Raw genomic sequence first — 171,376 nt, 5'->3', positions numbered from 1 at the left:
CCGGCTGCCCGCGCCGCTGCAGGCGCCGGCCCAGGCGCTGGGCACAGCCTGGGCGCTGCTGCGCGCGCAAGGCTGGGGCTGGGGGGCGCGCCTGGCCCTGCTGCGCCGCCTGCAGGCCTGGCAGCGCGCCGGCTTTGCCTGCGCGCCCACGGCCAGCGTGGCCCAGCTGTGCGCCGGCCTGCCGCAGGCGGTGGTGCAGCAGCTCATCGAGCCGCTGTGCACCGCCGCGCTGAACACACCGCTGGCCCAGGCCAGCGGCGCGGTGTTCTTGCGCGTGCTGCAAGACAGCGTGGCCGGCGGGCCGGGCAGCGCCGACCTGCTGCTGCCCAAAGTGCCGCTGGGCGACTTGCTGGCCGAGCCGGCCTGGCATTGGCTGCAGGCGCAGGGCGCGCAGCTGCGCCTGGGCCAGCGCATCAATCAGTTGCAGCCTGCGGCAGACAGTCAAGCAGGCGCAGGCTGGCTGCTGGACGGCCAGCATTTCGACGCCGTGCTGCTGGCCACCCCGGCGGGTGAGGCCCTGCGCCTGCTGCGCCCGCTGGCCGCCGAGGCCGAAGCCGAAGCCGCGACCGGGGCTGCGGCCAGCGCCGAGCTGCGCAGCTGGCTGCAACAGGCCGCTGCGCTGCGCCACGAGGCCATTGGCACGGTGTTCCTGCGCGCCGCAGGCGCGGATACGGCAGCGGCTGCGCCCCCAGCCGCGCCAGCGCCCGGCCTGTTGGCGCGGCCCATGCTGGCGCTGGCCCCCGGCGGCGTGGCGCAGTACGTGTTCGACCGCCAGCAATTGACGGGCGAGCCCGGCCTGCTGGCCTGGGTGGCCAGCACCCTGGATGCGGCGCTGGACAAGGCTGCGCTGACGCAGCGCGTGCTGGCCCAGGTCCAGGCCCTGCCCGGCCTGGCGGGGCGCCGCTGGCAGCCCGTGGCCAGCATCATCGAAAAGCGCGCCACCTTCGCCTGCACGGCCGGCCTGCAACGCCCCGGCCAGCAGCCCTGCAGCGCCTGGCCCCGGCTGCTGGTCTGCGGCGACTACGTGCACGGCCCCTACCCAGCCACGCTGGAAGGCGCAGTGCGCAGCGGCCAGCAGGCCGTGGCCGCGCTGCGCCGCGCAGTGGCTGGCAACCATCGGGTGCAGTGATCGACAGCCTGTTTTTTGGGCCGGCAAATGGGGGCAAGCAGCCCAGCCAAGGGCCGAGCGAAGCGATGGCCCGAACAGAGCCCCCTTCTGCCAGCGCCTGGGCCGTTGGCCTGCCAGGGCGGGCAGGCCCACACACAGTGGGCCTGCTTTGTTCATCATGCTTTGCTGCGGCTGTTTGAGCGTAGCGGCGCAGCCGCGCAGCGAGTTTCCGCAGCATCCGCCCTGGCAGGTCATCGGCACAGGTTGCCCCGGCGCGTAGCGCCGGGGTCGCGGGCAGTGGGGTCGCCTTCTTTTGCCTCCTTTTCTTGGCGAGACAAGAAAAGGAGGTGCGCCGCCGGGCGCACATCCCGGCCTCGGCACGCAACACTGGCGCAGGCGGTGGCTACGAGAGCCAATACTGTTTTACCCTGCTGGCTGCTGAAACTGCGACCTCTTTAGAGCGGTTTCGATTCTGATGAAGACATTTCCTGCAAGCGCCGCCTTCTCTCGTTCTCGTCACACCCGCGCAGGCGGGTGTCCAGTTGCGACGCTGACAGGGGCGACGCTGACGGGGCGGCGCTGCCGTTGGCCAATCCCCTCTCGTGCGCAAGGGTGGCGCTGGATGCCCGCCTTCGCGGGCATGACCAGAGCTTCCTGCGAGATGGCGATGCCAGTCAGCGGCCAGGACTTGGATTTGTCAACGTTCGAGCAGAACACGCTCTGAAAATGTAAACAAGGCGCGGGTCGGCCAGTGGCCCATGGCGCAGCGGGCTGGCGTGTGCATCACTGCGCCGCACGGCGTTTGCTGGATGGGGCGGGCGGCGGCGGCGCAGCCACGGCCGAGCAGCCTGGGCCGCTGAGGCGGCTGTGGCCGCCGGGCAGGGGCGTGAGCACGATTTGCGTGGCGATGCGCTCCTTGAGGGCCGGCACGTGCGAGATCACGCCGATGAGCTTGCCCTCCAGGCGCAGGCTGGCCAGCGTGTCCAGCGCCGTCTCCAGCGCCTCGTCGTCCAGCGTGCCAAAGCCTTCGTCGAGAAACAGCGCGTCCACGCGCACGTTCTGGCTGGCCATGTGCGACAGGCCCAGCGCCAGCGCCAGGCTGACGATGAAGCTCTCGCCGCCCGAGAGGTTCTTGGTCGTGCGCACCAGGCCTGCCTGGTCGTTGTCGATCACGTTCAGCTCCAGCGGCTGCGCCGGGTCGCACACCAGCAGGTAGCGCCCGCTCATCTTCTGCAGCTGGCGATTGGCCTGGGCCACCACCATGGCCAGGCTCAGGCCCTGCACGAAGTGGCGGTACTTCTTGCCATCGGCAGAGCCAATCAGCGCGTGCAGCGCCTCCCAGCGCTGGCATTCGCGCTGCTGCGCCTCGATGGCCTGGCGCTGCGCCTGCTGCTGATCGGCCAGGCGCTGCTGCTCGGCCAGGCGGGATTTGAGCGTGCCCAGCGCCTCCAGCGCCTGGCGCTGCTGCGCGGCCAGCTCGGCCTGGGCCTGCTGCAGGCTGGGCAGCGGCGGGGGCTCGTCGGGGTGCTCGGCCTGCAGGGCGCTGCGCTGGGCCTGCAGCGCCTGCTGCTGGCTGTGCAGGCGGGCCTGTTCGATGCGCAGCCGCTCGGCCTGCTGGGCCAGCTGCTGGCGTTGGGCGGGCGGCAGCGTGGCGGCGCGGTAGGCGGCCTCGTCGGCAAAGCCGCGCGCCTGCAGCTGCGCGGCGAACTCGGCCGCCTGTGCGAGCAGCTGCGGCGCGCGCTCGGCCTGGGCCTGCTGCAGCGCCTGGCAGCGGCTTTGGTGTTCGAGCTGTGCGGCCTGGGCCTGCTGCCAGTGCCGCTGGGCCTGTTGCAGCGCCTGGGCGGCGGCTTGGCAATCGGCCTGCAAACGCTCGGCCTGGGCCGTTGGATCCTGCGTGCCGAACAAGGCCTGACGCTGCGCCTGCAGTTGCTCGGTGGCCTGTTGCAGAGCCTGGCACTGGTTGCGCTGCTCGGCCCATTGCGCCTGCAATTGCTCGGCATGCTGGGCCTGCTGCGCAATGCGCTGGTCCAGGGCGGCGAGCTGCTGCTGCAGCGCGCCATGTTGTTGTTGCAGCAGCAGCCATTGCGCGCGGCGCTGCTCCAGCGCCTGCAACAGTGCCTGCAGGTTTTGTTGATCGACTTCGTCCGCGTCGGCCAAGGCCTCGGTGTGGTCTTGGGCCGCAGGGTGGGGTGCGGCGGCCCAGCAGGGCAGGGCGTGTTGGTCTGGCAGGCTCTGCAGAGCCTGCCGCAATGCCTGCCGCTGCGCGGCCTGCGCCGCCTGCAGGGTGTGCAGGGCCTGCTGCCGTTGTTGCAAGGCGTGCTGGGCCTTGGCCAGCTGCTCGGCTGCGGCATGGCTGGCCTGTATGGCCAGATCGGCGGCCTGGCGCTGCTGCTCCAGCTGGGCGTGGCTTTGGGCGATGGCCTGCTCCAGTTCTTCGGCTTCGGCCAGGCGCTGTGCGCTGGCCTGGTATTGCGCGGCCTGCTCGGCCTGGGCGGCGTGCAGGGCCTGGGCCAGGGCATCGAGTGCGGCGCTGTGCTCCGGCCCCTGAGCGTCGGCCGGCCATTGGGCCAGGCGCTGCAGCAGGGCGGTGGCGGCCTGCTGCGCCTTGCAGGTCGGCGGCGGCAGTGCGGCAGGCGCTGGGGCGGGCGGCTGGGCCAGGGCCTCGTGCAATGCCTGCAGCCTGGCCAGCGCAGCCTGGGCGCGCTGCTGCTGCTGCTGGCTGTGTTGCCGGGCCTGCTGGGCCTGTTCATGGCTTTGGCTGTGCCGCAGTTGCTGCTGGGTGTGCTCGGCGCGGCATTGCTGCAGTTGCGCGCGCGCGGCCTGGATGCGCTGGGCCGTGGCCTGTGGATCGGGCTGCGGCAGGCTCTGGGCGAAGGGGTGTTCGAGCGCGCCGCACAGCGGGCAGGGCTGGCCGTTCTGCAAGGTGTGGCGCGCTTGCTCCAGGCTTTGGATGCGCAGCTCCAGCTGGTGTTGCTGCTCCAGCAGCTGGTGCTCGCGCTCCAGGGCCTGCAGCTGTTGGGCCAGTTGCTGCTGGCGCTGTTGCGCCTCATGGGCCTGGGCCTGGCAGTGCTGCGCCAGGGCCAGCTGCTCGGCGGCGGTCTGCTGGGCCTGGCGGGCTTCGTCGGCAGCGGCCTGGGCCTGGGCCAGTTGCTCCAGGCGGGCTTGCAGGGCGCCGTGGTGGGTGCGCCAGTGGCCCAGCGATTGCTGGTCCAGCAGCTGGGCCAGCTGTGCCTGCTGCCGGGCCAGTTGCTGCTGCTGCGCCTGCAGCCCGGCCTGGCAGGCCTGCGCTTGCTGCTGTTGCGCTTGCCGGTGCGCTTCGGCCTGGGCCTGGGCCTGTTCAGCCTGGATCAGATCGTGGCGCAGGGCGGCGGCCTGCTGCGCGCCTTGCTGCAGCGCGGCAATGCGCTCGCGCAGGGCGGAGAGCTCCTCGACCAGCCGGGCATCGCCGGCGCGCTGCTGCTGTTGCGCCTGCAGGGCCTGCAGCTGCTGCTCGGCCTGGGCCTGCTCCTGCAGGCTGTGTTGGTGTTGCGCCTGCTGGTGCTGCAGGCGCTCATGCAGCGCCTGCAGGGCCTGTTGCTGTTCGCTGAGCTGGCGCTGCTGCTGCTGGCGCTGCCAGTCCAGCGCCTGCACCTGTTGCAGCAGCTGTCGGCTTTGGGCCTGGGTTTGCTGGGCCTGGTGCAGGCGTTGCTCGGCGGCCTGTTGGTCGGCCTCGGCCTGCGCCAGTGCCTGCTGCTGCGCGGCGCTGTGCGCTTGCAGGGCCTGCAGCTGCTGGGCGTCGCTGGCCTGGGCCTGGCGCAGCGCCTGCAGCGCGGCGTCGGCGGCGGCCAGCTCCAGCGCGCGCTGCGCGGCGTCGAGCCGGGCCTGCTCGGGCGCAAAGCGCGCCTGCTCGGCCTGCAGGGCCTGTTGGGCGGCCAGCCATTGCGCGTGTTGTTGCTGCAGTTGCTGCAGGCGCTGGCGCCAGGCAATGGCCTGGGCCAGCTCGGCCAGCTGGGCCTGCAGCTGGGCTTCGTGGGCTTGTTGCCCGGCCAGCTCTTGCTGCAGCTGGGCCAGCTCCTGGGCCGGCAGCGGCTGCACGCCCTGCAGCGCGGCGCGCAGGGCCTGCAGTTGCTGCTGCTCCTGGCTGTGGCGCGCGTGCACGTGCATGGAGATCTGGCTGTAGATGCCGCTGCCGGTGAGGTGTTCGAGCAGCGGCGCGCGCTCCTCGGGCCCGGCCTGCAAAAAGGCGGCAAAGCCGCCCTGGGCCAGCAGCATGGAGCGGGTAAAGCGCATGAAGTCCAGCCCGGTGAGGGCTTCGACGCGCTCGGCCACGCCGCGCAGGCTGCTTTGCAGAATCTGGCCGGTGTCGGCGTTGGCGATTTCGTGGCGCGGCGCTTGCAGCTCGCCCTCGGGATGCTTGCGTGCGCGGCGCTGGCTCCAGTGGCAGCGCCAGCGCCCGGCCGGGGTTTCGAAGACGACCTCGGCAAAGCATTCGCCGCTTTGGCGCGACATGATGTCGTTGCCGCTCTTGCCGATTCTGGCCAGGCGCGGCGTGCGGCCGTACAGCGCCAGGCAGATGGCGTCCAGCAGCGTGCTCTTGCCCGAGCCGGTCGGGCCGGTGATGGCAAACAGGCCCTCGCTGGCGTAGGCCGGGTGCGTGAGGTCGATGTGCCACTGGCCGCTCAAGGCGTTGAGGTTGCTCAGGCGGATGTGCAGGATGCGCATGGGGCGGTGTGGCAAGGCGTGCGGGCGCTCATTGCGCCTGCGGGTCGGCCTGCTGCAGCTCGTGCAGGGCCTGGGCGTAGGTCTGGCGCAGTGCCGCGCGCTGCGCATCGGGGATGTGGTGCGCGGCCAGGCAGCGCTCGAACACCTCGTGCACGTCCAGCGTCTGCAGGCTTTCGTCGGCCTGGCTGTGCGCCAGCAGCTGCGCGCTCAGGCGCGGCTGGGCGATGCGCAGCACGTCGATGGCCGCATCGGCGGTGGCGGCGGCCACGCGCTGGCGCAAATCGGGCAGCAGCTCCTGGCCTTCGTAGAGCACTTCCAGCCACAGGCGCGCGCCGGGCGTGGTTTCAGCATTGGGCTCGGTATCGGTATCGGCAGCGGCCTGCTGCGCCTGGGCTGGCAGTGGGGCTGGCAGGGGATGTTGCGCGCTCAGCGCCTGCAGTTGCTGGGCGATGGCGGGCCAGTCGCCGCGCACGCGCGCCAGTGGCTGAAAGCGCGGCACGGGCAGCAGCGTGATGGCGCTGGGCGCGGTGCTGGACGGCGCATCACCACCGGCGCTGGCCCATTGCACCAGGCAGACGCTTTTGCTGTGCGCGGCCTCGCCAAAGCCCATGGCCAGCGGCGCGCCGCTGTAGCGGATGTGGGCCTGGCCGCCCACGGTCTGCGGCACGTGCAGATGGCCCAGCGCCACGTAGTCAAAAGCGGGCGAGAACAGGTCTGCGCCAACTTGGGCCAGGCTGCCGACGTACAGATCGCGCACGCCATCGCCGTCCAAAGTCTGGCCGCCGCTGGCAAACAGGTGGCCCATGGCGACGATGGGCACGGGCCGGCCCAGCGCGGCGCGGCGCGCCAGCGCGGCCTGGGCCACGGCGGCGTAGTGCCCGGCCAGGCCCTGCAGCAGCTTGCGTTCCTTGTCCTGCGGGCTTTCGCCCGGCTCGGCGCTGCGCAGGTCGCGCTCGCGCAGATAGGGCACGGCGCAGACGATCAGCTGCGCCTGGCCTTGCGCGTCGTGCAGCGTGAGCACTTCCTGCTCGGCGCTGGCGCGGGCCTGGCCGACGACGTGCACCTGCAGCGCCTGCAGCAGCTCGCGCGGCGCGTCCAGCAGCGAGGGCGAGTCGTGGTTGCCGGCGATGACCACGGCGTGGCGGCAGCGCGCGGCGGCCACGCGGTGCAAGAAGCGGTAGTACAGCGCCTGGGTGGCGTTGCTGGGGGTGCCGGTGTCGAACACGTCGCCGGCCACCAGCAGCACGTCGATGGCTTGGCGCTCGACGGTGCCGGCCAGCCAGTCCAGCCAGGCGGCAAATTCCTCGTGGCGTCGCCGCCCGAACAGGTTGCGGCCCAGGTGCCAGTCCGAGGTGTGCAGCAGCTTCATGGCCGCGGGCCGAAGGCGCTGGGGCAGGGCGGCTCAGCCCTGGGCATGGTCGGCTGCTGCTGCGCCGGGTGCGCGCAGGCGCTCGAACTCGCGGTGCTCGTAGGCGATGTAGGCCTCCATCATGCCGCGGTAGATGGCCTCGATCAGGTCGGGCTGGCCGCCTTCGGCCAGCGCGCGCTCGCGCACGCGCGCGACGATGAAGGCGATGCGCTCTTCATCGCGCACCTGCTGCTGCGTGGCCTTGATGCGCGCGGCCTGGGTCATGTAGCCGCCGCGCTCGACCAGCAGCGGCACGAGGATGTCGTCCAGCGCGTCGATGCGCGCGCGCACCTGGGCCATGTCGGTGCAGTGGGTGGTGCGCTCAATGGCCGGGCGCGCGTCGGCGGCTGCGGGGCTGGGGGCTGCGGGGCCGGGGGCCGGGCAGGGGCTGTTCATGTGTCAAATCCTTCTTCTACCAGTTCGGCCGCGCGCAGCAGGGCGCGGGCCTTGTGTTCGGTCTCGCGCCATTCCATCTCGGGCACGGAGTCGGCCACGACCCCGGCGGCGGCCTGCACGTACAGGGTCTGGTTCTTGACCAGGCCGGTGCGGATGGCGATGGCCACGTCCATGTCGCCAGCGTAGCTGAGGTAGCCGCAGGCGCCGCCGTACAGGCCGCGCTTGACGGGCTCGAGCTGGTCGATCAGCTCCATGGCATGCACCTTGGGCGCGCCGGTGAGGGTGCCGGCCGGAAAGCAGGCCTTGAGCACGTCGATCGGCCCCAGGCCGGGGCGCAGCCGCCCCTCGACATTGCTGACGATGTGCATGACGTGGCTGTAGCGCTCGACCACGAAGGCCTCGGTCACCTGCACGCTGCCGACTTCGGCAATGCGGCCGATGTCGTTGCGCGCCAGGTCGATGAGCATGACGTGCTCGGCGCGCTCCTTGGGGTCGGCCACCAGCTCTTGCTCAGCGGCCTTGTCCAGCTCGGGCGTGGCGCCGCGCGGGCGCGTGCCCGCCAGCGGGCGGATGGTGATTTTCTGCCCGCCCTCGCAGCGCTCCTGGCGCACCAGGATCTCCGGGCTGGCGCCCACCACGTGCAGGCCATCGTCGGCCGCGCCCGGCGGCGCATCCGTGGCGGCGCTGCCGAAGTGGTAGTAGTACATGTAGGGGCTGGGGTTGAGCGAGCGCAGCGCGCGGTACAGCGCCAGCGGGCTTTGCGTGTAGGGCTGCTCGATGCGCTGGCCGATCTGCACCTGCATGAATTCGCCGGCGGCGATCATCTCCTTGGCGCGCGCCACGGCGGCCAGATAGTCGTCCTTGGCAAAGCGCCGCAGCGGCGCGTGGCTGGCGCTGGGCGCCACGGGCGGCACAGTCACGCTGCGCGCCAGCAGCTCGCGCAGCTGGCGCAGGCGGCGCTTGGCGCGGCTGTAGGCCTCGGGCTGGGCCGGGTCGGCCCAGACCAGCAGATACAGCCGGCCCGAGAGGTTGTCGATCACCGCCACCTCCTCGGTGTGCAGCAGCAGGATGTCGGGCAGCTGCAGGTCATCGGGCGGGCAGCTGGCCTGCAGCTTGCGCTCGATGTGGCGCACCGTGTCGTAGCCGAAGTAACCGGCCAGCCCGCCGGCAAAGCGCGGCATGCCCGGGCGCAGCGCCACCTTGAAGCGCGCCTGGTAGCGGGCGATGAAATCCAGCGGGTTGCCGTGGTCGGTCTCGACCACCTGGCCATCGGTGATGACCTCGGTGCGCGCCTGCGCGCCAAAGCCACTGGCGCGCAGCACCGTGCGCGCGGGCAGGCCGATGAAGCTGTAGCGGCCAAAGCGCTCGCCGCCAACCACCGATTCGAGCAAGAAGCTGTTGCGCCCGCCATCGTGCGCGTGGGCCAGCTTCAGGTACAGCGACAGTGGCGTTTCCAGGTCGGCAAAGGCCTGCGCCATCAGAGGGATGCGGTTGTAGCCCTCGCGGGCCAGGCTTTGGAATTCCAGTTCGGTGATCACGGGCGCGGGCTCCTTGTGGGCGGGCGGCGGGCGCTGGGCGGTGGGGGCGGAGGGCGAAGTAGTGTAGTGGCAAAGCGCGGCTGCGCTGGCGCTGCCAGGGCATGGCCGCTTGGCGCCGATTTGGGTAATCCCTTAAGACTAAAGTCGTCTGGCGGCCCCAGGGGGTGGGCCGCTAAATTGGCGCTTGCCTGAATGCTGCGCGGTGCCGCGTGCCTGGGGATCCAGGGCGCGCTGTTTGGCGGCATGCGGTCAGAGATCGTGAACAGGTTCTGTGATAACGATGAGATTGGAGACTGCCATGAGTGCCTTGCACAGCCACGCTGCGGACCCGATGGTCCAACGCATCGAGAACAACCCCAACTACCAGCTGCTGCGCCGCAAGCGCAATGGTTTTGGCTGGGCGCTGACGATTCTGATGTTGCTGGTCTATTACGGCTACATCGGCCTGATTGCGTTCGACAAGTCCTTTCTGGCCAAGCCCCTGGGCACGGGGGTGACAACGGTGGGCATTCCCATCGGCTTGGGGGTGATCGTGTTCACGATTGTGATCACGGGCATTTACGTGTACCGCGCCAATACCGAGTTCGATGCGCTCACGCGCAAGGTTCTGGAGGAGGCACGCCAATGAATGCACAGGGTTTTTGCGTGACTGCCGCGCGGGCGCGCCAGGCCGCGCTGGGCTTGTTGTTGGCCGCTGCCGCTGCAGGGGCCTGGGCCGCTGGCGGCGATCTGGGCGAGCTGCAAAAGCAGTCCACCAACTGGACGGCGATCATCATGTTCGGCGTGTTCGTCGCGGGCACTTTGTGGATCACCAAGTGGGCGGCGGCGCGCACCAAGTCGGCGGCCGACTTCTATACCGCCGGCGGCGGCATCACGGGCTTTCAGAATGGCCTGGCGATTGCGGGCGATTACATGTCGGCCGCGTCCTTTCTGGGCATTTCGGCGGCGGTGATGGCCAATGGCTATGACGGGCTGATTTACTCCATCGGCTTTCTGGTGGGCTGGCCGGTCATCACCTTTTTGATGGCCGAGAAGCTGCGCAACCTGGGCAAGTTCACCTTTGCCGATGTGGCGGGCTATCGCTTCCAGCAGGGGCCAATCCGCGCCTTTGCCGCCAGCGGCACGCTGGTGGTGGTGGCGTTTTACCTGATCGCGCAGATGGTGGGCGCGGGCCAGCTCATCAAGCTGCTGTTCGGGCTGGATTACATCTACGCCGTGATCATCGTGGGCATTTTGATGATGGTGTACGTGCTGTTTGGCGGCATGACGGCCACGACCTGGGTGCAGATCATCAAGGCCTGCCTGCTGCTGGCGGGCGCGAGCTTCATGGCCTTCATGGTGATGCAGGCCTATGGCTTCAGCTTTGAAAACCTGTTCAAGGCCTCGGTCGAGGTCAAAGGCTCGAACTCCATCATGGGGCCGGGCAATTTCATCAAGGATCCGATCTCGGCCATCAGCTTCGGCATGGCGCTGATGTTCGGCACCGCGGGCCTGCCGCACGTGCTGATGCGCTTTTTCACCGTGCCCAACGCCAAGGAGGCGCGCAAGAGCGTGTTCTGGGCCACGACCTGGATTGGCTATTTCTACATCCTGACCTTCATCATCGGCTTTGGCGCCATCGTGCTGGTCAGTGCCAACCCGCAGTTCCTCGATGCCAAGGGCGGCCTGGTCGGCGGCAGCAACATGGCGGCCGTGCACCTGGCCAATGCCGTGGGCGGCAACGTGTTCCTGGGCTTTATCTCGGCCGTGGCCTTTGCCACCATCCTGGCCGTGGTGGCGGGGCTGACGCTCTCGGGCGCTTCGGCGGTGTCGCACGATTTGTATGCCACCGTGTTCAAGCAGGGCAAGGCCGACAGCGCGGCAGAGCTGAAGGTCTCGCGCCTTACCACCTTGGTGCTGGGCGTGGTGGCGGTGCTGCTGGGCATTGTGTTCGAGAAGCAGAACATCGCCTTCATGGTTTCGCTGGCCTTTGCGGTGGCGGCCTCGGCCAACTTCCCGGTGCTGTTTCTCTCCATCCTGTGGAAGGACATGACCACGCGCGGCGCGGTGATTGGCGGCTTCTTGGGGCTGATCTCCTCGGTGGTGCTGACGGTGCTCTCCCCCTCGGTGTGGGAGGCCGTGCTGGGCAACGCCAAAGGCTCGGCGCCCTTCCCCTATGCTTCACCGGCGTTGTTCTCGATGACGCTGGCCTTCATCGGCATCTGGCTGTTCTCCATCACGGACAAGAGCCGCAATGCCCAGGCCGAGCGCGCGGCCTTCCCGGCGCAGCAGGTGCGCTCGGAGACGGGGCTGGGGGCTGCCAAGGCGTCTTCGCACTGAGCATGAAAAAGCCGCTGGGTTTTGCCAGCGCGCAGCAGTCCGGCGTAGGCCAGCGGCCCCGCCGGGCTGCGGCGTTTGATTTTGAATGATGTCAACGATTGAGAGAGGTATCGCCATGAGTCAACAAGACCTGTACCCCGTCAACCCGGCCCTGGCCGGCCCGAACACCATCACGGCCGAGAAGTACCAGCAGATGTACGAGGAGTCGGTCAACGACCCCGCCGGCTTTTGGGGCAAGATGGCCAAGCGCCTGACCTGGTTTAAGGAGCCCACCGTCATCAAGGACACCAGCTTCGACCCCAACCACTTCCACACCCGCTGGTTTGCCGATGGCGAGCTCAACGTCAGCGTCAACTGCCTGGATCGCCACCTGGCCGAGCGCGGCGACAAGGTCGCCATCATCTGGGAGCCCGATAGCCCCGACACCCCGGCGCAGAAAGTCACCTACCGCCAGCTCTACGAGCGCGTGTGCAAGCTGGGCAACGCGCTGCGCAAGCTGGGCGTGCAAAAGGGCGACCGCGTCACCATCTACCTGCCCATGGTGCCCGATGCCGCCGTGGCCCTGCTGGCCTGCGCGCGCATTGGCGCCATCCACAACGTGGTGTTCGGCGGCTTCTCGCCCGGCTCCGTGGCCGATCGCGTGCGCGACAGCAGCGCCAAAGTCGTCATCACCGCCGACGAGGGCCTGCGCGCCGGGCGCAAGGTGCCGCTCAAGGCCAACGTCGATGCCGCCTTGCAACAAGAAGGCACGGACACGGTGGAAAAAGTCATCGTGCTCCAGCACACCGGCGGCGACGTGGCCATGCAGGACGGGCGCGACCTCTGGCTGCACGAGATCACCGCCAGCGAGAGCGCCGAGTGCGAACCCGAGCGCATGAACGCCGAAGACCCGCTGTTCATCCTCTACACCTCCGGCTCCACCGGCAAGCCCAAGGGCGTGGTGCACTCCACCGGCGGCTATCTGGTGCACGCCAGCCTCAGCCACGAGGCCGTGTTCGATTTGCGCGAGGACGACATCTACTGGTGCACCGCCGACGTCGGCTGGGTCACCGGCCACAGCTACATCGTCTATGGCCCGCTGGCCAACGGCGCGACCTCGCTGATTTTCGAGGGCGTGCCCAGCTACCCCGATGGCTCGCGCTTCTGGCAAGTGGTGGACAAGCACCAGGTCACCATCTTCTACACCGCCCCCACGGCCATCCGCGCCCTGATGCGCGACGGCGACGAGCTGGTGAAAAAAACCTCGCGCCAAAGCCTGCGCCTGCTGGGCTCCGTGGGCGAGCCCATCAACCCCGAGGCCTGGCGCTGGTACCACGACGTGGTCGGCAACGGCAAGCTGCCCATCGTCGATACCTGGTGGCAGACCGAGACCGGCGGCTTCATGATCGCGCCGCTGCCCGGCGCCACCGCCCTCAAGCCCGGCTCGGCCACCAAGCCCTTCTTTGGCGTGCAGCCCGCGCTGGTCGATGCCGAAGGCCAGTTCATCGAAGGCGAGGGCGAGGGCAACCTGGTCATCCTCGACTCCTGGCCCGGCCAGGCGCGCACCGTGTTCGGCGACCACCAGCGTTTCATCGACACCTACTTCAAGGCCTACCCCGGCATGTACTTCACCGGCGACGGCTGCCGCCGCGATGCCGATGGCTACTACTGGATCACCGGCCGGGTGGACGACGTCATCAACGTCAGCGGCCACCGCATCGGCACCGCCGAGCTGGAAAGCGCCCTGGTGCTGCACGACAAGGTGGCCGAAGCCGCTGCCGTGGGCTACCCGCACGACCTCAAGGGCCAGGGCATTTACGTCTACGTCACCCTGGTGGCGGGCGTGGAGGGCACGGACGAGCTGAAAAAAGAGCTCATCGCCCACGTGCGCAAAGTCATCGGCCCCATCGCCACGCCCGACCACCTGCAATGGGCGCCCGCCCTGCCCAAGACGCGCTCGGGCAAGATCATGCGCCGCATCCTGCGCAAGATCGCCGAAAACGCGCCCGAGCAACTGGGCGACACCAGCACGCTGGCCGACCCCTCGGTGGTGGACTCCCTGGTCAGCCAGCGCCTCAATACTTGACGGGCCATCGCTGTTGCGCCGGGGCGCGGGCAAGTGACTACAATTTCACCGCTTGTGCGGCAGGCTGCCAGTCTGCCGCAGCCTTACATTGCTGAGGAAAGGAGAGTCCACCATGCCCAGCACGATGCAGAAAGTCCGCGCCGCGACATTGGCCGCCCTGACGGTGACCGCAGGCGCCGCTGCGGCCGAAACCATGAAAGGCCGCGTCGATGCCATCGATCCGGGTGCGCAAACCATCCAGCTCAATGGCATCACCTTTCAGACCACTCAGGCCACGCAGTACCAGGGCGTGGGCGGGCTGGGCCAGCTCAAGCCCGGCGACCGCATCACAATCGAGTTCTCGCGCGATGGGGCACAGTACGTGGTACAGGCCGTCTCCAAATGAAGCCCGCAGCGCGCCGGGCGCGGCGCGCGCTAGCAGTACCCAATCCCAATAAGGGGGTGACATGAAATCCATCTTGAACAAAACCCATCTGGCCGTGCTGGCCAGCGTTGCGCTGGCCGCCTGCGCCACCAGTTCGTTTGCGGAAACGCTCAAAGGGCGCATTGACGTGGCCAACCAGAGCAACAAGACATTGGTGGTGGCAGGCATCACCTTCCAAACCAATGCCGAGACCGATTACAGCGAAGAGCTGCAGGCCTTTGCCAACCTCAAGCAGGGTCAAAAAGTCAGCGTCGAGTTCGACCGCTCGGGCAGCAACGTCTACACCGCCAAGCGCATCACGCTGGAGGAATGAGCCTATTACGGGCTGGGTCGCGCGTCGCGCGACCCGGACAGCGCCAGTCACAACCGCCATCTGGCCATGTGCCCAGTGGCGGTTTTTTTATGCCCTGCAGGGCTTTGGCGCGGGCGCGGTCAAACCTCTGTAGAATCATCCGGTTTTACCGCGAGCGAAGCGGGCCTTGCCTTGGGGGCTTTTTCCCTGGGCGGCGGCGAAACACCGTGCGCGGGTGGCGAAATTGGTAGACGCACCAGGTTTAGGTCCTGACGCCAGTTGATGGTGTGGGGGTTCGAGTCCCCCCCCGCGCACCACCGATGGACTGCAGCCATTGGCGGGCTGCAAAACACCCACGAAATCCTCTCGTGCAGGCAAGGCATGCGATCCGCGCCCGGCCGCCTGCATCCGTATCCCCCTATAGGACGATTCCCATGGCTGTGAATGTTGAAGTACTGGAGAAACTCGAGCGCAAGATCGTGCTGAACGTGCCTGTCAGCACCATCGAGCAAGAGGTGCAGGCGCGCCTCAAGCGTCTGGCGCGTTCCGTCAAGATGGACGGCTTCCGCCCCGGCAAGGTGCCGCTGTCCGTGGTGGCGCAGCGCTACGGCGGCTCCGTGCAGTACGAAGTGCTCAACGACAAGGTCAGCGAGGCCTTCAACCAGGCTGCCAACGAGGCCCAGCTGCGTGTTGCCGGCCGGCCGCGCATCACGGAAAAGGAAGGCGCTGCCGAAGGCTTCATCGATTTCGAAGCAGTGTTTGAAGTCTTCCCCGACGTGAAGATTGATGGCCTGGGCGATCTGGAGATCGAGCGCGTCAACGTGGAAGTGGATGAAGCAGCCATCGAGCGCACGCTGGACATCCTGCGCAAGCAGCGCCGCACCTTCGCCCAGCGCGGCAAGGACGATGCCGTGCAGGACGGCGATCGCGTCACCGTCGACTTCGAGGGCAAGATCGATGGCGACCCCTTCCCTGGCGGCAAGGCCGAAGGCTTTGCCTTCATGGTGGGCGAAGGCCAGATGCTCAAGGAGTTTGAGGACGCCGTGCGTGGCATGAAGGTCGGCGAGAGCAAGACCTTCCCGCTGGCCTTCCCGGCCGACTACCACGGCGCCGATGTGGCCGGCAAGACGGCCGATTTCCTCGTCACCGTACACAAGGTCGAGGCCGCCAACCTGCCCGAGGTGACCGATGAATTCGCCAAGTCTCTGGGCGTTGAGGCTGCCACCGTGGCCGCCCTGCAGGACGACATCCGCAAAAACCTGGAGCGCGAAGTCAAATTCCGCGTGCGTGCCCGCAACAAGCAGGCCGTGCTCGATGCCCTGTTGACCAAGGCCGAATTGGATCTGCCCAATGCCAGCGTGCAAAACGAAATCGCCCGCCTGGAGCAGGGCGCGCGCGAGGAGCTGCGCATGCGCGGCATCAAGGACGTTGGCCAATCGCCCATCCCCGCCGAGATCTTCCGCCCGCAGGCCGAGCGCCGCGTGCGCCTGGGCCTGGTGGTGGCCGAGCTGGTGCGCGCCCATGACCTGCAGGCCAAGCCCGAGCAGCTGCGCGCCCACATCGAGGAGCTGGCCGCCAGCTACGAAAAGCCCGAGGAAGTGGTCAAGTGGTACTACGCCGACCGCCAGCGCCTGGCCGATGTCGAGGCGGTGGTGATCGAGAACAACGTCACCGACTACGTGCTGCAACAGGCCAAGACGGTGGACAAGACCATTGGCTTTGACGAGCTGATGAACCCCAGCCAGCCCGAGCCGGCTGCCGAGGGCGAGGCCGAGAAGGCCTGAGCCCGCCGCGCGGCTTCGCCGCCCCTGCCGGGTGGGCGCCAGCAGAGCCGTACGCTGCTGGCGCCATTCATTTCAAGGGCTTGTGTCTTGCCGCACAGGCCCTTATCTATTGGGGCCACCGTGTCCGTCGCGTGCCCGTGTGGCCGCAGGCCTGTGCCGGCCATTGGCGCATGGGCCATCGTGTACCATGCCGGCTGATTGCACGGGCGGCGCCAGGCGCGTTGCGCCGTGCATGAGCCTTTTATTCCAGGAGCTGCCATGACCCTTTTCGAATCCAGCCGCGAACCCAGCCGCAACCTGGGGCTGATCCCCACCGTGATCGAACAATCGGGTCGGGGCGAACGCGCTTTTGACATCTACTCGCGCCTGCTCAAGGAGCGCGTGGTCTTTCTCGTCGGCGAAGTCAACGACCAGACCGCCAACCTGGTGGTGGCGCAGCTGCTGTTTCTGGAAAGCGAGAACCCGGACAAGGACATCTCGCTGTACATCAACAGCCCGGGCGGCAGCGTCACGGCCGGCATGTCGATCTACGACACCATGCAGTTCATCAAGCCCGACGTCTCCACCATGTGCCTGGGCTTTGCCGCCAGCATGGGCGCCTTCCTGCTGGCCGCTGGCGCCAAGGGCAAGCGCTACTCGCTGCCCAACAGCAAGGTCATGATCCACCAGGTGCTCGGCGGCGCGCGCGGCCAGGCCACCGACATCGAGATCCACGCCCGTGACATCCTGCGCACCAAGGAGCAGATGAACCGCATCCTGGCCGAGCGCACCGGTCAGCCCTACGAAAAGATCCAGCGCGACACCGAGCGCGACTACTTCATGACCGCCCAGGAGGCCAAGGACTACGGCCTGGTGGACAGCGTCGTCGAGAAACGCGGCGGCTGAAGCAGGCCCTTGGCGCCTGCACGGCGCATGCCTGCCCAGGCTGCGCCAATCGCCCCTTTTTCCTCATTCAAAGGCACTGCGCGAATGGCTGACAAACACCGCGCCAATGGCGAAAAAACCCTGTACTGCTCCTTCTGCGGCAAGAACCAGCACGAAGTCAAACAGCTGATTGCCGGACTCAATGGCTTCATCTGCGACGAATGCCTGGCCATGTGCAACGAGCTGGTGCACAGCGAGGCCCATGAAGCCGGCGCCAGCGCCGATGGCGCCGAGGCCCGCCCGGATCTGCCCACGCCCGCACAGATCAAGGCCAACCTGGACCAGTACGTCATCGGCCAGGACAAGGCCAAGCAGGCCCTGGCCGTGGCGGTCTACAACCACTACAAGCGCCTGTGGCACCGCGACCAGCAAGGCGCTGGCGCGGCCGACGACGGGGTCGAGCTCTCCAAGAGCAACATCCTGCTCATCGGCCCGACCGGCTCGGGCAAGACCTTGCTGGCGCAGACCCTGGCCAAGATGCTCAACGTGCCCTTCGTCATGGCCGATGCCACCACGCTGACCGAGGCCGGCTACGTTGGCGAGGACGTGGAAAACATCATCCAGAAGCTGCTGCAAAGCTGCGACTACAAGGTCGAGCAGGCCCAGCGCGGCATCGTCTACATCGACGAGATCGACAAGATCAGCCGCAAGGCCGACAACCCCTCGATCACGCGCGATGTCTCCGGCGAAGGGGTGCAGCAGGCCCTGCTCAAGCTCATCGAAGGCACCATGGCCAGCATCCCGCCGCAAGGCGGGCGCAAGCACCCCAACCAGGATTTTCTGCAGGTCGATACCTCCAACATCCTGTTCATTTGCGGCGGCGCCTTTGCCGGGCTGGAGAAAGTCATCGAAAACCGTACCGAGGCCTCGGGCATCGGCTTTGGCGCGGCGGTGCAGTCCAAGGCCGGCCGCAGCGTCAGCGAGTTGTTTGCCCAGATCGAGCCCGAAGACCTCATCAAGTACGGCATCATCCCCGAGCTGATCGGCCGCCTGCCGGTGGTCACCGCGCTGGCCGAGCTCGACGAGGCCGCGCTGGTGCAAATCCTCACCGAGCCGCGCAATGCGCTGGTCAAGCAATACGCCAAGCTGCTGGGCATGGAAAACGTCGAGCTGGAAATCCGCCCCGAGGCCCTGCAGGCCATCGCCCGCAAGGCCATTGCGCGCAAGACCGGCGCGCGCGGGCTGCGCTCCATCCTGGAGCAGGCGCTGCTGAGCACGATGTACGAACTGCCGTCGATGCACGATGTGCAGAAAGTCGTCGTCGAGGAGGCCACCATCACCGAAGGCGCGCCGCCGCTGCTGATCTGCCGCGAGGAGGCCAAGCAGGCCTGAGCCTGCACCGAGAATGTCCGGCACGGGCTTTGCATGCTGCTGGCGATCCTCCCTGCGCGGGCAGCGCAACTCGTGTAGAATGCGCGGTTTCTGGCGCGGTAGCAAAGTGGTTATGCACCGGATTGCAAATCCGTTGACCCCGGTTCGATTCCGGGCCGCGCCTCCAGACATTTCAAGCCCTTGCTGCATGGCCTGCCGCAAGGGCTTTTTACTGCGCGCGCAGGATGTTCGATGCGGGGCGGCGCTACAAGGCGGCTACAGCGTATGCGTGCGATCGCCGCTGGCAAAGCCTTGCGGCTCCCAGAATGGGCCTGCGCCCAGCATCATCACCTTGAACAGCTCGCCCATTTCGTGCTCGTGCAGCAGCTTGGCGGCCATGGCGCGCTCGGGCAGGCTGGCAGCGTCGAGCATCGGCTGGATGCCGCAGTTGATCAGAAAGCGCGCCTGCGAGGTGTAGCCCAGCACTTCCAGGCCGGCTTCCTGTGCGGCCACGGCAATGCCGGTGAAGTTGACGTGGCTGGTGATGTCCTTCTGGCCTACGTCGTGCAGGGGTTGGTCGTCCATGCGGTGCTGGAAGTGGCAGGCCAGCGTGCCGCTGCGGCGCTGCGGGTGGTAGTACTCGCGCTCGCCAAAGCCGTAGTCGATCCACAGCATGGCGCCCTTGCGCAGGCGCTCTGCGCAGGTGCGCACGAAGGCTTCGGCCCAGGGGTGAATTTCGGTCAGGTAATCGCAGGCATCGCCCGGCCCCTGTAGCGGCAGCGCATCGCCTGGCCAGGCCTGGGCGGCCAGCTCGCTGGCGTTGGGCTCACAGGGCGGGCGCAGTGCGCTGGGGCGGTCGGCCCAGGTGAAAGCGTCGGCGGCATCGAGCGCCACGCCCCGCTCATGCCATTGGCCCTGCTTGCAGGCCAGCAGCTTCACGGGCATGGCGTCCAGCACCTCGTTGCCCAGCAGCACGCCTTCAAGGGTGGGCGGCAGCTCGTCCAGCCATTGCACCTGCGCGCCGAATGCCGCCAGGGTCTGAGCCTGGCGCGCGCGCAGCGCGCCGGAGACGTCGATGATGCAGTAGCGCCGCAGCGGCGCGCCCATGGCCTGCAGCGTGCCCAGCACCTCGCGCGCCAGGCTGCCGTGGCCTGCGCCGAACTCGTACACCGTGTCGGTGCCGCTCACGCGCAGCGCCTGCGCCAGTTGCACGGCCACGCAGCGGCCGAACAGCGGCGAGAGCTCCGGCGCGGTGACGAAATCGCTGCCTTCGCCAGCCCCAGCGGGTGTGGCGGTGGCAGGCATGGCCCCGATCTTGCGCCGCGCATTGCTGTAATAGCCCAGGCCGGGTTCGTACAAGGCCATGTGCATGAAGGCGTCAAAGCCCAGCCAGCCCTGCTGGGCGGCGATGGCCTGGCGCAGTTTGGCCGACAAGGGGCCGGTTACACTCAGCGCGTTTGCGTGTGTTTCATCGTCCATGCCGCGATTGTCGCAGCCCTTCATGTCCCCCAACCCCAGCCCTGCCACCGCTTTGCCCGCCGGCCGCGCCAGGCCCACCGTGCTGGTCACCGGGGCTGGCCTGCGCCTGGGGGCGGCCATCGCCGTGCATCTGGCGCAGCAGGGCTGGAATGTGGCCGTGCACTATCGCCACTCCAGCGCCGCCGCGCAGGCTACGGCGCAGGCTTGCCGCGCCGCCGGGGCCGACAGCGAGGCGCTGGCCGCCGACTTTGACGACGAGGCGCAGACGCGCGCGCTGCTGCCTGCGGCGCTGGCGCGCTTTGGCCGCGTCGATGCCATCGTCAACAGCGCCTCGCGTTTCGAGTTCGACGATGCCAGCGGCTTCACCTACGCCAGCCTGGAGCAGCACCTGCGCAGCAACACGGCCGCGCCCATCGTGCTGGCCCAGGCCCTGCAGGCCCACCTGCAAGCGCGCGCCGCTGCTGCAACTGGCGATGATGCGGCGGCCACGGCCAGACCGCAGGGCGTGGTCGTGAACCTGCTGGACCAGAAGCTCTGGAACCAGAACCCGGACTTTCTCAGCTACACCCTCTCCAAGGCGGCGCTGGAAGCGGCCGGCACCATGCTGGCCCTGGCGCTGGCACCCTGGGTGCGCGTCGTCGGCGTGGCGCCGGGGCTGACGCTGACCAGCGAATTCCTCGATGCCGACAGCTTTGCGCGCCTGCACCAGCTCAGCCCGCTGGGGCGCTCGTCCACCCCCGAGGATGTGGCCGCCGCCGTGCACTTCGCGCTGAGCAATGCCTCGCTGACCGGTACCACGCTGCTGGTCGATGGCGGCCAGCACCTGATGCGCTTCGAGCGCGATTTCTCCATGATGGCCGCGCCCGGCACGCCGCCAAAGCCGCGTTGACCGCGCTGGCGCCGCAGCGCATCGCTCACTGAGCAGCGGCCTCCAGCGCGCGTTGCTGCTGCTCCATGGCCGCATCCAGCGTCTGTTGATACTGCTGCCGGACTTGTTCGCCGTAGGCCTCTGGCGTCGTTGCCCTGGTGATGGGCGGTCTCGCGCCATCACTACTCGCGCCATTGGGCAAGGCCACACCCGCGCCCGGCGGGGGCGGGGCAGGGCGTGTGGCTTGTAGCTGTTGCTTGATCACCAGGCCCGTGATGAGCAGGGCCAGCAACAGCCCGGCAAATCCCAACCAACGCATCTTTCTCCTCCCTGTCGTCTGTGCGCATGCGCTCGCCACCACGGCAGGCGCCTGTGCCATTGTGCCGCCTGGGCCGGATGTGTCGGCTGTACTTCATGGGCGCCAGTCGGCGCGTGGCCCTATCATCGCCGCCATGCCCGCCAGCCCGCCACCGCAGCAAACAGCCCTGTTCGAGGCCCTGCCCTTGCCTGCCGAGCCCGTCGCCCGAGAGGCCCAGCAAGCCCGCCGGGCCAGTGACCAGGCAGGCCCTTTGGCCGAGGACACGCATACGCAGCGCAAGGCCGTACCAGCCCAGGGTACGCCGCTGCGGCGCAACCGTACAGCAGCGGTGCGCGCCGCGCCCCCCGATGCCCGCATACAGACCCTGGCGGCAGCCTTGCCGCCCCGCCTGCGCATGGGCACCTCTTCCTGGCACTTCCCCGGTTGGGCCGGGCTGGTGTGGGATGGCGACTACGACCAAAGCCAACTCTCTCGGCAGGGGCTGGCCGCCTACGCCGCCCACCCGTTGCTGCGCAGCGTCAGCCTGGATCGGGCCTTCTACCGCCCATTGAGCGCCCAGCAATACGCGCACTATGCGGCGCAAGTGCCCCATGACTTTCGCTTCGTCGTCAAGGCCCCGAGCCTGGTCTGCGATGCGCTGGTGCGCGCCGAAGACGGCTGCGGCCGCGCGCCCAATCCGATGTTTCTGAATCCAGAGCTGGCGCTGCGCGAATTCATCCAACCCGCATTGCAAGGTCTGGGCCACAAAGTGGGCGCGCTGGTGTTTCAGCTCAGCCCCTTGCCCCGCGCGCGGCTGGTCGAGTTGCCCGCGCTGATCGAGCGCATCGGTGCCTTGCTGGCGGCCATGCCACCGCTGGCCCCCGTGGCGCCCGATGGCGTCCTCGCGCTCGAAGTGCGCGACGCCGCCTTTCTGGCCCCCGCCCATGCCCCGCAATTGGCCCAGGTCTTGCGCACGGCGCGCCAGGCCCGCGGCAACCCCATCACCTACTGTCTGGGCCTGCACGCCAAAATGCCGCCCATTGAAGAGCAGTTGCCGCTGCTGCGCGCGCTGTGGCCAGGCCCCTTGGTGTGCCGCTGGAACCTGCACCGCCGCCACGGCGCCTACGGCTACGAAAGCGCCAAGGCCGAATACGCGCCATTCAACCGCCTGCAAGACCCCGACCCCGAAACCCGCGCGCAACTGGCACGCGTCATCAACGGCACCTGCGGCGCAGGCCAGAACGCCTATGTGACCATCAACAACAAGGCCGAGGGCTCGGCTCCGCTGTCGGTACTGGAGCTGGCGGGGCAGCTGTTGGTATAAATGAAAGGAATTGTGATTGTTGAAGCCGTGATCCAGCTGTATCGTACCCTTGGATCAAATGCATCAGTCAGAGAAAAGTGATATTGATTATTTGGGTTTATGGATTTTACTTTAGATCCCTACGGTAAAATTTTAATGATTTTGATTGGGTTAGAATTCGGGGCGTTGCAATATATATACAATTGATTTCGTTTATTGCACCATGGCCCGTCTGATAAGAACGCAAATCTGCTGCTTGGTGTCTAGGTGTAGCAACTTGCCGGCGGTCCTGCACTTGTAATGACGCACAGGCGGTGTTCTTGTAAGGTGGCAATCGGGCTACGTCTGTGGCCTGACAAGCTCTTGCCTCCGTGCTGATGGGCAGGCCTACTCGCTTGTCAATCCAGACATTGGTCAGCCGCTGAGTGCGGAGCGCAGAGCCATGGCGCGCGCTCTTGCCAGCATCACTGCGCTGTGGGCAGTGAAGGGCGCGCAATCTACGATCGAGTAAACCAGCTTCGCCCTCGGCGGCGAAGCGACGCAGCCACTTGCGTGCGATGCGGTGGCTGATACCAGCGCCAGGGCAGCTGCGTCCGAGCCCAATACTGAGAGACCAGATAGGCTCGCCCTTTGGGCGTCAATGAGGCATTCTTATGGATTGATGCAAGCCCTTTGGCTTACATGTAATCGAACCAGAATTTGCCTTCTGGCGCGAACTCAATTTCATCGTCGGGGACTGTGAAGAAATTAACCATCCCGCGCACTGGCTTCGGAACCAAAATATCTATCTGATTGTCCAGAATCCACGAGAAATAGCCATCCGCACCACCATACCCCGGCTGCTTAGCGTCGGCCTTTTTTGTTGGCCTACAGTCAATCAGCTTGACGACGCACAGCATAACACCGAGAGGAAGTGGTTTTTCCTCCCCATTCACGTCCACGACGTAGCCCTCATTGAACCGCGATGAGCAGATCACCAGATCACCGCGATATTGCGTTGGCCGAGATCGGAACTCGATCCACTTCTGACCAGAAGCGATTGCATCAGCCCAAGGCTGGCGCACTGATAGAGCTTTCATGATGGTTGATGATATCAACGAAACTTGCTAATATCATAGAACGATTTCCGGCTCCAAGTGCGAAGATGCGGCGGAGCTTTTGATTTCTGCCGAAAAAGAGATTTGCCAATATCGCAAAAGCAGTGCTGCAGCAAATCGCATTGCTGCACGCCGAAAACAGCATCAATTTTTGTGTTTGTCGCCTAGCAACCGCCTGAAAGCATTGAAATTTGACCGCCAAGGGCAGTTCAGTACTCGCATCAACGGTCAGTGGCGCATTTGCTTAAAGTGGAATGAAGTCACCAACAACGCAGACGATGTAGATAGCGTGGACGATCACTGAAAGGGAACAATGACTCAATTCACATGGCCCCACCCCGGCGAGATTCTGAACGAGGAGTTTTTGGAGCCCATGGGCATCAGCCAACACGCCTTGGCCAAGGCAATTGGAGTGTCACCGCACCGGATCAACGAGATCGTGCACGGCAAGCGCTCCATCACCGCAGACACAGCCCTGCGCCTGGCCAAATTTTTCAAAACGGATGCGCAAATTTGGATCAATCTGCAGTCTGAATACGACCTGCGTGCAGCTAAAGAAAAGGCTGCAGACGTGCTGACAAGAATCCAGCCCTTCCATTTTTTCGCAACCTGAGCGACCTAACCAAACGACAAAGCCCGCCGAGATAATCGCAGGCGGGCTTTGTTGTGGTGACGCAGTAATAAATGCTACCTGATTTGCTTTAAATGTGTGCGCACTATCAGAGCACAAATCCCAGTGATCTAAAATCCTGCAGCACTGCGGGGTCGGCATTGGGCGAGTTCCGGTCAGAGCACAAATCCCAGTGATCTAAAATTAGGAGCCGCATCGATGCTGAAGGATTGCTGTTCCGGTCAGAGCACAAATCCCAGTGATCTAAAATGCATCATCCGTCACCCAGCAATCGCCTTCGGTTCCGGTCAGAGCACAAATCCCAGTGATCTAAAATGCGGCAGGCCAAGGGCGCGCGCGTATGCCTGTTCCGGTCAGAGCACAAATCCCAGTGATCTAAAATTCATAAGTGTTATCGCAACGCTGATGGACTGTTCCGGTCAGAGCACAAATCCCAGTGATCTAAAATAACGCAAGGATAAATGCGGCGATTGCGCTGGTTCCGGTCAGAGCACAAATCCCAGTGATCTAAAATGGTGCGGCCTTCCATGCGCTTGTCGCTCTTGTTCCGGTCAGAGCACAAATCCCAGTGATCTAAAATCAGCAGCAGCCGGTCGATCAGGTTGCCGACGTTCCGGTCAGAGCACAAATCCCAGTGATCTAAAATTCTTGGCCAGCTCGGTCACCTCTTTGTTGAGTTCCGGCCAGAGCACAAATCCCAGTGATCTAAAATCATCGCGACCTGGCACAGGCAGGATTGCCAGTTCCGGTCAGAGCACAAATCCCAGTGATCTAAAATTTTCAGGCTGCTCGGGCAGGTCGCCGTCTTGTTCCGGTCAGAGCACAAATCCCAGTGATCTAAAATAATCAAATGACACAAACATAATGCTTTCCTGTTCCGGTCAGAGCACAAATCCCAGTGATCTAAAATGCGCACGAAACCGCCGTGCAGCTTCAGCATGTTCCGGTCAGAGCACAAATCCCAGTGATCTAAAATTTTACAGGAGCCAAAGCGATGACTTTGCGTGTTCCGGTCAGAGCACAAATCCCAGTGATCTAAAATATACAGGGTCAGCCGGACAGCTGCGCGACCGTTCCGGTCAGAGCACAAATCCCAGTGATCTAAAATTGGCAATTGCGAACAGGAATTGAAGTGCACAGTTCCGGTCAGAGCACAAATCCCAGTGATCTAAAATTGCTGCAGAGGCACTAGACACCGACCGCCAGTTCCGGTCAGAGCACAAATCCCAGTGATCTAAAATCGGCCTGGTGCGCGCAGTGCGCGTGCAGGCGTTCCGGTCAGAGCACAAATCCCAGTGATCTAAAATTGAGCGGGCGTCCGTCTGCGCCGGCGTCGAGTTCCGGTCAGAGCACAAATCCCAGTGATCTAAAATCAAGGCAAACTGCAATGGTTCACTTCCGAGGTTCCGGTCAGAGCACAAATCCCAGTGATCTAAAATTTCCTTGGTTGCGAGCACGCTGGTACAGGTGGTTCCGGTCAGAGCACAAATCCCAGTGATCTAAAATTCCCTCTGCAGTAACTCCTTGTTCTACAAGGAGTTTTCTGCTTTTTTCGGGGGTGGGAATCATGCTTCAAGCTAGAAAAGAGTGAACTGATCGGGTGCTTTCAACGGCGGCTGCTTGGCCCTTCCATGGAAGGTGAGGATGCGCTCGTACTGCTTGTCGGTGAACTGTAGCACGCTGACCTTGCCGCCGCTGGGCAGGATGGCTTCGACTCGGCGAGCGTAAGTATCCAGCTGGGTCTGGCTGGTGCAAAAGCGCAGATAGACGCTGAGCTGGCTCATCTCGAAGCCCATGTCGAGCAGCGATTTGCGGAAATCGCTGGCGGCCTTGCGCTCGGCTTTGGTGAGCACGGGCAGGTCGAACATCACCAGCATCCACATCAGTCGGTATCCTGAAAGCATGGCATTGTGTCATTCCTGGTCCAGACCTTTGGCCAGAGCGAGCGGCAAGCCCGGCAGCGGCAGTTCCAGCTTGTCGCGCTGGCCCAGATACACCTGGGCCAGCGAGACGGCCAGTTTCTGCATGCAAACCATCACCGGCGTCGCACCGGCACTGCTTTGCATGTCGTCGTAAAGCGTGTGCACCAAGGCGCGCTTGGCTTCGGGCGTGACTTGTTCTTCGCCGGCACGCTGCAATTGCCAGACCTTCAGGTCGATGACTGGGCGGAAAGGCTCCATCAGGTCATCCACCAGGCGCATGGCATTGCCATCATTGCTGTGGTGCAGGCCGATGCTGGGATGTAGGCCGGCAGCCACCACGGCGCGGGCGGTGGCAGAACGCAGGATGGTGTAGCCGTAGTTGAGCAGGGCGTTGAGGCCGCCGGCGTTCTGGTCGCGGCGGAAGTTCTTGCCGAACAGCAAGCCCCAGTAGCGCCGTGCGCCTTGGCCTTCGACGTTTTCCGGATCACCGCTTTTGACCTTGCGCACCAATGCAGTCAAGGGCGCAGTGGGCGCGCCTGCGGCCTCCAGTGCGGCGGCTTGTTGCTCCAGTTTGGATTTGACGATGGCCGCCCACAGCCGCTTGTGCGTGGGCAAGCTGGCGGCGATTTGCGCTTCGATGCGCTTGGCCTGCACGTGATGGCCGTCCAGCGTCAGCAGCATGCCCACGGCATTGTGGTTGGCCGCGCACAGTACGAAGGGCGCGCCGCGCTCAGCTAGAGCCACCAGGAGGTTGTTGGTGTAGCTGATGCCGTGGGCATTGGCGATGACGGCGGCGATGTCGTCCAGCGGCACCTGGCCCAACTCCTTGCGCTCGCCGTCGGTATCGCGCACCACCATGAAACCGCGGTTGACGAACAGGTGCCGCCTGTCGTCTGCGATTTCGACAATGCGGCCGATCATGCTGCGCCCCTTGCTCAGCCCTTGAAGCCGGGGTCGTGCAGCTCGCCGATGGGCGAGATGGTGATGTGGCGGGCTTTGGCTTTTAGGAAGGAGCCGGCCATCTTCGAGATATAGGAGAACGGATCATTCTTATCCCGGTTGCGGGCATCCACATTGGCTTCGTGCAGTGGCGCCATGAAGACCTGTCCGTTCCTGGGAATTACCACCACACGCATCGTCTCTTCCCGTCCGTCCAATTCTAGGCGCACGCAGTCGTCAATCATCAGGCGCATCACCAGCGCCTTCCCGTTCTGTGCCATCTCTGGATGTCGCAGGCGCGCCACGCCATGTTTGCGCACGATTTGATAGGCGCGGAAGGTCGAGATCACTTCGCCCTCCCATTTGCCTTTGTCATTGCGCGTGATTTCGATGCAGTAGTTGCTGCCGCCGACATAGCCTTTGTAGGGCAAAGGCTGGCCTTCGGCGTCTACGCCGTGGCGCTCGGGCTGGCTTGGTTCGCTGATGCGGATCAGATTGCTGATCTCACGCCCTTGACTGCCATCGGCCTTGCGCCGCTGCTTGATGCGCCCATCCTTGCTGATGCCGTAGGAAGTCTCTTCCATCATGCCGCCCTCATGCCCATGGTCGGGGCGGTGGCTGACCCAGATGTTTTGTACGGCGCGCTGCACATGCGCTGGGTAGGTTTCCCAAGGCAAGGGCATCGTTTCCACCAGCTTTTCCAGTCCTTGCTGGCGAGCCATCGCGCTGGCCTCGGCAAAGCGCTGCAACAGACCCTGGTCAGTAACGCCAATGACACAGGCGTCCACGGCATGGTGACGATGGTCATCGCGGTTTTTCTCGCCGCTCAGGCTCAAGACCCCATTCAGGCCGAACTTGGCGCGCAGCAAAGCCGTCATCCGCCCCGGAATCACCCGCACACCGCCGGGGCAGACAAGGGTGAGGTAATCCCGGGCGATGCGCGAGAGATAGCGCGTGTCATTCAGCGCGCGCGCCAGAAAGCCTTGGTCCTCACCCAGCCAGCGTTCGTAACCATCGGGCGCGAAGCGGTAGCGTTTGGCGCGGGGCATGCGTTCGGCGCGTTGCTGCATGCCCTCGTACGGCCAGCCCTGCGCCTCAAAGTCCTGCCGCGCCTGCCAAGGCGTGCGGTTGCCTTTGATGCGGTTGGCTTGCCGCATGGAAACGGTTTTGTTGTTCAGGCTGTCATCCAGCGTTTGAGAGAAGGGCAGGATGTGCTCGATTTCCACCTCATCGCTGAGCAGCATGCGCGCGCTGATCTGCACGCCGCTGTAGGGGCAGCGGCGGTCGGCGACGTCAAAGCTCAACTCCTCCCACAGGATCCATTTCTGAATGTCTGCATGCTTCACCCGCTCTTCGCTGATGCCCAAGATAGGCGCAATTTCCGCGCGAATGCGCGCATTGCGCTTTTGGTTGTCGGCTTGCTTGCGTTGCGCCTCCAGCTTTTGCTCACGGCTTTGCTTGAGCTCGCGCGCCAGTTCCACCACGATTTCGGTTGGCCGGCCATAACGTCGGATCAAATCGTTGACCACGCGGCGCACCTGGTTCAGGCCGATATGTACGGTGGGGTTGGCGATCTTGCCGTAGCGTTTTTCTTCCGGGTCTTGCGGGTTGCCACTGCCAAAGGCCACGTGACGTTGCAGCGCCTTGCCGTAGTAGGGCAACTGCTTGAAGGCAGACACAGGCAGGATTTCGCCGGTGGTTTTGTCGATACGCTCTCCCACCTGCTCCACATCGGCGCTGTCGTACTCGAAACTGAATCGCAAATCGCTGTGATGGGCAAAGCCGGCGGCCTGCACCGCCTTGTCGTAGGTGATGACCTCGGCGCGCAGCGCAGGCACGATGCGCGCCAGTGCCTTGCGGCTGAGGCTGCCGTAGCCTTCTGGCAGGCCAGTGTTGGCAATGGCCGTGGCGCGTGCCTCATCCACGCCAGTGTTTTCGATCAGCCATTGCACCAGTTCGGCTTCGCTTTCTTCCGTGACCAGGCGCAGCACGATGTCGTCCTGCAAGGCTTCGTCAAAGTCGTGCCACGCTGCCCCGAACAGTTCCTTTTTCGACAGTGCCGCCGTGGTGGCATTGCCCTTGAGTTCACGGCGCTTGGCGTCTTCCAAATTGAATTGCACGGCATCACCCAGGTTGAGTGTTCTGCGCATGGCCTGGAACGTGACTTTTCCCCTGTTCTCCAGCAAGGCCACGATGGCATTGCGCCGATCCAGCGTCAATGCTTCTTCACGCAAGTCTGGGTGCAGAATGCGCAGGTGATTCACCTCTTGCAGGATGCGAAAACGCTGCGTGCTGGGCAGGGCCAGCGGGGCGCGCTCTTCTTCCGGCAGCAAGGTGCAGCGCCCTGGCTTGGCCGGGCGCAACGGGCGTTGATGCAGCAGGGTGTCGCGCAGTTCGGCCCGTGCCTGCTCGTTGAACAGTACGGGGTTGAAGGCCGCCTGCACGGCCCACAGCGCATCGAACTCATCGGCCACCATCTGGCGGTCGATATAGAGGTCGTAGCTTTTGTCGATCTTGCCCTTGCCTGTGTCGGTGGCGATGCGCGTTTCCCGGTAGCGGGCACGCGTGCCTTGGCCGGCTTGCAGGCGTTGCCACAGCCATTCGCCTACCGTGCGGGCGTTTTCGTTTTGCAGTTGCTGGCGCAGTTGGCTGATGGCGGTTTTGAGGGCGCCGCTGTCGCTGTCTTTCTTGTCGGTCTTGCGGTTGCTCTTGAAGCCGCGGCGCTGGTTGATATGAAACATTGCGCGGGCGAACTCGCCCGGCATCAGTGCGCGCTGCAAGCCCTCGGCGCGCAACTGGTAGGGATTGAGCACCTCCAATGCTTTGCGCGCGGCCTCGTCCTGTGGGAAGAAGCCATGTGCAATCAGCTTGTCCAGCATGCGCGCCTTGCGCTTGAGCAGGCGGTCGCGACGGCGGCGCATGGCGCGGGCGGCGCGGCGGGTCACGGCCAGAGAGGAGCCATCCTTTGGGTTTCGGCCATCGCTGAAGATGCGCACGCCAGCCTTGAGGATGGCGGTGGGCTGGTTGTCAGCATTCAGGCGCAGGATGGCCCAGCCCAGCGAGGTGGAGCCCAGATCCAAAGCCAGTCGGTAACGAATGATGTTTCTTTTTCTTGACACGAAACCAGTCCCTTTCCACACATTCATGCATTGATGGATGCTGTGCGGCATCCATGTCTGTCACCAGGGGGCGGCTCGAAAGCCCTGTCTACTTGCTGTAGCCCCTCTTTGCTGTTTTACGACCTCAGGTTAAGTGCCTCCCAGAAGCCCTTCGCAGACTATCCGCGAGACACCGTTTGCGCGCAATTTAACATTTTGTGGCTTGTGTGCGTGGAGTTCTTGAATTGGGGATTACGCCACCAGTGCATTGCCAGTGTTGGGGTGCGCGACCAAATAATTGCGCATGGATATGCAGAGACAGAGCGGATGGGGTTATAATCGCTGTCACTAGTTCACTGGGATTTGTGCTCTGGTCGCTAACAAGCTGATGCTTTTGTAGCTAGATGCAAAAAATGGAAAGCCGGGCATGCCCGGCTTTCGGCTTTTCTGGCCCCAAGATTTGCCAATCCCCGACGTGGTTGGCGCCAGCTGCCGGTTGTTGGCAGCCCAATCGCGAACAGCGCCTGCGTCGCCGTGCGGTCTGGCTGTATTGCAGCTCAGAACCTGTTCAAAGCCTCGGCGCGAGTGGGCAAGAAGCGGTTTGGGATGGGATACAAGCAGCAAAACGCAGTCGGACCCCGGTGGCCCGGGGCGAGGCGTTTGCAACGCCAGACCACAGCTCCAATCGGCTTGATTGCCTGTCACGCAAAGACTTTGCGCGGGCGCTCAAGTTTCGCGGCGGTGTTTTTGCAGGCTCTGGCGCATGTCTGCCAGGCTGATGTGGGTTTGGGCGGCCACGGGCATTGCGGGGGCGGCCTTGATGGCGTGGCCGTAGACGATTTCAAATGTCAGCCCGATGCGGCCTTGCGCGTCGGCCAGGCTTTGTAGGGCCTGGTGCCATTGCGCCAGCCATTGGCGCCCGCGCAGCGCGGCAAAGCGCTGTGGGTGCAGGTTGCGGCCCAGCTCGCGCAGCTCTTGCAGCAGGCGCTCGGTGCTGGTGTATTGCAGCTCGATGCACTCCATGTCCATGACGGGCTCGGCAAAGCCGTTGGCCGCCAGCATGTCGCCCAGGTCGTGCATGTCGGTGAATTGCTGCGCAGGCGGCGGCCAGCCCAGTTGCTGGTACAGGCTGCGCAGTTGCTGCAGGGTGTCGGGCCCAAGGCAGGAGAACAGCACCATGCCATCGGGCTTGAGCCATTGCGCCCAGCGGCGCAGTACGGCGGGGGGCTGGGCCTGCTGGTGCAGGGCCATGTTGGCCCAGAGCATGTCCAGGCTTTGCGGCGCAGGCTCTTGCAGGTGCACGGCGGCGCGGCCGGCCCAGCGGGCCCAGCGCGGTGTGCGCCAGCGTTGGGCTGCCACGCGTTGCTGCTCGGGCTGTTGCTGCACGATCCAGCAGCTGCTTTTTGGGTAGCGCTGCACGATCAGGTCGTGGGTTTGCATGCCGCCGCGCACGGGTTCCCAGTCACACCAGGTCTGTGGTGCGCGAGCCATCCAGGCCAGGCGCTCTTGCATGCGCCGACCGACTTCTTCGTGCAGCCAGGGGCTGGCCGCCGGCGCGCGCGCTTGCCAGCGCGCCAGTGCGGTAGGGTCCAGGGTCGGTGGGGTGTCTGCGGACGACATGTGGTCAGTGGAGGCGGTGGGGGCGGCGCAGCCAGCGCGCGAGTATAGGCGGTAGGCGGTGAGGCCTGCCGTGGCATGATGGGGCGCGCTGGCAGGCCGTGCCTGGACGCTGCCAGCGCGGGTGGCCCAGAGGCAGGGTTGCCAATGTTCAGGAGCCTGCCATGCCTTTGCATTTGTTGCGTGTTGACTTGCTGGCCCGTTGTCTGCCGGCGCAGTGTCCGCTGTGCCGGCGCTGGCCGGTGTGGCGCGGGCCGGCTGGCCTGTGCGGCGATTGTCTGGCGCGCCATGGGCGGCAGGTGCCGCGTTGCGCGCGCTGTGCCTTGCCGTTGCCGGCCCCTGCGGATGGCGTGCTGGCTCAGGGTGAGGCGCGGGGCGAGATGGGTGGGGAGGTGCAGAGCAGGGCGTTGCCTTGGTCTGCCCTGGTCTGCGGTGCCTGCATGGTGCGGCCCGGCCCGTTGCAGCATTGCGTGGCGGCGGTGGACTACGCCTACCCTTGGCAGCAGCTCATTGCCCAGTTCAAGTACTACGCTGCGCCGGCCTGGGCGCATGGCTTTGCGCAGCTGCTGTTGCGGCAATCGGGCAGTACGGCTTTGCTGCACGGCGTCGATGCCATCGTGGCCGTGCCGCTGGCTGCGGCGCGCTTGCGTCAGCGCGGCTACAACCAGGCCTGGGAGCTGGCGCGCGCACTGGCTGCGCAAACGGGGCAGGCGCACAAGCTGCGCCAGGATGTGGTGCTGCGCCACGGCATGCAGGCGCCGCAGGCTGGCATGGGGCGGCAGGCGCGCTGGCGCAATCTGCGCCGGGCCTTTGCTGTGCAGCAGCCCGGCCCGTGCTTGCAAGGGCAGCACGTGCTGCTGGTCGATGACGTGATGACCACGGGCGCTACGTTGTGGGCGCTGGCCCGGGTGCTACAGCATGATGCGGGTGTGGCGGCGGTCTCCGCCATGGTGTTTGCCCGCACGCCATTGCCGGCCGGGCAGGGCGCGTGAGCAGGTGCCGCGCTCGCCTGGGCGGGCGGGCAGAGTGCTGGATTTATTGGCCGCCGGGCTTGGCGCGCAGTTCCGACTCCGGCATCTCGATCTTGACCTCCAGCACTTCCAGGTTGTCCTGTCGGTCGAGGTTGACCTTGATGTCGTTGGGATGGATCTGGATGTATTTGGAGATCACCTGCACCAGGTCTTTTTGCAGGTCGTTGAGGAAGTCCGGCTTGCTGGTGGTGCGGTCGCTGCGCTCGTGCGCGAGGATGATTTGCAGGCGCTCCTTGGCCACGGAGGCGGTTTTTTTCTTCCCGCCAAAGAGCATGTCGATCAAGGCCATGGCTTACCTCCCGCCGAAGATGCGCTTGAGAAAACCGCCTTTCTGGGCATCGACAAAGCGCAGCGGTCGCTGCTCACCGAGAAAGCGCGCGATCACGTCTTGGTAGGCCTCGGCCACGTCCGAGCCTTTCATGTGCACGGCCGGCAGGCCCTGGTTGGAGGCCTGCAGCACGGTCTCGGATTCGGGGATGACGCCGATGAGCGGGATGCGCAGGATTTCCTGGATGTCGCTCAGCGACAGCATCTGCCCGCCCTCGACGCGGCCCGGGTTGTAGCGCGTGATGAGCAGATGCTCCTTGACGGGTTCCTTGCCGTCGATGGCGCGCTTGGTCTTGGAGGCGAGCATGCCCAGGATGCGGTCGGAGTCGCGCACCGAGGAGACTTCCGGGTTGGTCACGACCAGGGCCTCGTCGGCGAACTTCATCGCCAGCAGCGCGCCGCTTTCGATGCCGGCGGGCGAGTCGCAGATGATGTATTCGAAGCCCATGCCGGCCAGGTCGTTGAGCACCTTTTCCACGCCTTCTTCGGTCAGCGCGTCCTTGTCGCGCGTTTGCGAGGCGGCCAGGATGTAGAGGTTCTCCAGCTGCTTGTCCTTGATCAGCGCCTGGTTGAGGTTGGCCTCGCCCTGGATGACGTTGATCAGGTCGTAGACCACGCGGCGCTCGGCGCCCATGATCAGGTCCAGATTGCGCAGTCCCACGTCGAAATCGATCACTGCCGTTTTGTGCCCGCGCATGGCCAGGCCCGATGAGAAGCTGGCACTGGTGGTGGTTTTACCGACCCCGCCTTTTCCGGAAGTGACGACGATGATTTTGGCCATGGAATGCATCCTGTGAAAGTTACGGTTCTGGTCGCACCCGGCCCGGTGGCTGCGGGGCGGAGCGGGTCAAAGTGTGCGTATTCTGCCTTGGTGCGCGTGGCGCTTGGCGCCTGTCATGAGCTGGCGGTGTTTCAGAGTGTCATTGCTCAGCCTTTGCCCAGCGGCTCGATGAGCAGGCGCTCGCCATCGAGGCGCACCTGCGCCGGGCGGCCGGCGACTTCTGGCGGCAGGTCGTTTTCCGCAGTGCGGTAGATGCCGGCCACCGAAACCAGCTGCGCCTCCAGGCACAGGGTCAGGATGCGGGCATTGGGGTTGCCGCGCGCGCCGGCGATGGCGCGGCCGCGCAGCGGCGCATACACGTGCACATGGCCGTCGGCGATCACCTCGGCGCCGAAGTTCACGGCCGTCATGACGATCAGGTCCGCGCCCCGGGCATAGACCTGCTGGCCCGAGCGCAGGGGCTTGTCGATCAGCACCGTCTCGCTGGCGGGCGCCTCGCGCACCACCTCCACCTCGCGCACCACTTCACGGATTTCCACCGAGGGCGGTGCGGGCTCGGGGGCGGCGCGCTGCGGCGGGGCGTCGGGCGCCACGGATAGGCCGGCGGCGCGCGCAAACTCGATCTGCACCGCATTGCCGCCGCGCACCGCCACAGGCGTGGTCTTGAGGCTGCGCAATGTGCCCATCAGCCCGCGAAAGTCGATGGCGCCAGGGTCGTCGCGCACGGCGCTCAGGTCGATGATGACGGCATCGTTGTCGAAGAAATCCGGCTCGTCGGCAAAGCGCTCGGCCAGCGCCTTGCGGATGGCATAGGTGTCCGTGGATTTGAGCAGCAGCGCCACCACGGGCAGCGTGGCGCTTTTGAGTTCAAAAGGCACCTTGGCGCCGGCAGGCGCTGGGGCGGGGTTTTGGCTGGGCATCGGCGTCCATCCAGATAGAGAAGGGGCTGAGAACCTGTTCAAAATCTCTGCACGGCGGCGGGCCAGAGAGCGGCTTGGGGCGGTCTGCGGCGCCTGCAAGGGCTGCGCTTTGTGCCTTGCAGCCCATCCCAAACCACTTCTTGCCACTCGCGCCGAGATTGGGAACAGATTCTGAGAACAGGCTCTGACAAAGCCTGTGAGTTTAACTGCTGCGCACGGCGCTGCGATGCGTGCACAGACTGCCTGCCGGCGCGCCGGGCCAGGCGCCTTGCGGCGCGCGCCCGGGCCCCCGTGCGCGGCTTTTATAATCAGCGGTTTTTTCTGCGGGCAGGCCATGGGCTGCCCCGTGGCCTTTGCTGGATTTTTCGCCGCGCTGTTTTTATGCCGATCTACGCCTACCTGTGCAGCCAATGCGGCTTTCGCAAGGATGTCTTGCAAAAGCTCTCCGATGCGCCGCTGACGCAGTGCCCGCACTGCGGCGCCCAGGCCTTTGCCAAGCAGCTGTCCGCGCCGAGCTTTCAGCTCAAGGGCACGGGCTGGTACGCCACGGATTTCAAGAACAGCGGCAAGCCGCCCAGCCCGGCGCCCAGCAGTGGCGATGCCGCGCCCGCAGCAGCCCCGGCAGCCGATGCCGGCAGCAGTAGCCCGGACGCACCAGCCGCACCGGCTGCCGCCTGATTGGCGCTGTCTGTGGCGCTTTCTTTTTTTTGCACCAGAACAACCCCCGGCTGAAACCAGCCAGAAACGGACATTTTTTATGGCAATGCGCACCGAATACTGCGGCCTGGTCACCGAAGCCCTGACTGGCCAGACTGTGACCCTGTGCGGCTGGGTCAACCGCCGCCGCGATCATGGCGGCGTGATCTTCATCGACCTGCGCGACCGCGAAGGCTATGTGCAGGTGGTGTGCGACCCCGACCGCCCCGAGATGTTCGCCGCCGCCGAAACGGTGCGCAACGAGTTCTGCCTGCAAATCACCGGCCTGGTGCGCGCGCGCCCCGAAGGCACGAGCAACGACAACCTCAAAAGTGGCCGGGTTGAAGTGCTGTGCCATGAGCTCAAAGTGCTCAACCCCTCGGTCACGCCGCCGTTCCAGATGGACGACGACAGCCTGTCTGAAACCACGCGCCTGACGCACCGCGTGATGGATCTGCGCCGCCCTTACATGCAGAAAAACCTGATGCTGCGCTACCGCGTCAGCATGGCGGTGCGCCAGTTCCTGGATGCGCACGGCTTCATCGACATCGAAACGCCCATGCTGGGCAAGAGCACGCCCGAAGGCGCGCGCGACTACCTCGTGCCCAGCCGCGTGCACGACGGCCAGTTCTACGCCTTGCCCCAGTCGCCCCAGCTCTACAAGCAAATGCTGATGGTGGCCGGCTACGACCGCTATTACCAGATCACCAAGTGCTTCCGCGATGAAGACCTGCGCGCCGATCGCCAGCCCGAGTTCACGCAGATCGATATCGAAACGTCCTTCCTCACCGAGCAGGACATCCGTGCGCTGTTCCAGCGCATGATTTGCGAGGTGTTTGCCAAGACCATGGACGTGGATCTGGGCGAGTTCCCCGTCATGACCTTTGCCGAAGCCATGCGCCTGTACGGCTCGGACAAGCCCGATCTGCGCGTCAAGCTGGCTTTTACCGACCTCAAGGACGTGATGGCCGATGTGGAGTTCAAAGTCTTCTCCGGCCCGGCCACCATGCCCGGCGGGCGCGTCGTGGCGCTGCGCGTGCCCGGCGGCGGCGCCATGCCGCGCAGCGAGATCGACGCCTACACCGAGTTCGTCAAGATCTACGGCGCCAAGGGCCTGGCCTGGATCAAGGTCAACGACATCGCCAAGGGCCGCGACGGCCTGCAATCGCCCATCGTCAAGAACCTGCACGACAAGGCCATTGCCGAGCTGCTGGCGCGCACCGGTGCGCAGGATGGCGACCTGATCTTCTTTGGCGCGGACAAGGAAAAAATCGTCAACGACGCCATGGGCGCGCTGCGCGTGAAGATCGGCCACAGCGAATTCGGCAAGGCCAATGGCCTGTTCGAAGACCGCTGGGCACCGCTGTGGGTGGTGGACTTCCCCATGTTCGAGTACGACGAGGAAGACAAGCGCTGGGTGGCCATGCACCACCCCTTCACCAGCCCCAAGGACGGGCACGAGGAGTTGCTCAGCAGCGACCCCGGCCAGTGCGTGGCCAAGGCCTACGACATGGTGCTCAACGGCTGGGAGCTGGGCGGCGGCTCGGTGCGTATCCACCGCGCCGACGTGCAAAGCAAGGTCTTTGCCGCCCTCAACATCGGCGAGGAAGAAGCGCGCGCCAAGTTCGGCTACCTGCTCGATGCGCTGCAATACGGCGCGCCGCCGCACGGCGGCCTGGCCTTTGGCCTGGATCGCCTCATCACCCTGATGACGCGCGCCGAATCCATCCGCGACGTGATCGCCTTCCCCAAGACCCAGCGCGCCCAGGACTTGCTCACCCAGGCCCCCTCTGCGGTGGACGAAAAGCAATTGCGCGAGCTGCACATCCGCCTGCGCAACCCGCAGCCGCAGTGATGCGGCCCGAGCTCGCAGCTTCGGCCCAACGCTGACCGCGCCGCCTGTTTGCCATGCACTGCGAACCAGACAGCAAGCCGCCGCGCCTGATTGGCCTGAGCGGGGGCATCGGCAGCGGCAAAAGCACGGTGGCGGCTTTGTGGCAGGAGCTGTTTCACGTGCCCGTGGCCGATGCCGACGGCATTTCGCGCCAGTTGACGCAGCCCGGCGGCGCGGCCGTGGCCGCCATTGCACAGCACTTCGGCGCCGAATACGTCAGCGCCGATGGCGCCATGGACAGGGCCAGGATGCGCCAGCGCGTGTTTGCCGATGCGCAGGCCAAAAAGGCGCTGGAAGCCATCTTGCACCCCTTGATTTTTCAGGCCTTGCAGGAGCTGGTGCAGCAGGCGCGCGCGCGGCGGCAGACGGCCATCGTGCTGGACATCCCCTTGCTGGTGGAGTCCGCGCACTGGCGCCCGCGGCTCGATGCGGTGGTCATCGTCGATTGCAGCGCTGAGCTGCAATTGCAGCGCGTCATGCAGCGCTCGCAACTGCCGGCGCAAGAGGTGCAGCGCATTCTTGGCCAGCAGGCGCCGCGCCGCGCCAAGCTGGCCGCGGCCGATCTGGTGATTGCCAACGGCGACATCAGCCTGGCGCAACTGCGTGCACAGGCCCAGCGCGCCGGGGCCTTGCTGCAGCTTGAGCAGCGCCGGTAGCGCGCGCTTTTTTCTCTTCAAATCAGCAACACATGCAGGCCACATCACAGGCACTGGTAGCGGGCGGCGGCATTGCGGGCCTGAGCGCGGCCATCGTGCTGGCCGAGCAAGGCTTTGCCACTACCTTGATCGAGCAAACCCCGCAGTTCGTCGAAGTGGGCGCTGGCCTGCAAATCGGCCCCAATGCCTGGCGCTGCCTGCGCGCCTGGGGCTTGGAGCGTGATGTGCTGGCCGTCTCCAGCCTGCCCCATGCCATGGTGGCCAAAAACCTGCATACGGGCGCTGTTCTGGGCATGCTGCCCCTGGGTCTGACTGCGCAGCAGCGCTATGGCGCGCCGTATGCCACCGTGCTGCGGGCCGACCTGCTCCATTGTCTGGCGCAGCGCGCCAGGCAGACCGAGCGCCTGACGCTGCGCATGGCCGGGCAGGTGCAGGCCATTGACAGCCACGCCGCCGGGCAGGCGGTGTCCCTGCGCATCGCTGGCGCCGACGGCGTGACGCAGCAGCTGCAGGGCGAGCTGCTGTTGATTGCCGATGGCGCAGGCGGCCGATTGCGCCAGCAAACGGTGCTGGAGGCAGCGCAAGAGCCGCTGTCGCGCTCTGGTTACACCGCTTACCGGGGCATCATCCGGCAATCTGCGCTGCCGCAGTGCCTGAGAAGCCAGCAGGTGTGCGCCTGGCTGGGCAAGCACCTGCATGCCGTGGTCTATCCCTTGCGCGGCAGCGAATGGCTCAATGTGGTGTTGATCGCCAACGACGCGGCGCTGGCGCACAGCACCCGCCGCGGCAGTGCCGACATCCAGGCGGTGCTGGCCAGCATCGAGCGGCATGGGGCGCTGGCCAAGGAGCTCAAGGACACGATTTTGGCCATCGAGGCCCACGGCATGGACACGCTGGGCTACCGCTGGACGGAGTGGCCGCTGCGCATTCGCAAGCCCGTGCCCTCTGCGCGGGCCCTGGCAGCGGGGCGCATGGCCTTGCTGGGCGATGCCGCCCACCCCATGGTGCCCTTCCTGGCCCAGGGCGCGGCCATGGCGATCGAGGACGCCCAGCAACTGGGCCAATGCCTGCAGGGGCTGCAGGCCGATGCGCCGGCCCAGGCCATCCCTGCGGCGCTGGCCCAATGGGCCCGGCTGCGCGCCGCGCGCGTGGCCAAGGTGCAAAAACAGGCGCTGCGCAACGGCCGGATCTTCCACGCGCAAGGGCTGGTGCGCCATGGGCGCGATGCCGCCCTCAGGCTGATGGGTGCTTATCTGATGGACAAGCCCTGGCTGTTTGCCGGCGGGCCCGTGCCCAAATCAGAGCAGGCTTGAACAGCCGCTCAGCTCAACACCACGCTGGAGAGGCGGCGGCGGTAGCTGGCCACGGTGGGGTCTTCGGGCGGGATCTGCCCTTCGGCCACGGCCGGCTTGGGCGGCTCGATCAAGTCCAGGATGGCCACATAGGTCTTGCGCGCCAGGCCGTCGCTCCATTGGCGATCGCGCATCAGGATCTCCAGCAGCTCGTCCATGGCGGCCGTCCACTGGTTGTGCGCCAGCAGGATTTGCGCGCGCTGGTGGCGGGCCTCGAAGTTGCGCTTGTCGGCGGCAATGGCCGCGTCCAGCTCCTTGAGCCGGGCGTTGGCGTCGCCTGCGCGGTGCGCGGCGTCCAGGGCGTCCATCCAGGTCTTGAGCGCGCCATAGCGCTGTGAAGTGCCGGCCTGCGCGATGACCGGCGCAAAGGCCACCTTGGCCTCGTCCTCCAGGCCCATTTCCAGCAGCAGCTTGACGTAGTCAAAGCGTGCGGCCTCGTCCTCGGGCTTGTCCTGCACGGCCTGCTGCAGCTTGTCCAGGCGGGTCTGCAGGTCTTCTTCCACGGCCGGCTCGGCCGCCAGCTCCGCGCCCTCGTCCTCGATGGCTGGCGCGCCTTCGGGCAGGTGCTTGTCCAGGAAGGCGCGCACCTGCGCCTCGGGCAGGGCGCCCATGAAGCCATCGACCGGCTGGCCCTGCACCATCAGCACGCAGGTGGGGATGCTGCGCACGCCGAACATGCCGGCGAGCTGCTGCTGCTGGTCGGAGTCGATCTTGGCCAGCTTGAAGCGGCCCTGGTAGGCCGTCTCCAGCTTCTCCAGCACCGGCCCCAGCGAGCGGCAAGGGCCGCACCAGGGGGCCCAGAAGTCCACCAGCACGGGCGTGTGCATGGAGGCCTCGATGACCTCGGCCTCAAAGTTTTCGATCGTGACATCCATCATGCAAACCTCGTCGATTCAGAATCAGCGCGCGAGTGTAAGGGAAGGCCTTAGAGCGTGTTATGCACTTTTCATCCCCCGCGCTGACCCCAAAACCATGCACTCGCCGCGTTGGCCCGCTTGCCAAGGCAGCCAGCCTTGGCGGCGCGCACCGCCTTGCGATTACACGGTTTTGGGGTCAGCGCGGGGGGCCAAAAGTGCATAACACGCTCTAGAGTGGCAGCGCCTTGTGCATCTGCGTAGAATCGCGCGTTTCGTTTCATGGACACGACGGCATGACGCAGGCGCACATCCAGGTGGGCGTGGTCATGGGCTCCAGCAGCGACTGGGAGATCATGCAGCACGCGGTTTCGATTCTTCAAGAGTTCTCCATCGCGCACGAGGCGCGGGTGGTTTCGGCGCACCGCATGCCCGATGACATGTTCGCCTACGCCGAGGCGGCCGAGCAGCGCGGCCTGCAGGCCATCATCGCCGGCGCGGGCGGCGCGGCGCACCTGCCGGGCATGCTGGCGGCCAAGACCATCGTGCCCGTGCTGGGCGTGCCCGTGGCCAGTCGCCACCTGCAAGGGGTGGATTCGCTGCACAGCATTGTGCAAATGCCCAAGGGCGTGCCCGTGGCCACCTTTGCCATCGGCGCGGCCGGCGCGGCCAATGCGGCGCTGTTTGCCGTGGCCATGCTGGCGCGGCACAATCGGCCGCTGGCCCAGCAGTTGCAGCAGTGGCGCGCGGCCCAGACCGAGTTGGCGCGCGGCATGGCATTGCCGCCCGCCACCGCCTGATGGCCCCTGATGTTGCCGCGCTGGCCCAGGCTGGCGGCTCCAGCCGTCGCCGCCAGCACAGCCAGCACCACAGCCTGCGCATCGAATCGACCAACCCCACCAGAGAAAGCCTCTCTCATGCATGAGCCGCTGTCCATCCAGCCGCCGCTGTACGAACCCATTCTGCCTGGCGCCACCCTGGGGGTGATGGGCGCGGGCCAGCTCGGGCGCATGTTCGTGCATGCGGCCCAGGCCATGGGCTATGCCACGGTGGTGCTCGATCCGCAGCCGGGCAGCTCGGCCGGGCAGGCCAGTGAGCGGCAAATCGTCTGCGCCTATGACGATCCGCGCGGCCTGGCCGATCTGGCCAAGTCGGCGGCGGCCATCAGCACCGAGTTCGAGAACGTGCCCGCGCACGCCCTGACGGCCCTGGCCAAGCTCAACCGCGTCGTGCCGCCGGCCGTGGCCGTGGCCATCGCCCAGGACCGGGCGGCCGAGAAAATCCATTTCCAGCACCATGGCGTGCCGGTGGCGCCCTTTGCCGTCATCGATTCGCCGCAATCGCTGATTGCGGTCGCGCCCACGCTGTTTCCAGGCATTCTGAAAACGGCCCGCCTGGGCTACGACGGCAAGGGCCAGGTGGCCGTGGCCCATGCGCAGGATCTGGAGGCCGCCTGGCATGCGCTGGGCCGCGTGCCCTGTGTGCTGGAAAAGCGCCTGGAGCTCGATTACGAATGCTCGGTGATCCTGGCGCGCGGCTTCGACGGCGCCATGGTGCATCTGCCCGTGCAGCGCAACATCCATCACAGTGGCATTCTGGCCACCACACTGGTGCTGCCGGGCAACATCGACGCCGCCGTGCAGGACAAGGCCTTGCAGGCGGCGCAGGCCATTGCCGTGGCCACCGAATACGTGGGCGTGCTGTGCGTGGAGTTCTTCGTGCTCAAGGACGGCAGCGTCATCGCCAATGAAATGGCGCCGCGGCCGCACAACAGCGGGCACTACAGCATCGACGCCTGCGACGTGTCGCAGTTCGAGCTGCAGGTGCGCACCATGGCCGGCCTGCCGCTGACCATGCCGCAGCAGCACAGCCCGGCCATCATGCTCAATCTGCTGGGCGATCTGTGGTTCCCGGCTGGCGAGGAAGAGCCCGTCACGCCCGACTGGGCGGCCATCCTGGGCCTGCCCGGCGTGCACCTGCACCTGTACGGCAAGTCGCAGCCGCGCCCTGGGCGCAAGATGGGCCATGTCACCATCACGGCGCGGTCGGCGGAGGCCGCCTTGCACACCGCCGCCGAAGTGGCCGCGGCGCTGGGCCTGCCCGGCGATTTCAGCACCCAGGCGCGCGCGCCCAGCCGCCACCCCTTTCTTGCCGCGCGCAGCGCCTGAGCGCCGCCGCCCCTGCCCGCCATGATCTTGCCGCCCAGCGAATCCGCCATCGCCCAGGCCATTGCCGCGTTGCAGCAAGGCCAGTTGCTGGGCCTGCCGACCGAGACGGTGTACGGCCTGGCCGCCGATGCCTGCCAGGATCAGGCCGTGCAGCAGATTTTCTTGCGCAAGGGCCGCCCGGCGCAGCACCCGCTGATCGTGCACGTGGCCGATGCGGCAGCGGCCGAACACTTTGCCGCCACCATCCCGGACTTTGCCCGCGCGCTGATGGCCGCTTTCTGGCCCGGCCCGTTGACGCTGATCCTGCCGCGGCGCCCAGGCGTTGCCGAGCGCGCCGCAGGCGGTCACGCCACGATCGGCTTGCGCTGCCCGGCCCATCCGGTGGCGCGCCAGGTGCTGCAGCAAGGGCTGCGGGCCGAGCCGCCCATCCGCGGCCTGGCCGCGCCCAGCGCCAACCGCTTCGGGCGCGTCAGTCCGACCCAGGCCGGGCACGTCATTGAGGAGCTGGCCGGCGGCGCCCAGGGCGACTTGCTGGTGCTCGATGGCGGCGCCTGTGAGATCGGCATCGAGTCCTCCATCGTCGATTGCAGCCGTGGCCAGCCCGTGCTGCTGCGCCCCGGCCACGTGCAGGCGCAGGACATCGCCCGCGTCACCGGCCTGCCCGTGGCCCGCAGCGGCGCAGCGCACGATGCCCAGGAGGTGGGCGATGCGCCGCAGGCGCCGGGCACGCTCAGCGCCCATTACGCGCCCAATGCCACAGTGCGGCTGATGGATGCCAGCGCCATCCAGACGGCGCTGGGCATTCTGGGCGCGCAGGGTAAGCACATTGCTGTTTACGCGCGCACGCCCATGCACAGCCCATCGCGCGACATCGTGCTGCGGCGCATGCCGGCCACGCCGCAAGCGGCCGCGCAGGAGCTGTTCCAGGTGCTGCGCAGCCTGGACGCGCAGGGCGTGAAGCTCATCTGGATCGAGACCGTGCCCGATGAGCCGGCCTGGGATGGCGTGCGCGACCGGATCGAGCGCGCTGCGGCCAGCGCCAGCGGATAAACTAGCGCGCTGTTGTGCCTTCCTTCTTGGCCCCGTTGCGACGCCTTTGAAAAAGCGGCGGCCGCCCGACAGCAATGCGTGCGATGCGATTCGGCAATGCCGCGCTTCGTGCCTGGCAGGCGGTGTGCTTTTCAGGTCTGTTTTGTTGCGGGTCGAGGAGATTGGGCACAGGCTTTCGCCCGCCGGCCCACGCATGCCCGGGCCTGTGGGCCACCAGCGCGCCGCCCATGGCGATGCGCGCGGTGCCTGCGCCACAGCGCCCGGCGGCGATGCCGGCCCAACGCAACCGGAGAACACCACCATGGCATACCAATGGCGCCGCTGCCTCGCTCCGCTGGCAGCAGGCATTACCGCCGTCGCTTTGAGCGCCTGCGGCTCAAGCAGCACCGTCGAGTCGGCGCTCACCCCCAGCCGCATCATTGCGTTTGGTGATGGCCACAGCGACCTGGGCCAGAGGGGCTCGGGCTACACCGTCAATGGCACGGGCGGCATCGCCAACTGGAGCGAGCAGGTCGCGCGCGACTATGGCCTGAGCCTGAAGCCCTCGGCGCAAGGCGGCCTGTCCTTCGCGCAGGGCAATGCGCGCGTCAGCGCCAAGCCCGACGCCGCTGGCGAGGCCAGCACGCCAACGCTGGCCGAGCAGATCGACGCCTTCCTGGCCGCGCAGCAGTTCGGCCAGACCGATCTGGTGCTGGTCAGCGGCGGCACGGCAGACATCATCGTGCAGGCGCGCGCCGCGCTGGCTGGCCAAATCACGCGCGAGGCCGCCGCCCAGCAAGTGCGCCGCGCTGGCCAGGCCCTGACCGAGCAGGTGCAGCGCCTGCTGGCCAGCGGGGCGCAGCACGTGGCCGTCATCGGCAGCTACGACCTGGGCGCCTCGGTGTGGGCGCGCGACCTGCAGGAGCAGGCGTTTTTGCGCGATCTGACGCGCCAGTTCAACGAGGGCTTCAAGGTCTCCATGCACGCGCAGGGCTTTGGCAATCGCGCGCTGTATGTGGACTTCGAGTACTACCTCAACAACATCACGACGGGCCCGCAGTACTTTGGCATCGAGCACATCGACCGCCCGGTGTGCACCTCGGTCGATGCCGGCGCCGGCATCGGCATCGGCGCAGGCCAGGTCAACTCCGCGCTGTGCAACAGCACGACGCTGGTCTCGCCCCAGGTCGAGCGCTATGGCTTTGCCGACGCCATTTACCTGACGCCCACGGTGCACCAGCAGTTTGGCAGCTGGGCCTACGGGCGCATCCGCGAGCGCTGGTGAGCGCGCTTGGGCGCGCAGGCCATGGGCACAAGGCCGGATGCCGATGAAAAAGCCTGGGCCGCCGACAAGGCGCCCAGGCTTTTTGCGCAGCAGGGGGCGCACCTGACTTTTATTTGAGCCAGCCCTTGCGGCGGAAGTACAGCATGGGCAGGGCGGCGCTGGCAATCATCAGCCCCAGCGCGAAGGGGTAGCCGTATTTCCAGCTCAGCTCGGGCATGAACTGGAAGTTCATGCCGTAGATGCTGGCAATCAGCGTGGGCGGCAGCAGGGCCACGCTGGCCACCGAGAACAGCTTGATGATCTTGTTCTGGTTGATGTTGATGAAGCCGACGGTGGCATCCATCAGGAAGTTGATCTTGTCGAACAGAAAGGCCGTGTGGTTGTCCAGCGATTCGATGTCGCGCAGGATCTGGCGCGCATCCTCGAACTGCTCGGCGCTGAGGATTTTGCTGCGCATCAGAAAACTCACGGCGCGGCGCGTGTCCATCATGTTGCGGCGGATCTTGCCGTTCAAGTCCTCGTGGCGGGCGATGCTGCCCAGCACCTCGCCGGCCTGCTCGTCGTTGACCTCGCCCGAGAGAATGCGCTGGCTGGCCGCGTCCAGCTCGTCGTAAATCCACTCCAGCGAGTCGGCCGAATACTCCGCATCGGTGTCAAACAGATTCAGCAGCACCTCCTTGCAGTCCTCGATCAGGCCGGGGATGCGCCGCGCGCGCAGGCGAAAGAGGCGAAACACCGGCACATCGTCCTCGCGGATGGAGAACAGCACGTTGTGGCTGCGCAGCTCGGGGTTTTGCAAATTCATGATGAAGGCCACGCGCACGTAGCGCGGTGAGTCGTCATCGATGAGAAAGTCGCTGCGGATGTGCAGCTCGCCGTTGTCTTCCTCGTAAAAGCGCGCCGATTCCTCGATGTCGTCGTCCACCGCATCGTCCGGAATGTGCAAGGAAAAATGCTGCTTGATCCAGAGCTTTTCCTCCTGCGTGGGCGATTCCATGTCCACCCAGACGGGCTGGAACTGGGTCAGGTCATGCAGGGTTTCGATGTCCTTTTGCACCAGGCGGCCATTGACCAGGACGAAGACATTGAGCATCGGGGCGCTCCATTGCGGCGTGACGGGTTGCGGGAAGGGGCGAAGGTGGTGGCTGGGGTGGGGCTTTCAGAGCCTGTCCTCTCAAACTCAGCCCAGGAGCCGTTGCGCAACAGCGCGCGATTATGACATTGGCGGCAGGCGCGCGAGCTGGCGTTTTAGCCCGGCGCCTGCGCCTGCAGCAGTTGCATGGCGCCTTGCAGGTCGCGCCAGGCATCGCGCTTGGCGTGTGCGGCGCGCAGCAGGTAGGCGGGGCTGTAGCTGACCACCAATGCCGTGCCGCCGAATTGGTGCCGGGTTTTGCGCAGCGCCCCCAGCGGCAGCGATTGGCCCAACAGGTGCTGGGCGCTGCTCAGGCCCAGGGCCAGGATGACGGCCGGGCGCTGCTGCGCCAGCCAGGCCTGCAAGGACCAATCCTGATGCCCCTGGGGCTGCGGCTCGCCCGCAGGGCGCTGCGCCCAGCTGCACCACAGTCCCGGGCTGTGCGCCAGGCCCATGGCGCGCACCATGTTGTGCAGCAGCGTCAGCGCGGCATCGTGCTCGGGCCCGAGCGGGCGCAAGTCGTCCACGACCAGCAGGCAGTTGCAGCTGGCGTGGGCCGCCTGGCCGGCCTCAGGCGGGAACAGTGGTGCGGCAGGCGTGAGCACCGTGGCGCCGGGGGGGCCGGCGGCATGGGCTGTGGCCGGTGGCCGGGTTTGGGGCGCTGCGGCAGCCCGCGCAAGAGGGGGGCGGGCTGAGCGGGCGGGGGCGGGCGACACGCCATGAGGGGCGCTGGCCGGCACCGTGGGCCTACTGGGCGCGGGCGGCGCGGCCATGGCCGGCTCAGCAGCGGCTGCGGGCATGCCCTCAGGGCCGCGCAGCACGGCGTTTGCCGGGATGCGCTCTGTTGCGGGCGCATGCGTGGGCGGCCCGAGCCACCATGGATCTGCCCCCATGGCCTGCAGCATGGCGTGGCGTCGGGCATCCAGCCAGGGGGGGCTGGCGCTGTCGGGGCGGCTGGGCATGGCCAAGGGCAAAAAAGGGGGTGAACAGGGAGGCGAAAGACGGCGGCCGATTGTAAGAGCCCGTTCAAAGGTGCGGCGCTGCGACTCGCGCGCGGGGCAAAGTGCATAACACGCTCTAACCGCATTCGGCGGCAGGGGCTGGCGCCATGGCCAAGGATTTGCACATCACGATGGCGTGCTCGCGCCGCTGGCCGTCGAGCGGGTAATAGTGCTTGCGCACAGCGATGCTCTGGTAGCCCGCCGCCGCATAAACGGCCTGGGCGCGGGTGTTGCCTTGCCGCACTTCCAGCCACAGCTGGGCGGCGCGCTGGCGCAGGGCCCAGAGCTCCAGCGCCTGCAGCAGCAGGCGGCCCAAGCCCAGGCCGCGGCAGGCCGGGGCGACGGTGAGGTTGAGCAGGTGTGCCTCGTCCACCCCGGGCATGGCCACCAGATAGCCCAGCAGGCGCTGCTCTTGCCACAGGCAAGGCATGTAAAAGCCTGTGGCGATGGAGTCTGCGAAGTTGCCTCGGCTCCAGGGGTGGCTGTGGCTGGCCTGTTCGATGGGCAGCACGGTATCCAGATCGTCCGGGGCCATGGCGCGCCAGTGGCAGCCGGCCGCTGGAGTGGGGGTGGCCATGGGGTCTGCGCTGGCAGGGGGCATTACGGCTTGCGCTCCAGCACCAGCAGCGGATCCAGGCGCACATCGAACCAGTTCATGCCCCAGTGCAGATGCGGCCCGGTGGCGCGCCCGGTGGCGCCGACGGCGGCGATGACCTGCCCTTGTTCGACGCGCTGGCCGACCTGCACGTCGATGCGCGAGAGGTGCAGGAAATTGGAGCTGATGCCAAAGCCGTGGTCGATCAGCAGCGTGCCGCCGGTCAGGAACAGATTGGGGTTGGCAAAGGTGACGATGCCGCCAGCGGGCGCTTTGACCGGTGTGCCGGTGGGGGCGGCGATGTCCATGCCCGAGTGGCCGCTGCCACTGGGGATGCCGTTGTAGACGCGCGCGTTGCCAAAGCGCCCGCTGATGCGCCCCTTGACGGGCCAGATGAAGGGCTGGGCAAAATCGGCGCGATCGTCGTCGCGCTGGCGCGCGGCGGTGACCTGGGCCTGCTCGCGCTTGATGCGCTCGGCAAGTTCCCCTTTGGGGCTGGCCGTTTTGGGCGGCACCCCCTTGACGTATTCGGTGGGCCAGTCGCGCGCCGTGACCTGAACTGTGGCCGTCAGCTGGCGGCCATCGGGAGTGCGCACCTGCACAATCGCCGGGCCTGGCTCATTGCGGCCCACGCCGAACACGACCGTGCCATAGCTGGTGGTGCGCAGCACCCGGCCCCGGTATTGCACATGGCTGCCAGCGAGTACGCGGCCGATCACCATGGAGCCCTGCTGAACGCTGGCGGGAAAGCGCAGCGCCCCGGCGCCTGTGCCTGCGGGGGGTGTTTGTGCCAGCGTGGCGCCGCCCAGCAGTGGCATGGCCAGCAGCCAGGCAGTGAGCCAGCGGTGCGGGCGTGACGTGGCCGGCGCAGTCTTGCGCAGCTGGCGTGAGGTCGATATGGAGGGAGGGTGCATGGGTGGCATAGGCAGATGTCGGTAGGGGCACTATCCGGGATTGGCTGGCGGCAGCCAGTGTAGGCCCATCGCCTGCGCTGCGCGAGCTGAAAGCGCAGAACATGCCCATGTCGCCTGCCTGGCGAGCATGCCCGCAAATCTGCTGAAAAAACAACAGGATAAGAATAGTTAACGTTTGCTGGGGATTACCCTGGGGCAAACGTAACCACTTGTACGGAAATCCGATACACTGCACAGACCGATCTGCTCGCTGCTGCCGCATTTTCATTTTGAAACCCCACACCGTGTCGCTGACAAATGGCCACTGAAGACCTCACCAAAAAAGCCACTGCCGAACTGGTCGTGCCCAGCGTTGCAAGGGCGTTTCTGGTTGCCAAGCAGCTGACGCAGGAGCAGGTGGATACCACACTGCAGCGTGCCCGCAACGAAGGGCGTGACTTTCTCAGTGCACTGGTCGAAGGCAACGTTCTGTCAGCCACCCAGGCGGCAAAAACCATTTCGGATGTTTTTGCCGTGCCCTATATTGATCTGGGCGCCGTCGATGCCATGCGACTGCCGGCCGATCTGCTGGATTTGAAGCTGTGCCTGTCCTACAAAGTGATTGTGCTGGGCAAGCGCCAGAATCGGCTGATCGTCGCCAGCGCCGACCCCAGCAATCGCGATACGGCGGAAAAGCTCAAATTTGCCACCCAGGCCTCCATCGAATGGCTGGTGGCCGCGCACGACAAGGTCGCAGCCTTGCTCGATGAGCTGGCCAAGGCCAACGCACTGGATGGCCAATCTTCGGACTTCCAGTTCGATGAGCTCGATGGTGCTGTTGAAGAAGTGGCGGAAGACGGGGCGGGTGATGCTGCCAGTGACGCAGAGGACGCTCCTGTCGTACGGTTTCTGCACAAAATGATCATCGATGCCTACCGTCTGGGGGCTTCGGATCTGCATTTCGAGCCGTATGAATTCAATTACCGTGTGCGCTTTCGCATTGACGGCGAGCTGCGTGAATATGCTGCGCCGCCTGTTGCCATCAAGGAGCGCCTGGCATCGCGGATCAAGGTGATTTCACGGCTGGACATTGCAGAAAAGCGCATTCCGCAGGATGGCCGAACCAAAATGCGCATCGGTGGCAAATCCATCGATTTTCGTGTCAGTACCTTGCCCACACTGTTTGGCGAGAAAATCGTCATTCGTATTCTGGACTCCAGCAACGCCAAAATCGGCATCGATGCGCTGGGCTACGAGCCGATCGAAAAGGAGCGCCTGCTTACGGCCATCGAGCGGCCCTATGGCATGGTGCTGGTGACCGGGCCAACTGGCTCGGGTAAAACGGTGTCCCTGTACACCTGCCTGAACCTGTTGAACAAGCCAGGGGTGAATATCTCGACGGCGGAAGACCCCTCGGAAATCAACCTGCCTGGCGTGAATCAGGTCAACGTCAATGAAAAGGCTGGTTTGACGTTTGCGGCGGCCCTGAAATCGTTTTTGCGCCAAGATCCCGACATCATCATGGTCGGTGAGATTCGTGACCTGGAAACGGCGGACATCGCCATCAAGGCCGCCCAAACCGGGCACTTGGTCTTGTCCACGCTGCACACCAACGATGCCCCGACCACATTGACGCGCTTGCGCAACATGGGCATTGCCCCCTTCAATATCGCATCCAGCGTGATTCTGATCACTGCGCAGCGCCTGGCGCGTCGCCTGTGCAATCAGTGCAAGGAAGAGACCGATATCCCGGTGGATGCCTTGATTGATGCCGGTTTCAATTACGACGATCTCGACGGCTCCTGGGTGCCTTACAAGCCGGTGGGCTGCTCGGCGTGCAACAACGGCTACAAGGGGCGGGTGGGTATTTATCAGGTGATGCCCATCAGTGAGGAGATCCAGCGCATCATCCTCAACGACGGCTCTGCCATCGAAATTCAGGAGCAGGCAGAAAAAGAAGGCGTGCGCACACTGCGCCAGTCCGGGCTGCAAAAAGTCAAGCTGGGCGTGACTTCTCTGGAAGAAGTGCTGGCTGTGACCAATGAATAATTCTCTGCATAACAACGAGGGCTAGAAATCATGGCAACCACTACTGCGGCTGCAAGCAAAGGCAAAACCAAAAGCGCCACCAAGTCATTTCTTTATGAATGGGAAGGCAAGGATCGCAACGCCCGCGTAGTGCGTGGGGAAATGATGGCCGCGGGCGAGAACCAGGTGCGGGCCAGCCTGCGCCGCCAAGGGATTTTCGCGACCAAGATCAAGAAGCGCCGCATGAAATCCGGCAAAAAGATCAAGGGCCGTGATATTGCCGTCTTTACGCGCCAATTGGCCACCATGATGCGCGCTGGCGTGCCATTGCTGCAGTCGTTCGATATCGTGGCGCGAGGCAACCCCAACCCCAATGTCACCCGTTTGCTCAACAACATCAAGGCCGATGTGGAAAGCGGCAGTCCCTTGAGTGCGGCATTCCGAAAATACCCACTGTATTTTGATAATCTCTACTGCAACTTGGTTGAGGCGGGTGAGGCCGCAGGTATTCTGGAAGATCTGTTGGACCGCTTGGCCACCTACATGGAGAAGATTGAAGCCCTTAAGTCAAAGATCAAGTCAGCGCTGATGTATCCCATTGCAGTGCTGGTGGTTGCTGCGGTGGTGTTGACAGTGATCATGATTTGGGTGATCCCGGCCTTTAAGGAGGTGTTTTCTAGCTTTGGAGCAGATTTGCCAGCGCCTACCTTGATGGTCATGGGGATGAGTGACTTCATCGTGAAATGGTTTTGGCTAATTGCTATCGTCCTTGGAGCTGGGGGCTATTTCGCCTACCAGGCCTGGCGCCGCAATGAGAAAGTGCAGATATTCGTCGATCGCACTTTGCTGAAACTGCCGATTTTTGGTGAGTTGGTGAACATGTCCAGCATTGCGCGCTGGACGCGCACACTCTCCACCATGTTTGCGGCCGGGGTGCCGCTGGTGGAGTCGCTCGATGCTGTGGGCGGGGCATCGGGCAATTATGTGTACCGCAAGGCCACGGAAGAGATTCAAAAAGAGGTGGCCACCGGCACCAGCCTCACGGCGGCGATGACCAGCGCCAATGTGTTCCCATCCATGGTGCTGCAAATGACGGCCATTGGCGAGGAATCGGGTTCGCTGGATCACATGCTGTCCAAGGCGGCCGATTATTACGAGGCCGAGGTGGACGCCAAGGTGGAGGGTCTGTCCTCCTTGATGGAGCCCATCATCATCGTGGTGTTGGGTACATTGATTGGTGGCATTGTGGTGGCCATGTACTTGCCGATCTTCAAGCTGGGGCAGGTGGTTTGATGGCTTTGGATGCCTGGGCGGCGACGCTGATCTTTGCCCTCTCGGGTCTGCTCATCGGCAGCTTTCTCAATGTGGTGGTGTACCGGCTGCCTGTCATGCTGCAGCGAGCCTGGCGGCATGACAGCGTGGCTTTTCTGCGTGAGCAGGGGGTCGGGCTGCCCGATGATGCCGCTGGGGATACGACGCCATTCAATCTGGTGACGCCACGTTCGCGCTGCCGGGCCTGCGGGCACCCTGTTTCTGCGCTGGAAAATGTCCCGGTGCTCAGTTATCTGCTGCTGCGCGGGCGTTGCAGGGCGTGCAAAACGCCGATTGGCATGCGCTACCCCTTGGTGGAGCTGGCGACGGCGGCCGCGTTTGCGTTTTGCGGCCATCAGTGGGGCGTGAGCTGGACGGCTGCGGCCTGGGCGCTTTTCTGTGCGGTCTTGATTGCCCTGATTCTGATCGACTGGGACACGACCTTGCTGCCCGACTCCCTGACGCTGCCCTTGCTGTGGGCGGGGTTGATGGCCTCTTGGGCAGGGCTGATTGCCGTGCCGCTGCGCCAGTCGGTGCTCGGGGCGGCCGTGGGGTATTTGTCGCTTTGGTCGATCGCCATGCTGTTCAAGCTGGTGACCAAGAAAGAGGGGATGGGCCACGGCGACTTCAAGCTGCTGGCGGCCCTGGGCGCCTGGCTGGGGGCTGGGGCGGTGTTGCCCATTGTGTTGGCCTCGTCCTTGTTGGGGGCCGTGGTGGGCGTGGTGCTCAAATTGCGTCAAGGCCTGCGCGAAGGCGGCTATATCCCTTACGGCCCTTTCCTTGGTGGCGCGGGCTTATTGGTTTTGTGGTGTACGCCTGAGCGGGTGAATGGTTGGCTGAACGGGCTGATGGGTTTCTGAGAGGCGTCTTGCAGGCTCCGTAGCCTACAAAAAATGATGGCCTTGGGCGCCGCGTCTGTTGTGCCCAAGGCCATCGTTTTGGGGGCTGTGCCGGGTCACAGTTGCAGTGGCAGCTTCTGTGGGGGCGGCACACCGACCAGTCCTATTGCCCTATTGCCCTATTGCGGAGGGACTGGCCTTTGTGGGGGCATGGGTGCCGGCTGCGCCCCCGCTGCTGTCACCGTTGGTTGTTATTGGGCCGTGATGCCTGCCGACTTGACGATGCCGGCCCAAGTGGCGTAATCGTTTTGCACGCGCTTGGCAAAGGCGGCCGGGGCGCTGAAATCGGCCTTGGCCCCTTGCTGCAGGGCGCTTTGTGCAAAGGCGGGCTCGGAGACCACCTGTTCGATGCTGGCAGCCAGTTTGTCGATCACGGGCTGGGGCGTGCCCGCTGGCGCGAACACCCCAAACCAGGAGGAGGCGTTCACGCCTGGGTAGCCCGCCTCTGCCGTGGTGGGCGCATCGGGCAGGCTGGGCAGGCGTTCGCTGCCGGTGACGGCCAGCACGCGCAGGCGGCCCGATTGCACATGGGGCACGAAAGGCGGCGCCGTGCCAAAAGTCAGGTCCACCTGGCCGCCCAGCAGATCCTGCAGCGCCGGACCCGTGCCCTTGTAGGGCACATGCACCATCTGGATGCCGGCCTGCTGCTCCAATTGCACGCCGGTGACGTGCTGCAGCGAGCCATTGCCCGAGGAGGCGTAGTTGAGCTTGCCCGGGTTGGCCTTGGCATAGGCAATGAGCTCCTGCAGGTTCTTGACCGGCAGGTCGGCGCGCACCACGACGATTTGCGGCGCTGCCAGCACGCTGGTCACGGGGATGAAGTCGCTTTGCTGCCACTGCGGCGCGGCGGTCACGTGCGGGGTGATGACGTGAAAGCCCGAGTACTGCATCAGCAGCGTGTAGCCATCGGCTGCTGCGCGGCGCACCAGATTGGCGGCAATGGCGCCGCTGCCGCCGGCCTTGTTGTCTACCACGACAGACTGCCCCAATACCTGGCCCAGCGGCTGGGCCAGCATGCGGCCGGCCAGATCGGTGGTACCGCCGGGCGAGGCGGGCACCACCAGCGTGATGGCTTGTCGTGCTGGATAGTCCTGCGCCCAGGCCTGGCCCAGCGTGGCCAGGCCCAGTGCGGCGCCAGCCAGCAGCCAGCGGCTGGCAGATGTGGTTGTGCAAGAGATCATGCGGTGTCTCCTTGTGATGGTGGATAGGAAAAGTCGGGGCGCGGGGCGTGTGCCGCCCGGCGTGGTTGACGATGTTTTTATTGCACGATGCCTTTTTCCCGCAGCGCGGCGCACTGCTGGGGCGTCAGGCCCAGCTCGCGCAGCACGGCGTCGGTGTCGTCGCCCAGCCTGGGGGCGCTGTGGCGGATGCCGCCGGGCGTGGCCGAGAGCTTGGGCACGATGCCGGGCACCGTCAGCGTATAGCCATCGCGCGTGGTCTGCTCCAGCAGCATGCCGCGCGCCTGGTAGTGCGGGTCTTCGGCAATGTCGCGGGCGGTGTAGACCTTGCCGGCGGGCACCTGGGCGGCCTCCAGCGCCTGCAGGACCTCGGCCACACTGCGCGGCGCCGTCCAGGCGCCGATGGCGGCATCGATCTCGGCCACGCGCGCCACACGCCCGGCGTTGTGCGCCAGCGCCGCATCCTCGCCCAGATCGCTGCGGCCGATGGCCTGCATCAGGCGCTTGAAGATGCTGTCGCCATTGCCGGCCACCAGCACCCAGCCATCGCGGCAGGGGTAGGCGTTCGATGGCGCAATGCCGGGCAGCGCGCTGCCGGCGGCCTCGCGCACGGCGCCGAATGCGCTGTATTCGGGGATCAGGCTTTCCATGCAGTTGAACACGGCCTCGTGCAGCGCCACGTCGATGACCTGGCCCGGGCCGCCATGGACCTTGTGGTGGTAGAGCGCCAGCAGCACGCCAATGGTGCCGTGCAGCGCCGCCAGCGTATCGCCGATGGAGATGCCGCAGCGCACCGGCACGCGGCCGGGCTCGCCCGTGAGCTGGCGCAGCCCGCCCATGGATTCGCCGATCACGCCAAAGCCTGGCCGGTCGCGGTACGGCCCGCTTTGCCCGTAGCCGGAGATGCGCAAAATCACCAGCCCTGGGTTGAGCGCGTGCAGCTGCTCGGGCGACATTCCCCAGCCCTCCAGCGTGCCGGGGCGGAAGTTCTCGATCAGCACATCGGCCTCGGCAATCAGGCGGCGGGCGATGTCCTGCCCCTCGCGCTGGCGCAGATCCAGCGCCAGCGAACGCTTGTTGCGCGACTGCACCTGCCACCAGACGGAGGTGCCATCCTTGATCAAGCGCCAGTTGCGCAAGGGGTCGCCGCTGCCGGGCGGCTCGATCTTGATGACCTCGGCGCCAAAATCGCCCAGCGTCTTGCCACAAAACGGCCCGGCAATGAGCTGGCCCATCTCGACGACGCGCACGCCGTGCAAAACCCCGGGCGTGGCGGCGTTTTCGCTCTGCTTGCTTGCTTGCATGGTGTTGTTCTCTTTGATGCCTTGCCGCCCACTGCCGCATGCCATCGCTGCGTTGCGGGGGCAGGCCGTGCAAAGCGGCGCATTATCAAACATCTGCCAGGCGCCCAGGGGGGGCCGCGTGCTTGCCGCGCTGCCATCGCCAATGGCCATGGCAGGCATGCCCTGCCGCGCATGGAGGCGCCCTGCGCAAGGGCCTGCGTGTGGGGCGCTCATGGCCCCAGCCCCTCTGTGCCCGCTGCCCATTGCCCCAGTGTGCTGGCGCATACAATGGCGGGTTTTGGGCAGAGTGGGCTGTGCGCAGCCGCTGCTCGCGCACCTGGGCGATCGGGGCGCGGGCGCCGCGCCGGCCGCTCGTGGGCAAGCCACGGCGGCGGCGGGCCTGCCTTGCTGCCCCCATCCCGATCCGCAGTGCACGTGACGCGGCGGTTTTTGCCGCCTTTCTTTTGCTGTCGGTTGTGCGCCTTGCATTTTCGGCTGCGGCCCTGCATGTGGCTTGTCCGTCCAGGGCGCGGCCGGCCCGCCCCTGGCGCAGCGGGCGTGGCCATTGGCGCCCGCAGGTTTGTTTTTTTGGCTGTTTTTCTTTCGGAGTTTGTTGCCATGATTTCTGTTGCTTTTGCCCAAACGGCCCCTGCGGTGGCCCCTGCCGCAGGCGGTCAGTCCCTGCTGTCGGGCATCCTGCCTTTGGTGCTGATGTTCGTGGTGCTGTACTTCATCATGATCCGCCCGCAGATGAAGCGCCAAAAAGAGCACCGCGCCATGATCGACGCGCTGGCCAAGGGCGATGAGGTGACCACCGCCGGGGGCATCGTTGGCCGCGTCAGCCGCCTGAGCGATCAATGGATCCACCTGGAAGTGGCCCAGGGCGTGGAAATCCAGGTGCAGCGCTCGGCCGTGGGCCAAGTGCTGCCCAAGGGCACCTGGGACAAGAACGCCGCGTAAGAGCCTGCTCGCGCTCTTGGTGCGAGTGTGGGCAAGAAGCGGTTTGGGTGGCCGCAAGGCGTTTGATGCGCGGCGTCTTACAGGTGGCGCAGCCGGCCCCAATCCGCTTCATCACCGGCTGCGCAGAGATTTTGACCAAGCCCCTGGTGGCGACGACACACTGCGCTGGGCCCATGGGGCGCATGTTTTGCGCCCTGCAGCGACTGTGACTTGGATATAGGACGATCATGAACCGCTATCCCTTATGGAAATACGCAATCATGGCGATTGCGTTGGTCGTTGGGCTGCTCTACACGCTGCCCAATATTTTTGGCGAGGACTACGCCGTCCAGGTCGCTTCGCTGCGCGATGACGTGCCCATTGACGATGCGCTGCAGGCGCGCGTGCTCAACGTGCTGCAAAAGCAGCAGATCGAGCCCAAGAGCATGGAGCGCGACGCCCAGTCGCTGCGCGTGCGCCTGCATACGCAGGATGCGCAGGTGCCGGCGCGCGATGCCATCGCCGCAGCACTGGTGCCCGATGAGAACCAGCCGGACTACTCGGTGGCGCTGAACCTGCTCTCGCGCACCCCGGGCTGGCTGCAAGCCATCCATGCCAAGCCGATGTACCTGGGGCTGGATCTGCGCGGCGGGGTGCACTTCACCTTGCAGGTGGACATGGACGGGGCGCTGGTGCAGCGCAGCGAGGCCTTGCTCAGCGGCCTGCGCACGGCCTTGCGCGAACGCAACATCCGCCACGGCGGCCTGCGCCGTGATGGCCAGGCCATCGACATCACGCTGCGCAACCCGCAAGATGGCGAGCTGATCCGCAACGTCGTGGCCGACCATTTCCGTGATCTGACGCCCGATGCCGCGGCCTCCAGCGATGCCAAGCTGCGCCTGGTGTTCACGCCCGAGGCCGTCAAGCACATCCAGGAGCAGGCTCTCAAGCAGAACATCACCACGCTGCACAATCGCGTCAACGAGTTGGGCGTGGCCGAGCCGGTGATCCAGCAGGAGGGCAACAGCCGCATCGTCGTGCAGCTGCCGGGCGTACAGGACGTGGCCCAGGCCAAGCGCATGATTGGCCGCACGGCCACGCTGCAGGTGCGCATGGTGGACGAATCCACCGAAGGCCGCGCGGCCGAGAGCGGCAGAGGGCCCGTGCCGTTCGGCTCGGAAGTCTTCAACGATGCCGAAGGCCAGCGCGTCATCGTGCAGCGTCAGGTCGTGCTCACCGGCGAGAACCTCATCGATGCCCAGCCGGGCTTTGACACCCAGCGCGGCAACATGCCCGTGGTCAACCTGGAGTTCGACGGGCCCGGCGCGCGCATCTTCCGCGATGTCTCGCGCGAGAACGTGGGCAAGCGCATGGCCATCATCCTGTTCGAGCGTGGCCGGGGCACGGTCGTGACCGCGCCGGTGATCCGCCAGGAAATCGCAGGCGGCCGCGTGCAGATCTCCGGCTCCATGACCACGCGCGAGGCCAATGAAGTGGCCGTGCTGCTGCGCTCGGGCGCACTGGCCGCGCCGATGGAAATCATCGAGGAATACACCATCGGCCCCAGCCTGGGCCAGGAGAACATCGAGCGCGGCCAGCAAAGCGTGCTGTGGGGCATGCTGCTGATCGTGGCTTTCATGTGCGCCTATTACATGATGTTCGGCGTGTTCTCCTCGCTGTCGCTGGTGGTCAACGTGCTGCTGCTGCTGGCCGTGCTGTCCATGCTGCAGGCCACCTTGACGCTGCCGGGCATTGCCGCGATGGCGCTGGCGCTGGGCGTGGCGATCGACTCGAACGTGCTGATCAACGAGCGCATCCGCGAGGAGCTGCGCGCCGGCGCCTCGCCGCAGGCGGCCATCCACGCCGGCTATGAGCGCGCCTGGGCGACGATTCTGGACTCCAACGTCACCACACTGATTGCGGGCTTTGCGCTGCTGGCCTTCGGCCATGGCCCGGTGCGCGGCTTTGCCGTGGTGCATTGCATTGGCGTGCTCACCAGCATGTTCTCGGCGGTGTTCTTCTCGCGCGGCCTGGTCAACCTCTGGTATGGCCGGCGCAAGCGCCTGAAGTCCATCTCCATCGGCCAGGTCTGGCGGCCCGAGGCGGATGCCCCTGCAGCGTCTGCCACCAGTGCTGGCACGACGGCGCTGGCGTCATCGGCCCCCAAGCAACCTGAACAGCGCGTCTGAGGGAGAGCAGCATGGAATTTTTCAAGATCAAGCGAGACATCCCCTTCATGCGGCACGTGTTGGTGTTCAACATCGTGTCCATCGTGTTGTTCGTGCTCTCGGTGTTCTTTCTGGCCACCAAGGGCCTGAATCTGTCGGTTGAGTTCACCGGCGGCACCGTAATGCAGGTGCAATACCCGCAGGCGGCCGACCTGGAGCAGGTGCGCGCGCGCGTAGGCGGCATGGGCTACAGCGATGTGCAGGTGCAGAACATCGGCACGGCGCGCGATGTGCTCATCCGCCTGCCGGCGCGCGAGGGCGCCAGCGCCGACCAGCAAAGCGCGCAGGTGCTGGCCGAGCTGCAAAAGACCGAGCCGGGCGTGCAATTGCTGCGTAACGAGTTCGTCGGCCCGCAAATTGGCGACGAGCTCACGGAAAAGGGCCTGCTGGCGCTGCTGTTCGTGGCGCTGGGCATCACCATCTACCTGGCGCTGCGCTTCGAGTGGAAGTTCGGCCTGGCGGCCATCATCGCCAACTTGCACGACGTGGTCATCATCCTGGGCTTTTTCTCCTTCTTCCAGTGGGAGTTCTCGCTGGCGGTGCTGGCTGGCGTGCTGGCCGTCTTTGGCTATTCCGTCAACGAGGTGGTGGTGATCTTCGACCGGGTGCGGGAGATGTTCCGCAAGCACCGCAAGATGACGACGCAGCAGGTGCTGGACCACGCCATCACCAGCACCATGAGCCGCACGGTCATCACCCACGCCTCGACCGAGGCCATGGTGCTGTGCATGCTGTTCTTTGGCGGCCCCAGCCTGCATTATTTTGCGCTGGCGCTGACCATCGGCATCGTGTTTGGCGTGTACTCGTCGATCTTCGTTGGCTCGGGCCTGGTGCTGTGGATGGGCGTCAAGCGCGAGGACCTGATCAAGCCAGGCAAGAGCAGCGCCAACCCCAACGACCCCAACGCGGGCGCCGTGGTGTAAAGTCGCCACCACCCCGGCCCTGCTCAGGCAAGGTTTGCCCGAGGCCTTTGAACCGCTTCTGAGGGGCGCAGCGAGCAGGGCGGGGCTGCATTTGCGGGGCGGCGGCAGCTGTCTTTGAACATCCTGAGGGATCGCGGCATGGATACCCCCAATCCGAACGACTCCGAAACCCTGGCCAAAATGGCCAGGCAGCACTTCCTGCAAAGCCTGTGCACCAGCATCCCCGAGCTGGACCGGCTGGTGGTGCAGCGCTTCGAAGCCTTCAGCGACAGCGATTTCCGCGACCTGAACGCGCCCTCGGTGCCCATCCAGACCTGGTACCAGGACTATGTGCTGCAGCGGCGCAGCTGGGCCCAGGGCCTGCTGGACACCTGGCGCACGGCCTTTGTCGATCCCGTGCCGGTGAAAAAGCGCCGCTCGCTCGAAGGCCTGGCAGACATCGACGATCTGCAGCTCATCAGCGACGACGCCATCGAAGGCCTGATTGCCTCCTCGCGCATGAGCATGCAGGTGGCCGAGAAGGTGGATCCGGGCTTTACCGAACTGCGCAAGCGCCTGCTGCAGCTGGAGTACCAGCGCCTCGATCCCAACGACCCCGTGCAGCCGACGCAGGTGGCCGAGAACCTGGTCGATGCCTGGCGCCGCGCCGGCCTGCCCCAGGCCTGCTTTACCTGGGTCATGGAGGGCATCACCAAGGAATGGGCAGCCCTGCTGCTGCAGGCCTACAAAGCCAGCAACGTCTTTCTGGAAGAGCGGGGCATTGGCATCAAGCCCATCTCGGCCCCTGCGCCCTTGCAGGATGCAGCCGCCTCCAGAGGCCAGGGGCCGGCTGCGCCCCAGCCCGCGGCAGCGCAGGTGCCGGTGGCCATGCCCATGGTGCCAGGCGCCGTGATGGCCGGCGCGCCAGCCTATCAGCACATGGTGCCTGCAGGGGCCGTGGTGCATGCGCCAGCGGGGGCCATGCCGGTGGCAGGGACGGCGGCAGGGGCGGTGGCGACGCCCATGGGCGTGGTTGCTGGCGGTGCGGTGGCCGGCGGGGACGGCGCTGCTGCGCCTGGCCAGGTCGTGATGGGTGGCCCTGCCGTGGCCGCTGCGCAGGCCGTGGTCGCTGGCGAAGCCGTGCCGGCGGCGGAATTTTTGGCGCCGCAGATTCTCGTGCCCGGTGCACCGCTGCCTGTGGGGCCGGTGCTGCAGGCGCCGCAGGCGCGCTTTGGCCAACCGGCGCTGCAGCAGGTGCAGGCCTTGCAGCACGATGTGCTCACGCGCATGGCCTACGTCGTCGGCGATGCGGTGCAGGCCTCGCCGGGCGTGACCGCCAATGGCGATGTGCCCGAGACCCAGCCGACTGTGCTGACGCCGCGGCTGATGCAAGTCATGCAGGTGCAGCAGGCCCAGGTTGTCGAACAGCTCAAGGACGTGCAGGCGCAGACCGCATTCCAGAAGTCCTCGCCCGTGGCCAGCGCCCAGGTGGCGCAGCTGGCGCTGCAGCAGTCCCAGGTCATCAAGGAGGGGGCCGAGCAACCCAACGAAAAAGCCATCATCGAGCTGGTGGCCTTGATGTTCCAGAGTGTGCTGTCCGAAGACCGCGTGCCATCGGCCGTGCGCGTGCTGTTCGCCCGCCTGCAGGTGCCGGTGCTGCGCATTGCGTTGGCCGATCCGAGCTTCTTTACCGACATGGACCACACCGTGCGCCGCCTCATCGACCGCATGGGCAGTGCGGCCATGGGCTTTGACGGCGCCAACTTCCAGGGCAGTGCGCTGGAGCAGGAGCTGCGCCGCATCGTGCAGACCATCGAGCAGTACCCGGACATGGGCGTGAAAGTGTTCCAGCTGGCGCTGACCGAGTTCGAGCGCTTTTTGCAGAAATTCCTCTCCGAGAACCAACTGGCGGGCAAGGCCATGTCCGTGGCGCAGCAGGTGGAGGAGAAGGAAACCTTGCTGGTCAAGTTCACCATCGAGCTGCGCAAGATGCTGCAGGATCTGCCCATCCGTGAGGAAGCGCGCAGCTTTCTCTTCAAGACCTGGGCCGAGGTGCTGGCCGTCTGCGCCGTGCGCGAAGGCGTCAAAGGCCAGGAAACCCTGCGCTTCAAGCGCGCCGCGGCCTTGCTGATGTGGGCCTGCAGCGCCAAGTCCAGCAAGTCCGAACGCAGGCGCGTGGCACAGGCCCTGCCTGCGCTGCTGCAGCGGCTGCGCCAGGGCCTGGCCCTGGTGGGCGTGGTGGACATGGCGCAGCAGGCCATGATTGAGCAGGTCAATGCCTGGGTGCAGGAGGCCTTTCTGGCGCGCTCCAAACCCATTCCTGCCGATCAGCTCAAGCAGGTTTCGGCACGCCTGGAAAATCTGGAGAACTTCATTGGCCATGATGAAGTGGACGACATCCCCCTCAGCCGTGAGAACGTCGAGCTGATGCTGGGCGTGGAGCTGGCCGGTCTGATCGTGCTGGAAGAGCCCGCGCAGCCGCGGCCACTGAGCCCACAAGTGCTCGAATGGGCGCGCACGCGCACGGTGGGCGAGTCCTTCGACCTGATGACCCAGCGGGCGCCGGAGGCAGACCCCGTGGCCGTGCGCATGCAATACGTCTGGCACAGCAAGCAGCGGCATCTGCACGTGCTGTTGGCTGCCGATGGCCGCAGCTGTCTGCTGAAATTGCGCACGCTGGCGGCCTACTTCGATGCCGGCCTGCTGGTGCCCTTGGACCAAGAAGGGCTGATGCTGCGCGCCACCCGCGTGGCCTTGACTCAATACCAGCCGCCAGAAGAGCTTTTGACGGTGCATTCGCCCCTGCCGCCCAAGGCCATGCCACAGGCCGAGGCTGCGACTGATGCAAAGGCCGCAAAGGCCGTAGCCGGCCAGGACAGCCTGCTGGGCAGGCTGGAAGTGGATTTGCAGACCCACTTCAACGATGACGGCATGCCAGATGCCACGCGCGTCGTGCCGCTGGGCGGGCCTGCGGCGGGGCGGGGCCGGCCCGCCTGAAAGCAGGGCCTGCGCGGATCGCCGCGCCGAGTGCATTTGCGGCCTCTCCCGGGCAGCCTGCTGCGTTGCTTGCTCTTGCAATGGCTGGGGCCATGGCCGCCGGCGCGTGCCTTGCACCCCATCCCCCGATCCGCAGCGCTCACGGCAACACTGCGCTGGTGCGGACTTTCCCTAACTCATGGAAGCGTTCACTGTGTGAAAGCCCTAGTGGAATGTCAATTAATCGCAAAATAATTTAAAAAAATTGCAAACTATGGCCTCGCCACACTCCGTGGCTCCGCAGGTTGCAGTCCATGCCGCCTGCAGGGACAGGGTGCCGGTGCCGTAGTGGGCGCATCAGCAAAGAGGCTGCAATGGTTTGCAGGGCTTTGTTGCAAGATGCGATGGCTGCGGCGCTGGTCTTCAAGGAAGTGAGAGGCCCGCACACCAGGTGATGCGGGCGTTCAGAGTCTGGGAAAGCCTGTTCACGATCTCTGGCCCCATCGCGCCGAGATCTTGCACAGGCGCAGAGGAAAGGATGCGCTGTCATGTTGTATCTGGGAATTGATGTGGCCGATGCAGGGCTCGACTGCTGTGCCGTGCACCACCAGCCTGGTCAGCTCGAACAAAACCCCAAGGCGGTCAGTGGCCAAGTGCGTGGGGCAGATCACCTGCTGGGCTGGTTGCGCCAGAACTGGCCGGCCATGGCCTTCAACAAAATGCACGTCACCTTGTCTGGCGAGGCCAGGGGCAATGAGGCCGTGGAGTTGGCCTTGCGCGTCGTCGGGGTGCGCGTGGCCCGTGTCGATCAGCAAAAGGCTCGCCTGTTTGCCCGCACGGTGTTGGGCATCCGCTGCCAGCGCGAGCGCATCGACAGCCACGTGCTGGCGCTGTATGGCCTGCACACCCAGGCCTGGCGCGCCGCCCTGGCCACGCCTGTGCCGTTGGCCGCCTGAGTGCCTGCTCAAGCTCTTTGCACGGCTGGCAAGAAAGTGGATTTGGGCGCTCTGTGGCGCCCGCAAAGCCTCGCCATGGTTTTGCGGCCATGGCTGCGAGGTGTGCGCAGGGCAGGCGCCTTGCGGCCCATCTTCCAAACCGCTTCTTGCCCCCTCGCGCCGAGATTTTGAACAGGCTCTGTGAGCGCTTGTGCGCCCCGGGCCTGCGCCCGATCTGCAAGAGGCCGGCCGCGGCCTGCCCTGTGGCGCAGCGTGCTTACTTTGCCTTGGCCGCCTCGATCTGGATGATGATCTTCACGTCTTTGGCGGCGCCGTATTGGGTGGCGTAGTTCAGGCCCCAGCGGGTGCGGTCGATGCTCAGCTCGAAGTCGCCGCCGCAGGTCTCGCGGCCTTGCAGCATGCGGTTGGCGTAGCAGTTGAAGCGCTCGGCCTCGATGGTCACCGGGTGGGTCTGGCCCAGCAGCGTGAGCTGGCCGTGGATTTCGTTGATTTTGCCGTTGTCCTCGAAGACGAAACGCTCGCTGACAAAGCGCGCCGTGGCAAATTGCTCAGCGTTGAAGACATCGGCCGATTGCAGGTGCTTGTCAAAGCCGGGCGTGCCGGTGTTGATGGAGCGCATGTCGACACTGATGTCGGCCTGGCCGGTCTTGGCATCGCGGTCGAACTCGATGCTGCCCTGCACTTTGTCGAAACGCCCGCGGTTGGTGGAGGTGCCGTTGTGGTCGATCTCGAAAGTCACGAAGGTGTGATTGGGGTCGATGGTGTAGCTGGCCGCCTGTGCCGGCGCGGCCAGACACAGCAGGGCCGCGGCGCTGGCGGCGGCAAGCGTGAGGGAGCGTGAACGCATGGGGAAATCTCCTGTCGATGGGGGCGGGTAAAAATCCAGCGGCCCTTGCTTGCCTGCTTGCGCAGCACTGCGGGCCTGCTGGGCGTGTTCATTGGGCGGCATTCAGGCCTTCGATGGCCAGTTGAAACTGCACGCGCACCGGGTTGGCGACCACCGAGGTGTCGCTCCATTCGCCGGAGCCGACCTGGTAGGGCAGGCGCTCGATGGTGAAGCTGCCGCGGGCCATGGCGTGGCCGTTGGTCGCCTCCAGCCGCACGGGCACCTGCACGGGGTGGCTGATGTTCTTGATGGTCAGCGTGCCATGGGCCTGGTACTCGTTCTTGCCCGTGGCCTGGAGCTTGTCGAGGGCAAAGCGCGCCTTGGGGAAGGCTGCAGTGTCGAACCAGGCGGCTTTGCGCAGTTCCGCATCGGTCTGTGCGTCGCCCAGCGTGGCGCTGCCGGTGTCCACATCCAGGTGCAGGTCGCTGGCGGGCAGGTCGTCAAGCTTGAGGGCGATCTCGCCCTCAAAGGCCTTGAAGTGCCCGGTCACGGGCACGCCCAATTGCTCGAAAGTGAACTCGATGCGGCTGTGCTGGGCCAGCAGCTTCTGTTGCGCCCAGGCCGCAGGCGCCAGGCTGCAGCCCAGCGCGGCTGCGCTCAGCAGTGCAAGGGTTTTGGTCATGCAGGAACTCCTCTAGGAAAAAATGCCGGCTTTTGTGGCGGGCCGCGCGGCCTGGGCGGCGCAGCAGCGTTCAGGGGGCAGGCCGGCCCGGCCACATGCGCCGCAGCAGGCCATCGCGGTCGATGAAATGGTGCTTGCAGGCCGCCAGCACGTGCAGGCTGACCAGGCCGATCAGCGCAAATGCCGACCACTGGTGCCAGGGCTTGATGCGCTGGGCCAGCTGCGGGTCGGCGGCCACCCAGTCGGGCAGCGGCAGTTGGCCGAACAGCACGATGGGAAAGCCCGCCGCCGAGCTGTAGGCCCAGCCCAGCAGCGGCACGGCAAAGAACAGCAGGTACAGCGCGTGGTGCACGCCGTGGTGGGCCAGCCGCTGCCAGTGCGGCATGTGGCGCAGCATGGCCGGCGGCAGGGCTGGCGGCCGCCACAGCAGGCGTACCAGCAGGCGCAGGGCAGACAGCGCCAGAATCACCACGCCGGCCCATTTGTGCCAATTGATGAGCTTGAGCTTTTGCGGCGAAAAGGGCAGCTGCACCATGTACAGCCCAAGGCCGAATACGGCCACGATGGACAGGGCCAGCAGCCAGTGCAGCCAGATGGCCGGGCGGGCGTAATGGGTGGGGGCGGCAGCAGGCATGGTGGCGATTGAAGGCGCGGTGGGGGATGTGAGAGCAGGCGCTCAGGCACTGCCTGGTGGCAGCGCATCGCCGGTTGATTGGCGCTGTCGCGCAAAAGTTCCCGCCTGCCAGGGGCAGAATCTCAGCCCGCCTGGCTGTGCGGTTTGCGGGCCAGCAGCGTGGCAAAGCGCATGGCAATGGGCTGGCCGTTGGCGTCGTTTTTGTGCAAATGGCCCAGGTCTTCGTTGTACTTGAGCAGCTGCCAGTCGGCGTAGTGGGCGCGCAGCTCACCGGCGCGGAAGGTGAAGGGAAATGGCTGCGTGCAGGGGTAGTCGGCGCTGTCCATGGCGCAGACGATGAGGTGGTAGCCCCCAGGGGCCGTGGCGGCCTGCATCTGGGCCAGCAGCGCAGGCACGGCCTGCGGCTGCAGGAACATCAGCACCACGGTGCACAGCACGAGGTCGTACTGGCCTGCAGGGTCGATCAGCGGCTGGCTGGCGGCCTGGTTCAGATCGAGCTCTTGCCATTGCAATTGCGCCTGCAGGCCTTCTTGGCGGGCCAGCTCGGCCAGCTGCTGCAGCGCCTCGGTGTCGTGGTCCAGCGCCTGCACCTGCAGGCCTTGCAAAGCCAGGTACAGGCTGTTGCGTCCGCGGCCGCAGCCCACGTCCAGGGCGCGCGCCTGCGCGGGCAATTGCAGCTGCCCAAAGGCTTCGATCAGCTCCGAATGGGTGCGCGTGAGCCGGTGCTTTTTGGCGAAATAGTCCTCGCGCGTGCAGAGAAAGCGCAGCTGGCAGCGCACGTCGGCGCTGGCTGCGACGATGCGGTGCCATTGCTGCGGCGCAATCAGCGGCGGCTGCTGTTGTGGCGTGAAGGTGAAGCTCTGCAGCACCTGGCCGCTGGCGCTGGTCAGGGCAAAGTCCAGCGAGCCTTGCAGCACTTGCAGCTGCGCCCAGGTGCCCTCCTTGGTGTTGTGGTTGCGCATGAAGCCCGTGGGAATGGTGCTCTGCGTCCATTCGGGCATGGTCTTGTAGACGATCAGGTCTGGTGTCATGGCATGCAGTGCTGTTGTTGCGCAGGGCCGCTGCGCTCGTGTTGGGCTGTGGCATGCGCAGGCTGCAGGGCCTGGATGCCTGGGGATGAGTGGCTCTCAGGCCTGTTGCCTGCGCTCACCCCGCCAGGCCGAGCAGCCCAGCGCGATGAGGAAGAAGGCCCCCAGCAAAAGCACGATGGTAGGGGCAGGCGCGCTGTCGAGCAAGAAGCTCAGGTACACGCCCAGCAGCGCGGCGGCCACGGCGATGGCGCAGGCCAGCAGCAGCATGCGGCCAAAGGTGCGCACCAGCAGCAAGGCAGTGGCGCCCGGCGCGATCAGCAGCGCAATGGCCAGCACCAGCCCCACGGCCTTGAGGCTGGCCACCACGGCCAGCGAGACGGCCATCAGCAGGCTGTAGTGCAGCAGCGTGCAGCGCAGGCCCATGGTGTGCGCCTGCACCGGGTCGAAGGCGTGCAGCAGCAGGTCGCGCCATTTGAGTGCCATCCAGGCGCTGATGCCCAGCGCAATGGCGCCGGCCTGCCACAGATCGGCAGGCAGCACGCCCAGCGGGTCGCCAAAGAGGATGTGCTCCAGGTGCACGTTGCTGCGCACCCAGCCGTGCAGCAGCAGCCCCAGCGCGAACAGGCCGGAGAACACCACGCCCATGACCGTATCCTGCTTGATGCGGCTGTTGCGGTGCACGTAGCCCGTGGCGGCGGCGCAGAACAGCCCGGCGGCAAAGGCCCCGGCGGCCAGCGGCAGGCCCAGCAGGTAGGCCAGCACCACGCCCGGGAACACGGCATGGGCGATGGCATCGCCCAGCAGCGCCCAGCCCTTGACGACCAGCAGGCAGGACAGCAGCGCCGTGGGCACGGCGACGATGGCCGCGATCAGCAGCGCCTGGCGCATGAAGTCGAACTGCAGCGGTTGCAGCAACAGCTCCAGCGTCATGGCCGCCCCCCTTGCTGCGCGCCGGGCGGCGGGCGCTGCCTGCGCTGCCGGGCGGCCAGCAGGCCGTGCTTGGGTGCAAAGACGAAGGCCAGCAGAAACAGTGCCGTTTGCAGCAGCACGATGACCGCGCCGGTGGCGCCGTCGAGGAAATAACTGGCATAGGCCCCGGCCAGGCTGCTGCCGGCGCCCAGCGCCACGGCGATGGCGATGACGCGGCCGAAGCGGTCGCTGAGCAGGTAGGCCGTGGCGCCGGGGGTGACGATCAGTGCGATCACCAGCAGCGCCCCCACGGCCTGCATGGCGGCCACGCTGCTGGCGGCCAGCAGCGCGAAGAACAGCAGCTTGAGCGGCGCCGGGCGCAGGCCCACGCTGCGCGCGTGGCCCTCATCGAAGAACAGCAGCATCCAGTCCTTCCACTTGAGCAGCAGCACCAGCAGCGTGACGCCGCCAATGAGCAGGATCTGCACGGTATCGCCCCAGGTGATGGCCAGCACATTGCCCAGCGCAATGCTTTGCAAATCCACGCGGCTGGGCCAGAGCGAGATCATGAACAGCCCCAGGCCGAAGAACAGCGTGAAGACCAGGCCGATGACCACATCCTCCTTGAGGGCCGTGCGCTGGCGCAGCAGCACCATGGCGCCGGCGGCCAGCGCGCCGGAGAAGAACGCGCCCAGCGAGAACGGCAGGCCCAGCAGATAGGCGCCCGCCACGCCGGGCACGATGGCGTGCGAGAGCGCATCGCCGATCAGCGACCAGCCCTTGAGCATCAGAAAGCAGGACAAAAAGGCGCAGACCGCGCCAATCAGCGCCGTCACCAGCATGGCATTGCGCATGTAGGCGTAGCCAAAGGGCTCCAGCAGCAGCGGCAGCAGGCCGGCGGCGTCGCTCATGGCTGCGACTCCTGGGGCTGGGTCCGGCTGGCGCTGCCCGGCTGTGGCAGGCCGCGCACGCTGGTGCGGCCATCGACCAGCACCAGCGGGCGCTCGTCGTCGGTCATGATGCCGACGATGGCGCCGCTGCCGCCGCCGTGCGCCTGCGGCAGATCGAAGTGGCGCAGCAAGCCACCGAAGGCGCGCGCCAGGTTCTCGTGGGTGAAGACCTCGGCCGTCGGGCCCGAGGCCAGCACCGTGCCCTTGATGAGCACGGTGCGGTCGCAGAACTCGGGCACGCTGCCCAGGTTGTGCGTGGACACCAGCATCACCCGGCCTTCGCGCTGCAGCGTGCGCAGCAGCGCGATGATGGCCTCCTCGGTCTTGACGTCCACGCCGGTGAAGGGCTCGTCCAGCAAGATGACGCGCGCCTGCTGGGCCAGCGCCCGCGCCAGGAAGACGCGTTTTTTCTGCCCGCCCGAGAGCTCGCCGATCTGGCGCTTGCGCTGCGCCAGCAGGTCCACGCGCGAGAGCGCCTCGTGCACCGCAGCGTGATCGGCGGCGCTGGGGCGGCGCAAAAAGCCCATGTGGCCGTAGCGGCCCATCATCACCACGTCCTCGACCAGCACCGGGAAGTTCCAGTCCAGCTCCTCGCTTTGCGGCACGTAGGCGATCAGGTTGCGGCGCAGCGCCTGCTGCACCGGCATGCCCAGCACCCGTACCTGGCCTTGCACCGGGCGCAGAAAACCCATGATGGCCTTGAACAGCGTGGACTTGCCGCTGCCGTTGACGCCCACCAGCGCGGTGATGCTGCCGGTGGGTGTTTCGAAGCTGGCGTCGTGCAGCGCCGTGGTGCCATTGCGGTAGGTGATGCGCAGCCCATGCACGGCAATGCCGCTGCCATCGCTGCCGGGCGCGGCGGCCTGCGGCGCAGGCGCGGCCACGGCCGGTGGTGCGGCCTCGGCTACGGCCATGTTCTCGATGGCCTCGGTGGCGGGCAGGGGCTGGCGTTGGGCGCTCACGGTGTCAGGCCCTTGGCAATGGTTTCGCTGGTCACGCGCAGCAGGTCCAGGTAGGTGGGCACCGGGCCGTCGGCCTCGGTCAGCGAATCCACGTACAGCACGCCGCCGTAGTGGATGCCGGCCTCGCGCGCCACCTGCTGCGCCGGCGCCGGGGAAATCGTGCTCTCGCTGAAGATCGCCGGGATCTTGTGCTCGCGCACGGCGTCGATGACGCGGCGCACCTGCTGCGGCGTGCCTTGTTGGTCGGCGTTGATGGGCCATAGGTACAGCTCGCGCAGGCCGAAGTCGCGCGCCAGATAGCTGAACGCCCCCTCGCTGCTGACCAGCCAGCGGCGCTCCTGGGGCAGTTGCTCCAGCGTGCTGCGGATCGGTGCGATGGCCGCCTCGATGCGCTGCTTGTAGGCATTGGCATTGGCCGTGTAGGTGGCGGCATGGGCCGGGTCGTGCTGCACCAGCGCATCGCGGATGTTGTCCACATAGACCATGGCGGCCGCGGGCGACATCCAGGCGTGTGGGTTGGGCTTGCCGGCATACGGCCCCTGGGCGATGTCGATCGGCGTCACGCCCTTGGAGACGACGGCGCTGGGCACGCCATCGAGGCGCTGGTAGAAGCGCTCGAACCAGGACTCCAGGTTCAGCCCGTTCCACAGAATCAACTGCGCGCCCTGGGCCCGCACCAGATCGCCCGGCGTGGGCTGGTAGCCGTGGATTTCCGCGCCCGGCTTGGTGATGGACTCGACCGTGGCCGCATCGCCAGCCACATTGCGGGCCATGTCGGCAATGATGGTGAAGGTGGTGACAACCTTGAACTTCTTGTCAGGGGCCGCCGCCGGTTGCGATTGCGCCAGCGCGGCGCTGCTGGCGCACAGGCCACTGAGCAACAGCGCGGCCAGCAGCCAGGGCATGCGGCGCAGGCGCTGCAACAGGCTGGGCAAGCCCTGCAGGCCACGGATGAAGAAGGGGAAAACGAGGGATTCAGACATCGGCAGCTCTTGGAAAAAGAAATGGACAGACGCGCGCGACGGCGCCGTGTATGGCTGGCTTGTGGCTGGCTGTGGCACTGTATAGCCAGTGCTAATCCATTCTAATATAGCTGCCGCTATACCGCCTGGGGCTGCCATGCGGCATGGGCAGCGAGCGCATGCAGAGGCGGAGAAGCACAGCAGGCACAGCCCCAGGACACACAGCAGGCGCCCGTGCAATCGGCCCGCACTCAGGTGCTGGACCTGCAGGCCAGGCTTGAGCTCTTATTGCAAAGCGCTGAACTGCTGTGTGTGGCCGACCCGGTGCTTAAGCAGGCGCAGAAGTGGCTGGCCAGCAGGCAGTCCATGCTCATCCTCTGTGACATGCAGGGCAAGGTGCTGCGCGCCACCGGCGACAGCCGCTTGTGCAAACTGCACTGAGCGCCAAACAGAAAAACCTGGAAAATTATTTTTGAAAACAAATAGTTGTATCGATAACTGAAACGCAAATCTGGAAATACAATCGGTGTCCGAACGTATCCAGAATCTTTGGGGCGCAGACAAACCTTGCCTGCGCCCAGCCATTTTTCATGAGGAGATCAGCCATGCCTTCTGCCGAGAAATCAGAACCTACAGGGCAGCGGCCCATGCACTGGCACTGGGGCGCGGCCCTGGCCTTGCTGGGCGTGGCGGGTGCCGTGCATGCACAAACGCCGCCGCTGAGTATTGATGAAACCTTTCGCAATGCAACAGCGCCCGACTGGAGCCTGCTGGGGCCTGTTGGAGGCACTGCGTCTGACCCTGCCGTGCTGACGGCCGCACCTGGCGGCATAGATGCGCCCGGCGAAGGCTGGCTGCGCCTGACCAAGGCGGCTGCGGCACAAGCGGGAACGGCCTTGTACAAACAAGCATTCAGCTCCAGCAAGGGTGTGGATGTGAGCTTCCAGTACGCCACCTGGGGCACGAACAGTGGCCAGGGCGGGGACGGCTTCACCTTCTACCTGATCGACGGCGCAGAGGCCGACCCGGTGGTTGGCGCTCGCGGCGGCAGCCTGGGCTATTCCTGGGGGAATTACGGGGCCGGGGTCAAAAGCGGTTACGTCGGCATTGGCTTTGACGAATACGGCAACTTCTCCCATCCCACATTTGGGGTTTGCGAAGTGGGCCCGAATGTGACGGTATGCGATCGTCTTCAGCATCGGGTTGCGGTGCGCGGCTCCGGGCACCTGCGGGGCTTTGCGCCTGGCGATGTGCAGAACCAAACCACCGGCTTCAAGCTGCTGCACAACAAGATGCCGACGATGCCGCCACCCGATACGACGATCTTCACGGGCAGTCGCGATGGCGCCAAAAATGTGCGCATCGTCATCACACCGGGCCCGGAGGTCAAGCTGACGGTCATTCTCGAAGGCCAGACCATCGTCGATCAGCTGCCGCTGACGCAGGCCAATGGCGATCCTGTCGATGGCATGGCTGCTTTGCCAGCCACCTTCAAAATGGGCTTCAGCTCCAGCACCGGCGGCGCCATCAACCACCATGAAATCCGCAACCTGACGGTGCGCCAGGCGCAGCTGGAGGCAACGTCCGACAGCTACAGCACGCCCCATGGGCAAGCCCTGAACGTGGCCGCCGACGCCCCCAATGCCCTGGGCGCCAACGACTTGGGCATCCTGCCCGGGGCCGTGTACTCGCTGGAAGGCCAGGTCACCGGTGGCACAGCCACTGTCAATGGCGATGGCAGCTTCAGTTTCGAGCCTGCGGCCGACTTTGCTGGCGATGCCACTTTTACCTACAAAGTCTGCAACCAGCCAGCCACCAACCCGGCCAACTGCAAAACGGCTGTAGCGACCGTGGTGGTGGGCCCCAATGCACAGCCGGACGCAGCCACGACCACAGTGGGCCAGCCAGTCAATGGCAACCTGAAGGACAATGACACGGTGCCAGCGGGCGCGACCTACAAGCTCAAGACCGCCCCGAACGCGGCGCAGGGCACGGCCACGGTCAATCCCGATGGCACCTACACCTTCACGCCGGCGGCAGGCTTCTCGGGCGATGCCAGCTTCACCTACGAGGTGTGCTCTGGCCCCGGCGGTACCGATCCCTGTGCTGAAGCCACGGTGACCGTCAAGGTCAACCCCAAGGCCACGACCGACAGCTACAGCACGGCGCTGAACACCGAGCTGCCCGTCGATGCATCGCGCAACCTGGGCGCCAACGACGACAAGCCGAACAATGCCAAGTTCTCGCTGGTGATGCCGCCTGCGGCTGCGCAAGGCACGGCCACGGTCGAGCAGGATGGCACCTTCAGCTTCAAGCCTGCACAGGACTTCGTCGGTGACGCCACCTTCAGCTACAAGGTCTGCAACGAGGCAGGCACGCACTGCAGCGCAGACACGAGCGTGACGGTGAAAGTCAGCGCCACAGTGCCACAGGTGCAGGGCGACAGCGCCACAACCACGGTGGACCAGCCAGTCAATGGCAATCTGAAGGCCAACGACACAGTGCCAGCAGGCGCGACCTACAAGCTCAAGACCGCCCCGAACGCGGCGCAGGGCACGGCCATGGTCAATCCTGACGGAACGTACACCTTCACGCCCGCGCAGGGCTTCTCGGGCGATGCCAGCTTCACCTACGAGGTGTGCTCTGGCCCCGGCGGTACCGATCCCTGTGCTGAGGCCACAGTGACCGTCAAGGTCAACCCCAAGGCCACTGCCGACAGCTACAGCACGGCGCCGAACACTGAGCTGCCCGTCGATGCATCGCGCAACCTGGGCGCCAACGACGACAAGCCGAGCAACGCCAAGTTCTCGCTGGTGCCCGGCAGCGCCACGAACGGCACGGCCACGGTCAACCCGGATGGCACCTTCAGCTTTACGCCTGCGCAGGGTTTCGTCGGTGACGCCACCTTCAGCTACAAGGTCTGCAACGAGGCAGGCACGCATTGCAGCGCAGACACGAGCGTGACCATCAAGGTGTCAAGCACCCCAGCGGTTCAGCCGGACGAGTTCACGGGGGCTCCTGGTCAGCCGATCAAGGGCAATGTCGGTATCAACGATGTCGCGCCGCCCAATGCAGTGTTCTCGCTGGTGCCCGGCACGGAGCCTGATCCTGCAACCCAGGGCGCGCTGGAGTTCAAGGCCGATGGCAGCTTCACCTTCACGCCTGTGCAAGGCTTCACTGGCGCGGTGAGCTTCGACTACCAGATGTGCACCGGCCCAGGCGGCACAGCCCCCTGCCTGCGAGCCACGGTGCGCTTGAATGTACAGGCCCTGGTGTTGCCTTCGACTGTGCCTGTGCCGGCACTCAACCTCTGGTCGCTGCTGAGCCTGAGCGCACTGCTGGGTGTGTTTGGCCTGCGCCGCCGCCAGCGCCAGTGATGTGAACACCATCACACAGAAGGCCGCACCCGTAAGGTTGCGGCCTTTTTCTTTGTGTAGGCCCATGTTGTTGCATGCCATGCCTGGCTGAGAAATTTTGCCAAGCCCAGGCCTGGCAAGCATTTCTTTGGTTTTGCGTCACTGTATGATTTGCGCCCACTAAAAAATGTGGGCAAGACGGACCATTAAGGCCATCTGAAATTCCTCAATATTGCCCCACCCACGAGAAGTTGCCGCAGCCACCTTAATGGATGCGTTTGTTGATGCATTGACTCTCAAGTGGAGATGGAGCCATGAGTTTTTCCAGGGTTGACCACATGCCTTGCTTGGTCGAACACACGCTGGTGTGTGCGGCGGTGCTGGGTGCATTGGCCTGTTGTGCCGTTCCGGCTGCGGCCCAGTCTGCAGGGCAAAGCCTGCCAGCGCCAAGGGTGCGTCAGGCGGTTGTGGAAGATGTCCCGGCCGCAGCTCCCAAGGCTGAGGAGCTGCCTGCTGTCGAGATCACAGGCTCGTCGGCCGTGCCTCAGGCCGATACGCAGGCTTACGTACGCCCGCAGCGCGCCAGCGTGAGCCGCGCCGACATCGACGCCAAAGACACGCCCTTCACCATCGAGACGGTGGACATGCAGGCCAACCGCGAGCACGGCTACCAGGACCTGGGGCAAATGCTCGAAGGCGTCGCTGGCGTGGATGCCGGCTATGGCGCCTGGTACGACAGCATTCTTATCCGCGGCTTCGATGCCGACATGGGCGATATCTACCGCGACGGCATTCGCACCGGCGGCAATTTCCGCCGCAGCACCTCCAACGTCGAGCGCATCGAAATCCTCAAAGGCCCGGCCTCGGTGCTGTATGGGCGCAGCCAAGGCGGCGGCGTCGTCAACATGGTCAGCAAGAAGGCCAGCTTTGACGCCCACAGCAGCGCCAGTCTGCGTGCCGGCAGTTGGGGCCGCCGCGGCGCGGCGTTGGATTTCAACCGTGTCATTGGCGAGCAACTGGCCGTGCGCCTGAATGCCGATTTTGACCGCGGCCATTCCTTCCGCCCCCTGATCAAGAACCGCAACAAGCTGCTCTCGCCCAGCGTGCTCTGGCGCTCGACCGACCGCCGCCTGCAATGGGAAGGGCAGTACACCTGGGAGAACCGCTGGTACGTTCCCGATCGCGGCCCAGTCAAGAACGAATACGACGCCATGGGGCTGCGCTTTAACTACGGCTTTGCCCGCCCTGGCGACTACATCGACAACACCATGCGCATGGCCAGCTCCAAGTTGCAATACCAGATGCTGCCCGACTGGCGTCTGGAATGGACCTTGGGCTGGCTCGCGCAACACCACGACTTCGACCACTTTTATCTGGGCAGCTACAACGCCGCCAGCGGTCTGTTCAACCCCAATTACTCCTGGGTGGACCAGACGCAGCGCACCCTCAGCAACAGCCTGGCGCTGCATGGCCAGTTCAAGACCGGGCCGCTGCGCCACCGCCTGATGCTCGGCTACGACTTCACCGATGAACGCAACGAAGGCGACTCGGGCGCGCTCTTGTTCAGCACACGCTTTGGCGTCAACCCGCACGATCGGGCCGGTTGGCCCGCCAACACACACCGCCTGGTGCCCGGCGGCGGGCACAGCCAGTACAGCTCGCGCGCGCATGCGCTGTTGTTCAATGACGTCATCGAGCTGACGCCTGCGCTCAAGCTCGCCCTGGGCGGGCGCTACGACCGCTACGACTACGGCTTCAGGCTCAGCCGCTATGGCGCGCACGACTTTGAAGGCTCCAGCTTCAGCCCCAGCGCCGGCCTGGTCTGGACGCCCCACCCCGATCACAACCTCTACGCCTCCTGGTCGCGCAGCTTCTCGCCGCTGGGCGGAAACGGTTACTTGCTCACCCTGCGCAGCAATCCCGCCAAACTCGACAGCGAGCCGCAATACAACAAGCAAATCGAAGTCGGCATCAAAAGCGAATGGCTGGACAGACGCTTGAGCAGCACCCTGGCGTTCTACCAGCTCAGCAAGCACAACATCCGCTACCAGCCCGATCCGGTCAATGACCCCGATCGCTACGAAGTCGCCGGCCTGCACCGCACGAGGGGCATCGATTTCAGTCTGACCGGGCAGATCAATGCGCATTGGCATGTACGAGCCTCCCTGGGCCTGATGTCGCCCAAGATCGTGCAAGACGCAGGCAACCCCAAACGCGAAGGCCGTTACCTCTCGGGCGCCAGCCGTCGTCAGGCCGGCCTGGCCGTGCGCTACGTAGCCCCTGCCAGCCAATGGTTTGCCGAGCTCAGCAGCGCGCACACAGGCAAGCGCTACCCCAACCCGCCAGCCAGCTATGACACGGCCATCGCCGGCTACACACGCTTTGACGCCCTGCTGGGTTGGCGCATTGCGCCGGACCTGCAAGCAGTCTTCGCCGTACAAAACCTGGCCGACAAGCAGTACTGGCGCAATTCCCACATGCCGGGCGAGCCGCGCTCGTTCATGGTGCGCGTGAACTATGAGTTCTGAGCAGCGCCTGCGCAAAGGCTTTGCGTGGCAGGCAATGAGGGCGATTGCTGCGGTCTGCGGCGCCCGCAAAGCCTCGTCATGGCTGTATAGCTGCGCCATGGCTGCCAGGCGCACGCAAGGTGGCGCCTTGCAGCCCATCCCAGAGCCACTTCTCGCTCACCCGCACTGAAGTTCCCAACAGGCTCTGAGGGTTGGGGCCATGGCATTGCTGTGTCAGTGTGGCGCTGGCGCTGCAGCGTGCGCCCCACAGCGCACCGGCCATAGCGGCAATGGTGTTTGGTGTCGCCTTGGCAGGCAACGGCAAAACGCGCCAGCGGCTCGAAAATCACGGCGCCTTCCATGCTCTGCGGATGGGGCGTGCGTGATTTCGTCTGAGTGGCGCGGGCCTGCGCCAGCTTTCGCCGACTCGCGCCGAGATGTTGCACAGGCGCTCAGTGCTGGTGGCCGTGCGCGCCATGGGCGTGGCGGTGCTGGATTTCCTCGGGTGTGGCAGGGCGGATGGCCAGGATGCGCACCACGAAGCGCACGTGTTGGCCAGCCAGCGGGTGGTTGCCGTCGAGCTGCACTTGCTGGCCCTTGATCTTGGCCACGCGCAGCAGCTGGGGCGCGCCATCGGGGCCGGGGCGCTGGACTTGGCCGCCGACTTTGGTGCCAGGCGCAAGCTCGGATTTGTCGATGGTGAGCACCAGGTTTTCGTCGCGCTGGCCAAAGCCGTCGCCAGGCGGCAGGTCGATGGTGGTGGCATGGCCCACGGCCTGGCCCTGCAGGGCCGCCTCGATCTTGGGCAGCAGGTTGTCGTAGCCGCCGTGCAGGTAGGCGACTTGCTCGGCCTTGGCCTGCATGGGCCGGCCTTTGGCATCGTCGATGCGGTAGCGGATGGTGACCACGGTGTTGGCTTCGACGCGGGGTGCGGTGGAGTGTTGGGACATGGGTTGCGCAGAGCGGAAAAACGGTGAAGTGAAGTGCCGATCGCAAGATGGCGCGCGGCTGCCCAGGGCTTGGGCGAGCGCCATTCTATGGAAGGCCGGGTGCGGCAAGCGCGCAAACGCGGCCTGGGCGCTGGCCGTGCAAGCCGCCGCGGCGCATCCACTCCGACCTGGGGCGAGCGCGGTGCGCGAGGGTTTGGAGGGCAGGCGGCGCAGAGATGGAAGAGCACAGACGCGCTGCTGGTGCGGGCAGTGCGGGCCGTGCGGGTGGCGCGCGCAAGGTCATGCCATCTTGCGCAACCTGCGCAGCAGGATGGGGGCCAGCAGCGTCAGCAAGGCCAGCGTGAGGAATGTGATGGACACCGGGGAGCCGACCAAAACCTTGAAATGCCCCTGCCCGGCGGCCAGCGCCGTGCGCAGCTGTGTTTCGGCCACTGGGGCCAGGATCATGCCGATGAGCAATGGCGCGATGGGAAAGCCATACACCCGCATGGCGTAGCTGAGCAGCCCCAGCGCGGCCATCAGCGCCATGTTGAATACCGAGCCTGAGATGCCCCAGATGCCCAGCATGGCAAACACCAGAATGCCTGCGTACAGCTGCGGCTTGGGAATCAGCAAGAGCCGCACCCACAGGCCCACCAGCGGCAGGTTGAGCACCAGCAGCATCAGGTTGCCGATGTAGAGCGAGGCGATCAGGCCCCAGACCAGATCGGGATTGCTGGAGAAGAGAAAGGGGCCGGGCTGCAGGCCATAGCCCTGGAATGCGGCCAGCAAAATGGCGGCCGTGGCCGAGGTGGGCAAGCCCAGCGTCAGCAGCGGCACGAGGACGCCGGCTGCGGCGGCATTGTTGGCGGCCTCGGGGCCGGCCACGCCCTCAATCGCCCCCTTGCCGAACTCTTCTGGCTTGGCCGCGAGTTTTTTCTCCAGCGTGTAGGAGAGCATGGTCGGGATCTCGGTGCCGCCGCCGGGAATGGCGCCCATGGGAAAGCCCAGCGCCGTGCCGCGCAGCCAGGGCTTCCATGAGCGGCGCCATTCCTGCCTGGTCATGAAGACCTGGCCCTGGATGGGGATGATGTGCTCGTCGCCTGCGCGGTAGCGGCTGGCCACGTACAGGATCTCGCCCACGGCGAATACGGACACCAGCACCACCGTCAGCTCCACGCCATCGAGCAGCTCGGCCATGCCCAGTGTCATGCGGGGCTGGCCGGTCATGGCATCGATGCCCACCAGCCCCAGCGCCAGCCCGATGAACAGGGACACGAAGCCCCGCACCCGCGATGCCCCCATGACCACCGCCACAGACGTGAAGGCAAGCACGGTGAGCGCAAAAAAATCCGCTGGCGTCAGCACGAAGGCCAGCTCCGCCACCACGGGCGCTGCAAAAGTCAGCGCCAGCGTGGCAATGGTGCCGGCCACGAACGAGCCGATGGCCGCGGTGGCCAGGGCGGCTGCGCCGCGGCCGGCCCGCGCCATCTTGTTGCCCTCCAGCGCCGTCATCATGGAGCCCGCCTCGCCAGGGGTGTTGATGAGGATGGAGGTGGTCGAGCCGCCATACATGGCGCCGTAGAACACGCCGGCAAACATGATGAAGGCCGCCACGGGCCCGACCGACACCGTCACCGGCAGCAGCAAGGCAATGGTCAGCGCCGGGCCAATGCCCGGCAGGATGCCAATGGCCGTGCCCAGGATCGAGCCCAGCAAGGCCCAGCCCAGATTGGCCGGCGTGAGCGCGATGGAAAAGCCGTGCAGCAGGTGTTGCAAGGTGTCCATGGCTTCAGCCCCTCTTGCTCATGAGGGGCAGAAAATCGCCCAGCTGCAGCCCCAGCGAGCCAAACAGCCACCAGCCTGCGCTGCCCAGCAGCAGGCCGATGAGCAAATCCATGCCCACGCGGCGCGAGCCCAGGGCCCGCGCCACCAGCATGAACGAGAGCATGGCCGTCAGCGGCAGCCCCAGGGGGCGAAGCAACAGCGCCGGCAGCGCAATGGCCACCAATGCCGTGACGAAGGCGCGCCGGTCCATGGGGCGGCTGGCGTCCACGTTTTCCGCATCGTCGGGCTCGAACGCCACGCCCTGGGCGACCTGCACCAGCAGCAGCACGCCCAGGATCAGCAAGCCGCCGCCCACGCCCATCAAGGCCATGCCCGGCCCGATGCTGGCGTACTGCGCCGTGGCTGGCAGCTGCGCTGCCGAATACAGGCAGACGCCGCCCAGCGCCAGCACCGCCAGGCCCAGCCACCACGGCCTGCTGTGGGTTGTTGTCATCGTCTCGTCTCCTGGAGGCTGTGCATTTGCTGAAGGCGCTCGCATTGAAGGGGCGATGCAGCCAGGCGGGGCCTGGCAGGCCCAAGCGTTGCGCGCTGCTGCCGCGCTGGGCTCATCGGGCCAGGCCTGCGTCCTTCAGGATTTGGTTGATGCGCAGTGTCTCGGCCTCGATGAAGCGGGCGAACTCATCGCCTGGCAGGAAGTAGGGCTCCCAGCCCTGGCGCTCCAGCACTGCCTGCCATTGGGGCGAGGCATTGAGCTTGGCAAAGCGCTCCACCCATTGCTGGTGGTTGGCCTGCGGCATCTCGGGCGCGCCCAGAATGCCGCGCCAGTTGGCGATTTCCACGTCGTAGCCCTGCTCCTTGAAGGTGGGGATGTCTGGCGCCGCTTTGATGCGCTCGGCCGTGGTGATGCCCAGAATGCGCACCCGGCCCGCCTGGGCAAACTGGCGAAATTCAGAAATGCCGGAAATCCCGCCCTTGAGCGTGCCGTTGACGATGCCCGTGACCGTATCCGCGCCGCCTGCCTGGGGGATGTAGTTGATGGCCGAGACCGGCACCTCGGCGCTTTGGGCCAGCAGGGCCAGGGCAATGTGATCGACGCCGCCGGCCGAGCCGCCGCCCACGGGCATGGCGCCCGGGTTGGCCTTGAACGCGGCGACGAACTCCTGCAGCGACTGGTAGGGGGAGTCGGCCTTGACGGCCAGCACCAGGTATTCGGCCGTCAGGCGGGCAATGGGCTTGAAGTTGGCCAGCTGCACCGGCGATTGGTTCAAGGTGATGGAGCCCACTGTGATGGCGCCAAACACCGCCATGGCATCGGGCTTGCCCTTTTGCGCGCGCTGGAACTCGGCCAGGCCAATGGTGCCGCCGGCGCCGCCGCGGTTGCTGAAGTTGACCGTGCCGGTATAGAAGCCGGCCTCCTTCATGGCCTGGAAGGACTGGCGGCCGGTCGCATCCCAGCCGCCGCCTGGGTTGGCGGGCAGCATGACGTTGACCTGCGCTTGCGCGGCGCCCAGGCACAGCACGGTGGCGGCCAAGGCCGCCTTGACGAAACGGCGAAATTGCATGTGGGTCTCCTGAATACCTTGTGGTTGAAAGCCTGTCTTGATACTCCTTGTTGAAAGCCCTGGCAATGGCTGACAGGCAGGGATTTCACCGATAGCCGTCGTAAGAAGTGGCGCAGGCGCTTTCTGCGACCTGCACGCTCAACAGGCTGCGGGCATAGGCATGGCCGGCGTAGTTGGCCGCGGCGATGATGCCGGGGGCCAGGCAGTCGCCGATGCGCTCGACGCTGGCGATGCCGTGCTCGGCCCAGCTGTGGCTGGCCGCTTGCAGGGCCTGCCACAGGCCGTGGTTGGGCAGGCGGGCGGTGACGGGCACCAGGCAGGCGCAGGCGATGGGCTGCAGGCGGCCGCTGTAGACGCAGGCCAGATCGAGCCGATCGCCCTGCCAGCCGGCCAGCTGGTGCAGCAAGGTGATGTGCACGCCCAGCTCCAGCAGGCGGCGGTGGATGCGCGGCTGCTCCAGCGTGTGCTCGCTCCAGGGCGCGACGATGGGCGCGGGGGTGACGAAGTGCACCTGCAGCCCGGCGCGCGCCAGCAGCTCGGCCAGCACGCTGGCCATGTAGTAGCGGTCGTCGTCGAACACGACGACGGGGCCTTGGGTCGGCGCGCCCTGGGCATGGTTGGCGGCCAGGGCGGCATGCACGGCGGCCGCGCCGCGCTCGAGCAGGGCATCGACGCCGACCACGCGCGCGGCGTTGGCGCCGCCCAGAAAGGGCAGGGGCTGGCGGTGCACGCGGCCCACGCCGTCGCAGCGCCAATGCGCGCCGGTGGCGATGGCGACGTGGGCCATGCCGAAGGCGAGCACGTCCTGCGCGCTCAATGGGCTGTCCAGGTACATCTGCACGTTGCTGGCCTGGCGCAGCTGGCCCAGGCGCCAGTCGCGCACGCGCGCCCAGGTGGCCAGGCCGGGCAGGCGCGCCTCCAGGCTGACGCGCCCGCCCCATTGCCGCGCGGCATCGGCGATGGTGACCTCGGCGCCGCGCTGGGCCAGGGCGCGCGCGGCCTCCAGCCCGGCCGGGCCGCCGCCGACGATGAGCACCGAGGCCGGGCGCGGCAGCGGGGCGATGATTTCCGGGTGCCAGCCTTTGCGCGCTTCTTCGCCGATGGTGGGGTTTTGCGTGCAGCGCATGGGGGCGGCGGTGTTGTCGCCTGCGGTGCAGATGTTGCAGCCGATGCATTCGCGGATGTCGTCGATGCGGCCTTGCTCGATTTTCTGCGGCAGGAAGGGGTCGGCAATGGAGGGGCGCGCTGCGCCCACCAGGTCGAGGATGCCGCTGCGGATGGCGCGCACCATGGCGTCGGGCGAGGTGTAGCGGCCCACGCCGACCACGGGTTTGCGCGTGAGGGATTTGACGAAGGCGATGTAGGGCTCTTGAAAGCCTTCTTGCGCAAAGCGCGCGGTCTGGCTGTCGTTGGCCCAGTTGGAGAGGTTCACGTCCCACAGGTCGGGCTCGTCGGCCAGCGCGGCGATGACGTCGCGGCCTTCGCCATCGTGGGTCAGGCCGTCCTGGCCCAGCAGCTCCTCAACGGCAAAGCGCACGGCCACGGCGCAGGCATCGCCCACGGCCTCGCGGGTGTCGGCCAGCACTTCGCGAAACAGGCGCAGGCGATTTTCGAAGCTGCCGCCGTATTCGTCGCTGCGCTGGTTGTAGCGTTTGAGCAGGAAGTGCTGCAGCAGCGTCATGTCGTGCCCGGCGTAGACGTAGACGATGTCAAAGCCGGCGCGCTTGGCGCGCAGCGCGGCGTCGCGGTGCCATTGGCGAAAGGCGCGGATGTCGCTCTTGTCCATGGCGCGCGCCTGCACCGGGTCTTCGGTGTCCACTAGCATGTCGGCCGGGCCATAGGGGGCGATGCGGCTGAGGCGGTTGGCGGTGTGGATGCCGTTGTGCGCCAGCTGGATGGCCGCCAGGCTGCCGTGGGCGTGAATGGCCTCGGTCAGCGCCTGCAGGCGGCCGATGTCGCGCTCGTCCCACAGGCGCTGCTGGTTGGAGGGGGAGATGTCCGAGGAGGGGTGGATCTCGGTCTCCTGCGTGCTCACCACGCCCCAGCCGCCCTCGGCCTTGATCTGGCGCAGGCCTTGCTCGGCCGCCGGGTAGCGGTGCCCCATGCCGCTGCAATGGGGCACCTGGTAGAAGCGGTTGCGGGTGGTGACGGGGCCGATGCGTACGGGCTCGAAAAGAATGTCGTAGCGGGGGTCTCGCATGGGGCAGGGGGGCGCTGTGTGGGGTGTTCTTGATTGTTCTTGGGTTGCCTCAGGCTGCGGGCTGCAGCCGGCGCTCCAGGCGCCGCAGCAGCAACACCAGCACCAGCGTGAGCAGCAGGTAGATGCCCGCCAGCAGCAGCAGCGGCTCGTAGGTCAGCAGCGTGTTCTGGCGCACCATGTTGATGACGCCATAGGCATCGACCACGGTGATGGTGGCCACCAGCGGGGTGGACTTGAGCTGCAGCACGGTCTCGCCGGCCAGCGTGGGCAGGCTGCGCTGGATGGCGCGCGGCAGCCAGATGCGGCGCCAGACCTGCCAGCGCGTCATGCCGCAGGCCCGGCCGGCCTCCAGCTCGCCTGGGGGCATGCCGGCAAAGGCGCCGCGCATGACCTCGCCCACGTAGGCGGCAAAGGAGATGGTCAGCGCAAACAGTCCGTAGGGCCAGGCCTGGCGCAGATAAGGCCATAGCGCCGAGCCGCGGATTTCCGGGATCAGCGGAAACAGCGAGCCCAGGCCGTAATAGACCAGCCACAGCTGCAGCAGCAGCGGCGTGCCGCGGATCATGGTGCAAAAGCTGCGCGCGGGCAGGCGCAGCCACCAAGGGCCGGCTGCCTGGGCAATGCCCAGCGGCAGCGCCAAGGCAAAGCCCAGCACCACGCTGCCGACCAGCATGGCCAGGCTTACGCCCACGCCGGCCAGCAGCGCCCGGGCGTACTGCGGCACCCAGGCCCATTGGCCTTGCCAGGCGATGGCCGCCAGCGCCAGCAGGGCCAGCGCGGCCAGGGCGCGCCGGTGCGGTTGCCAGAAGGCGGCGGCCTGGCGCTGGGCACTGCGTGCGGCGCGCTCAGCCACGCGCGGCCTCCGGGCGCTGGCCGCGGCGCGCGCGGCGCTCCAGCGCGGCAAAGAGCTGGTTGGACAGCAAGGTGATGGCCAGGTAGAGCAGCCCGGCGGCGCAGAAGAACAGCAGGTAGGCCTTGGTCGTGCCGGCGGCCTGGCGCGTGGCCAGGGTCAGCTCGGTGAAGCCGGCCACGGCCAGCAAGGCCGTGTCCTTGGTGGCGATCAGCCACAGATTGGCCAGGCCCGGGATGGCAAAGGGCAGCATGCCCGGCAGCGTGATGCGCCACAGCGCCTGGCGCGCGCTCATGCCAAAGGCCTGCGCGGCGTCGTGCTCGCCAGGCGCAATGGCCTGGATGGCGCCGCGGATGACCTCGGTGGCGTAGGCGCCTTGCACGATGGCGATGACGGCAATGCCGGCGACCAGGCCGCTGGCCTGCACGCGCCCCACGCCGGCCAGCGCCAGCACGCGGTTGAGCAGATCGGTGCCCAGGTAGTAGAGGATCAGGATGAGGATCAGCTCGGGCATGCCGCGCACGATGGTGGTGTAGACCTCGGCCAGATCGCGCGCCAGCGGCCCGCCGCGCAGCTTGGCCATGGCCCCGCCCACGCCCAGCAGCAGGCCCAGCGCATAGCCGCCGCCGGCGACGATCAGCGAATTGAGCAGGCCCTGCAGCAGCGCCTTGCCCCAGCCGGGCGGGGCATAGGCCAGCAGCCGCCAGTCAACGCCGGGCAGGAGCGCAGAGAGAAAATCCATCGCCGTGCGCCAGGGGGCTCATGGGCTCACTGCGGCTTACTGTCCGTAGACGTCGTAGCTGAAGTATTTCTGCGCGATGCGCTGGTATTCGCCGCTGTCGCGCAGCGACTTGATGGCGGCGTTGAGCTGCTCGCGCAGCGCATCCTGGCCCTTGCGCAGGCCAATGCCCACGCCCTGGCCGAGCACGCCGGGGTCGGGCTCGGGGTTGCCGCGCGCTTCGCAGCAGGCTTTGCCGCCCTCGCTCTTGAGGAAGGTCTGCATGGCGTCGGTGTCGCCCATGGTGGCGTCCACGCGGCCGGAGACCAGATCGCTGTTGGCCTCGTCCTGGTTCTGGTAAACCTTGACCGTGGCGCCAGCGGGCGCGAAGTGTTTTTGCGCGTAGGCGGCATGGATGGTGGCCACCTGCACGCCAATGGTCTTGCCTTTGAAGCTGGCCGGGCTCTTGTCCACCGGCGCCTCCTTGGCCGAGACGATCAGCGGCGGCACGTCGTAGTACTTGTTGGAAAAGTCGATCTGCTTGCGACGCTCTTCGGTGATGGACATCGAGGCCATGACCATGTCGATGTGGCCGCCGTTGAGCGAGGGGATCAGCCCGTCCCAGGCCACGGCCGTCACTTCGCAATCGAGCTTGGCGGCCTTGCACACGGCCTGGGCCAGATCGACCTCGAAGCCTTGCCACTGGCCCGAGGGCGAGGGGTAGTACATCGGCGGGTAGGGCTCGGCGGCCACGGCCACTTTCAGGGTCTTGGCAGCGGCGGCGCCAGGCAGGGCAAAGGCCAGGGCGCAGGCCAGCGAGGTCAGCAAGGGCTTCATCGGTGTTTCCTCCTCGTCGTGCGTGGGTCGGTGCGCAGGCCGCATGCCTGCCATGCGGCAGGTTCTTCTTTGCACAGGTTCTGACGTTGGGGCCCGCGCGCGTCTGGCGCAGTGTAGCCAGTTTCAACTGCGGCGGGCAGTCAGTAGAAACAGCGGGTAGTCACGCCCGTTACGGTGTGTCAGGCGGTGGATTTCTTCGAGCTGCACCTGCTCGAAACCGGCCTGCCGGGTCAGGGCCTGCAGGGCCTGGGGATCGAAGCCCAGGTGGTGCACGCCCTTGGCGGCGTTGTCGCCGTGGAAGCTGCCGTCCTCGGCGTACAGGTCCACCAGCGCGATGCGCCCGCCGGGCCGCAGGGCCTGGGCGCAGCCTTGCAGCAGCGCGGCGGTGTCGGGCACGTGGTGCAAGGCCATGCAGCTGACGATGGCGTCGTAGTGGCCGGCCGGCAGGCCCTGCAGGCCGGCTTGCTGCACGGTGTCGATGTTGCTCACATTTTTTTCACGCAGCACGGCCAGCATGTTGGCCGAATGATCCACGGCGGTGACCTGCGCCACGTGCGGCGCAATCGCCGTGGCCAGCAGGCCGGTGCCGGCGCCGAAGTCCAGCACCCACTCGTGCGGCGCAAAGGGCACTTGCTGCAGCAGGCGCTGCGCGACGGCGGCCAGCTGCTGGGACATGGGGCGCTGGTCCCAATCGCGGGCGCTGGCGTCGAAGTGGCTGCTGCTGTCGGGCTGGCTGTGTGGCTTGTTCATGCGCTGCCTGTGTGGTGCGGGGATGATGGGCCGGGGCGCAGATAGCGCTGCAGGTAGCGCCCGGTGTGGCTGGCCGGGTTGGCGGCGATCTGCTCGGGCGTGCCAGTGGCCACGACCTGGCCGCCGCCCTTGCCGCCCTCCGGGCCCATGTCGATGATCCAGTCGGCGGTCTTGATGACGTCCAGGTTGTGCTCGATGACCACGATGGTGTTGCCCGCATTGCGCAGCTGTTGCAGCACCTTGACCAGCAGCGCAATGTCGGCAAAGTGCAGCCCGGTGGTGGGCTCGTCCAGGATGTAGAGCGTGCGGCCGGTGTCGCGCTTGGACAGCTCCAGCGCCAGCTTGACGCGCTGGGCCTCGCCGCCCGAGAGCGTGGTGGCGCTCTGGCCCAGGCGGATGTAGGACAGGCCCACGTCCATCAACGTCTGCAGCTTGCGCGCGATGGCTGGCACGTCCTGGAAGAAGGCCAGCGCGTCCTCGACCGTCATGTCCAGGATGTCGGCGATGTTGCGGCCCTTCCAGAGCACCTCCAGGGTTTCGCGGTTGTAGCGCCGGCCGTGGCAGACGTCGCAGGGCACGTACACGTCGGGCAGGAAGTGCATCTCCACCTTCACCACGCCATCGCCCTGGCAGGCCTCGCAGCGCCCGCCGGCCACGTTGAAGGAAAAGCGCCCCGGGCCGTAGCCGCGCTCCTTGGCGGTGGGCACCTCGGCCAACAGCTCGCGCACCGGCGTCATCAGCCCGGTGTAGGTGGCCGGGTTGCTGCGCGGCGTGCGGCCAATGGGCGCCTGATCGACGTTGATGACCTTGTCCAGCAGCTCCAGGCCCAGCAGCTCCTCGTGCGCAGCCGGCTCGGTGTGGGCGCGGTGCAGGCGTTGGGCCACGGCGGCGTGCAGCGTGTCGTTGACCAGCGTGCTCTTGCCCGAGCCGGAGACGCCGGTGACGCAGGTCAGCAGGCCGATGGGGAAGTCCACCGAGACCTGGCGCAGGTTGTTGCCGCACGCGCCAATGATGCGCAGCGCCTGCCAGACGCTGGCATTCGCGTTGGCATTTGCGCTGGCATTTGCGCTGGCCCCATCGCCACCAGTGGGCGCGCCTGCCTGGGCCGGCGCATCGCCTTGGCCCTGCTGGCGCGCCCGCGCGCGCGGAAAGCCCTGGGCCGCATCCCCGGCCGGCGCGCTGGCGGCCGCCTGGCTGGCTGCATCAAGGGGCCGGGGCGGCGTGCGCTGCGCCGGCACCTCGATGCGCAGCCGCCCGCTGAGGTACTGGCCGGTCAGCGAGTGGGGGTGCGCGGCGATTTCCTCGAAGCGGCCCTGGGCCACGACCTGGCCGCCGTGCACGCCGGCGCCCGGCCCCAGGTCAATGATCTGGTCGGCCGCGCGCATCATGTCCTCGTCGTGCTCGACCACGATGACGCTGTTGCCGATGTCGCGCAGGTGCTGCAGCGTGGCGATCAGCCGATCATTGTCGCGCTGGTGCAGGCCGATGCTGGGCTCGTCGAGCACGTACATCACGCCCGTCAGGCCCGAGCCGATCTGGCTGGCCAGGCGGATGCGCTGGGCCTCGCCGCCGCTCAAGGTGTCGGCGCTGCGCTCCAGGCTCAGGTAGTTCAGGCCCACGTCGTTGAGAAAGCGCAGCCGCAGCGCGATCTCGCGCACCACCTTGGCGGCAATCTCGGCCTTGGCGCCCTGCAGCTGCAGCTGCTCGAACCATTGCTGTGCATCGGCCAGGGTGTCGCGGCCGATGTGGTGGATGGGGCGCGCCTGCGCGCCCTCGCCCAGCATCACGTGCAGCGCCTCGCGCCGCAGCCGCGCGCCGCCGCACTGCGCGCACAGCTGCGTGGTGCGGTATTTGGCCAGCTCCTCGCGCACCACGGTCGAATCGGTCTCGCGCCAGCGCCGCTCGATGTTGCGCAGCACGCCCTCGAAGGGGTGGCGGCGCAGCACCGGCTTGCCCTTGCCGGGGCCACTCTCGGCGATGTGGGTGAACTCGATCTCCTCCTGGCCCGAGCCGTACAGCACGATCTCGCGCAGGCGCTGGGGCAGCTGCTCGAACGGCGTGTTGTCGGCATCGAAGCCGTAGTGCGCGCCCAGGCTCTTGAGCAGGCCGAAGTAGTAGCCGTTGCGCCTGTCCCAGCCCTTGATGGCGCCCGCGCCCAGGCTCAGCGTCGGGAAGGCGACGATGCGCGCCGGGTCGAACAGCTCCTGCTGGCCCAGGCCATCGCAGGCCGGGCAGGCGCCCATGGGCGAGTTGAAGGAAAACAGCCTCGGCTCCAGCTCGGCCAGGGTGTAGTCGCACTGCGGGCAGGCGAACTTGGCGCTGAAGCCGTGCTCTGCGCCGCTGTCCATCTCCAGCGCGATGACGCGGCCGCTGGCGTTGGCTCCGCCCAGGGCCAGCGCGGCCTCGAAGCTCTCGGCCAGGCGCTGGCGCATGTCCGGGCGCACCTTCAGGCGATCGACCACCACGTCGATGTCGTGGCGGTCGTTTTTCTTCAGCTCGGGCAGCTCCTCGTCGGTGACGACCTGCCCATCGACGCGAAAGCGCACATAGCCGCGCGCCTGCATGGCCTCGAACAAATCGCTGAACTCGCCCTTGCGCCCGCGCGCCACCGGCGCCAGGATCATCAGCCGCGTGCCCTCGGGCAGGGCCAGCACGCCATCGACCATCTGGCTGATGGTCTGCGAGGCCAGCGCCACGCCGTGCTGCGGGCAATGCGGCGTGCCCGCGCGGGCGTACAGCAGGCGCAGGTAGTCGTTGATCTCGGTGACCGTGCCGACGGTGGAGCGCGGGTTGTGGCTGGTGGCCTTTTGCTCGATGCTGATGGCCGGCGAGAGGCCCTCGATCAAGTCCACGTCCGGCTTGTCCAGCCGGCCCAGGAACTGGCGCGCATAGGCCGAGAGGCTTTCCACATAGCGCCGCTGGCCCTCGGCATACAAGGTGTCGAAGGCCAGTGAGGACTTGCCCGAGCCGGACATGCCGGTGATCACCACCAGCTGATGGCGCGCAATGTCCAGGTCGATGTTCTTCAGATTGTGCGTGCGCGCACCACGGATGCTGATGACCCCCGCGCCAAGCCGCTGGCCCAGGTAGGCGCCCTGCGCGGCGCTGGCCGCATGGCCGTTATCGTGCGCCGCAGCAGGTGCAGCAGCCGCAGCGGGGGAAGGATCGGGGCGAGTGGGCTTCATCCAGGCCAGGGGCAAGAAAAATGCAACCCGCGATCATAGCAAGCTGCGGCTGGCCGGCCGTGGCGGCGCGCTGGAGTGCTGACATCTGCCTGCCGGCCGCTGCGCCTTTGTGAATCCAACGCCGGTATTCGCGCCCAGGGCTGGCGCGAACCTACCTGACGCCCAGGCCCTTCTTCAGCGCCTTGAGCATCAGCACCACCTGGTTGGATGCCAGCCGGTAGCTGCCGTTGAGCACGCGGCGCGCTTCGGCCTCATTGCCGCTCTGGGCCTGTGCCACCACTGTGGAGGCCTGCACGTGAAAGTATTTGTGCTGCGCCACCAGCACAGTGAACGCCGGATACTTGCCCAGCCTTTCGCGCCCGGGGCCATGCAGCCACTTGCCCAGGTCGCAGCGGCCGTCCTCGCAGATGACTTCTGGCCGCAGGTCTTCATCGGATTTGCCGTCGAGATAGTTGAGCAGGCGCAGCTTCCAGTTCTCGTGTGCGGCGATGGCGGTATCGATGTCGATTTCCGCCAGGATCTGGGCCGCCAGGCGCGAGTCCAGGCCCATCTCTTCCGCACCGGCGTCGGCATCGGGCTGGGCAGGGCGTTTTTTATCTGCCCGGTCGCCAGTGCCAAAAAAGCGGCTGAAAAATCCCATCTCAAACCTCCTGAAAGCCGTGTAGCCAGACGCCAGCCCCTTGCCTGAGCAGCGCCGCAGAAAAAGAACCTTGGATTGCGGGGGCGCAAGCCTATACTAAAAATTGGTTACAAAATCCCACGCGCGCCAATAAGCCTGTCGCCGTGAGGTAATCCGGATGATGTTAAGAGGTGCAGGCTGCGGCCTTGCCTGGGCCGGCTGGAGCAGCGTCAAGGGGTCGGGCAACCCCTTGCGCAGCCTTGGCGCAGGCCAATCAATGAGGCAGGCCGCCGTGCGTTGGCCGGGCCGCGATGCGTGCGGAGAAATCGTCGGCAGGCGCTTACCCAGCCAGCCGCGCCAGATCGGCCACGCGGTTCATGGCCTGGTGCAGCATCTTGAGCAGGCCCAGGCGGTTCAGGCGCAGGTCCATTTGCTCGGCGTTGACCATGACGCCGTCGAAGAAGGCGTCCACCGGCGCGCGCAGCTGGGCCAGGGTTTGCAGGCTGGCGGTGTAGTCGCCGGCCTGGAACTGGCGCTCGGCCTGGGGCAGCACTTGCTGCATGGCGGCGAACAGGGCTTGTTCGGCAGGCTCTTGCAGCAGCACGTCGCTCACATGCGCGTCCACCGCGCCTTCGGCCTCGGCTTTCTTGAGGATGTTGCCGATGCGCTTGTTGGCCGCGGCCAGCGCGGGGGCTTCGGGCAGCCTGGCGAAGGCGCGCACTGCCGCCAGGGCCTGGGGCATTTCGCCCCACATGGGGCGCGCGGCGATGACGGCATCGGCCTCTTGCGCGCTGGCACCCAGCTCGCGCAGGTAGCCAGCGATGCGCTCGTAGATGAAGGCCAGCAGCTGGGCGTTGCTTTTGGCGGCATCGGGCAGCAGGGGGCCGAAGGCCTGGGCGGCGCTGGCCACGGTGGCGGGCAGGTCCAGCGGCAGGCGTTTTTCGACCAGCATGCGGATCACGCCCAGCGCGTGGCGGCGCAGGGCAAACGGATCCTTATCGCCGGTGGGCAGGTTGCCGATGCCGAACATGCCGACCAGGGTTTCCAGCTTGTCGGCCAGGGCGACGACGGTGCCCACGTTGCCGCGCGGCAGCTCGTCGCCGGCGAAGCGGGGTTTGTAGTGGTCTTCGATGGCTTGGGCGATGTCTTCGCCCAGGCCGTCGTGGCGGGCGTAGTAGCCGCCCATGATGCCTTGCAGCTCGGGGAATTCGCCCACCATGTCGGTGAGCAGATCGGCCTTGGCCAGCATGGCGGCCTGGTCGGCGGCCTTGGCCAGCGCGGGGCCACCCAAATGCGGGCCCAGGTGTTCACCCAGGGTTTTGGCGATGGCGCGCACGCGCTGCACGCGATCGCCCTGGGTGCCCAGTTTGTTGTGGTAGACGACTTTGGCCAGGCCCTCGACGCGGCTTTCCAGCGGCTTTTTGCGGTCGGTGTCGAAGAAGAACTTGGCATCGGCCAGGCGCGGGCGCACCACGCGCTCGTTGCCGCCGGTGACGGCGCTGGCATCCTCGGGGCAGATGTTGCTGACCACGAGGAACTGGTGCGTGAGCCTGCCTTGCGCATCCAGCAGCGGAAAGTATTTCTGGTTGGCCTTCATGGTCAGGATCAGGCATTCCTGCGGCACGTCCAGAAATTCTTTTTCAAACTGGCAGGTGAGCACGTGGGGGCGCTCGACCAGCGCGGTGACTTCGTCGAGCAGGGCTTCGTCTTCGATGGGCTTCAGGCCCGCGCCCGCTTTTTGGGCGGCAGCCGCAAGCTGGGCGGCGATGTCGGTGCGGCGCTCGTCAAAGCTGGCGATGACGGCGCCTTTCTCGCGCAGCAGGCGGGCGTAGCTGTCGGCGTCGGGCAGTTCGATGGGGTCTTGCTGCGCCTCGAAGCGGTGGCCGTGGGTGGCGCGGCCGGCGGCCAGGCCCAGCGCGGTGACGGGCACGACGGCGCTGCCGTGCAGGGCCACCAGGCCGTGCGCGGGGCGCACGAATTGCACGCTGTCCCAGCCGGGCAGGGCGGTGCCGCTGTGCAGCTGGTAGGTCATGACCTTGGGGATGGGCAGCTTGGCAATGGCCTCGTGCAGCGCCTTTTGCAAGGCCACGTCCAGCGTGGCGCCGGTGGCCACGCTGTCGAAGAACAAGGCCTCGGCCTTGCCGTCCATGGCGCGCTGCAGTTGCGCCACGGCCTCGGGCCCGGCGCCGATGGCTTGCAGTTTTTTCAGCAGCGCGGGCGTGGGCTGGCCATTCGCATCCAGCCCCACGCTGACGGGCATGAGCTTGGTGCGCAGCGGCTTGTCGGCCGCCTTGGCCGCCACGTGCGTGATGTGCGCGGCCAGGCGGCGCGGGCTGGCGTAGGCGGTGACGCGCGAGTCGGCCGCCGTCAGGCCCAGGGCCTGGAGCTGCTCAAACAGCTGGCCGGCAAAGGCCTCGCCCAGCTTTTTCAGCGCCTTGGGCGGCAGTTCTTCGACAAAGAGTTCGACGAGGAGGTTGTGTGCGGTCATGAAGAAAAGGGGGACGGATGTTCAGAAGGCAATGGGCGGCAGGCCCAGCTTGCGGGCGGCTTTTTGCATGTCGGCGTCCAGCGTGGCCAGCGCCTGGCAGCCGCTGCGCGCGGCCACGGCCAGGTGCAGGGCGTCGGGGGCGCGAAGGCGGGCGCGGGCGTCGGCGCACAGCGTCGCGGCGGTGTCGAAGTCGGCGGGGGTGATGTCCACGCTCTGCGTGTCGGCCAGCACTTCCAGCCCCTGCGCGTAGGCCTTGCGCGCCGCAGCCGGGCTGAGCTGCCGCGCGCGTTGCTTGACGGACAGCGCGCTGCACAGCTCGGTGTGCAGCCAGGGCGAGCTGATCAGTGCGTCAGGCGTGCGTTCGTACCACTGCATGATGCGCTCGGACTCGGGCTCCTTGCACACCAGCGCCATGAGGATGCTGGTGTCCAGATACACCCGCTGCGGCGGCGTCATATCTCTTCATCCCGCATCTGGCGTACCACAGACGTGCCCATGGGCATCTTGCGGTGCGAGGCGCGCAACCTGGCCACCAGTTGAGCGCGGCTCTGCGGGGGCGGCTGCACGGGCTTGATGAGCAGCCCGCCCGTGGGCAGGCCGGTGATTTCCACCTTGGCGTTCTTGTCGCCGCCCAGATAGGCCAGCAGCTCGGCCGGGATGCGCAGGCCGGTGCTGTTGCCCCATTTGCTCAGCTGGGTTTGCATGGCGTGGCTGGTTGGCATGGCAGGCTCCCTGATGGTTTATACGTGACGGTCAATTGTATATACGTCAGAGGCCCTCGCCCAGCACGCGCTGGTAATGCAGCACGGTGGGGAAAGGGTCGTAGAAGTGGTGCAGCAAGGCCTTCCACTGCTGGTATTGGGGCGAGCCGCGAAAGCCTTCGGTGTGGTCTTGCAGGTTGCGCCAGCGCACGAGCAGCAGGTAGTGGTGCTCCTGCTCCAGGCAGCGCTGCAGCTCATGCCCCAGGTAGCCGGGCATGCCGGCGATGATGGCCTGCGCCTGGGCAAAGGCGGCCTCGAAGGCGGTGGCCTGGCCAGGGCGCACCTGGAGCATGGCGATTTCGCGCACGCCGTCTTGCGCCGGGGGCATCAGGCGGCCTTGATCTCGATCTGCTCCACCCACTCGCGCGGCGCCAGCGGAAAGCCCAGGCGCGCGCGGCTGTCGTAATAGCTTTGCGCCACAGCGCGCGCCAGGTTGCGGATGCGGCCGATGTAGGCAGCGCGCTCGGTCACGCTGATGGCCCCGCGCGCATCCAGCAGGTTGAAGGTGTGCGCGGCCTTGAGCACCTGCTCATAGGCGGGCAGCGCCAGCTGCTCGGCCATCAGGTGCTGGGCCTGTTTTTCGTGCGCGGCGAAGGCGGTGAACAGGAAGTCCGCGTCGCTGTGCTCGAAGTTGTAGGTGGACTGCTCCACCTCGTTTTGGTGGTACACGTCGCCGTAGGTCAGGCGCGTGCCGTCGGGCTGCTCGGTCCAGACCAGGTTGTAGACGTTGTCCACCCCTTGCAGGTACATGGCCAGGCGCTCCAGGCCGTAGGTGATCTCGCCGGTGGCGGGCTTGCAGTCGATGCCGCCGACCTGCTGGAAGTAGGTGAACTGCGTCACCTCCATGCCGTTGAGCCAGACCTCCCAGCCCAGGCCCCAGGCGCCCAGCGTGGGGTTTTCCCAGTCGTCTTCGACGAAGCGGATGTCGTTCTTCTTCAGGTCAAAACCCAGCGCCTGCAGGCTGCCCAGGTACAGGTCGAGGATGTTGGCCGGCGCGGGCTTCAAGACCACCTGGTACTGGTAGTAGTGCTGCAGGCGGTTGGGGTTGTCGCCATAGCGCCCGTCCTTGGGGCGGCGGCTGGGCTGCACGTAGGCGGCCTTCCACGGCTCGGGGCCGATGGCGCGCAGGAAGGTGGCGGTGTGGCTGGTGCCCGCGCCCACTTCCATGTCGTAGGGCTGCAGCAGGGCGCAGCCCTGGTCGGCCCAGTATTGCTGTAGTTTGAGGATGATTTGCTGGAAGCTGAGCATGGCGGGGGCGAAAAACGGGGGATGCAGTCAAGCGTGCGGCTGCACGCCAGGCGCAAGCCCTGGGCGCGAAGCCGCAAGCCCCTGGGGCAATGGCATCCGGCGGCCGTGGCGGCCAGGGCCTTGCCAGTGGCCAGAAAAACGCGCGATTTTACGCCGTTGGCGTCTGCGCAGAGACTTTGGGCAGGCGCTGGCGCGACCCATGCAATGCGTGGCCCACGCAATCCAAGGGCTTGGCTGTGCAAGGCCTTGGGCAAGCGGGGCCGGTGCTGCCAGGCCTGCATGGCCTTGGGCTGGAATGCGGCAAAATAGCGCCTTTTTTCCGCCGATCGCCCAGTTTTGCCTTGGCCCAGTGCATTTGCAATGGCGCCTGGGTATGCCCGGTTGCGTCCTGCATGCAGGTGCCGATGGGCCGGGCGCCGGCGAAGCTGCCTTGCGTCAAATCCCGCAAACCGGGCCGAGCGCCGCCGGCTGTGCAGGCGCAACCAGCGCCTGAGCAAAGGCTTTGGGGGCTGGCCGCTTGGGTAGCGGGTGCTGCGCTGCCGGGTGCGCGATGCCATCGCTGCGCACCCGGCGCTGCGGCATGAGACATGCCATGGATACCGACATCGCCTTATACGACTGGAGCCCCTTGCTGCATTTGCTGCTGGTGGGGGCTGCTGTGGCTGCCATGCCCTTGCTGTGGGTCTGGCGGCGCCACCGTGCGCGCGGCACGCGCGGCGTCATGTATGCGCTGACGCTGATGACGCTGGTGCTGACTTTTGACCTGGTGATGTTTGGCGCCTTCACCCGTTTGACCGACTCCGGCCTGGGCTGCCCGGACTGGCCTGGCTGCTACGGCCATGCCAGCCCGGTGGGGGCGCAGGCGCAGATCAGCGCGGCGCAGCAGGCGCAGCCCGATGGCCCGGTGACGCACAAGAAGGCCTGGATCGAGATGGTGCACCGCTATCTGGCCACCGGCGTGGGGGCCTTGATCGTGGTGCTGACGGCGCTGGCCTGGCGGTACTGGCTTCGCTGGGGCCGCCAGGCCAAGGACGCCCCGGCAGCGCAGCGGCTGGCCGATGGCCCGGATGCCGCCAGCGCCGATGGCGCGCCGCAGGCGCTGCGCAGCAAGCCGGTGCACCCCATCTGGCCCACGCTGACGCTGGCCTGGGTGTGCCTGCAAGGGGCGTTTGGCGCCTGGACGGTGACGATGAAGCTTTTCCCCGCCATCGTGACCTTGCATTTGCTGGGCGGCATGGTGCTGCTGGCGCTGCTGGGGCTGCAGGCGGCCTGGTGGCAGCAGCGCGTCACGGGCCGCCGGCGCGCGCCGGTGCGGCCTGGGCACATGCTGCTGGCGCTGCTGGTGTTTGCGGCGCTGTTCGTGCAGATCGCGCTGGGCGGCTGGGTGAGCACCAATTACGCGGTGCTGGCCTGCAGCACCTTCCCTGATTGCAACGGCGCCTGGTGGCCGCAGATGGATTTGCGCCAGGGCTTTACCATCTGGCGCGAGCTGGGCCACCAGGGCGATGGCGGGCTGATCACGTTCGAGGCATTGGTGGGCATCCACTACGTGCACCGCCTGTTTGCGCTGCTGCTGTTGGCGCTGGCGGGCTGGCTGGTGGCGGTGCTGTGGCGGCACAGCGCGCCATTGCGTCGCCTGGCCCAATGGCTGCTGGTGCTGCTGGTGCTGCAGTTGCTCACGGGCTTGTCCAACGTGCTGCTGGACTGGCCCTTGCTGGTGGCGGTGCTGCACACCGGTGGCGCCGGGGCGCTGGTCATGGTGCTGACGCGGGTGCTGGCCAGCATGAAGATGGCGGCGGTGTGCGGGACGACGCCGCTTTTCACCGAATCCAACCTGGCCCGCCAGGTCGATACGCGCCGCAAGAAAAGGGGGCAGGCATGAATGGAGCCGCTTTGCCGCTGCCACAGCGCTCGCGCTGGTCGCAATTTTGGGTGCTGACCAAGCCGCGCGTGGTGCAGCTGATCGTGTTTTGCGCCCTGATCGGCATGCTGCTGGCCATCCCCGCCGTGCCCGATGGGGCGCAGATGCTGCGCATCGTGCTGGCCGGCCTGGGCATTTGGATGGTGGCCTCGGCCGCTGCGGCCTTCAACTGCCTGGTGGAGAAAACCATCGACGCGCGCATGAAGCGCACCGCCTGGCGGCCCACGGCGCGCGGCGAGCTGCCCGATTGGCAGGCGCTGGTGTTCTCCGCGCTGCTGTGCACGGCCGGCAGCGCGCTGCTGTGGGTGACGGTCAACACCTTGACGATGTGGCTGACGCTGGCGACCTTTGTGGGCTATGCGGTGATCTACACCGTCGTGCTCAAGCCCATGACGCCGCAGAACATCGTCATTGGCGGCGCATCCGGCGCCATGCCGCCGGTGCTGGGCTGGGCGGCCATGCGCGGCGAGGTTGGAGCCGAGGCCCTGGTGCTGTTTCTCATCATCTTTTTGTGGACGCCGCCGCACTTCTGGGCCTTGTCGCTGTACCGCATCGAGGACTACCGCCAATCGGGCCTGCCGATGATGCCCATCGTGCACGGCCCGCGCCACACGGCCATGCAGGCCTTTTTCTACACCCTGGTGCTGTTTGCCGCCTGCATGCTGCCGGTGGCCTTGGGCATGAGCGGCCTGTTCTATGCCGCTGTGGCGGCCGTGCTTTGCGCAGTGTTCTGCGTTTATGGCTGGTATCTGTGGCGCGATTATTCGGACGCGCTGGCGCGGCGCATGTTCCGCTGGTCCCTGTGGCACTTGAGCGGCGTGTTTGCTGCATTGCTCATCGACCATTACCTGAGAATTGGAGGTCTCCTATGACGGCGTGCAAGCCTGTGCGCGCACTGCGTTCGCGGCTGCTGGCGGCTGCGCTGGCCGGTGCGGCCATGCTGGGGCTGGCCGGCTGTACCGGCAGCGAGCCAGCGGCCAAGTTCCACGCGCTGGATATCAGCGGCGTGGACTATGCCAAGGGCTTTTCCATGCCCGATGCCCATGGCCAGCAGCGCAGCCTGGCCGATTTCGCCGGCAAGGTGGTGTTCGTCTACTTCGGCTTTGCGCAATGCCCGGACATTTGCCCCACGACCATGCTGGAGATGGCCGAGGTCAAGAAGCTGCTGGGTGAGGATGGCGACAAGCTGCAAATCGTCTTCGTCACGGTCGACCCCGAGCGCGACACCCCTGAGGTGATGCGCGCCTACATGGAAAGCTTCGACCCGCAGGCCGTGGCGCTGGTGGGCAATGCCGAGCAAATCGCCGCCATGGCGCGCGACTTCAAGGTCTTTTACGAGAAAAAGCCCGGCAGCACGCCCGATACCTACACCATCGACCACTCGGCCTCCGGCTACATGTACGACCCGCAGGGCCGCCTGCGCCTGTACGTGCGCTATGGCACGCCGGTGGATCAGATTGCCGCCGACGTGCGCCAACTGCTGCAGGGGCGTTGAACACATAAGGCCTGCACGCATCCAGCGCGCCTGCACAGCAACCTCCAGCGGCGCAATGTGCGCTGCACTGCAAGCATCGCTCAGGCAGCTGTGGCGCCTGCGCGCCGTGGCAGGCGCGGCAGCTTCAGCCTGAAATCTGAATGTCCTGCTCGCGGATGATGGCGCCCAGCGCCTGGGTGTCGGCGGCGATGCGCTGGCGCAGCGCGGCGACGCTGGTGTCCTGCACCACCCAGCCCTGGGCCAGCAGCTTTTGCCGCACCTCGGGCAGGGCCAGCGCCTTGCCCACGGCCTCGCGCAGCTGCGCCTGGATGGCCTCGGGCATGTGCGCCGGTGCGGCCACGGCATTCCAGACCTCCAGATCCAGCCCCTGCACGCCCAGCTCCTGCAGGCTGGGCAGCTCGCCGGTCAGCGGGCTGCGCGCGGCGCTGGTGATGCCGATCAGCGCCACCGTGCCGGCCTTTTGCTGCGCCAGCGCCGTGGCCGGCGGCAGCAGGGCCATTTGAATCTCGCCGCTGACGATGGCCTGCAGCGCCTGCGGATTGCCCTGGTAGGGCACGTGCACCGGGTCGATGCCGGTGCGGCTCTTGAGCAGCTCCATGCCCAGGTGGGCCACCGTGCCAATGCCGGGCGAGCCGTAGTTCCACTGGTTGCCTGCCTTGCGTGCCTTGGCCAGGAACTGCGCCGGGCTCAAATCCTTGGCCAGTGCGGCATGCACCGTCAGCACGTAGGGGGCCGTGCCGATCAGCGCGATGGGGGCCAAATCCTTGTGTGGATCAAAGCCCAGCTTGGGGTTGAGCAGGCGCGCGATGGTCATGTTGCCGTTGATGAGCACGCCAATGGTGTGCGCATCGCGGGCACGCGCCAGCGCCGCCGTGGCCACGTTGCCCCCTGCGCCGGGGCGGTTTTCCACCACCAGCGGCTGTCGATTGCCCAGAAACTGGCCCAGATGCTCGGCCAGCAGGCGCGCTGTCAGATCTGGCGAGGTGCCGCCGGGAAAGCCCACCATCATCGTCACCGGGCGGCTGGGCCAGGGGGCATTGCCGGTGGCGCTGGCCTGTGGCCAGTGCAGGCCTGGCAGGGCCGCCAGGCCCAGGGCGCTGCTGCGCAGCAGTTGGCGACGGGAGAGGGGAAGGCGGGAGTCGTTCATGTGGTGGACGATGAAAAAAATCATGAAGGCCGCAACGATGCGGGCAAGGGTGAATCGGCCTTGGCGGAAACAGCCGCTTGCAGTTGTGCCCAGCCGCGATTGGCGTGCGCAGGCACTGCGCATTATCGGCCAAGCACACTGGCGCCCGAAGCGCGCCGCCCTGCGCTGGGGAGCGGCGGAGTGCCGAGCTGGGCGGGCCAAAAGAAAAGGCGCAACCCGCCAATGGGTTGCGCCTTCAAGGATGTGGGTCCGATTGGACTGGTGAACAGGCCCTCAACGGGGATCACTTCTTGTCGTCATCGTCCTTGTCGTCATCCTTGCCGTCGTCCTTGTCATCGGCGCCGGAGTTCTTCACGCTCTCCAGGGCGCTTTTGCAGAAGGCGCTGCGCTGATCGGCGCCCACGGAGTTGATTTGGTCGTCGATGATTTTCATGGCCTGCTCGGAGTAGGAGCCGTCCTTCTTCATCGTTTCGGCCATGTGGCTCTTGTATTCGGTGCAGGCCGCATCGGCGGCAAATGCAGGGGCAAAGGCACCGGCCACCAGCGTGCAGATCAGCAGTTTTTTCATTCCTGAAACTCCTCTTGGATGGGAAAGCAGAAACGGCGACGCGCCGTCTCAGGGGTGCCCATCGTAGTGCCGCCGGGCAGTTGCAACTGATAGAGAAATGTAAGTTTGGTTGGCGCCTGCACCGCAGTGATGAACAGGCGCTCGAGCGCGGGCTCAGTGCGCGGCGGCACTGGCCGTCATGGCCTTTTTCATCTTCTTCATCGCGGCCACTTCGATCTGGCGGATGCGCTCGGCGCTGACGCCGTACTCATCGGCCAGCTCGTGCAAGGTCATGCCGCCGGAGCCGTCGTCGTTGACGTTCAGCCAGCGCTCCTGAACGATGCGGCGGCTGCGCTCGTCCAGGGTTTGCAGCGCCATCTGGATGCCGTCGGTGGCCAGGCTGTCGCGCTCGCGCGCTTCCAGCACGGCGGTGGGCTCTTGCGAGTAGTCGCTCAGGTAGGCGATGGGGGCGATGCCGGGGCTGTCCTCGTCGTGCGGCGTCGGATCGAGCAGCACATCGCCGCCGCCCAGGCGCGTCTCCATCTCGATGACTTCCTCGCGCTTGACGTTGAGCTGGCTGGCCACCTGGTCGATTTCGCGCTCGGTCAGGCTGGCGCGGTAGATCTCGCCGTCGCTCAGGGCCTGGTTGGCCTTGAGCTCCTGCTTGAGCGAGCGCAGGTTGAAGAACAGCTTGCGCTGGGCCTTGGTCGTGGCGACCTTGACCATGCGCCAGTTCTTGAGGATGTATTCGTGGATCTCGGCCTTGATCCAGTGCAGCGCGTAGCTGACCAGGCGCACGCCCTGGTCGGGGTCAAAGCGCTTGACGGCCTTCATCAGGCCGATGTTGCCTTCCTGGATCAGATCGCCCTGGGGCAGCCCGTAGCCCTGGTACTGGCGCGAGACGGCCACGACGACCCGCAGATGCGACATCACCAGCCGGCCGGCAGCCTCCACGTCGTTGTGCTGGCGCAGGCGCTGGGCATACAGGCGCTCCTCCTCGGGGGTGAGCATGGGCATGCGATTGACGGCGGAGATGTACGCATCCAGATTGCCCAGCGCAGGCAAGACGGCGGGCCACTGGGTGGCGCTCGTGGTGCTCGGCATCAATGTGGCGGTGCGGGCAGTGCTCATGTAGCGGGGTGTTCCTTTCGGGGTGCTGCAAAGGCCTGGGGCTTTTGCAAAGATTGGCGGCTATGTTAGCACTCGTTCAGAGAGAGTGCTAAAGCGAAAGTTCAATGGCCCTACGGTTTTTTTTGAGCGATGCCCCGCTGTTGCCCAGATGGGCATGGCACGCCGCTGGTGCTTGGCGATTACAGCGGATATCGCTGGGCCCACAGGGCTGTCCAGTGGGCCAGGGCGTCGCTGACGCTGGTCTGCTGCCCGCCAGCACCCGGCGGCAGGCCCAGCACCTGGGCGGCCTGGCGCAGCGTAGTCAAGGGGGCGTTGGCGTCGATGCTGGGGGCGTGGTTGCCCTTGGAGAGCTTTTCGCCCCGCGCATCGCGCGCCAGCGGCACGTGCAGGTAGCTGGGGCGCGGGTGGCCTAGGGCCTGTTGCAGCAGGATTTGCCGCGCCGTGTTGTCGGCCAGATCCTCGCCGCGCACGATGTGCGTGACGCCTTGCAGACCGTCGTCGACCACGCAGCCCATCTGGTAGCTCCACATGCCATCGCCGCGCAGCAGGGCAAAGTCGCCCACGGCCTGGGCCACATCCTGCTGCTGTGGCCCCAGTCGCCGGTCTTGCCAGTGCACCAGGGCGCTGCCCGGCCCATGGGCCGGGCAGCCCGGTTGCACCAGAAAACGCCAGGTGCGCACGGGCCCGTCGTGGGCCGGCCGGTGGCGGCAGGTGCCCGGGTAGACCAGGGTTTGAAAGCGCTGCCGGTCGCCGCCCAGCGCCTGCTGGGCGGCGGCAATGTCCTTGCGCGTGCAGCTGCATGGATAGGCGCGCCCCTGGGCCTGCAAGGTCTGCAGGGCCTGCTCGTAATGCCGCTGGCGTTGGGATTGCCATTGCACGGGCGCATCGGGCACCAGGCCCAGGCCGTGCAGCTGCTGCAAAATGGTTTGCGCCGCCTGGGCTGAGCAGCGCTGGGTGTCCAGGTCTTCGATGCGCACCAGCCATTGCGCGCTCAGGCCTTGCGCACTGGCGGCGCGGGCATCCAGCCAGCTGGCCAGTGCGGCCACCACCGAGCCCAGGTGCATGGGCCCGGTGGGCGATGGGGCAAAACGGCCGACGTAGCGCCGTGCTGTTGTGGGCGTCACAGCAGCGGCAGCCCCAGGCAGGGCAGTGGCCAGGTGAGCAAGAGCATGAAGGCAGAGTCGCAAAGGTGGCAGGCAGGCATGGGCTGATGATACGAAATCCCTGCAACAATGCGCCCATGAGCACCACGGCCCCCGCCCCATCCCCCAGTGCTGCGCCGCAGCGCCACATCCCCTTGCAAGGGGCGAGCAATTTCCGCGATCTGGGCGGTTATGCCACTGGTGATGGCCGGCGGGTGCGCTGGCGCCAGCTGTTTCGCTCCGACCGCCTCTCCAGCCTGAGCCAGGAGGATGTGCACACCCTGCAGGCCCTGGGGCTGCGGCACAGCATCGACTTGCGCGGCGATGCCGAGCGCCTGCGCCACGACTACCAGATTGACCAGCTCACGCGCATCGCCATTCCCATAGAGCCGCAGGTGGTGCAAAGCCTGCAAGGCCTGCTGGCGCAGGGCGCGGCGCTGGATGGGCCTTCGGCCCACCACCTGATGGAGCAGACCTATGCGGCCTTCGTCGAGCACAATGCGCCGCAGTTCCGCGCCTTTTTCGACGCCTTGCTGCAGCACGAGGGCCCCTTCGTGTTCCACTGCACCGCCGGCAAGGACCGCACCGGCTTTGCCGCCGCCTTGCTGCTCGAAGCCCTGGGCGTGCCGCGCCAGGCCATCATGGACGATTACCTGCTGACCAATGCGCTGTACCAGCCGCCAGCCTACAAGCCCTCGGGCACGCTGCCCGAGAGCGTGCTGCAGGTGCTCTGGCGCGTGACGCCCAATTTCCTGCAGGCCGCGCAACGCCAGATCGAGGCCGAGCACGGCAGCGTCGCGCGGTATCTGCGCGAGGTGCTGGGTCTGGGGCCCGATGCGCTGGCGCAGCTCAAGGCGCGCTATCTGGAGCCTTGATGCTTTTGGGCGCGGCCAGGTGGTAAGCGGGCGGGCGACAGGCACAAAAAAAGCCAGCGCATGCGCTGGCTTTTTTGCTGGGCAAGCCAAGTATGGCCAAGGCCATGGTGGCTTACTTGAGCTTGACTTCCTTGTATTCCACGTGCTTGCGGGCCTTGGGGTCAAACTTCATGAACGAGAGCTTGTCCGGCGTGGTCTTCTTGTTCTTGGTGGTGGTGTAGAAGTGGCCTGTGCCCGCTGTGGATTCGAGCTTGATCTTGTCGCGACCGCCTTTGGATGCCATGGTGTTACTCCTTCAATGATTAGGCTTGACCGCGGGCGCGCAGGTCGGCCAGTACGGATTCGATGCCATTTTTGTCGATCAGGCGCAGTGCGGCGCTGGAGACGCGCAGACGCACCCAGCGGTTCTCGCTCTCGACCCAGAAGCGCTTGTACTGCAGGTTGGGCAGAAAGCGGCGCTTGGTTTTGTTATTGGCGTGGGAGACGTTGTTGCCCACTTGCGGGCGCTTGCCCGTGACTTCACATACGCGTGCCATTGCATGTTCCTTGTATTTGCGGCAGGGCTGCCTGGGCGGCGGCCTGTGCCTCACCTCGCCAGATATCAGGGTGGCGGTATCCCCCGCGCTTGGCGCCGCTCAAAGGCCCAGAATGGCCCAAAGGCGCGCCGCGCGCATGCGGCAAAACGCGCGATTATAGCGCGGCCTGCGCACAGGCGCTCACTGCAGCACCAGCAGCAGCGGCTGGTGGTCCGAGGCGCGGGTGTGGCCATCGATTTGCAGCTGGCGCACGCGCGGGGCCAGCGATTGGCTGACGAAGGCGAAATCGCAGGCCACGGGCTCGGGGCCGTAGCTGCGGTCGAACAGGCGGAAGGTGGGCGCATGCGGCTGGCTGCCATGCACCAGCGGCCAGGCGTCGCACAGCGGGTTGTCCAAGGGCGCTGCGCCTGAAGGCGCTTGAGCGGCAATGATGGCGGCGTACTCGGGAGAGCCGGGCTCCAGGTTGAAGTCGCCGCAGAGGATGGCGTGCGGCGTGTGCGTCTTGGCCTGAAAGGGGCCGCCGCTGTCGTCGGCCAGCGGCGCTGCGGCGGCCAGCGCGCAGGCCTGCTGGTGCAGCGCGTGCAGCGCCAGCGCCTGGGCCATGCGCTGGCGCGCCGAGTAGTACTCCAGATGCGTGGTCATGACGCGCACGGCGCCCAGCGCCGAGCTGAGCAGCGTCAGCTCGGTGCACAGGCGCGGCATGCTGCGCAGGCCGGCATCGGCTGGCCAGGGCAGGCGGTGGTGCACCACCTGCGCCACCGGCAGGCGCGTGGCAATCAGGTTGCCAAAGCGCTGGCGCTGGCCTTCGGGGCCGAATTCGTCCACGGCAGCGCCGAAGAACAGCTGGTAGCCCGGCAGCAGCGCGGCCAGCTCGGCGGGCTGGTCGCCTGGGGCGCCTTGCAGGCGCGGGTAGCCCTGGGCGATTTCCTGCAGGCACAGCACGTCAAAGCCCTGCGCGCCGGCCAGGGCCTGCGCCCCGGCCACGATGCGCTGCGCGCTGACCTGCCCATCCAGCCCACAGCACCATTGGGTGTTCCAAGTAACCAGTCGCATGTGGGGCAAATCCTATTTCTTCTGTGTCATTTGATGCCGGCGCGCATGAAGCTTTGCACGAACTGGCGCTGAAACAGCAAAAAGGCCACCAGCAGCGGCGCGCAGCTGAGCAGTGTGGCGGCGGTGATGATCGACCAGTCCACCCCTTGATCGACTGAGGAAAAGACCTGCAAGCCCACGGTCAGCGGGCGGGCATTGGGGCTGTTGGTGATGATCAGCGGCCAGAGGAAGTTGTTCCAGTGAAAGCTCACCGACACCAGTGCGAAGGCGGTATAGACCGGTTTGGCCAGCGGCACGTAGACGCGCCACAGGGTTTGCATGGCATTGGCGCCTTCGACGCGCGCGGCCTCGTCCAGCTCCTTGGGGATGCCCATGAAGGTCTGGCGCAGCAAGAAGATGGCAAAGGCCGAGGCGAAATAGGGCAGGCCGATGGCCAAAAGCGTGTCCATCAGGCCCAGGCGCACCATGGTTTCGTAGTTTTCGACCAGCAGGATGTCGGGCATGATCATCAGCTGCACCAGCACCAACGCGAAGGCCAGGTTGCGACCCGGGAAGCGGTAGCGCGCAAAGGCATAGGCCGCCAGCGTGGCCAGCACCAGTTGCGCGGCCAGGATCATGGCCACCAGCAGCGTGGTGTTGAGCAAATAGCGCGCAAAGGGCGCTGCCGCCCAGGCGCGGCGGAAGTTCTCCAGCGTCAGCGGCGCCAGCAGCTCGAAACGGGTGGCGTATTCGATGGGGTGAAAGGCCGTCCAGACGGCATAGGCCAGTGGCAGGATCCACAGCAGCGCCAGCAGCCAGGCGGCCACAGTGTCCAGCCAGCTGGGTTCGTTGAAGGCCAAGTGGTGTGTGGCAGGCGTACTCATTGGTAGTGCACCTTTTTGTCGAGCACGAAGAATTGCAGCAGTGCGATACCGGCCAGCACGGCCACCAGCACCACGGTGATGGCTGCGGCGTAGGCCGTGTCCCAGAAGCTGAAGCCGACTTCGTAGAGGTAGTACAGCAGCAGCGTGGAGGCGTTGTTGGGCCCGCCGCGTGTGAGCACGAACAGGTGATCGACCATGCGGAAGGCGTTGATGAAGGCGTTGATCAGCACGAACAGCGTGGTGGGCATGAGCAGCGGCCATTGCACGCGGCGGAAAAAGGTCCAGCGTGATGCGCCTTCGATGGCGGCGGCCTCGCGCAGGCTGGGGTTGAGCGTTTGCAGCGCGGCCAGGTAAAAGATCATGAAGAAGCCAGCCTCCTTCCAGATCGCCACCGCGGTGACGGCGCCCAGCGCCGTGTTGGGGCTGCCCAACCAGTTGTGCGATGGCAGGCCCAGTGCGCCGGTGATTTGTTCGAGCAGCCCGTACTGCGGTGTGTAGAAGAACAGCCAGATGTTGGCCACGGCAATCATGGGCAGCACCGTGGGTGTGAAGTAGGCCATGCGCAAAAAGGCGCGGCCAGCGATGCGCTCGTTGACCCACAGCGCCATCAACAGCGCCAGCGCGATGGAGCAAGGAATGGTGGCAGCGGCAAACCACAGGTTGTTGCGCACGGCCGTCCAGAACACCGGGTCGTCGAGCATGACCTGGTAGTTCTCCGCCCCGACCCAGACAGCGGCGCGCGCGCCCTTGGGGGTGGAGTACAGGCTGTCAATCAGCGTTTGTACGGCCGGGTAGTGGGTGAATGCCACCAGCAGCGCCAGCGCAGGCAGCAGCAGCAACCAGGCGTGGATGGCCTGACGGCTGGAAAAAGGCACGCGGTGGTGCGCGGCAGGAGAGGTCATGGGGCAAGGCCTTGCAAAGAGCGCCCCCGCGTTGCGCAGCGGCTGGCGCTGGCGGGCGAAGGCGCTTGGGGTGTGGCGTGCGCGGAAAGGGCGCGCGCCTGTGCTGGTGGTTACTGGTAGCCGCGCAGCAGGCGGGTGGCTTCGCGCTGGGCGTCCTTCATGGCCTGCTCGGGCGTCTTGGTGCCTGTCAGGGCTGCCTGCAGGCCGTCGTTGAGGGCCTTGGTCACGCGCTGGTTGTCGTGTGTGGAGAACTCGGCCACGGCGTGCGGCAGTTGGTCGCGCGCGACCAGGGCGGGCGGGAAGTCGGCCGTGTATTGCTTGAGCTGTGGCGTGTCGTAGGCGGCGGCGCTGGTGGCCACATAGCCGGTGTCGATGCTCCACTGTGCGGCGCGCTCGGGCTGGGTCATCCAGTGGATGAACTCGAAGGCGGCCTTTTGCTGCTCGGGCGTGGACTTTTTGAACAGATAGAAATTGCCGCCGCCTGTGGGCGAGCCCTTGCGCGCATTGCCTGGGATCATGGCCACGCCAAATTCGAACGGGGCGTTGTTGCGGATGTTGGTCAGGTTGCCAGTGGTGGTGTAGATGATGGCGGCCTTCTTCTCGAAGAAGTCCTTGGGCGTGGTGCCCCATTCGATCACGCCCTGCGGGTGCACGCCGCTCTTGCCCAGATCGACCCAGTATTGCAGCGCCTCGATCACCTTGGGATCGTCAAAGCGCACCTGGTTGCCCGTGTCGTTGGCCAGGATTACGCCGTTGGTGGTCGAGAGGGTTTGGAACAGCCAGTACGGAAAGCCGCTGGAGGGGATTTGCACGCCGTATTGGGTGACCTTGCCCGAGGCGTCCTTCTTCGTCAGCTTGGCGGCCATGTCCTTGAGCTCGGCCCAGGTGGTGGGCGGCTGCTCAGGGTCCAGCCCGGCCTCCTTGAAGGCCTGCTTGTTCCAGTACATCACCACGGTGGAGCGCTGGAAGGGCACGCCCCAGGTCTTGCCGCCGGTCTGGCTGTTGAGCATGAAGGCCGGATAAAAGCTCTTGAGCCATTGCTGCTCGGCCTCGCTTTTGGCGAAGTCGTCGAAGGGCACGATGGCGTCCTCGTCGATCAGCGTGAACATGTCGGTGGACAGCAGCACCGAGGTCACCGGCGGCGTGCCCGACTTGTGCGCGGTCAGCGCCTTGACGATGGTTTCCTGGTAAGTGCCAGCGTAGATCGGCTTGACCAGAATGCCGGGGTGCTCCTTCATGAAGTCGGCGGCATAGCCGTCGATGATCTTGGTGATGGGCCCGCCCACGGCCACCGGGAAGTAAAACGGCACTTCAACCTGCGCTTGTGCCTGTGCGGCGCCGCCGCCAAGCAGTGCGCCGGCCAGGGCTGCGGCCACGAAGGCCGCACTGCGGCGCAAAAAAGTCTTTCTCAGCATGAATCGATCTCCTTGGTCTTGTGGATGGCAGATGAAAGAGCAGGGCGCGTGCAAGGATTACAGGCGCAGGCCGCGCTCGTCGAACGCGTGTGCATCCTCGGGCGCCCAGGCCAGGCCCACGGCGGCGCCGGGCTGGGCAGGCAGGCGGCCATCGGCGCGCACCAGCAGGCTTTGCTCGCCCACGGCGCAGGCCAGCACCAGGTCGGCCCCGAGGTATTCGGTGTTGGTGATGCTCGCGGCCACGGTGCCAGGCGTGCCGGCCGGGTGGGCCGTGATGGCTTCGGGCCGCACGCCCAAATGGGTGGCCGCGGCAGGCAGCGCAGTGGCCACATCGCTGCCGGCAATGCGGCCCTGTTCCAGCGCCAGCAGGTTCATCGGCGGCGTGCCGATAAAGCGCGCGGCAAAGGTGCTGGCCGGGCGGGCGTACAGCTCGCGCGCGCTGGCCGCTTGCTCGATGCGACCGCCGTTGAGCAGCACCACCTGGTCGGCCATGCTCATGGCTTCGGCTTGGTCGTGCGTAACGTAGATCACCGTCAGCCCCAACTGGCGTTGCAGTTCGCGCAGCTCGCGGCGCATGTCCTGGCGCAGCTGCGCATCCAGATTCGAGAGCGGCTCGTCCATCAGGCACACCTTGGCCTGCGCCACCAGCGCCCGGCCCAGGGCCACGCGCTGTTGTTGCCCGCCCGAGAGCTGGCCGGGCCTGCGCCCCAGCAAATGGCCCAGACCCAGCAAGGCCGCAGTCTCCTGCAGGCGGCGTCGGCGCTCGGCGGCGGGCAGCTTGCGCACCTGCAGGCCGAAGGTGATGTTGTCGGCCACCGTCAGGTGCGGGAACAGCGCGTAGTTCTGGAACACCATGGCGATGCCGCGCTGCGAGGGCGGCAAATGGGTCACGTCGCGCCCGTCGATGTACACGCTGCCGCTGCTGGCCGTCTCCAGCCCGGCGATGATGCGCAGCGTGGTCGATTTGCCGCAGCCCGAGGGGCCGAGGAAGACGCAGAAGCTGCCCGAGTCGATCTGCAGGTTGATGTCCGAGAGCGCATGCGTTGCGCCCCAGTGCTTGTTGATGTTGTTGAGCGCGATGGATGCCACGGGGCGAAATGTAAAAAGGATTCTTGACAAAAAGATGACGCAGGCCGCGCGCTTCGCGGGCTGGGGGCGGGCCTGGGCTCAGGCGGGCTGCCAGGGCCTTTCGAGGAAGTTGCGCAGCATGGCGTGGCCGTGTTCGGTGAGGATGGACTCGGGGTGGAACTGCACCCCTTCGATGGACAGCGTGCGGTGGCGCACGCCCATGATTTCGCCGTCCTCGGCCCAGGCGGAGATCTCCAGCACTTCGGGCAGGCTGCTGCGCTCGATGGCCAGCGAGTGGTAGCGGTTGACGGTGAATTGCCGCGGCAGGTCTGCGAACACGCCGCGCTCGTCGGTGGTGATGACGCTGGTCTTGCCGTGCATGAGCTGCTGCGCACGCACGATCTGGCCGCCAAAGGCTGCGCCAATGCTCTGGTGGCCCAGGCACACGCCCAGGATCGGCAGCTGGCCCGCGAAATGCTCGATGGCCGCCACGGAAATGCCCGCTTGCGCGGGCGATGATGGGCCGGGCGAGATCACCAGCCGCTGCGGCGCCCAGGCCTCGATGCCGGCCAGCTCGATCTCATCGTTGCGAAACACCCCCACCTCGGCGCCGAGCTCCCCAAAGTACTGCACGATGTTGTAGGTGAAGCTGTCGTAGTTGTCGATCATCAAAACCCGGGTCATGGGCAGGGGCCTTTGCAAGAGGGTGGCGGTGGCATGAGGCAACACGGCGTGCTGCGGCGCCGATTGTGCCGCAGGCCGCGTGCGCCATGGCCGCAGGCGATGACCGGGGTGTCACGGCGGCGGCCAGGCGCTGGTGGCTTATTGCGCGCCGCCCTGGCGCGGGTCGGGCTCGGCACGGTTGAGCAGGGCGTACAGCACGATGGCGCCGAAGGTGGCGGTGCCGATGCCGGCCATGGCGAAGCTGCCAAAGTGCAGCGTGAAGTCGCCCGTGCCCAGGATCAGCGTGATGGCCGCCACCAGCAGGTTTTTGTTCTGGGAGAAGTCCACGCGGTTGTCGACCCAGATCTTCGCCCCGGCGATGGCGATCAGGCCGAACACCACGATGGAGACGCCGCCCATGACCGGCACCGGGATGGCGCGGATGACTTCGCCGAACTTGGGCGAGAAGCCCAGCAGGATGGCCGCTGCGGCGGCCACGAGGAAGATGGCCGTGGAGTAGATGCGCGTGGCGGCCATGACGCCGATGTTTTCGGCATAGGTGGTCACGCCGGTGCCACCCACGCTGGCGCTGACCATGGTGGCCACGCCATCGCCGATGAAGGCCCGGCCCATGTACTGGTCGATGTTGCGCCCGGTCATGGCGGTGACGGCCTTGATGTGGCCCAGGTTCTCGGCCACCAGGATGATGGCCACCGGCGCGATCAACAGCATGGCCTTGCTGTCGAAGACCGGGGCGGTCAGGCTGGGCAGGCCGAACCAGGCGGCATTGGCGATGCCGCTGAAATCCACCGGCTTGCCCAGGTCCAGGCCGTTGGTCAGGGCGATGTAGCACAGGCTGGCGATGACCAGCCCGACCAGGATCAGCAGGCGCTGCAGCATGCCGCGCGTGAACACGGCCACCAGGGCCACGCAGACGAAGGTCAGGGCCTGCATCCAACTCTCGAAATTGTTGCTGGCCATGTTCTTGATCGGGATGGCCGCCAGGTTCAGGCCGATGACGGCCACGATGGCGCCGGTGACGACCGGCGGCATCAGGCGCTCGATCCAGCCCGTGCCGATGGCGTGCACGACCACGCCGATGAGGGTGTAGAGCAGGCCGCAGACGACGATGCCGCCCAGCGCCAGGCCGATGTTGGCGTTGGCGCCACTGCCCGGATAGCCGGTGGCGGCCACGACCACGGCGATGAAGGCAAAGCTCGAGCCCAGGTAGCTGGGCACTTTGCCGCCGGTGATGAGAAAGAAGATCAGCGTACCGATGCCGCTCATGAGCACGGCGATGTTGGGGTCGAAGCCCATGAGGATCGGCGCCAGAATGGTCGAGCCGAACATGGCGATGACGTGTTGCAGGCCCATGATGCCGGTCTGCGGCCAGGGTAGGCGCTCATCCGGGGCGATGACGCCGCCGTTGTCCAGCGCTTTGGGGGACTTTTCGATCCAGTGAAACATGCAGGCCTCTTTTTTTTGGGGGGCTGGCTGTCGGTGGCCGCTGGCTTTTGGCGCAGTTGCAGGACAAGCGGCCAAACAAAAAGGGTTACAGCCCGATTGTGCTGTAACCCTCTGGAATTTTTGGTGGGTCGTGCAGGATTCGAACCTGCGACCAACGGATTAAAAGTCCGCTGCTCTACCAGCTGAGCTAACGACCCGCCTCACAGCATGCCAGATACACAGCGGCGTTTGAGTGCCTTGGGTATCTTCTTCAGCATCTGAAGAAGCATGCGATGCGAAAGCCGCGATTCTAGCATGAGTTTTTTGACGGTTTGGCTTGTTGCGTGCAATTTTTATTTTTTTCTGTCTGCGCCAGGGCATTCATGACCCAGCCAGCGGCCACGGCGCCGAAGGTGGCGGTGACGGCCATGGAGGAGCCGTAGCCGGCGCAGTTGAGCGAGCCTTCTTGCTGCAGGCCGCAGCTGGCATCGGCGCGGCGCACGGGCTCGCGGCTGAAAACGCAAGGCACCTGCATGCGCTGGCCGGCGGCGGCAAATCCGTGGCGCTTGCGCAGCTGCTGGCGCAGGCGCGCCAGCAGCGGGTCGTGCGTCAGCCGGCCCAGGTCATCGACCTCCACCTGCTGGGCCTGCACGCGCCCGCCCGCCGCGCCCACGACGATGAAGGGCAGCTGGCGCTGGCGCATGTGGCAGGCCACGGCGGCCTTGGCGCCGATCTGGTCGCAGGCGTCGATGGCCGCATCCAGGTCGGCCGCGCCCAGCAGCAGGTGGGCGTTGTCGGCGCTGAGGAAGTCCTCGATGCCGTGCACCTGGCAGGCCGGGTTGATCTGCGCGATGCGCGCCTGCATGGCCAGCACCTTGGGCTGGCCGATGGTGTCGCTCAGGGCGTGCACCTGGCGGTTGATGTTGGACTCGGCCACGTTGTCCAGGTCGATCAGCGTGAGCTGGCCCACGCCGCTGCGCGCCAGGGTCTCGGCGGCCCAGGAGCCCACGCCGCCAATGCCCACGATGGCGACGTGGGCGCCGGCCAGGCGCGCAGCGCCGTCCAGCCCATACAGGCGCTGCATGCCGCCAAAGCGGCGCGCCAGGTCGGGCTGGGCGCTGGCGGGGTTGGAGGTCTTGGAAGAGGGCAAAGGCACAGGCGGGCGGGGCGGGAAAAAACAACGCGCGGCAGGGCCGCGCGCGCGAGGGCTCTGAAGCCGGCTCTTAACGCAGGCGCGCCAGGCGCTCCTTGGCATCGCTGGCAGCGTTGGAGTCCGGGTAGGTGGCCACCAGGTTCTGCAGCGTCTTGCGTGCGGCGGCGACGTTCTTGAGCTCGATCTGCGAGTTGGCGATGGCCAGTGCGGCATCGGGCGCGCGCTCATGCTGCGGCGCTTGCCTGAGCATGGCGTTGAAGGTGTCGATGGCGCGCTGGTATTCGCGCGTGGCGTACAGCGAGTTGCCCAGCCAGAACTGGGCCGATGGCAGGTAGCCGCTGCCCGGGTACTGGCCGATGAACTGGCTGAAGGCATCGCGTGCGTTGGCGTACTGGCCCTTGCGCAGCAAGTCCAGCGCGGCCTCGAAGGCCTGTTGCTCGGCCGGCTGGGCCTGGAAGCTGCCGCCGTCGATCTGCACCGGGCGCGGCTCGAACTGCTTGAGCCGCGCCTGGGCCTGCTGCAGGCTTTGCCCCAGCTCTTCGTTCTGGCCGCGCAAGGATGCGATTTCATTGCGCAGCGTGCTGATCTGGCCCTGCAGCTCCAGCAGGCTGGAGCGCAGCTGCTGGATCTCCGAGCTGGTGTTCTGGTCCACCAGCTGCAGTTGCTCGACCCGGCTGCGCAAATCCAGGATGGCCCGCCGGGCGTCGCCGTCCTCGAACAGGGCGTGGGCGGCGCCAGGCAGCAGCAGCGCCGCTGCGCCAGCCAGGCCGGCCGCGCGCGCTGCGGCGGCGCTCCAGCGCCGCGCGCGCGCCGGGGCGCTGGCGCGTTGGCCAGCGCTCGGGAATGGGAGCACGGGTCGTCCTTGGGTCATGGCAGGCTCACTTGTTGTAGCGAATCTCTACGCGGCGGTTCTCGGCGTGGGCTTCCTCGCTGTGGCCCATGGCCTTGGGCTTTTCCTTGCCGTAGCTGACGGCCTCGACGCGGGCCGTGGGCACGCCCAGCACGCCCAGAGTCTGCAGCACGGCCTCGGCGCGGCGCTGGCCCAGCGCCAGGTTGTATTCGCGGCCGCCGCGCTCGTCGGTGTGGCCTTCCAGGGCCACGCTCATGCCGCCCTGGGCGCGCAGGAAGTCGGCATGGGCCTGCAGCGTCGATTGGTATTCGGGCTTGACGGTGTAGCTGTCGAAGTCGAAGTAGATGACGTGCGAGACATTGACCGGGCCTTCGCCGGGCACCGAGGAGACAGGGATGTCCAGCCCCTCGATGCGGCTTTGGCTGCCTTGGTTGGGGTCGTACTGGCCGCTGGTGGTGGGCACGCCCGTGCCGGCATTGGCCTGGTCATCCAGCTTGGTCTTGGAACTGCAGCCTGTCAGGGCGATGGCCGCTGCCAGTGCGCCATAGGAAAGGGTTTTTTTGATTGTCAGCATGGTTTCACTCCTCAAGAAAGCGCGTGTGCGCCGAAAGTTTGCATCGTTCAGGGGCGCCGGCAGGCGGTGGCCAGGCGTGTGTGGTTGTTTTCAGCGTTGGGCGCAATGTCAGCGCAGCAGAGGCCCCCAGGCCGGCTCGCGGATTTCGCCGCCCTTGGCGGCCAGGCGCACCTTGACGCTGCCGTCGACCGTGCAGGTCATCAGCGCGCTGGCGCCGCCCTGGCGGGTGGCGTACAGCAGCAGCTCGCTGTTGGGGGAGAAGCTGGGGCTTTCGTCGGCGTTGGTGTCGGTGACGGCTTGCACGCCGCCGCCGGCCAGGTCCATGACGTGCAGGCGGTAGCCGCCGCCGGTGCGCGAGATGAAGGCCAGGTACTTGCCATCGGGGCTGATCGAGGGCGAGATGTTGTAGCTGCCGCTGAAGGTCACGCGCTGGGCTGCACCGCCGCGGCTGCCCACGCGGTAGATCTGGGGCGAGCCGCCGCGGTCGCTGACGAAGTAAATGAACTGCCCGTCAGAGGAGAAATCCGGTTCGGTATCGATGCCGGCGCTTTGCATGATGCGGCTGGGCTCGCCGCCGCTGGCGCTGATGGTGTAGAGCTGCGAGCCGCCATCGCGCGTGAGCGTCACGGCCAGCCGGCTGCCATCGGGCGACCAGGTGGGGGCGCTGTTGGAGCCGCGGAAGTTGGCCAGCAGGCGCCGGCGGCCGCTGGCCACGTCGTGCGTGTAAACGACCGGCTTGCGCGACTCGAACGACACATAGGCCAGCTGCCGACCGTCGGGCGACCAGGCTGGCGAGATGATGGGCTCGGGGCTGGTCAGGGCCGCCTGGGCGTTTTCGCCGTCGGAGTCGGCCACCCACAGCGAGTAGCGCCCGGCTTTGGTGACGTAGGCAATGCGGGTCGAGAAAATGCCGGGCTTGCCGGTGATCTTCTCGTAGATGAAGTCGGCGATGCGGTGCGCTGCCAGGCGCAGGTCGGCAGGGGGCACAACGTAGCTTTGCCCGCCCAGGTCTTCGCCGCGCACCACGTCCCAGAGGCGAAAGCGCACATCGAAGCGGCCATCGGCCTGACGGTTGACGCTGCCGGCGCTGAGCCAGCCAGCGGCGCGCTCGCGCCAGGCGTTCATGTCAGGGCGAGAGAGCTCGTCCAGCGCTTGGCCGGAGGCATCAATGCTGCGGAAAAAACCGCTGCGCTCCAGATCCGCGCGCACGATTTCGGCCACGCGTTGCGGCGCCTGCGCTTCGCCTCGGAAGCTGGCGATGGCAATGGGGTATTGGCGGTTGCGACCGCTGATGTCTACCCGCGGGCCTTGCTGGGCCAGCAATTGCGGGGCGGCGCTGGCGGCCAGCAGGGCGGCCAGCGCCTGGCGGCGCGATGCGCCTGTGCCCACCACGGGCTGCAACCGGCGGCCTGCTGGCCCTGGCAAATCAAACTTCCTCATGCTGTTTTCCGTTTTGACACTGACGCTGCGGGGGCTGGCCAAATCCTGACTGTGGCTTCGGGGGCAATGCTGGCGTGGATGGCTACGCCAGCGCGCTGTTGGCCTCCGTGCACAGCATCCCTGGGCAGCCCCTGCTGAGAGTAAAAGCAGGCCGATTGTGCCGTAAAGCCACAGAGCACGCGCCTTTCCCGAATGGGCGCGCGCGGATTTTGCTCAGCCAGCGTGGTGGGCCTGGCCCGTGACAGGGTGCGCGCGGCTGCCGCTGCGCGGCCCGTAAAATCGCCGCCCTATGCGTTCCTCCCCCTCTGCGGCCCCGCCGCCTGCCGCTTCGGACTTGCCCACTGCCGCCGCCGATGTGGCCTTGCCGCCGCTGTGGCAGCGGCTCAAGCGCCTGACCCCGTACTTTGCCAAACACCGCTGGGCCTGGGCCCTGGCGGTGCTGGCCTCGGCCATTGCCGCGATCACCGAGCCGCTGATGGCGCAGGAGATGGGGCGGATTTTGGATAAGGGTTTTACAGAAAGTAGCCTTGCGCTGTGGTGGATTCCGCTCGTCATGGTGGGCATCTTCCTGATGCGCGGCATGGCCCAGTTCATCGGCCAGTATTCGCTGGCGCGCATCACCAACAACGGCATGTTTCGCATCCGCACGCTGCTGTTCGAGTGCATCATGCGCGCCGACATGGGGCTGTACCGCGACCACTCGGCCAGCAAGCTGGCCAACACCATCGTCTATGAGACCCAGCTGGGCGCGCAGCAGCTGGTGCAGGCGCTGCTGGGGGTGTCGCGCGATGGCTTCACGCTGCTGGCGCTGGTGGGCTTTTTGCTCTACCGCAACTGGCAGCTGACCTGCATCGTGTTCGTCATGGTGCCAGCCATCGCCTGGGTCATGAAGCAGCTCTCGCGCCGGCTCTACAAAGTCACCAAGCTCAGCCAGCAGGCCACCGATGAGCTGGCCTATGTGGTGGAGGAAAACGCCCTGGCGCACCGCATGGTGCGCCTGCACGGCGCGCAGCAGCAGCAAAACCAGCGCTTTGCCGGCCTGAGCCGCAGGCTCGAAGGCCTGGCCGTGAAAAGCACCATCGCCTCTGCGGCCATGACGCCGACCACGCAAATCCTGGCGGCCATTTCGCTGTCCATCGTCATTTGCATTGCCCTGTGGCAAAACCGCAGCGGCCAGGTCAACTGGACGGTGGGTGACTTCACCGCCTTTGCCACGGCCATGCTGTTGCTGGTGGCGCCCATGCGCCGTCTGACCGATGTGGCCAATCCCCTCACGCGCGGCGTGGCGGCGCTCGAGCGTGGCTTGAGCCTGCTCGATCAGGCCCAGCAGGAGCTCAGCGGCCAGCACCGCGCTGAGCGTGCCCGTGGCGAGCTGGTGTTGCAGGACGTGGGCGTGCAGTTCCCTGCCCAGGCGCAGCCGGCGCTCGATGGCGTGAGCCTGCACATCCCGGCCGGGCAGGTCGTGGCCCTGGTCGGTCCTTCGGGGGCGGGCAAGACGACGCTGGTCAATCTGCTGCCGCGCTTTATCGAACCCACGGCCGGTCGCATCCTGCTCGACGGCCACGCCCTGCCCGATTGGCATCTGGAAGACCTGCGGCGCCAGTTTGCCGTCGTCAGCCAGGACGTGGTCATGCTGCACGTCAGTCTGGCCGAGAACGTGGCCCTGGGCAGCCAGCCTGATCCGGCGCGCGTGCAGGCCTGCCTGGAAGCGGCCAATCTGGGCGAGTTCGTCGCCAGCCTGCCGCAGGGCATCGACACCATCGTGGGCCACAACGCCTCGCAGCTCTCGGGCGGCCAGCGCCAGCGCCTGGCCATTGCCCGGGCGCTTTACAAAGATGCGCCGGTGCTGATTCTCGATGAGGCCACCTCGGCGCTGGATACCCAGTCCGAGCGCCTGGTGCAGCAGGCTCTGCAGCGGCTGATGCAGGGGCGCACGACGCTGGTCATCGCGCACCGCTTGGCCACCATCGAGCACGCCGACCGCATCGTCGTCATGGAGCAGGGCCGCATCGTCGAGCAAGGCAGCCACAGTCAGCTGCTGGCTGCCGGGGGGCTGTATGCGCGCCTGCATGCGCAGCCCGGGCAGCAGGGCGATGACGCCGCCGGGCCGGTAACGGGCGCGGCCTGATTGCCGGACGGCTGTTCAAAGCCGCTGCACTGCGCAATCTGGGCGGCGCGTTGCAGCGCGCGGACCACAAGTGGCGCTATGGCCGCGCGGTATGCACAAAAAGGGGTGGCCTGCCTTGCAGTCCACCCCAAACAGTTTGTGCCCATAGGGCTGAGATTGTGAACAGCACTCCAGCGCCTTTTACAGCGCGTTCAGCCAGGCCTTGTCGTCCTCGGTCATGCCGTTGCGGTCGGTGATGTTCCAGAGGATTTGCTGCACGCGGATCATTTGCGCCGCATCCAGCGGGGTGCGGCGGTTGTTCACTGCCTGGCACACGCGCAGCAGTTCTGCGCCCTGAGTGACGCTGTCCGGGCTGTAGGGGATGCCTGGCGGCGGGGCGTAGCGGTACAGGTTCAGGCAGTAGGTGCCCAGCAGCACGGTCTGGGTGCTGCGCGGCGCCAGTGTGACGACGCGGGTTTGCAGGTTCAGGCCGTCCTGGTAGCTTTGCTGGCTGGAGAGAAAGACGAAGCAGGAGGGAATAGTCACCTGCCGGGTTTCGTGGCTGTCGTTGGCGAAGGTGATGGACAGCGGCACCAGCGTGTGCGTGCTCAGGTCGTTGTAGTCGCGCTCGCTGGAGATGGGCTGGCCGCGCAGCGTTACGCCTTCGGGCAATTGCAGGCTGCCGCCGGGCTGCTGTGGGACAGTGCTGGGTGGATTGGGGCGGGGCGCAGGCAGCATAGGGCCAGTCATGGGCGGCTTGATGATGACCGGCGGCGGACCGGAGTGGCCCGGCCCAGGCTGCTGGGGCGGGCTGGGCTCATCATTGCCGCCGCCGCAGGCGCTGAACAAGACACTGGCAGCGGCCAGGCAGGCGAGCAGGGAAAGGCGGGGCTGGTGCATGCGGATCTCCTCCCGGGAATGTGTGGACGGGCAGCGCCATGCGCGCTGGCGCAATGAGTGTATCAACATGCAATTGATTTGTGAGTGCCCCGGCTCTTCAGCCCGAGGTCTGTTGCGCGGGCGCTGCGCCCTGCGGCGGCAGCACCTGGGCCTGCAGGATGCCGCGCAGCGCATTGCACACCATCACCCGCTTGGCCGCCAGCAGCTCCTGGCGGTGGATGCTGCGCTCCTGGCAATGCCATTCGGGGCTGTTGAGCAGCAGCTGGCGTTGGATGCCGGGCAGCAGGCCATCGCTGACGGGCGGCGTCAGCCAGGGCGCATCAGGGGCGTCGTCCAGCTGCACGAAGACGTTGCTGCGCGCGCCCTCGGTCAGCAGGCCTTGTTCGTTGAAGAACAGGCAGTCGAACGCGCCCTGGGCCATGGCCTGGCGCAGCGCAGCGTCGTAATCCTGGCGCAGCGTGGTCTTGTGCTGGCGCAGCCAGGTCGGCACGCGGCTGTGCTGGGGGCTGAGCAGCAAGCCCACGGGCTGGGCCAGCTGGGCCTCGGGCCCGGCCAGCACGGTGTGCTCGATGTCCAGCTGCCCGCCCTGGTGCAGCGTCAGGCGCAGCCGCCAGGGGCCGGGCGCGGCGCCGGGGCGCTGCTGCGCGATGTAGGCCTGCAGCCGCGCCTGCCAGCCTGGCGCATCGCTGGCAAAGCCCAGGGCCTGGGCGCTGCGCTGCAGGCGCGCGCAGTGCAGCGCCCAGTGCTGGGGCAGGCTGGCGCGGGCGGGCAGCAGCATGGTCTCGAACAGGGCCAGGCCGGCCATGTCCTGCACGGCAAAGCCGGCCTTGAGCTGGCACTCCTGCCATTCCTGTTCGGCCTGGCTGTCCCAGACGATGCCCGCGCCCACGTGCAGCCGCGCATGGTGGCTGGGCAGGGCCGGGCCTGTGCCGGCAGGGCCGTGCAGTAGCAAGGTGCGGATGGGAATGGACAGGCAGAAGTCCAGCGCCGGCGCATCGCTCTGGCTCTGTTCTGCGCCTGTGCCTTCGCCTGCGTTGGCGTTGGCGTTGGCGTTGGCGTTGGCGTTGGCGTTGGCGTTGGCGTCGGGCGCGGCCTGGGCCGGGCGCTCGACCCAGCCCAGCGCGCCGGTGTACAGGCCGCGCGGCGTGGGCGGGCTGGTGCGTTCCAGCTCGTCGATGTACTGCATGGCCTTGCGCTTGGGCGCGCCGGTGATGGAGCCGCAGGGAAAGCTGGCGCGCAGCACCTGCGCCAGGCCCACGCCGCGGCGCAGCCGGGCGCTGACGGTGCTGGTCATGCCCAGCACGCGGCCGTTGCGCTGCACCTCGAACAGCGCCGGCACCTGCACGCTGCCGGTCTGGGCGATGCGGCCCAGGTCGTTGCGCAGCAGGTCCACGATCATGATGTTCTCGGCGCGGCTCTTGGCGTCCTGGCTCAGCCGCTGGGCAGCGGCCTGCAGCTGCGCAGGATCATCGCCCGCCGGGGCGGCGGCCGTGCCCTTCATGGGCTGGGCCTGGATGTGGCCGCCCTGGCAGCGCAGGAACAGCTCGGGCGAGAGCGACAGCACCCATTGCCCAGGCGCCTGGGCGTCATCGGCGTCATTGACGTCATTGACGTCATTGGCGTTGCCAGGGCCATCGGCGGGCAGATGCAGCAAGGCGCCGTAGCGCGAGGGCTGGCGCGCGCGCAGCCGCTGGTACAAGGCCAGCGGCTGGCCCCAGCTGCGCCCGTGCAGCGCAAAGGTGAAGTTGATCTGGTAGGTGTCGCCGCGGGCAATGGCCTGGTGGATGCGGGCGATGCGCTGCGCGAAGGCCTGGGCGTCCAGGCTGGCGTGCCAGGCCAGCAGGCCGGCGTCGGGCTCGCCGGGAGTGCCGGGCGCCTGGGCGCTGACCTGGTCAGTGCGCTGGGCGTGGCTGCGGCATTGGGCCGCCAGCCAGGCATCGACCTGCTGCCTGTCCAGCCGCTGCATGTGGCCAAACAGCTCGGCGCGCAGGCTGGGCGCTGGCGCGCCCTCGGGCGGGGTGTGCGGCAGGCCCTGCAGCTGCAGGCCCCATTCGTAGTCGGCCAGCACGATGGCGTGCAGGTCCGCGGCCAGGGCCTGGTGCAGCTGCTGCTCCCAGGCATCGAGCGTGGCGGCATCGGTGCAGATCAGGCGGCTGTGCCAGTGTTGGTAGAGGCGGCTGCTGGGCTGGCCGGGGTGGGCCTGGCAATCGTCCAGCAGCGCAAAGGCGGCGGGGCTCATTGCGGCGGCAGCAGGCTTTGCAGCGCGGGCCAGATGGTTTGCAGGATCAGCGGCTGCGCGGCGGCGTTGGGGTGGATGCGGTCGGCCTGGAAGTATTTTTCCAGGTCGGCCGGCTCGGCAATGGCCTGCAGCATGAAGGGCACCAGCGGCACGGCATGGGCCTTGCCCAGCTCGCCGAACATCGTCTCCAGCTCCTGGCTGTAGCGCGCGCCGTAGTTGGGCGGCACCTGAATGCCCACCAGCAGCGCGCGCGCCTGGGCCTGGCGCGCGGCATCGAGCATGGCCGTCAGGTTCTCGCGCGTGCTCTGCAGCGGCAGGCCGCGCAGCGCATCGTTGCCGCCCAGGGCGATGAGCAGGTACTGCGGCGCATGCGCCTGCAGCAGCGCCGCCAGCCGCGCGCGGCCGCCGGCAGTGGTTTCGCCGCTGATGCTGGCGTTGATGACCTCGATGGGCGGCTGGCGCTGCGCCAGCCGGGCGCTGAGCAGCTGCACCCAGCCCTGGCCGCGCGCCAGGCCGTACTCGGCGCTGATGGAATCGCCCACGACCAGCAGCCGTATTGGCTGCGGCGCGGCGCTGGCGGCCGGCCCCTCCTGTGCGGTCAGCGGGCCGGGCAGCAGCGCCAGCGCCGCCAGCAGCGCCAGCAGCCTGCGCCCCCGCGCTGGGGCCGGCGCCCCCGGCTTGGCGCTACAGTCATGCCGCTGCGCGCTGCCAGGCCAGGGCAGAGGCCAAAACCATGCGCCCGCGCAGCGCAACCACGCGCCCAGCCCTTGGGCGGCGCGGCCCCGCCCCGCCATGGCCCAGCGCCCCAACCGATTCAGCATTTCCCTATGCATTGCCTCATGAACTCCGAAGAAACCAGCGCCGCAGCGCCCCCCGCAGTGGCGGCAGGGCCGGCGGCGACCGTGCCGATGATTATGGTGGAACATCTGGACAAGACCGTGCAGGACTCCAGCGGCACGCTGCACATCCTGCAAGGCATCGGGCTGCGCATCCCGGCGCGCAAGAGCGTGGCCATTGTGGGCGCGTCCGGCTCGGGCAAGAGCACGCTGCTGTCGATCCTGGCCGGGCTGGACACGCCCAGCCGCGGCAGCGTCTGGCTCGATGGGCAGGACATTTTTGCCCTGGATGAGGATGCCCGCGCCGCGCTGCGCGCGCGCAAGACCGGCTTTGTGTTCCAGAACTTTCAGCTGCTGGGCAGCCTCACCGCGCTGGAGAACGTCATGCTGCCGCTGGAGCTGGCCGGGCAGCGCGGCGCGCGCCAGTTGGCGGCGCAGATGCTCGAGCGCGTCGGCCTGGGCCAGCGCCTGGGGCATTACCCCAAGGTGCTCTCCGGCGGCGAGCAGCAGCGCGTGGCGCTGGCGCGCGCCTTCGTCGTGCAGCCGCAGGTGCTGTTTGCCGATGAGCCCACGGGCAGCCTGGACTTCGCCACCGGCCAGGCGGTGATGGAGCTGATGCTGCAACTCAATCAGGAGCGCGGCACGACCCTGGTCATGGTCACGCACGACCGGGAGCTGGCCGCGCGCTGCGACATGCGCGTGCGCATCGAGGCCGGGCGATTGGCCGAAGTGCAAGGCGCTTGAGGCTGGGCCGAGGGCGGCAGCAGGGGGCGGGGCGCAGCGGCGATAATTGCCGCCCCGATTCCAACAACAGAAGGGCCGCGCCTGCGGCACCTTCACCATCATCCCCACGCCATGACCACCATCACCCAAGACGAGCTGATCGAGTCGATCAGCGCCGCGCTGCAATACATCAGCTACTACCACCCGGCCGACTACATCCAGCACCTGGCGCGCGCCTACGAGCGCGAGCAATCGCCCGCCGCCAAGGATGCGATGGCGCAAATCCTCACCAACAGCAAGATGGCCGCCTTTGGCCACCGGCCCATCTGCCAGGACACGGGCATCGTCAACGTCTTTCTGAAAGTGGGCATGGACGTGCGCTGGGCAGGCTTTACCGGCAGCCTGGAAGACGCCATCAACGAAGGCGTGCGCCGCGGCTACAACCACCCGGACAACACGCTGCGCGCCTCCGTCGTGGCCGACCCGCACTTCGCGCGCAAGAACACGCGCGACAACACGCCGGCCGTCATCGTCACCGAGATCGTGCCCGGCAACACAGTGGATGTCACGGTGGCGGCCAAGGGCGGCGGCAGCGAGAACAAGAGCAAGATGGTCATGCTCAACCCCAGCGACTCGCTGGTGGACTGGGTGCTCAAAACCGTGCCCACCATGGGCGCGGGCTGGTGCCCGCCGGGCATGCTGGGCATCGGCATTGGCGGCACGGCCGAAAAAGCCGTGCTGCTGGCCAAGCAAAGCCTGATGGAAGACCTGAACATGTACGAGCTGCAGGCCAAGGCCGCGCGTGGCGAGAAGCTCACCCAGGTCGAGGAGCTGCGCCTGGAGCTGTACGAAAAAGTCAACGCCCTGGGCATTGGCGCGCAGGGCCTGGGCGGGCTGACCACCGTGCTGGACGTGAAGATCGCCATGTACCCCACGCATGCGGCCAGCAAGCCCGTGGCCATGATCCCCAACTGCGCCGCCACGCGCCATGCGCACTTCGTGCTCGACGGCTCTGGCCCCGTGCATCTGGAGCCGCCCTCCATCGACCTGTGGCCCAAGCTGGACTGGCAGCCCAACACCGAGCAAAGCCAGCGCGTGGACCTCAACACCCTCACCAAAGAACAAGTCGCTAGCTGGAAGCCCGGCCAAACCCTGCTGCTCAGCGGCAAGATGCTCACCGGCCGCGACGCCGCGCACAAGCGCATCCAGGACATGCTGGCCAAGGGCGAGCCGCTGCCGGTGGACTTCACCAACCGCGTCATCTACTACGTCGGCCCGGTCGATCCCGTGGGCGATGAGGCCGTCGGCCCCGCCGGCCCCACCACGGCCACGCGCATGGACAAGTTCACCGAGATGATGCTGGCGCAAACCGGCCTGATCGCCATGATCGGCAAGGCCGAGCGCGGCCCGGCCGCCATCGAGGCCATCAAAAAGCACCAAAGCGCCTACCTCATGGCCGTGGGCGGCGCGGCCTACCTGGTCAGCAAGGCCATCAAGACCGCCAAGGTCGTGGGCTTCGAGGACCTGGGCATGGAAGCCATCTACGAATTCGACGTGGTGGACATGCCCGTGACCGTGGCCGTGGACGCCGGCGGCACCAGCGCCCACATCACCGGCCCGGCCGAATGGCAAAAACGCATCGCCAGCGGCGAGTTCAAGGGCCTGGCCGTCACGGCGGGCTGATGGCCCATTTCATGAAAGACCCACACATGCAACACACCCAACACCTGGTCATCGGCTTTGGCAAGGGCGGCAAGACCCTGGCGGGCAAGCTGGCCGCGCGCGGCGAGTCGGTCGTGCTGGTCGAGCGCAGCGCCGCCATGTATGGCGGCACCTGCATCAACGTGGCCTGTATCCCCACCAAGACGCTGATCCACGGCGCCGAGCTGGGCCACCCCTACGCCCAGGCGCTGGCCACCAAGCAGGAGCTGGTGGGCGCGCTGCGCGCCAAGAACCAGGAGGCGCTCACGCGCCACCCCAGCTTGACGCTGCTGACCGGCCAGGCCCGTTTCATCGACCCGCATACCGTGGCGGTGCAGCTGGCCGATGGCGGCCAGACCCAGGTGCGCGCCGAGCGCATCTACATCAACACTGGCACTGTGCCGGCGCTGCCGCCCATCGAAGGGCTGGCGCAGTCGCAGCGCTGCTACACCAGCACCACGCTGATGGAGCTGCCCGAGCGCCCGGCCAGCCTGGCCATCGTCGGAGGTGGCTTCATTGGCGTCGAATTTGCCAGCATGCTGGCGCAGTTCGGCAGCCAGGTCACGCTGCTGGAGGGGGCCGAAACCTTTTTGCCGCGCGAGGACGAGGACGTGGCCGCCGCCCTGCGCACCCAGCTCGAACAGCGCGGCGTGCGCATCCTCACCGGCGCGCGCGTGCTGCGCGTGCAGGATGAGCAGGCTGGCGGGGATGGTGGCGTGCGCCTGCATTACCGGCAGGGCCAGGACGGGGCCGAGCAATCGCTGCAGGCCCAGGCCGTGCTGCTGGCCACGGGCCGCGCCTCGACCGCTGCGGATCTGGATTTGCCCGCCGCCGGCATCGCCACCGACGAGCGCGGCTTCATCCAGGTCAACGAGCAATTGCAGGCCAGCCACCCGCACATCTGGGCGCTGGGCGATATCAACGGCGGCCCGCAGTTCACCTTCATCTCGCTGGATGACCAGCGCATCGTGCTCGGCCAGCTCGACGGCGGCAGCTACCACTCGCGCGCGCAGCGCAAGCAATGGGCCACGTGTGTTTTCACCTCGCCGCCGCTGGCGCACATCGGCTTGCGCGAGCGCGAGGCCCGCCAGCAGGGCTTGAAGTTCCAGCTCGTCAAGCTGCCCGCTGCGGCCGTGCCCAAGGCCCGCATCCTGGGGCAGACCGAGGGCTTTCTCAAAGCCCTGGTCGAAGAAGGCAGCGGCCGCGTGCTGGGCTGCACCTTGCTGTGCCCCGAGGCGCACGAAGTCATCAACATCGTGCAAATGGCCGTCAATGCCGGGCTGCCCTACACCGCGCTGCGCGACGCCATCTACACCCATCCGTCGATGACCGAAGCGCTCAACGACCTGTTCGGCGCCGTGTCGTGAGCATCGCGCGCCGGGCCCTGCGCAGGGAAAGCCCCCAGGCCGCTGCAGTGCCAAGCGCTCTATCATGATCGGCACCATGCACGCCCCTTGACTGCCCATGCCCACGCTGCTGATCGCCGACGACCACCCGCTGTTTCGTGACGCCCTGCGCACCACGGTGCTGCGCATCTGGCCGCAGGCGCGCATCCATGAGGCGGAATCGGCCGAGCAGCTTTATGCCTTAACCCAGGCGCACGGCGATGCGGATCTGCTGCTATTGGACTTGCGCATGCCCGGCCAGCAGGGCTTTGAGGCGCTGCGCCAGCTGCGCCTGCGCCATCCGCAGCTGCCGGTGGTGGTGGTTTCGGCCGATGAAGACGCGCAAACCATGCGCTGCGCCATGGAGCAGGGCGCGCTGGGCTATCTGCCCAAATCCACCGATGCGGCCACGCTGGCGCAGGCGCTGCAAGGCATTTTGGATGGCGAGCCCTGGTTCCCGCCTGATGCGCTGCAAGCTGCCGCGCCCGGCGCGGCGCAGCCCGGCCCGAGCGCGCTGGCCGGGCTGACGCCGCAGCAAACCAAGGTCTTGCAAATGGCCGCCGCTGGCCGCTTGAACAAGCAGATTGCGCATGAGTTGGGCACGTCGGAGGCCACCGTCAAAGCCCATATGTCGGCGATTCTGCGCAAGCTCGGCGCCAGCAACCGCACCGAGGCCGTGACTTTGGCGCAGCGCTGGGGCCTGAGCGAGCGCTGAGCCAGAGGCCAGGGCTTTCAGAGCCTGTTCAAAATCTCGGCGCGAGTGGGCAAGAAGCGGTTTGGGGTGGGCTGCAAGGCGCAAAACGCAGCCATAGCTGGGGCTATGGCGAGGCTTTGCAACGCAGCAGAGCGCCCAAATCCGCTCTCTTGACCGCCGTGCAAAGATTTTGAACAGGCTCTTAGCCAGCCGTGCGGCGCTGCGCCAGCAAGAAGGCGCGCAGCGCGGCCGGCTTGATGGGCTTGTTCAACACCACCACGCCATGGGCTGCGGCCCGGGCCTTGAGCTGGTCACTGCCATCGGCCGTGACCAGCGCCCCCGGTGTGCCGGGCCTGGCCTGGTGCAGCGCCTGCAGCGCAGCCAGGCCATCAAGGCGTTCGTGCAGGTGGTAGTCCACCAACAGACAGTCCAGCACCGTGCCTGCGGCAATGTCCAGGGCCTGCTGCAGATTGAGCGCCGTGTGCACGGCAATGCCCCAGCGGCCCAGCAGGGCCTGCATGCCTTGCAGGATGTCCGGGCTGTTGTCCAGGCACAGCACCTGCATGCCCTGCAAGGGGTTGAAGGGCGTGGCAAGGGCAGGCCTGGCGCTGCGCTGGGCTGCGCTCGTGTTGCCCAGGCCGCGTTGGGCCGCAACGTCGCCGACCAGCGGCACGGTGATGGCGAACATGCTGCCGCGCCCCAGGGTCGAGCGCGCTTGCAGCGGGTGCTGCAGCAGCCGGGCGATGCGCTGGCAGATTGACAGGCCCAGACCCAGGCCGCGCCCGTCCCAGTCGAAGACCTGCTGGTAGCGGTGAAACTCATCGTAGATGCGCGCCAGATGCGCTGGCGGGATGCCGGGGCCGGTGTCCCACACCTGCAGCAGCAGCGCGCTGCCGCGCGGGCGGGCCGTCATCAGCACGCCGCCATGTTGGGTGTAGCGCAGCGCGTTGGCGGCAAAGTTCTGCAGCACGCGGCGCAGCAGCCGCGCGTCGCTGCGCACCCAAAGCGGTGCGCCGTGGCGGGCGCTGATGCGCAGCCGCCATTGAAGCTGCCGCTTGGCCGCCAGCGGGGCGTATTGCTGCTGCAGCGCGCCCAGCAGGGCGTGCAGGTCGATGGCCTGGATGTCCGGCTGCAGCGCGCCCGCATCCAGGCGCGAGATGTCCAGCACGCCATCGAGCAGGTCTTCGGCAGCGCCCAGCGCAGCGTCGATCTGCCCGGCCAGTTGCCGCATCTGGGCCGGATGCGCCTCCTCGCGCAGCGCGGAGGCGAACAGCCTTGTGGCGTGGATGGGCTGCAGCACGTCGTGGCTGATGGCCGTCAGGTAGCGCGAGCGCGATTCGTGCGCTGCGGCCAGCTCGCGGCTGCGCTGGGCCACGCGCTGCTCCAGGGTTTCGTTGACGTCGCGCAGCTTGCGCTCGGCGTGCTTGAAGGCGCTGATGTCGCTGTAGCTGGTGACGTAGCCGCCGTTGGGCAGTGGGTGGCCGCGCATTTCGATGAAGCGCCCGTCGCGCAGCTCGCGCACCAGGGTGTAGGCGCGCCCCTGGCGCATCAGGGCGATGCGCTTTTGCACCTGCTCCTCGATGGGCAGATGCTGCGCCGGCTCGCGCGCCAGGCCCAGGGGGTCGTGGCGCAGGTTGTGGGCGATCAAATCGGCCACGCTGCGCCCGACATACAGCATCCCGGCCGGGTAGTTGAACAGCTGCTGGTAGCGCCGGTTCCAGGCCACCAGGCGCATTTCGGCATCGACCACGCTCACGCCAGGGTCGATGTGCTCCAGCGTGGCCAGCAGGATGTCGCGATTGAAGCGCAGCTCCTGGCCGGCCTCGTCCAGCACCGAGACGATGGCTGCCAGCTCCATGCCCGAGCCCTGCAGCGCGCGCGTGAGCAGCAGCCGCGCCGAGGCTGCGCCCACGGCACCGGCCAGCAGCAGCTCGGTCAGGCGCAGCCAGCGGGCATCGGCGCGCAGCTCGGGGCTGAGCGTCAGCGCATGGCGGCGCGCGTGCTCGGCAAAGGCGCGCTCGGCGGTGCGCTGGCCCACGATGCGGCTGGCCACGGTCTGCAGATCGCGCACGCGCAGCCGGCTGGCCTGCAGCGGCGCGCCGGGCTGATCGGCGGCCGGCTGTGCCTGGCCTGCGCCAGGGCGCGGCGCGTGCTGCGGCGCCAAAAAGGGCTGGGCCTGCATCTGCTCGGTCAGGCTGGGGCGCCAGCGCAGCGACACCAGCACCAGCGTGGCGGCATTGGCCAGCAGCGACCAGAAGGTGCCGTGGGTGATGGCGTCCCAGTCGGCGCTGCCCAGCACCAGGCCGACGCTGCTGCCCAGCAGCTGGTGGGGGCGCAGCCATTGCTGGCCCCAGGGGCCGTGCTCGATCCAGGCCGTATCCAGCCAGCCGCTCTCGGCCAGGCTGGGCAGCAGCAGCGTATAGCCCCACAGCGCAAAGCCGGCCAGCAGCCCGGCCTCGACACCGCGGCGGCTGGCGCCCGGCCAGTACAGCCCGGCCACCAGCGCCGGGGCAAACTGGGCCACGGCGGCAAAGGCCATCAGGCCCAGGCTGGCCAGCGGCATGCGCCCGTCCATGCCGCGCGAGTAGCCATAGGCCAGCAGCGCCAGCAGCACGATGGCGGCGCGGCGCACCCACAGCACCAGGGCGGCGGTGTCCGCGCCTGCGGCCAGGCGCTGCGGCTGGCGGCGCAGCAGCCAGGGCATGACCAGATCGTTGCTGACCATGTTCGACAGCGCCACGCTGACCACGATGACCATGCCGGTGGCGGCCGAAAAGCCGCCGATGTAGGCCACCAGCGCCAGCGCCTCGTGGCCCAGCGACAGCGGCAGGGCCAGCACGAAGCTGTCGGGCGTGACCGCGCCTGCCGCGTGGAACAGGGCCTGCCCGGCTGCGGCAATGGGCAGCACCATCAGGCTGATGAGCAGCAGGTAGCCGCCAAACAGCCAGCGCGCGCGGCGGATGTCGGCGACGTCGCCGCACTCCACCACGGCCACGTGGAACTGGCGCGGCAGGCACAGCATGGCGGCAAAGGCCAGCAGCGTCTGGGCGACAAAGCCGGTGGGCGGGCCGCGCTGGATCAGCTGGGCGATGGCCTGGCCGGCGCTGTGCGGCTGCGCGCCCAGCCAGCGCAGCGCCAACACGCCCACGGCCAGCAGAGCCAGCAGCTTGATGACCGACTCCAGCGCCACGGCCAGCATCAGGCCTGGGCGATGCTCGCTGGCATCGACCTGGCGGGTGCCGAACAAAATGGCAAACAAGGCCATGATGGCCGCCACGTACAGGGCCGGGTCGCCCCAGCGCTGCCCGCGCGCATCCAGCCCGGTGAGCACGCCCAGGCTGGTGACCACGGCCTGGTACTGCAAGGCCAGGTAAGGCACGGCGGCAATCAGCGCAATCAGCGCCACCAGCGCCGCCAGGCGCGGCGCGCGGCCAAAGCGCGAGGCGATGAAATCGGCGATGGAGACGGTGTTGTGCTGACCGGCCACCAGCGCCAGGCGCTCCAGCATGCGCCAGCCCAGCAGGAACAGCAGCATCGGCCCCAGATAAATGGGCAGATAGCCCAGGCCGTGGCGCGCGGCCGTGCCCACGGCGCCATAGAACGTCCATGAGGAGCAGTACACCGCCAGCGCCAGGCTGTAGATCACCGGGCGCACGCCATCGCGCTGCGTCAGGCTGGCATGGCGATCGCCCAGCCAGGCCACGGCAAACAGCATGGCGGCATACAGCAGCGAGACGAGGATGACCCAGATGGCAGGCATGGGCAGGCAGGGGCAGGGGCTGGCGGCGCACAGTGTAGCGGCCAGCCTGACCAGGCATTTTTCTGTAACCCCTTGCAAAACCACGGGCCGCAAGCCGGCGCGCCGCCATGGCCGTGGGAATAATGCGCCGCTGGCGGCGCGCAGCGCGGCGGGCCGCAGCCAGCGGCATTGTTGGGAATCTCCATGGCTTGGGCGTCTTCTTTGTTGGATGGGTTCGTGCGGGTGCTCTACCACCCGCGGCTGCGCCGTGGCCTGTCGCTGGCGCTGACGGCGGCGGTGGCGCTGCTGGTGGTGTGGGCCCTGCACCATGCGCTGGCCGAGGTCGATGCCGCGCAGGTGCTGCAGCTGATGGGCCAGGCGCCCGCGCAGGCGCTGGGCTATGCGGCGCTGGCGGCCGCGGCCAGCTACCTGGTCATGACCGGTTACGACTTCTCGGCGCTGAAATACCTGGCGCCAGCGCAGCCGCCGCCGCGCACGGCCGTGCTGGTGACCTCCTTCATGGCCTACACGCTGGGCAATACCGTGGGCCTGGGGGTGCTGGCCGGCGGCGCCGTGCGCATGCGCATGTTCACGCAGTGGGGCCTGACGGCGCTGCAAGTCACGCGGCTGATCGCCTTCAACGCGCTGGCCTTCGGCGCCGGCATCACCGTGCTGGGGGCCCTGGCGCTGCTGGTGGGCGCGCAGCGCGCGGCGCTGCACACGCAGTTGCCGGTGGCGGCCATCGTGGCGCTGGCAGCGCTGGTGCTGGCCGCGGCGCTGGTGTTTCTGTGGTGCTGCGCGCGGTGGCAAACCTTGCGCCTGGGGCCTTGGCAAGTGCAACTGCCCTCGCTGGGCCTGGCGCTGCGGCAGCTGCTGATCACGGCCACCGATACCGTGCTGGCCGGCCTGGCGCTGTGGTTTTTGCTGCCGCCCAGCCCGCTGAGCTGGTGGGCCTTTCTGATGGTGTACATGCTGGCGCTGACGGCCGGCATCCTCAGCCACGTGCCCGGCGGGCTGGGGGTGTTCGAGGCGGTGATGTTCACCGGCCTGTCGGCCTCGGGCCTGCCGGCCACGGCGCTGGCGGCGGCGCTGGTGCTGTACCGCGTTGTGTACTACCTGCTGCCGCTGGTGGCGGCGGCGCTGCTGCTGACCGGCTATGCGCTGTGGATGCGGTTGAACAGCCGGCCGGGCCGCGCGCGCCGGCGCCTGCACGTCACGGGCATGCAGATCGCGCGCAACATCGCCTGGGCGGCGCCGTTGGTGCTGGGCGGGCTGGCCTTTGCCGCCGGGGCGGTGCTGCTGGCCGCCGGCGCCAGGCCCGACAACCAGGCTGCGGCGCTGGCCCTGCAGCGCTGGCATGTGCCGCAGTTCTGGATCGAGGCCTCGCGGCTGCTGGGCAGCGTCTGCGGCCTGTTGCTGCTGGTGCTGGCGCGGGCCCTGCTGGAGCGGCTGGATGCGGCCTGGTGGCTGGCGCTGCTGGCCACGGGCCTGGCGCTGTGGCTGTCGCTGCCCAATGGCTTTGCCTGGTACGAGATGGCCATGCTGGCGGTGCTGCTGGGGCTGCTGCTGGTGTCCAGGGAGCAGTTCAGCAGCCATTCCTCGCTGTTTGCCGTGCGGCTGGAGCTGGGCTGGCTGCTGGCGCTGGGCCTGGTGTTCGCGGCGCTGGGCTGGATCATTTATTTCGCTTACAGCCACGAGGATCTCAGCCATATGCCGTGGTGGCGCTTGGCTCTGGACGCGCGCCTGCCGCCGGTGTTTCGCGCCGCCATGCTGGCGGCGGTGCTGGCCTTGCTGCTGGGCGCCTGGCAGCTGCTGCGCCGGCGCGAGCGACGCCAGGATGCCAATGTCACATAGAGCGCTCTGCTTGGCGCGCTGGACGCGACGGGAGTTGAAGCGCCGTCTACCCGGTCGCATTGCCACTGCGCCGCCAATAGCCTTTGACGCGGTTGCGGCTGCCGGCCAGGCCGCGGGCGTGGCGCAGGTGCTGGCGGATGGCCTTGGCGTCGTTGTTTTCCAGCGCGCCCCAGACGGCGTCGATGGCGGGCAGGCGTTCCAGCTCGGCGATCACGGCGGCGGCCACGTCGCCGCTGGCGCTGATGCGGTGCAGGCGCGCGCCCGCTGGCAATGACGCATCGGCCAGATAGGGCTGGTCGAGCGCATCGGCGGTGATGCAGAAGACCACCGGCGGCTGCGGGTTGCGCCAGTCTTCCAGCAATGCGGCCACGGTGGGCAGCGCGGTTTCATCGCCAATCAATACGCACTGGCCCTGCGCCAGGTGCTCGGTGTGTTCGTGGTACTGGGCCTGGCTGAAGATGACGTCGCCTGCGCGCAGGGCGCTGGCCCAGCGGCTGCCGGGGGTGGGCGCGCCATCGGCGCTCCGGTGCAAAAAGACATCCACCTCGGCCAGGTCGGCAAAGGGCGCATCGGCGCTGCTTTTGCGGGCGCGGCGCAGGGTGTAGTAGCGCTGGTCCTTGGTGAAGGACAGCATCACCTGCTCGCGCCGCGCAGGCGACGCGCGCTTGAGCCACCACAGCAGCAGGCGGCTGAACCATTGCCCGATCAGGGACATGCGCTGGCGCGCCGCCGGGAGTTTGGCGGGCAGGCGCTCCAGCGTCTTGAGGGAGAAAAACCAGGCATGGCCGGGCGCGTCTTCGGGCAGGGGCACGGTGCTTTGCAGGTGCAGGCGCAGCATGTGCGGGGTCAGCATCTCGCTGCCGAGCACGCTGAAGAACTGCTTGTGCTGCCCAGACAGCGGCTTGCCCTGCCGCGCCAGGGCTTCGTAGGCCAGGTACAGCACGTTTTCTTCCAGATCGCCCTTGAGGGCAAAGGGCACGAACAGGGGGCGGGCCGCCGCACTATCGGTCGCACCGTTGGCCGAAGAGCCATTGGCCGTCTCTGCGCAGGTGACGGCCAGCAGGCAGCCTTCCTGAAAAATGTCTTCCAGCCGGGCGCTGCGGGCGTCGGCAGCGCCGTAGGCCTGGGCAATGGCCAGCACTTCTTCGGGGTGTTCGTCGTTGATGTGTTCGAGGATGTCGAGTTTGTGATCCTGGTCGGCCAGCGGGGTACGGGCCGAGGCGGGGGTGTCAGTCTGGAAGGCAGTCTTCATGGCAAGGCGGTGCAATCGTGTTGGCAGGCGGGGGCTGGCTGGCCGCAAGCGCCGTCCGTGGCGGTGATGCCGGGCCAGCGCAATGCCAGCATGGCAGCCAGCAGCAGGCAGCCCATGCACAGCAGCAGCGCGCCGGCATAGCCGATGCGCTGGGCCAGCCACAGGCAGGCGCTGCTGCCCAGCAGGGCCAGCAGCATGGCGGTGGCGTTTTGCAGGGTGTAGAGGGTGGCTGGCGCGCCAGTGGCGCGCGCCTTGTCCATCATCACCGTGCCCAGGCTGGCATACAGCGGCGAGAAGGCCAGGTAGTAGGCGGCGATGGCGGCATGCACCCAGGCCGGGCTGCTGCGCCCCAGCAGTACCGGCAGCAGCGCCAGCAAGGCCAGCGCCTGCAACAGTGCCGACAGCGCGATGGCCTGCGCACGGCCCAGGCGGCGCAGCCACCACGCGGCCAGCAGCGCCGCCAGCAGGCCCACGACCGCGCCGAAAAGGCGGATGGCGCTGCCGATTTGGGGCAGCTCCCAGCCCGCATCGACCAGCGCCGGGGTCAGCATCGCCAGGGCGGCAAACGCCGTGGCGCCAAGCGCCACCAGCGCCAGCCAGGGCAGCTGCCCCTGCCAGAAGGTGAGCAGTTGCCGCCACGGGCTGCGCCCAGCCTGGGCATTGACGGTGTCGGTGGGCGGCTGCGGCTCGCGCCAGGCCCAGAGCAGCAGCCAGGGAAACACCACCAGCGCCGCCAGCAGCCACAGGCAGCCGCGCCAGCCGATATACGGGTACAGCCACAGCACCAGCGCGCCGCCGACGATATTGCCCAGCATGCCGGCGCCGACCTGGATGCTGTTGATCAGCGGGCGCTGCGCAGGCGCGAAGGTGAGCGTGGCCATGCCATCGAGCGCCAGATCCTGCGTGGCGGTGGCCACGGCATACACGAGCAGCGCCGCCAGCAGCAGCGCCTGCAAGCCGCCTTGCGGGGGCATGAAGGCCGCCAGCGCCAGCATCAGCGCCATCAGCGCCTGCATTGGCAGCAGCCAGTTGCGGTAGTGGCCGCGCCCCGGCCAGCGCCCCGTGCCGTGGCTGCGGCGGCCATGCCGATCCACCAGCGGCGCCCAGAGAAACTTGAGCGACATGGGCAGCAGCAGCAGGTTGAGCAGGCCCAGTTGCGCCAGCGAGGCGCCCTGCTCGCGCAGCACCGCCGCCAGCGCCAGGCCGATGAAGCCGATGCCCAGGTACTGGCTGGCATACAGCGTGGCAAACAGCAGCCAGGCGCTGCGCGCGGCGGGCGGCGCGTCCGAAGCCCTCAGGGTCATTGCCGAGCTTCCGGGGTCGTCAGAAGCTGTAGCGCACATTCAGCCCCAGCGCGCGGCCCGGCGCGGGGCGGCCCAGCGGCTCGGTGTAACCCTCGGGCATCATGGCGTAGCGCATCCAGTGGCGGTTGCCCAGGTTCTTGCCCCACAGCGTCCATTCCAGATGGCGGCCGCTCCAGCCGATGGCGGCATCGGCCAGGGTGTGCCCGCCCAGCATCAGCCGGTTGTCCGGCCCGGCGGCGCGGCGGCCAACGTGGCGCAGGTCGGCGCGGGCAAAGAACTGCCCCTGGCCGAGGGCGGGCAGGGCCAGCGGCTGGCGGTATTCCAGCCCCAGCGCGGCGCTGGCGCGCGGCACCTGCGGCACGCGGTTGCCGGTGCGGGTCTGGTTCTGCCGCACCGCGGGCACGGCCGTGACCTCGGCATCGATGAAGCTGGCTGCGGCATTGGCCCGCCAGCGCGCGCCCAGCCGGGCAAAGCCGCTCAGCTCCAGCCCCTGCGAACGGGTATCGACGTTGAACGGCTCGGTGATGAAGCTGGGATAAAGGGCAACGCTGATCTTGTCGTCGCGCACGGCATTGCGAAACAGCGCGGCGCTCATGCCCCAGCGGCCATCGGCCGCGCCGCCCTTGAGGCCCAGCTCCAGCGCGTCGATGCGCCCGGCGCGGTAGGGGTTGTCCGGCTGGCCGTAGGCGATGTTGGTGGCGTAGTCGCCAAAACCGCCGGGCTTGTGGCCGCGCGAGTACAGCGCATAAGCGTGCCACTGCGCTGTCAGGCGAAGCGCCAGCCCCAGGCGCCCGGTCACGGTGGTTTCGCGCAAGCGCCGCTGCTGCACCTTGTCGCCCCCTGCCGCCAAGGGGCTGGCCGGATTGGGTTGCCAGTGGGCGCGGTAGTCCATGCGCTCGTGCGACAGGCGCAGGCCGCTGATGGTTTTGAGCCGCGGCGTCAGCGGATAGGTCAATTCGCCATACAGCGCCTGGGTGCGGATGCGGTAATCGCGCTGCAAATCGGCGTTGTAGACATCGGCATTCAGTGGCGGCATCGGCGCGGGCAGCGGCAGCAGGCCGCGCCGCGCGTCGTAGCCAAAGCCCCGGTTGCGGCGCTGCAAATAGGCCCCGGCCACCCATTGCACGGCGCTGCCGGGTAGCGAGCTCAGGCGCACATCCTGCTCCAGCATGCGGATGTCGTCATCGATGCGTTGCAGGTTGTTGGCCGGGTTGTCGTAGAACGCGCCGAGCATCGGCTGCATCGGCGCCGGCACGCGCAGGCGCTCGAACAGATAGGGCAGGTTGTCCAGCGGCACGTAGGAACGCTGCACCCGCCCGCGATGCTGCGACCAGGCGGTGAGCGCATGCAGCTGCGCCCCCGCCCAGCGGCGGCGGATATCCAGATGGACGCCGCTGGTCTGCCGCAGCGAGGTCTGCGGCATGCTGCCGGCATCGAACACGGGCCTGCCGCCATGCGGCGGGAAGATCACCAGCGGCACATCGTTCAGGCGCCGGTCGCGGTAGGCGGTGAGCATCACGTCGGTGCGCGCATCGCGCTGCCACAGCAGCTTGGCGCGCAGGCCCTGGTTTATCAGGGTGTTGAGCGGCTGGCCGCTGCGGCGGTTGTGGATGTAGTCGTCCTGCCACTGGGCCATGCCCGAGAGGCGCAAAAACAGCCGCTCACCCAGCGGCGCGTTCAGCATGGCCTCGGTGCGGCGCAAGCGGTCGCTGCCCACGCCGGCCCCGGCCTGCGCATCGAACAGCGGCGCCGGGTCGTTGGTCTGGATGTGCACGGCCCCGGCATCGGCCTGGTGGCCGTGCAGCGTGCCCTGCGGCCCCTTGGCCACCTCGATCTGGCGCAGGTCGTACAGGTTGCGATCCAGCCCCACCAGGCCCTGCGAAGCGCCATCGATGCGAATGCCCACCGAGGTGTCGTCCAGCGAGGTGTGCGACAGCGAGCCAGTGCCGCGAATCCACAGGTAGGTATTGCCCGAGCCGCCGCTGTGGATCTCCACCCCCGGCACGCTGTGCAGGCTGTCTTCCACCGAGACAAAAGCGCGCCGCTCGGCGCTCAGGCCGTCGATCAGCGCCAGCGACAGCGGCGCATCCTGCGCCTGCTCCTGGACGCCCCGCGCCGTCACCGTGACCGGCGGCAGGCTGGGCGTTTCCTTCTCCTCCGGGGCCGCAGGCTGCTGCGCACTGGCGGGCAGGGCAAACGAAAAGGCCAGGCACACGGCCAAGGGGCAAGGCGCAAAGCGGCGGGCAGGCATTTGCAGGAACTCCTTCAAACTTGTTCAAAGCCCCTGCACGGCGGCCAGAACAGCGGATTGGGGCGCTCTGCGGCGCCCGCAAAGCCCAGCCATAGCGGGGGCTATGGCTGCGTTTTGCGCCTTGCAGCCTATCCCGAACCACTGTTTGCCCGCGCGCGCCAAGACCTTGAACAGGTTTTTACAAAACAAACAAGACGCCGCATTATGGAAACTTGATGAGAATGGTTCTTGTTGAGATCAGGAGCAATTCGGAAAAATCGGGCAAGTGCCTGATTTGCAATGTTCTTATTTTTCAGGCCCCGCGGCTGGCACGGGGCTGTAGCCAAAGTGGCGCTGAAACACCTGCACGAAGTAGCGCGGGCTGCCATAACCGCTGCGCACCGCCGCCTGCGCCAGCGTGCAGCCCTCCTCCAGCAAGGCCAGGGCCAGCGCCATGCGCCGCTCGCGCAGCCACACGGCGATGGTCTTGCCGGTGCGCTGGCGAAAGGCGCGTTTGAGATCGCATTCGTTCAGCCCCACCCGGCGCGCCAGCTGGGCAATGGTGATCTTCTGCGCGCACTCCTGCTCCAGGATGTGCAGCGCGGCATCGATGGCCCGGTCCGTCTCGGTGCGCCAGGCCAGCGGCGCCTGCCCGGCGGCCTGCCCGTCGCCGCTGCGCAGCAGCAGCCCCAGCAGGCTGAGCGCCGCGCCCTCCAGTTCCAGCAGATCGATGGCATCGCGCGCCGCCGGCAGGTCCAGCAGTTGCGCGGCCCGCCCCAGCAGCCGCGCCGGCGCCGGGTGCAAGGGCCGCACCTGCGCCGGGCCGGGCCGCTCGTCCCGGAAAAACGCCAGCACCGGGCTGGGCGCCTCGGTCTGGGCAAAGCGCGCCAGCAACTCGGGGCTGAAGTCCAGCGACAGCATGGCAAAGCGCTGGCCCGCGCCCAGCTCGGTGCCGATGTGACCAAAACGCCCACGGCGCAGCCAGACCCGGCCGGGCGCGCCCTCGGCCTCAATGGCCGGCTCCGCGAAGGCAATCCGGTAGCGCCCGCGGATCACGATGTTGATGCCGCACAAATGCGCGACGTCCTGCGGCTTCTGGGTCAGCGTCAGACTCTGGCGCAGCGCAAAGCAGCCGCGCCCCAGCGCAATGCGGCCAAAGTCGTAGAAATCGCTGAAGCCGGCGCCAAACGGCTCGCACAAACGGTTGATCTGGTAGCCCGGGCCGCGCTGGATGTCCAGCCGGCCCTGGCGGGCCAGCAGCGCAATGGCCTTGCGATGGGCGCGCAGGTGGTCTTGCATGCGGTGCGGTTGTGGCCTAGCGGCGTGGAGCCCTGGTTATCGGGGCACGTCGCCATCGCTGCCGGGAACCGTGGATGGTGGCGTGTCAGGCGGGGGCGCGCTTGCTTCTCGCTGCGCCAGGCGCTCGCGGCGTCGGCCCTGACCCAGTTGCGGCATGGCGGCGATCAGGGCCTGGGTGTAGGGCTGCTGCGGGGCGTGAAACAGCTGCGCCGGGCTGCCGCGCTCGATGATGCGCCCTTGGTGCATGACCAGCATGTCCTCGCACAGGTGGTGGATGGCGGCCATGTCGTGGCTGATGAGCAGGAAGGAGATGCCGTAGGTTTTCTTCAGCTCCAGCAGCAGGTCCAGCACCTGGGCCTGGATGCTGACGTCCAGGGCGGAGACCGGCTCGTCGGCGACGATCAGGCGCGGGCGCGTCATCAGCGCGCGGGCGATGGCGATGCGCTGGCGCTGGCCGCCGGAGAATTCATGCGGGTATTTGTCCAGGTCGCGGCTGTGCAGGCCGACCTGTTCGAGCATTTGCTCGGCGCGGCGGCGCATGGGCAGCGGCTCGCGCTCGCCCAGGGCGCGCAGCGGCTCGGTGACGATGCGCTCGATGCGCTGGCGCGGGTTCAGCGAGCTGTACGGGTCCTGAAAGACCATCTGGAAGTCGGCGCGCGCCAGGCGCAGCTGCTCGGGCGGCATCTGGTGCAGATCGCGCCCGAGCAGGCGCACGCTGCCGCGGCTGGGGCGCTCCAGCGCCATGACGATGCGCGCCAGCGTGGATTTGCCAGCGCCCGATTCGCCAACGATGCCCAGGCTGTGTCCCGGTGGCAGCGAGAAGCTGATGTGCTCCAGCACCGGCCCTTGCCCAGTCTGCTGGGCCGGGCTGCGGCCCGGCCAGGGCAGCGCCGGCCAGCGGCGCGGCTGGCGGTAGTGGTGGCTGAGGTCGCGCACCTCCAGCAGGTTGCAGCGCGAGGTGCTGGGCGCGCTCATGCCGCGCCTCCGTGGGCGTTGCCGCCGTTTCCGCCGCCATTGCCGCCGGGTGCGGCGGCAGGGGCGGGCGTTGCGATCTGACAAAAGGCCATCAGGCGCTGGCGCGATTGCATCAACTGCTGGGTGTAGGGGTGCTGCGGTTGCGCGAAGACGCTGGCCGTGGCGCCGTACTCGACAATTTGGCCCTGGGTCATCACGGCCACGCTGTCGCAGTAGTCGGAGATCACGGCCAGGTCGTGCGAGATCAGCAGCAGGCCCATGTGGCGCTCCAACACCAGCTCGTCGAGCAGGTCCAGGATTTGCTGCTGCACGATGCCGTCCAGCGCCGTGGTGGGCTCGTCGGCAATCAGCAAAGCGGGCTTGCAGGCCAGCGCCATGGCGATGGTGATGCGCTGGCGCTGGCCGCCGGAGAATTGGTGCGGGTAGTCGGCCAGGCGCTGGCCGGCGCGGGCAATGCCCACGCGCTCGAGCAAGGCGGCGGCTTGCTGCAGCGCGGCGCGCCGGCCCAGGCCCTGGTGCAGGCGCAGCGGCTCGGCCACCTGCTGGCCAATGGCGTGCACGGGGTTGAGGGCGCTCATGGGCTCTTGGAACACCATGGCCATGCGGTTGCCGCGCAGGCGCTGCAGCTGCCGCTGCGACAGCCCCAGCAGCTCCTGGCCTTGCAGGCGGATGCTGCCGCTGCATTGCGCGGGCGTGGGCAGCAGGCCCATGATGGCCAGCGCCGTCATGGATTTGCCGCTGCCCGACTCGCCCACCAGGCCCAGGGTCTGGCCGGGTTGCACTTGCAGGTGGATGTCGTGCAGCACGGCGGTGCTGTGCGGCGCGCTGCCCAGGCTGACGCGCAGGCCTTCGATGGCCAGCAGCGCGGCGCTGGGCACGGCGCTGGGGGGAGCGTTGGTCATGGCGCTGGCTGCGGCGGCGTGGCTCATCGCTGGCTGCCCGTCAGCCGCGGGTCAAGTCGGTCGCGCAGCCCATCGCCCAGCAGGTTCAGCCCGAACACGGCCAGGGCGATGGTCACGCCGGGGTAAACGGCCAGCATGGGGGCGTCGAACAGCGTGGACTGGGCCTCGCTGAGCATGCGCCCCCACGATGGGGTGGGGTATTGCGTGCCCAGGCCGAGGTAGGACAGCGCGGCCTCGGCCAGGATGGCAATGGCAAATTGGATGGTGGCCTGCACGATCAGAATGGGCAGCAGGTTGGGCAGCACGTGCTCCCAGGCGATGGCCCAGGGGCGGCGGCCGCAGGCGCGCGCGGCCAGCACGAAGTCGCGCTCGAGCAGGGCATTGGCCGAGGCGCGCGTCAGGCGCGCGAAGATGGGCACGCTGGCAATGCCGATGGCGATGATGGAGATCACCACGCCGGAGCCATAGACGGCGCGCATCATGATGGCCGTGAGGATGGCCGGGAAGGCAAAGGTCAGGTCGGCCAGGCGCATGATGAGTTCCTCGACCCAGCCTTTGCGCGTGGCGGCCAGCAGGCCCAGGGCCACGCCCAGCAGCAGGCCGATGCCCACGGCCACCACGCCCACCAGCACGGAGCTTTGCGCGCCCACCATCAGCTGCGAGAGCATGTCCTGGCCGTAGACGTCCGTGCCCAGCCAGTGCTCGGCGCTGGGCGCGGCCTGGCGCCGGTCGGTGTATTGCTCGCCGGGCGGGTGCGGCGTCCAGACCATCGACAGCAGGGCCGTGCACAGCAGCAGCAGCGTCAGCAGGCCGCCCACCAGCAGCGATGGCTGGCGCCAGGCGGTGCGTAGCGTGTGGGCGGCGGTGGCGGGCAGCGTGGGCATGGCGGCGCTCATTCAGGCGGGGGCGGACAGGGCCGCGCGGCGCGTGCGCGTGTGGCGAATGCGCGGATCCAGCCAGGCGTAGGCCAGATCGACCAGGAAGTTCACCACGATCACCATGGCCGAGAGCAGCAGCACGCAGTTGCGCACCACCACCATGTCGCGGTTTTCGATGGCCTGAAAGATCAGCCGCCCCAGGCCAGGCAGCTGGAAGACGTTTTCCACCACGATGGTGCCGGCCAGCAGGTTGGCAAATTGCAGGCCGGCGACCGTGACCACCGGGATCAGCGCATTGCGCAGCGCATGGCCCAGCAGCACCTGCCAGCGCGCCAGGCCCTTGGCCTGGGCCGTGCGGATGTAGTCCTCGCGCAGCACCTCCAGCATGGCCGAGCGCGTCATGCGCGCCAGCATGGCAGCCTGCACCATGGCCAGGGCCAGCGCGGGCAGCAGCAAGGCCTTCAGCGCTGGCCAGGGACCGCCGCCGTACTCGCTGCTCCAGCCGGGAAAGCCCCCGGCGGAGAACCAGCGCAGCCGCACGGCAAACAGCATGATGAGCAAGATGGCCAGCCAGAAGTTGGGCACCGCGATGCCGATCTGCGTCAGCCCCATGGTGAGCACGTCGCCGGCGCGGTTGTGCCGCGCTGCGGCGTAGATGCCGGCGCACAGCGCCATGGCGATGGCCAGCGCGATGGCCAGCAGGGCCAGCGGCAGGGTCAGCTTCAGGCTCTCCAGAATCAGCTCGCTGGCCGGAATGCCGTAGGCGTAGCTCTCGCCCATGTCGCCGCGCAGCAGGCCGCCGATCCAGTCGCCGTAGCGCCGCAGCACGGGCTGATCCAGCCCCAGTTGCTCGTACAGCGCCTGTACGGCCTCGGGCGCGGCATCGGGCCCGAGCATGGTCTGCGCGGCATTGCCCGGCAGCACTTCCAGCACGAACATGACCAGCACCGATGCGCCCGCCAGGGACAGCAGCAGCGAGGCAAGGCGCCGAAAGAAAAATTGGAGCATGGGCGGAAAAGCAGGCGGAATGCAGGGCTGGCAGGCAAAGGGGCCGCAGTGTAGCAATCTCGGCCATGCGCCTCAAATCCCGGGCGCGGTGCCTGCACGCGGCGCGCCTGGGCGCTCATCATCATGGGGCGGCCCGATGGGCAAAACCATGCACAATGGCGGCATGTCGATTGAATTGCAGGTCTTTCATATCGTGTCGCAGGTGCTGGAATGCCCGCGCGGGGACATCGATGCCCATACGCCCATTCGCGATTGGCTGAAGATGACCATCATCAACGACGAGACATGCCTGGCGCTGAACATCAACATCAGCACCCAAAGCGCCAGCCAATGCCGCACTGTGGGCGAGTACCTGCGTCTGGTGCAGAGCATGTTGTGATGGGTGCGCGCTTTTGCCTTTTCTGGACTGCCCATGTCACATGCCCATTTCTCCTTTCCGCTGACCCGGCCGCGCCGCTTGCGCTACGACGCCTTCACGCGCGATCTGGTGCGCGAGAGTCAGCTCACCGTCAAGGACTTGATCTATCCCGTATTCGTGCAGGAAGGCCAGGGCCTGCGCACGCCCGTGCCGTCGATGCCGGGGGTGCAGCGGCTCAGTCTGGATCAATTGCTGCGCGTGGCCGAGGAGTGCGTGGCCCTGGGCATCCCCTGCCTGGCGCTGTTTCCGGTCATCGATGCCAGCCTGAAAACCCCCGATGGCGAGGAAGCGGCCAACCCCGACGGCCTGGTGCCGCGCGTGGTGGCCGCGCTCAAGCAGCGTTTTCCGCAGCTGGGGGTGATGACCGACGTGGCGCTGGACCCTTACACCAGCCACGGCCAGGACGGCCTGCCCGACGAGCGCGGCTACATTCACAACGACGCCACCGTGCAGCAACTGGTGCGCCAGGCGCTGGTGCAGGCCCAGGCCGGGGTGGACATCGTCGCGCCCAGCGACATGATGGACGGGCGCATCGGCGCCATCCGCCAGGCGCTGGAGACCCACGGCCACGTGCACACGCGCATCATGGCCTACAGCGCCAAGTACGCCAGCGCCTTCTATGGCCCGTTTCGCGATGCGGTGGGCTCGGCCGCCAACCTGGGCAAGGGCGACAAAAAGACCTACCAGATGGATCCGGCCAACACCAACGAAGCCCTGCGCGAGGTGGCGCTGGACATCCAGGAAGGCGCGGACATGGTCATGGTCAAGCCCGGCATGCCTTATTTGGACGTGCTCTGGCGCGTCAAACAGGCTTTCGAGGTGCCGACCTTCGCCTACCAGGTCAGCGGCGAGTACGCCATGCTCAAGGCGGCGGCGGCCAATGGCTGGCTGGCCCACGATGCGGTGATGCTCGAAAGCCTGCTGGCCTTCAAGCGCGCCGGCGCGGACGGCGTGCTGAGCTACTTCGCGCTGGAGGCCGCGCGCCTGCTCAAGGCCGGCTGAGCGCCGGCCAGAATGGCCTGTGCCGGGCGCAGGCTACCGGCCGGCGTGCGGGCACTTCATGCAGAATGCGGCTGGCTGCGCCAGGCCGCGCGCAGCCAAGACTGACCCCTATCGATCAAACAGAGCAGAGGCGTTTTATGGAGCGGATTTGGAACTTGGTGCGCAACCAGCTGATTGAAGTCATCGAGTGGACCGATGACTCGCGCGACACGCTGTCGTTTCGCTGGCCCGACGAGGACAAGGAAATCAAGAACGGCGCGCAGCTCATCGTGCGCGAGTCGCAGATGGTGCAGTTCGTCGCCGCCGGCCAGTTCGCCGACCTGTTCGGCCCGGGCAAGCACACGCTGACCACCGAGAACATCCCCATCCTCTCGACCATCCTGGGCTGGAAGTACGGCTTTCAATCGCCCTTCAAGTGCGATGTGTATTACCTGAACACACGCCTGTTCACCGGCAACAAATGGGGCACTTCCAACCCGGTGATGATGCGCGACCAGGACTTTGGCGTGGTGCGCCTGCGCGCCTTTGGCACCTACGATTTCCGCATCGTCGATGCGCCCAGGTTCCTCAAGGAAGTGGCCGGCACGGATCAGAACTTCCGCCTCGACGAGTTCAACGACACCATGCGCTCGCGCATCGTCAGCGTGTTCACCGAGGCGCTGGCCAAGGCCCATGTGCCAGTGCTGGACATTGCCCAGCGCTATGCCGAGCTGGGCGATGCGCTGCTGCCCATCATCAACCCGGCCATCCGCGACAAGTACGGCCTGGAGGTCAGCAGCTTCATTCTGGAAAACGTCTCGGTGCCGCCGGAGGTCGAGCAGGCCATTGACAAGCGTTCGAGCATGAGCGTGATCGGCAACCTCAACGACTACGTCAAATACCAGATGGGCCAGGCCATGGGCCAGGGCGGCGAGGCTGGCGCCGCGGCCACCATGCCGGCGCAAATGGCCATGGGCTTTGGCATGGCGCAGGAGATGATGAAAAGCATGCAGCAGCCCCAGCAGGCCCCGGCCGCTGGCATGGCGGCCGCTGGCACCGCCCAGGGCGTGGCGGGGGCCGGCGCGTTGGACGTGCTCACGCCCGAGCAGGCCGCGCAAGCGCTGGGCGTCTCGGTGGAGGACGTGATGGCCTCGATCGAGGCCGGCGATCTCAAGGCGCGCAAGATCGGCAGCGCCTGGCGCATCGCCCGCAGCGCGCTGGAGGAGTTCCTGCGCGGCTGATGGCCTTCCCATCACACGCCCGCAATCAGCCTGCGGGCGTCCATTGCACAAGCGCTGCGCATTCGCCTGCGCTGTTGCAAGGGCAGGCAGCGAGAGAACCGGCATGACAAACGCTCCCCCCCCAGCGCCTGCCAGCGCGGCGGCAGCCCCCACGACCGCCATTGGCAAACACCCTTGCCCTGAATGCGGCGCCAATCTGGAATGGAATGCCGCCCGGCAGGCACTGGTCTGCCCCTATTGCGGCACCACCGCCGCCTGGCGCCCGCCCGACCCGAGCGCCGGCGATGGCAGCGAGGCCGGCGGCGTGCTCGAGCAGGATCTGGAGCAGGCCCTGCGCGACCCGGCCAACCAACGCGGCTGGAGCAACCAGCGGCGCGAAGTGCAATGCCGCAACTGCCATGCCATTTCGGTGTTCGTCGATGGCCGGGTGGCGCAGCGCTGCGATTTCTGCGGCTCGCCGGCCATCGTCGCCCACGAGCAGCTGCAGGATGCGATCACGCCGCAAAGCATCCTGCCCTTTCGCCTCAGCGATGCACAAATGCGCGAGCGCGTGCGCAAGTGGTATGGCTCGCGCTGGTTTGCGCCCAACAAGCTCAAGCGGGCGGCGCTGACCGACACGCTCAAGGGCGTGTACCTGCCGTACTGGACTTTCGATGCGCACGCCAGTGCGCGCTGGCGCGCCGATGCGGGCCACTACTACTACACCACCCAGACCTACCGCGACAGCCAGGGCAATCTGCAAACCCGGCAGGTGCAGCACATCCGCTGGGTGCAGGCCTCGGGCCAGTTGCAGCATTTCTTCGACGACGAACTGGTGCCGGGCACCGTGGGCGTGCATGCCGGGCTGCTGCGCAAGATCGAGCCCTTCCCAACCCTGACCGACTTGCGCCCCTACTCGCCCGAGTACGTGCGCGGCTGGACGGTGGAGCGCTACCAGGTGGATCTGCGCCGCGCGGCCACGCTGGGCGAGCAGCAAATGCAGCAACAGCTGCGCGCGCTGTGCGCCAGCCGCGTGCCGGGCGACACCCACCGCAATCTGGTGGTCGATGCGCAGTACCAGGGGCGCACTTTCAAGCACGTGCTGGTGCCCGTCTGGCTGGTGCACTACACCTACGGGGCCAAGACCTACCAGATCGTGGCCAATGGCTATACCGGCACTCTGGCCGGCGAGCAGCCCTACAGCTGGGTCAAGATTGCCCTGGCGGTCTTGCTGGGTCTGTTGGTGCTGGCGCTGCTGGTTTGGATGCAGTCGCAGCAATAACCGAGGCACCTGCCCGGGTTTTGTAACATCCTTGTAAATATTCGTGAAAATCTCTCCGGGGAAATATCAATTTTGGCTGCTGGGTTTTCAGGTAAAGTTCAGCGACGAAAAGCAGCTGCAGGCTTGCAGCAATTAAGGATGCTTTGCACGGATCGATGACTCAAGCAAGGGTGTGTTATTGCATTGGCATGGCAGATGGCGGCCCCAATTGCAGTAATGGCCTGTGCCATGGCCAATGGTTTGCGAAAAGCTGCTTGTCCGGCCCGCAAATCACCATGAGGCGATTTATGCAGAGCATTTTTAAACCATTGAAGGCGTGAGAGCATCAACATGCGAATTGGCGTTTTGGACGATGATCCCCTGGTGCAGGAGTTCATGCGTGCGGCAATCGAGCAATTGGGCCACAGTTGCTATTTGTATTCCGATGGCACCAGCCTGCTCATAGATTTGCGCACGCGCACACTGGATTTGCTGGTGGTCGATTGGTATTTGCCCGATATGGAAGGGCCGCAGGTCGTGCAAAGCGTGCGCCAGAGCATTGGCTCGAACATGCCCATTTTGTTCGTCACGCGCCGCGGCAGCGAGGAGGACGTGGTGCAGGGCCTGAGCAGCGGCGCCGATGACTTCATGACCAAGCCCGTGCGCATGGGCGAATTGCTGGCGCGCATTCAGGCCTTGCTGCGCCGCTCGTACCCTGAAACCCAAATGGCGCATGTCGTCGAGTTTGGCGTGTACCGGTTCGACACGGAAAAGCGCACGCTGGAAGTGCGCGGCGAGCCGGTGGACATCAAGCACCGCGAATTCAATCTCGCGCTGTTCATGTTCCAGAACTGCGGCCGCTTGCTCTCGCGCGATCACGTGCGGGAAATGGTCTGGGGCCAGCTCACCCCCATGCCATCGCGCTCGCTCGATACCCATATTTCACGCCTGCGCAACAAACTGCATTTGAAACCAGAGAATGGCTATGTGGTCACGGCCGTTTATGGCGTGGGCTATCGCCTGGAACAGGTCGAGGCAGACGGCCAGTTGACAGAGCCAGCGGCCCTGCCCGGCAATGCGTGAGGCCGCTTTTTCGCCTCAGTTCTCGCCTCAGTGGTGCATGAATCAAAAAGCGCTGCCTTCAAGCAGCGCTTTTTTAATGGCCAATCAGCAGCAGTTGTAAGAGCCGGTTCACGACCTCGGGATAAGCGGGCAATGTCTCAGGCTCTCAAGCCCTCAAGCTCTCAAGGGCTGCCCACTGTGTAGCCGGCTTCCTCGATGGCGGCAACGAGTGCGCTGCGCGGCTGGGAGCTGGCGATGCTCACCAGCCCCGTGGGCAAATCCACCTGTACCTTGGCCGTGTTGTCGGTCTTCAGAATGGCTTTTTGCACCGCCTGAACGCAGTGCTCGCAGGTCATGCCCTGGACTTTGAAGGTTTGGTTCATTGCAATCTCCTTGTGGGTGGATGGGACTCAGCGCCTGTCCTCAAAATCGCCGCGTGTAAGGCTTGACCGTCAATCCATGCGGCAGACGGCCCGATGCAGGCTTGCGGCTTGATTATCCGCCGGTTCGGCGCGGCGCCCGGGGTATAGGAGGTTGTTGCGGCCATGGATTTGGTGGAAAAATGCGTCTGCCTTGCGTTTTGCAAGGCTTTTGCAAGGCCCGTGCCGCAGGCCTTGCAGAGTTTCCAGAGTTTCTTTTGCCCGACCGGAAGATTGCGATGACAGCCACCAGCCCAAGCCAAGCCACCCAATACCCAGACACCCGTTTGCTGATCGACAACCAATGGCAGGACGCGGCCGATGGCCGCACCCTGGACGTGCTGAACCCGGCCACGGGCCAGGCCATTGGCCGCGTGGCCCATGCCGCCCAGGCCGATCTGGACAAGGCCCTGGCGGCGGCCCAGCGCGGCTTTGAGCGCTGGCGCGCCACCTCCAGCGTGGAGCGCCAGAAGATCATGCGCCAGGCCGCGGCCTTGCTGCGCGAGCGGGCCGATCACATCGCTGCGCTGATGACCATGGAGCAGGGCAAGCCCCTGGCCGAGGCGCGCGTCGAGGCGCTGTCCTGCGCCAACATGATCGATTGGTTTGCTGACGAGGGGCGGCGCGTCTATGGCCGCATCGTGCCCGGCGCCAACCTGGCCAGCCAGCAAATGGTGCTCAAGCAGCCCATTGGGCCGGTGGCGGCCTTCACGCCGTGGAACTTCCCGCTCAACCAGGTCACGCGCAAGCTGGGCCCGGCCCTGGCCACGGGCTGCTCGTTCCTGTGCAAGGCGCCCGAGGAAACGCCGGCCTCGCCAGCGGCGCTGCTGCAATGCTTTGTGGACGCGGGCCTGCCCGAGGGCGTGGTCGGCCTGGTGTATGGCGACCCGGCGCAGATTTCCGACTACCTGATTGCCAGCCCGGTCATCCGCTTCGTGACCTTCACCGGCTCCACCCCCGTGGGCAAGCAACTGGCCGCCAAGGCTGGAGCGCAGATGAAAAAAGTGGTGATGGAGCTGGGCGGGCACGCGCCGGTGATCGTGGCCGAGGATGCGGACGTGGCCCTGGCCGTGAAGGCCGTGGCCATGGCCAAGTTCCGCAACGCCGGCCAGGTGTGCATTGCGCCCACGCGCTTTCTGGTGCATGAGTCGCTGGCGCGCGATTTCCAGGATGCCTTCGTGGCCCACTGCGAAAGCCTCAAGCTGGGCAATGGCCTGGCCGAGGACACCAAGCTCGGCCCATTGGCCAACGCCCGCCGCGTGCAGGCCATGGAGCGCATCGTGGCCGACGTGCAGGCCAAGGGGGGCGAGGTCGTCACTGGCGGGCGCCGCGTGGGCGAGGCGGGCAACTTCTTCGCCCCCACCCTGGTGCTGCAGCCAGCGATGGACTCATTGCTCTTCAATGAAGAGCCCTTTGGCCCGATTGCCGGTCTGCGCACCTTCACCAGCCTGGATGAGGCCATCGCCGAGGCCAACCGGCTCGACTACGGACTGGCGGCCTACGCCTTCACGCGCTCGTTCAAGAACGTGCATACCTTGGCCGAGCAAGTCCAGGTCGGCATGCTGTGGATCAACCAGCCGGCCACGCCATCGGCAGAGCTGCCCTTCGGAGGCGTGAAAGACTCCGGCCTGGGCACCGAAGGCGGCCACGAGGCGCTGGAGGAGCACCTGATCAGCAAGGCCGTGGCGGTGACGGGCATTTGAGAGCACGTTCACGATCGCTGCCCGCCGCACCGGGATTTTGAACAGGTCTTTAAAGCGGCAGGCAGGCGATCTGCATGTCCGGCGCGGCGATTTTTTCTGCATACCAGCCCTGATTGCGCTCGGGCCAGAGGTGGGCCCGCAGCCGCGCCATCAGCACCACCTCATCGCCCTTGTGGCGTTCTTGGTAGCACTGTTGCATGTTCTGCAGCATGTTGTCTAAAGCCTGGGCTTGCTCTGCCTGGGTGATGCGCAGCTGCTCGATGGCTTTTTGCAGCTCGGCCTTGCCCGGATCGCCCGATGGTTGCGGCGCTTGTTGGCCTGGAGCGGCTGGGGCGTTGTCTCCCTTGCCCTTCGCTGCGCTTTGCTGAGCCTGCTGAGCCAATTGCGCGGCCAGTTGTCGCTGGAACTGCTGCAGGCTCTGGGCCCCGTCCTGCTGCAGCTGCACAACGGCATCGTATTGCACAAGAAAGCCCACAGGCTGCGCAATCACCCGGTGGATGCGGTAGCGCACGCTGGCCCCGGGGCCGCCCAGGGTGTGCAGCAAGGCCTGGGCCTGCTGCCCTGCCGGGTCGCTGTCCCAGTCGATGCGCAAGGCCTTGGTAATGGCTGTGTCATCGGGGTAGGCGATGGCGCCAGACGTCGCACCGCGCAGATCGCAGGCGCTCAACGCCAGGGCGAGCAAGGCCGCGCCGGCCGCGGCAAGGTGGCGCGGGCTGGGAGAGCGCTGTGCGCTGAGGGCTGGCGAATACGGGGCATTCATGGGCGAGAGAAGTCCTGTGGCAAGGGCGCCAGGCAGGCCATGGCGCAGCGGGGGCCGCAGTGAAGGGCGCGGCGATGATAGTGAGACTGTTGCGCCGCCTGCGTCGCAAAAATGTGCTTTTGGTAAGCGCCCATCAAGGATTGCAACCAACAGCAACCCCATTGAAAGCGGGCAGTGCAGGTGCCGATCACTTGGGGCGGGGCACGGTGGCGGCGCTTGCAACTCCATACAGTCGCGAACATTTTGCGCATCGGCGGCGTGCGGGTTTTTCTTAAATTTCGCAGCGCTGGTCAGGCAGTGAGACTGCCCGACTCAGTTGTCCGTCAGGCCTTGTGCCGGTCGCGTCAGGGCCATGGGGCCCACATGGTCGGTCATGTCTTGGCGAATGCTCTGAACTTTTTAGGAGAACCCCTATGTCTCGCAAACTGGTTTGTGTGGGTGCATTGCTCGCTTCGGTACTGGCGTCCAGCGCCATGGCCCAGTCTGGCAATGCCAGTATTCCTGGCTTGTTTTCCGCGTCAGGCTCGAGCGGCTCGACGATCAAGAACAGCACCATCAACGTCTCGGGCAACTCGGCCAAGAACGTGATCGCTGGCGGCGGCAGCGCAGGCATCAAGGTGTTCGAGCTGGAAATGGAAGGCGTTGCCAACGTCAACAGCGTCAACATCACCGGCTCCGAGGTCAGTGACTCCGTCATCAACGTGACGGGCAACACCGCCGAGGACATCTACGCCATTGGCGGCACGGCCAACGTCAACAGCGTCAACATCAACTGATACGGCATGAATGCAATCCGCGCCTGCGCCTCCGGCTTGTGAGGGTGGCGCAGGCGCGGATTGGTTCTCGTGTTCCGGGCCAGTCTGTCGCCAGAGGTTCCCGGAGTTTTTTTGGGCGCTGGAGTTTTTATGGTGCGAATGGACAAGACCGTGGTGGCCGCGGCCTGCGCTGCAGCCTGTGCGCTGGCGGCATGGCCGGTGCAGGCGCAGGAAAACATGCTGCATGGCCTGGGTTGGGTCATGGAGGGCAACCCTGGCAGCAGCATCCGCTCCAGCGCCATCACGGTATCGGGCAACCGCAGCGCGGCCAAGGTCGAGGCCGTGGGCCTGGGCGGCAGCCTGGGGTTTGGCTTGGCAGGTGTGTTGCGTCTGATCGCCACGGCACAGGTCAACACCATTGGTCTGGAGGCCATGGACGTGGGGCAAAGCCAACTGCTGGTCAGCGGCAACCGCCTCAGCGGGCCGATGACGACCCTGGGCGGCGCAGCCAGCGCCAACAGCATTTTGATTTCCGGCCAGGGCGAGCGCAAACGCCTGCAGGGCTCGCAGGTGACGGTGGCCGGCAATGAGGTGGGCGATGTCCACGCCCAGGGCGCCGAGCTGTATGCCTTTCTGGGCAGCGCCTCGCTGCAGATTCCGGGGCGCGCCAGCGCCAACAGCGTGTTGCTGCAAAGCACTGATGTAGAGGATTCTGAAATCAGCAACACCCAGCAGCGTGCGCATGGCGTGCGCAGTGTGGGGGGCTCGGCCCTGGCCAATGTGCTGACAGCCAGCCAGTCGGCCTTGAAGCAGGTGCGCATTCATCAGCATGGCAATACGGCCAGCGAGGTTCTGGCCTCGGGAGCTTCGGCCGCGCTGGGCTATGGCGCGCTGGCGCAGGCCAAGCTCGAGGGTGCGGCGCTGGCCAACAGCATCGCATTGGCACAGACGCAGCTGAGCAATAGCCGCCTGCACCAGCAAGGCAATGAGGTCCGCCAGATCGTTGGGGCTGGCGGCGGCGCCCTGGCCAACTCCATGGCGTTGACGCAAATGGACGGTCAGGTGCGCGATTGGCACGCCGTGCAGCAAGGCAATGTGGCCCAGCGCATTGGCGCATTCGGTGGCGAGGGCTCCGTGCTGATGGGGGCCTTGGCCTCGGTGGACAACCATGCCAGCGCCCTGGCCAACAGCATTAACCTGGATCGCTCCCGCCTGACGGGCCGCAACGAGCACACGCAGACCGGCAACGATGCGCAGGATGTGCAGGCGCGTGGCGGCGTGGCGCTGGCCAACAGCGTCTGGGCGCTGCAGGCGCAGCTCGATGCCAGCGGCCTGACGCAGCAGGACAACAGCGCGCAGCAGGTGCGCACCAATGGCGGCAGTGTGTCTGCATTGGGCGGCGTCCTGGGCGCGGCAGAGCGCTCCAGCCGCGCTGGGGCCAACAGCGTGGTGCTGGCCGATCAGGCCGTGCTCAAGAACATGCAAGTGCTGCAGCAGGCCAACCAGGCGCGGGGCCTGGACGTGCGCGGCGGCCAGGCCATGGCCAACAGCGTGCTGGCCGATCAGCAGGCCAGCCTTCAGGATGGGCAGGTGCTGATCGAGCGCAACCAGGCTCAGGGCCTGAGCACGCAAGGCGGTCAGGAGCAGTTGGCCGGCGGCCTGCTGTGGAAGGCCCAGCAGGATGCGGTGGTGCTGGCCAACAGCCTGGCGGTGGTTGGCTCTCAGTGGCGCAGCCCGCAGCTGGCGCTGCAGGCCAATACGGCCGGGCAGTTGCATGCCGATGGCGGCAGCATCACGGCCAACTCCGTCAGCCTGGAGCGTGGCGATGGCTCGGGCAGCGCCTTGCATGCGCCGGTCTGGCTGAAGGGCAATACGGCCACCGAGGTGCAGACGCAGGCCGAATCCAGCAGCACGGCCATCAGCAGCAGCCACACCCGTGCGCGGGCGGCGCTCAATGCGGTGCTGCTGCACGATCACAGCAGCGTCGATGCCGATTCGCAGTTGCAGATTGCAGGCAACCGCGCCGAGCTGGTCTCCGGCATGGGCGGCACGGCGCTGGTGCAGTCGCTGGCCGCCTACCGGGGCGCCAGTTTGGTGCGCACGCCGGTGACGATCGAGAACAACCGCGCCCAGGGCATCCATGCGCGTGGCGACCATCAGCAGACGCTGGGCTACGGGTCGTCGCGCCATGGCATTGCTGCAGTCAACAGCGTGTATCTGGAAGGGCAGCAGGGCGCCAGCCTGAACGACAGCCATGTGCAGGTGCAGGCCAACCGGGCCGAGGAAGTGCATGCCGATGGCGCGCTGGTGCAGGCCAATACGCTGGCGCTGAGCCAACGTGGCCGGTTACTGGAAAGCCAGGCTCTGGTGCGCAACAACCAGGCGGCATCGGTGAGCGCGTTTGCTCAGACCACGCGCGGCCTGTTCGGTGTGAACGAGCGGCAGAGCTTTGCCGATGTGAACCTCAATACGCTGGACATCCAGGCCCCGCTGACAGCCAGCAGCTTGCTGGTGGAGGACAACCGAATCGAGCGCGTCGATGCGCAGGAGGGCGGCGCTTCGGTCAACAGCGTGGCGCTGGGCCAGAGGGCCCAAGGCCTGCGCGCGCTGGAGATGCGCGTGGCCGGCAACCAGGCCACTGGCGTGCGCTCCAGCCAGGGCCAGCAGGCCTTGGTCCACAGCGTGACCATCGATGGCACGGCCAGTAATAGCCGCTTTGATGTGGTGGGCAATCAGGCCCAGCAGGTGCATGCGGATGCGGCCGGGGCCGAGGCCAGCAGCGTGCAGGCCGATGGCGGCTCCAGCGTGACGCACAGCTCGATCGGCATCACGGGCAATCGCGCCTCCATCGGCACGGGTGGCGCGGTGGCCAGCGTGAAAAACCAGCAAGGCGGGCGCATTGCCCAGTCGCGCATCACGATCGCCAACAACCAGGCCAGCGCCACCCAGGGTGGGGCGAATGCCTCGGTGATCAACAGCGGCAGTCTGGGCAATGCCGCCATCACCATCAGTGGCAACCGCGGCAGCGCCAATGCCGCACTGGCCAACTCGGTGCGCAATCGCCATGGGCGCCTGGGCGGGCAGATTGCCATCCTCAACAACCGGGGTCAGGCGGCCGCTGGCGGCGTGCTCAACAGCGTGGACAACAGCGGCGGCAGTCTGTCGGGCAGCGTCACCATCGTGGGCAACCAGGGGCAGGCCAGCGGCAATGCGCTGGCCAACTCGGTGCACAACAGCGGGTCGCTGAATGGCCGCATCGTGCTGGCGGCCAACAAGGCCAATGCCAGCTCGGCGGGCGTGGCCAATGCCGTGAAGAACCAAGGGCAGCTCTCGGGCCGGGTGAACATCGTCGGCAACGATGGCACGGCTTCCACGAGCGGAACGGTCAACAGCGTGGTCAACAACGGGATGATGGCCGCCGATGTCAGCATCGTGGGCAATCGCGGCTCGGCCAGCATGGGCGGGGTGAGCAACTCGGTGGTGAACAACGGGCTGTTGGCCGGGCGCGTGCTGATTGCCGGCAACCAGTCGAGCACGGCCGGGGGTACGGTCAATTCGCTCATCAACCACGGCGTGATGACGGGCTCGGTGAACATCGTTGCCAACCGGGGCGCCGCGGCGCCGGGCACGACCACGGGCAGCGTCATCAATGCCGGCGCGCTGGTGGGGGCAGCGGGCGTGGCGGCCAATGTGCCGCATGTGGCCAACCCGGGCTACACCTATACCGTGCCCTCCACCGGGGTGATCAACCAGAGCGTGCTGATCGCGCCGGCCTACAACTTTGTCTTTCAATGAGGAGCAAGCAATGCGCAGACGAACAGCAATCCATCGCACCGCAGTGGCAAGCAGCTGTGCCGCCCTGGCCTGGCTGGGCAGCGCCGGCCTGGCGCAGGCGCAGATGGTGCAGTACGGCACGGCCATGAGCATGTACAAGGACATGCAGGACAAGGAGATCAAGGTCACGGACACCGTCACGCCCAGCGTGGCGGCGCGCTCGCGCGTGGCCAAGGCGCTGGCCGATCGTTCCATGGTCGATGCCAGGGCCATGGTGGGCGAGGACGGCACGCTGCGACTGCCGCCCAACCAGAGCAACCTCGTGATCCGCACGGACTACACGGATGTCACGCAGGGCCCCGATGGCTCGGTGCGCGTGGCCAGCCCGGTGATCCAGGGCAATGTCTCGGGCAATGTCACGCTGTATGTAGAAGGCGAGGGCGTGGAAAACATCACTGTGCTGAACAACCGCCGGTGAGTGGCGCGGCGGCCTGCCGCATGGGGGCAGGCTGCCTGCATTCCATCCGATCCCCCCAGGTCAGGCACTGTGCGTTTTGCGCCGGTGCCTGCCGGTTTGTCCATTGAAGAGAATTTCGTGAATACAACAATGAAAAACCATTGGCCCGGCCGTGCCGGGCTGTGCGCTGCTTTGGCAGCGACGGCGCTGCTGTCTGCCTGCTCGACGCCCAAACACGCCATGCGCGATGCGCAAAAGCAGCTGGCCACCTATCAGGAGCTGCGCGAGCTGCCGCAGGCCAACCTGAACCTGTACTCCCAGGCGCTGCAGCGCCTGGGCTACATGCTCAATGTCTACAAGTCCGGCGATCCGGTGCTGTATGTGCAGTCGCGCACCATCCTGGATTCCACCAACCTCTCCAGCCCATTGGCCGGGGCCGAAATCCCCGGGGATGTGACCGAGATGGTGCGCACGGCGCTCAACCGCATTGGCGCCAAGGTGGTGTACGTGCCCTACCACCCGGATTACCTGGTGGCCCAGGCCCAGCTGGGCGGGCAGTTCGGCGTCACCATGCCCGATTACCTGATCACCGGCGCGCTGACCGAGTTCGATCGCGCGCTGTCGGGCGCGGGCCGCTCCAACAACGCCTCGGTCGAATTCGGCAAGGGCCATGGCAGCACGGCCCTGGGCTACAACGCCACCAATGTGGCGATTTATTCGGCGCTGGCGCTGGACTTGAACGTGGTCAACTTCCAGACGCAGCAAATGGTGCCGCGCATGCAGTCCTCCAACGTCGTGAAGGTGCTGGACATGACCAGCGAGCGCAATGCCAGCCTGGGCTTTTACGGCGACGCCTTTGGCTTCAAGACCGAGGGCAAGTACATGCAGGGCCGGCATTCGGCCATTCGCACCCTGGTGGATTTGAGCGTGCTGGAAATCGTCGGCAAGGTCACCAACACCCCGTACTGGCGCACCATCCCCAATGGCCACCCCGATCCGGTGGTGGTGGAGAACATGCGCAACGCCTTCGAGGCGCTGAGCCCGCAGGTGCGCATCGGCCTGGCGCAGGTGATGCTGCAAAAGTACCAGCAGCCCGTGCAGGTGACGCAGCAGCTCGATGCGCCCACGGCCCAGGCCGTGGCCCAGGTGTATGCGGCGCATTTCCCGCAGTTGGGCGCGCAGATCGACCTCACGCGCTGGGAGCATTTCGAGCCCCTGTTCTTCAACGTGCCCATGCCATGGGATGAGGAGTTCAAGCGCGAGGCTGCGCAGGCTCAGGAAGCTGCACAGCGCCAGGCCGAGGAGGCCGCGCAGCGCGCCCGCACGCAGGCTGAGCCGGTGCGTTATGAGGAGGGCTGAGCATGAGCCAATGGCAAATCAACAACCACCAGACAACGCCCACGCCGCCAAGGCCGCAGCCGCAACCGAAACGGCTGCGCCGTGGCCTGGCACTGGCCGCAGCCTGCATGGGGGCGGCCACATGGTGCTGGGCGCAGCCACAGCTTGAAGCGCCGCCGCCGACGACGACGCAGGCGGCCGCGCACAGCAATGCCGCACGCTATGTGCAGGCCTGCCAGGAGGCGCTGGACAAAGGCCAGCCCGGGCTGGGCTGCAGCGGCGCGCTGTTTCACAACGAATTGCGCGAGCTGCAGGCCCAGGCCTTGCAAAGCCAGAACCCGGTGCTGATGGCGCTGGTGGGCGATGCCTATCGCAACGAACGCTCGCCCATGGCCGACATCGGCCAGGCCTATCGTTGGTATTTGATGGCGGCCGTGCGTGGCGATCCCGCAGCCATGGAGCGCCTCAGCCGCATGTACCACAAGGGCCAGGGCGTGCCTCAGGATTCGGTCAAGGCGCTGGGCTATGCACGCCTGACCCAGCAATTTGCTGCGGCGCAAGGCCAGCGCAGTGGGCGTGATGTGGCGCGCCTGATCCAAAGTCTGGGCTCGCAAATGGCGGCCGAGGAGCTGGCGCTGTCCGAGCGCTTTGCGCAGGAAATGGGCGCGGCCATTGCATCTGGCAAGCCGCCCGGCCGAGGCGCTGCAGCGGTGCACGCCAGCCCGATGCCGGGCGCTGCGGCCATGCAGGCGCACCCGGTCGATCGCGCTGCGCCCATGCCTGCCGAAGTGTCGATACCAGGGCTGCGCCAGGGCTCGATCGTCACTGCGCCTCCACCGCCACCACAGCCTGATCCGGCCACACCGGCGCAGCCCGGGCAAGAGTCATCCGCGCCATGAGCCGGGCGCTGAGCGCAGCACCACTTCTTCCACCTCAGGAGGGCCATGCCATGAACCACCGCCATCACCGAATTGCCCTGGGCGCCTGCGCCGCAGCCGCGGCCATGCTGACCATGGCCAGCGGCAGCTGGGCGCAATCTGGGCATCCGCAACAAGCGCAGAAACAGGAGCAGAAAATGCCGGCACAACAGGCCCAGCCACAGCACGGCAACCGCATCGAAGTCACGGGCAACCGGGCCGAGCGCATCCAGGTGCATTGCGATGCCAACGCTGCCGTGAACGTCAACAGCGTCAACATTCAAGGCCGTGCGCTGCGGGGCGAGACGGTTGTGGTGACCGGGCGCAATACGCAGGATGTGCGCATCGTCGGCGATTGCGCCGAGGCGCAAGATGGCGCGACAGGCCAGCGCACTGGCCCGGTGCAAATCAACAGCGTGACCATCCGCTGAACTGTGCATGCGCTGATGCGCCCTCGCGTCACTCCAGCCCGGCAGGCGTGCACATGGCTTGCCCGCCATTTTGGGGATGTGCCATCATGCCTGGCCGCCCGGCTTGGAGGCCAGGGGCCGATTCCGATCCATGACGACAGGAGCTTGCATGAAAAACCACCGCGTGTTTTCAGACATCTTCAGGCTGACTGCCAGGCCCGCCGCGCGGGCCTGTATGTGTTTGGCGTTGGCCGCCAGCGCGTGGGCCTGGGGCCTGCCCGCAGCGCAGGCGCAGACCAGCGCGGCGGCGCAGATGACGGCCGTGCAGGCGCAGGCCAGCAGCGAGGGCGGCTGGAATCTGCGTGTCAAGGGCATGGCCGCCCAACCCGACCACACGGTGCTGGATGTGGCCGTCTCCTTTGCCAACCAGCGCCGCCCGCAGGGCGCGCAGCTGGCCGGTGGCGACACCTTCTTGCTCACCGATGGCGGCACTCGCCTGCTGCTCAAGCGCCCGGCCGAGGATACCAATGTGCCAATTGCCAACAACGCCTCCATGGAAGGGCAGCTGACCTTTCTGGGCGCCATCCCCGTGGGCACCCAGCAGCTGACGCTGGTGGTCAATGAAGGCAATGGCGAGCAGGACACCCGAGCGCCTGCGCTGAAGCTGCCCATCGCCGTGCCGCCCGAGATCCAATCCCAGCTGCGGGTGCACAGCGTGGGCGCCGATGCGGCGAAGCTGGCGGCCGATGTGCGCTATCCGGTGCAGGCCAGCAACGAAGGCGGGCTCTTGGTGCAGGTGCAATCGGTGCAGCGCGAGGCCGACCGCACCCGGCTGCAGGTCAGCATCGCCTTCAGCAACCGCCGCCGCCCGCGCGGCACGGAGCTGGCCGGGGGCGAGACCTTCCTGCGCACCGCCGCGGGCGACCGCCTCATGCTGCAGCGCTCGGCCGACAACCCCAAGCTGCTGATCGCCAACAACGAAGCCATGGTGGGCGAGCTGGTGTTCCAGGGCGCTTTGCCGGCCGATGCGCAAGGGCTGACGCTGGTCATCAACGATGGGCACTCGGCCACATCGACCAGGGCCTCGGCCCTGGTGATGGCGTTGCCTGCGCCTTGATGCAGTCGTTGTGGGCCAATCTGCGCCAGGCACTGTTTTGACGAACAAGGGGCATGCCATGTTGAGACGACAGAGTGAAAGGCGTGCGATGCGCACGCTGCGCACATGGGCGGCTTGCGCCTGGCCGCTGGCCCTGGCCGTGAGCGCCGGCAGCGCAGTGGCGCAAGCCAGCCTGCAGCCAGCGCCGCCCAGGGCCGAGACGGGCCTGCAGCCGCAACAGCCGCCAGCGGCCTCGGGGCTGCAGGCCGCGCCCCGGCGCACGCAGTTGCAGGCGCAGCCGGCGCAACCGGCCAATCTGCAGGCCGCACCGCGCGCCACACAGTGGCAACCCACGGCGCAAGCTGGCCAATTGCAGCCTGCCCAGGCGGCCGCGGCCAGCGCCTTGCGCCCCAGCAAAACCAGCGCGGCGCACCTGCAGCGCACGCAAGAGCTGCTGGGCGAGCTCAAGGCCGTGCAGCAAGGCCAGGAACGCATCGTGCTGGAGCTGCCCTCGGACGTGCTGTTCGATTTCGACAAATCCGACATTCGCCCCGATGCGCAGCCCGTGCTGGACAAGGTGCGCGAGCTGCTGCAGGCCTACCAGGACGTGCGCCTGAGCGTGCACGGCCACACGGACAGCAAGGGCAGCGAGGACTACAACATGGCCCTGTCGCAACGGCGCGCCAACACCGTGGCCGCCGCCCTGCAGGACGTGCTGGCCCAGCCGATCCAGGTGCATGCCCACGGTGAGAGCCAGCCCATTGCGCCCAATGCGCACCCCGATGGCAGCGACGATCCGCAGGGCCGGCAAAGAAACCGCCGCGTGCAGCTGGAGATCACGCAAGGCCCTTGAAGGGGCCAGGGGTCGTCAAAACTCACGCACAGTCGGCAGAACGCCTTGCCATGCTCCTTTCCTTGGGGCGCATGGCAAGGCGTTTTTTGGGGCTGTGGCGTGGGGGGGGCTGTGGCGCTTGCGCGGTCAGCAACTTGGGGCGCGGCTGGCCCCCTTGCACACGCTATTGGCTCAGCGTTTGCGTTCGGTAGCTGCTGTGGCCTGTGATTTCGCTTTCGGTGAATGGCACGCGGTGCCACTGCTTGGCGGCATAGGCGCGGGTGTAGTCGCCGTGATGCGGCGAGGCCGGGTCGTCCGATTGCGAGAAGGTCAGGAAGCTGTGCGCCTGCACGCCGCTGCTGGCAAAGTTCACCACTTGCATGTAGGTATTGCCGTGCGGTTGCCCGTCCATGGCGTAGCCGCCTTGGCCCAGGGGCAGCTCGGAGCAGGCGATGGTGAAGTAGCCCAGGCCGCCGCAGCCGCCGTACAGCGCAATGCGCTGGCCATCGCGGCTGGCGTACAGCAGCTGGCCGCGCGGCGCGTCCATGGCGGCGCCGCTGGCGGCCACGGCCTGCACGGCGGCGGCGAAAGCCTTGCGCAGCGCGGGCGCGGCGCTGGCCTGCAGGCCGCGCGGGGTGTGCAGCGGGTCCTGCGGATCGAAGGGCACGGCAAACAGCTGCGCGGCTGGCACTTGCACGCGGCCCCAGAATTCGTCCCACAGGTGCGAGCCGCGTGAGTCTGCGTGGCCGTGGTTGTCCCAGGCTTGCAGGGCGGCGCAGGCGGCGCGCACGTCCACGCCTTCGATGCTGGCCTCGGTGCACACCAGCGCCAGCGCCGGTTCCTTGAACAGCTCGGCGCTCAGCACGCGACTGTTGAGCACCATGTCCCGCACGATGGCGGAGCTGGCCTGGCGGCCGGGGTAGCCATCGGCGCCGGCCAGGCGCTCTTGCGCCATGATGTGCCCCAGGCGGGTGCGCAGCGTTTGCGCGCTGCTGCCGGCGGGGCCGAAGATGGCGGGGTAGCCGCTCAGCGGCGCGGCCGGGTTGGCCAGCCAGTGGCTGTCGTTCATGTTGGCCACGTAGTCGCTGCGCAGCAGGCTGGGCATGCGCGCCGGGCCCAGGGCGCCGGGCTGGGCCGAGTCGGCATCGCTTTGCCAGTTGCAGGCGCTGCGCGCGCCGTTGAGCACCGGCACGCCCGGCAGCGCGGCGGCCAGGGCCTGGCTGGCGGGCGTGGCGCACTGGGCCAGCAGCGCGTCGGGCACGTTGGGCACGGCGCCGATGTCGGCGTACCAGGCCTGGTCGCTGCCGCGGCCCACGGCCACGGTGTTCACCCAGGGCACGGCGGATTCTTGCTTCTGGATGGCGATGAAGGCCTGCAGCGATGTGGCCTGGCCCCAGCGCAGCCAGTTGCGGAAGATGCGGTGGTTGTCGCTGTTGATGTCGCGCATGGCGAAGGCGCTGGCGCTGCCCCAGCCCAGCGCGGGGTGCATGGCGCCCAGGTTGACCAGCGGGCCGTGGCGGCTTTTGTAGAGCGTGCGGGTGACGGTGCTGAGGCTGCCATCGTCGTTGCGCACTTGCACGCTGATGGGTGTGGCCTGCATGGGCACGGGCTGGCCATCGACCAGGTAGGTGGTGGGCGAGCCTTCGACCAGGCTGAGCTGGAACAGGCCAAAGCGCCGCGCGGTGGAGACGGTGTGGCTCCAGGCTACGTGCTCATTGAAGCCGATGAGCACCAGCGGCACGCCCAGGAAGGACACGCCGCTGACGTTGATGCGCCCGGGGATGGTCAGCTGCGTTTGGTAGAAGCGGTCGGCCCCCTTCCAGTACCAGTGCGGGTTGCCAAACAGCAGCGGGCCATCGCCGCCGGTGACGGCGCTGCCAAAGCCGTACATGTTGCTGCCCACGCCCGCGCTGCCGCCCACCTCCAGCCGGGGCGTGTGCACCTGGCCTGGCTTGGGCCAGTCGGCCGGTGCGGCTTTGCCGCCGCCAGCGGCCGGGGGCTGGGCATTGGCGATGGCGGCCACGAAATTGCTGTGCCCGGCAGCCAGGCCGGCCTGCATCATGCGCCGCCAGAGGTCTTGGGCGGTGATGGCCTGCACCCAGGGCTGCGCGCGGCAGGCGGCGTGCGCGCTGCGGTGCTCGCCGGCCTGGATTTCGCGCACATAGCGGTTGTAGCCAGTGGCAAAGCCGTCCACCAGCGCATGCATGTCCGTAGATTGCGCGGCGGCCATGGTTTGCACGGCATCGTCAGGCAACAGATGGCGATGGAAAAAGTCCGAGTCGATGTTCCGTGGCCGGCCGATGGTGCTGTTGTTCACCGCCAGCGCCTGGCCGCCCAGATGGCGCGAGCGCTCGCCGCGGTAGGTGAGAAAGGCATCGGCCAGGGTGCAGAGGTTGTCCTGGGCCTGCGCATAGCCCAGGCCATAGCCCAGCCCGCGCCAGTCCTCGGCCTTGATGTGGGCGATGCCCATGGCCGTGCGTCGCAGCTCGGCCTGGTAGCTGGGGGCCACAGGCGCTGGGGCCCCATCGTCCGAGCCGCCACAAGCGGCCAGCCAGGTGGCGGTCAACAGTAACAGCGGCCAGCGGCCGCCCGGTGCATGCCTTGCCATGGGAATGTCTCCTTTGAATATGCCGCCCTCTTGTGCGGGGCGGCGCAAAGGATAGCGCCAAGGCCGAGCGCGTGCCAAGGGGCGGGCGGGTGGCGACATCACTGCCAATCCACCCAGCGCAGTGAATGGCCAGGGCGTTGTTACGATATGAAACCTACCAGCTGCAAGGCAGCTTCTGCATTTCACTCATGCGGGGGTGTGATACCCATGAAATATTCGGACTTCATTCATTTGGTGCGCCTGTCGGAGCAGGACAGCGCCAGCGATGAGCGGGCCTATCGGCGTTCTGTGTTTTGGTTTGCCGCTTTGGGTTATTTGTGGGTGCTGGGTTTCGTCTGTGTGGGCCTGATTTTGCTGGGAGTATTGTTGGCGGCGATCTGGAAGGGGCGATTTCATGGAGGGTATGTCTGGTTGCTGGTGGCGGCGCTCTCGCTGCTGTGGGCCGGGCTGCGCGCACTGTGGCTGCGCCTGCCGCCGCCCCAGGGCCTGGAGCTGACGCGCGAAGACGCGCCGCGCCTGTTCGAGCTGCTCGAGCGCATCCGCAAGAAAGTGCAGGGCCCGCCCATCCATCAGGTGCTGCTCGATGGCGATTTCAATGCCTGCATCACGCAGACGCCGCGGTTTGGCCTGTTCGGCGCGGCGCGCAACACGTTGACCGTGGGCCTGCCCATGCTGATGGCGTTGGATACCCCGCGCCTGTGTGCCGTGCTGGCGCACGAATACGGCCACTTGCGTGGCGACCATGGGCGCTTTGCCGCATGGATTTATCGCAGCCGCCTGTCCTGGGCGCGTCTGCACGCCAGCCTGGAGCGCAACTTCAGTTTTGCCGGCGTGGCCACCGACCAGTTTCTCGATTGGTACTTCCCGCGCTTTTGCGCCAAGACCTTTGCCATGGCCAGGCAGGACGAATACGAGGCCGACCGCATTGCCGCCAGCCTGACCGGGCGCAGCACGGCCGCAGCCGCTTTGGTGGAACTCGATGTGAAAGCGATCTGGCTGGAAAGGCATTTCTGGCCCGCCCACTGGAGCCAGGCCGCCGCTCAGCCCGCGCCCATCGGGCCTTATAGCGCCATGCGCACCATGCTGGCCGCACCGCCACAGCCCGAGTTTGCGCAAACGGCCTTGCGCCAGGCGCTGCGGCAGCGCCCCCAGCCCGACGACACCCACCCCAGCCTGCGCGAGCGCATCGAGGCCCTGCAAAAGCCTGCGGTGCTGCCGGCCTGGTCGGTCAAGCCGGCCATGGGCTTGCTGCGTGAGCCAAGGCGCTGGATTGAGCTGCTGGACCAGCAGTGGCGCCGTGAGCACCACCAACGCTGGCGCAGCCACCACCACCATCTGGCGCGCCTTGCCCAGCGCGTGCAGGCCTTGCAGGCGCGGCAGGCGCAGGCCAATGCCGATGAGCTGACGGAATTGGGCCTGCTGTTGCAGCGACTCAACCCCAGGGCGGCAGTGGCGCCGTTGTTTGAGCAGGCAGTGGCCGCTGATCCGAACCATGCCCAGGCCCTGCAGGCCCTGATCACCAACTTGCCCGCCCGCGATGCGCGCACTCTGGCCCTGTGCGAGCGGCTGTGGGCGGTCGATGCCCAGTATCAGTGGTGGGCCAGCGACCACGCCGTGCAATGGCTGCAGCAGGCCCTGCAAGAGGAGCCGGCACACGAGGCGCTGCTCAAACTCTGGCGGCAGCGCCTGAAAGAGGCCACGGCCGCCGAGTCGCGCGCTTGGCAGGAGTTGCATGAAACCCCTTGCTTTGAGCGCATCTCCCGCCACGATTTGGGCGATTTCGAGCTGCAGCAGCTGCGGGCCCAGCTGCGCGAGACGGCCCCGATCCGCACGGCCTGGCTGGTGCGCAAGCAGCTGCGCGAATTCCCCCGCCGCCGCGCCTATGTGCTGTTCATCCAGGCCCATGATGGCCTGGACGAGCCCGAATGCGCCCGCCTGTGTGACCACTTGGAGCAAACGCTGGAGCTGCCCGGGCCGTTGCTGGCGCTCTGGGCCGGCCAATCCCTACCGCTGCAGGCGATCGAGCAGCAGGCCTTCGAGCCCATCTACCGAAGCTGAGCCAGGAAAAGTACGAAGAAAAGCGGCCAAGAAAAAAACCCTTGCAGCCGGTAGGTTGCAAGGGTTTTCATGTTGTGGCGGAGCGGACGGGGCTCGAACCCGCGACCCCCGGCGTGACAGGCCGGTATTCTAACCAACTGAACTACCGCTCCTGGTAGTGCCAACAGGCGCTGCAGCTTGGTGCCATGGGCTTGGGCTGCAGCGAGCCAATTTTGGCGACCCTACGGGGACTCGAACCCCGGTTACCGCCGTGAAAGGGCGATGTCCTAACCGCTAGACGATAGGGTCTTGGTGCATGGCATGTCAGTGACTGGCGCCCCGAAGGGCTTGAGGCGCTGACGATGCAATGCGTGTGAATGGTCGGCGTGGCGGGATTCGAACTCGCGACCCCTTGCACCCCATGCAAGTGCGCTACCTGGCTGCGCTACACGCCGAAAACGCGAGATTCTAGCCTAGTTTTTTGCCTAGTTGGACAAAATGGCGCGAATTTTTGACAGCTCCTCGCGCACTTCATCCCATGACAGGCCGCCTGCGCTGGCGTTGGTACTGGCGCTGGCGACAGGCCCGGCCATGCCGGGGTGGGCCGCAGGCGCTGTGAACAGGCTGGCTTGCGCCTGCCCGGGCCCTTGCTGCTGGGGCGCCATGGCGCTGCCCATGGCGGGTTCATGGACTGCTGCGGCGGGCTCGGCGGCGGGCGCAGCCTCGGCGGCCGGAGGCTTGCTGGGGCTCCAGTTCTGCAGGCGCGAGCGTGCGCCGCTGATGGTGAAGCCCTGTTCGTAGAGCAGCTCGCGGATGCGGCGGATCATCAGCACCTCGTGGTGCTGGTAATAGCGCCGATTGCCGCGGCGCTTCATGGGGCGCAACTGCGTGAATTCCTGCTCCCAGTAGCGCAGGACATGGGGTTTGACGTCGCACAGCTCGGCCACTTCGCCAATGGTGAAGTAGCGCTTGACGGGGATGGGTGGCAAGGGGGTGTTCATAGCAGGCAGACAATGGCCATGGCGTGCACAGCGATGGCTGGCGCGCGCTGCCCGTGCGTGGCGGCCCTGGCCGTTTTGGTGCCGATGGGCACAGGCCAGCGCACGGCATGGCATGGCATGGCAGCGCGCGCCATCATAACGCCAGTCGCTGGCTGGCCCAGGCCATTCAGGGCCAAGCCTGCATGGGGCGCAAGAGCGCCGCAAGAGTCTGTTCGACGCCCTGCCGTGCAGAGGCGTCCGAACAGGCGCTCAGGGCTGGACTTTTTCCTTGAGCTTGTTGCTGGCGTGGAAGGTGACCACGCTGCGGGCTTCGATGGGGATGGCCTCGCCGGTGCGAGGGTTGCGCCCCGGGCGCGCGGCCTTGGTGCGGACCTGGAAGTTGCCAAAGCCCGAGATGCGTACGCTGTCGCCAGCGATCAGTTGCCTGGCGATGAGCTCGAAGAAGGCGTCGACGATGTCCTTGGATTCGCGCTTGGACAGGCCGATGCGCTCGTAGAGCAGATCGGCCAGCTGGGCCTTGGTCAGCGAGTTGGGCTCCAGGCTGGCGATGTCGATGGGGAACTCGGTCATGGCATGGGCTCTTTCAGCGGCGCAGGCGCGCGGCCACGGCGCGCTCCAGCGCTTGTACCACAGCCGCGACGGCGGCATCGATGTCGGCATCGGTCAGGGCTGCGCCGGCGCCGTCAAAGCTCAGGCGCATGGCCAGGCTTTTCTCGCCCGGGCCAATGCCGCCCTGACTGCCCGGCGCGGCCTGCTCACCAGCGCCCGCGCTGGCGGCGGGGCGGTAGATGTCAAACAGCAGGGCATGGGCCAGGGCGATGGGCAGCTTGGCCTGCACGATGGCCTGGTGTACCTGGGCATAGGCGGTGGCCTCGGCCACGACGATGGCGATGTCGCGCTCGATCAGCTGGTGCCGGGGCACGGGCTGGGCCTTGGGCAGCTGGCGCGCCAGCACGGCCTGCCAATCCAGCTCGAACAGCATGGGCGCGTGCGGCAGCTCCCACTGCTGGCGCCATTTGGGGTGCAGCTCGCCCAGCACGCCGATGGGCTGGCCGTGCAGCAGCACCTGGGCGCTGCGGCCGGGGTGCAGCGCAGGGTGCTCGCAGGGGACGAATTCGGCCTGAGCGGGCGCCAGCAGGGCCTGCACGTCGCCCTTGAGGTCGTAGAAATCCACGCGGCGCTCGGCCTGGCCCCATTGGCGGCCGGCGGCGTCGCCATAGGCGATGCCGGCCACGCGCAGGGGCTGGTGCACGCCTTGCACGCTGGCCTCGCTGGTGGGCACGCTGGCATCGCGCGCAAAGACGCGGCCGACTTCAAACAGGCGCACGCGGCTGGCTTTGCGGTCCAGGTTGAACTTGAGCACGCTCAGCAGCGAGCCCAGCAGGCTGGAGCGCATCACGCTCATGGGCGCGGCGATGGGGTTGAGCAGGCCGATGGGGTTGGCGTTGCCGGCCAGGTCGCGCTCCCAGCTCTCTTGCACGAAGCTGAAGTTGATGGTTTCCTGATAGCCCAGGCCCGCCAGCAGGCGGCGCACGGCGAATTGGCCGCGCTGGGTTTCGCTGGGGGCTTGCGCGACGATGGGCGCCAGCGGCGCGGTATCGGGCAATTGGTTGAAGCCGATGATGCGGGCGACTTCCTCGATCAGATCGGCCTCGATGGCCAGGTCAAAGCGGTAGGGCGGGGGGGTGACGCGCAGCACTTCGCCTTCGCCTTCCCCTTCGGCATGGGCCACGCGCTCGCAGGGCAGGCCCAGGCGGGCAAAGACCTCCTCGCACTGCTGGGCGCTGATGGCCATGCCGATGACCTTGGCGGCGCGCGCCACGCGCAGCTCGATGGGGCGCGCCTCGGGCAGGCGCAGGCGCTGGTCGTCGATGGGGCCGACCTGGGTGTGCGGCGTACCGCAGATCTCCAGCACCAGGGCGGTGATGCGCTCGATGATTTCTACCGTGCGGCTGGGGTCCACGCCGCGCTCGAAGCGGTGGCCGGCATCGGTGGCGAAGTTGAAACGTCGCGAGCGGCCCTGGATGGCCTCGGGATGCCAGAAGGCCGCTTCGATGTAGATGTTGCGCGTGGCATCGCCCACGGCGGTGGCGTTGCCGCCCATGATGCCCGCCAGCGATTCGACCTGGCGCTCATCGGCGATGACGCCCACCTGCTCATCCAGCGCGACGGTGTTGCCATTGAGCAGCTCCAGGCTTTCGCCCGCGCGGGCCCAGCGCACGTGCAGGCTGCCCTCGATCTTGTCCAGATCGAAGATGTGGCTGGGCTGGCCGTACTCGAACATGACGTAGTTTGAGATGTCCACCAGCGGCGAGACGCTGCGCTGGCCGCAGCGCGCGAGTTGCTCGACCATCCACGCCGGGGTGGTGGCCTGGGGGTTGACGCCCTTGACGATGCGGCCGGAGAAGCGCCCGCACAGATCGGCAGCCTGCACCTGCACGGGCAGGGTTTCGCTCATGGTGGCGGGCACGGCGGGGATGGCTGGTGTGTGCAGCGGCGCGCCGGTCAGCGCGGCCAGCTCGCGCGCGATGCCGTACACGCTCAGGCCGTGCGCCAGATTGGGCGTGAGCTTGATGGTCAGCAGCGCATCGTCTAGGCGCAGGTATTCGCGCACGTTCTGGCCCAAGGGGGCGTCGGTGGGCAGCTCCAGCAGGCCGCCGTGCTCGTCGGAAATGCCCAGCTCGCGCGCCGAGCACAACATGCCAAAGCTTTGCACACCGCGCAGCTTGCCGACCTTGATCTTGAAGGGCTTGCCATCCTCGCCCGGCGGCAGTTCGGCGCCCACCATGGCGCAGGGCACCTTGATGCCCACGCGCGCATTGGGCGCGCCGCAGACGATGTTCAGCAGCGCGCCATCGCCCGCCGCGCCCACGTCCACCTGGCAGACGCGCAGGCGATCGGCATCCGGGTGTTGCACGGCCTCCTTGATCTCGCCGATGACGATGCCGCCAAACGGCGGCGCGGCCGGGCGGATCTCCTCCACCTCGAAGCCGCCCATGGTCAGGGTCTCGGCCAGTTGCTCGGTGTTCAAAGGCGGGTTGCAGAAGGCGCGCAGCCAGGATTCTGGGAATTGCATGGTGTGTGCTTTAGGTTTGGGCGTCGCGCGCATCGCGCGCGGACGCATGGTCGGCAAGGCGTTCGAGGGCGGCGGCTTGGCGCGCCAGCAGCTGGTTTTGTTCTTGCACCGAGGCCAGCAGATCCCTGGAATAGGTTGAACCACCGGAGCGCCGCATCAGCCACAGCCAGACGCCAATGAGCAGCAGCATGGGGCCCCAATTGAGCAGCAGCCGCATCCAGATGGTTTGCGCAAACGCCGGAGCTTGCGGGCCGCTGCCGGCTTCGGTGAATGCACCCGAAATCAGGCGGATTTGGGCGCTGGCGTAGCGCCCGGCTTCGTGACGGGCGCGGTCGCTCAGGCGCACCATCATGTCTTGGCCGGGCGGCAGGTTGAGTCCGTAGGTGGACTCGCTGAAGGCATCGATGAGCTTGTCCTGGGCATCGAAGAATTGCACTTCGAAAGTGGGGTCTTCCAGCGCTTGATCACTGGTGTTGGTGGCCTTGCCCAGCACAGTCAGCGTGCCGCAGCAGGCTTTGCCTTCGGCGGGCGCGTTGTAGCTGAAATCGATGTCGCTCAGGCGCACGGTGTCGTAGCCGGGCGCGGCGGCGCTGGCTGTTGCACCTGCAAGCGCCATTGCCAAAGCCAGGGTGGCAGTGAACAGGGCAGGGCGTTTCATGCGGTTGATCCGGCAGATGGGGTCAGCGGAACTGCTGCAAAAAGCGCACATCGCCGTCAAAGAACAGCCGCAGGTCGTTCACGCCATAGCGCAGCATGGCCAGGCGGTCGATGCCCGAGCCAAAGGCAAAGCCGATGAAGCGCTCCGGATCCAGCCCCATGTTGCGCACCACCTGCGGGTGCACCTGGCCGGAGCCGGAGACTTCCAGCCACTTGCCCGCCAGTGGGCCGCTTTGGAACTGGATGTCGATCTCGGCGCTGGGCTCGGTGAAGGGGAAGTAGCTGGGGCGAAAGCGCAGCACCAAGTCATCGGCCTCGAAGAAGGCGCGGCAGAAGTTCAGGTAGGTGGCCTTCAAGTCCTTGAAGCTGACGTTCTCGCCCAGCCACAGGCCCTCGACCTGGTGGAACATGGGCGAGTGCGTGGCGTCGTTGTCCACGCGGTAGGTGCGCCCGGGGGCGATGACGCGCACTTCCTGCACCTCGCCGCGCGCCAGGGCCTGGGCGTGCTTGCGCGCATGGGCTGTGGCGTAGCGGATTTGCATCGGGCTGGTGTGGGTGCGCAGGCAGTAGGGCTGGCCGTCCTCGCCCTGCATGTCCACGTAGAAGGTGTCCTGCATGGAGCGCGCGGGGTGGTTGGGCGGGTTGCCCAGCGCGGTGAAGTTGAACCAGTCGTTTTCGATTTCGGGGCCATCGGCCACGTCAAAGCCCATGGAGCCGAAGATTTGCTCGATGCGCTCCCAGGCCAGGGTCACGGGGTGCAGGCCGCCTGTTTCGCGGCGGCGGCCGGGCAGGCTCACGTCCAGGCGCTCGGCCTGCAACTGGCGCTGCAGCTCGGCATCGGCCAGGGCCTGACGGCGCGCGTTCAGCGCTGCTTCGATGGCCTGCTTGGCCTGGTTGATGGCCGCGCCCTGGGTCTTTTTCTCCTCCACGCTGAGCTGGGCCATGCCTTTCATCAGCGCGGTGATCTGGCCGCTCTTGCCCAGGAAGCGGGCTTTGGCATCTTCCAGCGCCGCCGGGGTGGCGCATTGTGCAAATTGGGCTTGGGCCTGTTCGACCAGGGCAGCCAGATCGGTGCTCATATCCGTGCTCTCAAATCAGGCGCTGGCAGCGCAGGGGCTGGCAGCGGATGGGGCGGCGCGGGGCTGGCCTTGGCATTCCAATCCCAGGGGCCAAGGGCTTGGCCGCAGCGGCCGACCTGGGCCTGCCAGTGCCGGCGCAATGCCGCGCAGGCTGCCGGCGGCAGGGATGGAATCACACGCAGGCGGTGCGCCACGCGCTGCAAAAGAAAAAAGGGCCGGCGCTCAGAGAACCTGCATGCAGATTCGCAAAGCCCGGCCCGACGGCGGAAAAGGCAAATTGCCTTGTATGGTGAAGCGATTACGCCGCCAGTTTGGCCTTGGCCTGCTCGACCAGGCTGCCGAATGCGGCTTTGTCATGCACGGCCAGATCGGCCAGCATCTTGCGATCGATTTCGATCTGGGCCTTCTTCAGGCCGTTGGTGAACTGGCTGTAGGTCAGGCCCAATTCGCGCGAAGCGGCATTGATACGGGCGATCCACAACTGGCGGAACACGCGCTTTTTGTTGCGGCGATCGCGGTAGGCGTATTGGCCAGCCTTCATCACCGCTTGCTTGGCAACGCGGAAGACGTTGCCGCGGCGACCGCGGAAACCTTTGGCCAGCTTCAGGATTTTCTTGTGACGGGCATGTGCCGTAACACCACGTTTGACGCGAGGCATGTGCGTGACTCCTTCTGATTACAGACCGGCAAATGGCAGCATTTGCGCCATGTGGCCGAGGTTGGTTTCATGCACATTCACCGCGCCGCGCAGCTGGCGCTTGTTCTTGGTGCTCTTCTTGGTGAGGATGTGGCGCTTGAACGCCTGGCCGCGCTTGACGGTCCCACCCGGGCGAACGCGAAAACGCTTTTTCGCGCTGCTCTTGCTCTTCATCTTTGGCATAACAGTTTCCTGACTTGTTTGACATTGTGGCTGTTCAGGCGTGCCGCCCGCGCCGTTGCAATGGCGTTTGCCGCTGCAGCCCGCGCGCGCTGACCCTTGGTGATCGTTGCCGATCTGCCTGCAGCCACTTGTGGTTTCCCCCCGGCGCGGCAAGCCTGCCCCTGCCCAGGGAAACCGGCGATTATACATGCCGCGTGCCGGCCGGGCGTTGGCGATAGAACCGCATGGGCACGCCTTCGGCCAACGCCTGCTGCTGGGCCTGGCGTTGCTGAGCCAGCACGCCGGGCTTGATCTTGCCCACCACGTGCATTTCGCAGGGCTTGCAGTCAAAGCGCAGGGTGAGCCTTTCCTTGCCGTTGATCAGGTGCAGCGGCTCGGCCTTGATGGTGCCCTTGACGCCGATCACCCCCTTGGCCTGCTTGGGGCACAGGCTCATGGAATAGCGCACGCAATGCTTGGTGATCATCAGGCTGACTTCGCCCAGCTCCTGGTCGGCCTCGTAGGCCGCGTCGATCACCTGCACGCCGTGCTTGAGGTAGAAGGCGTGCGCCTGGTGGTTGAGCACGTTGGCCAGATACGTCAGCGTGTCCTCGGGGAAGGGCGCGGGCGGCTCTACAGGCTGGGCGCGCGGCGGGCGCACGTAGCCGCTGGCGCGCGCCGCCTCCAGCGCGGCCAGGGCGTCGCGGCGCAGGTGGTTGAGCAGCGAGGCGGGCAAAAACCAGCTCTGTTGCAGCCGCGCCTGCACAGCCAGCGGCTCGAACATCGTGTTGCCAAAGCGCTGCAACTGCTGGGCGGCGGCGCGCTCGCTCTCGGCCAGGGTCTGCGGCTGGCGTGGCGCCTGCTGCGGGTGCGCCGCCTGGGCGCTGGCGGCAAAGCCGTCCTCATCGCTCAATTGCAGCAGCAACTGGCCCGGCTGCGGCTCGCTGAGCGTGGCCCACAGGCCGATGCGGCGCTGGCTGGAGGGGCGCTCGAGCATGCGCTGCCAGTGCATGTCGCGGTTGCGGTTGATCGTCAAGTCCTTGCGCAGGTCTTTCAGGCTGGCGATCGGGTCTTTGGGCCAGATGCGCCACTGGCCGGGGCGGCCGCTGGGCGCTGGCTCGGCGCGGTTGATGGCCATGCCCACCAGCTCGCCGCGCAGGTCGTAATAGCACAGGCCATCGCCGTTGGAGAGCTGCGCGGCGCTGTCGCTCAATTGCACGTCCAGCCAGTTGTCGGCGGCGCTGGCGTTGGCAGTGGTCGTGGCAGAAAGCGCAGCAGCCGCTGCCGGGCGCTGGCGGCCCGCTTTGGCGGCCTGGCGGCCTGCGCTGGCGGCGGGCGCGGCCTTGCTGGCGGCTTTATTGACGGCAGCCTTGTTGATGGCCAGCACCCAGCCAATGGGCGTGCCGGGGTTTTTGGGCGAATCGAACGCGCCAATGTCCTGCTGGCGGCCGTTGACGAAGTAATCGGTGAAGGCGCGGTTGAAGTTCTGCTGCGGATCGGGCGTGAAGAAAAACGTGGTGCGCCCGCTGGAGGCGCGCGCCAGCGGCCGGGCGCCCGATTGGCTGGCCTCGATCTGCTCATCAAGCAGGCGGCGGTAGTGGGCGGTGATGTTTTTCACATAGCCCATGTCCTTGTAGCGGCCCTCGATCTTGAAGCTGCGCACGCCCGCCTCGATGAGCGCGCCCAGGTTGGCCGATTGGTTGTTGTCCTTCATCGACAGCACGTGCTTGTCGTAGGCGATGAAGCGCCCCTGGCTGTCTTGCACCTGGTAGGGCAGGCGGCAGGCCTGCGAGCAATCGCCCCGGTTGGCGCTGCGGCCCGTGTGGGCGTGGCTGATGTAGCACTGGCCGCTGTAGGCCACGCACAGCGCGCCGTGGATGAAGAACTCAATCGTGGTGCGCGCCGGGTCGATGGCGTCGCGGATGGCGGCGATCTGCGCCAGCGTCAGCTCGCGCGCGGGCACGATTTGCGAAAAGCCCACGTCCTGCAAAAAGCGCGCCTTCTCGGGCGTGCGGATGTCGGTCTGCGTGCTGGCGTGCAGTTGGATGGGCGGCAAATCCAACTCCAGCAGACCCATGTCCTGCACGATCAGCGCATCGGCGCCCGCCTCGTACACCTGCCAGGCCATGCGGCGCGCCGCCTCCAGCTCATCGTCGCGCAAGATGGTGTTGAGCGTGATGAAAATGCGCGCGCGATAGCGGTGCGCGTGCCGCACCAGTCGCTCGATGTCGGCAATGGCATTGCTTGCCGTGGCCCGCGCGCCAAAGGCCGGCCCGCCGATGTAGACGGCATCGGCGCCGTGGTTGATGGCCTCGATGCCAATATCGGCATCGCGCGCCGGGGCGAGCAGTTCCAGTTCGTGCGCTTGCATGGTGGGGCGTGGGGCGGTGGGGCGGTGGGGTGGTTTTTTGCGGGCCGGCATTATCCGTGATGGTGGGAGAGGGTGCCGGTCTTGAGTCCCGCGGCTCCTATCACGAGGGCCAGTTCAATGATTGATGCCCACTGATGGCGTTCTGCTCTGCAAAGCGCCCTGATGCTACGGTAGACAGTCGGGCATGCTGCTTGGCCTGTATTCAGGAAGGGTAATTCCTAGCTTTTTCGGACCAGAATGGGTTTGATGTTCTGGATCGAAGTGTGCTTCAAAAGCTTGTGCAGCAAGGGTTTGAGGTCTTGTCCACGGTGGTTGAAGCGATAGAGCATTTTCGATTTAATTAATTACATATCCAGCTGATCTGAAGTAATTGGCACACTCTTGAGCCGAGAACAGATCAACCAGTTGCCCCATGCGCCGCCACAGCGCATCCACCGTGCGCTCGCCG

At 66.8% G+C, this 171,376-nt stretch carries 145 protein-coding genes, 6 tRNA genes and 1 CRISPR repeat array; of the genes, 61 read left to right on the top strand and 90 right to left on the bottom strand.

Going from position 1 to position 171,376, the window contains the following annotated elements:
* A partial coding sequence (locus tag CK625_RS08385) for a hydroxysqualene dehydroxylase (protein WP_095539852.1) occupies positions 1 to 1,129 on the top strand: 1,129 nt, incomplete at its 5' end.
* A gap of 762 nt (positions 1,130 to 1,891) precedes the next feature.
* Here the strand turns inward: CK625_RS08385 and CK625_RS08380 are convergent.
* The 4 genes from CK625_RS08380 to CK625_RS08365 all read right to left on the bottom strand — a co-directional run bounded on the left by CK625_RS08380 (position 1,892) and on the right by CK625_RS08365 (position 9,151).
* Entirely contained in the window at positions 1,892 to 5,824 is a 3,933-nt protein-coding gene (locus CK625_RS08380) for an AAA family ATPase (RefSeq protein WP_238945577.1), read from the bottom strand.
* 13 nt (positions 5,825 to 5,837) lie between these two features.
* A complete protein-coding gene (locus CK625_RS08375) occupies positions 5,838 to 7,178 on the bottom strand; it encodes an exonuclease SbcCD subunit D C-terminal domain-containing protein (protein ID WP_095539850.1) in 1,341 nt (446 codons plus the stop codon).
* A 33-nt stretch (positions 7,179 to 7,211) separates the two neighbouring features.
* On the bottom strand, positions 7,212 to 7,517 hold the full coding sequence (locus CK625_RS08370; protein WP_238945582.1) for a chorismate mutase: 306 nt from the start codon (positions 7,515 to 7,517) through the stop codon (positions 7,212 to 7,214).
* Between the two features lie 92 nt (positions 7,518 to 7,609).
* Positions 7,610 to 9,151: an anthranilate synthase component I family protein gene (locus CK625_RS08365; protein WP_095539848.1), complete on the bottom strand. Its 1,542-nt coding sequence runs from the start codon at positions 9,149 to 9,151 to the stop codon at positions 7,610 to 7,612.
* 298 nt (positions 9,152 to 9,449) lie between these two features.
* Here CK625_RS08365 and CK625_RS08360 point away from each other — a divergent pair, with 298 nt between their 5' ends.
* The 10 genes from CK625_RS08360 to CK625_RS08315 all read left to right on the top strand — a co-directional run bounded on the left by CK625_RS08360 (position 9,450) and on the right by CK625_RS08315 (position 18,457).
* The gene (locus tag CK625_RS08360) at positions 9,450 to 9,779 is read left to right on the top strand and encodes a DUF485 domain-containing protein (RefSeq protein WP_095539847.1); all 330 of its coding nucleotides are present in this window, start codon (positions 9,450 to 9,452) and stop codon (positions 9,777 to 9,779) included.
* The gene (locus tag CK625_RS08355) at positions 9,776 to 11,470 is read left to right on the top strand and encodes a cation acetate symporter (protein ID WP_095539846.1); all 1,695 of its coding nucleotides are present in this window, start codon (positions 9,776 to 9,778) and stop codon (positions 11,468 to 11,470) included. The genes CK625_RS08360 and CK625_RS08355 overlap by 4 nt, the downstream gene beginning before the upstream one ends.
* A gap of 88 nt (positions 11,471 to 11,558) precedes the next feature.
* Positions 11,559 to 13,535, top strand: coding sequence for an acetate--CoA ligase (gene acs / locus CK625_RS08350; protein WP_429001304.1), 1,977 nt, complete (start codon positions 11,559 to 11,561; stop codon positions 13,533 to 13,535).
* Between the two features lie 112 nt (positions 13,536 to 13,647).
* Complete coding sequence (locus tag CK625_RS08345) at positions 13,648 to 13,920, top strand: DUF5666 domain-containing protein (protein ID WP_095539844.1); 273 nt, start codon at positions 13,648 to 13,650, stop codon at positions 13,918 to 13,920.
* Between the two features lie 61 nt (positions 13,921 to 13,981).
* Positions 13,982 to 14,272, top strand: coding sequence for a DUF5666 domain-containing protein (locus CK625_RS08340; protein WP_095539843.1), 291 nt, complete (start codon positions 13,982 to 13,984; stop codon positions 14,270 to 14,272).
* A 208-nt stretch (positions 14,273 to 14,480) separates the two neighbouring features.
* Positions 14,481 to 14,568 (top strand) — tRNA-Leu (locus CK625_RS08335).
* Positions 14,569 to 14,685: 117 nt separating this feature from the next.
* Positions 14,686 to 16,035 carry a trigger factor gene (gene tig, locus CK625_RS08330; RefSeq protein ID WP_095539842.1) on the top strand — a complete coding sequence of 450 codons (1,350 nt, stop codon included), beginning with the start codon at positions 14,686 to 14,688 and terminating at the stop codon, positions 16,033 to 16,035.
* Positions 16,036 to 16,293: 258 nt separating this feature from the next.
* The gene (gene clpP / locus CK625_RS08325; protein WP_095539841.1) at positions 16,294 to 16,920 is read left to right on the top strand and encodes an ATP-dependent Clp endopeptidase proteolytic subunit ClpP; all 627 of its coding nucleotides are present in this window, start codon (positions 16,294 to 16,296) and stop codon (positions 16,918 to 16,920) included.
* 84 nt (positions 16,921 to 17,004) lie between these two features.
* Positions 17,005 to 18,291: an ATP-dependent Clp protease ATP-binding subunit ClpX gene (clpX, locus tag CK625_RS08320; RefSeq protein WP_095539840.1), complete on the top strand. Its 1,287-nt coding sequence runs from the start codon at positions 17,005 to 17,007 to the stop codon at positions 18,289 to 18,291.
* A 92-nt stretch (positions 18,292 to 18,383) separates the two neighbouring features.
* Positions 18,384 to 18,457 (top strand) — tRNA-Cys (locus CK625_RS08315).
* Between the two features lie 89 nt (positions 18,458 to 18,546).
* On the opposite strand, the gene CK625_RS08310 is transcribed toward CK625_RS08315, so the two are convergent.
* On the bottom strand, positions 18,547 to 19,749 hold the full coding sequence (locus CK625_RS08310; protein ID WP_095539839.1) for a class I SAM-dependent methyltransferase: 1,203 nt from the start codon (positions 19,747 to 19,749) through the stop codon (positions 18,547 to 18,549).
* Between the two features lie 22 nt (positions 19,750 to 19,771).
* Here CK625_RS08310 and CK625_RS08305 point away from each other — a divergent pair, with 22 nt between their 5' ends.
* Positions 19,772 to 20,638: an SDR family oxidoreductase gene (locus CK625_RS08305; protein WP_095539870.1), complete on the top strand. Its 867-nt coding sequence runs from the start codon at positions 19,772 to 19,774 to the stop codon at positions 20,636 to 20,638.
* A gap of 25 nt (positions 20,639 to 20,663) precedes the next feature.
* Here the strand turns inward: CK625_RS08305 and CK625_RS08300 are convergent, their stop codons facing one another.
* A complete protein-coding gene (locus tag CK625_RS08300; RefSeq protein ID WP_143326230.1) occupies positions 20,664 to 20,936 on the bottom strand; it encodes a hypothetical protein in 273 nt (90 codons plus the stop codon).
* Positions 20,937 to 21,069: 133 nt separating this feature from the next.
* Here CK625_RS08300 and CK625_RS08295 point away from each other — a divergent pair, with 133 nt between their 5' ends.
* A complete protein-coding gene (locus CK625_RS08295; protein ID WP_095539837.1) occupies positions 21,070 to 22,239 on the top strand; it encodes a DUF72 domain-containing protein in 1,170 nt (389 codons plus the stop codon).
* A gap of 106 nt (positions 22,240 to 22,345) precedes the next feature.
* Here the strand turns inward: CK625_RS08295 and CK625_RS14285 are convergent, their stop codons facing one another.
* Entirely contained in the window at positions 22,346 to 22,789 is a 444-nt protein-coding gene (locus CK625_RS14285; RefSeq protein ID WP_429001305.1) for a hypothetical protein, read from the bottom strand.
* Positions 22,790 to 22,895: 106 nt separating this feature from the next.
* Positions 22,896 to 23,297: an ASCH domain-containing protein gene (locus CK625_RS08285; protein ID WP_095539835.1), complete on the bottom strand. Its 402-nt coding sequence runs from the start codon at positions 23,295 to 23,297 to the stop codon at positions 22,896 to 22,898.
* 79 nt (positions 23,298 to 23,376) lie between these two features.
* On the opposite strand from CK625_RS08285, the gene CK625_RS08280 reads away from it, so the two are divergent.
* A complete protein-coding gene (locus CK625_RS08280) occupies positions 23,377 to 23,619 on the top strand; it encodes a type II toxin-antitoxin system RelE/ParE family toxin (RefSeq protein WP_238945576.1) in 243 nt (80 codons plus the stop codon).
* A gap of 9 nt (positions 23,620 to 23,628) precedes the next feature.
* Positions 23,629 to 23,928, top strand: coding sequence for a HigA family addiction module antitoxin (locus CK625_RS08275; RefSeq protein ID WP_095539833.1), 300 nt, complete (start codon positions 23,629 to 23,631; stop codon positions 23,926 to 23,928).
* 99 nt (positions 23,929 to 24,027) lie between these two features.
* A CRISPR array of direct repeats spans positions 24,028 to 25,452; the repeat unit is 36 nt; unit sequence GTTCCGGTCAGAGCACAAATCCCAGTGATCTAAAAT.
* Positions 25,453 to 25,523: 71 nt separating this feature from the next.
* Here CK625_RS08275 and cas2 read toward each other — a convergent pair.
* From cas2 to CK625_RS08255, 4 genes are all read right to left on the bottom strand, one after another.
* Positions 25,524 to 25,850: a CRISPR-associated endonuclease Cas2 gene (gene cas2 / locus CK625_RS08270; RefSeq protein WP_172425121.1), complete on the bottom strand. Its 327-nt coding sequence runs from the start codon at positions 25,848 to 25,850 to the stop codon at positions 25,524 to 25,526.
* Between the two features lie 9 nt (positions 25,851 to 25,859).
* Positions 25,860 to 26,789, bottom strand: a complete 930-nt coding sequence (gene cas1, locus CK625_RS08265; protein ID WP_095539831.1) for a type II CRISPR-associated endonuclease Cas1 — start codon at positions 26,787 to 26,789, stop codon at positions 25,860 to 25,862.
* A gap of 14 nt (positions 26,790 to 26,803) precedes the next feature.
* Positions 26,804 to 29,926, bottom strand: coding sequence for a type II CRISPR RNA-guided endonuclease Cas9 (cas9, locus tag CK625_RS08260; RefSeq protein ID WP_238945575.1), 3,123 nt, complete (start codon positions 29,924 to 29,926; stop codon positions 26,804 to 26,806).
* A 705-nt stretch (positions 29,927 to 30,631) separates the two neighbouring features.
* Positions 30,632 to 31,525 (bottom strand): methyltransferase domain-containing protein, encoded by an 894-nt coding sequence (locus tag CK625_RS08255; protein ID WP_095539830.1) that lies wholly within the window; start codon positions 31,523 to 31,525, stop codon positions 30,632 to 30,634.
* 404 nt (positions 31,526 to 31,929) lie between these two features.
* On the opposite strand from CK625_RS08255, the gene CK625_RS08250 reads away from it, so the two are divergent.
* Positions 31,930 to 32,514 carry a ComF family protein gene (locus CK625_RS08250; protein ID WP_238945574.1) on the top strand — a complete coding sequence of 195 codons (585 nt, stop codon included), beginning with the start codon at positions 31,930 to 31,932 and terminating at the stop codon, positions 32,512 to 32,514.
* A 43-nt stretch (positions 32,515 to 32,557) separates the two neighbouring features.
* Here the strand turns inward: CK625_RS08250 and minE are convergent, their stop codons facing one another.
* The 3 genes from minE to minC all read right to left on the bottom strand — a co-directional run bounded on the left by minE (position 32,558) and on the right by minC (position 34,581).
* A complete protein-coding gene (gene minE, locus CK625_RS08245; protein ID WP_095539828.1) occupies positions 32,558 to 32,842 on the bottom strand; it encodes a cell division topological specificity factor MinE in 285 nt (94 codons plus the stop codon).
* Between the two features lie 3 nt (positions 32,843 to 32,845).
* Positions 32,846 to 33,661: a septum site-determining protein MinD gene (minD, locus tag CK625_RS08240; RefSeq protein ID WP_095539868.1), complete on the bottom strand. Its 816-nt coding sequence runs from the start codon at positions 33,659 to 33,661 to the stop codon at positions 32,846 to 32,848.
* 146 nt (positions 33,662 to 33,807) lie between these two features.
* The gene (gene minC / locus CK625_RS08235) at positions 33,808 to 34,581 is read right to left on the bottom strand and encodes a septum site-determining protein MinC (RefSeq protein ID WP_095539827.1); all 774 of its coding nucleotides are present in this window, start codon (positions 34,579 to 34,581) and stop codon (positions 33,808 to 33,810) included.
* A 381-nt stretch (positions 34,582 to 34,962) separates the two neighbouring features.
* On the opposite strand from minC, the gene CK625_RS08230 reads away from it, so the two are divergent.
* The 4 genes from CK625_RS08230 (at position 34,963) to CK625_RS08215 (ending at position 39,140) form a co-directional block, all read left to right on the top strand.
* Positions 34,963 to 35,259: an FmdB family zinc ribbon protein gene (locus CK625_RS08230; RefSeq protein WP_095539826.1), complete on the top strand. Its 297-nt coding sequence runs from the start codon at positions 34,963 to 34,965 to the stop codon at positions 35,257 to 35,259.
* Between the two features lie 79 nt (positions 35,260 to 35,338).
* A complete protein-coding gene (gene aspS / locus CK625_RS08225) occupies positions 35,339 to 37,132 on the top strand; it encodes an aspartate--tRNA ligase (protein WP_095539825.1) in 1,794 nt (597 codons plus the stop codon).
* A gap of 53 nt (positions 37,133 to 37,185) precedes the next feature.
* Positions 37,186 to 37,827 carry a dephospho-CoA kinase gene (gene coaE, locus CK625_RS08220; protein WP_095539824.1) on the top strand — a complete coding sequence of 214 codons (642 nt, stop codon included), beginning with the start codon at positions 37,186 to 37,188 and terminating at the stop codon, positions 37,825 to 37,827.
* 32 nt (positions 37,828 to 37,859) lie between these two features.
* Positions 37,860 to 39,140, top strand: a complete 1,281-nt coding sequence (locus tag CK625_RS08215; RefSeq protein ID WP_095539823.1) for an FAD-dependent monooxygenase — start codon at positions 37,860 to 37,862, stop codon at positions 39,138 to 39,140.
* 8 nt (positions 39,141 to 39,148) lie between these two features.
* Here the strand turns inward: CK625_RS08215 and trxA are convergent, their stop codons facing one another.
* On the bottom strand, positions 39,149 to 40,057 hold the full coding sequence (gene trxA, locus CK625_RS08210) for a thioredoxin (RefSeq protein ID WP_095539822.1): 909 nt from the start codon (positions 40,055 to 40,057) through the stop codon (positions 39,149 to 39,151).
* A 272-nt stretch (positions 40,058 to 40,329) separates the two neighbouring features.
* On the opposite strand from trxA, the gene purE reads away from it, so the two are divergent.
* The 5 genes from purE to CK625_RS08190 all read left to right on the top strand — a co-directional run bounded on the left by purE (position 40,330) and on the right by CK625_RS08190 (position 44,515).
* On the top strand, positions 40,330 to 40,833 hold the full coding sequence (gene purE, locus CK625_RS08205) for a 5-(carboxyamino)imidazole ribonucleotide mutase (protein WP_095539821.1): 504 nt from the start codon (positions 40,330 to 40,332) through the stop codon (positions 40,831 to 40,833).
* The gene (locus CK625_RS14215) at positions 40,833 to 40,958 is read left to right on the top strand and encodes a hypothetical protein (protein ID WP_275250569.1); all 126 of its coding nucleotides are present in this window, start codon (positions 40,833 to 40,835) and stop codon (positions 40,956 to 40,958) included. Before purE ends, CK625_RS14215 begins: the two co-directional genes overlap by 1 nt.
* Positions 40,951 to 42,201: a 5-(carboxyamino)imidazole ribonucleotide synthase gene (locus CK625_RS08200; protein ID WP_095539820.1), complete on the top strand. Its 1,251-nt coding sequence runs from the start codon at positions 40,951 to 40,953 to the stop codon at positions 42,199 to 42,201. The genes CK625_RS14215 and CK625_RS08200 overlap by 8 nt, the downstream gene beginning before the upstream one ends.
* A gap of 21 nt (positions 42,202 to 42,222) precedes the next feature.
* Complete coding sequence (locus CK625_RS08195) at positions 42,223 to 43,251, top strand: L-threonylcarbamoyladenylate synthase (protein WP_095539819.1); 1,029 nt, start codon at positions 42,223 to 42,225, stop codon at positions 43,249 to 43,251.
* A gap of 301 nt (positions 43,252 to 43,552) precedes the next feature.
* Positions 43,553 to 44,515: an SGNH/GDSL hydrolase family protein gene (locus CK625_RS08190; RefSeq protein WP_095539867.1), complete on the top strand. Its 963-nt coding sequence runs from the start codon at positions 43,553 to 43,555 to the stop codon at positions 44,513 to 44,515.
* A gap of 109 nt (positions 44,516 to 44,624) precedes the next feature.
* On the opposite strand, the gene corA is transcribed toward CK625_RS08190, so the two are convergent.
* From corA to CK625_RS08170, 4 genes are all read right to left on the bottom strand, one after another.
* Positions 44,625 to 45,608: a magnesium/cobalt transporter CorA gene (corA, locus tag CK625_RS08185; RefSeq protein ID WP_095539818.1), complete on the bottom strand. Its 984-nt coding sequence runs from the start codon at positions 45,606 to 45,608 to the stop codon at positions 44,625 to 44,627.
* A 155-nt stretch (positions 45,609 to 45,763) separates the two neighbouring features.
* A complete protein-coding gene (locus CK625_RS08180; protein ID WP_143326229.1) occupies positions 45,764 to 46,609 on the bottom strand; it encodes a uracil-DNA glycosylase family protein in 846 nt (281 codons plus the stop codon).
* Between the two features lie 115 nt (positions 46,610 to 46,724).
* Complete coding sequence (gene rimI / locus CK625_RS08175; protein ID WP_095539816.1) at positions 46,725 to 47,225, bottom strand: ribosomal protein S18-alanine N-acetyltransferase; 501 nt, start codon at positions 47,223 to 47,225, stop codon at positions 46,725 to 46,727.
* A 23-nt stretch (positions 47,226 to 47,248) separates the two neighbouring features.
* Positions 47,249 to 48,157 (bottom strand): M23 family metallopeptidase, encoded by a 909-nt coding sequence (locus CK625_RS08170; protein WP_095539815.1) that lies wholly within the window; start codon positions 48,155 to 48,157, stop codon positions 47,249 to 47,251.
* A 297-nt stretch (positions 48,158 to 48,454) separates the two neighbouring features.
* Here CK625_RS08170 and pilB point away from each other — a divergent pair, with 297 nt between their 5' ends.
* Genes pilB through CK625_RS08155 form a run of 3 tightly spaced genes read left to right on the top strand, consistent with a single transcriptional unit; the run spans position 48,455 to position 52,335 of the window.
* On the top strand, positions 48,455 to 50,185 hold the full coding sequence (gene pilB / locus CK625_RS08165; protein WP_095539814.1) for a type IV-A pilus assembly ATPase PilB: 1,731 nt from the start codon (positions 48,455 to 48,457) through the stop codon (positions 50,183 to 50,185).
* A 30-nt stretch (positions 50,186 to 50,215) separates the two neighbouring features.
* A complete protein-coding gene (locus tag CK625_RS08160; RefSeq protein WP_095539813.1) occupies positions 50,216 to 51,457 on the top strand; it encodes a type II secretion system F family protein in 1,242 nt (413 codons plus the stop codon).
* The gene (locus tag CK625_RS08155) at positions 51,457 to 52,335 is read left to right on the top strand and encodes a prepilin peptidase (RefSeq protein ID WP_095539812.1); all 879 of its coding nucleotides are present in this window, start codon (positions 51,457 to 51,459) and stop codon (positions 52,333 to 52,335) included. Before CK625_RS08160 ends, CK625_RS08155 begins: the two co-directional genes overlap by 1 nt.
* Before the next feature lie 230 nt (positions 52,336 to 52,565).
* On the opposite strand, the gene CK625_RS08150 is transcribed toward CK625_RS08155, so the two are convergent.
* Both CK625_RS08150 and CK625_RS08145 read right to left on the bottom strand, forming a co-directional pair.
* Positions 52,566 to 53,555, bottom strand: a complete 990-nt coding sequence (locus tag CK625_RS08150; protein ID WP_095539811.1) for a Bug family tripartite tricarboxylate transporter substrate binding protein — start codon at positions 53,553 to 53,555, stop codon at positions 52,566 to 52,568.
* 77 nt (positions 53,556 to 53,632) lie between these two features.
* Complete coding sequence (locus CK625_RS08145; RefSeq protein WP_095539866.1) at positions 53,633 to 54,856, bottom strand: CaiB/BaiF CoA transferase family protein; 1,224 nt, start codon at positions 54,854 to 54,856, stop codon at positions 53,633 to 53,635.
* 597 nt (positions 54,857 to 55,453) lie between these two features.
* Here CK625_RS08145 and yajC point away from each other — a divergent pair.
* The 5 genes from yajC (at position 55,454) to CK625_RS08120 (ending at position 62,836) form a co-directional block, all read left to right on the top strand.
* A complete protein-coding gene (gene yajC, locus CK625_RS08140; RefSeq protein WP_095539810.1) occupies positions 55,454 to 55,795 on the top strand; it encodes a preprotein translocase subunit YajC in 342 nt (113 codons plus the stop codon).
* Positions 55,796 to 56,022: 227 nt separating this feature from the next.
* Positions 56,023 to 57,963 carry a protein translocase subunit SecD gene (gene secD / locus CK625_RS08135; RefSeq protein WP_095539809.1) on the top strand — a complete coding sequence of 647 codons (1,941 nt, stop codon included), beginning with the start codon at positions 56,023 to 56,025 and terminating at the stop codon, positions 57,961 to 57,963.
* Between the two features lie 11 nt (positions 57,964 to 57,974).
* Entirely contained in the window at positions 57,975 to 58,925 is a 951-nt protein-coding gene (secF, locus tag CK625_RS08130) for a protein translocase subunit SecF (RefSeq protein WP_095539808.1), read from the top strand.
* Between the two features lie 138 nt (positions 58,926 to 59,063).
* Positions 59,064 to 61,901 carry a DUF1631 family protein gene (locus CK625_RS08125; RefSeq protein WP_095539807.1) on the top strand — a complete coding sequence of 946 codons (2,838 nt, stop codon included), beginning with the start codon at positions 59,064 to 59,066 and terminating at the stop codon, positions 61,899 to 61,901.
* 527 nt (positions 61,902 to 62,428) lie between these two features.
* Positions 62,429 to 62,836, top strand: coding sequence for a hypothetical protein (locus tag CK625_RS08120; RefSeq protein WP_095539806.1), 408 nt, complete (start codon positions 62,429 to 62,431; stop codon positions 62,834 to 62,836).
* A gap of 256 nt (positions 62,837 to 63,092) precedes the next feature.
* Here the strand turns inward: CK625_RS08120 and CK625_RS08115 are convergent, their stop codons facing one another.
* The 8 genes from CK625_RS08115 to CK625_RS08080 all read right to left on the bottom strand — a co-directional run bounded on the left by CK625_RS08115 (position 63,093) and on the right by CK625_RS08080 (position 69,813).
* Complete coding sequence (locus tag CK625_RS08115; protein WP_095539865.1) at positions 63,093 to 63,683, bottom strand: YceI family protein; 591 nt, start codon at positions 63,681 to 63,683, stop codon at positions 63,093 to 63,095.
* A gap of 88 nt (positions 63,684 to 63,771) precedes the next feature.
* Entirely contained in the window at positions 63,772 to 64,344 is a 573-nt protein-coding gene (locus tag CK625_RS08110) for a YceI family protein (RefSeq protein WP_095539805.1), read from the bottom strand.
* A 70-nt stretch (positions 64,345 to 64,414) separates the two neighbouring features.
* Positions 64,415 to 64,978, bottom strand: a complete 564-nt coding sequence (locus CK625_RS08105) for a cytochrome b (RefSeq protein WP_095539804.1) — start codon at positions 64,976 to 64,978, stop codon at positions 64,415 to 64,417.
* 122 nt (positions 64,979 to 65,100) lie between these two features.
* Positions 65,101 to 66,009, bottom strand: coding sequence for an SAM-dependent methyltransferase TehB (tehB, locus tag CK625_RS08100; RefSeq protein ID WP_095539803.1), 909 nt, complete (start codon positions 66,007 to 66,009; stop codon positions 65,101 to 65,103).
* Between the two features lie 96 nt (positions 66,010 to 66,105).
* On the bottom strand, positions 66,106 to 66,939 hold the full coding sequence (locus tag CK625_RS08095; protein ID WP_095539802.1) for a metal ABC transporter permease: 834 nt from the start codon (positions 66,937 to 66,939) through the stop codon (positions 66,106 to 66,108).
* Positions 66,936 to 67,829 (bottom strand): metal ABC transporter permease, encoded by an 894-nt coding sequence (locus CK625_RS08090; protein ID WP_275250568.1) that lies wholly within the window; start codon positions 67,827 to 67,829, stop codon positions 66,936 to 66,938. Before CK625_RS08090 ends, CK625_RS08095 begins: the two co-directional genes overlap by 4 nt.
* Positions 67,826 to 68,830, bottom strand: coding sequence for a manganese/iron ABC transporter ATP-binding protein (locus CK625_RS08085; protein WP_238945573.1), 1,005 nt, complete (start codon positions 68,828 to 68,830; stop codon positions 67,826 to 67,828). Before CK625_RS08085 ends, CK625_RS08090 begins: the two co-directional genes overlap by 4 nt.
* Positions 68,827 to 69,813, bottom strand: coding sequence for a metal ABC transporter substrate-binding protein (locus CK625_RS08080; protein WP_275250567.1), 987 nt, complete (start codon positions 69,811 to 69,813; stop codon positions 68,827 to 68,829). The genes CK625_RS08085 and CK625_RS08080 overlap by 4 nt, the downstream gene beginning before the upstream one ends.
* A gap of 213 nt (positions 69,814 to 70,026) precedes the next feature.
* On the opposite strand from CK625_RS08080, the gene CK625_RS13710 reads away from it, so the two are divergent.
* The 3 genes from CK625_RS13710 (at position 70,027) to CK625_RS08070 (ending at position 75,676) form a co-directional block, all read left to right on the top strand.
* Positions 70,027 to 70,233 carry a hypothetical protein gene (locus tag CK625_RS13710; protein WP_143326228.1) on the top strand — a complete coding sequence of 69 codons (207 nt, stop codon included), beginning with the start codon at positions 70,027 to 70,029 and terminating at the stop codon, positions 70,231 to 70,233.
* Positions 70,234 to 70,397: 164 nt separating this feature from the next.
* Positions 70,398 to 73,169, top strand: coding sequence for an IPTL-CTERM sorting domain-containing protein (locus tag CK625_RS08075; RefSeq protein ID WP_172425120.1), 2,772 nt, complete (start codon positions 70,398 to 70,400; stop codon positions 73,167 to 73,169).
* Between the two features lie 446 nt (positions 73,170 to 73,615).
* Positions 73,616 to 75,676, top strand: a complete 2,061-nt coding sequence (locus tag CK625_RS08070) for a TonB-dependent receptor (RefSeq protein ID WP_172425119.1) — start codon at positions 73,616 to 73,618, stop codon at positions 75,674 to 75,676.
* A 431-nt stretch (positions 75,677 to 76,107) separates the two neighbouring features.
* Here the strand turns inward: CK625_RS08070 and CK625_RS08065 are convergent, their stop codons facing one another.
* The 16 genes from CK625_RS08065 to glyQ form a co-directional block, all read right to left on the bottom strand.
* A complete protein-coding gene (locus CK625_RS08065; RefSeq protein WP_095539799.1) occupies positions 76,108 to 76,605 on the bottom strand; it encodes an FKBP-type peptidyl-prolyl cis-trans isomerase in 498 nt (165 codons plus the stop codon).
* A gap of 279 nt (positions 76,606 to 76,884) precedes the next feature.
* Complete coding sequence (locus CK625_RS08060) at positions 76,885 to 78,372, bottom strand: tripartite tricarboxylate transporter permease (RefSeq protein ID WP_095539798.1); 1,488 nt, start codon at positions 78,370 to 78,372, stop codon at positions 76,885 to 76,887.
* Between the two features lie 4 nt (positions 78,373 to 78,376).
* Positions 78,377 to 78,865: a tripartite tricarboxylate transporter TctB family protein gene (locus tag CK625_RS08055; RefSeq protein ID WP_095539797.1), complete on the bottom strand. Its 489-nt coding sequence runs from the start codon at positions 78,863 to 78,865 to the stop codon at positions 78,377 to 78,379.
* Positions 78,866 to 78,977: 112 nt separating this feature from the next.
* Positions 78,978 to 79,934 carry a Bug family tripartite tricarboxylate transporter substrate binding protein gene (locus CK625_RS08050; protein WP_095539796.1) on the bottom strand — a complete coding sequence of 319 codons (957 nt, stop codon included), beginning with the start codon at positions 79,932 to 79,934 and terminating at the stop codon, positions 78,978 to 78,980.
* 85 nt (positions 79,935 to 80,019) lie between these two features.
* Complete coding sequence (locus CK625_RS08045) at positions 80,020 to 82,134, bottom strand: FAD-dependent oxidoreductase (protein ID WP_095539795.1); 2,115 nt, start codon at positions 82,132 to 82,134, stop codon at positions 80,020 to 80,022.
* Positions 82,135 to 82,183: 49 nt separating this feature from the next.
* Positions 82,184 to 82,987, bottom strand: a complete 804-nt coding sequence (locus CK625_RS08040) for an ABC transporter permease (RefSeq protein ID WP_095539861.1) — start codon at positions 82,985 to 82,987, stop codon at positions 82,184 to 82,186.
* Complete coding sequence (locus tag CK625_RS08035) at positions 82,980 to 83,726, bottom strand: ABC transporter permease (protein WP_095539794.1); 747 nt, start codon at positions 83,724 to 83,726, stop codon at positions 82,980 to 82,982. Before CK625_RS08035 ends, CK625_RS08040 begins: the two co-directional genes overlap by 8 nt.
* Before the next feature lie 36 nt (positions 83,727 to 83,762).
* Positions 83,763 to 84,539, bottom strand: coding sequence for a transporter substrate-binding domain-containing protein (locus CK625_RS08030; RefSeq protein WP_095539793.1), 777 nt, complete (start codon positions 84,537 to 84,539; stop codon positions 83,763 to 83,765).
* Between the two features lie 123 nt (positions 84,540 to 84,662).
* The gene (locus tag CK625_RS08025) at positions 84,663 to 85,289 is read right to left on the bottom strand and encodes a class I SAM-dependent DNA methyltransferase (RefSeq protein WP_095539792.1); all 627 of its coding nucleotides are present in this window, start codon (positions 85,287 to 85,289) and stop codon (positions 84,663 to 84,665) included.
* Positions 85,286 to 88,474 (bottom strand): excinuclease ABC subunit UvrA, encoded by a 3,189-nt coding sequence (uvrA, locus tag CK625_RS08020; RefSeq protein ID WP_095539791.1) that lies wholly within the window; start codon positions 88,472 to 88,474, stop codon positions 85,286 to 85,288. The genes CK625_RS08025 and uvrA overlap by 4 nt, the downstream gene beginning before the upstream one ends.
* A 151-nt stretch (positions 88,475 to 88,625) precedes the next feature.
* A complete protein-coding gene (locus CK625_RS08015; RefSeq protein ID WP_095539790.1) occupies positions 88,626 to 89,114 on the bottom strand; it encodes a CZB domain-containing protein in 489 nt (162 codons plus the stop codon).
* Between the two features lie 319 nt (positions 89,115 to 89,433).
* Complete coding sequence (gene glyS / locus CK625_RS08010) at positions 89,434 to 91,581, bottom strand: glycine--tRNA ligase subunit beta (protein WP_095539789.1); 2,148 nt, start codon at positions 91,579 to 91,581, stop codon at positions 89,434 to 89,436.
* A gap of 21 nt (positions 91,582 to 91,602) precedes the next feature.
* Positions 91,603 to 92,037, bottom strand: coding sequence for a type II toxin-antitoxin system VapC family toxin (locus CK625_RS08005; RefSeq protein WP_095539788.1), 435 nt, complete (start codon positions 92,035 to 92,037; stop codon positions 91,603 to 91,605).
* Positions 92,034 to 92,303, bottom strand: coding sequence for an AbrB/MazE/SpoVT family DNA-binding domain-containing protein (locus tag CK625_RS08000; RefSeq protein WP_095539787.1), 270 nt, complete (start codon positions 92,301 to 92,303; stop codon positions 92,034 to 92,036). Before CK625_RS08000 ends, CK625_RS08005 begins: the two co-directional genes overlap by 4 nt.
* 46 nt (positions 92,304 to 92,349) lie before the next feature.
* Positions 92,350 to 92,670 (bottom strand): antibiotic biosynthesis monooxygenase family protein, encoded by a 321-nt coding sequence (locus CK625_RS07995; protein ID WP_095539786.1) that lies wholly within the window; start codon positions 92,668 to 92,670, stop codon positions 92,350 to 92,352.
* Positions 92,670 to 93,590: a glycine--tRNA ligase subunit alpha gene (glyQ, locus tag CK625_RS07990; RefSeq protein ID WP_095539785.1), complete on the bottom strand. Its 921-nt coding sequence runs from the start codon at positions 93,588 to 93,590 to the stop codon at positions 92,670 to 92,672. The genes CK625_RS07995 and glyQ overlap by 1 nt, the downstream gene beginning before the upstream one ends.
* 592 nt (positions 93,591 to 94,182) lie before the next feature.
* Here glyQ and CK625_RS07985 point away from each other — a divergent pair.
* The 3 genes from CK625_RS07985 to CK625_RS07975 are packed head-to-tail and all read left to right on the top strand — an operon-like array spanning position 94,183 to position 97,006.
* Positions 94,183 to 95,472 carry a COX15/CtaA family protein gene (locus CK625_RS07985; RefSeq protein ID WP_095539784.1) on the top strand — a complete coding sequence of 430 codons (1,290 nt, stop codon included), beginning with the start codon at positions 94,183 to 94,185 and terminating at the stop codon, positions 95,470 to 95,472.
* Positions 95,469 to 96,383 carry a heme o synthase gene (gene cyoE, locus CK625_RS07980; protein ID WP_095539783.1) on the top strand — a complete coding sequence of 305 codons (915 nt, stop codon included), beginning with the start codon at positions 95,469 to 95,471 and terminating at the stop codon, positions 96,381 to 96,383. The genes CK625_RS07985 and cyoE overlap by 4 nt, the downstream gene beginning before the upstream one ends.
* Complete coding sequence (locus tag CK625_RS07975) at positions 96,380 to 97,006, top strand: SCO family protein (RefSeq protein ID WP_095539782.1); 627 nt, start codon at positions 96,380 to 96,382, stop codon at positions 97,004 to 97,006. Before cyoE ends, CK625_RS07975 begins: the two co-directional genes overlap by 4 nt.
* Positions 97,007 to 97,130: 124 nt before the next feature.
* Here the strand turns inward: CK625_RS07975 and CK625_RS07970 are convergent, their stop codons facing one another.
* The 4 genes from CK625_RS07970 to gluQRS form a co-directional block, all read right to left on the bottom strand.
* Positions 97,131 to 98,153: a Bug family tripartite tricarboxylate transporter substrate binding protein gene (locus tag CK625_RS07970; RefSeq protein WP_095539860.1), complete on the bottom strand. Its 1,023-nt coding sequence runs from the start codon at positions 98,151 to 98,153 to the stop codon at positions 97,131 to 97,133.
* Between the two features lie 283 nt (positions 98,154 to 98,436).
* Positions 98,437 to 98,721 carry a cell surface protein gene (locus CK625_RS07965; RefSeq protein WP_095539781.1) on the bottom strand — a complete coding sequence of 95 codons (285 nt, stop codon included), beginning with the start codon at positions 98,719 to 98,721 and terminating at the stop codon, positions 98,437 to 98,439.
* A gap of 153 nt (positions 98,722 to 98,874) precedes the next feature.
* Positions 98,875 to 99,831 carry an RNA polymerase sigma factor RpoH gene (gene rpoH / locus CK625_RS07960; RefSeq protein WP_238945572.1) on the bottom strand — a complete coding sequence of 319 codons (957 nt, stop codon included), beginning with the start codon at positions 99,829 to 99,831 and terminating at the stop codon, positions 98,875 to 98,877.
* A gap of 179 nt (positions 99,832 to 100,010) precedes the next feature.
* Positions 100,011 to 100,955, bottom strand: coding sequence for a tRNA glutamyl-Q(34) synthetase GluQRS (gene gluQRS / locus CK625_RS07955; RefSeq protein WP_275250566.1), 945 nt, complete (start codon positions 100,953 to 100,955; stop codon positions 100,011 to 100,013).
* Between the two features lie 116 nt (positions 100,956 to 101,071).
* Here gluQRS and CK625_RS07950 point away from each other — a divergent pair, with 116 nt between their 5' ends.
* Positions 101,072 to 101,848: a tyrosine-protein phosphatase gene (locus CK625_RS07950; protein ID WP_095539779.1), complete on the top strand. Its 777-nt coding sequence runs from the start codon at positions 101,072 to 101,074 to the stop codon at positions 101,846 to 101,848.
* 112 nt (positions 101,849 to 101,960) lie between these two features.
* Here CK625_RS07950 and rpmG read toward each other — a convergent pair whose 3' ends face one another.
* The 14 genes from rpmG to tolB all read right to left on the bottom strand — a co-directional run bounded on the left by rpmG (position 101,961) and on the right by tolB (position 113,811).
* Complete coding sequence (gene rpmG / locus CK625_RS07945) at positions 101,961 to 102,131, bottom strand: 50S ribosomal protein L33 (RefSeq protein ID WP_095539778.1); 171 nt, start codon at positions 102,129 to 102,131, stop codon at positions 101,961 to 101,963.
* A 19-nt stretch (positions 102,132 to 102,150) separates the two neighbouring features.
* Positions 102,151 to 102,384 (bottom strand): 50S ribosomal protein L28, encoded by a 234-nt coding sequence (gene rpmB / locus CK625_RS07940; protein ID WP_095539777.1) that lies wholly within the window; start codon positions 102,382 to 102,384, stop codon positions 102,151 to 102,153.
* 180 nt (positions 102,385 to 102,564) lie between these two features.
* Positions 102,565 to 103,437, bottom strand: a complete 873-nt coding sequence (locus CK625_RS07935) for an endonuclease/exonuclease/phosphatase family protein (RefSeq protein WP_095539776.1) — start codon at positions 103,435 to 103,437, stop codon at positions 102,565 to 102,567.
* A 26-nt stretch (positions 103,438 to 103,463) separates the two neighbouring features.
* Positions 103,464 to 104,300 (bottom strand): carbohydrate ABC transporter permease, encoded by an 837-nt coding sequence (locus CK625_RS07930; RefSeq protein ID WP_095539775.1) that lies wholly within the window; start codon positions 104,298 to 104,300, stop codon positions 103,464 to 103,466.
* A complete protein-coding gene (locus tag CK625_RS07925; RefSeq protein ID WP_095539774.1) occupies positions 104,297 to 105,202 on the bottom strand; it encodes a carbohydrate ABC transporter permease in 906 nt (301 codons plus the stop codon). Before CK625_RS07925 ends, CK625_RS07930 begins: the two co-directional genes overlap by 4 nt.
* 110 nt (positions 105,203 to 105,312) lie before the next feature.
* Positions 105,313 to 106,617 carry an ABC transporter substrate-binding protein gene (locus CK625_RS07920; protein WP_095539773.1) on the bottom strand — a complete coding sequence of 435 codons (1,305 nt, stop codon included), beginning with the start codon at positions 106,615 to 106,617 and terminating at the stop codon, positions 105,313 to 105,315.
* A 57-nt stretch (positions 106,618 to 106,674) separates the two neighbouring features.
* The gene (locus tag CK625_RS07915) at positions 106,675 to 107,706 is read right to left on the bottom strand and encodes an ABC transporter ATP-binding protein (protein ID WP_095539772.1); all 1,032 of its coding nucleotides are present in this window, start codon (positions 107,704 to 107,706) and stop codon (positions 106,675 to 106,677) included.
* 78 nt (positions 107,707 to 107,784) lie between these two features.
* Positions 107,785 to 108,369, bottom strand: a complete 585-nt coding sequence (locus CK625_RS07910) for an anthranilate synthase component II (RefSeq protein ID WP_095539771.1) — start codon at positions 108,367 to 108,369, stop codon at positions 107,785 to 107,787.
* 138 nt (positions 108,370 to 108,507) lie between these two features.
* A complete protein-coding gene (locus CK625_RS07905; protein WP_095539770.1) occupies positions 108,508 to 109,815 on the bottom strand; it encodes a solute carrier family 23 protein in 1,308 nt (435 codons plus the stop codon).
* Between the two features lie 121 nt (positions 109,816 to 109,936).
* Positions 109,937 to 110,012, bottom strand: a tRNA-Lys gene (locus tag CK625_RS07900).
* Positions 110,013 to 110,104: 92 nt separating this feature from the next.
* Positions 110,105 to 110,878 (bottom strand): tRNA threonylcarbamoyladenosine dehydratase, encoded by a 774-nt coding sequence (locus CK625_RS07895; RefSeq protein ID WP_238945579.1) that lies wholly within the window; start codon positions 110,876 to 110,878, stop codon positions 110,105 to 110,107.
* A 139-nt stretch (positions 110,879 to 111,017) separates the two neighbouring features.
* Positions 111,018 to 111,818 (bottom strand): tol-pal system protein YbgF, encoded by an 801-nt coding sequence (gene ybgF / locus CK625_RS07890; protein WP_095539768.1) that lies wholly within the window; start codon positions 111,816 to 111,818, stop codon positions 111,018 to 111,020.
* A 7-nt stretch (positions 111,819 to 111,825) separates the two neighbouring features.
* A complete protein-coding gene (pal, locus tag CK625_RS07885) occupies positions 111,826 to 112,371 on the bottom strand; it encodes a peptidoglycan-associated lipoprotein Pal (RefSeq protein WP_095539767.1) in 546 nt (181 codons plus the stop codon).
* Positions 112,372 to 112,479: 108 nt separating this feature from the next.
* Positions 112,480 to 113,811 (bottom strand): Tol-Pal system beta propeller repeat protein TolB, encoded by a 1,332-nt coding sequence (gene tolB / locus CK625_RS07880; RefSeq protein WP_095539858.1) that lies wholly within the window; start codon positions 113,809 to 113,811, stop codon positions 112,480 to 112,482.
* A 289-nt stretch (positions 113,812 to 114,100) separates the two neighbouring features.
* Here tolB and msbA point away from each other — a divergent pair, with 289 nt between their 5' ends.
* Positions 114,101 to 115,939 (top strand): lipid A export permease/ATP-binding protein MsbA, encoded by a 1,839-nt coding sequence (gene msbA / locus CK625_RS07875; RefSeq protein ID WP_095539766.1) that lies wholly within the window; start codon positions 114,101 to 114,103, stop codon positions 115,937 to 115,939.
* A 180-nt stretch (positions 115,940 to 116,119) separates the two neighbouring features.
* Here the strand turns inward: msbA and CK625_RS07870 are convergent, their stop codons facing one another.
* The 3 genes from CK625_RS07870 to CK625_RS07860 form a co-directional block, all read right to left on the bottom strand.
* A complete protein-coding gene (locus tag CK625_RS07870; protein WP_095539765.1) occupies positions 116,120 to 116,818 on the bottom strand; it encodes a hypothetical protein in 699 nt (232 codons plus the stop codon).
* A 97-nt stretch (positions 116,819 to 116,915) separates the two neighbouring features.
* On the bottom strand, positions 116,916 to 119,057 hold the full coding sequence (locus CK625_RS07865; protein ID WP_095539764.1) for a bifunctional chorismate-binding protein/class IV aminotransferase: 2,142 nt from the start codon (positions 119,055 to 119,057) through the stop codon (positions 116,916 to 116,918).
* Positions 119,054 to 119,878: an arylesterase gene (locus CK625_RS07860; protein ID WP_238945571.1), complete on the bottom strand. Its 825-nt coding sequence runs from the start codon at positions 119,876 to 119,878 to the stop codon at positions 119,054 to 119,056. Before CK625_RS07860 ends, CK625_RS07865 begins: the two co-directional genes overlap by 4 nt.
* Positions 119,879 to 119,965: 87 nt before the next feature.
* Here CK625_RS07860 and CK625_RS07855 point away from each other — a divergent pair, with 87 nt between their 5' ends.
* From CK625_RS07855 to CK625_RS07840, 4 genes are all read left to right on the top strand, one after another.
* On the top strand, positions 119,966 to 120,637 hold the full coding sequence (locus CK625_RS07855) for an ABC transporter ATP-binding protein (protein ID WP_238945578.1): 672 nt from the start codon (positions 119,966 to 119,968) through the stop codon (positions 120,635 to 120,637).
* A gap of 111 nt (positions 120,638 to 120,748) precedes the next feature.
* Positions 120,749 to 122,299, top strand: a complete 1,551-nt coding sequence (locus tag CK625_RS07850) for a fumarate hydratase (RefSeq protein WP_095539762.1) — start codon at positions 120,749 to 120,751, stop codon at positions 122,297 to 122,299.
* 26 nt (positions 122,300 to 122,325) lie between these two features.
* Complete coding sequence (locus tag CK625_RS07845; protein WP_095539856.1) at positions 122,326 to 123,684, top strand: FAD-dependent oxidoreductase; 1,359 nt, start codon at positions 122,326 to 122,328, stop codon at positions 123,682 to 123,684.
* Between the two features lie 97 nt (positions 123,685 to 123,781).
* On the top strand, positions 123,782 to 124,417 hold the full coding sequence (locus CK625_RS07840) for a response regulator transcription factor (protein WP_095539761.1): 636 nt from the start codon (positions 123,782 to 123,784) through the stop codon (positions 124,415 to 124,417).
* A gap of 181 nt (positions 124,418 to 124,598) precedes the next feature.
* Here CK625_RS07840 and CK625_RS07835 read toward each other — a convergent pair whose 3' ends face one another.
* Entirely contained in the window at positions 124,599 to 128,156 is a 3,558-nt protein-coding gene (locus CK625_RS07835) for a hybrid sensor histidine kinase/response regulator (RefSeq protein ID WP_095539760.1), read from the bottom strand.
* 183 nt (positions 128,157 to 128,339) lie between these two features.
* Here CK625_RS07835 and CK625_RS07830 point away from each other — a divergent pair, with 183 nt between their 5' ends.
* Positions 128,340 to 129,989, top strand: coding sequence for a lysylphosphatidylglycerol synthase domain-containing protein (locus CK625_RS07830; protein ID WP_095539759.1), 1,650 nt, complete (start codon positions 128,340 to 128,342; stop codon positions 129,987 to 129,989).
* Positions 129,990 to 130,035: 46 nt separating this feature from the next.
* Here the strand turns inward: CK625_RS07830 and CK625_RS07825 are convergent, their stop codons facing one another.
* The 8 genes from CK625_RS07825 to CK625_RS07790 all read right to left on the bottom strand — a co-directional run bounded on the left by CK625_RS07825 (position 130,036) and on the right by CK625_RS07790 (position 139,837).
* Positions 130,036 to 131,241 (bottom strand): siderophore-interacting protein, encoded by a 1,206-nt coding sequence (locus CK625_RS07825; protein WP_095539758.1) that lies wholly within the window; start codon positions 131,239 to 131,241, stop codon positions 130,036 to 130,038.
* On the bottom strand, positions 131,238 to 132,545 hold the full coding sequence (locus CK625_RS07820) for an MFS transporter (protein WP_172425118.1): 1,308 nt from the start codon (positions 132,543 to 132,545) through the stop codon (positions 131,238 to 131,240). The genes CK625_RS07825 and CK625_RS07820 overlap by 4 nt, the downstream gene beginning before the upstream one ends.
* A gap of 19 nt (positions 132,546 to 132,564) precedes the next feature.
* A complete protein-coding gene (locus CK625_RS07815; RefSeq protein WP_143326227.1) occupies positions 132,565 to 134,796 on the bottom strand; it encodes a TonB-dependent receptor in 2,232 nt (743 codons plus the stop codon).
* Between the two features lie 285 nt (positions 134,797 to 135,081).
* Positions 135,082 to 136,074 (bottom strand): helix-turn-helix transcriptional regulator, encoded by a 993-nt coding sequence (locus CK625_RS07810; RefSeq protein WP_095539755.1) that lies wholly within the window; start codon positions 136,072 to 136,074, stop codon positions 135,082 to 135,084.
* A 36-nt stretch (positions 136,075 to 136,110) separates the two neighbouring features.
* Positions 136,111 to 137,049 (bottom strand): ABC transporter ATP-binding protein, encoded by a 939-nt coding sequence (locus CK625_RS07805; RefSeq protein WP_095539754.1) that lies wholly within the window; start codon positions 137,047 to 137,049, stop codon positions 136,111 to 136,113.
* Positions 137,046 to 137,951: an ATP-binding cassette domain-containing protein gene (locus tag CK625_RS07800; protein WP_095539855.1), complete on the bottom strand. Its 906-nt coding sequence runs from the start codon at positions 137,949 to 137,951 to the stop codon at positions 137,046 to 137,048. Before CK625_RS07800 ends, CK625_RS07805 begins: the two co-directional genes overlap by 4 nt.
* A gap of 23 nt (positions 137,952 to 137,974) precedes the next feature.
* Positions 137,975 to 138,847: an ABC transporter permease gene (locus CK625_RS07795; RefSeq protein WP_095539753.1), complete on the bottom strand. Its 873-nt coding sequence runs from the start codon at positions 138,845 to 138,847 to the stop codon at positions 137,975 to 137,977.
* The gene (locus CK625_RS07790; RefSeq protein WP_095539752.1) at positions 138,848 to 139,837 is read right to left on the bottom strand and encodes an ABC transporter permease; all 990 of its coding nucleotides are present in this window, start codon (positions 139,835 to 139,837) and stop codon (positions 138,848 to 138,850) included. It lies immediately after the preceding gene.
* Here CK625_RS07790 and CK625_RS13705 point away from each other — a divergent pair.
* From CK625_RS13705 to CK625_RS07765, 5 genes are all read left to right on the top strand, one after another.
* On the top strand, positions 139,836 to 140,216 hold the full coding sequence (locus CK625_RS13705) for a hypothetical protein (protein ID WP_143326226.1): 381 nt from the start codon (positions 139,836 to 139,838) through the stop codon (positions 140,214 to 140,216). The two genes, CK625_RS07790 and CK625_RS13705, sit on opposite strands and share 2 nt — an antisense overlap.
* Positions 140,217 to 140,249: 33 nt before the next feature.
* Positions 140,250 to 141,257 carry a porphobilinogen synthase gene (gene hemB / locus CK625_RS07780; RefSeq protein WP_095539750.1) on the top strand — a complete coding sequence of 336 codons (1,008 nt, stop codon included), beginning with the start codon at positions 140,250 to 140,252 and terminating at the stop codon, positions 141,255 to 141,257.
* Between the two features lie 137 nt (positions 141,258 to 141,394).
* Complete coding sequence (locus tag CK625_RS07775) at positions 141,395 to 142,477, top strand: SPFH and helix-turn-helix domain-containing protein (RefSeq protein WP_095539749.1); 1,083 nt, start codon at positions 141,395 to 141,397, stop codon at positions 142,475 to 142,477.
* A 103-nt stretch (positions 142,478 to 142,580) separates the two neighbouring features.
* On the top strand, positions 142,581 to 143,738 hold the full coding sequence (locus tag CK625_RS07770) for a zinc ribbon domain-containing protein (RefSeq protein ID WP_095539748.1): 1,158 nt from the start codon (positions 142,581 to 142,583) through the stop codon (positions 143,736 to 143,738).
* Positions 143,739 to 144,068: 330 nt separating this feature from the next.
* Positions 144,069 to 144,800 (top strand): response regulator transcription factor, encoded by a 732-nt coding sequence (locus tag CK625_RS07765; protein ID WP_095539747.1) that lies wholly within the window; start codon positions 144,069 to 144,071, stop codon positions 144,798 to 144,800.
* 161 nt (positions 144,801 to 144,961) lie between these two features.
* Here CK625_RS07765 and CK625_RS07760 read toward each other — a convergent pair whose 3' ends face one another.
* The gene (locus CK625_RS07760; RefSeq protein ID WP_095539746.1) at positions 144,962 to 145,162 is read right to left on the bottom strand and encodes a heavy-metal-associated domain-containing protein; all 201 of its coding nucleotides are present in this window, start codon (positions 145,160 to 145,162) and stop codon (positions 144,962 to 144,964) included.
* A gap of 275 nt (positions 145,163 to 145,437) precedes the next feature.
* On the opposite strand from CK625_RS07760, the gene CK625_RS07755 reads away from it, so the two are divergent.
* Positions 145,438 to 146,901 (top strand): NAD-dependent succinate-semialdehyde dehydrogenase, encoded by a 1,464-nt coding sequence (locus CK625_RS07755; RefSeq protein ID WP_095539745.1) that lies wholly within the window; start codon positions 145,438 to 145,440, stop codon positions 146,899 to 146,901.
* Between the two features lie 49 nt (positions 146,902 to 146,950).
* Here the strand turns inward: CK625_RS07755 and CK625_RS07750 are convergent, their stop codons facing one another.
* Positions 146,951 to 147,661, bottom strand: coding sequence for a hypothetical protein (locus CK625_RS07750; RefSeq protein ID WP_095539744.1), 711 nt, complete (start codon positions 147,659 to 147,661; stop codon positions 146,951 to 146,953).
* Between the two features lie 413 nt (positions 147,662 to 148,074).
* Here CK625_RS07750 and CK625_RS07745 point away from each other — a divergent pair, with 413 nt between their 5' ends.
* From CK625_RS07745 to CK625_RS07710, 8 genes are all read left to right on the top strand, one after another.
* Positions 148,075 to 148,437: a hypothetical protein gene (locus CK625_RS07745; RefSeq protein ID WP_095539743.1), complete on the top strand. Its 363-nt coding sequence runs from the start codon at positions 148,075 to 148,077 to the stop codon at positions 148,435 to 148,437.
* Positions 148,438 to 148,566: 129 nt separating this feature from the next.
* Positions 148,567 to 152,211: a hypothetical protein gene (locus tag CK625_RS07740; RefSeq protein ID WP_143326225.1), complete on the top strand. Its 3,645-nt coding sequence runs from the start codon at positions 148,567 to 148,569 to the stop codon at positions 152,209 to 152,211.
* Positions 152,212 to 152,254: 43 nt separating this feature from the next.
* Positions 152,255 to 152,668, top strand: a complete 414-nt coding sequence (locus CK625_RS07735) for a hypothetical protein (RefSeq protein WP_095539741.1) — start codon at positions 152,255 to 152,257, stop codon at positions 152,666 to 152,668.
* Positions 152,669 to 152,887: 219 nt separating this feature from the next.
* Positions 152,888 to 154,006, top strand: coding sequence for a hypothetical protein (locus CK625_RS07730; protein ID WP_143326224.1), 1,119 nt, complete (start codon positions 152,888 to 152,890; stop codon positions 154,004 to 154,006).
* 2 nt (positions 154,007 to 154,008) lie between these two features.
* Positions 154,009 to 154,884: a tetratricopeptide repeat protein gene (locus CK625_RS07725; RefSeq protein ID WP_095539739.1), complete on the top strand. Its 876-nt coding sequence runs from the start codon at positions 154,009 to 154,011 to the stop codon at positions 154,882 to 154,884.
* Between the two features lie 50 nt (positions 154,885 to 154,934).
* Positions 154,935 to 155,333: a hypothetical protein gene (locus CK625_RS07720; protein ID WP_095539738.1), complete on the top strand. Its 399-nt coding sequence runs from the start codon at positions 154,935 to 154,937 to the stop codon at positions 155,331 to 155,333.
* Between the two features lie 148 nt (positions 155,334 to 155,481).
* The gene (locus CK625_RS07715; protein ID WP_143326223.1) at positions 155,482 to 156,429 is read left to right on the top strand and encodes a hypothetical protein; all 948 of its coding nucleotides are present in this window, start codon (positions 155,482 to 155,484) and stop codon (positions 156,427 to 156,429) included.
* A gap of 88 nt (positions 156,430 to 156,517) precedes the next feature.
* Positions 156,518 to 157,261, top strand: a complete 744-nt coding sequence (locus tag CK625_RS07710; protein ID WP_143326222.1) for an OmpA family protein — start codon at positions 156,518 to 156,520, stop codon at positions 157,259 to 157,261.
* A gap of 163 nt (positions 157,262 to 157,424) precedes the next feature.
* On the opposite strand, the gene CK625_RS07705 is transcribed toward CK625_RS07710, so the two are convergent.
* Positions 157,425 to 159,848 carry a penicillin acylase family protein gene (locus tag CK625_RS07705; protein ID WP_095539735.1) on the bottom strand — a complete coding sequence of 808 codons (2,424 nt, stop codon included), beginning with the start codon at positions 159,846 to 159,848 and terminating at the stop codon, positions 157,425 to 157,427.
* A 207-nt stretch (positions 159,849 to 160,055) separates the two neighbouring features.
* On the opposite strand from CK625_RS07705, the gene CK625_RS07700 reads away from it, so the two are divergent.
* Positions 160,056 to 161,906, top strand: coding sequence for a M48 family metallopeptidase (locus CK625_RS07700; RefSeq protein WP_095539734.1), 1,851 nt, complete (start codon positions 160,056 to 160,058; stop codon positions 161,904 to 161,906).
* 75 nt (positions 161,907 to 161,981) lie between these two features.
* Here CK625_RS07700 and CK625_RS07695 read toward each other — a convergent pair.
* The 11 genes from CK625_RS07695 to CK625_RS14110 all read right to left on the bottom strand — a co-directional run bounded on the left by CK625_RS07695 (position 161,982) and on the right by CK625_RS14110 (position 170,928).
* Positions 161,982 to 162,058: transfer RNA gene (locus CK625_RS07695), tRNA-Asp, on the bottom strand.
* Positions 162,059 to 162,119: 61 nt separating this feature from the next.
* Positions 162,120 to 162,194 (bottom strand) — tRNA-Glu (locus tag CK625_RS07690).
* Positions 162,195 to 162,263: 69 nt separating this feature from the next.
* Positions 162,264 to 162,340: transfer RNA gene (locus tag CK625_RS07685), tRNA-Pro, on the bottom strand.
* A 30-nt stretch (positions 162,341 to 162,370) separates the two neighbouring features.
* Complete coding sequence (locus CK625_RS07680) at positions 162,371 to 162,886, bottom strand: MerR family transcriptional regulator (RefSeq protein ID WP_095539733.1); 516 nt, start codon at positions 162,884 to 162,886, stop codon at positions 162,371 to 162,373.
* A gap of 249 nt (positions 162,887 to 163,135) precedes the next feature.
* On the bottom strand, positions 163,136 to 163,456 hold the full coding sequence (locus tag CK625_RS07675; protein ID WP_095539732.1) for an integration host factor subunit alpha: 321 nt from the start codon (positions 163,454 to 163,456) through the stop codon (positions 163,136 to 163,138).
* Between the two features lie 13 nt (positions 163,457 to 163,469).
* Complete coding sequence (gene pheT / locus CK625_RS07670; RefSeq protein ID WP_095539854.1) at positions 163,470 to 165,962, bottom strand: phenylalanine--tRNA ligase subunit beta; 2,493 nt, start codon at positions 165,960 to 165,962, stop codon at positions 163,470 to 163,472.
* Between the two features lie 10 nt (positions 165,963 to 165,972).
* On the bottom strand, positions 165,973 to 166,620 hold the full coding sequence (locus CK625_RS07665; protein WP_095539731.1) for an FxLYD domain-containing protein: 648 nt from the start codon (positions 166,618 to 166,620) through the stop codon (positions 165,973 to 165,975).
* A 22-nt stretch (positions 166,621 to 166,642) separates the two neighbouring features.
* Complete coding sequence (pheS, locus tag CK625_RS07660; RefSeq protein ID WP_095539730.1) at positions 166,643 to 167,698, bottom strand: phenylalanine--tRNA ligase subunit alpha; 1,056 nt, start codon at positions 167,696 to 167,698, stop codon at positions 166,643 to 166,645.
* A gap of 298 nt (positions 167,699 to 167,996) precedes the next feature.
* Entirely contained in the window at positions 167,997 to 168,356 is a 360-nt protein-coding gene (gene rplT / locus CK625_RS07655) for a 50S ribosomal protein L20 (RefSeq protein WP_095539729.1), read from the bottom strand.
* Positions 168,357 to 168,374: 18 nt separating this feature from the next.
* Positions 168,375 to 168,578: a 50S ribosomal protein L35 gene (rpmI, locus tag CK625_RS07650; RefSeq protein ID WP_095539728.1), complete on the bottom strand. Its 204-nt coding sequence runs from the start codon at positions 168,576 to 168,578 to the stop codon at positions 168,375 to 168,377.
* A gap of 181 nt (positions 168,579 to 168,759) precedes the next feature.
* Positions 168,760 to 170,928: a peptidase U32 family protein gene (locus tag CK625_RS14110; protein WP_238945569.1), complete on the bottom strand. Its 2,169-nt coding sequence runs from the start codon at positions 170,926 to 170,928 to the stop codon at positions 168,760 to 168,762.
* Between the last annotated feature and the right edge of the window lie 448 nt (positions 170,929 to 171,376).

Origin of the sequence: Vandammella animalimorsus, assembly GCF_002285265.1 — a bacterium.
In the GTDB taxonomy this organism is placed as follows: Bacteria; Pseudomonadota; Gammaproteobacteria; order Burkholderiales; family Burkholderiaceae_C; genus Lampropedia.
The sequence above is the reverse complement of the archived record's forward strand: the minus strand, read 5'-3'. Positions and strand labels throughout refer to the sequence as shown.

What these genes read in the sequence shown, in the direction of transcription:
- CK625_RS08375 (WP_095539850.1), bottom strand. Translation starts at nt 7,178, where the DNA reads ATGAAGCTGCTGCACACCTCGGACTGGCACCTGGGCCGCAACCTGTTC.
- CK625_RS08370 (WP_238945582.1), bottom strand. Translation starts at nt 7,517, where the DNA reads ATGGCCCAGGTGCGCGCGCGCATCGACGCGCTGGACGACATCCTCGTG.
- CK625_RS08360 (WP_095539847.1), top strand. Translation starts at nt 9,450, where the DNA reads ATGAGTGCCTTGCACAGCCACGCTGCGGACCCGATGGTCCAACGCATC.
- CK625_RS08355 (WP_095539846.1), top strand. Translation starts at nt 9,776, where the DNA reads ATGAATGCACAGGGTTTTTGCGTGACTGCCGCGCGGGCGCGCCAGGCC.
- acs (WP_429001304.1), top strand. Translation starts at nt 11,559, where the DNA reads ATGTCAACGATTGAGAGAGGTATCGCCATGAGTCAACAAGACCTGTAC.
- CK625_RS08345 (WP_095539844.1), top strand. Translation starts at nt 13,648, where the DNA reads ATGCCCAGCACGATGCAGAAAGTCCGCGCCGCGACATTGGCCGCCCTG.
- CK625_RS08340 (WP_095539843.1), top strand. Translation starts at nt 13,982, where the DNA reads ATGAAATCCATCTTGAACAAAACCCATCTGGCCGTGCTGGCCAGCGTT.
- tig (WP_095539842.1), top strand. Translation starts at nt 14,686, where the DNA reads ATGGCTGTGAATGTTGAAGTACTGGAGAAACTCGAGCGCAAGATCGTG.
- clpP (WP_095539841.1), top strand. Translation starts at nt 16,294, where the DNA reads ATGACCCTTTTCGAATCCAGCCGCGAACCCAGCCGCAACCTGGGGCTG.
- clpX (WP_095539840.1), top strand. Translation starts at nt 17,005, where the DNA reads ATGGCTGACAAACACCGCGCCAATGGCGAAAAAACCCTGTACTGCTCC.
- CK625_RS08310 (WP_095539839.1), bottom strand. Translation starts at nt 19,749, where the DNA reads ATGGACGATGAAACACACGCAAACGCGCTGAGTGTAACCGGCCCCTTG.
- CK625_RS08305 (WP_095539870.1), top strand. Translation starts at nt 19,772, where the DNA reads ATGTCCCCCAACCCCAGCCCTGCCACCGCTTTGCCCGCCGGCCGCGCC.
- CK625_RS08300 (WP_143326230.1), bottom strand. Translation starts at nt 20,936, where the DNA reads ATGCGTTGGTTGGGATTTGCCGGGCTGTTGCTGGCCCTGCTCATCACG.
- CK625_RS08295 (WP_095539837.1), top strand. Translation starts at nt 21,070, where the DNA reads ATGCCCGCCAGCCCGCCACCGCAGCAAACAGCCCTGTTCGAGGCCCTG.
- CK625_RS08285 (WP_095539835.1), bottom strand. Translation starts at nt 23,297, where the DNA reads ATGAAAGCTCTATCAGTGCGCCAGCCTTGGGCTGATGCAATCGCTTCT.
- CK625_RS08275 (WP_095539833.1), top strand. Translation starts at nt 23,629, where the DNA reads ATGACTCAATTCACATGGCCCCACCCCGGCGAGATTCTGAACGAGGAG.
- cas2 (WP_172425121.1), bottom strand. Translation starts at nt 25,850, where the DNA reads ATGCTTTCAGGATACCGACTGATGTGGATGCTGGTGATGTTCGACCTG.
- cas1 (WP_095539831.1), bottom strand. Translation starts at nt 26,789, where the DNA reads ATGATCGGCCGCATTGTCGAAATCGCAGACGACAGGCGGCACCTGTTC.
- CK625_RS08255 (WP_095539830.1), bottom strand. Translation starts at nt 31,525, where the DNA reads ATGTCGTCCGCAGACACCCCACCGACCCTGGACCCTACCGCACTGGCG.
- minE (WP_095539828.1), bottom strand. Translation starts at nt 32,842, where the DNA reads ATGGCCTTGATCGACATGCTCTTTGGCGGGAAGAAAAAAACCGCCTCC.
- minD (WP_095539868.1), bottom strand. Translation starts at nt 33,661, where the DNA reads ATGGCCAAAATCATCGTCGTCACTTCCGGAAAAGGCGGGGTCGGTAAA.
- minC (WP_095539827.1), bottom strand. Translation starts at nt 34,581, where the DNA reads ATGCCCAGCCAAAACCCCGCCCCAGCGCCTGCCGGCGCCAAGGTGCCT.
- CK625_RS08230 (WP_095539826.1), top strand. Translation starts at nt 34,963, where the DNA reads ATGCCGATCTACGCCTACCTGTGCAGCCAATGCGGCTTTCGCAAGGAT.
- aspS (WP_095539825.1), top strand. Translation starts at nt 35,339, where the DNA reads ATGGCAATGCGCACCGAATACTGCGGCCTGGTCACCGAAGCCCTGACT.
- coaE (WP_095539824.1), top strand. Translation starts at nt 37,186, where the DNA reads ATGCACTGCGAACCAGACAGCAAGCCGCCGCGCCTGATTGGCCTGAGC.
- CK625_RS08215 (WP_095539823.1), top strand. Translation starts at nt 37,860, where the DNA reads ATGCAGGCCACATCACAGGCACTGGTAGCGGGCGGCGGCATTGCGGGC.
- trxA (WP_095539822.1), bottom strand. Translation starts at nt 40,057, where the DNA reads ATGATGGATGTCACGATCGAAAACTTTGAGGCCGAGGTCATCGAGGCC.
- purE (WP_095539821.1), top strand. Translation starts at nt 40,330, where the DNA reads ATGACGCAGGCGCACATCCAGGTGGGCGTGGTCATGGGCTCCAGCAGC.
- CK625_RS14215 (WP_275250569.1), top strand. Translation starts at nt 40,833, where the DNA reads ATGGCCCCTGATGTTGCCGCGCTGGCCCAGGCTGGCGGCTCCAGCCGT.
- CK625_RS08200 (WP_095539820.1), top strand. Translation starts at nt 40,951, where the DNA reads ATGCATGAGCCGCTGTCCATCCAGCCGCCGCTGTACGAACCCATTCTG.
- CK625_RS08195 (WP_095539819.1), top strand. Translation starts at nt 42,223, where the DNA reads ATGATCTTGCCGCCCAGCGAATCCGCCATCGCCCAGGCCATTGCCGCG.
- CK625_RS08190 (WP_095539867.1), top strand. Translation starts at nt 43,553, where the DNA reads ATGGCATACCAATGGCGCCGCTGCCTCGCTCCGCTGGCAGCAGGCATT.
- corA (WP_095539818.1), bottom strand. Translation starts at nt 45,608, where the DNA reads ATGCTCAATGTCTTCGTCCTGGTCAATGGCCGCCTGGTGCAAAAGGAC.
- CK625_RS08180 (WP_143326229.1), bottom strand. Translation starts at nt 46,609, where the DNA reads ATGCCCAGCCGCCCCGACAGCGCCAGCCCCCCCTGGCTGGATGCCCGA.
- rimI (WP_095539816.1), bottom strand. Translation starts at nt 47,225, where the DNA reads ATGGCCACCCCCACTCCAGCGGCCGGCTGCCACTGGCGCGCCATGGCC.
- CK625_RS08170 (WP_095539815.1), bottom strand. Translation starts at nt 48,157, where the DNA reads ATGCACCCTCCCTCCATATCGACCTCACGCCAGCTGCGCAAGACTGCG.
- pilB (WP_095539814.1), top strand. Translation starts at nt 48,455, where the DNA reads ATGGCCACTGAAGACCTCACCAAAAAAGCCACTGCCGAACTGGTCGTG.
- CK625_RS08160 (WP_095539813.1), top strand. Translation starts at nt 50,216, where the DNA reads ATGGCAACCACTACTGCGGCTGCAAGCAAAGGCAAAACCAAAAGCGCC.
- CK625_RS08155 (WP_095539812.1), top strand. Translation starts at nt 51,457, where the DNA reads ATGGCTTTGGATGCCTGGGCGGCGACGCTGATCTTTGCCCTCTCGGGT.
- CK625_RS08150 (WP_095539811.1), bottom strand. Translation starts at nt 53,555, where the DNA reads ATGATCTCTTGCACAACCACATCTGCCAGCCGCTGGCTGCTGGCTGGC.
- CK625_RS08145 (WP_095539866.1), bottom strand. Translation starts at nt 54,856, where the DNA reads ATGCAAGCAAGCAAGCAGAGCGAAAACGCCGCCACGCCCGGGGTTTTG.
- yajC (WP_095539810.1), top strand. Translation starts at nt 55,454, where the DNA reads ATGATTTCTGTTGCTTTTGCCCAAACGGCCCCTGCGGTGGCCCCTGCC.
- secD (WP_095539809.1), top strand. Translation starts at nt 56,023, where the DNA reads ATGAACCGCTATCCCTTATGGAAATACGCAATCATGGCGATTGCGTTG.
- secF (WP_095539808.1), top strand. Translation starts at nt 57,975, where the DNA reads ATGGAATTTTTCAAGATCAAGCGAGACATCCCCTTCATGCGGCACGTG.
- CK625_RS08125 (WP_095539807.1), top strand. Translation starts at nt 59,064, where the DNA reads ATGGATACCCCCAATCCGAACGACTCCGAAACCCTGGCCAAAATGGCC.
- CK625_RS08120 (WP_095539806.1), top strand. Translation starts at nt 62,429, where the DNA reads ATGTTGTATCTGGGAATTGATGTGGCCGATGCAGGGCTCGACTGCTGT.
- CK625_RS08115 (WP_095539865.1), bottom strand. Translation starts at nt 63,683, where the DNA reads ATGCGTTCACGCTCCCTCACGCTTGCCGCCGCCAGCGCCGCGGCCCTG.
- CK625_RS08110 (WP_095539805.1), bottom strand. Translation starts at nt 64,344, where the DNA reads ATGACCAAAACCCTTGCACTGCTGAGCGCAGCCGCGCTGGGCTGCAGC.
- CK625_RS08105 (WP_095539804.1), bottom strand. Translation starts at nt 64,978, where the DNA reads ATGCCTGCTGCCGCCCCCACCCATTACGCCCGCCCGGCCATCTGGCTG.
- tehB (WP_095539803.1), bottom strand. Translation starts at nt 66,009, where the DNA reads ATGACACCAGACCTGATCGTCTACAAGACCATGCCCGAATGGACGCAG.
- CK625_RS08095 (WP_095539802.1), bottom strand. Translation starts at nt 66,939, where the DNA reads ATGACGCTGGAGCTGTTGCTGCAACCGCTGCAGTTCGACTTCATGCGC.
- CK625_RS08090 (WP_275250568.1), bottom strand. Translation starts at nt 67,829, where the DNA reads ATGAGCGACGCCGCCGGCCTGCTGCCGCTGCTGCTGGAGCCCTTTGGC.
- CK625_RS08080 (WP_275250567.1), bottom strand. Translation starts at nt 69,813, where the DNA reads ATGTCTGAATCCCTCGTTTTCCCCTTCTTCATCCGTGGCCTGCAGGGC.
- CK625_RS08075 (WP_172425120.1), top strand. Translation starts at nt 70,398, where the DNA reads ATGCCTTCTGCCGAGAAATCAGAACCTACAGGGCAGCGGCCCATGCAC.
- CK625_RS08065 (WP_095539799.1), bottom strand. Translation starts at nt 76,605, where the DNA reads ATGTCCCAACACTCCACCGCACCCCGCGTCGAAGCCAACACCGTGGTC.
- CK625_RS08060 (WP_095539798.1), bottom strand. Translation starts at nt 78,372, where the DNA reads ATGGACACCTTGCAACACCTGCTGCACGGCTTTTCCATCGCGCTCACG.
- CK625_RS08055 (WP_095539797.1), bottom strand. Translation starts at nt 78,865, where the DNA reads ATGACAACAACCCACAGCAGGCCGTGGTGGCTGGGCCTGGCGGTGCTG.
- CK625_RS08050 (WP_095539796.1), bottom strand. Translation starts at nt 79,934, where the DNA reads ATGCAATTTCGCCGTTTCGTCAAGGCGGCCTTGGCCGCCACCGTGCTG.
- CK625_RS08045 (WP_095539795.1), bottom strand. Translation starts at nt 82,134, where the DNA reads ATGCGAGACCCCCGCTACGACATTCTTTTCGAGCCCGTACGCATCGGC.
- CK625_RS08035 (WP_095539794.1), bottom strand. Translation starts at nt 83,726, where the DNA reads ATGGATTTTCTCTCTGCGCTCCTGCCCGGCGTTGACTGGCGGCTGCTG.
- CK625_RS08030 (WP_095539793.1), bottom strand. Translation starts at nt 84,539, where the DNA reads ATGAAGCCCTTGCTGACCTCGCTGGCCTGCGCCCTGGCCTTTGCCCTG.
- CK625_RS08025 (WP_095539792.1), bottom strand. Translation starts at nt 85,289, where the DNA reads ATGAACAAGCCACACAGCCAGCCCGACAGCAGCAGCCACTTCGACGCC.
- uvrA (WP_095539791.1), bottom strand. Translation starts at nt 88,474, where the DNA reads ATGAAGCCCACTCGCCCCGATCCTTCCCCCGCTGCGGCTGCTGCACCT.
- CK625_RS08015 (WP_095539790.1), bottom strand. Translation starts at nt 89,114, where the DNA reads ATGGGATTTTTCAGCCGCTTTTTTGGCACTGGCGACCGGGCAGATAAA.
- glyS (WP_095539789.1), bottom strand. Translation starts at nt 91,581, where the DNA reads ATGACCGCACACAACCTCCTCGTCGAACTCTTTGTCGAAGAACTGCCG.
- CK625_RS08005 (WP_095539788.1), bottom strand. Translation starts at nt 92,037, where the DNA reads ATGACGCCGCCGCAGCGGGTGTATCTGGACACCAGCATCCTCATGGCG.
- CK625_RS08000 (WP_095539787.1), bottom strand. Translation starts at nt 92,303, where the DNA reads ATGCCAACCAGCCACGCCATGCAAACCCAGCTGAGCAAATGGGGCAAC.
- CK625_RS07995 (WP_095539786.1), bottom strand. Translation starts at nt 92,670, where the DNA reads ATGCCCCCGGCGCAAGACGGCGTGCGCGAAATCGCCATGCTCCAGGTG.
- glyQ (WP_095539785.1), bottom strand. Translation starts at nt 93,590, where the DNA reads ATGCTCAGCTTCCAGCAAATCATCCTCAAACTACAGCAATACTGGGCC.
- CK625_RS07985 (WP_095539784.1), top strand. Translation starts at nt 94,183, where the DNA reads ATGGATACCGACATCGCCTTATACGACTGGAGCCCCTTGCTGCATTTG.
- cyoE (WP_095539783.1), top strand. Translation starts at nt 95,469, where the DNA reads ATGAATGGAGCCGCTTTGCCGCTGCCACAGCGCTCGCGCTGGTCGCAA.
- CK625_RS07975 (WP_095539782.1), top strand. Translation starts at nt 96,380, where the DNA reads ATGACGGCGTGCAAGCCTGTGCGCGCACTGCGTTCGCGGCTGCTGGCG.
- CK625_RS07970 (WP_095539860.1), bottom strand. Translation starts at nt 98,153, where the DNA reads ATGAACGACTCCCGCCTTCCCCTCTCCCGTCGCCAACTGCTGCGCAGC.
- CK625_RS07965 (WP_095539781.1), bottom strand. Translation starts at nt 98,721, where the DNA reads ATGAAAAAACTGCTGATCTGCACGCTGGTGGCCGGTGCCTTTGCCCCT.
- rpoH (WP_238945572.1), bottom strand. Translation starts at nt 99,831, where the DNA reads ATGAGCACTGCCCGCACCGCCACATTGATGCCGAGCACCACGAGCGCC.
- CK625_RS07950 (WP_095539779.1), top strand. Translation starts at nt 101,072, where the DNA reads ATGAGCACCACGGCCCCCGCCCCATCCCCCAGTGCTGCGCCGCAGCGC.
- rpmG (WP_095539778.1), bottom strand. Translation starts at nt 102,131, where the DNA reads ATGGCATCCAAAGGCGGTCGCGACAAGATCAAGCTCGAATCCACAGCG.
- rpmB (WP_095539777.1), bottom strand. Translation starts at nt 102,384, where the DNA reads ATGGCACGCGTATGTGAAGTCACGGGCAAGCGCCCGCAAGTGGGCAAC.
- CK625_RS07935 (WP_095539776.1), bottom strand. Translation starts at nt 103,437, where the DNA reads ATGCGACTGGTTACTTGGAACACCCAATGGTGCTGTGGGCTGGATGGG.
- CK625_RS07930 (WP_095539775.1), bottom strand. Translation starts at nt 104,300, where the DNA reads ATGAGTACGCCTGCCACACACCACTTGGCCTTCAACGAACCCAGCTGG.
- CK625_RS07925 (WP_095539774.1), bottom strand. Translation starts at nt 105,202, where the DNA reads ATGACCTCTCCTGCCGCGCACCACCGCGTGCCTTTTTCCAGCCGTCAG.
- CK625_RS07920 (WP_095539773.1), bottom strand. Translation starts at nt 106,617, where the DNA reads ATGCTGAGAAAGACTTTTTTGCGCCGCAGTGCGGCCTTCGTGGCCGCA.
- CK625_RS07910 (WP_095539771.1), bottom strand. Translation starts at nt 108,369, where the DNA reads ATGACCCGGGTTTTGATGATCGACAACTACGACAGCTTCACCTACAAC.
- CK625_RS07905 (WP_095539770.1), bottom strand. Translation starts at nt 109,815, where the DNA reads ATGTTTCACTGGATCGAAAAGTCCCCCAAAGCGCTGGACAACGGCGGC.
- CK625_RS07895 (WP_238945579.1), bottom strand. Translation starts at nt 110,878, where the DNA reads ATGCAGCGCCTGTATGGGCTGGACGGCGCTGCGCGCCTGGCCGGCGCC.
- ybgF (WP_095539768.1), bottom strand. Translation starts at nt 111,818, where the DNA reads ATGACCCAAGGACGACCCGTGCTCCCATTCCCGAGCGCTGGCCAACGC.
- pal (WP_095539767.1), bottom strand. Translation starts at nt 112,371, where the DNA reads ATGCTGACAATCAAAAAAACCCTTTCCTATGGCGCACTGGCAGCGGCC.
- tolB (WP_095539858.1), bottom strand. Translation starts at nt 113,811, where the DNA reads ATGAGGAAGTTTGATTTGCCAGGGCCAGCAGGCCGCCGGTTGCAGCCC.
- msbA (WP_095539766.1), top strand. Translation starts at nt 114,101, where the DNA reads ATGCGTTCCTCCCCCTCTGCGGCCCCGCCGCCTGCCGCTTCGGACTTG.
- CK625_RS07870 (WP_095539765.1), bottom strand. Translation starts at nt 116,818, where the DNA reads ATGCACCAGCCCCGCCTTTCCCTGCTCGCCTGCCTGGCCGCTGCCAGT.
- CK625_RS07865 (WP_095539764.1), bottom strand. Translation starts at nt 119,057, where the DNA reads ATGAGCCCCGCCGCCTTTGCGCTGCTGGACGATTGCCAGGCCCACCCC.
- CK625_RS07860 (WP_238945571.1), bottom strand. Translation starts at nt 119,878, where the DNA reads ATGCTGAATCGGTTGGGGCGCTGGGCCATGGCGGGGCGGGGCCGCGCC.
- CK625_RS07855 (WP_238945578.1), top strand. Translation starts at nt 119,966, where the DNA reads ATGATTATGGTGGAACATCTGGACAAGACCGTGCAGGACTCCAGCGGC.
- CK625_RS07850 (WP_095539762.1), top strand. Translation starts at nt 120,749, where the DNA reads ATGACCACCATCACCCAAGACGAGCTGATCGAGTCGATCAGCGCCGCG.
- CK625_RS07845 (WP_095539856.1), top strand. Translation starts at nt 122,326, where the DNA reads ATGCAACACACCCAACACCTGGTCATCGGCTTTGGCAAGGGCGGCAAG.
- CK625_RS07840 (WP_095539761.1), top strand. Translation starts at nt 123,782, where the DNA reads ATGCCCACGCTGCTGATCGCCGACGACCACCCGCTGTTTCGTGACGCC.
- CK625_RS07835 (WP_095539760.1), bottom strand. Translation starts at nt 128,156, where the DNA reads ATGCCTGCCATCTGGGTCATCCTCGTCTCGCTGCTGTATGCCGCCATG.
- CK625_RS07830 (WP_095539759.1), top strand. Translation starts at nt 128,340, where the DNA reads ATGGCTTGGGCGTCTTCTTTGTTGGATGGGTTCGTGCGGGTGCTCTAC.
- CK625_RS07825 (WP_095539758.1), bottom strand. Translation starts at nt 131,241, where the DNA reads ATGAAGACTGCCTTCCAGACTGACACCCCCGCCTCGGCCCGTACCCCG.
- CK625_RS07820 (WP_172425118.1), bottom strand. Translation starts at nt 132,545, where the DNA reads ATGACCCTGAGGGCTTCGGACGCGCCGCCCGCCGCGCGCAGCGCCTGG.
- CK625_RS07815 (WP_143326227.1), bottom strand. Translation starts at nt 134,796, where the DNA reads ATGCCTGCCCGCCGCTTTGCGCCTTGCCCCTTGGCCGTGTGCCTGGCC.
- CK625_RS07810 (WP_095539755.1), bottom strand. Translation starts at nt 136,074, where the DNA reads ATGCAAGACCACCTGCGCGCCCATCGCAAGGCCATTGCGCTGCTGGCC.
- CK625_RS07805 (WP_095539754.1), bottom strand. Translation starts at nt 137,049, where the DNA reads ATGAGCGCGCCCAGCACCTCGCGCTGCAACCTGCTGGAGGTGCGCGAC.
- CK625_RS07800 (WP_095539855.1), bottom strand. Translation starts at nt 137,951, where the DNA reads ATGACCAACGCTCCCCCCAGCGCCGTGCCCAGCGCCGCGCTGCTGGCC.
- CK625_RS07795 (WP_095539753.1), bottom strand. Translation starts at nt 138,847, where the DNA reads ATGAGCGCCGCCATGCCCACGCTGCCCGCCACCGCCGCCCACACGCTA.
- CK625_RS13705 (WP_143326226.1), top strand. Translation starts at nt 139,836, where the DNA reads ATGGGCGGAAAAGCAGGCGGAATGCAGGGCTGGCAGGCAAAGGGGCCG.
- CK625_RS07790 (WP_095539752.1), bottom strand. Translation starts at nt 139,837, where the DNA reads ATGCTCCAATTTTTCTTTCGGCGCCTTGCCTCGCTGCTGCTGTCCCTG.
- hemB (WP_095539750.1), top strand. Translation starts at nt 140,250, where the DNA reads ATGTCACATGCCCATTTCTCCTTTCCGCTGACCCGGCCGCGCCGCTTG.
- CK625_RS07775 (WP_095539749.1), top strand. Translation starts at nt 141,395, where the DNA reads ATGGAGCGGATTTGGAACTTGGTGCGCAACCAGCTGATTGAAGTCATC.
- CK625_RS07770 (WP_095539748.1), top strand. Translation starts at nt 142,581, where the DNA reads ATGACAAACGCTCCCCCCCCAGCGCCTGCCAGCGCGGCGGCAGCCCCC.
- CK625_RS07765 (WP_095539747.1), top strand. Translation starts at nt 144,069, where the DNA reads ATGCGAATTGGCGTTTTGGACGATGATCCCCTGGTGCAGGAGTTCATG.
- CK625_RS07760 (WP_095539746.1), bottom strand. Translation starts at nt 145,162, where the DNA reads ATGAACCAAACCTTCAAAGTCCAGGGCATGACCTGCGAGCACTGCGTT.
- CK625_RS07755 (WP_095539745.1), top strand. Translation starts at nt 145,438, where the DNA reads ATGACAGCCACCAGCCCAAGCCAAGCCACCCAATACCCAGACACCCGT.
- CK625_RS07750 (WP_095539744.1), bottom strand. Translation starts at nt 147,661, where the DNA reads ATGAATGCCCCGTATTCGCCAGCCCTCAGCGCACAGCGCTCTCCCAGC.
- CK625_RS07745 (WP_095539743.1), top strand. Translation starts at nt 148,075, where the DNA reads ATGTCTCGCAAACTGGTTTGTGTGGGTGCATTGCTCGCTTCGGTACTG.
- CK625_RS07740 (WP_143326225.1), top strand. Translation starts at nt 148,567, where the DNA reads ATGGTGCGAATGGACAAGACCGTGGTGGCCGCGGCCTGCGCTGCAGCC.
- CK625_RS07730 (WP_143326224.1), top strand. Translation starts at nt 152,888, where the DNA reads ATGCGCGATGCGCAAAAGCAGCTGGCCACCTATCAGGAGCTGCGCGAG.
- CK625_RS07725 (WP_095539739.1), top strand. Translation starts at nt 154,009, where the DNA reads ATGAGCCAATGGCAAATCAACAACCACCAGACAACGCCCACGCCGCCA.
- CK625_RS07720 (WP_095539738.1), top strand. Translation starts at nt 154,935, where the DNA reads ATGAACCACCGCCATCACCGAATTGCCCTGGGCGCCTGCGCCGCAGCC.
- CK625_RS07715 (WP_143326223.1), top strand. Translation starts at nt 155,482, where the DNA reads ATGAAAAACCACCGCGTGTTTTCAGACATCTTCAGGCTGACTGCCAGG.
- CK625_RS07710 (WP_143326222.1), top strand. Translation starts at nt 156,518, where the DNA reads ATGCGCACGCTGCGCACATGGGCGGCTTGCGCCTGGCCGCTGGCCCTG.
- CK625_RS07705 (WP_095539735.1), bottom strand. Translation starts at nt 159,848, where the DNA reads ATGGCAAGGCATGCACCGGGCGGCCGCTGGCCGCTGTTACTGTTGACC.
- CK625_RS07700 (WP_095539734.1), top strand. Translation starts at nt 160,056, where the DNA reads ATGAAATATTCGGACTTCATTCATTTGGTGCGCCTGTCGGAGCAGGAC.
- CK625_RS07680 (WP_095539733.1), bottom strand. Translation starts at nt 162,886, where the DNA reads ATGAACACCCCCTTGCCACCCATCCCCGTCAAGCGCTACTTCACCATT.
- CK625_RS07675 (WP_095539732.1), bottom strand. Translation starts at nt 163,456, where the DNA reads ATGACCGAGTTCCCCATCGACATCGCCAGCCTGGAGCCCAACTCGCTG.
- pheT (WP_095539854.1), bottom strand. Translation starts at nt 165,962, where the DNA reads ATGCAATTCCCAGAATCCTGGCTGCGCGCCTTCTGCAACCCGCCTTTG.
- CK625_RS07665 (WP_095539731.1), bottom strand. Translation starts at nt 166,620, where the DNA reads ATGAAACGCCCTGCCCTGTTCACTGCCACCCTGGCTTTGGCAATGGCG.
- pheS (WP_095539730.1), bottom strand. Translation starts at nt 167,698, where the DNA reads ATGAGCACCGATCTGGCTGCCCTGGTCGAACAGGCCCAAGCCCAATTT.
- rplT (WP_095539729.1), bottom strand. Translation starts at nt 168,356, where the DNA reads ATGCCTCGCGTCAAACGTGGTGTTACGGCACATGCCCGTCACAAGAAA.
- rpmI (WP_095539728.1), bottom strand. Translation starts at nt 168,578, where the DNA reads ATGCCAAAGATGAAGAGCAAGAGCAGCGCGAAAAAGCGTTTTCGCGTT.
- CK625_RS14110 (WP_238945569.1), bottom strand. Translation starts at nt 170,928, where the DNA reads ATGCAAGCGCACGAACTGGAACTGCTCGCCCCGGCGCGCGATGCCGAT.